Raw genomic sequence first — 230686 nt, 5'->3', positions numbered from 1 at the left:
TGCTTACTTGCCTGTTGCATTGATGCTGCAGAACAAAATCTCTTATGCTGTAGCTGGAGAAGTTGTTCAAGGACCTTATGATTCTGCCAGCAAACAAGTGCGTAAGAACGGGTTAGCTGATAAAATCGTGGTTCGCTTGGCAGATGGACTGGACGCGATTCAACCTGAAGACAACATCGACACCGTTGTCATTGCTGGAATGGGCGGCACACTGATACGTTCGATTTTAGAAGAAGGTAGCCGGAAAAATCGCTTAGCGGGAGTCAAACGCTTGGTCTTACAACCGAATGTTGGGGAACGGACTTTGCGAGAATGGCTCGTTAGCAACAACTTTATAATCATTCATGAAGTACTTTTAGAAGAAAACGACAAAAACTATGAAATTATCGTTGCGGAAACTGGAAAAACGACGTATACGTCCCAGCAATTATTTTTTGGTCCTTTTTTATTAAAAGAAAAAAATCCAGTTTTCCTTAAAAAATGGCAACATGAATTAAAGCAACGACAACGCGTCATTAAAGAGTTAGAGAAAGCCAAAGAACCACCTGCTGAAAAAATCAATGAATTAAAGGATCAGATCGAATGGATCAAGGAGGTGTTGGCATGATTTCTGGTCAAGAATTTATCAAACGCTTTGAAGCATACTGCCCTTTGTGGTTGGCAGAAGAAGGCGATCCTGTTGGTCTACATGTTGGCACATTAAACAAACCGCTCGAGCGAGTCATGATGACTCTTGATGTACGTCCAGAAGTGGTTGCAGAAGCCATCGAGAAAAAGATCGACTTGATCATTGCCAAACACCCACCGATCTTTCGGCCTTTGAACCGCTTGCTGACAGATGATCCACAACAAAAGATGCTAATGGATCTCGTCAAGCATGATATTGCCGTTTACGCCGCCCACACCAATATGGATATTATTGAAGATGGTTTGAACGATTGGTTTTGTGAACTATTAGAAGTTGAACCCGACACGTATTTGAAGCAAACCCATCAAGTAAAAATGAAGAAGCTAGCTGTTTTTACCCCTGTTGAATCGGCACCAGCGTTACGAAAGGCATTAGGTAAAGCAGGTGCTGGTCAGCAAGGTAATTACCAAAATACCAGCTATTCCTTGATTGGTACCGGTCGCTTTACGCCACAGCAAGCGGCACATCCTGCCATTGGTGAGATCGGAAAAGAAGAACAGGTGCAAGAAGCGAAGATCGAAGTCATTTTTCCAGAAACGATCGAGAATAAAGTGCTTTCGGCAATGATCGCTGCTCATCCTTACGAAGAGCCAGCTCATGATCTGTATGCCTTAGACAATTTGCCGAAAACCTATGGAATCGGACGGGTTGGCAACCTCGCTGAGCCTCTTTCCCTTGATCAGTTTGTCGAACGTGTCAAAGAGCGCTTTGGTTTGACTGCTTTACGCCTCGTCAGCTTTCCTGGTGCACCTGAAAAAATTCAGCGAATCGCCATTTGCGGCGGCAGTGGCCAATCGTTTTATTCGGATGCCTTACGCCATCAAGCGGATGTGTACATCACTGGCGATATCAGTTACCATTTCGCCCATGACATGCAAGCCAATGGGTTGATTGGGATCGATCCAGGGCACAACATCGAAAAGGAATGTATTCCTCGGTTTATTGAGAAATTCAACCAGTGGAAAGCAGAAGAGAACTGGGCTGTGACCTTTGTTCCTTCCACCACTTCAACAAATCCATTTGACTATAGATAGGAGAATCTTTTATGTACGAAAATTTATTGCCTCGCTTTTTGAATTATGTAAAAATAGAAACTCGCTCTGATGCGACAAGCACGACAACACCTTCTACCCAAACACAGGTCGCGTTTGCCAAAGAACTGCAAAAAGAACTTGAAGAATTAGGATTAAGCGATGTTCATTACAATGAATCAAATGGTTTTGTGATCGCAACATTACCAAGTAACGTGGATCATGACGTACGCTCCATCGGTTTTATCGCCCATATGGATACCGCCGATTTTAATGCAGAGAATGTTGATCCGCAGATCATCGAAAATTACGATGGCGAATCAACCATTAAATTAGATAAAGAAGGAAAATACACATTAAACACAAAAGATTTTCCGAATTTAAAAAATTATGCTGGGGAAACCTTGATCACTACTGATGGTACTACTTTATTAGGTTCTGATGATAAGTCAGGTATTGCAGAAATCATGACAGCCATGGAAATTTTACTTAAAAACCCAACGATCAAACATGGGGAAATCAAAGTCGCATTTGGCCCTGATGAAGAAATTGGGGTTGGTGCAGATAAATTCGATGTTGAAGATTTCAATGTTGATTTTGCGTATACAATGGATGGCGGTCCAGTAGGAGAATTGCAATACGAGACCTTTAATGCGGCGCAAGCTGAAATTACGATCCAAGGAAAAAATGTCCACCCAGGAACTGCTAAAGACACCATGATCAACGCTTTGCAACTAGCAGTCGATTTTCAAAATGCGCTACCGGCTGATGAAGTTCCTGAGAAAACCGAAGGGACAGAAGGATTCTTCCATTTGATGAGTCTCAGCGGCTCAGTAGAAGAAGCGAAAATGGCATACATTATTCGAGACCATGACCGGACCCGTTTTGAAGAAAGAAAAGCACAATTACTAGCGGTTCAAGAAAGCTTGAATGCCCGCTTTGATGAACCGAGAGTACACGTTCATCTATATGATCAATACTACAACATGAAAGAAATCATCGAAAAAGATATGAGTATCATTGATCTAGCAAAAGATGCGATGGAAGCAGTGGGAATCACTCCGATCACAGAACCTGTTCGTGGTGGAACCGATGGCTCGAAAATCTCCTATTTAGGGATTCCAACACCGAATATCTTTGCTGGTGGAGAAAATATGCACGGACGTTATGAGTTCGTCTCACTACAATCAATGATGAAAGCGACCGATGTGATTGTGAAAATCGCCGAACTGAATGCTCAAGCATAAACGTTGATTTTTGATTTGTTGGAATAAATGAAAAACTCTTGGGCTGGGAACTCTTCACGCAGGTCTTGCGTAAGACCCGGCCTTTTTAGGATGTGAATAGGATGAAAATTCTCGTTTTATACAATGATACAGCGGGGAAAAGTGAAGCAAAAGAAACAGCAGAAAAATTACAAGCCTATGTGAAAGAACAAGGCGAAGAGCATCAAGCGTTCTTGCAGGCCTCAAATCCAGACGTGGATCCCAAAGACGTTCGAGAGGCTGCCGAAAAACACGCAGTCGATACGATTGTGATCATTGGTGGAGATGGGACGATCCATCATGGATTGCAAACCTTTAAAGAAAAGTTAGATGAGTTGAAGGTCGGCATCATTCCTGGTGGAACCGTAAATAATTTTGCCAGAATGTTGGGGATACCGGTGAAGCCCGAAGAGGCCTTCGAGACGATCTTAACGGGGGTTGAGCGATCGATCGACTACGGGACGGTCAATGATCAAGTCATGATCTCGACCATGACCATTGGTCTTCTGGCAGATACCGCCGCAGCCACTTCCCAAGAAGAAAAACAGCAATATGGGCCGTTAGCGTTTATGAAACGGTTCATTCATCTGTTGATCAAAAAGAAACAATACAAATTAGAAGTCATTGCTGACGAACGGAAATGGCAGGGGAAAACTCAATTACTGACGATCGTCATGTCGAATTCAGCAGGTGGGTTTAAGAACTTCGATGAAGAAGCAAAGCCTGATGACGGATTGTTTCATATCATTCTTTTGCCAAAACTGAATATTTTACGATTTATTTTGTATTTACCAAGAATTATTCGTGGTAGAATTGCCAAAGTGCCAAGTGTTGAATATTTCACTGCCGCAAAGGTCTCAATAAAGGCCAAAGAAAAAACGGTTCATACTCGAACCGATGGCGACCCAACGGATGATCTACCGATTGAGATGAAAGTTATCAAACATGGTTTGACGATGCTGGTACCTGAAGAAGCACAAGAATCAAAATAATGATCCCTACGATCAATCATATGGAGGAAATGGATGAATGCACTGATTTACAATCCATTGTGGTTTTATTTAATTGCAGTCAATCTTTATCTTTTCTGTCTGATGGGGTATGATAAATATCAGGCAGTGAAACAAGGTTGGCGGGTTCCCGAAGCAAATCTCCTTTTTATGGGGGCGATTGGCGGAGGATTAGGCGGTTTAATTGCGCAACGCGTATTTCGCCACAAAACAAGAAAGAAGAAGTTTCACCTCTTTTTTGCTTTTGGCACCGTTTTTGCTATCCTGCTGATGGTCTTTTTTGCATAAATTCGGTATAACAAGCAAGGAGTTAATATGAAAATTAAAGTGAAGTTCGCCCTTAATTTACTTTTACTAGTAGGGATTCTGGGTGTGATGTATTTTTTTGTCCGTAACTCGATGATGGATATTTTGGCGGGGCTAAGAGAGACCAGCTTTCTCGTCGTCTTACTGGTTATGGGGCTTGGCACATTGTACCTAGTGATAGAAGGACGAACAGTCAAAGAGATTGCCGTGACTTTCCAACCGGAATTCACAACCAAGGCGGGGTTTCTGACCGTCTGTTACAGTGGTTTTTATCGGATTGTGACGTTTGGGGCAGGCACCTTAATCTCAGAGGTGAATTTTTACCGTAAAAATGGCTTGCAGTTGTCACAGGGCGTTGGGGTCACCACCTTACACATGGTGATGTATAAGTTCGCCATATTGACTTATGCAATCGCTGGGTTGATCATTCAATTTTCGCTATTCTATGACAATGCACCCAATATGATTTGGGTAATTTTAGCGGGGATCGTACTCGTTTTTTTGATCATTGCCGCTTTGTTAGCACTTTCGGTCAGCATCAACATCCAAGTCTTTTTCGTGATCGTCAGCAATAAGCTGTTCAAAAGTGCGACATTAAGAGGATTGGTTGACAAATGCAACACCCAAATTTATTCTTTACGAGAAACAGTCAATGCGATTATTACCGACCGCACCGCTTTCTTGCGCATCTATTTGTGGAATCTTTTGAAGATGCTGCCTTGGTATGTGATTCCTTATGTGATTCTTGTTGTGCAGCATCCAGAGATCGATTTCTTGTTGACGTTATCCTTCATCAGTTTTGCCGTCGTCTTGTCCGGGGTGATTCCAACACCGGCAGGGATCGGATCATTTGAATTTATTTATATGCTGCTTTTTGGTCCATTAGTTGGCACGGTCGATGCTGCGTCTTCCATGCTACTGTACCGTTTAGCAACATTCATTTGGCCCTTCATAATTGGTTTTGCTTATGTAATGAAAGAAAAACGCAAAGATATTAGCCAAGAGTTGACTGAATTAAGAAAAGAAAAAGTGGAAAGTTAAAAACACGCTTATCTTCGAATAGAGGATAAGCGTGTTTTTTTTAGTCTTTCAAATCAATGATTCGATCAACAAAGGATTCATAAAACTCGCCTTCATGGGAAACAATCAAAACTGTTCCAGGAAAGGCCGCCAGGGTTTCTTCCAAATTGTTTTTCGTATCTTGATCGATATGGTTGGTCGGTTCATCAAGAATCAAGAAGTTGCTTTTACTCAACATCATTTCGGCTAGTTTGACTTTTGTCTGTTCACCACCACTTAATAGCTTCAATTCTTCCTGGGCTAATTGGCTAGGTAAACCTGCCCGAGAAAGTTGCCGTCGCAATTCTTTGTTGGTGGCCTTCGGAAAAAGATCCTCAAGGTATTGAAGAGGGGTCTGCAATGGATATTCCCAGTTAAGGTCTTGAGAAAAGTAATTGAATTTTGTATGCTGTGGGTAAGAAACGGCCCCTTCAATTGCTGGGATCACACCAAGAATCGTTTTGATCAATGTTGATTTACCGATCCCATTAAATCCCCGTATAGCAATTTTTTCGCCATAGCGGATCGTTAGGTTGATCGGGGAGAGTAAGGGCTTTTGGTCGTATCCAATGACTAGATTGGTGGTTTCCAAGGCCAAGGTGGTAACGATTGGTGCCAAATCAAATCCTAAATGGGGTTTAGGGACATCTTGCGGTGGGGTCAAACGATCAATTTTTGCCAACTGCTTTTCACGACTCTTTGCCATCGTTGAACGAGAACCAGCTTTGTATTTACGAATATAGCTTTCGGTTTTCTTGATATGCTCTTGTTGTGCTTCGTATTGCTTCATATAGCTTTCATTTTGCAGCGTTTTTAGTTTTAATGCTTTGTCTAAATTCCCCGTATACTTAGAAAGCTTGCCAAATTCGATATCAATGATATGGGTCGTGATTTCGTTAAGGAATTGACGATCATGAGAAACGACTAAATAGGTACCAGTAAAGTCCTGTAAAAACTCAACTAGCCATTTGATGTGCTCATCATCTAAGTGGTTGGTCGGTTCATCTAAAATCAGCATGTCGGGTTTTTCTAGCAGCATTTTTGCCAAGATCAGTTTTGAGCGTTGACCACCACTTAAAGAAGCGAGGGGGGTATCCATTCCGAGAACCGAAATACCTAACCCTTCTGCTAGATCATCGATCAATGTATCCATTTGGTAGAAATTTCCTTGATCCAATTGATTTTGCAATTCGCCCGCTTTTTCTAAAAGCTTATCGTCGAGGCTTTCGCCATAAGAAGTATAAAGATCGGCAATCTGTTGCTCTTTTTCGAAGTCTTCTGCAAAGGCAGAGCGCAAAAAATCACGGATCGATTGCGTTTCATCAACATTGACGTATTGATCCAAATAGCCCATTTTCAAATTTTTCGGAAATTGGACGAAGCCATCATCGGGGAGAATTTCTCCTGTAATGATTTTGATTAAAGTACTTTTGCCAGCGCCGTTCCGTCCAATCAACCCGACTTTTTCACCACGGTTGATTTGAACGGAAACGTCTTCGTAAAGCAATTTGTCGCCAAATTGTTGGCTAATATTCGTTAATGTTAACATCATTTCCTCCATATAAAAAAGCTGTAAACAGTAGACGTTACAGCTAAGTAGATAATCTTACTGAATAAAAATCGCCAAAAAGCGATCAAAACGATCAGGAAAATCGATTGTTCCTGACCAATCAGGACCTAGCATACCATTGCTGCTTCCCATCTGTCAATTTTCATGAAAGAATACTGAAAAAAATCTTGATGTTCGAGGGAAAACTTTTGACCATTACTGACCAACGTTGTATAATAGAAGAGTAGAAAAAAGGATACTGCTTGCAGCGTACTTTTTTCTGACTACCATTTTGGGAGGGAAAAGTATGAACCCAGAAAAAATGACGACTACATTACAAAGTGCTATCGCTGAAGCCCAGCAGATTGCCATGACCCGTCACCATCAAGAAATTGATATTCCGCATTTATGGAAGATTTTATTGCAAGCCAATCAATTCGGCCGCAATTTTTACACGGACACAGGTCTCGATGTCGATGCTTTTGAAAAGGAAGTCGACCGACTATTAGATGAACTGCCTTCGGTTGAAGGAGGAAATGTTCGTTATGGTCAATCCATGAGTCAAAATCTGTTTCATCTTTTGTCTGAGGCAGATCAATTAAAAAATGAATTTCAAGACGAGTATCTTTCCACAGAAATCGTCCTTTATGCGTTGATGAAATTGAAAAATCATCCATTGACGGTGTATTTAAAGAAACAAGGAATCAGCGCGAAAGAAATCAAGCAAACGATCGAAACATTAAGAGGAGGGGATCGTGTGACCTCACAAAATCAAGAAGAACAATACAAAGCTTTAGAAAAATACGGCGTTGACCTGGTGCAACAAGTCCGCAGCGGAAAAATGGACCCAATTATCGGACGAGACGAAGAAATTCGCGATGTGATTCGCATCCTTTCTCGGAAGACAAAAAACAATCCCGTTTTGATTGGTGAACCAGGAGTTGGTAAAACAGCCATCGTTGAAGGATTGGCACAAAGGATCGTGCGAAAAGACGTCCCAGAAAACCTAAAAGACAAAACGATCTTTTCTCTGGATATGGGTGCCTTGATCGCAGGTGCTAAATTCAGAGGTGAATTTGAAGAGCGTTTGAAAGCTGTCTTACAAGAAGTGAAAAAAGCCGATGGACGCATCATTCTCTTTATTGATGAGATCCACAATATTGTAGGTGCTGGTAAGACGGAAGGCAGCATGGATGCTGGAAACTTACTGAAACCAATGCTGGCACGGGGAGAATTGCATACGATTGGCGCAACCACCCTTGATGAATACCGTCAATACATGGAAAAGGATAAAGCTTTGGAACGTCGTTTCCAAAAAGTGCTGGTACAGGAACCAACCGTTCAAGATACGATCTCAATTTTACGTGGGCTGAAAGAACGGTTCGAGATCCATCATGGCGTCAACATCCATGACAACGCGCTTGTTGCAGCGGCTACCTTATCTGACCGTTATATCACGGACCGCTTTTTACCAGACAAAGCCATCGATTTGATCGATGAAGCAAGTGCCACGATTCGGGTGGAAATGAATTCGATGCCTACTGAGCTCGACCAAGTTACCCGTCGTTTGATGCAACTTGAGATCGAAGAAGCCGCATTGAAAAAGGAATCCGATGATGCATCGAAAAAACGCTTAGGCATTTTACAAGAAGAATTGGCGGAATTGCGTGAAGAAGTCAATACCATGAAAATGCAGTGGGAAACGGAAAAAGAAGAAGTCAATGCAGTTTCCAACAAACGGGCAGAGATCGATAAAGCCAAGCATGAGTTGGAAGATGCTGAAAATAACTATGATTTGGAACGGGCAGCTGTTCTTCGTCATGGGACGATTCCACAACTGGAAAAAGAACTAGCTGAACTGGAAGAAAAAAATCAAGATGAAGGCATTCGGATGGTCCAAGAATCAGTGACCGAAAATGAGATTGCCCTAGTCGTTGGACGTTTGACAGGGATTCCTGTTGCGAAATTAGTGGAAGGCGAACGGGAAAAACTGTTGAAATTAAATGAGACCTTGCATCAACGAGTGATCGGACAAGACGAAGCCGTCGATGCCGTCAGTGATGCCGTCATTCGTTCACGAGCTGGCCTGCAAGATCCAAATCGACCATTAGGTTCCTTCTTGTTCTTAGGTCCGACCGGCGTCGGTAAGACCGAATTAGCGAAAGCGTTGGCGGTCAATCTCTTTGATTCAGAAGAGCATATGGTTCGGATCGATATGAGCGAATACATGGAAAAACATTCGGTGTCTCGCTTAGTCGGTGCCCCTCCAGGCTATGTAGGGTTTGAAGAAGGTGGCCAATTGACTGAAGCTGTTCGACGCAATCCATACACGATCGTCTTATTGGATGAGATCGAAAAAGCCCATCCTGATGTTTTCAATATCTTATTACAAGTGCTTGATGATGGCCGTTTGACAGATTCAAAAGGGCGAGTCGTTGATTTCAAAAATACAGTCTTGATCATGACTAGCAATATCGGCTCTCAAGTCTTGCTAGATGGCGTGACCGCAGAAGGGACGATCCCAGAAAACGTTGCTGAAAATGTCCGTAATCTCTTGAGAGGGCATTTTAAACCAGAATTCTTAAATCGGATCGACGACACGATTTTGTTCACACCGCTTAGTCTAAACGATGTGACAGGCATCGTCGACAAGATCATCGCACAGCTGTCACAACGACTGGAAGTCCAAGATATACTGTTGACGATCACTGAAGAAGCCAAACGCTGGATCGCTGAAAATGCTTATGAGCCAGCATATGGTGCGCGACCTCTCCGTCGGTTTATCACGAGAGAAGTCGAAACCCCATTGGCAAAAGAAATCGTTGCTGGCAGAGTCTTACCAAAGACCCAAGTCACGATTGAATTATTGAACGAACAGCTGGTTTTTGAAAATACGCCAATTACCGAGTAATAAAAAGATAAAAAATGGATAAATGCAAAACGATGGTTGCCGTTTCATTGGCAGCCGTCGTTTTTTTGCCGCTCAACATAAGACAAAAAAGTTCCCCTTGCTTGTTGTTTGGAGGAAATTCGCACTTCGATTATACTGTTCTTATGGAGTAGGAGAGGAATGAAAAGATGAATACTTTTTTTGAAACGTTGAATGAGCGAAAAGGGGAATTGCTGACAGCTGTCTTTGAGCATTTGTCATTGTCGAACATTGCGCTGCTGGTGGCGATCGTTATTGCTGTCCCGTTAGCCATTTGGCTGGTTAATCATAAACGGGCAGCGGAAGTCGGCCTACAAATAACGAGTGTGCTACAAACGATTCCATCACTGGCACTGTTAGGTTTATTGATTCCATTTGTGGGGATCGGAACGCCGCCTGCGTTGATCGCACTAGTTATTTATGCGTTATTGCCGATCTTTCAAAATACCTATATTGGCCTTTCGGAGATCGATCCATCAATCGAAGAAGCTGCGGCGGCATTTGGTATGTCTCGGATGCGCCGATTGATCAAAGTCGAATTGCCGATTGCCTTGCCTGTCATTATTTCGGGGATTCGCACGGCGTTGGTCTTGATCATCGGAACAGCGACTTTAGCCGCTCTGATTGGCGCTGGTGGGCTAGGTTCCTTTATTTTGTTGGGGATCGATCGGAATGCCCCTGAATTAACGTTGATCGGCGCGATCGGGTCTGCTTTACTGGCTATTATTTTCAGTACGTTGATCCGTTATCTACAACACCTGAAACCGCGCTATACCTTGATTACGCTGGCAGCGATCATCTTGCTGATTGGCGGCGTTTCTTTTTCACAGAGCGGATTTTTCGCGCCGAAAACCATTACCATAGCTGGGAAGTTAGGGTCTGAACCTGATATCTTGATCAACATGTACAAAGAATTGATTGAGCAAGAAGATCCTGATGCACAGGTTGAATTGGAACCTAACTTTGGGAAAACTTCTTTCTTATTCAGTGCTTTAGACAATGACCAAGTCGACATTTATCCAGAATTTACTGGAACTGTGTTGGAGAGTTTAGTGGATGTACCGGAAAAAACCGCTAGTCAAAAACTTGACTCTGACGAAACCTATACCGAAGCAGTCAATCTGTTAAAGGATCAGTTTGAGATGACCTTGCTTCAGCCGATGGCGTATCAAAATACCTATGCGTTGGCTGTGAAAAAAGAATTTGCTGAGGAAAATGGACTAACCACGATCTCTGATTTGAAGAAAATCGAAAATCAAATCAAAGCCGGCTTTACCCTCGAATTCATTGATCGGACGGACGGTTATGCGGGCATCCAAGAACTCTATGGGCTAGATTTTCCAAGTGTCCAAAGTATGGAACCAGCATTGCGTTATCAAGCCATCAATAATGGCGACATCAATCTACTGGATGCCTATTCCACGGACAGTGAATTGCGTCAATATGGCTTAGTTATTCTAGAAGACGATCAAGAACTATTTCCACCTTATCAAGGAGCGCCTTTGATGAAAGAAGCCTTTGCCAAGGAACATCCAGAAGTCGTCCGTGCATTGGAAAAGCTGGCAGGTAAAATCACCGAAGAACAAATGAGTGAAATGAATTATCAGGTCAATGTCGAAGGAAAAAATCCAGCAGAAGTCGCGCGTACCTTCCTGATAGATGAAGGATTAATTAAGGAGGGACAAGAATGACACCAATTATTGAATTTAAAAACGTCAGTAAAAAGTTTGATCAAAAAATAGTGATCGATCAATTAGATCTGAGCATCAATAAAGGGGAAATCTTTGTTTTGGTCGGTCCTTCTGGGAGTGGGAAAACGACGACTTTGAAGATGATCAACGCGTTGTCAGAACCAACGGATGGCGATATTTACTTCAAAGAAAAACGAATCAAAGAATACAATATCCAAAAAATGCGTTGGCAAATGGGGTATGTTCTCCAACAAATCGCCCTGTTTCCGACAATGGATGTGAAGCAAAATATTGAAGTAATCCCAGAGATGTTAGGGTGGTCGAAAAAAGATCGCTCAGAAGCCGTGGATCGTTTGCTGACACAGGTCAAACTTGACCCAGAGCAATACCGCCATCGAATGCCTAAAGAGTTGTCAGGAGGAGAACAGCAGCGGATCGGGATTTTAAGAGCGTTAGCTGCTAACCCAGAAATTATTCTGATGGACGAGCCCTTTAGTGCTCTTGATCCAATTTCTCGAAATTCCTTACAGGAGTTAGTCCTCGATTTGCACCAAGAGCTTGGGACGACGATTATTTTTGTCACGCATAACATGAAAGAAGCGGTAAAACTAGGTACGCGCATTGCTGTCATGAATCAAGGGAAGATCGTCCAATGTGATACACCGGAAGTGATTGTCTCGCAACCAAAAACTGCTTTTGTGAAAAGTTTTTTTGAAGAGACCGGTGAAGACGAAGCAAAACTGGTCACTGCAGGGGATTTGATGCGGATGAACTTTTTCAGCGATGAAGTCAACCCAGTGGCTCCTCAAATCGCTGCATCTACTACTTTAAATGAGTTGTATACCTTATTTGCAACTCATGACACGGTAGTGATTGAAGAAGAGCAGAAACTCGTAGGGAGTCTAAGTCGAAAAGATGTGTTTGCTTTCTTGAGTCGTGATCGAACGTAAAAGGTTCTTTATGGCCACTAGAAATGTCATATTTTTTTAAAAATCGATGATTTCTCTTGCTCAATGTAAAAATTCCACGTAAGATTGAGGAAGATATCTTTTGTCAGAATGCCAGAAACGAGCTTTGATAATGACAAAAGATGCAGTAAAGGAGCGAAAGAGCAGCTATGGTAAAAATCCTAAAAGAGAATTGGTTACTGCTTTTCTTTATCGTCGCCGTGGTTCTCATCCGTTTGTTTGTCCTGACGCCAGTTCAAGTCAGTGGCCATTCTATGGATCCAACTTTGGCCGATAAGCAGCGTTTGATTGCATCAAAAATTTCTTCATATGACCGCCAAGACATCGTGATATGTGTTGAACCAGATGATCCAAGCAAAATTGCTGTCAAGCGGCTGATTGGTTTACCCGGTGATACGATTGAGATGAAAGATGATGTCCTAACAATCAATGGAGAAGTATACGAAGAACCCTATTTAGATGAGTTTAAAGAGAAATTTGCGGACGATCAATTACAAGACGAATATTCTTATCGCGAAATGTTTCAGCAGATCGCCGCTGGTGCAGAACACTTTACCGACGATTTTACGGTAACTGTTCCTGAAGGCAGCTATTTTGTGATGGGAGACAATCGTTTGATCTCTCGGGACAGTCGTAGTTTCGGGGTCGTAACAGAAGATCAAATGGAGGGGAAAGTGCTGCTGCGTTTTTGGCCTTTGAATCAAATCAAACTTTTCTAACCACAAAAAAACATTCTTGCCAATGCAGCGAAAACGCCGCAACTGGCAAGAATGTTTTTTTAGATGACCCAAGCGACAAATGCAACCATTGAAAAGAACATTGTCCAAACCGCAATAATAGCTGATGCGATAAAAATAATTTTGATTGATAAAGGTTGGACAAATTTTCGGGCATCTTTAGAGAACGCATAGGTGATCGATGAAAAAATCAAGCAGCATAAAATAAAAAACACTGTTAGAACCATAAGCCTCTCCTTTACTGACGCAATGTCAAATGAATAATGTAATTATAACAGACCATGGTTTTTTGGGGAAATAAAAATGATTAAACGAGGGAATTTTCTTGTAGTTGTAACCGTTTTATAGGGAAGTGTAAGAAAGGTCGAACCTTGTTAGACAGCGAAATTATAAAAATAAGCCGTGTTATTTAAGTATTTTTATAAATTTTTCTTTATCAATAAAAGAACAAAAGAAAAAAGCTTGTTGAAAAACGATGGTTTCAACAAGCTTTTAAAGGTTGGTTATGATAATTTTTTAATCCGATAACTTTCAAAGTAATCAGGTTTGCCTCGTCCTTGAACATACGCGATCACGCCCATCAAAGCAGCACCAATCGTGTTGGTTAGTAAATCGCCCATCGTATCCATCAATGCTTCACGACCAATAAACGGGGTGCCATCTAAGGTTGCATAACGTTGGAGATTCATTCCACCAACAGAGTCGCAGATGAATTCCCAAAACTCCCAGAAAACACCACACAAGCCAGCAAAAGCAAAGCCCATCAGTAAAAATAACCAAGGCGAAACTTTTGAAACGGGCACTTCTTTTAGTAAGAGACAGATCAATCCATAGCCTACAGCCGTCAAGACCATTGGGCTTACCGCATGCAGAATTTTATCCCAGAAAGCAATGGTTTCGATCAAATGTAAGATCGTCCCCATGAATACGGAGATCAGCAAGAAAAACCAATAAAAGTAGACGGTGGCATTTGGTAGCTGGATTTTTAAGAACTTTTTACTCATTTCTGGGACAAAGATCAATAAAATCCCAAGTAAGGCTTGACCCAAGAAAATCAGTCCTTGTGTTTGCGGATAGACGCCACGGAAAAATTCCCACAAAGAAAAACAAAACACGAGAATACCGAAAATAGTGAATACCTTTTGCAGTCGCTGATAATTTTGCCCCATTTAGTTGTCCTCCGAAAGATAGTCTGCTAAGCCAGCTACAAGTGCTGCTTCAGAGGAATAAATCTCACCGTTTAGCTTGATCAAACCCACCGTATAAAGATTGACATAGTGGAACTGATTTTCCGCAACGGTTTGTAATGCTGCCAGCTTTTGCTGATTATCGGCACCTTGTTGGCGACTATCCGTATAAAGCCCTAAAACAGGAATGCCTTTTGCATAGGCGACGCCAATCTCAGAGGCAACCCCAGCATCGATGGTCAAACCATCCAGCAAAGCGATCATCAAATCGCTTTCCAGTACTTTTTCGGTATCTGCCAACGCAATCATTTTGCTATCCGCGTAGGCGGACTTATCATTGATCGCGGCATTTTCTTGAGGTAAATAAATCTCCAGCTGCGGATACTGCTGGCGAATCGACGCAACAAGTTCGGCGTTGTAGCGAAGGTCACTAGCAGCAAACAGGGGAGCAGCAAAATATAGTTTCATTCAAAAACACTCCTTAATCATTCATAGTTGTACGTTTTGTTGATTCGTTGTTTAGAAATAATCACTGAAATAGGCTTCCATATCAGGGATGATCGATTCTAGTAATGCCAGTGTTTCTGAATCGGTATTTAGCCGTTCCACACGCTCTAAGTAAGCTGGACGGCGGTAATTCATCAACAGACACGACAATGTCTGAATATCCAATTGGACAGCTTTTCCGATGGCTTCTCTTGAAACCACGATCTCCCCGTGATTGTATTGGACACCGAAGATTCCGTTGTTCCAATCGGCAACTGGGTCAGAAACAACAAAGTGAAAGGGTGTTTGAAAGGCTTCAAATGGGAAGTTTTTCAAAAACTGTTCAACATCGACGATCCGCGCCATGTAATAAGGCTCAATGGTTTCTTTGATTTGGCTATCATCCAGGTAGAAGGACAGGGGTTCATTTGAATAAATGTCTCCTTTGACCCAATAGACCATTGAGAAATGAGCAGAGATAAAATTCCAAAGACCATTGCGGGCTTCTTGATTCAAGTAGAACATTTCCTTTACATGGAAGACTTCTTCGGCTACCCAATAAAAAAGTACACCAGTCGGATGACCACTGGCATTGTAATAGACAGCCGCGGTGCGCTCTTCTTCATTTTCATAGCGCCAATACTCTTCCCAGTGAAAAGAGGTCCGCTGCAAGGCACCATGGTTGTCGCGGGAGAATTGGTTGTAGACAGTAAAAACATCAGGGTCATCCACTTCTTTGCGCTCTACGATCCCAGGGACTTCTTTGGTTTTCGGAAGCTGGGTATCACGAATTTTGAAGGTCAGCTTGTCGGACATGATCTCCCAGCCTTTGCGACGATAGTAAGGCACATTGTATGGATAAAGGTAGGAGATCCATTGCTGATCTTCCCGCATGGTTTCTAAGGCAAGCTTGATCAAGTCTTTCATCAGGCCATGTCCGGCATATTCAGGGTAGGTCCCAACACCGGTCACTCCGCCCATTTTGATCAATTTGCCGTGTATATTGACTTCACAAGGATAAACGGCGATTTGCGAGATCAACTTGTCTTCATTGAACCAGCCAAAGACCTTGGAAAGCTCTAAGATCGGGCGCTTAGATTTAATCATTTCCCGTTTGCTCTCATAGCCGCTTTCTTCAATATCCGATTCAGTGATCTGAAAAACGTAGCTTAACAGTTCGTTGAACTGATCAACGTCTTTTTCATCCACCGCTCGAATATGTAGATTTTGATGAAAATTATTGTCCATTCTTTCAACTCCAATTTATTTGCTAGCTCTAGTATAGCAAAACCTGAATGAATATGTCTAAATAACGGTTAAGAAAAATACTTTAACTATTGGCGTTTCGTTGGTATAATAGAAAAGCTGACTAAAAGAAATGAGGAACGTATCCATGAACATAGAAGAAATGAAAAAACGACAGGAGAAGATTCGTAATTTCTCCATTATCGCCCATATCGACCATGGGAAATCAACACTGGCGGACCGTATTTTGGAACAAACCCATACGGTGACGTCTCGGGAAATGCAAAACCAATTATTGGACTCCATGGATCTTGAACGTGAACGAGGAATCACGATCAAATTAAATGCTGTGGAACTTAACTATACCGCCAAAGATGGAGAAACCTACATCTTCCATTTGATCGACACCCCAGGGCACGTCGATTTCACCTATGAAGTTTCCCGCAGTTTGGCCGCTTGTGAAGGCGCCGTACTCGTCGTTGATGCGGCTCAAGGGATCGAAGCACAGACATTGGCAAACGTCTACTTGGCGTTAGACAATGATTTAGAGATCCTACCAGTCATTAATAAAATAGACTTGCCAGCTGCCGATCCTGAGCGGGTACGAACAGAGATCGAAGATGTTATCGGTATCGATGCCAGTGAAGCTGTTTTAGCGAGTGCCAAAGCAGGTATTGGGATCGAAGACATTTTGGAACAAATCGTTGAGTATGTCCCAGCTCCAGCAGGTGATATTGAAGCACCGTTAAAAGCGTTGATCTTTGACTCCGTGTACGATTCCTATCGTGGGGTGGTCTTAAACGTCCGCATTATGGACGGGATGGTCAAACCTGGAGATAAAATCAAAATGATGAGCAATGGCAAGACCTTTGATGTCACGGAAGTCGGCGTCTTTTCACCCAAAGCCATTCAACGAGATGCGTTGATGGTGGGCGATGTTGGGTATATCACTGCTGCCATCAAGACTGTTAAAGATACGCAAGTCGGAGATACGGTGACTTTAGCCAACAATCCAGCAGCCGAAGCATTGGAAGGCTACCGCCAAATGAATCCGATGGTTTATTGCGGATTGTACCCAATCGATACCTCACGCTACAACGACCTTCGAGAAGCATTGGAAAAATTACAACTGAATGATGCAGCATTGCAATTTGAGCCAGAAACCTCTCAAGCGTTAGGATTTGGGTTCCGCTGCGGCTTCTTAGGCTTATTACACATGGATGTCGTGCAAGAACGGCTAGAACGTGAATTTAACCTTGAGCTGATTACGACTGCACCATCCGTAATCTATCATGTCAACAAGACAGATGGCTCAATGGTCGTCGTTGATAACCCAGCAGAATTTCCTGAACCAGTCACGATCGACAACGTGCAAGAGCCTTACGTCAAAGCACAAATCATGGTCCCTAACGATTACGTCGGTGCTGTAATGGAATTGTCCCAACGCAAACGGGGAGACTTTGTCACGATGGATTACTTGGATGATTATCGAGTAAACGTCGTTTATGAGATCCCATTATCGGAAATCGTCTTTGATTTCTTTGATAAATTAAAATCCAGCACGAAAGGGTACGCATCACTGGATTATGAAATGTCTGGTTACCGAACTAGCAAGCTAGTGAAGATGGACATCTTGCTGAACACTGAAAAAGTCGATGCATTGAGCTTTATCGTTCACCGTGACTTTGCTTATGAACGAGGCAAAGCCATCGTTGAAAAACTGAAGAAACTGATCCCACGACAACAATTTGAAGTACCGATCCAAGCAGCCATCGGACAAAAAATCGTTGCCCGTTCAGACATTAAAGCCTTGCGTAAAAACGTATTGGCGAAATGTTATGGCGGTGACGTTTCTCGGAAACGCAAACTTCTGGAGAAACAAAAAGAAGGGAAGAAGCGGATGAAACAAATCGGCTCTGTCGAAGTACCGCAAGAAGCCTTCATGGCAGTTCTTAAGATGGATGAGGATGAACCGAAGAAGTAACTCGTTTCAATTTGAAAAGTCTAATAAAGCAATCTTTTCTTGTGTTAGAAAAAAGTGATTTAACCGTTTATAAAATTTAAACAGTTATACGGATTGTCACTGTTGAATAAAAGGACAAGAAAAAAATCTCTTGCTTGAGAATTTTTAGTTGTCAGCGTATGAAAGAGCATCTCATAAGGAGGTGCTTTTTTCATACCATTACATAAAAATGAATGAATCCATAGAGGAAAGCATTTAAAGAAAAGCAGATTATCCAATCGTTCAACTCTGGAATATTTAGCGATGAAGAAAATTCTTTTCAAGCTGCTATTGAAAAAAGAAAATGGGTTGAGTGACCTATCTTAGCAGTGTGATAAAGTTTTGAGTATGATACAAATGTATAAGAGAAGTAGCTCAAAAAAAAGTCTCGGCTATTAACAGAGATAAAGAAATAGCAGCGTATTAATTACTTCTCTCCTGAAACACTATCAAAAAACTAAATTGAGATGCCACTTTTAAATGATCATCAAGAAAGCACGCTAGAAAAAGAGAAGAAGCTTTATTTCTTGACGGCGATCACCAAACCGTTCTACTATCAAATTGATAGCCCTCCGTATGATTCGATAATTAAATGAAGGGTGAGCAATCGACGCCAGCTCACTCAAATATCGTCAATGGAAAATTCAGAGAGTAACTAATTTTTTGGATGCAAAATCCGTATTGAAATGACATCGATCATCAGAGGGAAACAAACATGTTTTACGGGTATTTGAACTTTAAGAATGAAATGTTTCTGTAGTTGATCTAAGTAGCAGGCCGATAGATCAAGCTGTTTTACATCCACGAGTAAAAGAAAAGAGGAACGGAAATGAAGTAGGCAGTTACTGGTGCCACAGTGAATTTAGGCAGTCGAGTAGTGAAAGAATTTAGTCGTTTGGTCGATAAGAAAGAAATATTTGCTCTTGTGCATACACTGTCTCTATGAGCAATAGTCAGAGCTGCAGAAAAAGCAAGTGAATGACAACGCTCTTTCTTATGAGTGGTGTCGAAAGATGTGAAGACGTAAATCAATTTCATTTGTAACGAAAAAGCCCACTGAGATGTCAGTATCTCAATGGGTTTTTTGGTTTTATAAAAATGGCTCAAGAAAAGATTTGTTTTCCGGTCGTTTGCTTTCCTCTAAACTTGCAATACTTGTTAATAGAGAGAACAGATTGATTTTCGCCATTTTTTCTTCGACAGTTACTTGCAATTCATTATACGCACCATCCAGTACTTCTTGTATATTTGCACCAACAATGCAGTCTGGATTCGTTTTAGGATCGACTTGAATGAGATTTGTGTTTCCATGAATACTTTTATATATATCAAGTAGACTAATATCTTTGGGGTCCTTTGCTAAATAGGGCTTTGGTTTCCCAGTAGTTGTTCGAATCAGTCCAGATTTTTTTAAGTTTGCCATTATTTTTCTGACATTTGCAGCATTAGTTTCTACACTTTGAGCAATCATCTCACTTGAGAGCATATTAGTATCTTTATAGATGACGATATAACACATAATATGAATTGCATCACTGAGTTGAATAGAATATTTCAAGTGAATTCAGTCCTTTTTAGATTTTCTTCTTGACTTATCTTAACATACTATTTATTATATAGGTGTATCTTATAATTGTACAGCAGAATGTACGAACTAAAAAGGAGTGTTTTATATGACATATTTAGTAACAGGAGCTACTGGTGGTTTTGGAGGATATGCACTTGAATTCTTGAAAGATTTAGTTTCTAAAGATCAGATCTATGCTTTGGTACGATCTGAAGAAAAAGCAGCTACACTAAAAGAGAAAGGCTACAATGTAAGAGTAGGGGATTATTCTGACATCAATTCGTTGAGTAACGCTTTTGACGGCATTGACCGCTTGCTTTTTGTGTCTGGCGCACCAGGCAATCGCCAAGAAGAACATGCTAATGTGGTTAAGGCAGCCAAAGACGCTGGTGTTCAGTATATTGCTTATACAAGTTTTGCTGATGCAGATCACTCAACAAGTGCATTAGCTGCTGATCACATCTTTACTGAAAAACAAATCAAAGAAGCGGGAATTGCGCATACATTTTTACGTAATAACTGGTATTTAGAAAATGAAATGCCGATTATTGGCGGTGCGTTAGCTAGTGGGAAATTCGTTTACGCAGCTAAAGAAGGCAAAACCGGCTGGGCTTTGAAGCGCGAATATGCTGAGGTTGCTGCAAAAGCACTAGCAGGAACAGAATACCCTGAAATCCTTGAATTATCGGGCAGCCCTATTACTTATGCTGAATTAGCAGCAGCTTTAAAAGAAGCAACAAGGAAGGAAATCGAAGTAGTTTCATCTGATGATCAAACCTTTGTAGATAGTTTGACAGCAGGCGGTTTACCACAACCTGTTGCAGAAATGTTCTTGTCTTTCCAACATGATATTAAAAATAATCAATTAGATGTGACATCTAGTGACTTTGAACAAGCTTTGGGTAAGCCTTTGACGAGTCGCGTAGAAGCAATCAAAGAGTTGTTAAATTAGTCTTGCTATTTCCCGATTATCGAAAATAATCGGGAAATTTTTATAAAGAAGGTGTTGACGATGAACCATAGCGAAAAGAGGAAATGGCTGATTAACTATTTATTAGAGGAAAACAGTCACTTAAGTAAAATAGTAGATGCTAGCTCGGATGATCCGAAAGAACAAAATGATTTATTGCGATGCTTATTAAATATAAGAGAAGCGCGACCTATTCATAAGGACTTTATTGACATTCAAAATCAATTTCTTTTAGAAGAAAGAGCTGAAAATCAGATTTTTTCACTAAACGATGCGCAACAGTATACAAAAAACCTTTATCTCTGGCAAGGAGATATCACGAGGTTGGAAGTGGACGCCATCGTAAACGCTGCAAACGCACAGCTACTAGGATGTTTTGTTCCATTACACAGGTGCATCGACAATGCGATCCACTCTGCAGCAGGTATTCAATTAAGACTAGCATGCAAAGAAATCATGGACGCACAAGGTCATTTGGAAGAAACCGGCTATGCAAAAATCACCGACGGCTATAACTTGCCTGCAAAAAAAGTGATACATACTGTTGGGCCAATCATAAAAGATACCGTAACTAAAGAACACGTATCCTTATTGGCTGACTGTTATCGTCGCGTCTTGTTGCTTTGCGAAGAGTATCAATTGAAGAGCGTCGCTTTTTGTTGTATCTCAACAGGAGAATTTCGTTTTCCCAATGAGTTAGCTGCAGAGATCGCTATCAAAACAACGCAAGAATATGTAACGCGTGTTCATTCACCTATAAAAATTATTTTCAATGTGTTTAAAGACATTGATAAGGAGTTGTACTATGAAAAACTACAACAATTATCAGAAAGTTTATCAAAAGATAACTGAAGCAGAGGCAATCGTTATCGGTGCTGGATCAGGCCTTTCTGCTGCTGCCGGGTTAACCTATTCTGGTGAACGGTTCAAAAAATATTTCAGAGACTATATTGATCATTATCATTTAACCGATATGTATTCTGCCGGATTTTATCCCTTCGATTCATTAGAGACGTATTGGGGTTATTGGAGTAAACATGTTTTTCATAATCGATATCAGCCTGAGGCTTTGCCGCTATATAAAGAGCTTCTATCTTTGGTAGAAGAAAAAAATTACTTTGTCATTACTACTAATGTAGATCATCAGTTCCAAAAGACGGGCTTTGATAAGAGACGATTATTTTATACACAAGGTGATTATGGGTTATTTCAATGTTCACGTGCCTGCCATAACAAGACGTACGAGAATGAATCATTGATTATGCAAATGGTCCATCAGCAGAGTCAGTTCAAAATTCCCAAGCACCTCATACCATATTGCCCCAAATGTGGACAACCGATGCGGGTCAATTTACGGATAGATCAATTTTTTGTACAAGATGATGGTTGGGAAAGCGCAGCTAACCGATACAAAGAATTTCTAGAAAATTATTTAGGAACTAAAATCGTTTTTTGGGAGATCGGTATTGGTAACAACACGCCTTCCATTATAAAATATCCATTCCAAGAAATGACGAGGGCAACGAATCAGTCGACCTATATCGTATATAACCAACAAGTACAACGCATACCAGATGAACTCATGGATAAAACGATTATTCTACAAGGAAATATAGTTGAAACGATCAGAGAAATCGATCATTTTAGATAGGAGCGCATTCATGGACCATTCAAAAATGAAGACAGAAGATTATTTGAATTATTTAAAAAATGAGATTCATTCTGCCGTGTTCGCCACAGTAGACGAAAACGGAAATCCGGTCACCAGAGTAATCGATATTATGTTGGTAAAAGAAACGAAGCTGTATTTTTTGACTGCAATATCCAAGCCGTTTTATAAACAGCTCAAAATGAACCCGGTCGTTTCCATCACAGGTATAGAAGGAGAAACATCAATGGAATCGTTTTCTATTACCTTACAAGGGAGAGTAAATGAAATAGGCTCTACCTATTTAGATGAAATTTTTGAGAAAAATCCTTACATGGCAAAAATATACCCCTCTGTAGAAGACCGAAATGTTTTACGAGTCTTTGAAATTTATAAAGGCGTTATGTCAATCTTTGATTTAAGCAAAAAGCCTATCTATCAAAACGTTAAATCTTTCGGATAACTCAAAGCAAAAGGAGACAATCACATGGCAAATAAAGTATCAGAAGAGGAAATGAACGAAGAAGAGTGGTTAAGCTGGTATAAGAAGCAGGAATTACCACAATATCCAAAACCAGCATTTACTGTTGACAATTTGATATTCAATGTCACGTCGGATGCAGTATACATTTTACTTGTCAAAAGAAAAAATCATCCTTTCAAAGGAAGGTTCGCTTTGCCAGGTGGCTTCGTTAACGAAGGAGAAAATATCATTAAGGCCGCCATCAGAGAGTTAAAGGAAGAAACGGGCGTGGAAGTGCAGGAAGTTTCTTTATTAGGTGTATATGGAGATAAAAATCGGGATCCCCGTGGATGGACTATTTCTGCTGTCTATATAACTGTTCTACAGCAGATGAAGACTCTTTATGCAGGAGATGATGCTTCTGAGGCTTTTTGGTATAGGGTTGATAAGGATAAAGTACTCTATCAAGATGTTACGTCAAAAGAACGATCCTCTACGGAGAACTGGGAATCTCTTTTTGCTTTTGATCATGCGCAAATCATCCATGATGGATTTAAGTGGTTGAATGACGAATTAAGGCAAATAGGCCTTTAACAAGTAGAAGCGATGTGGCTTAATTTTTTTCGAGTGGGGATAATTATTTATATGATACAATTGATTGATCGCCGGGCGACTTTTGCCATCTCTTTCCTGATATCCTCTAAAAACCATGGATAGTCAGTTTGGTTCCGATGTAATGAACTACATCTGAGGATTTGTCAGACTTAAAAGATGATGGCTTCAAATCCTCACTTCTTTCTCTTAGTAATAGTCAGCTTTGTTATAATCCTGTTTTACACAAAAGTAGTTGATTTATCTAGGAATAAGGTGGGTTAGACATAACCGGAATTGATAAGGAGGATCTGAACGAATAATCTACTTTGACGAATCTCATCTAGAAGAATAGAATGAAAGTACCTTCGTGAGAAGGTGCTTTTTTTATAGTAAAAAATGACCAAAAGAACTTAAATTATTTATTTTTATATGATTTCAATCTAATGATAGTTGGCTAAGTGATAGAGCTTTGGTTTCATAAAGAAAATCACACGATTTTGATTGGCAAAAGATAGGAGATGTTTTGTGCATGAAGGCATTGTACTTTAAAGAATTTGGCGATTCAGATGTGTTAACTTATGGTGAATTGCCTGATCCCACTATTCATGAAAATGAACTATTGGTAGAAATGATGTATATTGGGTTAAATTATGCAGATATTTATCGAAGAAAGGGCAGCTATCATATTGAATCCCGAGACCCTCTTATTAATGGCTATGAAGGTGTAGGGAGGATTGTTCAAAAAGGAAGATCAGTCTCTAAGTTTCAGCTAGGGGAAACGATTCTTTTTGTGGATGTTCCTTTTGCTAATGCAGAATTGGTGGCTGTTCCTGAGGAAAATGCCATCCATATTCCATCAGGTATACCATCTAAATTAGCAGCCAGTATTGGTCTGCAAGGGTTGACAGCTGATTTTTTAGCTCATGATCTTGGCAATAATGTGAATAATAGTAAGGTCTTCGTCCATGGGATAAGTGGTGGTGTTGGACAAATTTTATCGCAACTATTAACCGCAGATGGTCTAGAAGTTTATGGCGTCACTTCCACGGAAGAAAAGCGACAACTGGCTTTAGACCAAGGAGCAAAACAAGTCTTTTTAAGAAATACAGAATGGCAAGAAACCTATACTTCTTTCTTTGATACCGTTTATGATGGCATTGGGCATACATTAGCCGAAAGTGTCGACTTGCTCAAAAATAGAGGGAAGGTTATCTTTTTTGGCATGGCCGGCGGAAATCCGCCAGCGATCGACTTTATTCCCTTGTTATCAAAATCAAAAAGTATTTTGACAGGGGATCTGTGGGATTACTTGACAAGTTTTCAAGAGCGGGAGAGAAGAAGCACCCGACTGTTTACTTACTTTAGCAAGGATCAAATGAAAATCAGTCAACCAACCTTTTTTTCCTTAGCTGACGGAAAAGCTGCCCATGATTATTTAGAATCTGGAAAAAGTGTCGGAAAAATTTTGCTGCAACCATAAGAAAGTAAAAAAGCTAAATGACTTTATCATAAAAGATACACCGAATGTTTGCTGATTCACTAAATTATCTTTTTATATAATCGATACTTTTCTTATGATAAATCATTAAGGATAAAAATAAGTATAAAAATGAGTAGAATATTGCAAGAATCTAATGTTTTCTGTTTCTTCAGTGAGAATCAGATAAAACTTTGTGATAAACAGTACATTTAATTTGAAAATATTTAATTACAGCAGTAAGATAAATATATCAAATACTTAAGGAGTGATATCTATGACAAACTATGAAGAAAAGGAAGCAAAAGCATTGGTAAAGATTGCCGAGGTTCTTGATAAGTTAGATGAGAATTTAGCTGAATTAGACACACTAGATGCTGACGCAAAAAAACATAGTATGAAGAAATGGATCGTTGAGAAAAAAGCGATTCACGAAATCAAAAAGATCGCACACGAAGCCGGTAAGTATGAAAAGTACGATGAAAAAGCACTACAAAAAGAAATTAATGAAGTTGAGAAGTATATGTAATTGAAGAAAAATAAGAAATTGTCTTCATTATTCAGCAATTGAAATCTGAATTGATAAAAGCCAGATTTTAATTGAAGATTTAGAATTGACGATGATCTCACTAAGCCCATGCTCTTATGAGTGTGGGCTTGTTTGCTGTACATATGATTAAACACGACAAGCTGAATAGGCATAAAAGATCATGTTCTACAACGACAAGATAAAACCTTAGTTAAAGGGAGACGAGGAAAAATCAAAAAACACAAAGAAAGTCTGTTTTTTCGTTTTTTTCATCGACTTTCTCTATTTCTTTAGACAAGCTTTTCGCTTATTCTAAATTTATGAGCGGTATCAAAGTAAACAGTTAACAAAACGTTTAGACCATTTGAAAATATCTTTGCAGAAAATAGTGACGAGAGATTTATGGCTGATAAGCAATTCGATTGCCTTTTACAACATAGTAGAAAGTTCTTTATTGAAGATAAAATAATAAACTATATAGATGAAACGGGTGATTACATGGAAACAACATTTTTCATTTCTAAAAATACTTCTGTCACGTCAAAACAGCTGGAAAATGAAGTGATTGGGCATGCTTGCGAGATATTGCAGCGTGACATTTTAACCGTTGTGGCAGACACAAAGAAGGCAAATGAAATTGAATTGGTTTTACTTGATGAAAAAAATGAAACGGATGCTTTTCATATACTTTTCGTATCGCCAGATAAAGTAAAAGTGTGTGCTGAAACACCGTTAGGATTAATGTATGGGGTTCTTGAAATCTCTCATAAAATTTTAGGTGTTCAACCCTTTTGGTATTTCATGGAGATTCCCCCAATAAAAAAGCCATTTATTGAATGGACAGGTTTTGACTTAACATTGCCTGATTTTGCAACGGACTATCGGGGCTGGTTCGTTAATGATGAGTTGCTGCTGGATCAATGGGAAGATAATGGTTCAAATGAATATGTATGGGAACGTATTTATGAAACATTGTTACGTTTAGGCGGAAATGTCATCATCCCTGGAACAGATAAGAACAGTCATAGACATCGAGAAAGTGCGCAAGCGATGGGGTTGATCTATACACATCATCATGCCGAGCCACTAGGCGCTGAGATGTTTGCTAGAAGGTATCCCAGTTTGAAGGCTTCATACGAGGAACATTTTGTGTTGTTTCAGGAATTATGGAAAAAAGCCTTACACGAGCAAAAAGGTACCAAGGTTATTTACACACTCGGTTTTCGTGGACAAGGGGATTGTCCTTTTTGGTCAGAAGATCTTGATCGACAGTGGTCAGCAGCGGAAAAAGCAGCAGTGATCAACGAAATCGTCCATCTGCAATATCATATGGTTAAAGAAGTCGATCCTCATGCAGTATGTTCAATGAACATTTATGGGGAGATGACGGAATTATTTAATCTTGGCTTACTTGAGCTTCCAGATGATGTGATTGAGATTTGGGCGGATAATGGTTATGGCAAAATGGTTTCTCGTAGACAAGGGAATCACGATCCACGAGATGAGGTGTTAACAAACACACCAAAACCAAATCAATCAAGAGGAATCTATTATCACGTTGCCTTTCATGATTTACAAGCATCTAATTTCTTGACGATCTTGCCTAATAGCCCAGAATTTGTTTCTAGAGAGCTAATGGCTGTTAGAGAAGTCAAGATGGATAAGTTTGTCTTAGTCAATACAGGCAACATAAAACCGCATATTTTGTTCTTACAAGAAATAGCGAATTTCTGGCGAGCAGATTATCAGTTACGAACCAATCAAGAGATAATTTCAGAGCATGTAACACAATATTATCAAAATCAGCAAGAAGAGATCCAAGCTGTCTATGAAGCTTACTTTGAAGCGGTTATTCGCTATGGAACACATGAGGATCAAACCGCTGGGGACGAGTTTGCCTGTTATTTGATTCGAAAAATTATTCAATCCTGGCTCAAGCAAGAAACAAAAATTCCGAGGTTAGAATGGTTGACGGGTGATCGGAAAATCAAGGAGCAAGTCACAGAAATTTTCTCTATGGTAGGAGAAAAGATAGTAGCCTGGGAGAATCTATTGCTGAGATGCCAGCAGATTACATTATCCCTTCAGGATAAAAATCCGGAAAATGCTCGCTTTTTTAATGATATTTACCTCTCAGTAGCCGTTCAATGCAAAACATTAAAAGCACTGCTCCGTTTGTTAGACGCTTATCAGATGATTGATCGGGAAGAAATGGTTTTTGTATTTGTAAAAGTTTTCGATGCGTTAGAAGAAATCCATCAACTAATTCAAATACTGAAAGAAAATCCAAGTGATACATGGTATGATTTTTATGAAAACGATGGCTATACCAACCTAACATTGACAAAAGAGATGATTAAAAGTCTGTTGTCTTACATTCGCATCATTGGCGATGGTCCAGATCAAGACCAGTGGGAGAGAAAATATATTATGGACTCCACTGAATCAAGAGTTATGTTGCTTTCAAATACTAAAAAAGCGTTGACGGATGAAAAGTTAGCAAGAAAAATCAGAGTAAGTTTTAGAAAAGTTCGTAAATAATATTAATTTGAGATGAAACGCCATTCAAAAGTTAGACTTAATATCTTACTTTTGAATGGCGTTTCATCTAGTATGCAGTTTTTTATTAGAATTCATTAGGCGTGTTGGCCAATTCTAGCACCATATTATACCAAGCAACACCTGCATGTTGTGATTCTGACAGTCCTTCTAGTTGATAGCCATGCTTTTTGTAATATGGAACCAATGATTCTAAACAAGTTAAGGTGATTCCTTTTCTGTTTTGAAGACGACATTTTTCTTCAAGGGCTGACAGTAGTTTGTTACCAATTTGGCAGTTTCTATAATCAGGAGCGACAGCTAAGCTAAGAATACTTTGGTAGCCACCAAAAGGCTGATTAGGACGAGTACTTTCAAAAAGATCGTCAGAGAGATAACGTTTAGAAATAATGGGTCCTACAACGTAGCCGATCGGATAATCCTTTTCATTTACTGCAACAATAAAACTGTCACTTATTGTAAGTATACGATCCATCATCGCAGATTTGGATGCTGCTTCATCCGCTGTAAATCCTGCATTTTCAATCTGCATGATTTGATCAATATCATCTTCTTTTGGTGGTCTGAAAAAAACGTTCATTCAATCACTCCTATACTATTTAGGAATAGTTTATCATATAATGATCCTTTTAAAATCCATCTTACGCGCTTCTATTTTATTTTTGCTTGTCTAACGTTTTTTAACATAAATGCGTTGACTTTTTCGCCACATATTTGAGGAAAATCGAAAGATAAATGGAAAAGTCGTTAATAAATTATTGTTTACAACTTTCTTTCAAACTCTTTTAATAAGCCTTAGAAATTTTATATGGAAAGATAATTAAAAAAAAGATTGGAGAGCCTTAGTGGTAAATCAACTTTATGATTTATTCAAAAATGAAGCTTTCTTCTTGTACCAGGAGTAATGCCATATGTTTCTTTAAATTTTTGGTAAAAGAAATTAATATTCTCAAATCCGACTTGTTGCGAAATATCAACGATATCCATGTCAGTTGAAAGTAAAAAACGATCAGCTGCCAAGATACGTTGATTGATTACAAGTTTTTTGTAAGAATAGCCGGTGTGTTTTTTTAAAAGATTGGACAGATAATTAGGATTAAGGTTGAATTGTTTCGATAATTCTGTCAAAGTCACATTTGCATAATTTTTCTCAATGTATTTCAAAATTGGAACAATCGGGCTCTTTCGATATCGATCAGAACGATCCGTATAAGAGTCTTGATAGATATTCACAAGATCCGAAATGATCAAACTCAACAACCCTTCACAAATGTCGGTATATGCTGTTGAACGATCGAACCATTCGCATAACAACTCTTTAAAAAAGAACTGTAGACGTGTCCTTGTTTCTGAAGCAAAATGAATAAATCGATCATGTTTCATTCCATGAGTGATGGCTTCAATAAAAAATGAAGTCAAAACGCTGTCCGAGGAAAAACGGTTGAAGAAATTTGCAGTTAAATAGTACTTGGGAATAATCAAATTAATGAGAATATCATTTTCGCCAAGCGGTTCAATCTTGTGAACAGTGTTTGCATCCATCAGCAAAATTTGCCCTTCATACAGAAAATGTGGCTCATTGTTAATGATCTGCTGACATTTTCCAGCATACATATAATTAAACTCGATCCAATCATGGCAGTGAATCGGATAATTTTGAAAACGAGAATGCCGTTTTATAAAAAAAGGCTGTTCTTGCGTAATCATCTGTGAATTTGTCAGTTCCATGCAAAGAACTTCTTGACCATTGACAACTACTTTTTTATAGTCGGAATAATCAGGTTTCAAATTTCCGTTTCGATACGCCTTTTCATGATTAGAAACCTTACGGATCAGCCTGTCTAGGGATAAATGGTCCATCGTTGCGCTCCTTTTTTATCGATTTTAACAATCAAGAATCAACTAGTCAAATCTGTGTTTTTGTCAAAAACAAGTCAGGAATTGATATTCGCTTTCGCTAAAGAGTCTGTTATATTGATAACAAGTTGAAATTGAAGGCGCTATCAAATCAACAATAAATGATTGGAAGGAAATATTATGAAAGAAAAAATCACAGGTCATTTCGATAAATTAAGTCCTTTTTTTGACAAATTAGGCAACAATGCTTATTTAAAATCGATCTCCGGGGCGATGATGGGGACACTAGGTCCTATTTTGATCGGCTCGATCGCTGTTTTACTTCTAGTATTACCTAATAGTCTTCCAGCACTTTCATTTTTAGCTGGTTTCGCAAATGTTTTTAGCAAACTAAATCAAATAACTATTGGCTCGATGGCTGTTTATGTCGTGGTATTAATGGCTTATCATTTAGTGAAAAATCTACGTCCGACAGAAGATGGTATTTCTGCTGCTATTATCGCATTGCTTAGTTTCTTTATCATTACCCCTCTAGGTACAACGACGGATGAAGTCAGCGCAATTCCAGCTACTTGGCTAAGTGCACAAGGAGTATTTTCCGCAATGATCGTTGGTTTGGTAAGTGGAAGGGTATATATTTGGCTGAAAGACAAAGGTTGGACAATCAAAATGCCAGCAGGTGTACCTCCTATGGTAACAAAAGTGTTTGAATCAATTTTACCTACGATTCTTATCAGTGTGCTCTTCATTGCACTAAATTCACTCTTTGAAGCAACCAGCTTCGGCAACATGCATCAGTTTGTTTACAGTATCATACAAGAACCGCTTCAAGGGATCGGAGGATCAATCAGTGCAGTCATTCTGATCTCACTGATTCAACAGGTTTTGTGGTTTTTCGGTATTCATGGAACAAATGTCGTTATGCCGATCGTTCAAGCCCTGTGGATGGCAATGGACGTCGAGAACTTAAACGCTGTTGCGGCAGGCCAAACACCGCCAAACATTACTGGCTATGCATTCTTTATGATCATAACTTGGAGCGGTATGGGCTTAGGATTAGCATTATTAATGCTGCGAGCGAAAAGCAAGCAGTATCGAGAAACAGGGAAAGTCGCAATTGTTCCAGCTCTTTTCGGAATCACTGAACCATTGATTTTTGGTACGCCTTTGGTATTAAACTTTAAATTAGCGGTACCATTCATTACCAATAATAGCATTGCTTTAATTTTAGCTTATGTTTTAACACATTTTGGATTTGTCGCTCGTTTTACTGGTGTTACTGCCATTTTCGGTTTACCAATTGGGTTCCATGCTGCTGTTCAAGGGAAACTGTCGATTATCATCTTACAGTTGTTCATTCAACTGATTTTGTCCCCAATACTATGGTATCCGTGGTTTCGAAATCTGGATAAAGAAACCTATCAATTGGAACAAGCCGCATTGAAGGAGCAAGTGTAAACCCGAAAAAGAAAGCGGCTAGTGTCGCTTTCTTTTTTCTATGTGGCAATACAAAGAGAAAAGAGGAGCACAATGAAGTATACCAATCCGGTTATCAAAGGATTTCATCCTGATCCGAGTATTTGTTTCGATGGAAAATCCTACTATTTAGTCTGTTCAAGTTTCGAATATTTTCCTTGTCTGCCGATTTTTAAAAGCCAGGATCTACTCAATTGGCAATTTAAACAGTATGCGATTGATTGTCCAGATCATATCAATCTGAAAGAAATCAGCAACTCGATGGGACTTTTTGCCCCAACGATCCGCTTCTTTGAGGAAACATATTTTCTGATATGTACAAATGTCACTCAAGGGAATTTCATCTGCCATACGAAAAACCTTGACCATGGCTGGTCTGATCCAATCTGGATCAATTGTCCTTTTGGGATCGATCCCTCGCTTTCATTTATTGATGGCCGATTTTTCTTCCAACTTGCTGCATCAATGAAAGGGAAAAACAGCATTCTACAATTTGAAATCGATCCTTACAGCGGGAAAATGCTGACAGATCCGGTAGAAATCAGCCAAGGGTGCGGTGGACGCGACGCGGAAGCACCACATCTTTTCAAGAAAGACGAATGGTACTATCTTATATTGGCGGAAGGTGGCACAAGAGAAGGACATATGGTAACGATTCAAAGAAGTAAATCAATCAATGGTCCATATGAAGGAGCAAGTATGAATCCTATTCTCTCGAATAGAGATATCAAGTCGCCGCTTCAAGCCGTAGGGCATGCAGATTTCTTTCAAGATAAAGAAGGTTTTTGGTGGCTGACAGCTCTTGCGACTAGGCCCAAACGTCATTTTACCCTGCTTGGTCGTGAAACGATTCTATTACCTGTAGAGTGGATTGACGGTTGGCCAGTTGTCAACCAGACAGGGAACGCATCGGTTGAAGTTGAAACAGATCGTTTTTCAAAGAGCGTTAAGCAGCGGAATGAACCGGTACCTTTTCTCTGCAAGAAGTTGCAGAGTGTACGTTTGCCAATTGATTATACGTATGATACTGATTTGGTCATTGATAACTTACCGACCCGTTTAGGAACTTCTAAGGACGAGCCCATTGCCTTTTTGTCCTTAAGTCAAGCTGATACTGACTGCTGCTTTGAAACGACATTGATGGTCGACGAATGTCAGGAGGGAACTTTTGGCATAGCAATCTATAAGGATGACCTGCATTTTTGCCAATTCGGATTGCGAAAAACAAAACACCAAACAGAGCTTTTTTCCAGCAAAATCATCTTCGATTTACATCTGCATCGATCCAATAATTTAAAAGATAGAAACAGACTGACCCTGAAATTATCTGGAGACAGCAATAGCTACAATCTGCTGATTATAGATGGAACGAGTACTGTAGTGTTTAAAGATCAAATCGCTGTACGTCATTTTACAAACGAATGTTCTGACTCAAAATTTACCGGTGTCCAGTTAGGAGTTTTTGCAGAAGCAGCTACAGGAAAGACTCGCTTTATCACACCAGAACTAAGATATCAATAGAAAAAACTATGCGAGGAGTAATAATATGAAAAATCAAACACTGGTACAATTAGTCAACCAACTGACCTTAGATGAAAAAATCGGCCAATTGGTGCAGTTATCTGGAGAATTCTTTCACGGAAGCGATTTGTCTTTGGGTCCTCAGCAAAAACTTGGCATCGAACAACAAACCATCGATGTTGTCGGTTCAGTACTAAATGTCACAGGGGCTCAAGTAACTCGAAAGATTCAAACAGACTACTTAAGAAAAAGCCGACACAAAATCCCTCTATTGTTCATGGCAGATATCATTTATGGATACCGAACAGTCTTCCCGATTCCTCTAGGATTGGGAGCAACATGGAATCCGGCGTTGATTCAAAGCGCCTACCAAGCCGCAGCCCAAGAAGCAAGAGCGGCTGGCGCGCATGTAACTTATGCACCGATGGTCGACTTAGTACGCGATGCTCGCTGGGGCCGATGCTTGGAGTCGACAGGAGAGGATCCGCTGCTAAATGCTGATTTTGCGAAAGCGATGGTAGAAGGCATTCAGCAGGAAAAAGGGGGGGATCTGTTCGGAATCGCTGCCTGTGTTAAACATTTTGCTGCTTATGGAGCAGCAGAAGGCGGACGCGATTATAATACAGTTGATATGAGTGAACGCAAACTGCGTCAAGACTACTTAATCGGCTATAAAGCGGCTGTCGAGGCTGGATGCAAACTAGTCATGACTTCTTTTAACACGTATGATGGTATTCCCGCTACTGCTAATCAATTTCTGATCAAACAAATTCTAAGAGAAGAATGGCAGTTTGACGGAGTCGTTATTTCGGATTATGCAGCTGTTCAAGAATTGATTCCTCATGGGATTGCTGCGGATGATCGAGAAGCGGCCAAATTAGCGATCGAAGCAACAAATGACATCGATATGAAAACCCGCTGTTATGCGAAAGAGCTTCGTCCGCTGCTGGAAAGCGGTGCGATTGATCAGCGGTTGATCGATGACGCTGTGTATCGTGTCTTGAAACTTAAAGAGGATTTAGGGCTGTTTGAAGATCCTTTCCGTGGCAGTTCAGAAGAAGTAGAGGCTCAAATACTTTTATCCGAAGAGAACCGGCAACTTGCACGAAAAGTTGCCTCCGAAGCGATCGTTTTATTGCAGAATAAGCAAGAGGTACTTCCTCTTACTCCAAACAAAGAGAAAATATTACTCGTTGGTCCCTATGGTGACAACCAAGCAATGATTGGTTTATGGGCAGTACACGGAAAAACAGAGGATGTCACAACATTAAAAACGGCGCTCCAAAATGCAGTTACGGAAAAATATGTTCATTACGAACCAGGTTGTCCGCTTTTAGAAGATGATTCTATACTTGGAGACTTTGGCTATACTGCCAGCGGCAATTCCTCATCAGCTGCACAGCAAGATCTTTGGCTGAAAGAAGCGTTGAAATCTGGCACTGAGGCAGACATTATTCTTTTTGCTATGGGGGAACACAGTTTGCAAAGTGGGGAAGCTGGCAGTCGAACGGACCTTCATTTACCAGCTGTTCAAAGAGCTTTTATTAAAAAAATGACCGCTCTTGGTAAAAAAAATATCTTGATCAATTTCAGTGGTCGCCCACTGGTGTTAAAAGAAGAAACAAAACAAATGGATGCAATATTACAGGCATGGTTTCCTGGTACAGAAGGAGCACAAGCAATCGTTGATATACTTTTTGGGAAGGTCAATCCTTCTGGTCGTTTAAGTATGAGCTTCCCAGAAGATGTAGGGCAGCTGCCACTTTACTACAATCACTTCAATACTGGAAGACCATTGAACAGCAAGACACATACAGGACGTTTCGTTTCGAAGTATCTGGATTGCTCAAACGAGCCGCTCTTTCCATTTGGTTATGGGTTGAGTTTTGGGGAAGCATCATACCATTCGTTAAAATTGAGTGATTTAACCATGAATGAAACGTTGGAAGCTGAAATTACGATCCGCAACAATTCTGCTTACTCCAGATTGGAGACAGTCCAGCTTTATATCAGAGATCACGTTGGATTGGTAGTTAGGCCTGTGAAAGAATTAAAGAAATATCAAAAAATCTCTTTGTCAGCTTATGAAGAAAAAACCGTTCAGTTCACAATAACAAAAGAAGATCTTTATTATTATCAAAAAGACATGAATTATGGCGTCGAACCAGGAATGTTTACTTTGTTTATTGGAAAAAATTCATCTGAGGGCGAATCAACAACTTTTGAACTTCTCTGAATTTCCTTCGCTGGCCCAGATTAAACACTGAAAAACAAGATAGAACAATAAGAGATGAGACTTGGGAGAGCTGTAGAACAACAGGAATTGTTTTACGGCTTTTCATTGTGTTGATTTTGTGAGAAATTGGTAAAAGAAAATCTAAAAACGCTTCTAGCGTATTGCCCTAAAGTACACTTCAGGAAATATACTTAAAAAGTCAATCTGATTGATAATAAGAAAAAGGGGTAATATGATGAAAAAAATTTTGTATGGAATACTTTTTTTAGTGATCTTTCTCACCGGATGTGGTCAATCACAAAATGAAGAGACAGAAAATGGTGCGACGACTGACAATACAGCAGAAGTTGATGGTCTAGAAAGTGAACAAGTAGGGAATGGAGGGGTAGAAGCTACGATTGCCATAGCATACTTTACACGTCCAGAGAATTTAGAACAAGAGCCTGAGATCGAAGCTGTTTCAAGAGCCAGTTTTAATATAGTAGACGGTGAACTCGCAGGAGATGTGCGCATTTTGGCTGAAATGATCGCAGAGGAGACAGGTGGTGAAATATTCTCCATTCAGACAGTATCAGGCTATCCAAATATTTATGATGAACATACAGCTACAGCCACTGTAGAGGTGGAAGAGGATGCGAGACCAGAATTGATAGAGAATACTGAAGAACTAGAAAATGCAGACGTTCTTTTTATTGGATTTCCTATTTGGTGGAACCGGGCACCGAGAGCTATTTTAACATTTCTTGAATCAAATGATTTTAGCAACAAACAAATCGTTCCATTTGCAACACACGGTGGTAATGGATTAACAAATAGTCAAAATGAATTGGAATTGCTATATCCAGACTACGAATTTCTCCCAGGATTTGGGGTAAGAGGGGTAAATGTGGAAGCGTCTGAAACGAACCTGCAGGATTGGCTAACGGAAATTGGATTCTAGCTATTTCTTTAGGTATCAGCAGATGGATGATACCTTTCTTGAAAAATAAAATGAAACATAATATTGTTATGGTAAACTAAATTTAATCGGAAGTCACAGCTACAATGAAGGAACATAAGGATCTTCATCGCAGCTGATTTGTAAAAAAGATCTATTATTAACTTGCTACATGAGCTTGTATAGATATTTAGACTATCTCGGGTAAGAATAAGCATAACAAAAACCCACTTATCCTACGTCAAATGCCATAAAATAAATAGCTGATAAACCTGTTCGTTTGTGCGAACAGGTTTTACATTTCATTCCATAAAACGATCTTCTTAAAATTCTACAGTCTTCTCCGCTTTTTTAGCATGATTCGCTGAATTAGCGATTCTTTGTTATTATTAAAAATGAATAGACCAAGAAGTAGGATGATTCTTTTCATTGCTAAGAGTTAAAATGTTGCAAAAAAGAGGAGGCGATTTAGTGGAATTTCGTTTATTAAAATATTTCTTCACGATTGCAGAGGAAGGGACAATTTCTCAAGCTGCAGAAGTGCTCCACATCACCCAACCGACATTGAGCCGTCAATTAAAAGAATTAGAAGATGAATTAGGAACGGCTCTTTTCATTCGTGATAATCGTACAATGCTCTTAACGGAAGCAGGTCGTTTTTTAAAAAGCCGTGCCGAGGAGATATTGAGTCTAACGGATCAAACCATGCAAGAGTTTGAAGATCGTAATAAACAGTTGTTTAGTGGTCATTTCACAATTGGCTGTGTGGAAGCAGATAATTCCGACACGCTTTCCTTGATGTTGGAAGAATTTATCAGTGACTATCCAGATGTCCGCTTTCATATTCACAGTGGCACAGGAGATGATATCAACGAGCGTTTAGAGAAAGGCTTATTGGATTTGGCGATTTTGATCGAACCCATCGAAATCGAGAAATACGAAAAAGTCGTTCTACCAAGAAAAGAAACTTGGGGCATGTTGACATCGGCTGATTCTTTTCTCGCCCATAAAGAAGAGATTACACCAGAGGATATCAAAGGGGTGCCATTGCTAGTGTCAAGGCGCCCGGAAGTGCAGCAAATGTTCAGTCAATGGTCAAAAATACCAATAGAAGAATTACCGATCATTGGAACATATAACTTGATTTTCAATGTCTTTTCCTTAGTAGAAAACCATGTTGGTTCGGCATTGACCATCAGCGGAGCAGTCGGAGAACGGAGGGATGAAACGATCAAATTTTTGCCTTTAGTCCCTCAAATCGAAACCAGCTGTGTCTTGGTGTGGAAAAGAAATCGTGTGATGTCGCCGGTTGTGACGGCGTTCATTGCCCGCTTTCGTGACGCTTTTGAATAATTGCATCCTAAAAGCCAAAAGAAGTGGAGTGATCCGCTTCTTTTGGCTTCCACCTCTCCCTATGCTTCGTAAGCATAGGGACTTTTTATAGAAAGCATTATTCAACGGCTCCGCTTTGCCTTACTATTAAATATACCAAGAAGAGAAACCAAGGAGGTGACAAAATGCCGGCAATACTTGTGTATTCACGAGCAGGGGAGAATCTTATTGAAGGGCAGCGAAAAAAGCTGATAGTGGGAAATACGCGGGTTCTAGCAGAGAAAATAGCAGATAAATTACAATGCCCGCTTTATTCTCTTGAACCGGCTTATCCTTACCCTGAAAGCTATCAAGCAATGGTCGAGCTAGCAAAAAAAGAAAAAGCGGCCAATGAATTCCCCTTCTATCAAGAGATATCGGCAGCGTTTTTTAAAGAACGGGTCTTGTTTATCGGTTTTCCCAATTGGTGGGGCACATACCCGATGATCCTAGCGAGTTTTTTAAAAGATCACCGATTGATAGGGAAGAGTATATTTCCGTTTTGTACTCATGAAGGCTCAGGATTCGGCAATAGCATTGAAGACTTTAAAAAGACTTGTCCTGATGCAGTTGTTTATCCTGGATTAGCTGTTCGTGGTTCAAGAATAGAGAAAGCGGATACAGCTATTCGAAATTGGTTAAATCAGCATTTCATTAAAATAGATGAAGGAGTCGATCGATATGGTCAAGAAACAAACAGCAGGAAGAGATAACTTAGGCAACTTTGCGCCGAAATTCGCGCAACTGAATGATGATGTGTTATTTGGTGAAGTTTGGTCACGTGAGGCAGAATTGGCTCCTCATACGAGAAGTTTATTGACGATATCTGCCTTGATTTCCGGTGGCAATTTTGAACAGTTGACTGCCCATTTAACGATTGGCAAGGAAAACGGGATCACTGTAGAGGAAATTGCAGAAGTAATCACTCATCTGGCTTTCTATGTTGGCTGGCCCAAAGCTTGGTCTGCTTTTAACATCGCCAAAACGGTTTATCAAGAAGAGCTAGCTGAATTGGAGGAAAAATAAATGTCAAAAGCTGATGCAGCAAAAGAAGCAGGAATCTTTTTATTGGGCAACACAAATGATGCCTATGCGCAATATTTTAGCGGTCAGAGTTACTTGAATCCTTTAGTAGCTGATTCAGCGATTCCAGTCAACGTTGGCAATGTGACCTTTGAACCGGGTTGTCGCAACAATTGGCATCGGCATATCGATGGTGGGTATCAATTGTTGTTGGTGACTTCAGGAGAAGGCTGGTACCAAGAAGCAGGTAAGAAACCGCAAAAACTTACTGTTGGGGATGTCGTAGTCATCAAGGAAGGGGTCAAACATTGGCATGGTGCAGCAAAAAATAGTTGGTTTGCCCATGTAGCGATTACTGCTGGTGCTTCAGAATGGTTAGAAGCAGTCAGTGATGAAGAATACGATCAATTGCCTGACGCATAAGTGATGGTAAGGCAGCCGTACTTGAAGGCGTGTAACAAATCTTATGGGGTCTCACTTGACTGCAGCCAATACTGTGGCTAGTCAAAAGAGATTGAAGAGATCAATGTGAATGAATGTACGGTCGATTCGATGATTCAACCGGGGTAAATAGGAAACAAAAAGAAGTGTCCACTTGCACAATTAACGTGCGAGTGGACGCTTCTTTTTGTTTAACCAAGATAAAATTCAATCAAGGTTTTTGCAATCAATTTTGTCATGGGATGACCTTTCGTAAAGCTTGATGCCAAATAGATCGTCCTTGATAAGGGGAAATCTGCTAGTTCACGTAAAACGAAAGGTGCCTCATCTTCATAACCCCAAGTAATTTTAGGAAAGAAGGTGATTCCTAGTCCTTGATTGATAAAGGAGCGCAGCGTCGCTGGATCGTCCGTCGTTGAGCCGATAGTCAAACTGATTTTTTTGGCTTCAAAAGCTTCGTCAATGGTTCTGCGCAGCGGGCTGTTTTCAACCAGCATCAGCAAAGGCACGTGTTGGATATCGGCAACTTGCAAGTCTTTTTTTTCTGCCAAGGGGTGCTTTTGGGGGATCGCCAGTAAGATGGGTTCCGTGAATATCGGCAGATTAGTCAAGCCGTTCTTTGGCTCTGAGGTAATGTAGAAGGCTTGTTCTTTGTTGGTCTCCTTACTGCCGTGCTGCTTGATCGAAAGTTGGATCTCAGGGTGCTTTTCAACGAATGTCGCCACCAGGTTAGGCAAGGAAACGGATGCGACTTCAGAGTAGATCGTCACTGCCGGGACCATTTCTCCATTTAAGGCTTGGATCGCACTCATTCCTTCGTCGAAACGTGCTAACGTCTCAACGACATAGGGATAAAATTCTTCAGCATACATCGTCAACTCGATATGCCGACCGGCATGATAGAACAAAGGAACGCCTAGTTCACTTTCTAAGTGTTTCATGGCACGGCTCAAGGCAGGTTGCGAGATGTATAATTCTTGTGCAGATTGGGTAATATTTTTCGATTCGGCTACTTTTTTAAAGTAGCGTAAATGATCAAGGTTCATCAGATACTCCTCTTTCCATACCTTTTGGTTATGGATATTCACGAAACTGGTATTTTTTATTATAACAAACTTCCGTTATTATGACACAGGAAAGAGAAATTGCTTAGGAGGTGTTTCATGAGTACAGGTTTCGTATACCCAGGACAAGGCAGTCAGACCAGCAAGATGCTTGAAGACGTACCTGCCAGTTATTTCCATCGGCTAGAACAGGCGACAGGCTTTGATTTACACCGTCTATCGGAGAATCTCGAACAAGATACCGTCTCTATTCAGTTGGCGCTTTTAGTAAAAGCGGCTTTTTACACGGACCAGATGAAAGCCTCTGGTGTGCAACCTCAGCTTGTGGCGGGGCATTCGATTGGCGCTTTTTCCGCTGCGTTAGCTTGTGAAAGCTTAAGTTTCGAAAATGCCGCTAGCTTGGTCTATCATCGGGCGACATTGATGAAAGAAGCCTATCCGACTGATTATGCCATGGGGGTACTTGTTGGTGTAACGAGAAGTGAAGCAGAAGCGCTCGTGGCAAAAACATTTGATCCTGCTGCTCCCGTCTATTTGTCAAATGAAAATTGCCCCATGCAGCATACGATCTCTGGTCATCTCAAAGGCTTGCGCAAGACGCTGGCTCAAGCGAAAGACTATCATGCGCAAACCGCCAAACTTTTAGCAGTGCCTGTGCCGTCCCATTGTGTGTTGATGACAGAACCCGTGAAACGGTTTGCGCCATTTATGAACACGGTATCCCTTGATGTGCCTATCTGTCCGTACATCAAAAATACAGATGGGCGGATGACCATGAATCCTGAAGAGATCCGTCGTGATTTGCTGCAAAATATTGCTTTTCCGGTGCAGTGGAACAAGATCATGGATGTTGCCTACGAAGCAGGACTTGATTTGGCTCTTGAATTTCCTCCGGGCAATACCTTAACAAAACTGATCCAAGCAAAATTTGGTGAAAACAAAGCGATCCGTGTGATCAATTTGGATCAACATGGCATGGATGATGCTTTATTCCTATATCAAAAATGGAGATGAATACAATGGAAAAACCTGCAAGAAACTGGGCAAGTAAACGTGAAAAGAAAGCCCAAACCATGAAAAAAATCGAGCATCTTCTCGATGGAAAATATGTCCCAACGGAAGCAATCATTGAAGTCTTAGAACAGTTGATCCGTCCGGGAGACAAAGTGGTCCTTGAAGGCGACAATCAAAAACAAGCAAGCTTTCTATCAAAAAGCTTAGAACAAGTCGATGCTCAAAAAGTCAACAATTTGCATATGATCATGTCGAGTATCTCCCGTCCAGAACATTTGACGATATTTGAAAAAGGCATTGCAACGAAAATCGATTTTTCTTATGCAGGCGCACAAAGTACGCGCGTTGCCCAAATGATTGAAGACAAAACCATGAAATTAGGGGACATTCATACGTATTTGGAATTATATGGTCGCTTATTTATCGACTTGATTCCGAATGTGGTCCTTGTGGCGGCGGACAAAGCCGATCGCCAAGGAAATCTTTATACAGGTTACAATACGGAAGAAACGCCAACGATCGTCGAAGCAGCAGCCTTTAAAGATGGGATTGTGATCGTCCAAGTTAATGAAGTGGTCGATCGTTTGCCGCGGGTCGACATTCCCAGCGATTGGATCGATGTCGTCGTGGTAGCAGACCAACCGTATCAATTAGAAGCCCTCTTTACGAGAGATCCGCAAAACATTACGGAATTACAAATTTTGATGGCGATGATGGCATTAAAAGGAATCTATGCAGAACATGAAGTACAATCGTTGAATCATGGGATCGGTTTTAATACCGCTGCGATCGAGTTACTTTTACCAACCTATGGAGAAACGCTTGGAATCAAAGGAAAAGTAGCGAAAAACTGGGTCTTGAATCCTCATCCAACGATGATTCCAGCTATAGAATCTGGTTGGGTCGAAAGCATCCACAGTTTTGGTGGGGAAGTTGGTATGGAAAAATACATTGCCGCTCGACCCGATGTATTCTTTGTCGGAAAAGACGGCACGATGCGCAGCAATCGAGCATTATCACAAACTGCAGGTCAATATGCCATCGATATGTTTATCGGTTCGACCTTACAACTAGATTATCAAGGAAATTCTTCTACAGTGACGAAAGGCCGCTTATCTGGGTTTGGTGGTGCACCAAATATGGGGCATAATCCGGGGGGGCGTCGGCATTCGACTCCAGCTTGGCAATCCTTGCGGGATGAAACAGATCCTTTAGCAAAAGGACAAAAATTAGTCGTTCAAATGGTTGAAACGTATGGTTCCAATAAAAAACCTGTTTTTGTAGAAACGTTAGATGCGTTGGCTGTTCAAAAGCAAGCTGGTTTAGCCAATGCCCCAATTATGATCTATAGTGAAGATACGACGCATATCGTGACAGAAGAAGGCATCGCTTATCTTTATAAAGCAAACTCAAAAGAGGAAAAACAAGCAGCCATCGCAGCCATCGGTGGTGTAACCCCACTAGGAATGACCAGCACAAAAGCTTCTCTGGATGCCTTGCGCAAAGCGGGAATCGTGAAATTACCAGAAGACTTAGGGATCAAACGCAGTGATGCCAAACGATCATTGCTAGCAGCTCAAACCGTTGATGATTTGATCGAATGGTCCGATGGGTTGTATGAACCGCCAATGAAATTCAGAACGTGGTCTTAATAAGAGCAAGAGGAGAGAAGAAGAGATGGAAAAATTAGCTTATACGTATCAAACAACGAAACCAGTCACCAAAAAAGTCCATGTTGGCGTGGTTGGTTCTGGTGACTTGGAAATTCTGCTTTTTCCAACGGACAAACAAGAAACCACCGTTTCAGTTTGTACAGGAAGTGATGGCTTTGGCGATGTGTGGCAAAATGTCTTGACACGTTTTTTTGAGCGCTATCCAATCAGTGCGCAAATAGTGATCAACGACTTTGGCGCCACTCCCGGTGTGGTTTACCTACGATTGACCCAAGCAATGGAGGAACTAGCAGATGGAGAATAGTTTTGTAGAATTAAATGCCCGAGAACGGGTGCACGCATTATTGGATGCCAAGAGCGGTCGTGAATTGATCGATCCATTCGACCAAATAATCGCACCCAATCTGGTGGCTCAAGACATCGTGCCACAAAGCGATGATGGGATCGTTGTTTGCCGTGGAACGATTTCTGGAGAAAACGTGGTCGTGATCGCTATGGAAGGAAAATTCCAAGGTGGCGGGATCGGTGAAGTTTCTGGTGCTAAAATCATCGCGGCATTGACTCATGTGTTGGAAGAAAACCAAAAGGGCAATCCGATCACACCGATCATCATCCTCGATACTGGTGGCGTACGCCTCCAAGAAGCGAATTACGGCTTATTGTCGATTGCAGAAATCGGCAATTTGATCGTTGCAATAAAATCGTATGTGCCAGTGATTGGATTAGTGCCAGGTCGGGTGGGTTCTTTTGGCGGTATGTCGATTACCTCAGCACTTATGAGTTACTTGATAGCGACGAAGAAAGCCCGTATCGGTTTGAACGGTCCTGAAGTCATCGAACAAGAAGCTGGCGTGAGAGAATTTGATTCCAGTGATAAAGATTTGATTTGGAACACCATTGGCGCCAAACAACGTTTGGCAGCACAAATGATCGATGAACTAGTGACTGACAGTGTCGAATCGATCCAAGAAGCCGTGATTGCTGCGATGGCTGAAAAGAAAGACAGTCATCGCAGCGAAAAAAGTGGTTTTTATCTTTCTCTTTTACACGAACTTGATCTATCAAAGCCGCTGGCTATCGAGGCATACAATAAGGCTCTTGCAGCGCATAAAGCAACTGAAGTGGCACCTATTACTGTAACAGAAGGCAAAGAAGCTGCTGCTGACAGTATCGGTTATCACTGGTTTTCAGCATTGACGAATCTGCAATTCCCAACCTCAACTAGTGCAACTGTCTATGCAGCTGCATCTGACCTTTTTACTGAAGAAGTCGTTGTTACAGCGATCGTGCCAAACCCAACTAATCCGATGTATCGGGTACGCAAGGGAGAAGTTGGTTTAGTCGAAGGGTATGAGATGGGCCACCTGTTAGAAACTGTTTATCAAGAAGACAAAGAGAAAGCAGTCAAACGACCAATCATTGCGGTCATCGATGTCCCTAGCCAAGCGTATGGCTACAATGAAGAATTGATTGGTATTCATGCAGCTTTAGCAAACAGTGCGGCAGCTTATGCCAAACTACGCCAAGCGGGTCATCCAGTGATCGGTTTTATCGCTGGTAATGCGATCTCTGGGGCTTTCTTAGCGCATGGCTTGCAATCAAGTCGTCTGATCGCACTAAATAGTGAAAAAATCACTGTTCAGGCAATGTCAAAAGAAAGTGCAAGTCGGGTCACCAAACGGTCGATTGCCGCGATTGAAGCCGCTGCGGAAAAAGTACCAAGTATTGCTTATGATATCAAAAATTATACGAAACTTGGGGCAATCTTCACTTTCTTATCCTCCATTACGGATCAGTCTGTCACCTCTGAAAGCAAAGCGACTGTAATTGAAGCGATCAATGAGGCGATTGATGATGTGCGTAAAACGAATGACACGATGTTGACCAGTCGCTACACCAATCCGATCGCTAAAAAGAGCGGCCGGCTGGAAACGAATAACGTATTTGAAAAAATGAATGCAGAATGGAATGTGTAACGAATGAACCGTGCCCACGATATCGTTCAATTAGATAAAGAAGTTCTTGATATGATTGATATTCCGAAATGGTTTTCTGAAAAAGAACAGCTTTTTGCGACCGTCCGTCGTGGGAAACCCAGCAACCCTAGCTATTTACCCGTGGGGTTGCGCGGGGAAAAGCGGCAAGAACGGTTTGCCTTTGAGGCACCCTGTAACATGATCAAACGAACGATCCATCCTTGGGAATTGACCAGTCGTGAGAGCTTCCGATTCAATGAAGTAGCCAATTATCCAGTTTACCGCAGCTATCAAAAAGCACGGCTTTTATTGAAGTACTATTCTTGGGGAATTGGTGGCAGTTTGGGTTTTGAATTAGCTGCAAAACAGGCAGCAATCAAGCCGACAAGTGATTTAGATCTGTTGCTTTATGCCGACACGAAAGAAAAGCTGCCATTGGAACTATTGGAAAAGCAGGCAGCCTTTTTTCAACAGATCGATGTTCAAGTTATCACAAAACAAGGCGGGTTTGCCTTAAAGGAGTATTTGGAACATCCAACAAAAAAAATCTTAGTAAAAACAGACGAAGGGCCAAAACTCACCACTGAGATTTGGTAATTATTAGAAAAGTGAGCGAAAAACATGTTTGAGAACAACGATTTAAAAATCAACATCAGTGATTTCCAAAAAGTATTTGCCGTGACAGCAGTAATGATGCAAACGATTTTGACTTTTGCCTTATCCAATACCCAAGATGAAAAGACTGCAGCATTCATCGGTACCTTTTATGTCTTGGTGAAATTTACCGCACCCCTGTTTATTTTTGCTATTGTTTATAACATGGTTAAGACAAGTCAACATCTGTCTTATCTAGAATTTTTGAAAGAAAAGTTTTTTGAACTTGTCGTGCCATATGTGCTTTGGACGACGGCTTATTTATGGCTCTTTCCCGCTGTCCAACAAGGAAAACCTTATACTGATACAGCAACGTTTTTACTAAAATATGTGACGGGGGATGCGGCGCCACACTTGTGGTATACGATCATGATGCTGCAGATCCAATTGTTGATGCCGTTTTTTGTCTGGTTAGGCTACAAAGTGTTGACGAAGAAAAAAGCTGTTTGGCCAGTATTGATCGTCGCAACTGCTTTGTATGTCGCTTGGTATGTGTTTTATGATCGCCAAGTTTTTGAAGGACCGCATCATGAAAGCTGGTATTTATTGGATCGGTTTGTCTTTAGCTTTGTGATCTATGGGATCTATGGCGAAGCCGCTTTGATTTATCACGAAACCGTCTATCGCTTCCTATACAAGATTCGCTATGCTTTCTTGCCAGTGGGTTTAGCATTGGGGCTATTATCTGCCAATCATCTGCTACATTATGCAGGTGATCTAAGTTTCGCTCATGCACCGTATTTAAATACATTGCAAAGCTTATATAGCTTAGTATTGATTTTTGCAGTCTTTATGTTTGGGACAACTATGATCAAGAACAATGCCCCTCAGTTAGGGACATTTAAGTGGCTGTCTACTTATGCGTATCGAACCTATCTTGCCAATGTTTTTGTCTTTCAAGTTTTGTTGCTATGCTTCAAAGATTTGTTGCTGCAACTGCCAATGGGCATCATGATCATCGTCGCTTATTTGGCAACTGCCAGCTGTGGTTTTTTAACAAGCTATGTTTTGCATGTTTTATGGGTAACGATCAAAGGTTAAATCAAAAAATAGAGGAGGAGTTGGATGTTTGCATTTGCTGTAGAAGAAAATTGTCGACGACTCGTCCAATTGGTAGAAGAAGCCTTGATTGCAGAAGTGACATTGTCCCCAAAACCTGGGTTAGTGGATGCCATTGATTCAGGTGCCCATCACGATATGGATCAAGCACTCTTTCTGCGATCAGCTCGAGCATTGACGCCATACTTTGAAGAAATGGCCTTGGTGTCTTGGGGAAGCAGCATGTCTCAAGAGTTGCGGGAAGCAATCGCTGCAATCGGTCGGAAGGCAGAACAGGGGATGTTGGCAGCCACTGGTGGCATCAACACTCATAAAGGAGCCATTTGGGCATTAGGCTTGCTCATCAGCGCCGTCAGTAGCCAACTTAGTCGCAAACAGCGGATTTTTTTGCCAGAAGTCTTTTCTGACATCCAGCTTCTCACTGCATTTCCTGATCGTGCGCTGACTCAACAAACGGAAAGTCATGGCAAAACTGTTCAAACCAAATATGGACATCTCGGTGCGTATGGGGAAGCTGCTGCTGGGTTCCCCCATGTTCAAATCGCTCTAGCGGATTATTTTTCTCGGGATTGTTCCAATGAGACTGAAAAAAGGCTCCACATGCTGTTGGCGATCATCGCTACACTGGACGATACGTGTATTTTATACCGCAGCAATCAAGAGGTACTGGCACTGGTTCAGCAACTCGCACAAAAAGCCAATCAGCAAGCGTTGCCGAACCCAGCATTTCATGCACTAGCAGCCTTCTGCCAGTCAGAAAATGTGTCTCCAGGCGGCAGTGCTGATCTGTTGGCTGCCAGCTTCTTTTTATTGTCCATCAACTCGGTTTTACCCGTAAACGAAGGAAAGACCGTTTACCAATAACTCTTTTCCTTAGAAGAAAGCCAACGATTCTTCTAAGGATTTTTTGTTTCATTTTTTCGCTCGTTTAAGAAAAATAAAATCTCTTGCTATTTACATAGTTTAATGATTAGATAATTCTTAGGCACTACTGAAATGCTTCATTGCTTCATTTCAACGAAAAAAGGAGTTACAGATGAAATACTATAATGCTTTTCTTCAAAATCTTGTGTTGCGGCGCTGGACGGTCTTGTTTATGCTTGCGGGCATTCTTTTTTTGTTTCGCAGTATGATGACCATTCTTTTGCTGACCTTTATCTTTACGTATTTGATTTATCGGCTGGTTCTTTTGCTCCATCGAAAAAGTCATCTGCCCATCAAGCTTACGAGCATCCTGACTTACAGCTTGATTGTTTTTATTCTTTATTTAGTAGCAACAAATTATGTACCAATCATCATCAAACAATCCGTCCAATTAGTCAATTCCGTTGCTGATTTCTACCAACGGACAGACTCCAATAATGAATTGATCGAATATGTCTTGAATTTATTGCAAACCAGTGAATATATTCAGAAATTACAAAGCGGCGTTCTAGTCGTGATCAATTATCTGTATAATTTCGGTGAGTTGGCATTGACGGTGCTGATCTCATTTCTGCTTAGTTTCTTCTTTATGATCGATAACAAAAAGACCGTTGCGTTTTCTCGGCTGTTTTTGCAAGGGCGAGGGGCGTGGTTCTTTGAAGATGTTTACTATTTAGGAGCTAAGTTTACGCGTGCTTTCGGAAATGTGATTGAGACGCAGTTGGTGATCGCCTTAGTTAATACAGCAATCACTGTCTTCGCCTTAGCGGTGATGGGCTTTCCGCAGCTGTTGAGTTTGGCGTTGATGATTTTCTTTCTCAGCTTGATTCCTGTTGCTGGTGTGATCATCTCGTGTATTCCATTGACGTTTATTGCCTATTCCATCGGCGGATTTAATGACGTGATCTATATTCTTTTGATCATAGTATTTGTTCATGCGTTGGAATCCTATATCTTAAATCCCCGCTTGATGGCCAATAAAACAGAGATTCCGATGTTTTACACGTTTATTCTCCTGTATCTTAGCGAACATCTCTTTGGTTTGTGGGGCTTGATCATTGGGATCCCATTGTTTACTTTCTTTTTAGATTTAATGAATGTGAAAGAGATTCCGCGATTGCGTAAAAAAACCGATGACACCTTGCAGGACCAATAAAATGATTGCTGTAAAGGATGGCAATTGATAGAAAAACCATCTCTGCTGATGAAAGGCGAGATGGCTTTTTTATTTCGCAGCAATTTTTTTCGTAAAGGAGACAAAGCAGATTGCTGAAGAGGTGCTTTGAAACCTGCCTGTTTGGGAATACCCCAAAGAATGATAAAAGTGAACCAGCTTGGGTTCTTGCAGGATCGTATTCAAATGTATCGTATCTGTTTGTACGTTCCTTTCAATCAAGGTCATTGCTTGTCTACCGATCCCGCGGTTCTCGTAGGAGGGAAGAAGGGCGATGGAAGATAGCTTCGTCGTATGCTCCTGCTCAACCGTCAGTTTTAGGAAGCCCACGGTTTTCTGAGCGGTCATGATTAAATAATAAGTGGTATTCGACGCAGAAAACTTTGCGTTTAGCTTCTCAAAACTTTGTAAATAGGGAGAAGTTTCTCCATCTTGATAACGGAGAAAGAGAGATTTGAAGGCAGCTTTTTGTATCAAGTAGATAGAAAGTAAATCGGAAAGCTTCGCTTCTTTAAGCTGAATGAGCATGCACACCTCCATAAAAAGTCAGACATCATTTGTTGAAAGACATTGATTCGGTATAGAAGGTCCTGATGAAAAAGCCATCGAAGAGCAGTCTTTCATTGGCTCGTTTCCGTTTTGATCCTTCCCTCAACCAGAGGTTCAAAAACGAAGAGATCCGCAGGGCTTCGTGCCAACGGTGTTTTATTGAAAAAGATCATTTATCGATGTAACCAAGTCGTCATAGGTTTGACCGGTAGCGATTGCATAAACGGAAAGCAAAAAGACGAGGGCTGCTGCCAGCACGTAAAAAATTCGGAGGCGATAACCGACACCTGTCCGGCGATTTTTTACAAAAGTAAAAATCGTCACAGCTAGATAAGCGAAGGTCAATAAACAAATAAGATAAGTAATAATTTCTGGTGTCATGGGCGTTTTCCTTTCTTTTTCTATTTGTATAAAAATATACTCAATAAATATAATATAACCATTTCGATACCGTCAAAGAAAGCGCTCAATTTTTGATACAAAAAACTGACCGAGTGGTAGCCACTGGTCAGTTCTATTCAAAAACGATGGGGCATGATCTTAATTGTCTTTTTTTTCCGCATCTAGCAAGCTTCTTAGTTCATCTGCTAAAGCGATACAGGCAATACTATCCGTTAAGGACATCAGGGAATTTTCGAGTTGTCCTTGTGCAAGAGCGGTGTGAACTGCTTGAATCTCTGAATGGAAATCATCGATCTCGTACCCAATATCATAGACCGTGTCTTCTTGGTCAATCGTCACGGTAAAAGAAGCGGGGCGATGGAAGTTGGGGATCGTGATTTTCCCTTTTGTTCCTTGTAATTCCGCCACCGTCTCTTTTGTTTGGTCAAATCCAGTCTCAATCACTGCAACAAAGTCTTCACTGACAAAGCGTGCTTCAACATAGGTATCAACCCCAGTTTCATAAAGGCTGTAATCGATCATTTCGGCAGTTAAATTTTCTGGTGAAAAATCTTGGATAAAGGCTAAGTTATAGATCCCCATATCCAGTAAAGCACCCCCTTGTTTTGGCAGATAATGGTAAGAACTGCCTTCGACTGGTAAATGGCGGCGAAAAGTAGTCGTGACACTTGTTAGCTCACCGATATGACCACCATCCACAAGTTCTTTTAGTTTGCGATACGCTGGGGTGAAGCGTGGCTTCATGGCTTCCATAAAGAAGACTTCGTGTGCTTGGGCTTGTTTTTGTACATCGCGCATTTCTTGTGCAGTCAAGGTTGCTGGTTTTTCACATAAAACAGCTTTTTTTGCTTGAAAGGCTTTGATGATCCATTCATAGTGATACAAATGCGGCAAAGCAATATAAACGACATCGATAGCTGGATCATCTAATAGGTTTTGGTAGTTATCAAAGACGGCATCACACGGAAATTTTGCTTGAAACGCTTGCGCTTTTTCCATCGTACGACAAGCAACCCCATAAAGCTGGGCATCTTGAAAATTTTCTAAACTTGCAGCAAAGCGATTGGCGATATTTCCGGCACCAATAATTCCCCAATTGATCATTTCATTTCCCTCTTTTCTTCAGTTGACGGGTATTCTGAGAGAATCCCTGATTCCAAAACAGATTGTTTTTTTCTTAACTCGACAATATTTTTTTGATATTCTTTGGCATACAGCAAGGCAAACAGTGAATCTAAAATATACTCAAAGGCGACCTGTGAAGAAAAGGTACCGACTTTGAGAAAATCACGTTCATCATGAGAAGCGATGATCGCATGGGTCGCTAATGGGATGATTTTCGCATGGGCGTTGCCAGAGATTACGATCACTGGTACCCCAACATCACGAAAGTGTTGCATGATTTTTTCGTATTGTGTATTTTTCCCACGATAGGTAATAAACACGGCACAATCATTTTGCGTGACGTTCGATGCATTCCACGCATCATCCCCATATTCATCCGCAATGATCAGATACTTATTGATTTTGACCAACTTATTTTGAAAACTTCTTGCCCGGATCTGAGAATCACCGCGAGCAAATAAGAAAATCCGCTGCGCAGCTTCCAACGATTGCACCACTGCTTCCATCGTTTCTGGAGCGACCTGAGCGTGGGTTTTGTGGATCGAGTTGATCGTTAGATCGGCCATTTTTTTCATAATATCAGGTGTTTGATCCTTGGGCGAAAAGGGAAAATTCGCGTCAACAAAGGTTGGGTTGAACATCTGATTATGGGCAATTTCAGCCAGACCTAAGCGAAAACTTTTAAATCCTTCATACCCCATCTTTTTGGCTAGACGAATGACGGAAGAGTGGGATGTGTATGTATGCTTAGCGATGACTTCAATCGTCAACGAAGGCACATCATTGATATTTTGCAAAATATAATCGGCAATCCGCTTCTCCGTATTGGTCAATCCTTCTTGAAGCCGTAATTTATCTCCTAATAACATCAAACCACCTCTTTCTAATCATAGCCTAGGACAAAGAAAACCAAAAGCAAAAACTGTGCCTTTTTGGCAATTTGGTAAAAATGTTCAGAACCACTCAACAGTTTGCGAAAAAGTCTGGTCAAAAGAACCTGTTTTTGGCAAAAGACTTCCCATTTCGAAGGATTTCATCAATAATCAAGCTATCAATTCATAGGAGGCGTTACAATGTTAACTATCGCATATCTCGGAAACGGAAAAAGCACCAATCGCTACCATCTGCCTTTTTCAACCAAGCTGCAGGATAAGATCAAAGTAAAGACGATCTATTCACCAAGCGGCAAGCTGACCTGGCCAACACTAGAAGGCGTTCATTACACCTCTGACTTAGAGGATATCTACCGTGATCCTGAAATTCAATTAGTTGTGGTCACGACCCCCAGTCATTTGCATTATGAATTAGGCAAGGATGTCTTGCTCCATGGGAAAAATGTCTTGATCGAAAAACCTTTTACGGAAACTTCGGCACAAGCAAAGGAATTGTTCGCACTGGCGCAAGAGAAAGGCTTATTTGTGCAATGCTATCAAAATCGCCGCTTTGATTCCGATTTTTTGACTACGCAAAAAGTGATCGAAAGCGGCGTGCTCGGAGATCTCTTAGAAGTAGAGATGCATTATGATTATTTTCGTCCAGAGATTCCACGGTCAGTGACCGAATTTTCATTGAATACTAGCTACTTGTACGGACACGCTTGTCATACACTGGACCAAGTGATCTCCTATTTTGGACAACCAGACGATGTCCATTATGAGGTTCGGCAATTGTTTGGAAAAAATCGCATGAATGATTACTTCGATTTGGATCTGTTTTATGGTCGAATGAAAGTCTCTGTCAAATCTAGTTACTTCCGATTAAAAGAGCGGCCTAGTTTTGTCGTTTATGGCGAAAACGGCGTTTTTGTAAAACAAACGAAGGATCGACAAGAAGAGCATCTAAAACAGTTTTATCTCCCAGATCATGCCGATTTTGGGATTGATTTGCCAGAGCACTATGGCACACTAACTTATATGGATGCTAACGGTGACTACCATGAAGAAAAAGTCATCTCTGAAATTGGTGATTATAGCCGTGTGTACGAGGGCGTCTATGAAACGATCATCCATGGCAAAGAGAAAATCGTGAAAGACGAAGAAACGATTTTACAAATCGAAATGCTAGAAACAGGCATCAATCAAATGATCACTGAGTCATAAGGCAGAGTGATTACGAGGCTTTTGACAAACAAAGCGCCTGAAGGCATCAACTGACTCAACGTAAAGGAGTAGATACGAATCGAATCTTCAGAAATCCTGCAAGAAGAACAGCAGCTGCAGTTTGCTCATTTTGACAATGACCTCGCATTGCGATTGGTAATTGCCATTGATCAGTACGTTAAAAGGAACTACCCGAAGCCTGTAGGGATCAAAGTTGTTCATCATGGCTTGCCGATCATTCGATTTTTAATGGCAGGGCGAAAAGAAAGCCCTTGGCTTGAAAGAAAAGAACGAACGGTACTAGAAAGCGGGCATAGTTCACTATACGTCTATGCGCAAAAAGATAGAGATATACAATTTGCTAAATGGGCACAAGACGAACATTATGCAGTTTGTGGTGGTGGTTTTCCAATTATCGAAGATAGAGAAGTCACTGGTGCTATCTGTGTGTCAGGTTTGGCCCATTTAGAGGATCATAAAGTGATCACCGAGGTATTGAAACAAATGATCTAAGAAGATAGAAAAGGGGAAGCAAGATGAACTTAGCGATTTTAGGGGCAGGCATGATCGTCCATGATTTTTTGACGGTGGCAGGGGATGTCCCGCAGCTTGAACTGTCCGCTATTTTTGGGACAGAAAATGATTTAGAGAAAATGAATCACTTAAAACAGCAATACGGGATTCAAACCGTCTATACAGAGTTAGGGGCATGTTTGGCGGATCCCTCCGTTGACACCGTGTATGTCGCATTGCCCAATCATTTGCATTATTCCTTTGCCAAAGAAGCGATCCTCGCTGGCAAACACGTCATTTGTGAAAAGCCATTTACGTTGCAGGCACGAGAATTAGTAGAATTAACAGAATTGGCTGCTGCCCATGGGGTGCTTTTGATGGAAGCCATCACGAATCAGTACTTAGCCAACTACCAAGGAATAAAAGCGCAGCTTGAAACATTGGGAGAGCTGAAAGTGATTGAATGCAACTATTCGCAATATTCTTCTCGTTATGATTCATTCAAAGAGGGAACCGTTTTACCTGCATTTAACCCAAAAATGGGTGGTGGGGCATTGATGGATATCAATATCTATAATATTCATTTTGTGGTCGGGCTTTTAGGAAAACCTAAAAGTGTCCGCTATTTTGCTAATGTCGAAGAGGGGATCGATACTTCTGGCATGCTGTTTTTAGACTATGAACAAACAAAAGTCGTTTGTATTGGCGCCAAAGATTCGACAGCGACGATTCGCTCAACGATCCAAGGGACGAAAGGATCGATCATCGTCAATGGGCCGACGAATATGCTTGCCAGCTATGACGTTGAACCGGTCAATGGGGAAAAAATCCATCAGGATCAAAGCGTTCACGGACATCGTATGTTTGAAGAATTCGCCCGTTTTGCACAAGCCATTCACGAAAATGATCATGTCTTTGTCAAGGAACGCCTTGCACATAGCAAGCTGGTGATGGAAGTAGTGGAAAAAGCATTGGCAGATGCCCAGATCGTATTAGGATAATCGCATCAATGTGGAAAGACACCAGCTTCTTAGAGAAGTTGCTGGTGTCTTTGTGTGTTGTCTTATTTTTTCTTCTTTAAACTCAATAAGGTTAGTGGGATACCCAAGGTGAGGTAGCCGACAATTGTCATCAAACAGACGACCAGCCAAAAATTATCTACTGCTAGAAACGCAATCAGGCCATAGGCCACCAGAATCGAGAGAAAATAAAAAAGAAAGAGCTGAAAAAAACGTTTAAAACTCACAGTCATTCATTCTCCTTTGTCGTTAAACTGACAAGAAAAGTATACCATATCAAACGCAATTTTAAGGGATGATTGTGATCATTCGCAGGAGCCGTTAAAGGCGAATTGTTTTGTGGGCTGACCGTGATTCGCTATACTTGAAGGGAAGAGAAAGAGCAGGATTTTTTTAAGAGAAGGAGGAGACAGATGAAAAAGGTGGATGTACTGATTATCGGAGCGGGTCCAGCTGGTACGGCTGCTGCCTACGGGTTAAAAGCCAAAGGAAAGACAGTGGCGATCGTCGAAGCTGATTTATGGGGTGGCACGTGCCCCAATCGCGGGTGCGATCCGAAAAAACTACTGATGCGAGGCGTAGAAGTCAAAACAGAGGCGAAACGTATGCAAGGCAATGGCGTTCAAGGGCAGGTAGCCATTGATTGGCCGGCACTGATGGCGTTTAAACGCTCGTATACTGATCGTGTGCCGGAGTCAACCAAACAAGGGCTACTGGCAGAAGGGATCACTACTTACTACGGACAAGCCGCTTTTCGTGATGTCCATACGGTCATCGTGGGCGCAGAAGAGATTCAAGCAGAAAAAATAATCATTGCGACAGGACAGCGTCCAGCCGTACTGCCAATCGTCGGCAAGGAGCATTTACAAAACAGTACTGATTTTCTTTCCTTTGAAAAGATGCCAGCAACGATTGCTTTCATAGGTGCTGGATATATTACCTTCGAATTGGCGATGATCGCTCAAGCAGCAGGTGCTGAAGTTCATGTGATTCATCATAATGACCAGCCATTAAAAGGATTTGATGCTGAATTGACCGCAGAAATGGTTCGTTCAATGCAGGACCAAGGTGTTTCGTTTCACTTTAACCAGAACACACAGCGAATCATGAAAGAACAAAACCACTATACAATTCAGACACAAGCATTGTCTCTCACCGTAGAAGCAGTGATTGGTGCCACGGGACGCAGACCCAATAGCGATCAGCTGCAACTGGAAAAAGCAGGGGTAGAAACGTCAAAACAAGGGATCGTTGTAAATGAGTTTTTGCAGACTAGTCAAACACACATCTACGCAATCGGAGATGTGCTAGCGAAAAAGCAGCCAAAACTGACGCCTGTTGCTAGCTTTGAAGCCGCCTATCTTGTCGAGCATATAGATGACCAGAAAACGCCCATCCGCTATCCACTGATCCCTACACTAGTTTTTGGTGCGGAAAAACTGGCAAGAGTCGGGATCAGTGAGCAAGAGATTGCCGATAATGCCTCAGAATATCATAGTGAGGTGATAGATCTTTCTTCTTGGTATACCTATCGACGAATCAATGATCAAGAGGCAAAAATCAAATTGGTTTATGACACATTTGATACAATCGTTGCTGTCACGATTTTTTCTGCACTGGCGGATGAGTTGATCAACCACTTCGTTTTTGTGTTGGAAAATCAGCTATCGAAAGAAGCACTGGCACAAATGATTTTTGCCTACCCCACACCTGCTAGCGATTTGTCCTATTTTCTATAAATAAACAAACAAGCCTGCGCTAGTTTCCGCTAGCACAGGCTCTAAATTATTATGTCCGTATTGACTATAGTCCGTGAACCTTAAATGAACCTTAAAGTTAGGCTGGGTTTCATTTAAGCAATGTCTTTGTTTTCTAGTAACCCTAGGTTTAGGCTTTTTTTGAAAGCCGACGGACAGCAACAATCAGTAAGATCGATGACAAGAAGAGTCCGACCAAATAGATGATGAAAATAGAATCTGGCTCATAGTGCCGATAATTGAATATTTTTACCATAAAAAAGAGAAACGGGATCGCTGCAATAAGGGTTGAAACGAAACGTTTCCGCCATTGTATGAAAAACGATCCAATCACTAGAAAAAGACAAAACGGGATCCAAAAGACCAAATGTCCGATAAGTTCGATTTTTCACACCTCCTAGCAAGTAAAATCATCATAACGTTTCTTCCTAAAAAGCAAGCGTGAATGAAAAAATAATCTCATTAGGCATGTATGAAATTATGAGTGGAGTCTTCTGAAAAGTTCACAAGAAATCTGAGAATTTCAAAAGGAAATGAAAAAACGGGCGGTTAGGAATGTCCCAATAGTCCGAGACAAGAAAGCACCTCTTGCAGCATTCGTTTTCACTTGAATCCTGCAAGAGGTGCTCTTCCGTAGAAAATCTGGTGCTTTATTCAATTGATATCAAAGAAATGATTAGGAAGGAACGGCAGTCTTTTTTTATGGCAAGATATTCTTACTATACAAAAGGGAAATGATCATACCTATATCCAATAGATCCTTATAATAAAATCCTTTCAGTGGACCAAAGTGTAAGAAAAATCCGAGAATCAGTAATACAAACAGCAGCAGGAAGAGCAGGTTGAAAATGGTCATCAAGCGAAAACTGAAATGCCAATTACTCAAGAAATACTGATATTTGGCTGCTCTGTAAATTTTGTTTTGAATTGGAATTTTCTTGAGTGCAGGGATCGATTCATGATAGGACGTAAATAATTCGTAGTCTTTTTTCGTCAGCACTTCTGAGAAAATGTGCGTCCCCGCTTGAAAGTCGAAATAGCCCCAATGGAATTGTTCTTTATCCTCTGGTGATTCGTGCTTCATCAGCTTTCTTGGCTTGATGGTGAACGCCTTGATGTTCTCATAGGGGTAACTGAAATAGGTGTTACTTTCTAAATAGTCGATGATGACCAGAAAAAGCATTCGGGTTTCTGTGAAAACCAACAAACGATTGCCGCGGGTATCATGAAAGATGTCACGGTATGCTTTTGCTTTCTCAGTTGTTGCATACGCATAGGCGCCAAGCCCTTGGTTGGCGAAGGCGAGGTTTCCATCTGGCGTCAAAGGCAGATAGCCAAGAATCGTTTCGTCTTTTGCTAAAAGCGTCCGAAGCTCCTCTAATAGATCTTGCAAGAAAACATATTGTTTGGACAGCTCGAAGGTTGTTGCTTTTTCTTGTTCAGTTACTTTTATCAGTGATTTATTTTCATTTAAGACTAACTGTTTAAAATCCATCGATAGTCATCCTTTCTTTTAAGCGTTTGCGGCCACGGGAAAGACGATTGTAGATTGCTGAGACATTTAAGTCCGTCTGCTCTGCGATGGTTTCGGGTGATTCCTGATAAAAATAGTAGAGCAGAAAGATCCTTTGATCAAGGGCTTCAAGGTCTTCAATAAAGCCCAAAAAGTTTTCCTTTGTTAAAGGTGATTCTTCAATAGCTAGTTCCTGCTCATCAACAGGTTTTTCTTCCAATGAGCGCTTGTTCAACTTTCGCTTGTGGTCAATCGCACGACTACGACTGATCAAAAGCAGCCAAGTAATCAAGCGGCTTCTGTCAGGTTGATACGCAGCAATCTTTTGCCAAACCTCGTAAAAAACTTCGTTCGCTACATCTTGGCGCTCGCTCACTTCATGCGGTTGGGAGAGGACACTATGAATCGTCCTCAGCATGCTATCACCATAAACAGCTAACAGTTCTTCTAAGCCGGCATAGTCTTTCTTTTTGATTCGTTCAATGATTTCTTCATCCTGCACCTTCTTCACCCCTTCACACTATATACGAAGAATTTTTGCCTTTTCTATCAGAAAAAGAAAAAAACCTCTGTTAACGAGGTTTATGATCTTTTGCCAGTAGATCTGTTGCCAAGCGCTGTGCCAAATACTCCCAAAGAATGCCACCAAAAAAAGCGCCTATCATATAAAGAGTAGCTGCTTGCAGCTCCAATGGATTATTTGCTAGCCAGAAAGAAAACAGCGAGCCGATGATGAATAGGTAGCTGCCAAAAAGCACTTGCCGCCACGAGCGTTTTTTAACAAACTTGCTAATGAGAAAGGTTGAAAGGATCATCAAGAGAATTTGGATGAATGCCAGAGAAGGAAGAAGTGCAAAGTCAGAAACAACCATTTCCCTCAATTGTTGAATCAAGAAAAAGAAAGCAAAGAGAATGAGCCCGCGTGAGAATATACTAAGCTGCAAGGAAGATATTTTTTTTCGCATTGGTTTACTCCTTGAAAGGTTTTCTTTATTATAGCAAATTTTTAGTTAAACAATGTAAAAAGATGAACGAGAAGGTCTGCAAAAAACTTCTCCTAAGTATGCGCTCTTTTAGTATACTTGAAAGAAACGAGTGGATGGACTCGATACATGAGGAGGATTGCATGCCAATGATTCTTTTTGCACCTGCGGTATTCAACTTGGCTGAAACGACACGGATGATCGAAGTCGCTAAACAAATGCAAGGAAATCACCACTGTGAGTTCTTTGGTTTTTCAAAGACCTTTGCTTCACTTATCATTGAAAGTGGTTTTACGTACCATTTATTGACGCCGACTCTGACAGAAAAACAAGAGGAACAGATCATAAAATTAGATCAACTGCGCTCATTCAAAAATCCCTTCACCAAAGAGATGGTTGCTGCGCGTATCCTGAGCGAAAAAAAACTGGTCGACAAGCTTGCTCCTCAGGTGATTGTAACTGGATCGAATGTCACGATCTTTCTATCTGCTCGCAGCAAACAGATTCCCTTAGTCTACGTAAAACCCTATGCGATGAGTGATCCCTTTTTTCGATCAGATAGCGCGTTTATCCCTTCTAGTTTGCGTTTCTTCGGACCGTTAAGGAAACCACTTTGGTATTGGACAAGAAAACAATTGGTAAAATCCCGCTGGATGCCCCGAGCATTCAAACACGCTGCCCAAACAGAAAAACTTTTTATGCCTGAAACGAGCTTACGAATGATGGACGCTGATTTAAATCTCATCACCACTCCTGATTTATTTTTAACGAAAGAGCAGCTGCCAGAAAACTATCAAATCGTTGGGCCGATTTTTGCGAAGCTCGGGTCTTCTTTACCAGACGAAGTGTTGACTTTTATTCAACAAAAGCGGCGGGAAAGAAAACGAATCGTTTATTTTGCGATGGGCAGTTCGGGGAATCCGCGCATGGTGCGAAAAATCTTAGCTTTCTTGCGAAACCGTTCGGAACTAGCGATCATTGCTCCGGTTACGCATCTACTCAAGGGGAAACACAACGTCTCAAAGAATTTGTTCCTGACCGAATATCTGCCAAGTCATCTATTGCATGAGCATATCGATTTTTCTTTTATCCATGGTGGGGAAGGGACTGTTCAAACAGCTTGTGCCTCTGGGAAGCCGTTTATCGGAATCGGGATGCACTATGAGCAAAGCTGCAATATTCAGTACTGCGTGGCGTATGGCAATGCAATTGCACTGACAAAACCAGTAACTGAGAAAAAGCTGGAAACTGCTCTGACAGAGGTTGGAGATCTGAAGATTTGCCAACAAGCCTGCCAGCTAAAGAATCATTTCCCGACAAATGGTCCTCAGAAGGCGATGCAGGAGATTGAGCACTTTTTAGAAATAAACAATAGTGATTATCATTGAGATAATCACTATTGTTTAATAGAGATCTAATAGCATCAGCAAACCTGGGACCCACGTAGTGAAGATACCGCAAGCGATCGCAAAATAATGAATCTTACGACCAAAGTTTACCTTCACGATCGTATCCAAAAAGCCGCAAAACCATAATGCTCCCCATGTTAACCAAATCAGTGCAAAAAGGGGATCTTGCTCCCATTGCCAAGAGACCCAGGCAAAAGGCAAGGTATTGATGGCTACGAATAGCGCAAAAATTCCATAAATCCGTAGATCCAAACCAAAGAGATAAATAATTCCTACTAGTAAATACGTGAAGGCAAAGAGAAAGCCTGTGCCTGCTTCATAATAAGCACCTTGGAGCATATAGATTAGATTGATAATGAAAGATAACGAACCTGTAAAAAGATTAATTAAAGCAAGTGAACGATAGTCAATGTGAAGTAAACTTCCCCAGCCGTTGATTATCAAAGTAATTCCTACAAAAAATAAGCCGATCCCTAACATAAAATCCTCCTTTACTTAAATTTAGAATAACAAATTCCAAGAAAAAATAATACCTTTATTTATTTTTTATGTCAATAAAAAGGAAAATAATTTTCAAATTTACTATTTTTTGCTGTTAAATTTGATAAAATCAATAACAAAGAGCGCTGCTTGCCGATGTTTTTCTCGTTAAGGGGAAAATTCCAGCGTTTAAAAGGAACTTTAACTCGTTGGAAGAATGGGAAAAGAGAGAGGAACAATAGATTTTCAGTGTATTAATTGGACAAAAAGCTGACGAGGCAGTAGCTTATCGGTTTTTACGAATTTGCAGCAGTGAAGACTGTTTTGCGGAAAGGAGGAATTATGCCGAGAAAAGATCGAATCTTACTTTTTATTGACGAATATATGCAAGCTCAAGGTTGCGCACCTACCATACGAGAAATCTGTGCCAATGAAGAGATAAAAACAACTTCTTTGGTTTATCGTCATTTATTGCGTCTTGAAAAAAGAGGCCTGATTTACCGAGCTTATCGCTTTAAGTCACGTTCGGTTCGTTTTACAGACGAAGGGAAGGCCTATGTCAAAGTGTTGCGACAAGCACAAGCCAACGAAGAATAAATAAAACCAAAATAAAAAAGCCTAAGGCTTTTTTATTTTGGTGCACGGTAGCCGGCAGCTTCCGCTTCAGCGATGGTTTTGAACCATTCTTTCGGGTTGGTAGTATCCTCGTAGTATTTAGATCCGGGCAAATGATAGATGCCGCTTCTTGATCCTTTGATCAAACCGTTTCCTTGTTGATCGACATATTCTTTCTGTTTTTCCTCTGTTTCACTGCTTTGAGAAGTGGCTGTTGTCGTGTTGTTTTCACTACTTGTAGCATTCTCCGGCTGCGTCATATCTTCGTTGGAAATCTCGCTGCTACCATCCGCATAGTTGATTGTGACACCATCTTGGATGTTGAAGATATAATAGTTGAATTGGATCGTATCCTCGCCAATAGATTGGGCTTGCATCTGTACCCCACGGGCAACCAGCTCGTCATCGCGATAGATCGGGGTGACGGAATATCGGACATAATGATTTTTATCTTGCTTGAGATAATAGTTGATATCCATTTCTAAGCGCAACATCTCGGGATTGTTCAACTGACTTGTCCCTGTGATCAGATTCTTCCAGTTTGCATTTTCGCCAGCTAAAGCAAAGCCAATCAAGTGGGTTCGATTATATAAATATTTCCCATTGGGGAGCTGTTTATTACGCCAACCTGTCGGTTTCACACTGGAAATATCGCCACGCTTTTCCGTGGGCATCAAGGATTGATTCAACATTGCTTCAGCAGAGGTCGCACGATTGAGGTGATCGAGGTCGCCGTATGCTTCCCAGGCGCCATTTTCAAGGGAAAGATCATCTTCTGAAAACTCAGGAATGTTCTGATTGACTTCAATCGTTTGGGTGCCTTGGTAAGTTAACTGTGCCAGCTCATCTGCACGAATATCCTTAGCAGAAGTGATTGCCACTTCTGATGATGGTGTTTTGTGATTTGGGAATAGATCATTACTGTGTAGGAGACTAAATCCGACTGCTGCGAGTGCGAGAAGCGCAGTGACCGATCCGATAAATGTTTTTTTCTTTGCCATCTTTTTTTGCCTCTCTTTTCATTGATGTATAGTTAGCATAAACGGGGAGTAAAAAAACTGCAACCCATTCATCATACCATTTGCATGGAGCGTTTTACAGAACTTTCAGGTTTCTTTTGCTTTTTGATCTCAAATGTTCTTAACCCACTTTCTTTACCAAGGGAACATGCCTGAATGGTTTTTTTTATTTGCAAGTCAAATTTTTCATGTTTTAAAAAAACTATGTGATATAATGAATAAAGTTGTTGCTATTTCCCTTTGATGCTTGTTTTAATAACAGGCATCTCCAGCTGCGGAACGAAATTTCAGCTGTATAGCACGCAACCTTCAAACGAAAGAAATCTGGACAATTTTCTGAACGATTTCCTTTCTTTCTTTGAGCAAAATTACAGGAGAAGGAGTGTATCCCATGAACCAGCAAGAAACCATCTTACATTATTTAAATCAGAAAGACTCTGAAAAATTAAAAGAACTCGTATCAGGAATGGAAGAGCTGCCGCTGTTACAATTGTTCAGCAATTTATCCGCGGATGAAAAAGTGATCGTTTTCCGACTATTACCAAAAGATAAAGCACTTATCCTGTTTGAAGATTTGACACCAGCTACACAACAACACTTATTACGCTCTTTCACCGATGAACGGGCAACCGAGTTTGTGAACGAAATGGCACCAGATGTCCGAGTAAGACTCTTGGATGAGTTGCCAGCGACCGTAACACAAAAACTTTTACAATCAATGGCACCGGATGAACGTGCTGCAACAAACCTCTTATTAGGGTATGAGGCTGAGACTGCTGGACGTTTGATGACACCGGAATTCATCACATTGAAAAAAAATATGACGGTCAATCAAGCGTTAGAAAAAGTGCGAATGCAAGCCAAAGAAAAAGAAACGATTTATACGCTTTATGTTACTGATCAAACGAAAACATTAGAAGGTGTTTTGTCGCTGAAAGATCTCTTAATGGCGCAAGGGGATCAACTCATCAGTGAAATCATGTCCCAAAAAGTTATTTATGTTACCACGGACACGGACCAGGAAGAAGCGGCACGTTTGCTAAATGAACTAGATATCATTGCGCTACCAGTCGTAGACAAGGAATCGCGAATCGTTGGGATCATCACTGTCGATGACGCCATCGATGTCATCGAGCAAGAAACGACAGAAGACATGTTTAATGCCGCTGGTTTAGTCGATGTTGCTTCTAATGAAGCAGACCGTAGTAACGTTCTGATCAACGGCACCCTTTGGCAAATTTGGAAAGTCCGATTGCCGTTCCTAGTGATCACTTTGGTTGCCGGTCTTTTAGCTGGGGTAGTCATTGATGAATTTGAACAAACATTGGAATCGGTGGCAGCCGTTGCGATTTTTATCCCTTTGATCATGGATATGGGTGGAAACGTTGGTACACAGTCCTCAACTGTTTTTGTTCGCGGGATGTCATTAGGGCATATTGATCTTTCGACCTTCACTCGCCATTTCTTTAAAGAAGTTTGGATCGGCTTAAGTCTAGGTTTGATCGTAGGGGTCATCTCTGGGGCTGCTGCATCACTTTGGCAAGGAATCCCGATGTTAGGTGTGGCTGTTGGTATTTCGTTAGTTTTTGCCATGACCTTAGCCGCAGCACTTGGCTTCTTAGTCCCGTTTGTACTGATTAAACTAAACATCGACCAAGCAGCCGGTTCGGCACCGATCATCACATCGATCAAAGATATCGCCGGCTTGTTTATCTACTTCGTTTCAGTAAATGTTCTTTTGGGTCATTTGCTTTAGCATACTGTCCGTTCCGGTGGTATAATAAAGCGACATCACATGATGAGCACAACATAGAAAGGGGAAATGTCTTATGACAAATCAAATGAAGCAACATCAACTCGGAGGTTTCTCTTTTTAAGTGCGGCCTCCTAACTAACTGGAGGGAAATCATGGAAAAACAAGGAATTGTGGTCTTTCAGGCCAAAGATATTGCAAAAGTCCGCTTGACCACAGGAGAAGAATGTTTAGCAACGGTTTCAGGAAAATTTCGCCAACAGGCACTAGCGCCAAAGGATTATCCGATCGTTGGTGATTTTGTACAAGGACAGGTGTACGATCAAGATCATTTCTTGATTGATGCTTTGCTGCCACGAAAAAGTTTTTTACAACGAAAAGTAGCTGGAAATCGCACGGACGAGCAAGGCATTGCGGCGAACATCGACACAGTTTTTATTGCAACTAGTGCCAATGAAGAATTCAATTTGGCTCGGTTAGAGCGCTTTGTAACGATCGCTTGGGACAGTGGGGCTAATCCGGTGATTCTCTTGACCAAAGCCGATCAAGTTACTGCTGATAAAAAAGCAGAGCTGCTGCAAGCATTAAACGATGCATTTGGTGTGAAAACATTTGCTACGTCCATTTTTGAACCAAACGAATTGCTGATGGAAACGTATTTTTCTGACGGACAGATCAGCGCATTTATCGGTTCATCTGGGGTCGGAAAGTCCAGCTTATTAAATCAGCTTATGGCGCAAGACGTTCAAAAAACCAATGACATACGAGAGGATAGTCGAGGACGACACACGACGACGAGTCGCCAGTTGTTCACTCTGTCCTCTGGCGCAATGATCATTGATACTCCTGGCATGCGGGAAGTTGGCATCAGTACCGTCCGGTCAGCTTCGATCGACCAATCCTTTGAAGCGATCAGCCAGTATGCTGAAGGTTGTTTTTTCAGAGACTGTCGTCATGAAACAGAACCGAAATGCGCGGTCAAAGCGGCCATTGCTGCCGGTGAACTTTCAGAAGAAGCTTTCGCCCGCTATCGTAAAATGGAAAAAGAACTGGCGTATTTGAAGCGAAAAGAACAGATCAAAGAATTGAAAAAGTAAAAGTTAGCACTCCTTTCTTTAAGAGGAGTGCTTTTTTGTACGTGTTAAGAGAGTCTTGTTGAGTAAAGAAGAGGGACGTAGACAATGTCCTTGTGTTTTCACGAAAAGTCGGCCAATTCCACTGGGCACTACATGCTAAATGGTTGAACTAAGCTAAGAACGCCTGTCTGGTTGAAAGCTACCGTCAAGAAAGTCAGTATAAAAAAACACAGTGGGGTGTTTTCCCACTGTGTTTTGAGCAATGATTTGCCCCTGCCAAGGTATTTCAAGTATAAAGCGTTGATTCTTAAATAGCAACTCGAAAAAAATCGCCTCATTCAGCAGAGCGCAGAATTTTCGTCATGGCTTTTCCTTTCGCCAGTTCATCGATCAGTTTATCTAGATAACGAATTTCTTGGACCATTGGCTCTTCGATCTCTTCTACCCGAATGCCGCAAATGACACCAGTGATCTGCTTTCGTGCGGGATTGAGCTGAGGGGCTTGACTAAAAAAACGTTCAAAAGAAAGCTCTTCATTCATCTGTTGCAGCGTTTCTTGGTCATAACCGGTCAGCCAGGTAATAATCTGATCCACTTCTTCTTTTGTTCGATTTTTCCGCTCTGCTTTGGCAATATATAGGGGATAGACTTTCGCGAAACTCATTTGGGTGATCTTTTGATTTTTCATGATATACTCCTTTAGTCTTTACACAAAGTATACTTTATTTTCTTCGTTTTGCCGAGATTTTCGACACTTGTTGTGTGCCAAAAATAGGCGAGGGGACTAAAGAATGATCTTTTCTTCTTGTTCACGAAACCCTAGAACTTTTTGACGTGACTCGCCATCCCAATAGAGTAAGTCCAAATTCTTATGCAGCATTAGCTGTGTATATAATTCTTTCAGCGTCAGAGCGGGTTTTTTTGGTTCAAAAAATAAAATCAATTGGTTATGGCTATCTTGGGCGATCGTCGTAAAAGGAATCAGGTTTTCTTTGTAAGTTAAATAAATTCCTTGGTAATCTGCTGCACTCGACGACGTTGTCAGTGCTGTCAAGAGGTCTCTTGCTCTCATAATGAACCCGCCTTTACTGTTTTTTGTCGATAGGCATCGATATCCAACATGATTTTCGTTTTGCCGTACACCGTATACTTTTGCACCACGAATTGACGGCGCTTATTCCAATAGCCGCCCACGGTTAGAAACATACCGTCATCAACATCCCCTAAAAAATTCAAACTGTGTTTCGCAATCAAACAGTTGGTGGTACCTAGTGTAAAGCGGACCAAAGGGGAGGGGGCAAAGGAGACGATTCTTATTTTTGAGACAGATCCTTTTTGTGTTTCCATCAGGTATTCCTCCTTTAGTAAGTAGTAAAAAGCGGATCATTCGTTGAGATCAAACCATTTTTTCTCTTCATAAAAAGCAACGTGACGAATCTCATCATAATGGATTTTTTCCGTTGTTTCTCCCGTCAAATAAATACCTAATGGGTCATAACCGCTGATTTTCCCGATAATATCTGGAGGATAGCCGCCTTCTTCATTAACTTCTTCTCGTTGGATCGCCACAGTTAGGTTCTTTTTCATGGCTTCAAATAAACACTGATTGATTTCTTCCGTTGTGAGTGACGGCTTAGGTGGACAATCAAACTTACGTGTCGGTTCCTCTTCAATTTCAGTTGTATGCTCAGATAAAAAGAATCCTTGCCACTTTAGCTTTTTTCGATCTTCATATGGTTGTAGCATACCCATAGCAATCACCTCTTATCTATATAATACAAACATACGTTCTCTTTTGTAAAGCGAACAGATTTTTAAATTTCTGATTCTTCTATGAAACATCTAAAAAGGGCATCAAACAAGGGGCTAGTGGTGGGTATCGTTTTTTTGCACTATATCTGTTATAATTTATCCTGAAGCGACGATGAACGCTTTGGAAAATAGCTGGCGAAAAAGGAGAATAGTATGTCTGGATTAATCGTGGTCCTGCTTACGATCTACTTTGCAAGTAGGAAAGATAAAGAACAGTGGCTTTTTGATCGCAAACGATTGACTATTCTGGCGCTTATGTTTGTGATCGTCGGCATAAGTTGGGGCTTAAATGACAAAATAATGAAGGATCCTCTGAACCAAAATATTAGAAGTAATTTACTGTTTAATTATTCGTTTCCCTTATTGATATGTATGCTAGGTTTATTTATCAAAGAAATACCACGTTGGGGACGGATCGTGACTTTGTCATTTGGCTTTATGATTTTCGGGTATTTAGCTTTGCACTATTTGATAGGTTTTCACAACCCGTATTGGGAAAATCTACAGCTAAGTCCATTGTATTGGCTGCCAAGTGACTAGCCATACGAAAGTATCGCCAATGGAAACGCAAAAAAGCACTCCCTTTATTGAGTGCTTTTTTGCGGCTAAATAACTGCAGCAAGGTGTTTCTTTTCCCAAAAAAATAGGTTAGACCTAAGTAACGAGGGGATCATATAAGGAGAAGTCATGACTGTTTAAATCAAAACGATTGATTCTTGACTAAACCGTGTCTTTTGATCATTGCCAAAGTAAAATATGCGATGAGCGTTCCTGCAATACCAAAAAGTAAATCGATTCGATCAGGGGTGTTCATAAAGCCAAAGACAGTCTCGCTCAATAGATTGGCAATGAGTAAGAGCAGGGTCAATAGCGTGACGGCTTTAAATGGCGCACCTACGAGAAGCCAAAAGTACCCCAGTAAGCCAATAATCAAACTAATCGAAAAATTGGAGATATGAAGATAAAAGTCAGCATACCTCGAAGTAAAGAAAGAAATGTCCAAGTACTTTGATAAATAGAGGAAAAGGGCTGTGAACACGAAAAGTAAGTAGAGGAGTGACGCCCATAGCTTTGGTAAAAAGGCTAGCTTTAATTGATTATTCGTTTTCATTTTTATTCTCCTTTTTAGGAATTGTCAGCCATACTTATGAAATTGCTTTTATCGGGTATTAATTACACAAATGGAAAAACAAGCTGCAGACTAGGCAAATCAGTAGTCTGCCTAAAATGAGTTGAGGTGATAAAATGACAATAATAAACAATGAGCGATTATGGTTAGGCTTAGGGGTAGAAATTATTTTGCTCATATCATTCAGCATGATTATGTATTTCATCCTGACTAGTGGCAATTTGAAGCAAAGTCCGTTCACCAGTCAACGAAATGGAAAAATAAGCTTCTGGATAGCTGCTGGTTTGATTTTACTTGCCAACGAAATATCCTAAGTTATCTACCTGATTTTAGGGTTCTTTTTTATAGAATCATGTAACGGGTATTTGTTAGCATTTGCAACATCTAAGCACTAGTGTTAGAACTTTGAAACGGATTGGCTATATATGAATAAAGTTCGAGAAAAAAGCTCAAAGATTTTCAAAATGATTATAGCATACAATCAAACCGATTGGTTCGTAAATCAAGGCTAAGGCTGATAGCTTGAATCTGTATTTGCTGAGATAAAGAAAGTAGGACGACGAATCCGCAAGTACTTGCTACCAGACAGTTATCAATCTGTTAATCAGCAAATCAAAAAAAGAATCTGAAGAACATGTAAAACAAGAAATTCTTAGTTTTAATTGAATTTTAGGTGCATTAGCGACAATCTACTGATAAAAGTCATTCGGAGGGAGGTAAAATGATACAAAATTGTTTTGAACTATTTAGAATGGCACGAACCCTTTTTTGAATGTAACTTTGTATAATATATATTATGTAAACTAAAATAAAAAATTTTTTGAACACCGTATTTAGCTAGTAATTGTGCGACTCTCCTCTCTCTTATTCATGATTATTTCCTTCACATTAACCTAATTAGCAGCATAATCCAAAAAAACGGTTATTTAAGCGATAGTTTAGGATTTTTGTTTATTTTACGACTGACAAGAAAATCAATTGACAAATTATATCTGTACCTTTGTCTGTATTTGATCTTGTTGATCCTTGAATCTTTGAATTCAAAGATAGTTTGCAGCTGCTGGCCAATCTCAATGAATCACTCAATGCTTAATGAATCGCTGTTCACGATTTTATCAGTAATGATTCGTACATAACCCAGCCAAATTTGTGCTAACTAAATAGCCTAATGGGAATCTTGATCACAGGCAAACCAGCAACGATAAACAAGAAAAGTTGAGTTGCGTTCAGTTTTCACCTAAACGGATCCAATTCCCATAGCGAGTCCTAATCAAGGGATCACAGTCATCTAAGTACAATTTTCTTTTTGTTGCTGCTAATAAAGCAATGACAGCTACGGAAAGTTTCAAACTATGTAATACAGGATCGCCGAAAAGACAATGATCAAAACGACCAAAACAATGATTAGTTGATTTAAACGTCGAATAAGCAGGTTTTTCTTATTTTTTTCAAATTCTTTTCCTTCATTTCGATAATATTCTCTATCTTTTGTTCCCACGAGCGCCAACTCCTTTTCCCTGATTTTATCACTATCCTGAAAACAATGGGTGCAATCAAGGTGTTTTGTACAATAAATGGCAGTATTTTGTTAGAGCTTACCATCGTATACGTATAGAGACTAAATAAGACGACTGACGAGTTCTAAGTGATTCATAACCGCAGCTTTCCGAATAACGCCCATACCTGGAAACGACCTTTGCTGATAGGCAGCAATTAATAGCTGCAGCCCAGCTGTTTGTGTAGGATACTCTTCTTCATGCTGTAACAAAGCTTCCATGACTTCGAAAAACTTTTCTTTCTGATTTGGTAATTCTTCCTCAGAAAATAAGTGAACGATTCGCAAATCTTGCTCAGTTGTCGGATAGATCCAATGCAAAACCAACCGCTTTGAGGGATAACTGTGCTCATAATAAATTTTGCTATCGACAGAAAAATCACTAAACCCAGCATAACCCAATTTTTGATAAAGATGATGGGTTTTTGAAAACCCTTCGTCCGGACATTCTGTATAAAAACTATTTTTAGGTAAACGGGTAAACGGATCTTCCATCAGTAGTTTCGGGCCGTTGATTTTATTTAACAAACGAAACTCTTTGCCTACCAGCACCGGCAGTGTATTTTCCCGCCAATCACTAGCGAGTGCTGGGTCCGCTTGATGAACGATCCAAAGATCAGGCGTTTCTTCCACTGTTTCAATGGGTCGATCTACGATCATTGCTTTAGGGGCAGCAACATTTTGCAACTCTGCTAACCCCTCTGCAGTCAGAAAAGCCCCAGCCTGTGGATTGCGAACAAGATAAAAAGGATGCTGCTTCCTTTGAAACAGGTCAATGGTCGTCCAAAACGTTTTTGATTGCTTGACCGGTTCAATGATCGGCTGGATCGCTTCTGACAAGCGATCTTGTTCCAACAGTGCTTTCAACGCCAATAAATCAAATTGTTTTCCACGAATATACGGGAAGTACATCTTCTTCTCTCCTTCTTACTTGCCTGATAAAAAACGTTTTTCCAGCGCTTCATAGGCTGCTCTCGTAGCGGCCAATTCTTCTTTCAAGGCTTCGATCGCTTGCAGCTGAGTATCTTCAATAAATCGATCATAGTAATTGACTCCACCACCGAACAAGTCATACTCAGGCTGGCGTTTCTTCAGTTCTTGGTACAAACGTTCTGTTGAAAATACCCGCAATCCTCGAGCAGTCTGTTTTGCTTTGCCGACTTCTCTCGCTTGTGCCGAAATCAACCGAAACAATAAGCCATTTTCTGGAACCTGCAGCTCTTGCCGTTGGGGTTTCTTTTCGACACTGAAATACCCTTTGCTGCCCGTTTCTTTTTCAAGAAATGCATGATAGACCAAAACACCAATTGTAGGTGCAATCTGATCTTTGACTTTTTCATACAAAGACTTGGGTAAGACAAAATAATTATAATTCCCAATAAAGGATAGTTTTGCTTTTGAGCGAAAATCTGCCAAACTAACTTTGAGTTCGTAGCAACGCCATTCAAATGTATTTTCAGTCGTCAAGCGACAACTCAAAGTATCCACGATGCCGTGATCATCTGGCATGACTACCTCTTCTACCACAATATCACTGTTTTCACGACAATAATAATAAAGTGCCTCTTCCATTTCTAAAGTTAAGGATGTCTTCACAAATTCACGACCTTTGTCTTGTTTCACCTATTATAAAACATATGTTCGCATTTTAAAAGAGGGAAATAAAAGCAACCTATCATCCCCTCACTCATTCGGGCATCCGTTACCGAGAATCTCTTCAACCGTCCTCTTTGTACCGCGGAATCGTAACAAAAAAAGCAGCAAGAGCACACCAAGTTGCGTGATTAATAGACCTTTAAAGGGAAATTCAAAAGTAAAGCCTGCGGGAAGATGAAAGAAATGAAAAAAATCCTGCAGTGCTTTTTGACTAAGCCACAAACCGCTGACAAGCCCTATCAAACCAATAACAATGCTTTGAATGCCTACAAAGAAAAGCTCTTCTAAGGTGACCACCAACGGAGACTGTCCTAACAACAACCGAATACTCAGGGATTGCTGCTCCTCCCCCATCAAATGAAAACGATACATGTGATTGCAGTGCCATAAAAAGGCGGCGATCAATCCTATAGCTAGAATGCTAAGTACGAAGCGCAGCAAATGCAAAAAGAAAAGCCAACTGGCATATGTGAGATCCATCTGATTCTCACCACTATTTGTTTCGTAGTGCAGCCATTGGTGAAAAAAAAATAGCCAATTCTCTGCAAAGATAGCAATGATCAGTAGAAGAATCGCCAATACACCACTCATCAGCAAACTGCGCCTACGAAGTGCTGCGTGCCAGCCGAATTGGCAAGGATAGTAGAAGTACCGCCATTTGTTCATGATAGCCCTCCTTTTGGCGTCTATTTTACAGAACTTTTCAAATTTAGACAAACATCTTCTTGTTTACATAATATAATTATGAACAAAAAAGAGTGCGGCACGTAGCCCACACTCTTTTCCTTTTAGCTATCGACGTCTACAAATACCTTGTCAGCAGCTGCAACAAGCGCTGCGGAAATTCTGTTAGATTGGAAAGATCAATAAAGCGTTCTTCCCCATAAATCGCTTTGATCACCTCTTTGTCTTGGCCAATGGCAGCTGCCAGAAACAGCACCCCTTGTCGTTCATAGTCAGCGATCACTTGCTGAATATCTTCTTTGGCTTTTACCCCTGTATAATCAGGAAGAGCTTTTGGCTGGCCATCACTGATATTCAAGAGTAATTTAGTGGTTGCCGGCTGATGAGCGAGCTTTTCAGCTAGCACGCGCAAGACAGCCCCATCACGGTTATTTTGCCGAGGCTTCATTGTCATGAGTTTCTCTGGCACAAATTCAAAGCCTTCATTAAATTCTTTGTAAGCAAAAAGCGAGGTTTTTTCACGAGCGGTCACGTCCGCTGTATCGCCATAGATCATCAATGGCAAAGATAAACGTTCGGCAAAAGCATTCACCGCTAAGACCGCCTGTTGCGCATACAATATCCGATCTTCTCGAATCATCGAACCCGATTCATCGATGCGCAAAGCAAGAGCTAAGGAAGGCTGTTCATGAGGTGGATTCTTCTTGTCAAAGGTCCGGAAATCTTGATACGCAACCTTGCTGGCATCAAAGCGTGTGCCGCTGTACTTACCTTTACTGTATGCCGAAGCTTGTTCATTTTCCAATACTTCTTGGGTTTGCTTGATCAATGACTCTACGATCGGCAGCAACGGCTGCAAACGCTGTTGGGCTTCAGTCGCTTTTTCTAAATCGACGGGTGGTCGATGAACGATCAGCCCTTCTTTGGCATGGATTGATTCTTTCAATGCTTGTCGTGCTGTCTTTGATGCCGTGGTTTTCTTTTCTTTCTCCTGGGTTTCATACGCTTCGATCGACAAAGAATGAGCAGCAGGAGCTGCCTCTTGTGCCTCACTCCCAGCTTTTGCTTGGCCATCATGACTATTGCGTTCCAGTTCTTCTGAAAACGTCGCCTCAGTTGCTGCGTTTTTCGCTTCTTGTTTGTCAGAATCACTGGTTTCCATCGTTTCCGCCTCAGTTTCTTGATTGGGCGTCTCAAGGACTTGTTCATTTTTTAGGACGGGCGTACCTTCTTCCACTACATTGCGCTGGTCCGCCTCTTCGCTGCTGATTCGACGCCCTTTGATTTGTTGTTTAAAAGCATTTAGTGGTTGTCCAGAAAACAAAAGTCGCAGTTGCGCCAATAACCCTGAAGCTTCTAGTGCCTGTTGTAACAGAGAAAGCTCATTTGGATCGGTGGTGATTTTGTATAGCACTTTGCTATCAATTGCAGTAAAAGGATCTTGTCCTTGTTTGACTGCATTTAGCCAATAAAAATAGGAACGCATGCCCGCCACCCCTTTGATGGCATTGGCTTTGGCGGTCACGTCTAGCAAGCGTATGATCTCAGCCATTTTCTCCGCAGTCGTTTTGTCTGGATAATTGGTTTTGGCAATGCCTCGCTGCACCATGACTGCCAGCTCAGGTAAATCCATTTTTTCAGCATGCTGCATCCGGTCTCGCAAGGATTCGTTCAAGGGGCGGTTGCCTTGGTAATTCCGATTCGTTGTGATGATCACCACACAGTCAGGGTGTCGTCGGACGAAGCCAGTCGGGATATTCAGCATTCCATTTTGTTCAAGGGCCGAGTTTAGTGCCACTAGTACCGAAGCATCACGAATGACCGTTGGCTCTTGAATCTCAAGCAAGTAGCCTTTTTCCAGCGCCCGTACGATTTCGGAGGGATAAAATTTGTATTGAATCGTAGGTTGTTGATCACTGGTTTCGATTCGTTCGATCAGTTCTGCAAATTTCGCCCGTGCCCGCTCACGAGTCAGGGAAAAATGCCGCTGGATCAACCCCAAAACATCTTCAAAACAATCACTTTGATAAATCGCATCCAGCAAGTCCTTGTCCTCTTCTTGGTCGGTGTTGATCACTGGTAATAAAGCACCAAACACATCTGACTTATCCATATCCGCAAAGCAGGTGATTTTGGTGTAGGGCAGTTGCAGGTCGGCAGAAAGTGCCTTTGCCAACTGGGTCTTGCCGGAACCAGCATCGCCTTCCAACAACACATTGAAGATCTTCATTTCTGGATCCGTCCAGTTCAACGCGATCTCTGAAGCGATTCGCAGTTCTTCGGCACTGGTCTGATGACTTTGTGGTTTCTTCCAAATCATTGTTTGTTCTAATTTGCTAAAAGCGCGTCCTTTCGTTACGACAAAAGACGGTTGAATTTGTGTCATGGTAATCTGCTCCTTTTCTTAATAACCTAGCTCATCCAAAAGCCGTTTTAGGATTTTGAAGCGTTCACCATAAAGTTCGCCATCTTTTTGCAAGGAATCATAAAAAAGTAGAATGTCTTCATCGATCTTAGGATTTTCGGTGTCTACTTCAACGGTCATACGATTTCCTTGTAAGCCAATGATCTCGATCAACGGATTTTCAGGATCGTAAAACTTTTCATGGCGATAAGCCTCTTGAAAATACAAACTGGATTGCGCCACTAAGATTGCTAGATCTAAGATTCTAGTGAGCGGTAGTTCTTCTGACTGACGAGACCATTTTTCACCTGTGTGGCGCCAAACCTTGCCTGAGATATCGACTTTTCCCCGGTCGTTCCATTGTGCCAATCCGAGGGAAAGGCCTTTTGCATCCGTATGTAACGCATTTTTTCCGTCAACAGTATCATAGTCTTCCACTTTAATGACGGGCTTATGTTTCAAGTTTTCTGGTATTTTCATTGTTCTCACTCCTTGTTTAGTAAATTACTAATTTACTAGATAGAGTAAGTATAATGAGGAAGCTAGTTTGGGACAAGCAAAAGGTCTTTTCTAGTAGCTAGGGACAGATGTCTATAGAAAAAGCACTTGATAAGAAGTATCTAAAAACAAACGCTCTTAAAAAGTGCTTTTTTATGACGCATTACTTCACTAGCTCAATTGATTGAAAAAAAGGCGCAATTCTTGCTTTCTCTGACTTGCAAGTTGGGCTTTGGGAATGCCTTGGATCGCCCCTTCAATACCATAGAGCATATGGAGGCAAGCGCCCGCATCACATTGTTGGCGGATCGTCACAAAAATGGCTTCGGCCGTTTTTGTGCGCAATTGTTCAGGGGTACTGATGCCGATACGAACCAGGTGATCCGCTAAAACTTGGCCTACATTTGGTAACTTTTGCAGTTCATTCATAGGTTTCTCCTTTTTGATTGTTGTCATCCTGCCCGTCTTCCTCTTGACGAATCAACGCATAGAGTTTCATATCTAACAGCTGATGGTTTTTCTCCGCATGCTTTCGCAAAACGCCTTCTAATGTAAAACCTGCCTTTTCCAACACACGACAAGAGGAATGATTCTTCGCAAAAGATTCAGCAGAAATACGAACGATAGTTGAAGTAGTAAATATATAGTCACATAGTTGTTGAACGGCTTGTGTCATCAAACCTTTTCCCCAGTACTCTTGTGCAATAGAGTAGCCAATCTCAGCCGTTCTATAATGGATATTTTCTTTGCGAACAGCACGGATACTGCCGACTGCTCGGTCATCCACAGTGATTGCAAAGGCAAATTCTGCTTCTTCCACAGATCGAATATAGGCTTGTGCATCTGCGACCGTATACGGGAATGGCAACCCCTCCCGTAAATAATCGTGGATGGATTGATTATTTAACGCATGGGCTAAATCTTGCGCATCGCTCATTTGCCACCTTCTTAAGGAACACTTCATAGCAATTCCTCCTTTGCCAGTCCTTCATTTTGATCCTATTGTACGAGTTTGTGTGATTTTTTACAAGCGAATCTCAAAAAAGCAGAAAAAAGAACCAGCTAGACGAACGTCTAACTGATTCTTACATACATTGTCTTGAGGAGATAATGGCGTGAATAAACATAGAAAAAATAAAAATTATTGCGCTGAAATAGCGATGCCAATGGCTTTTTCCCCTAAATGCGTGCCGATAACTGGTCCGAAGTGACCAATCTCAATTTCTGCATTTGGGTATTTCGCTTGTAGCTTCGCTTTTTCTTCTTTCGCTACTTCTAAATTATTGGCGTGGATTACATAAAATTTAACAGGCAATGCGATTTCTTGCTCCCGTTGACCAATGATATCTTCCGCGCGATTGAATGCTTTTTTGCTGGAACGAATGCGCTCGTAAAGCACAATTTTTCCTTGATCAAAGGTCAAAATCGGTTTGATTTTTAATAATCCGCCAATCAAGGCTGCTCCATTGGTTAAGCGACCGCCACGAACCAAGTTATTCAAGTCGTCAACGATCAAATAGGCATAGGTATTGTCTCTGATAGTGTCCAGATGGGAAATGATCTCTTCTACGGTTTTGCCTTGACTTGACAGATCAAGAGCGGTTTCTACCATGTGCCCCATCGGCATACTTGTGATTTTCGAATCGTAAGGAATGATTTGAACGCCTTCGATTTCATCGGTAATTCCATAAAGCGTTCCGATAAATCCAGAGATACCGCTTGATAAGTGGATACTAATGATCGTGTCGTAACCGCGATCTTTCAATGACTCATATAAGGCTAACACTTCTCCTAATACCGGTTGAGAAGTGGTTGGGAATTCTTTGCTGTTTTTCAACAAAGCGTAATACTCATCAGCTTCAATGTCGATGCCCTCATTGTAGACTTTTCCATCTAAAATAACAGGGATCGGTATGATAAACAAATCTTCATGGTTTTTGATCCGTTCCGGCAGATAAGCTGTACTGTCAGTAACAACGGCTAATTTCATTCTTTTTCCTCGTTTCAACAAATTTCAAACGTCATTAATAATATAGCATAAATTTACTTACTTTCAAATGGTTTTCAGAACTTTTCATTCTGCTTACTCATTAAGAAAATTCCTGATCGCTTGTTGATTGGTTTCAAGATTGACGACTAACACACTTCCGGCACTCGCACTTGAACCGTATTGCCAAGAGTCAGCGACTGGGACAGTCAAGCTGTCGACTCCTCCCGCCCCTCGAGCAATCGAGAAGGTATTTTTTAATAGGAAAGACATTGGCAGGTTGGTGGAAGCATAGCCTAAGACTTTTCCAGCTGCATAAGGCAATTTTAAAATAGCTAAAGGATTTTTCATTTCGCTAAAGATCGCATCCATTACTTGCTGCTGTCGTCTTACACGACCGAAGTCACCTTCTTCGTCCATCCGAAAGCGTGCGTATTGCAACAGCTCAAGCCCATTCATTTGTTGTTGCCCTTGCTTGATGGCAACTTCAAGATTTTTACTCATATCTTTTTCCGCGTTGATAGCAACGCCTGAGGGAAACAATGTGTCGATCACTTTTTCAAAGGAACGAAAGTCAACTTTTGCATAATAGTTGGTTTCTAGCCCGAAGTTCTCCGCTAACGTTTGTCTAACCAAATCAGCACCACCAAAGGCATAAGCCGCATTGATCTTGTTTTCGCCATAACCGGGAATCGTAACTAAAGTATCCCGCATAAAGGAAAGTAGCTTCGGTTGCTTACTGGGACCATCTAATTGCAAAACCATAATAGTGTCTGCTCGTCCAGCTTCTCCTTCACGACTATCACTACCAATGAGCAATATATTCCGAGCACCATTTGCAGCGGCCGTACCATTAAAGGTCTCTTCATCAGTCGTAGCAAAAGCAGCGTCACTTCTTGCGACTTGCTGACCGACAAGAAACGCAATCAATGAATAGGCAAAAAGCACCAATAGTACCCGAACCACAATACGCAGAACTGGGTGCTTCCGCTTTTTCTTTTGTTTGGGTTGCTTGGTCTTCTTAAGCTTTGGCGGTTTTTGTTTGCTTTGTTCCTGGCTTTGATGCATCGCAGGCCCCTGAGCAGATAGCGGGGGGATTGCGCTTTTTCGTCCCTCAGATTTTTTTGCTCCTACTTGTGACTGTTCTCGGAAACTTTGGGCCACACGAGGGTCGCTTGCCCTAGACTGCTGGGTGTTTTGATAAGAAATGTCTCCTACCCGCTCATCAGCAGACGGAGTAGAATCGCTCGGTCTGACGCGCTGGTTTCTTCTTTTGGCTTCTCTGCGGGCAAAGATACTTTCTTTGGCTGCCTCACTGGATTCCTTTTCTAGCCGCTCATGCAGTTTTTTATTTTTTTCCATCCTGCTCATTGCTTCTGATCCTCCAACTAAAAAATAGCTCTCTGTCTATAAGGATACCCTAGACCTTATAGAAAGAAAGCTATTTTCTGAAATTTTAACCTTTTTCTAGGAAATTTCTTCATATTTTACCTTAGATGCTTTGATGCACCTTGTCGTATGCTCACAAATCCTGCTTGCTCATAAAATGATTTCACTTGGTTTGCCGACCAAAAGTTTAGTGAGAGATCATCGAAGCCTTTTTCCAGCGCAACGTTTTCAGCAAATGCCAACAATTGTTTTCCAATATGCATCCCTTGGTACCGAGGGTCAACAGCGATCGCTGCAATTTCCAGCCACTTTCGTTCATGCATCATCGCATTTTGTGGCAAACAGACCTCTTGAAGATGCACAAAGCCACAAGGCTGGTCCGCCAACCAAGCGATAAAAAAGTGGTGGCTTGGCTCTTGCAGCTGCTGTGTGATTGCTTGTTCAAATCTTGACTGATCAAAGGGCTTAAAAATCGTTGGGTACCATTGATGGTGCTGTGTTTGGATCTCTTTATGAAACGTTGCTAAAAGGGTTTCATCTTGGCTAAATTTTATTTTGACTTGAGTCATTTTTTGTCACTTCCTCAACAACATTTACGGAATACACGCCGAGAAGATGGACTTGACCACCCAACAACTGAATCTCTTCAAAAGCATTTACAATCAGTTGCCACGGCTTGTCCATCACCAGATCGATCACGAAAAAGTATTCCCCTAAGGTGGTTTTTGAAGGCCGCGATTCAATTTTGCTTAAATCAATTTCTCGCCAGCCAAAGGTTGCTAAGATTTTGTGCAAGATCCCCGGTCGGTTTGCTGGGAGCGTCACAAAAATCGTTGCTTTCTCAGCAGTCTGCTCTGGTAACTGGGTGTTTGCTGCTTTCTTCGTCAAAACCCAAAAACGGGTTTGATTAAAGGCAACATCTTGAATATTGGTTTCTTTGATCGTTAATTGATAGGCCAATGCCGCTTCTTTGGAAGCAATCGCCGCAACTGCTTCTTCTGGATGTTTTGCTACGTAGGCTGCTGCAGTCGTTGTGGAAGCAACCGCCTCAACAGTAGCTCCAGCAAATCGGGCTTCGATGAAGTCGGCACATTGCGCTAAGGCTTGCGGATGAGAAATAATCTTAGTGATGGGACGGTTGTCTTTTGCTGTTTGCTGAGAAACTAACAATTGATGATTGATCGGTAAAATAACTTCCTGTTCGATGCTCAACTGATTTTGACGAAAGAGCGTATCAATCGTGGCATGAACAGACCCTTCTAATGAGTTCTCGTTCGGAACGACCGCGCGATCGATCACGCCGTTAGCTAGCGCTTGAATACAAAGCGGAATCGATCCATAGGGGATACAGGTATTTTCCGGATAAGCTTCTTGCGCAGCTATATGCGTAAAGGAACTTTTCGGTCCTAAATAACCAATCTTCATTTTATGCACCCGCTTTGATCAAAATTTCCTGTACGATTTCTTCTGGTGCTTTGTTCGTCGTTTCAACGATCAATGAAGCAGTTTCTTCATAAAGAGGGATCCGAGGACGGTAAACAGCCAATATTTCTTCTGGTGATTTTGAGACGACTAAGGGACGAATGCTGCCATTATCCGCCTTTAAGCGATGAATCAGCTCCTCGGGATCTGTTTTTAAATACACGACGAGCGGCATCTCTTTTAAAAGTTGACGATTTTCTTCTTTTAATACGATGCCCCCACCAGTGGAAATAATTTGTTCCTTTGCCAAAGTTTTAGCTAAAATATCCGTTTCGATTTTGCGAAAGGCTTCCTCACCGTGTTGGTCGAAAAATTCTTGAATGGTCATGCCGATCTCAGCAACGATCAAGTCATCAAAATCCACATGAGACTGTTTCGTTTCTTCAGCCAAAAGACGACCAATCGTGGTTTTTCCAGCACCCATAAAGCCAATTAATATCACTTTTTTCACTCGCTGTTTCCTCCTTTAGCCAAACGTGCGACATCCTCAAAAAAATCAGGATAAGAAACTGCTACGGCTTCGGCTTTTTCTAATTCTACCTCTTCATCTGTCAATAAGGCGGCAATTTGCAGCATCATGCCGATGCGATGGTCCCCCCGACTTGACACACGTCCGCCATGCAAAGGGGTTGGACCGTTGATGATCAACCCGTCCTCGGTGGGAGTGATGTCCGCTCCAAGTTTTGTCAACTCTTCGGCAGTTGCATCAATTCGGTTGGTTTCTTTTACTTTTAGTTCTTCCGCATCTTTGATCACCGTTTTGCCATGAGCCTGCGTGGCTAACAACGCAATGATCGGCAATTCATCGATCAAACGTGGGATAATATCGCCAGCGATGGTCACTGCCTGCAAGGTAGAACTTCGAACGGTAAGGTCAGCTGATTGATTCTGATCGTCTTGATTAGAAAAAGCAATTGAAGCACCCATCTCCTCTAGTACGTCAAGAATTCCTGTACGAGTGGGGTTGATCCCGACATTTTTTAAAACGATCTCACTTTCTGGCATAATCGCGCCGGCTGTTAGGAAAAAAGCAGCGGAGGAAATATCACCAGGAACAATTACTTCTTGTCCTTGGAGTGTTTGAGGTCCCGTCACAGTGATCGTTTTGCCTTGTGTTGTAATGACACCACCGAATTGACGAATCATTTCTTCGGTATGGTTGCGACTTGTCTCTTTTTCAATAATCGTCGAGGTACCTTGTGCTTGCAATGCCGCAAAAATCAGCGCCGATTTTACTTGGGCACTTGCTACGGGCATCTGATAATTGATGGGCTGTAAAGAAGCAGTACCATTAACGGTGATCGGTGGGAACTCCGTCTGCTCATGCCCTCTCACATTGGCACCCATTTCTCTTAATGGCAGCATAACTCGGTTCATCGGACGTTTATTCAAAGAGTTATCGCCGAATAAGGTGGTTGTAAATGGCTGTCCAGCCAAAATCCCCATCATTAAGCGAATCGTTGTACCAGAATTGCCGATATCAATTGGGTCTTGGGCAGGCTTAAGGCCATTAAAGCCCTGTCCTTCAATCGTGATCGTCTGACCGTCATCATGGATTGGAACGCCTAATGATTGAAATGCATGAAGGGTGCTATAGCAGTCTTCTCCACGCAAGAAATTACGGACAATCGTTGTCCCTTCGGCTAACGCCCCGAACATGATACTACGATGCGAGATTGATTTGTCAGCAGGGACTGCTATCGTCCCTTTTAGATGTGTTGCTTTTTTTAGTTTCATAACGGCCTCCTATTTTTTTCGACATGAATAGGTCGTCTTTTTTTGAATCAGCTGCTCTGCTTGCAGCAAATCATTTTGCGTTTTGAATGAAATCTGTAAAACACCAATAATATCTTCTCGAGTTTCAAGAATTTTCAAGTTGATCAAAGAGAGCTGATGTTCGCTCAATAGCCCCGTCACTTCAGCGACAACGCCGGGATGATCCGGTACATCGATGAATAGATCATAGAATGCTGGGATCGCCCCATTTTGATGAACCGGCAATTGATCCCGTGTTTCCTTCGCGGATTCAAAAAACCGAAAGATCGCCCGTTCGTCTTTTTTCTGCAACCAGTGAGCCATGGTCGTCATTTGTTTTTGCCACTCATCGATCAGCTGCAGCAGCTCCTGTCGATTACTCAATAAGATATCGGTCCACATACGAGGATCTGAAGAAGCAATGCGAGTGATATCGCGAAAACCGCCTGCTGCAAGTTGCTGTGCTCTAGGGTGTTCGTGGTTGAAGGCATCTGCCTGATTGACTAATCCCGAAGCAATAATATGAGGCAGATGGCTCAACATCCCTGTGATTTGATCATGCTCTTGGGGAGCAAGTGCCACATATTTGGCTCTAGTGCCGCGAAAAAGCTCTTGTAGTTCTTCCACCCGCTGACTTTTCGTCGGTGTGAAGATATAGTAAGCATTCTCGAAAAGGTTCTCATCGGCTGCTGTGATCCCTGATTTATGAGAGCCAGCCATCGGATGGCCCCCAATAAAATCAAAGGAAAAGGACTCGGCAAATTGCGTGATTTCCGCTTTGGTACTGCCGGTGTCTGTTACCAGGACCGAAGGCTTTAATGAAAGTGCCCCCAGTTCGGCAAGATAGTTTTTGGTGATCTCTACCGGCAATGCCAACAAAATCACGTCGGCACGGACAGCACCTTCAGAAAATGAAGGGGGCACTTCGTCTACTAAATTTGTTGCTAATGCGATCTCATTGGTTTCCTGACAATCCCACCCCATCAAATGCACTTGCGGATGTGCCTTTTTGATACATGTTGCTAAGGAAGCGCCGATCAATCCTAGACCGGCGACGAAGATATTTTGGCTCATGAAAAGAATCCTCATTTCTACTGGAATTTTTTGCTGTTTCTTTAATCAGTAGGTTAACAAGTATTCTCGATACGCCTGAACAGATGCGGTCAATTCTTCGAAAGAATCACTTGGAAACTTTTCTAATAGTTCATTGGCCACCACTGTTGCCACCACACTCTCACAAACAACACTAGCTGCTGGTACAGCGGTGCTATCTGAGCGTTCGACGCTTGCTTTATACGGTTCTTTGCTGTCGATATCAACACTTTGCAACGGCTTGTACAAGGTCGGGATCGGCTTCATAACCCCGCGAACCACAATTGGTTCCCCGTTCGTCATGCCGCCTTCAAAACCACCTAGGTTGTTGCTGCGACGGGTGTAGCCCCGTTGTTCGTCCCATAAAATCTCATCCATGACTTTTGAACCCGGTAAAACACCTGCCTCAAAGCCAACACCGAACTCAGCACCTTTAAAGGCGTTGATACTGACCACGGCTTGGGCAATCTTCGCATCAAGTTTTTTGTCCCATTGCACGTAACTGCCAAGACCAGCAGGAACGCCGCCAACAAGCACTTCCACTACGCCGCCGATCGTATCACCATTTTTCTTCGTTTGATCGATCAACTGCTTGATTTCTTCTTCGACTGACGGATCTAACACCCTTACTTCTGAAGCTTCAGAACGTTTTGCGATTTCTTTAACGGTCAACCCTTCTGGAATTTCTGCTTTGATGCCGCCTAACATCGTTACATGACCTGCCACATCGATGCCAAGCTCCTTCAAAATTTTCTTCGCGATTGCGCCGATGGCTACCCGCATAGTCGTTTCCCGGGCAGATGAACGTTCCAGGACGTTTCGTAGATCTTGATGGTGGTATTTCATACCGCCGACCAAGTCAGCATGACCAGGTCTTGGTCGTGCCACTCGTCGTAGTTTGCGGTCTTTTTCTGGTACCTCTTCGATTGCCATGACCTTGGTCCAATTTTTCCAATCTTTGTTCTCGACCACTAAAGTCACAGGAGAGCCTAATGTTTTTCCATGACGGATACCGGAAGTGATACGGACTTGGTCTTTTTCAATCAACATCCGTCCCCCACGACCATAGCCGGTTTGTCGTCTCGCTAATTCAAAATTGATGTCTTCTGCTGTTAATGGCAATCCTGCCGGTAACCCTTCGATAATGGCGGTCAACTCTGGTCCATGTGATTCGCCTGCTGTAATATAACGCATGATCCGTTACCTTCCTTTCTTATACTAGGTAGTCTTTGATTTTTTCAGTCGGGATCGTCACGATTTTCGCCTGTCCGATCGCTTCTAATAGAATAATCTTCAATTGTTGCCCGCGGGCTTTTTTATCATGAGTGATTGCTTGGTATAATTGCTCTTTATCTATTTCCCTTGGTGTAATCGGCAAGTGAAACTTCTCAACCATTTCTGTAAGCTGCTGGGTCGTACCTTTTGGTGTTAATCCGGTGGCTTCTGCATGTCGGGTAATCATAATCATCCCCATCGCAACGCCTTCTCCGTGACTAGTCTCAAAAGCAGCCGTTCTTTCTAAGCCATGACCGATCGTATGACCGAAGTTCAGTGTCAGACGACTACCATGATCAAAGGGGTCTTCTTCCACTACTTTTTGTTTAACCTTTAAAGAAGCTGTGATCACATTTTCAGCGTGGGCCAACAAATCGGCTTCATCTTTCAAACCTGCTAACGTTTGCCAAAGTTCAGGATCTGCAATAGCGGCTGACTTGATGATTTCAGCAATGCCTTCTTGGACGCGTTTAAGCGGCAAAGTTTCAAGTAAATCTGGATCGATCATCACACCGGCTGGTTGGGCAAACGTGCCAACGAGATTCTTGGCACTGCCAGTATTTACAGCTGTTTTTCCGCCGATACTTGAATCGACCTGTGCCAATAACGTCGTCGGAATCTGCAAGAAATCAATGCCGCGCATATAAGTAGAAGCAACAAATCCTCCGAGATCACCGATCACACCGCCACCAAGGGCAATGATCCCATCGCTTCTGGTCATTCCGAATTGGGCAAGACCATCATATAAACTAGCTGCTTGCTCTAGTGATTTGCTTTTTTCGCCGGCTGGTACGATTAACAGTGTCGCTTCAAACCCGGCAGCGGTTATGGAATCAACGATTTGTCCGCCATACAGGGGTGCGACATTGCTGTCTGTAATGACGGCAATGCGCTGTTTGTCCCACAACTGTTGTACCCAGGTTCCGACTTTTCGAAACGCCCCTCGTTTAATGAGGATATCATAGGAATGGTCTTCTAAGTGAATGTGTAACATTGATTTTTGCACCTCTTTTATTGGTTGTCTTCACGCTTAGTCTTGCAACGCTTTGATTTCTTTCATCGCTTTTTCCATGATATGGACTTCTTTCATCATGTTCATGTACGTTTTTTCGTTAAGTGATTGAGGACCATCAGACCAAGCATTGGCTGGATCTGGATGGATCTCTACGATCATCCCATCGGCGCCGGCAGCAACACCCGCTCTTGCCATTGGTGGTACGAGATCCCAGATACCTGTTCCATGACTAGGATCGACGATGATTGGGAAGTGGCTCAGTTTTTTGATGATTGGTACTGCACTTAGATCAAAGGTATTACGGGTTGCTGTTTCGTAAGTTCGGATCCCACGTTCAATGAAAATCACTTCACTTTTATCTTGAACAGCGATGTATTCCGCTGCATTCAACCATTCGTCGATCGTGCCTGAGATGCCTCGTTTAAGGCCAATTGGTTTCCCAGTTTTTCCAACGGCAGCTAGCAATTTGAAGTTTTGCATGTTCCGAGCACCAATCTGCAAAATATCACTGTATTCCGCCACCATATCGATATGTCCTTCGTCCATGACTTCTGTGATGACTTTCATGCCAGTTTCATCAGCAGCTTGGCGAATGTATTTTAGCCCTTCTTCTTCAAGCCCTTGGAATGCGTAAGGCGATGTGCGGGGTTTGAAGGCACCACCACGTAAGATTTGTGCACCACCAGCTTTGGCGATTCGGGCACATTCACGAATTTGGTCTAAGCCTTCAATCGAACATGGACCAGCCATCGTAACAAAGTTGCCGTCACCGATTTTCACACCATCTACATCCACAACCGTATCTTGCGGATGGAACTCACGAGAGGTCAATTTGTAAGTATTTGAGATCCGAATGGCATCTTCGACACCTTCGTAGCTGCGAAAAGCAACATCTTGGATGCGGCGTGTATCCCCTTTTAACCCGATAACGACCTGTTCTTTTCCTTGGTTGACTTGAACATCTAAGCCTTCTTTTTTGATTCTAGTTACAACAACTTCAACTTGTTCTGGCGTAGCGCCTGGTTTCATAATTACGATCATTTTTTCTTCCTACTTTCGTTTTTTCTAATTTTTTTATTTTTTACATGGATTCAATAAGTGCTTTTACTTTTTCAACAGGCATTTCTTGGCCTGTCCAAAGTTTAAATGCAGCTGCACCTTGATACAGCAACATGCTTAAGCCGTTTGCAGTTTTGGCACCGACTGCTTTCGCATCTTTCAAAAGCTGCGTTTCTCTTGGATTATAGATGACATCATAGACAGCTAATGATTCCCGCAAGAGTGTTTTGTCTTTTAGAGGACTTACCGTATCATTCGGCTTCATCCCCACGCCAGTAGCATTAACTAAAAGACTGCTTTGATCGATGGCTGTTTTTAGAGCCGTCTGATCTTCTAAATCCGTTAATGTGATCTCAGAGGCGGTCTTTTCTGCGATCTGTGTCAATTTTTCCTGGATGATTGGATAAAACTCATCCTTGCGGTTAAAGACACGGATTGTTTTGACACCATCTAGTGCAGCTTGACTAATGATTGCTGTCGCTGCTCCACCTGCACCGATCACAGTCATCGTTTTTCCAATGATCGACACTTGAATGTCTTCAAGTGCGCGCATAAAGCCGATACCATCTGTATTGTGCCCAATCAATCGCCCCTCTTGATTGACGATTGTATTGATTGCGCCGATCAGCTCGGCTGCTGGTGAGCATTCATCCATCAACGGTACTGCTGCCATTTTATGGGGCATTGATAGATTGACACCTAAGAGATCCAACTGACGGATGCTTTGGATACTAGCGGCTAAATCATCCGGCTCAACATCAAAGGCCAGATACACGGCGTCGATCCCTTGTTCTTCAAAAGAAAGATTGTGCATCGCTGGAGAGATGCTGTGTTTGGCTGGTTTGGCAAATAGTGCCGCCAACCGTGTGTGACCGGTTATCATTTGTTTCATCTGGTTCATTCCTTTCAACAAAAAAAGATGTCCACCGTAAATTTAAGAATCTACAGTGAACACCTTCAAACATTACATAGCGACAGCGCCGATATGTGAATATAAAAAATAGCCACTATAGATTTTACGATCTACGTGGCTGCGAATTCATTACGAAATGCTCTAGCCATCATAGATACAAACTTAGCGTTTGTACCCATGCCTTCATGAATACAAACCTATCTAAAATAGCTAAAGTAATATTTATTCAGTTGTGTGGGGTTCGTTAGCAATAATTTTTGCATAGTCCTTCGCTCCAAACTGATGTAAGATTGACCTAAGTATAGGTTTAACTTTGAAAGATGTCAATGATTTTTTCTTATTTTTTTCATTTATTTGATTATATTTTTCGAAAACACTGTTCTATCAAGGGTTTATAAGTCGTCTTCAAAGAACAGTAACAGTTCTGGTAAACTTAAGCGAGCTTTTTCATCTGCTGAAAGATCCTTGACGATTTCCCCTTTTCTGAGCAGGATCAGGCGGTCTCCGTATTTTAATGCATCTTCCATCCGATGGGTGATCATGAGACAAGTTAGGTTTTGTTCTTCCACGCGTCTTGCAGTGATTTGCATCAGCTGTTTGGAGGTCTTTGGGTCTAACGCAGCCGTATGTTCATCTAGCAACAACAGTTTTGGTGTTTGAATCGTTGCCATCAATAAACTTAGTGCCTGTCGTTGACCACCAGATAAACTGCCCGTTGGCGTATCCAAATGATTTTCCAACCCGTTGCCGATTTCTTTACAAAGCGCAAAGAACATTTCCCTTTGTCCTTGGAGTTGTCGAAGACCAAGTGACCGTTTTTGCCCTCTTTTTTGTGCTAACAGCAGATTTTCTGCCACTGTCATACGGGGAGCAGTGCCCATTTTCGGGTCTTGGAAGACACGTGCCAAAAAGCGGGCACGTTTTTCTTCCGAAAGTGCGGTCACGTTTTGATCATCGATCATCACTTGCCCACTCGTCAAGGGCATGGTGCCTGAGATGCAGTTGAATAGCGTACTTTTGCCGGCGCCATTTCCTCCGACGACCGTGACAAATTCTCCTGGTTTTAAAGAAAGATCGATTTTATTCAAGAGCACTTTTTTCTCATTCGGTCCGTTGCCGACAACTTTAAAGGCTTTTTTTAAGGCTAACATTATTCATCCTCCGTTTCAAAACCAGTGCGTAGATGCAAGGCTTGTTTAAATTGAGGGATCAACAGGCAGATCGTCAAGACGATTGCAGAGAAGATCTTCAAGTAAGTCGTATCAAATCCAGCTTTGATCACAAATAGGATCAATAATTGGTAGATAATGCTGCCGATCACGATAGCGATCAGACGTTCCAGCAAGGTCAATTCACCATATAATACCTCACCAATGATGATTGACGCCAGTCCGATAACGATCACACCGATTCCCTTGCTTATGTCGGCGTAGCCGTCGTTTTGAGCGATCAATGCGCCTGAGAGTGCGATCACGCCATTGGAGACGATCAGTCCAATGATTTTCATTCGATCCGTATTGATCCCCATTGACTTGGCCATGTGTTCATTATCCCCGGTAGCAATATAAGCTTGACCCAAGTTGGTATGGAAAAAGTAAACCAAGACGCCCCCAATCAACAAGACCATGATCAATCCGATAATCACCGTATCATAATAATTCGGTAAATTCATTCTAGTAAAAAAATCTTGAATTTTCGGTTGGTTTAATAAAGAGAGGTTTGGTGAGCGCATCACAAACAGCATGACCGAGTTCAATGAAGACATCACCAAAATACCTGCTAAAATCACGGGAATTTTGCCTTTTGTATAAAGAAGTCCTGTCACACAGCCCGCACACATCCCAGCCAATACTCCTAACAAAGTCGCTAAGACGGGCGACACCCCATGGGTGATCGCTGTCACACAGACAGCACCGCCTAACGGAAAGGACCCTTCCGTCGTCATATCCGGGAAATTCAAAATACGATAAGTCATAAAAATCCCTAATCCCAGGATTCCCCAAAGTAGCCCTTGCCCTATTGCTGAAACAATCATCATTCTTCCTCCATATTCTTACAAGTTTTCTCTTTCAAGACTCTCTCGGTGATCGCAGGTGATTGCTGTTCCTAATTGTTACTCATCACTTGCTTCACTTTCCGGTGTCGTTGTAATCAATTTTGCCTCGTCTTTGAGGTTTTCTGGGATAGTGATTCCCAATAACTGCGCTTGTGTTTCATTAATGATCGTTTCGCCATCGCTGAATGTATAGATCGGAGTTGTCGCAGGTTCGGCCGTCCCGTCAAGAATTGCTGCCACCATCTTCCCAGTTTCGACCCCAATCGTAAATTGATCTTGCCCAACCGTTGCTAAGCCGCCTTGTTCCACCATCGTATCAACAGACGTGATGATGGGCGTTTTTGATTTATTGGCTTCTTGTACTACCGTCTGCATTGCGTTTGCGATCGTGTTATCTAACGGAATATAGATAAAGTCGACTTCTCGTGCCATCACTTGCACCATTTGAGCAATTTCGTTACTTGAAGGAACGGCATACGATTTGCTGGTCAAGCCATTTTCTTCGGCAGCAGCTTCTGCTTCTGCCACTTGGTATTTCGAATTGTCTTCAGTCGAAGAATACAAAATGCCGACTGTTTTTGCCTCCGGCAGCAAATCTTTTGCTAGTTTGATTTGCGCAGCGACGGGTGCTTTATCTGAAACACCAGTGATATTTCCACCGGGTTGATCCATATCTGCCACGAGATTTGCCCCAACTGGATCAGTGACCGCTCCTAAAACGATTGGTACATCCTGAGTGACATTCGCCAACGCTTGTGCTGCGGGTGTTGCTACCCCAACCAAAACGTCGGCATCTTTATTTAGCAGCTGCTGGCTCATCGTTGCCAATTTGCTTTGATCCGCTTGACCGTTCTGGAATTCGATCGTCAAGTTGTCCCCTTCGGTATAGCCTGATTCTTTAAGGCCTTCTTTGATCCCCTCGGTGATCGCATCCAGTGCTTCATGACTGACAAATTGTAGGATCCCGACTGTTTTTTCAGCTTTTTCTACTGGTTCCGAAGTCTCACTAGCTTGATTGGTCCCACTTCTCATTCCTAACTGATAGACAAATGTCGCTCCTAAAAATAATAAAATAACGGCAACCGATGCAATTAATCCCTTGTTTTTCATTTTTCATTCTCCTTTTTCTGCTTACGTTTTTCGTGTTTTTCATTTTATGGTTTTTGAGAACAAAAAAAGCAACTGCCTATGTGACGGCAATTGCAAGTAAGCAAAAGCCGCATAGAAGCTTGTCCTATGCGGCGATAAATTCAACTACCAGCATAGATACAGCACTTTAGAAGGTTCTCTAAAAAGTTGTATCTATGGAATGAGGTCCCATCAATACAACTATCTACGCCAGTTTTGCCATGATTTCACTTGCAATGGAATAAATAGTTTCATGATTGTTCCTCCTTCTCAACTTGTTTTCTTTCTTGATTGAATTTAGTTTAGCCTATTGATAAAAAAACGTCAACAATTTTCTGTCAAATTGTCAGATTTTTTTATCAATCATTGGCAGAAGAACGAATCGTCCACATGGGTAAACGATTCAATTCTGGGATGAATTCCGTCGTTGGCTGCTCAAATGAATCAAAAGTAAAGCGATTTTTCTCGACTCCTTCTTCATAGAAGACAAAGGTCACTTTATCAGGATCAATGTCATATTCATTGGAGAAAAATGCCACGTCATAGACGATCGGATAATAAAAAAATGTTCGATTCATTTCGTCTTCCTGTGCTTGGATCAGATCAAACACTTGATCCAGCTGTGGGCCATTTGGTTTACTGTACATCACAGAAATCGCTCTTGTTTCGCGAATCGTCTTATCAGCTGTCAAATATGGTAATGGCTGTACTTTTTCCGAAGGTAACTTGTCGAAAGCGATTCGATCCACTAAAGAGGCGTTGATGCGATTTTGAGAAAAAACGATCAAGCCTGCAAAAACCAGCGCGAAAAGAATGCCTCCGATCAGCGTGAAAATCGTTTTTTTCTGATCACGGTATAGATCATCTAACAAAGCTTGCCAGCTTTCCACTGTTTTTTCTTTCGTGTAATGAACAAAGTTCCTAACTTGTTCCATAATTTGCCCACCTTTTTTAAAAATCCTACTATTAATTCATACTATCAATTCCCTTCTAGAACGTCAAGAAACTTCACATTTCTTCGATAATTCGGTAAGATAAAAGAAAACGGTAAAGGAGTCATTATGCATAATCTAGCTAGTTCTTTGATGACTGGAGCCAACCCAATCTTCGATTTCATTGTTGTCTGTTTAAACTTTCTCTCCATTTTCGTCATCGTTTGGGGTGTATTGATCGCAGGCATTGATTTCGTGCGCTACGAATTAACAGAAAAGGACCGTTTGGTGGCAGCCAGAGAGAATAATTTTATCCGCAATTATTTAGGGAGTTATGTCTTATTAGGTCTTGAGATCTTGATTGCAGCAGATATTATTGAGACGATCATCCACCCTACTTTCGAAGACATCGTACGTCTAGCTGCAGTCGTTATTATTCGAACAGTCATCTCTTATTTCTTGAACAAAGAAATTGAGCGTGCACTGCAAACCACCGATCACCAACCTAACAAGAAAAAGGAAAGCTAGCTGCCATGGCTTTTCTTTGGATTCTTCGGTATAATAGATAGGAATATTTGACATTGGAAGGATCAATCCCTCAGTCAAACTATCCTTATAAGAAAAGAGGGAAACAATATGTCTTTTGATGGTGTTTTTACCCATTTAATGGTCAAAGAATTACAAAATCAATTAACCAGTGGACGTGTGAACAAAATTCATCAACCTTATGAAAATGAGGTCGTATTTGTGATCCGTGCCCAAGGGAAAAATCATAAACTTTTGCTATCCGCACATCCCACCTATGCTCGTGTGCAATGCACAACGATCGCCTATAGCAATCCAGAAACCCCACCGAATTTCTTGATGATGCTGCGGAAATATTTAGAAGGGGCGATCTTAGAATCAATCGAACAAATCGACAATGACCGTGTGATCCATTTTCATTTTACTCGACGAGATGAACTAGGTGATTTACAATCCCTCGTCTTGATTGTCGAATTGATGGGCCGTCACAGCACGATTTTATTAATGAATAAGACGAGCGGAAAAATTGTCGATACAATCAAACACATTGGTCATTCACAAAATACGTATCGTACTTTATTACCGGGTGCTACTTATATTGCACCACCAAAGCAAACAACACTTAATCCTTTTACAGCCTCTCGCACCAAAATTTTTGAAGAATTATCGACCATCGATCCCTTGACGGCAAAAGAACTTCAACAACGATTCCAAGGCTTAGGCCGCGATACAGCAGAAGAATTAATCGCTCGAATCAATGCCAATCCCAATGAAAAACTGCGTCAGTGGGAAGCTTTCTTTACAGAGCTTACCCAGGAGCTAGCGCCAAGTTATCTTCAGTCAGAGAAAAAGGAATATTTCACACCAATTCCCTATCCATCATTGATCGATGCGACCACCACTGTCACCCATTATCAGAGTCTGAGCGAGCTTTTAGATGCGTTTTATCACGACAAGGCGGAAAGAGATCGGGTCAAACAACAAGGTGGCGAATTACTAAAGAAGGTTGAGAATGAACTGAAACGCAACCAATTGAAGTTAAAGAAACGGCAACAAACGTTAATCGATTCAGAAAACGCCGAAGAATTCCGTCAAAAAGGTGAGCTTTTGACGACCTTTATGAATCAAGTCCCCCGAGGTGTTGCTTCAGTTGATTTGGAAAATTACTATGATGAGAATCGGCTTTTGACGATCAAATTAGATCCCGCTCTTTCTCCCAATCAAAATGCTCAGAAATATTTTCAACGTTATCAGAAATTAAAAAATGCAGTCAAACTGGTCCATCAGCAGATTGCCGAAACGAAAGAAGAAATCGCGTATCTCGAATCCGTGTTAGCTCAATTAGAAATCGCCTCTCCAATGGATCTGGCGGTTATTCGGGAAGAACTGATTGCACAAGGCTATGTCAAAAATCGGACGAAACAGCGTAAAAAAGCCGCTCCTTCGCAACCAGAACGATTTCTTTCTTCAGACGGAACAGAAATTTTCGTTGGAAAAAACAATTTACAAAATGACCAACTGACTTTAAAAACAGCTCGTAAGAGTGATATCTGGCTGCATACCAAAAATATTCCTGGCTCTCATGTCATCATTCGTTCGGATGATCCTAGTGAGACAACCTTAATGGAAGCTGCAGAGCTTGCCGCATATTTCTCAAAATATCGTCAATCTGCCCAAGTACCGGTGGACTACGTGCAAGTCAAACATATTCGGAAACCGAATGGTGCCAAACCTGGATTCGTCATTTATGAGAATCAAAAAACGCTTTTTGTGACACCTGATGAGGGAATTTTGAGATTAAAACAGTCCTAGCTGCTCCTCAGTCTATTCGGATCAAAAAAACATAGTGTAATCAATAAAAGAACCGACCACAAAAGCGCTGCGAAACTACACGCGCTTGTGATCGGTTTTTATGCTTTTTCCTTCTATCTACTGCTCTTCCAGCGACAATTTTGCTTAGCTTGAAACACAAAAGGCAAGCCTTCTCAGAATTTAGCCATCGACGTATCTGCTAGATCCGATAGAATGGCATTCGAAAATCACCGTGAGAAAGTAGCTTCTGCTAGCTAATAAATACCGCCATCCTCCATAGTGACTTTCTTCTCGAAATCAAAATGATACAGCTTTTCCCAGTGATTGATATTCAACGTTCCTTTGGTCAAATGGATTGCTAGAAAGCAACAGCCTTTATCATTCTCATTGTTGACTTCGTCGTACCAGACAAAGGCTTTGCGAATTTTGCTTCTTAATTCTGCATTTTTAGGGTCTAGCACCCAACCTAAATTCTCCCCTTGACCGACCGCAGTAAACCATTCACCGCTAACGGCAATGGAAACTGCTGGGTTCTTTTTGATTTGCTTGATTTTATTGGATTGCTCGTGTGTCGACACGTAAAAAACGCCCTCTTCATAAAAAGCATCAACTTCTCGAACGACTGGTTGTATGTGTCCCTCTACAGTTTTGTCACAAGCTGTCGTCGCAAGGGCAATCACATTGTCTTTAAAATGTCCGAATTTTTCTTCAAGCAGCTTTATTCCTTCTTCATACTGGTGGGTCATTATTCTGTTCCTCCTTGCATCTTAATTCTTTTTTTAAAAGGAATCCATAATTCGACATGAACCACATGATTTTCCCCTTTTTGATAAAGCTCAGGAAAAAAATTCTCAGCAATCCATCCATTTTTCTTGAGCCAAAAACGGGTATAACGCATCGCCTTTCCCATATTGATGATCAGTTGCTCTGAGACCGTATCAAAGCTGCAAACAATATACTCACGTTCTGGTAAAGTCCATTCAGTGCAGTTGAGAAATTGCGAACCATCAGATATTTGACCAACAAAATAACTTGAATAGCCTTCAGGCGCATCTCCCGGAAATGAAACACCGATCAGGCAATGATCGGTGCGAGGCTGATTGGCAGTCTTTTGATAAAAATCATGCCAAATATCATCAATCGGATCAATCCCTGTTCGTTGGCCCAGCATTTTTCCATACTTAAATGGATAGTAACCAACAACGCCACAAAAAACCAGCGGTTGCTGATTTCGCTTCTTCTGAATCTCCAAAACGACTCCTTCGCTGATCAATGGATTGCCTTCTTCTGTGACAATATACCCTAAAGATAGATCCGGCTTATCAAAATTTTGCAAGCCGATCGGCGCTTTTTGGTAAAGAGAAGGTGAAAGTCCATAAACGGTCTTAAAGGTTCTTGAAAATACTGCATGGCTACTAAAACCAACCTCAAAAGCGACCTCAATGACTCGACTTTTTCTGTCTTTTAATAAAACAGCGGCTCTGGCCAGACGACGCAGTTTTATATATTCCCTAACAGAAATTTTAACTAAGCGAGTAAATAAGCGTTGATAATAAAATACAGAAAGTGATGCGACTTGTGCTAACGTTTCGATCTCTAGCGACTCAGCAAGATTGTCTTCGATAAAATCAATGGATTTTTGGATTGCTTCCCATGCATGCATATGGATTTCCTTTCTTTCACTATAAAATACTCAGCCAAAAAAGCTTTACCGTGTCTGCTCTTTTTCTAAAAAAAACTATATTTGTATTTATTTTCACAATGCATTAACTGCCGAGAATCAGCTTATTTAATATTTTAGCATAGCCTTCATGGTCCTAGAATATAAAAATAAAAAAAGACGAAGAGTTTTCGTCTTTTTCTAGTCAATGACATTCTAAAAATTCTAACATCATTTTTATAGATTACCCTTACGAAGTGGTTTCTATACTGACCATCAAATGAAGTCAGTGAGAAACACTACGTAAAAGGATCTATTTTTATAAATTAATAGAAATAAATAGGCCGATCTTTGCGGTCTTGTAATGGGCGATTATTGTTTTCTAACACTTCTTCCCGGAATTCCAAAATGAAGCGGCGGCTCATCTCCCCGATCCAGTCAAAGACGAACCAATTGATTGGCCCTTTGGTTGGCGGTGTCGTCAACGAACCCACATAATGGAAATGGTGGGTGCGTTCTGGTAAGAACATAGTCGGATCAAACCATTGCGTATGGTTTTCAAAGTCCCAGATGCTGTCGTCTTGCTGATTGCAGATCCAGTTGAGCTTATCCGTCAATTTGAATAAGATACCCACAACCAAGTTTTCTCCGTCCTCATTCATATGGACGAGATGAAACTCTAATTCTTGCTGTTCATCATCGATAATATGTTCAGACGGCATGTGGAAATGAATATCCGTCAAATAGTAGTTGATCCCTTTAAATGTGACATAACTTTCTTTGTTATATGGAACGAAGTGAATCGTATTTTTGAATTCTTTTTCCGTGAACCGCTCTCGTTTATAGTGAAAAGCCAAGTCCTGATCGATAGGTTCTTCGGTTTCATCGTGAACTAAAGCAATTGGGGATTGGTAAGGAAATTCGGCGCCTTGTGCATACCAATCGCACAAAGTGTGCCAATGTTCAGGTCCATTGTCTCCGGAATAACTCCAGGGAACATCCATATTTCTTTTCAAAAAAACAGCCTCCTAATTCAAGTTGACAGCAAGGAATAGCCCTTCCTATCAAAAAAACTTTCTCCCAATGCTATCAGAAAATAGGTAAAAATAAAACGAATATGCTTGGTCATTCCCTCACATATCCGTTTCTTATTTCAATTCCTTATTCACTCAACCAAGCAGCAGGATCTTTTCGCCACTCTTGTAACAGGGCAACATCAGACTCTTGAATAGCACCCGTTTCTAAAGCCGACTCGATCAACGCTGTATAGTTTGTCAAAGTCACATAGGATAGACCTGCTTGGTCAAAATTCTCTTGGACTTGAGGCAGCTCGTAAGTAAAGATCGCAGCGACGCCTAATACGTCGGCTCCTTCTCTTTTGGCTGCTTCACAAGCTTCTAAGACACTGCCACCTGTTGACAATAAATCTTCAATGACGACCATTTTTTGATTTGGCTGAATACGACCTTCAATTTGATTGCCTTTGCCATGTTCTTTTGCTTTGCTGCGAATATAAACCATTGGCAAATCTAACAATTCAGCGACCCAAGCAGCATGGGGAATCCCGGCTGTTGCGGTCCCTGCAATCACTTCTGCTTCGGGATAAGTCTTTTTGATGACTGCAGCTAAGCCTTTCGCAATGGCGCGACGTACATGAGGATAACTCATAGTGATTCGATTGTCGCAGTAAATAGGGCTTTTGATGCCGCTTGCCCAAGTAAATGGTTCATTCGGTCGTAAAAAAATCGCCTCGATGTCTAAAAGATCTTTGGCAATTTGATTGGATTGTTCTTTCATTGGCTAGCTTCCTTCCATTCTTGTTTTATTTGCAGATAACTTTCATACGGTGTCTTAGACTGGGTGATTGGACGTCCCACAACGATCATGGTAGCCCCCGCATTGCGAGCTTGTGCAGGTGTCATGATCCGTTTTTGATCGCCAACTTCACTGCCAGCTGGTCGGATACCAGGCGTCAAGCGTATGAAGGCATCGGTTGTTCTTTGCTTGATCTGTTTTGCTTCGTGTGCGGAGCAAACAACACCGTCTAATCCAGCTTTTTGGGCACAAGTGGCGTAATGGATAACACTTTCTTGCAGTGACGTCATGATCTGCTGATCATGATGCATTTGTGCCTCACTAGTGGAGGTCAATTGGGTAACTGCAATCAAATCAGGGACTTTGTCTCCTGCGGGGGTTCCTTGTTGCAGACCTTTTTTAGCAGCAGTCATCATTTCGATCCCGCCGGCTGCATGAACATTCGTCAAAGCAACACCTAAAGAAGCTAAGCGCTCCATTGCTCGTCCAACAGTATTAGGGATATCATGTAATTTTAAATCTAAAAAAATGTCATGGCCAAAGGATTTCAACCAAGTGACGATCGCTGGTCCTTCTTGGTAGAAAATCTCCATTCCAACTTTTACAAATAATTTTTCTCCCGCAGGAAATTGCGCTAAAAATGTTTCAATAGCCTGTTTGTTGGGGAAATCTAAGGCAATAATTGGTCGTTCACTCATCACACGTGCTCCTCTCTCACTTCTTTTATCAACTGTTCCAAAGAAGTGATCCCTAATTCTGCCATTCGGATAGGCAATTCTTCAATCAATTTTGGGCAAATGTAAGGATCGGTAAAGTTTGCAGTTCCTACTGCAACTGCACTTGCACCTGCCAGATACATTTCAAGTACATCATCCACTGACATCACGCCCCCCATGCCAATAATTGGTAATTGAGAAACTTGCGCCACTTGTTTGATTAGGCGGATCGCCACTGGTTTGATTGATGGACCAGACAAGCCCCCGGTTTGGTTGGCTAAAATCGGTTTTCGTGTTTTTAAATCGATCCGCATGCCCAAAAGCGTATTGATCATCGTAAACCCGTCGGCGCCGCCTGCTTCGATCGCTTTTGCAATTGGGACAATATCCGTCACATTCGGCGAAAGTTTGACATAGATCGGCACTTGCGAGACTTTTTTGACCGATTCAGTCAATGCACCAGCAACCGCAGGATCGGTTCCGAAAGTGATACCGCCATGTTTGACGTTAGGGCAAGAGATATTCAGTTCGATAGCTTTGACATTTTCTGCCTGACTGATTTCCTGACACACAAGAACGTAATCTTCGACGGTCGAACCAGCAACGTTTGCAATGATCGGTAACTCTGGATGTTTTTGAGCTAAGTCCGGCAATATTTGATTCATGACCGTTTCTAACCCAGGATTTTGCAACCCGATGGCATTTAACATACCACTAGGCGTTTCCGCTACCCTTGGGGTTGGATTGCCGAAACGTGGTTCAGGTGTGGTCGCTTTGATCATCACCGCACCTAATTGACTGATGTCATAATATTTATCATATTCTGCACCAAACCCAAAACAGCCGCTGGCAGGCATGATCGGATTTTTTAGACTCAATCCGGGTAGCTCGACGTTGATCGACATTAAATGACCACCTTTCTCGCCTGAAATACAGGCCCTTCGTCACAAACTTTGACACTTTTTGTACCTTGTTCGTCATCTTTCGTATGGCAAACACAGGCATAACAGGCACCCATCCCGCAAGCCATTCGCGCTTCCATGGATAATTGAACATCTGAAAGGTCTTCGAAAAGCTGGGCGGTGGTTTTTAAAAGACCGTTATTTCCGCAGGCAAAGACTGCCGCAGGTGTTTGCTCTGCAGCTAATAACAGGTTGCCAACATTTCCTTGTAAACCAGCGCTGCCATCATCGGTAGCGATCCTCGTATCTCCCAGTGCGCGAAATTCCTCTTCATAATACATGACGTCTTTGCTGGCAAAGCCCAAAAAGTGAATGACGTGGATCCCTTGTTGCGTCAGACGTTTCGATAGTTCGTAGAGCGGCGGTACACCGATACCGCCACCTACGATAAATGCAGTGTCCCCTTGGTTTAAATGATGATAGCGAAACCCATTTCCTAACGGCCCCATCACATCGATTGGATCACCAACGGTCATTTCTGAAAAAATTCGTGTGCCATCTCCTTCGACCCGGTAAATGATTCGGCATTCTTTTTTCTCAGCATCGATATGATTGATACTGATCGGTCGGCGAAGAAGAAAGGCATTTTGAGGAACCCGCAGGTGCAGAAACTGCCCTGGGGTCCTCATCTCATTGACTAATTCACCAGTCAATGTCATTTCAAAAATCCGTGGTGCCAGTTGACGCTGTTTGCTGATGGTCATGATTTCTTGCTTCATCAAAAAACTCCTTTATCTGCGTTAAATTGCTTTTGTTGAAAAACTGCGGGATTCCATCACTTTTAGAATTGCATCCGCTGTATCAAGAGAAGTAAAGGTCGGTACACCATGCTCCACTGCTTCTCGGCGAATGATAAATCCGTCTTCCGTTGCATTTTGGCGATCTTTGTCCATGGTATTGACTACTACTTGGGTCGTTCCTTTACGGATCAAATCAACAACCGTTTCTTCTGCTTGTTGATCAGAGATTTTAGCAACTCGTGTCACTTGCAGGCCTTTTTCTTCAAAGTAATCAGCGGTTCCATTGGTAGCCATTAAGGTGAAGCCGACCTCTACGAAACGCGCCGCCAGTGCTGCTGCCTCTTCTTTGCTTTCGTCTGCAACGGTGAAAAGTGCTTTTCCAAATTCAGGAATATGCAGGCCTGATGCCTCAAAAGCTTTATAAAGTGCTTTTGCCAAATCTTTGTCTGATCCCATTACTTCACCCGTTGATTTCATTTCAGGGCCTAAGTAAGTATCGACTTTTAAAAGTTTTGTAAAGGAGAAGACAGGTGCTTTGATGTGTACTTCATTTGGTGTTGGAGCAAGTCCGTCTTGATAACCTAACGCTGTGATCTCTTCCCCGAGAATCGCCTTCGTGGCAATTTGTGCCATTGGGATCTCTGTTACCTTGCTTAAAAATGGCACGGTTCGGCTAGCACGAGGATTTACTTCAATGACATACACTTTGTTCTCATGGATGACAAATTGGATATTCATCATACCGATACAATTTAAACCTAATGCCAAGCGTTTGGTATATTCTTCGATCGTAGCAATTAGTTCATCCGAAAGATTTTGCGGTGGATAGACCGCCATTGAATCTCCTGAATGGACCCCTGCACGCTCGATATGTTCCATGATTCCAGGAATCAAAACAGTTTTGCCGTCACAGATAGCATCGACTTCACATTCTTTACCAACCAAGTAACGATCGACCAAGACAGGATGTTCTGGTGATGCTTTCACTGCATGACGCATATAATCTTCTAAATCGGCTTGGTTTTCCACGATTTCCATCGCACGTCCCCCTAAGACATAACTTGGGCGGACTAAAACAGGATAGCCGATTTTTTGTGCGATGGCGATCGCTTCTTGTTCGTTCGTCGCCGTGTCGCCTGGTGGTTGCGGAATATCTAGTGCTTGTAATGCTTGCTCAAAGAGATCGCGGTTTTCGGCACGATCAAGATCTTTAATGCTGGTGCCTAGGATTTTGACTCCGGCTTTCACCAAAGGTTCGGCTAAATTGATCGCCGTTTGCCCGCCAAATTGGACGATGACCCCAATTGGCTGTTCCAAATCGATCACATGCAAGACATCTTCTAAGGTCAACGGTTCAAAATACAGCTTGTCGGAGATAGAAAAATCAGTCGAAACCGTTTCAGGATTACTGTTCATGATGATCGCTTCATAGCCAGCAGCTTGGATCGCTTTCACCGAGTGCACTGTTGCATAGTCGAACTCCACCCCTTGTCCGATTCGGATCGGTCCAGAACCTAGGACAAGAACAGATTCTTTTTCACTGCGCTTGCTTTCATTCTCAAACTCATAGGTGCTATAGAAATAAGGTGTTGCTGATTCAAATTCTGCGGCACATGTATCTACCATTTTGTAGACGGGCAAAATCTTTTGCTCATGACGCAGCGTGCGGATCTCAGCTTCCGTGGTTTCCCACAGCTCAGCGATCTTTTTATCCGTAAAGCCGTTTTGCTTGGCTTTTTTCAACACATCAAGGGAATGTGGTTCGTTTGCTAATGCTTGTTCGATCTCAAAGATGTGAAGCATTTTATCTAAGAAGAATAAATCGATTTTCGTCATTTCATTCAAATCTTCGATAGTATACCCTCTTCGGATGGCTTCCATGACGTAGAACAGGCGATCATCTTGGGCCTTGATGACCTTCTCCATCAGATCATTGTCAGAAAGAGCTTCTAGTTCTTTCATTTCGATATGATGTGTGCCGATTTCCAATGAACGAACAGCTTTCAGTAATGACTCTTCAATATTACGACCAATGGCCATCACTTCTCCAGTTGCTTTCATTTGTGTTCCTAATCGACGTTCCCCCGTTTCAAACTTGTCAAACGGCCAGCGAGGAATTTTTGCCACAACATAGTCAAGGGCGGGTTCAAATTCTGCATAGGTGGTTTCTGTGACTGGATTTTTCATTTCATCCAATGTTAAACCGACGGCAATTTTCGCTGCCAGTTTGGCAATTGGATAACCTGTTGCTTTACTTGCTAGTGCAGACGAACGAGAAACCCTTGGATTTACTTCAATCACATAGTAATTAAAGCTATGTGGATCAAGTGCCAACTGAACGTTACAACCACCTTCTATTTTTAATGCGCGAATAATTTTTAATGACGCATCTCGCAACATTTGGTATTCATGGTCTGACAGTGTTTGACTAGGGGCAAAGACGATGGAATCGCCGGTGTGGATGCCGACTGGATCGAAGTTTTCCATATTACAAACAACGATCGCGTTGTCTGCAGAATCCCGCATCACTTCATATTCGATCTCTTTAAACCCAGCAATACTACGTTCAATCAAGCATTGGGTCACGGGCGAGAGCTTCAAGCCGTTTTCAGCGATTTGGCGTAATTCTTCTTCATTGTTACACATGCCACCGCCCGTTCCTCCTAGCGTAAATGCTGGACGAACAATGATTGGAAAGCCGATTTTTTTCGCAAATTCAACTGCTGCTTCCACCGTTGATACGATTTCGGATTCTGGGATCGGTTGATCCAATTCTTCCATTAATTGTTTGAATAAATCTCGATCTTCTGCCTGATCGATTGCCGCTAATTTGGTTCCTAGCAACTCAATTCCTAATTCATCCAAAATACCTGAGTTGGCTAATTCCATCGCCATATTCAAGCCCGTTTGTCCGCCTAATGTCGGTAAAATTGCATCAGGCTGTTCTTTACGTAAAATCCGTGAGACAAACTCAAATGTGATTGGTTCAATGTAGACTTTGTCAGCAATTTCTTTGTCCGTCATGATCGTTGCGGGATTCGAATTGACTAACACCACTTCGTAGCCTTCTTCTCGTAAAGCTAAACAAGCTTGTGTACCGGCATAATCAAATTCTGCCGCTTGTCCTATAATAATCGGTCCAGAACCGATTACCATGATTTTCTTGATATCTGTACGTTTTGGCATATTAGTTCTGCTCCTTCCATGCATCGATCATCTCTAAAAATTCGTCAAATAAGTGGACCGCATCATGCGGGCCCGGTGCCGCATCTGGGTGGTATTGGACACTGAATGCTGGGTAGCGGCGATGACGAACCCCTTCGATTGTGCCATCGTTCACTTCGACGTGTGTCACCATTAGTTTTTCAGGATCGATGGATGCTTCATCCACAGCAAAGCCATGGTTTTGTGAGGTAAAATCGATCCGACCAGTGGCGATCTCTCTTACCGGATGGTTCAATCCGCGGTGACCGAACTTCATTTTATAGGTATCTGCCCCATTCGCTAATGAGAAGAGCTGATGGCCTAAACAAATCCCGAAGATCGGTACCTTGCCTTGAATCCCTTGTATCATTTTAATTGCTTCTGGCAAGCTTTTAGGATCACCCGGTCCATTTGTCAGCATTACACCATCTGGTGCGAGGTCTAAAATTTCTTGCGCTGTCGTATTGTATGGCAAAATCGTTAGATTGCAATTACGGCGTGACAACTCCCGTAAAATACTGTGCTTCAAGCCGAAGTCGATGACCACGATATTGCGACCCGTTCCAGGACTTGGATAAGGTTTTGAGGTAGAAACTTGTGCCACTTGATTGGTTGGTAAAACCGCCGCTTTTAATTGATCAAAGGCATGGTCAAAGACATCTCCTGCATCAACGATACTCGCTTTCATGGTCCCATGTTGACGGATCTTTCTTGTCAGCGCGCGTGTATCGATTCCTGCGATCCCTGGAATATTTTTGCGTTTTAAAAATTCATCTAACGTCAGCTGTTTCCGCCAATTGCTCGCTAGACGCGCGTGTTCTTTCACAACAACCCCTTTACAAGTCGGTGAAATTGATTCGTAGTCGTCTCGGTTGACGCCGTAATTTCCAACCATCGGATACGTAAACGTAATGATTTGTCCGTTAAAGCTTTGATCCGTAATGGCTTCTTGATAGCCCGTCATGCTGGTGGTAAAAACAATCTCACCAAAAACATTGATACTGGCACCAAAGCCTTCGCCTTCAAAGTATGTTCCATCTTCTAAAATAAGCCAACGTTTCATATTATTGCCCACCTTTTTGCCATACTAATTTTCCATTTACAAATGTATAACTTGTATCCCCATATAACGTCCATCCACCGAAAGGCGTATTGACTCCTTTTGATAGAAATTGCTTAGGATCCACGTTATAAGCTGATTCTAAGTCAAAAATCGCGAGATCGGCTTTGTCTCCGACCATCATCGTTCCGGCGCTTAGACCAAAGATTGATGCTGGTTTCACGGTCATCCAATCCACTAGTTGCTGCAAGGTAAAGCGTCCTGTTTTGACAAAATGAGTGTACAACAATTGGAAGGCATATTCTGATCCGACGATGCCAAATGGTGCTTTTAAAAAGCTTTGCATTTTTTCTTCATAGCCATGTGGTGCATGATCCGTCGCAATACAATCGATCGTGCCATCCAGCAGACCTTTGATCAACGCTTCACGGTCTTCTTGCCCACGTAACGGTGGGTTCATTTTCCAAAAGCCTTCATCGGCAGGAATATCTTCATCGATTAGAAGCAAATGATGAGGAGAAACTTCAGCTGTCACATGGATACCAGCTTTTTTGGCATCTCGGATCACTCGAACACTTTCTTTGGTCGAGACATGGCAGACATGGTAATGAGCACCTGTTGCTTCCGCCAAAAGTACATCACGAGCGATTTGAGAAGCTTCCGTTACACTCAAGATCCCCGGTAGTCCAAGTTCTTCTGCTTTTTTACCAGCATGCATCACGCCGCCAAAGAGTAAGGAGTCATCTTCTGTATGGGCAACCAAGGCCAAGTCATTTTCGGCTGCTTGCTTCATGGCCAGATACATTGTGCCAGCAGTCTGAACACCCACGCCATCGTTCGTCAAGGCGAAAGCGCCAGCAGCTTTCATTCCAGCTGCATCCGTCAACGTTTCACTGCGTAAGTTTTCTGTGATCGGGGCGTATTGTAAGACATTGATTGACGCATCTGCGTTGATTTTTTCGTAAACAGCTGTTAATTTTTCCGGTGTATCGGGAACTGGGTCAAGGTTTGGCATTGCGCAAACTGTCGTGAACCCACCGCGAGCTGCTGCGATGCTGCCCGTTTCAATTGTTTCTTTGTATTCAAAGCCTGGTTCTCTGAAGTGTACATGAACATCCACTAAACCTGGCGTGATCAATTGCTCTTTGGCATCGATGACTTCGTCAAAATCTGTTTCGGGAAATGCTGTACCGATCCCACGAATGATTCCTTCTTCGATCCAAATTGCTGCAGGAACACAGTGATTGTCTTTTTTGATGATTTTACCGTTTTTAATGAGTGTTTTCATGTAAACTTCCTCCTCTAATTCTTTCCTTTTTGCCTGTTAGGCCTTACCGTTCAACACCGCTTCAAGAATCGCCATTCGAACAAAGACGCCATTGGACATCTGTGTGATGATTCGTGAGCGTAAGCTTTCAACTAGCGCATCAGCCAATTCCACATCGCGATTGACCGGCGCTGGGTGCATTATGATCGCATGCTCTTTCATTCTTGCGGCCCGTTCGACGGTCAACCCGTGATTTTTTAAGTATTCTTCTTTGGAAAAGCTTTCCGTTCCATCATGGCGCTCGTGCTGGACACGAAGCATCATCATAACATCGACTTCTGCAACCAATTCGTCTAATGGTAGCCAATGACCGTATACTTCAAATTCTTCGTCATACCATTCCTTTGGACCTGAGAAGAAGACTTTCGCTCCGAGACGCTTCAACATTTGCATGTTTGATTTTGCGACCCGTGAGTGGGTGATGTCACCTACGATTGCGACTTTCAAGTCGTCAAAATGCCCAAACTCTTCATAGATCGTCATCAAATCTAGCAAGCATTGCGTTGGGTGTTGGCCGCTGCCGTCCCCGCCATTGATGATACTGCACTGGATCGTTTTGCTTTGGATCAAAGCGTCGTAGTAGTTTTCATCGCCGTGGCGAATGACCGCAACGTCTACACCTAAAGCTGACATCGTCAAGACCGTGTCATACAAGGTCTCGCCTTTTTGAACAGAGCTGGTGGAGGCTTCAAATTCGATGACTTCGATCCCTAGTTTTTTCTCAGCAACATCGAAGCTTTTGTGGGTTCTGGTACTGTTCTCAAAAAAGAGATTTGTTGCGAAATATTGTTCTTTTTGGGGCATCCATTTCGCCCCTCTTTTGAATTCTTGTCCTCTGCGGATGAGTCCCATCACTTCACGGTCCGTCAATGCTTCTACCGTCAAAAGATGCTTTAAGCTGATTCTTTCGGATTGAATAATCATGAATGAATTCCTCCTTTGATTCTGTTTAAACGATGAGTTGGCACAAGTTATTTTTCTTCGCTGCGAGAGCTGTCAGGTAAAATAAGATTCAAGAAGATTCCTAGGACAGTTGCTAACGCCATTGCGGATAATGTGAAGGTACCGACCGTGAATACAAGACCGCCGATTCCTACCACAAGGATCACTGACGCAATGATCAAATTCTTCTTACGATCAAAATCGATTTTGTTGTCGATCAAAATTTTCAACCCGCTGGCAGCGATGACGCCAAAGAGCAGGAAGCTGATCCCTGAGATGACTGGACCAGGAATACTTAAGATCAATGCGCTTAGTTTTCCAACGAAGCCTAGTACGATGGCTAGAACTGCTGCTCCACCGATGACGAACACACTGTGGACCCGTGTAATTGCTAAAACCCCAATGTTTTCTCCGTAACTTGTCACTGGGGGGCCCCCAACGAGACCGGCTGCAATTTGAGCAAACCCATCTCCCAATAGTGTTCGGTTCAAGCCTGGCTCTTCAAAAAAGTTCCGCTTGGTTAATTTGTTCAAGACCATCAGATGACCGATGTGTTCGGTCATGGTAACAAAAGCGATCGGCGCCATCGTAGTGATTGCATTCAGATACAGTTTTGGTTCATAGTTAATGAAGGGAATCTCGAAGCTTGGCATGCCAAACCAGTTGGCGTCAATGATGGGCTGCACATCGACGATCCCCGCTGCTAAGGCGATCAAGTAGCCGCCCACGATCCCCAGAAGGATCGGGATCAATCCTAAAAACCCTCGCAGAAACATATTGAAGAAAATCGTTAATCCTAAGGTAGCCAAAGCTACCAGAATGTACTTGAAATCGTAGACTGAGTCATTGTACATTGCATTCTGGGCGGCGTTAGCGGCTAACCCTAATCCAATCACCATAATCACAGGACCGACAATGATCGGTGGTAAAATTTTATCCAACCAAGCTGCACCGGCACGTTTAATGATCATCGAAACGATCACGTAAACCAACCCAGTCGTGATGGCGCCTTGTGCGATAGCTGGGTAGCCATCAGATTTCATCAGCATCTGCATCGCTGCGATAAACGCAAAGCTGCTGCCTAGATACGCTGGAATCTTCCCTTTCGTCGTGACCAAGTAAACCAATGTTCCAATACCTGAACTAACTAAAGCGATGCTTGGGTTGATCCCAACGAGGATCGGAACTAAAACGGTTGCCCCAAACATCGTGAAAAGATGTTGTAAGCTTAGACCTAACCAAGGCAGTGCTTTGGGCCGATCTTTGATGTCTAAAACTGCGTCTGGATTACGAAATTCTTGCTTCTGCATGTTGCTGTCACTCTTCTTCCTAGTCGTTTTCTTTATTGATCATGATCCGGTCAGAACCATCGGATTCTTCCATCTCCACGATAATTTCTTCACTTAAAGCAGTTGGAATATTTTTTCCAACAAAATCTGCCCGAATCGGCAGTTCACGATGACCGCGGTCAACTAAAACGGCGAGTGAGATTCTTTTTGGTCGACCAATATCCATGATGGCATCCAAAGCTGCCCGAATCGTCCGTCCTGTAAACAAGACATCATCGATCAAGATGACTTCTTTGCCATCAATGGCAGTCGGGATGTCTGATGAATGGATCTCTGGATCATCTTCTGTCTTTTTGTCATCTCGGTACAAGGTGATGTCCAATTCACCGACAGGTACTTCTACGCCTTCTAGTTGTTTTAAACGTTCTGCTATTCGTTGCGCGATATAGATGCCGCGGGTTTTGATCCCTACCAGCACCAAGTTATCAATGCCGCGATTTCTTTCTATAATTTCATAGGTGATCCGCGTTAACGCTCGTTTCATTGTTACTGCATCTACTACTTCTTTCGCTGCCATATGTTATTCCCTCCTAATTTTGAACATAAAAAAACTCCTACCTGCTTGAGGTAGGAGTCATGTTTTCCGATCGTTGCCTAAAATCCCATTCTGTGGATTTTGGGTACACGTTATCATCTAGTAAGGGTTCGAATCTCCAACGCGGGAGTCGTCTGCTTACTCATTCCTTCTTAGCCTCACGGGACTACATTTAAAGGAGCTATTTAGTTGTTACAATTACTATACAGTTCTCACACAAAAAAATCAATCATTTTTTCGCAATTTTTTTAGGGTGTCCTCAAATAGTTCTGGTAATGGGGCTTCAAAGACCATTGACTCACCCGTTGCGGGATGTGTGAAACCTAAAAGCTTGGCATGTAAAAACTGGCCGTTGCCTTTTAAGGTGCGCTTTGGTCCGTAGATTGGGTCACCGGCTAACGGAAACCCGATATATTGCATATGCACTCTAATTTGGTGGGTTCGTCCAGTTTCCAATTGCAATTCCACCAAGGTAAATTGATCAAAGCGTTCCAACACGGTGAAATGCGTCACTGCGGGTTTGCCGTTCTCAATCACCGCCTGCATTTTACGATTGACTTTCGAGCGGCCGATCGGTGCATTGATCGTGCCTTTTTCGTGGCTGATATTGCCATGGACCAATGCCACATACTTGCGTAACGAGGTTTTGTCTTTCAATTGTTTCGCTAACGACTCATGTGCCTGATCATTTTTGGCGATCATTAACAGACCCGACGTATCTTTGTCGATTCGATGAACGATTCCTGGCCGAACAACATCATTGATCGTGGATAAATCATCCATATGGTACAATAACGCATTGACCAAGGTGCCATTTGGATGCCCAGCGGATGGATGAACCACCATCCCTTGCGGCTTGTTGATGACTGCCACATCAGCATCTTGATAGACGATCGTCAAAGGAATATTTTCTGGCTCTAAATCTACTACTTCCGGCTCTGGCACTTGGATGACCAAGTGATCGCCTGCTTTTACTTTATAATTAGCCCGAACCGTTTCACCTTCTAAAGTAACGGCATCTTCTTTCAGCCATTGTTGAACTTGTGAACGGCTATGGTCAGGCAAGCGTTCAGCCAACACTTTGTCGACCCGCCCTTTTTCTTCTTTAATGATTACTTCAATTTGCTTTTCCATTTGATTCTCCTTGTTTCCCTTTTGCTTCGTCATCTACCAGTGCATAAATAAAAATCAAGATTACCCCAAACACTAATGACATATCAGCGATATTGAAAATTGGGAAATTGATAAAATCAAGCTGGAACATGTCCACCACAAAGCCATGCTGCAAGCGATCGATGAAGTTTCCGATAGCGCCACCTAGAACAAATGCCAATCCAAAGCGAAACCACAAACTGCTTTTTTGGTAACGAAACAATAGGTAAACAACGACGGCAACCGCGATAACGGTGATGATCGCAAAAAAAGTGATTTTTCCTTCTAGAATACTCCAAGCTGCACCGGTATTCTGAAGATAGGTCAGGGACAACACATTGTCGATCAGAGAATGTGTTTCACCTAGTTGATAATTGGCAACGATCCAAATTTTCAGCCATTGATCCAAGCCAATGACAACAGCACTTAACAAAAAAAACAACGCGATCATAAATTTTCCACTCTTTCTTCTTTAAAAATATCTCGTGGACGGATGATGCCCAAGAGATTTCCATTCGGATTTTTATCCTTGGTGATCAAAACCGCCTCAAGCAGGGCATTTTTTTGAAACAATTCTTCCACTTCTACGATGGTCGTTTCAGCCGACACGAAACAATAATTTGATCGTTTCCCATCTCCTGCTAATAATTCATCTGCCGTTCTGCCTGTCAACTTGATTTCACCATGGAGGCTTTCTTTCGCTAACCAGTATCCCAGCATCCGCAAAGTGATCAAGCCCAAAAATCGACCATTATCATAGATCGGAAATTGTGAATAGCGCTTTTGGGCAACGATTTTCAATAACTCTGGTAATGGCAGGTGCTTTTCAAAACCAGTCACTCGTTTCGCAAAACGCGGCATGACTTTTTCAGGTGCCAGTAAAGAGCGTTCAATTTCTTGAATGCGATTGACGACCCATTCATTCGGTTCAGCAATGACAAAGTTTTCTCCGATTTTTTCATGTACGATGGCATTGCGCAGCTGAGCCATTTGTAATAAATCATCTTCTGCTCTTCTAACATTGATATTTTTGCTTTTTGACAAGCGACGAACCATTTCAGAAAAACCCATATTCCGTGGATTATCCAATTCGTCACGAAGCCGCTTTTCGATTCGATTAAAACTACTCAAAAATTGATCTGCACCACTAGCCATGAGGAACCTCCTTGATAAGATACGCTTTTTTCAAATAAATCAAAACAAAGACAAAATATGCCACCAAATACACCCCGACAAAAAGCAACGAGTAAAGGGAGATAGAGAATAAGCCCAATACCCCCATCATGAGAAAAAGGCTTAAATAAAAGCCGATATATAATCTTTTAAGCGTAGGATTCATCACGATCTCCAGCTTGAGCGCTGATTGGCCTTGTGGTAGCTGAAAAGGCTGACTTTCTAAAAAAAACATGCGCACACGAATCGGTGTCTGCTCAGCTAACTCTAAAAAAATCGTTTGCTGATGATTGATGGCAGCGATTCTTTTTTTCCCTTGCATGACCTCTAAGGGACTGCCCATTCCATAAAAACCAGTCCTCCTAGTTAGTTGTAGCTCCATTGACAAAGATCACCTCAATTGGTTAAGTATACTTGATTATCAAAAGAAAGAAAATAGACTTTTGCTTGCTTCCTTGATTATTATAACAAGAATCCCTACTTTTATCTTCCATCACGTCTAATGAACGAGAAAAAGACGAATGCCGCTTGCATCCGTCCTTTCAAATCATCTCTTTCCGTTTTTTCGTTTCAAATGCAGCGAATGTCTTCTTTGCTTGTGATCACTCTTTTAGAAAAGACCGATCGCTTGGCCATCAGAAGTCACGTCCATATTGATAGCCGCAGGTTTCTTCGGTAATCCAGGCATTGTCATCACGGCACCAGTCAAGGCAACGATAAAACCAGCACCTAATTTTGGCACGAATTCGCGAATCGTTACTGTGAAGTCATCTGGTGCGCCCAATCGCTTTGGATCATCACTGAATGAATACTGGGTTTTTGCCATACAAATCGGCAGCTGATCCCAGCCTTGCTCTTTGAAGCTTTGCAACTGTGCCTTGGCTTTAGGCGCAAACTCAACCTCTGCCCCGCCGTAGATCTCACGCACAATCAAAGAAGCTTTATCCGCTAAAGGCAAATCGTCGGTATACAAGCGATGATAGTTGGCGGTTTTTTCCTCAATTACTTGTACCAGCGCTTTTGCTAGATCCGTTCCACCGGCGCCACCTTCTGCCCAAACGGCTGTCCGTGCGATGGTGACGTCGATTTGCTGACACATGGTTTCAACTAATTTCCGCTCTGCTTCTGTGTCTTGTGAGAACTCATTAAGCGCAACGACAACTGGAATACCATATTTACGCATGTTTTCAACATGACGCTTTAAATTACTGAAGCCTCGCTCTAATGCTTTTAAGTTTTCTGTCCCTAAATCAGCGACAGCGACCCCACCATGCATCTTCAGTGCTCTGATCGTTGCTACCACTACGATCGCATCTGGTGCCTTTGATAAATTCGGTGTTTTGATATCAAGAAATTTCTCTGCGCCTAAGTCAGCACCAAACCCAGCTTCGGTCACCGTGTATTCGCCTACGTGCAAAGCCGTCTCGGTTGCGATGACACTATTACACCCATGGGCGATATTCGCAAAAGGACCGCCATGGATCAGCGCAGGGGTTCCTTCAATCGTTTGAACGAGATTCGGTTTGAGGGCATCTTTTAAAAGTAAGGCTAAAGCACCTTGGACCGCCAGATCTTTTACGTAAATCGGTTGTTTCCCAAAAGAATAACCAATTAAAATCTTTCCTAATCGCTCTTTTAAATTATCAATACTTGTTGCCAAGCACAAAATCGCCATGATCTCACTAGCAACGGTAATGTCAAAACCGTCTTCTCGGGGAACGCCTTGTAACGGTCCCCCTAGACCGACGATCACTTGTCGTAACGCTCGATCATTCAAATCGACAACGCGTTTCCATGTGACCCGACGTCCGTCGATCCCTAATTCGTTGCCTTGTTGGATATGATTGTCGATCAACGCAGACAAGGCGTTATTGGCAGCCGTGATCGCATGCATATCACCTGTGAAATGTAAGTTGATGTCTTCCATCGGTAGAACTTGTGCTTTGCCGCCGCCGGTGGCGCCGCCTTTGATGCCCATTACTGGGCCCAATGATGGCTCCCGCAAAGCAATGACGGTTTGTTTCCCGATTTGATTCAGGGCATCCGCAAGTCCGATGGTCACCGTTGATTTACCTTCCCCTGCTGGTGTCGGGCTGATGGCTGTGACTAAAATAAGCTTACCTAACGGCTTGTTTGCTTTTTCTTTGATTGCCGACCATTCGATTTTTGCTTTATATTTGCCATAAAGTTCCAGGTCATCCCCTGTTAAACCAAGTGGTTCAGCAATTTCAATAATCGGTTTAGGCGTTGATTCTTGTGCAATTTCGATATCTGATTTCATTTTTACCCTCAATTCACGAACTATTTAGCACTTTAAAATGTATTTTGTTTGCTATGCTCTTATTATACTTGATTTTATTCAGAAAGAAAGAGAGATTTTCCACACTTTTACAAGAAGTTTGCCGAATCCTCTATGTAAACAAAAAACAACGTCCTTCCTAAGGCTGTACCGCCAAAAGGAGTGATCGCTGTTTTCTAGATTCCTATGAATTACTCGTTGGTTTCGACCTGCACCCTTTTTTCAGGGATTTTTTCTTGAAAAAAAGTTTCTAACCATGCCACATCTTTTTTACGCAACGTGAAGGTATACGTTTTTTGATGATCGGTAATGCTGATTAAACGGTTTTTAATTTGCCATTTTTCTATCTCAGGTAAAGAAATAAGGCGTTTCTTCCATAAGCGGGCATAGCGAATAAGGAGCAAATCATTTCTGATGAGCATGCTTCGGTGAATACCTAACCATACAAAAAAGAAAAAGACGGCTAAAACGAGGTTGCTTTTCCAATAAGGTCTGGTATTTTCCAACGAAAGAATCAAACTGATAAATAATATCATCATAGTAAACGACCAATAAATGATCGCTGTAGCAGCTTCCGGTTGCCAATACAATTTACGCTTCATAAAAGTTCCTCACAACATAAAATTTCTAGTATACTATCTTTATCATATCAAAAAAGGGTGAGACAATGTTAAAAGTTTATCTTGATGCTTCCACGAAAGGCAACCCCGGCCCTAGTGGCGGTGGAATCGTCATTGTCGGTACTGATCTGCATGAGCAAATTGCGTTTCCGCTACCTGATTCAACCAACCACCAAGCAGAGTTCGCTGTGATGGTAAACGCGTTGCAGCTGCTGATTGACAAAGGGTTACAGGAACAGACGATTATGCTCTATACCGACAGCAAAGTCGTTGCGCAGACTATCGACAAGAATTATACCAAAAACCCTGCTTTTTCTGATTATTTAACGGAAATTCAATGCTTGTTGAAACAGTTCCCTTTAGCGATCATCCAATGGATCCCTGAGAGCCAAAACAAAGGTGCCGACCATTTGGCACGCCAAGGATTAGCAAAGGCTTTGAAATTAAAGGATCGGAGACAATAACCGAGAGAAGTTTTGTTTGAAGCGCAACCAGTAAGACTGCTTAGCTAAAATTTCATCCGTCAGTAATGTTGATTGCGCCATATCCTCTTCAAAGAAGCCTTTCAACGTTTGCGTGACATCGTGATCGTAGGCAAAAGCATTGACTTCAAAATTCAAGGCATAACTCCGAATGTCTTGATTTGTCGTCCCAAAGGAACTAATGGTATCATCCATCATGACCGTCTTCGCATGGAGGAAACCATTGTTATAGATGTAGATTTTTGCACCACGACGATGCAAATAATTGGCATAATGCTGTGTTGCCCGGTAAATGAATGGGTGGTCAGGCATACATGGGATCATGATTCGGACGTCTACACCTGAGTGGATGGCAATTTCCAATGCGTTCATCATACTGTCATCAGGAATCAAATAAGGCGTTTGGATCCAAATCGATTCTTTGGCAGCTAAGATCATTTTTACAAAACCGCCTTTGAGAATTTGGGTCTCACTTTCAGGACCATCAGCGACAATCTGCAAATCAACATTTCCAGAGAGCTCTTTCGGCGGTAGAATAAAGTAGCGATCCTCGTATTCCAGTTGATCCTCTTCTTTTTTTACAGATGCGTTCCAGTCACGAATAAAAATCTCTTGTAGTGTAAAACTGGCAGTACCTACGATTCTTGCATGGGTGTCTCGCCAATAGCCAAATTTGGCCTTTTTCCCTAAATATTGATCGCCGACATTAAAGCCGCCAGTCCACCCAATTTGACCATCGATCACAACGATTTTTCGATGTAGATGATAGTTCAATCGTGTGTTACGGATCAGGTTCTTCGAAGTGATGAAAGGCACGACTTTTCCACCGGCATCAATCAACGGTTGAAAGAATTTCCGATTGGCTTTCGGTGACCCCCATGGATCATAGACCAAACGCACTTCAACACCTTCACGGGCTTTATCGATCAAGATAGACAGAAATTGGCCACCGATCTCATCATTAAAAAACGAATAATATTCCACATGCAGATTATCTTCTGCTTGCTTCATGTCTTCAAACAATGCTGCAAATTTTTCTTTTCCATCTGTATAAAATTCTACTTTGTTTCCTTTAGTCAAGGGCGATTCATCAAGGTTCTTAAAATAGCGCTCTAATAGATGATTGTCATCTGAGTAAGGATGTTCAGGAAAAGAATAATTGTGCACTTTGATGATTTGATTCAACTCATTGATCCTACTTTGGTGGTGCTCACTAAATTTATAAATAATTTCTCCGTCGATCCCCCGACCACAAAACAAGTACAACAAAAACCCGATGCCGGGGATGAATACCAACGTCATCATCCAAGCAAAGACACTTGCAATCGAGCGTGGTTTCCGAAAAACAGTAATAAAGGCAGCAATCGTATTAATAAACAAAAGTGCCAATAATACCGTGGAAATCATGCTCATATCCATTTTTATCATAGTTTCCTCCTATATCCTGTAACCCTATAATAGGTAACTATGATCGAAAGCAAGCTTCAATTCATAGTCCCCTAGTGTTTCTTTGATTTTTTGTTTCAGCATTTCTTCGATTTCTTGATCACTATACGCCGATTTTGCGGGAATCACTAAATCAAACGCCAACAGATCTCCTTTGACCTGAAAATCATGCATCCGTAACTGCGGATCAACGAAGCGAATGATCTTTGACACTTCTTTTTTTAAATACCGATACTGCTGATCTTGAATTGGTACTGGATCAAGATGACAGACAAGGTCGACCTTTAAAGATTGGCGAAAATCTTGTTCAATAGCATCAATCACCTCATGCGCTTCTCGTAAAGACCACGTTTCATCCACTTCGATATGCACACTGGCAAAGCGATTTTTCGGTCCATAATTATGAACCAGTAAATCATGGTAACCGAGAATCGTCGGATAGTGATCCAAGCGCTGCTCCATGGCAGCTACTTCTTCTTGCGTTGGGCGTGCCCCTAATAATTCGTTGATAAAGGAACGAATCATTTTGATTCCGCTAATCAAAATATACAAGGCAATCAGACAGCCGACAAAGCCATCGATACGTAGGCCAGTCAACCACTCGATCGTCGCTGAAAACAAAACCGCACCCGTTGTATACACATCGTTGAGACTGTCTTGCCCACTGGCTTTAAGTGTTTGAGAGCCAATCAGGTTCGCCAGTTTGCGGTACATCGCTCCCTGCCAGATTTTGATCAAAATCGATAAAACCAAAACGATAAACAATAGTGGTGAAAGACGGATACTCGTCGGTTCCATGATGCGTTGCACAGAGCTGATGAGAAATTGACCGCCAACAAACGTGATGATCAAAGATACCACAAACCCACTGATGGCTTCAAATCGCTCATGTCCATATGGATGTTCACTGTCGGCTGGTTTCGCCGAGATCCGAAAACCGATCAATGTTAAAATAGACGAGGCTGTATCTGAAAGACTGTTGATGGCATCGGCCATAATCGAAACAGATTGTGCAGATAAGCCAATGATAAATTTTCCGGCAAATAATAGGAGGTTGGAAAGCAACCCGAGGCTACCCGCTAACTTCCCAATGGCTGTGCGTTCGTAGACATCATTTTTTTTGCTACGATTTAAAAAAAAGTTTAGCAAATCATCACCCTCTCAAAAAACCATCTTTCTTATTTTACCCCGAAGGAATTCAATTAAACAACTATTCGTATCGCTTTTTCGAAAAAAAAGCGAATTCCCTTCAATTATCGAACGCATTTTCAGATAACACGTAGGAAAAAAGGAAAAAGATAACGGAAGGGTCTCCCCCCTCCGTCATCTTCGTTCAAAAAAGGACTGTGCTAAAGACCTTCGCTCCTCTTTCACCTATCTTCTTAGAAGGAAAGGAACTCGCGGGTACAGATTCAACCATAGTGTGCTTACTTGGCAGCTAACCACGCTGCTGCGGTCTCAAGTGCTGCTGTGATTCCTTCAGGATTCTTCCCGCCGGCTTGTGCCATATCAGGACGGCCGCCACCGCCGCCACCAACTTTAGGTGCGATCTCTTTGATCAAATCGCCCGCTTTCAATCCTTTTTCATTGGCTACTTTGTTCATAGCAGCTAAAAGATTCACTTTGCCATCATTCGCGGTAGCTAACACTAAAATATCAGAATGGTCTTTTTGTTTCCATTGATCGGCTAGTTGACGTAATTGGTTCATGTCCTTAACAGTCACTTTCGCTGTGATTAGACGCAGACCATTTACTTCTTTGACATCTTTGAAAACATCCCCTGCTTGCTGATTTGCTAACTTGCTGGCAAGAGCTTCGTTTTCTTTTTGCAATTCACGTAGCTGCGCTTGCAGTTGTTCTGTTTTGGCAACGACTTCTTTTAATTGGGCAGATTTAACGATTCCTGCGATTGCTTTTAATTGCGTTTCTTCTTCATGCAATAACGTATAGGCTTCTTGACTAGTCACGGCTTCGATCCGACGAACACCAGCACCGATCCCTGATTCAGAAACGATTTTGAAAATACCGATATCCTCCGTATTTGCCACATGGGTTCCCCCACATAATTCGATCGACCAATCGGCAACATTGACGACGCGAACGTCATGCCCATATTTTTCACCAAAGAGTGCCATCGCTCCCATGCCTTTTGCGGTATCGATATCCGTTTCGATCGTCACAACAGGGAGGGCTTCCCAAATTTTTTGGTTGACGATTTGTTCCATTTGGCTCAGTTCTTCGCTGGTCACTTGCCCGAAATGACTAAAGTCAAAGCGCAAATGTCCTGGAGCAACTAATGAACCTGCTTGGTTCGCATGGCTACCTAATACTTCTTTTAACGCTTTATGCAATAAGTGAGTCGCCGTATGATTTTTGATGATCTTATTGCGACGATGCTGATCCACTTGTAAGAAATAGTTCACGCCTTCTTGTAGTGGCGCTTTGACTGTAGCAGTATGCAAGAACTGACCGTTCGGTGCTTTTTTGACATCCGTCACTTCCGCTACGATCGTACCATCTTCTGCTACGATCGTGCCTGTGTCCGCAACTTGTCCACCCATTTCTGCGTAAAATGGTGTTTCAGCAAAAATCAGTTTTGCTTCACCTGTCGAAACAGAATCGTGTAACGCTTCGTCTTGGATGATCACTAATAATTCACTGTTAGCTTCAAGTGAATCATAGCCAACGAAACGGCTGTCTACTTTGATATCCGTCAATAAAGCGGATTGTACGCCCATTGAAAGCTCCGTTTGTCGAGCCGCACGAGCGCGGGCACGTTGTGCATCCATTTCTTGTTCAAACCCTTGATGGTCCACTTTCAACCCTTCGTCTTCCGCCACTTCTTCTGTCAATTCAACTGGGAAGCCGTAAGTATCATACAATTTGAAAATATCTTGACCAGCTAACGTATCTTGGTTGTCTGCTTTTACTTGGGCGATCACTTGATTTAAAATATCTAACCCTTCATTGATGGTTTCATGGAAACGTTCTTCCTCGTTGCGGATCACTTTTTCAATAAATTCTTGCTGCTCTAGTACTTCAGGATAGTAGCTTTCCATGATCTCGCCAACGATCGGTACTAATTTATATAAGAAGGCAGCATCGATCCCTAATTTTTTCCCATGCATGACTGCACGACGTAATAAACGACGTAAAACATAGCCACGGCCTTCATTTGAAGGAAGTGCCCCATCGCCGATCGCAAAAGAAAGCGCACGGATATGGTCTGCAATCACTTTAAAGGAGATATCTGTCGTTTTGCTGTCGCCGTAGTTCACACGACCGCTTAAATCCGCCACTGCATTGATGATCGGCAGAAACAAGTCTGTTTCAAAATTGGTTGGTGCATTTTGAACAATGGAAACCATTCGTTCCAGCCCCATCCCCGTATCAATGTTTTTATGTGGTAGTGGTTCATAGGAGCCATCTGGTTGATGATTGAATTCTGAAAAGACCAGATTCCAGATTTCCAAATAGCGCTCGTTTTCGCCACCAGGATAGTTTTCGGGATCATCTTCCGCTACGTCATTAAACTCAGGACCACGGTCATAGAAAATCTCCGAATCCGGTCCACATGGTCCTGCACCAATGTCCCAAAAGTTGTCTTCAATCTCAACGATATGCTCTGGTGTTAAGCCGACTTCTTCTGCCCAGATCCGTTTTGCTTCTGTGTCTTTTGGATAAACCGTGACATATAACTTTTCTGGATCAAAAGCCATCCATTCTGGGGAAGTCAAAAATTCCCATGCCCAATGAATCGCTTCATTTTTGAAATAATCGCCGATCGAAAAGTTTCCTAGCATTTCAAACATCGTATGGTGTCTTGCTGTTTTCCCAACGTTTTCGATGTCGTTGGTCCGAATTGATTTTTGCGCATTGGTCATTCTTGGGTTTTCAGGAACAACACTGCCGTCAAAATATTTTTTTAGCGTTGCCACCCCTGAATTGATCCATAATAGGGTTGGATCGTTGACTGGGACAAGGGACGCACTTGGTTCAATTGAATGACCTTTTGATTGAAAGAAGTCCAAAAACATTTGGCGTACTTCTGCACTGGATAATTGTTTCACGTTATTCTCCTACTTTCTTCTGTGTTCGCTTAAGATACAGGGGCTGACAAAATTGCTGGTAAGGCGCTCTTATGCCTGTAGAGTCGTTTTGACGATAAAAAAACACCATTGCAGAGCAAGGACGTCGATACGCGGTACCACCTTGCTTGCAATGATGTGACTCATTACCTCTTAGACTCGTTAACGCGGAGTGGACGGCAACATTTCTGCTACAGTTGAGCACCAAAGGGAGCAATCCGTCTGAATTCATGTTTTTCTCTCAGCAGTGAAAAACTTTCTGTAATGAATCATCAAACCGACCATATCCTTCGTCATTCAAAGTATAAGGAAATGTGTCGAAAAAGTCAATCCTCAAATCCGGTCTTTATTGATCAGAATCGCTTTGCGGTAACGATAGCTCTGCGGAGAAAGCTTTTGATCTGGCTGTAGCATTTTCCGTGAACGGTAATAACTGGCATAAGGCAAGGCATCGAATAAGGGATGCCCACAAATTTGCCAGTTCTCCATTTTTAAAGACAAGCCATCTGTCAGCTCCCACGCATCCGCAAGCCCATAGGTGCAGCCAAATAAATTCGGTTCAAGCAATTCAGCGGTTGGCAAAGAGACACCATCGTCGCAAGACTTTTCATTGCCCCAGCGAAAAAGTCGCCGAGTAGCAGCACCGCAGACATATTCCCATTGATCCTCTGAAAGCAGCTGAAAGCCTTGTTTATCTAACTGCTGTTTCAATTCTGTTTGACTGACGGATTCGTGGGTAAATAACTGATAGGTTTCCGATAACGGCTCTAGTGCAGCAAAATAGCGATTCTCTTCGTGATAAAAAGCGGGTAATTCCCAACGCAAGCTTTCCTCAAAGGACGCTGGTGCTGTGAATTGTGCCTTTAGCTCTTTTTCGAAAACACTGAATTGATCGACTAACCCGTGAAACTCCCCAGTGATCGTATTTAACTGCCCGATATACCTTGCGCCAGCAGGCAGAGAACTTTTTTGGACTAGCATGGGATCAATCACAGCTTTACGCAAAGGGCTCGTCGACTCATTGACAAAAATCCCCCAATCCTGGCTGGTTTCTAACTCATAGATTGTTTCCAGTTGGCGAATGATCTCATTGGGTGGTGACTGCCAATTTTTACTCCAGCAAGTAGCCGGTAACCCTTGCACACCGAGATCCCAACCTAAGATCGCCTCAGAATTCCCTGGTATAAAGACAAAGTCTTCGCCATCGATCGTTAATTCAAAGGTAGCACATTTCAATCCTGCATACGTCAACTGACTAAAATGGACATCGGTGATCTCCTTTAAAGGACTGACAAAATACATTAAAATTTGCTGGATCAGCTGTTCTTTGATTTCAAAGGACAGTGTCTTCCAATTTGACCATTGTAACGCCTCAAAAAAATCCACGTCATTTCTCCTCTCATCTGCTACAATTACTATATAACGAGTATACCACGAAAAAGGAGGAAAACGGCTGATGCTTTATTTTGGACGCAGTCCGTGGATGCTACAAGCGGTTTTCGCCTTGCGGCAAGCCGTTTTTGTAGAAGAACAGCACATTCCGGCAGAATGGGAATTTGATGAAAAAGACCAAACCTGTCCATACTTTCTTTGGCTTGATGGAAACACACCGATCGCTACCATTCGCTATCAATTCTCTACACCGAACACTCTGCAACCTGATCGCTTTTGCGTAGCTAAGGCCTTTCGGCACCAAGGATACGGCACCAAATTATTGCATTATCTCGAAATGCGTGGTGTCCAAGAGGGTGCCCTCCAATCAGTGTTATCCGCAGAGATCGACGCTTGTGCGTTTTATGAATCCTGTGGGTATCAAAAAACATCTGAACCCTATGCTGAAGATGGCGTATTGTGTGTAGAAATGACCAAACAATTAAAAACAGCAGTCAAGGAAGAGTAGTTCTCTTCCTTGACTGCTGTTTTGGTAAGCATTAGCTATTCGAATTTTTCTTGTTTTTGCGGGCGGTTCGAGTCGTTTGACGACGTTCGATCTTCCGTTTTTCTTTGTTCTTCTTATCAACGGCCCATTGAATTTTTTTCTTGTAGCCAGGCTTGATTTTTTTCTTCTTTTTCTTGACTAAGCCAATCAAGGTTGGGTCTAATTCGTCACGAGATTTTTCCCGCTTTTGCCGACGATTCCGATCGTAAGTCGCAACGATCTCGCCATTTTTGATTTCCTTCGGTTGGAAAACAACCCCTAGATCTTCGATGGCTTGGATTGCCCCTTCATCGCTTGGATCATATAAAGTGATCGCGGTCCCATCCATTTGATTTCGACCGGTCCGACCAACACGGTGGATAAAGAAATCCAAATCAGCTGGAATCTCGGCATTGATGACATGAGAAACCCCTTCAATATCAATTCCTCGCGCAGCTAAATCTGTTGCGACAACATATTGGTAGTCCAAATTTTGCACTTGGCGCATGATCCGTTTTCTTTCACGAGGACTGATGTCGCCGTGGATCTTCGCTACTTTTAAGCCTTGTTCCTTTAAGTAATCCGTAATTTCATCCACACGGCTCTTCGTGTTGGCAAAAACGATGGCAAGATAGGGATGGCCTGTAGTCAATAATTGATAGATCAATTTATTGGTATTTTTCCCTTTGGTAGAAATCAACCAATTCTCGATCGTATCAGAGATGACTGCTTTCGATTTGATTTCTTCGATCAATGGATTGGCCATGTATTTTTTCAAGAATGGGCGCAATTTCTCTGGAATCGTTGCGGAGAAAACCAGCATTTGTAGTTTCTCAGGCAAACGCCCCGCAATTTGATCGACTTCTTCCAAAAAGCCCATATCCAAGGTCATGTCTGCTTCATCCACGACAAATACATTGGCAGTGTGAACCCCTAAGGCTTGTTCGTTGATCATATCCAAGATACGACCAGGTGTCCCAATCACGACATGGGGCTGTTGATTTTGCAGACGGCTCAATTGGCGCTGTTTATCCGTTCCTCCAACAAAATTTGACACACGAATCTCCGGATCATGAAACCCGCCGATCTGTTTTGCGGCTTGATAAATTTGTGTGGCTAATTCACGACTCGGTGCAGTAATCACGACTTGCACTTCATCTTTTTCGGCATCAATTTTATCCATCAATGGCAGTAAAAATGTATGGGTCTTACCACTCCCAGTCTGAGATTGTCCAACAACACTACGGCCTTTTTGGATAACAGGTATCAATTTTTCTTGCACTTCTGTTGGATTAGAGAACTTTTTATCAGCAAGTGCTTCATAAATAAATGGTTGAAATTTAAATGACTCAAAAGACATTCAAACACCTTCTTTCTTTTAGCATCCTTTGGATTATAGCATATGTTGCCTTGATTTCCTAACTTTCTTTTGTCACGGGTTTTGGATCAATCGTGCTAATTGTATACGTTGCACTGCGGCGTTCATAGAAAAAGCGGCTTTCTTTTTTTATTGCAGCCCAAAAGAGATTCATGTAAAAGCCAAACTGGATCAAGCCAAAAATGACCACCATCAATAAACTGACGACCAGAAGCAGCGTATTATCCGAATCAAGAAACGGTGCAAAAAAGATGTTGACCCGACTGATGCTGGCATAAATCAGATAAAACAAACCATAACGTTTCAATAACGCAGCCAAGCTGACCCTCTGACGGGCTTCTTGCATGATTTTGATTCGTACGAGTTTTTTTCCAATCGTTTGTCCTTTGGCAAGATAAGCAAACAACACAAAGTACAGTAATACTTCAAGAGCAAAGTACCAATAGTCCCCACTAAAGTCTCGTACCGTCTGTTGAGTAAGCAAACGAACAGCGATCACCACAATGAAACTGACCACATTCAGTATTCCCCAATCGATCAACCAAGCAAATATCCTTCGGGTTACGGTTACCCGAGTACCTTTGGCGTATGAATCGGCATCCATCTCTTCTCTTGATGGCAATAAGAACGTAAATAGCGGGGCAATGCTCCACCCCAACAATCCTCCTAGTGTATTGACAAAGAGATCATTAACATCAAATAAGCGATAAGGACGGGGATAAATAAAATAAAGTCCTGTCAGCTGAGTCAATTCAAAAAACAACGTCAGACAAAACGTAATCGCCAGCGTTTTCAGAAAAGAACACTTGAAGTAATAACGTAAGTAAACGCCGAAAGGCAAGGTCAACAATAAATTAAAGAGTGGTTCGAGAAAGACCCCCTGCTTCATGGCAGGAAGATAGGTTTGCGGGTCGTGGATATTTAAGACCGTCTGTTGGACAAAATGGTGCCAGGATGCTCCTAGCTGCAATTCCATCTTAGGACCAGTCATATGAGCTACCTCTTCAATCGAGGGTAATGGCAGAATAACTAAAAAATAGGCGCATAATAAATAGAAGACAAACGAATAAAGAACCAGTGCACGAGAAAAGATAAAACGACCGTATTTTCGATATTGGATAACAAAAAAAATCATTGATATCGCCAATGCTAGAAATGGAAAAACCAGCAGAGCAACCTTTATTGGGGTAATATAAGCGGACATAAAGAACTCCTTCACGTTTTCTTTTTATCTTACACGCTATTTCCCAAAACGTAAATTTTGGAGTATCATAAAAGAAAAGGAGGTTAAAAAACCATGTTAAATCCCTATTTTGCCTTTGGCGTACCGGCATTCCTTTTGGTTTTATATGTAGCTTTTGCTCTTTTTCGCCGGTCTTCCGATATACCCTACTTAGGATTTGCCCTATTCATCATTGCTGGTTTTCTGACTGGATTTAGTTTACAAGTCATTCAACAAGCCATCAATGAAGTGGAGAAAACTTCTCTTGAACACGTGCAAGAAACCCACCTTTACTCGCCCTACTTATTAGCGATTCCATTGATTGTGGGCATTCTTTTACTTATTCTCAACTTGATTCGCGGCTATCTAAAAGTCAAAAACGTTCGTCTGCGGACAAAATAAAAGCAACCTACCTAGAAATACGAAATGATCCTGTTCCTCTTAATGGGAAATGAGATCGCTTCGTATTTTTTTTGGTAAGCTGCCTAGATTGCTAAATCCCTTCAAAAGATCCAACCACCACTCCCGTAGTAAAACAGTTTATCAACCACAAAAAGCGTTTATTCGTCGGCTAGTTCTTCATCCAGGTCTGTCTCTGACGTATCAGCAAAAGATTCTTTTACATCATCATTGACTTGTTCCAATAAATATTGCCAGTCACTATTCGACACAACCACCACATCGATATTCTTTTCTTCATCGATCAGCTCGAGATTCGAAACATCCTCTCCTAACTGCTGGAATAGGTCAATCAATGTTTTGTCTTGGAGTGTTACGTATTCAGTCCGTTTCATTCTTCTTCCCCCCATGAATCAAAAAATTCATAAAACAAGATATCGAAACTAGTAAGATCGGTCATCTTTTGTAAAGTAGATAGATCTAAACGAATAAACGCTTTTTCCACTAATAAATAATGGTTTTCTTCCAACGCTTCTTCGATAAATGGTAAAATCTCTTCCTCGTCCCCTAATGTCTCACTAGAGATTTGTTCGATTTGATCAAACAAGCGATCATCTTGCAACAAAAAGAATTGATCGTCGTAAAGATAGACTGCGATTTGATATTGCCGGATGGGTAGCTCAGCCCGAATGACAAAAAAGCATTCCCCTGAATTGGAAATCGCTGGCAATAGTTCACTCGGTTGTAATGCCTGTTGGTAGTACATTTCCATCCCTCCTTTGTACTTACTATTATAAAGAACAATAAAGGAAAAAGGAAATAATCGAATTGCAGTTTAAAAAACTCTAAACAAAGTTAGACATCCCATTCTGCATAGAATTCTTCTAAAAAATCCTTCATGAAAGCCACGCGTCGCTGAGCTTCTTTTTTGCCATAATCCGTGTTCATCTTTTCAGGGAGCAAAAATAGTTTCTCATAAAAATGATTGATCACCGTCGTCCCTTTTCGGTAATCCTCATGATTTTGAAACGTCTTTGGGGCTAAGTCACTGACATGGATCGGGTGTTGATGACTGCCACCAAAATAGCTCGTCCGTAAAATACCGATCGCACCTAAAGCATCGAGACGATCTGCATCACGAACGACGCGGCCTTCTACTGAGACAACTTGTGCGCCTTGCAAAAGTTCTTTTGAAAAAGACAGATTTTCGATAATAGAAAAAATTTCTTTCGTTTGTGCTTCACTTGCCCCTGCTGCAGTCAAACAAACTCGCACTTCGGCATAAGCCGCTGTGACATCCGCCACAACTTTGTCATCCACCGTATCATGCAAGTAAGCTGCTGCCTGTACGACAAAACGATCAACCGCCAATTCGTCGGCATCGATGATAGCTTGACTTAAGCCCGCCACCCGTTTGACATGATCAAACCCATGTCCTGTGTAATCATTCCCCAAAATACTTTCGGCATAGGCAATTACTTTGCTAAGATCGGTAACATTGTTTTCTTCCTTCATCTTTCTCCTTCTTTCGATACGAAAGCAGCAAGCCTTCCTTTTTTCAGTGGTTATCGATACAAAAGGAAAAGAAGTTCAACAAAACGAGCACCCCACGAAACAGTTAGGGCGGCAACGTCTTGCGAAGCTTCTTTTCACTCGTTTCTTTTAAGCGAAATCTTGCGTCTCGCTGATTTTATAGACACTAAAATAGATCTTACGTAAATAGTCTAATAGATATTGAGGATTCAATAATTCATCCGTTGCATCTAAAATCAATTCATTTGGTTTCTTTGATGCCCCATATTGATGGATATTTTCAGTCAGCCATTTACGAATCGGTGAATAATCATCTGAAGCCAACACTTCATCGACATTGATTTCTTTTTCCATCGCATGCAGTAATTGCGCGGCATACATATACCCTAACGCATAGGATGGGAAGTAACCAAAGCTGGAACCTGACCAATGAACATCTTGTAAGATTCCTTCAAGGTCATTCTCTGGACGAATCCCTAAATATTCCTCGTATTTGTCATTCCATATTTTCGGCAGTTCATCGATCGATACTGTTTCGTTAAAGATCATTTTTTCGATCTCGTAACGAATAATGATATGGATTACGTAAGTCAAACTGTCAGCTTCAATACGGATCAAGCTGGCTTTAGAATGCTTCAAAGAATCATAGAAGGTGTCAAAAGACACATCATCAAACGAGCCTTCCGCACATTCTTGGAAAAATGGGTATTGCTTGGCCCAGAAATTGCGATTACTGCCGATAATGATTTCATTAAAAAGCGATTGAGATTCGTGGATCCCCATAGACGCTCCTTCATGAACCGGTGTTCCTTCGTATTTTTCGTCAATATTTTGCTCGTACATTCCATGTCCGGCTTCATGAATTACACCGAATAGTCCCATTGAAAAATCGTTTTCGCTCCAACGAGTAGTCAAACGCACATCGTTGTGATTGATCCCCGTAGCAAATGGGTGGACCGTATTATCCAAGCGGCCGCGAGAAAAGTCATAGCCTAAGTCGGCAATCACTTTTGAGATAAATTTACGTTGCTGCGCTTCGGTCATCTTACGTGACAGGATCGAAGTATCTGGTGCTGTTCCTTTTTCAGCCAATTGACGACGAATATCCATGATACCGTCTCTCACTTGTGAGAAAACATTATCCAAGATCTCAACCGTCATATTTGGTTCGTATTGGTTTAACAACACATCATAGTTTGTCAGCTCATTCTTCTTCCAATAAGGAATCAATTCTTTCGTCAAGCGAATATTTTCAGAAAGTGCGTCTTTAAATAAAGAAAAATCTTTTTCTTTACGGGCTTTGAGCCAAGCAGTATGTGCTTTTGACGTTGCTGCGGAAGCCGCCATCGCCAACTCATTTGGTACATCTTTTTGCAATTCATACTCTTCTTTGACTAGCTGATAAGCCGCTTTCCCAACTTCTGATAATTCTTCTGGGTGTTTCCCAAAATAGCTGATTGCTTCTTGGATCGGCTCTCCAATTTTTTTGTCAAAATAGAGGCCATATAAATAGCTGTCAACTTCCGCCCGGTAATCACTGGCTTTTTCTGGCATCCCCGTTTGATTGTCCCAGCCTAAGATCCCCATTGCTTGTTGTAATAGATCGATTTCTTTTAATTCTTTCAGAAATTCTTGTTCTTTCATTCAGCAAACTCCTTTTTGCGTGGCGGACGTTGTCCCCAGTATTGGAAGAGATCGGTACGAATCGCACCGTTGTATAATTTGCGTTTTTTTGTCGCTTTTTCGCCGTAATGGGTCTCAAAAGTCAAGTCACTGGTCAAAAAGTACTTGCTCCAGGTTTTAAGCGGTCGAAACACTTGGCCCATTTCTTGATACAGTCGCTGAACAGACTCTTCTTCTCCTAAGCGTTCGCCATAAGGAGGGTTAGCCACAACGACACCATACTCTTTTTCTGTTTTAAAGTCTTTAACAGCTTGTTGTTTGAAGGTGATCGAGTCTCCTAGACCGATTTCTTCCGCATTCCGGCGGGCGATCTCAATCATTCGACCATTGATATCCGAACCGGTAATATCTAATTCGACATCATAATCTGCTGCTTCATCTGCTTCTTTCCGTACTTTTTCAAATACTTCTGCTGGGAACCAATCCCACGTTTCGCAAACAAATTCCCGATTAAATCCAGGGGCGATATTATGGCCGATCAAAGCTGCTTCAATACACAATGTGCCTGATCCACAAACGGGATCGACAAAAGGCTTGTCTTTGTACCAATTTGTCAGCATCACTAAAGCCGCAGCCATGTTTTCTTTCAGAGGTGCGCCCCCTTTTTCTAAACGATAGCCGCGTTTAAACAAACTAGGGCCAGTCGTATCCAATGTGATCATCGCATGGTCTTTCAATAAAGCGACTTCTAATTGGAAAAAAGCGCCAGTTTCAGTCAGCGGCACACTTGCCGGACGATGATATACTTCTCTTAAGCGATTGACGATTGCTTTTTTGGTAATCGCTTGGCAGTCAGGTACACTATACAATTTTGATTTGATTGATTTTCCGGCTACTGGAAATTCAGCGTCTAACGGTAAAAAGTCTTCCCACGGTAACGCTTTAACTTCTTCAAACAGCTGATCGAAAGTCAATACGTCAAATTCCCCAACGACGATTTTGATACGGTCGGCTGTACGGAGCCACAAGTTCGCGGTAGCAATGGTCTCCATTGTCCCTTTAAAGCGCGCTCGGCCGTTTTCAACCTCACACTCGATCCCTAAATCCCGTAATTCTTTGCCCACTAGTGCTTCTAAACCGCTCGCAGCGGTGGCAATACAATTAAATGTTTTTTCAGTCATAACGCTCTCCTTCTTGGTATAAAAAAACCTTCCGTTGCTGGAAGGATTCCCTGATAGGTTGTGATTTTCTATAAGCCATGTTTTGTCCGTATTTTCCTCAGGGAGAAGAAAACACTGGGTAATTATCTATCTGCAATTACTTGCCTTCTTGCTCCGTTCATTTCCGTGCAAAAAGTGCCCCTACCATTGTTTGGGTTGCTCGCTCGAGGGGTTTACCGCGTTCCACCAAGACGGTTTCCCGGCTTGCTTCGTCACTGTGGCACTTTCAAGGATACTTTGGCATAGCTTGCACCTTAGCCATTTTTCCTGCCGTTACTTTCTCAAGTACCCTAGCTTATGGTTTCGCTAGGCACGAACACTACAAGCGTCTCAGCTTGTGCGAGCATGGACTTTCCTCAGCATAATCGAGTTATGCCGCAATTACCCGAAAATCACAACTATCTTTTCTACATTAGAATTGACGGGTTTTTTCGTTGTCGTCTTCAAAATCAGCATTTGTATAGTTGCTGTTGTATGAAGAAGAACGAGTGACAGGTTCTGATTCACGATCAAGCTTTTTGCCAAACACTTCTTTTTCAAGATTAGACAAACGTTTTAAAATATCAAAATTTGTGACTGTTTGGCTTTTCGGTGCTTCTTGTTGAACACGAGAAGCGATTGCTTGGTTTTTCGACAATTGATCGATTTTCGCTGTCAGACGATCGTTTTCTTCTTGCAGGGCTAAGATCTCTTTATTGTAGCTTTCGTAGTCTTTAATGATATTATCTAAAAACTCGTCCACTTCCACTGGATCATATCCACGCATTTTTGTTTTGAATTCTTGTTGCAGAATATCTTTTGGACTATAAATTAAATTTGCCATTATTTACACCTCATTGTTTATTCCAAATGGTTTTCACTTTCTAGACCATTCTATCAAAAAATATACGAAAATCAAAGTAAATTACTATCAAATGTTGCGTTTTGTAAATCATCCATTGTTATTTGATGAATAAAGTAGGGATTTTGCTCACTATAGGCTTTCGCATCTCTTAAGAAATAATTAGGTTTTCCTGGAAATTCGTCATCATATAACACAAGTGCACCTTCAGTATGCTCCAGTAAAAACGCTGTGTGATTTCTTAATTGACTGGGGTCTTGGTAAGGCTTATGGCTGGTGGCATTGACATAATCGGCAAATGACTTCGCTGTTTGCAGTGCCTGTTGATTCGTTTCGTTCCAATTTTCACCAAACCCTTCAAAAGGAAAAATAATTCCTAGTTTCAGTTCCGGGTATGTTTGTTTTAATTGTTCAATGGCTTCGGCACACCACAGCTCTGCTCCAAGATTCCCGCTGATCAAGAGCCATTCTAGCCCTTCTTCGACATAATTGGTCAATGCCGACATTATTACTTTCTTAATAACTGCAATCTTGGGATCTTTTGCTTGAAAGACACCTAATTCATAATTACGATAGCCAGTAAAGTATAAGGTTTTCATTGTTTCTCTGGTCATCTCTTTTCTTTCCAAACGACTTTTTGGTATAATGTTGCCTAGGAGTGTGAACAACATGGTTATTCGTTACCCGAATGGACAATCTACTACCTATGATGACGGCAAAAAACAAAAAATGCAAGAAAAACTAATAAAGCCAAAAACGTATGCCAATCGTGGGATGCGTTTTGAAGAAGCGATCAATGAAAGCAACCTTTATTATTTAAATCGCAAACTTGCGGTCATTCATAAGAAACCGACACCAGTTCAAATCGTCAAGGTAGATTATCCGAGAAGAAGCGCCGCCGTAATTAAAGAAGCCTACTTTCGAGAGGCCTCTACCACCGATTACAATGGGGTTTATCAAGGGCAATATATCGACTTTGAAGCGAAAGAGACTCAAAACAAAACGTCATTTCCCTTTAAAAATTTTCATCCACACCAAATCAAGCATATGGAAGACTGTTTGGAACAAGCGGGATTATGTTTTGTTCTTTTATGGTTTTCTAGTCTACAACGCTGCTTTTTTCTAGATAGCAAGTGCTTAGTTTCTCAGTGGCACCTGCAAAAGGAAACTGGAAAAAAATCAATGACGTTGGCCTATATCGAAACCAATGGGATCGAAATCATCCCCACTATTGCGCCGCGTATTCCCTATTTAAAAGCAGTTGATCAATTTTTAACGATGAAGGAGAATGATGAGTATGGCAAATGAATCACAATCGAGGACCTCTCGGCATGATTCTAAGAAAGGCACTGCTAAAAAAGCACCAAAGCCCCCTAAAGCCAAAGGCAAACGAAGTATTGGGAGTATTATTTTAAAAGTGTTTATGGGCCTATTTTTCTTAGGCTGTATCGGGATTTTATCAGGAATGGGGCTGTTTTGGTGGTACGCCAAAGATGCACCAGCACTTGATGAAACACGTTTGGATTCGACTGTTTCTTCGCGCTTTTATGCCTCCAACGGTGAATTGATCACTGAATTCGGAAGTGAAACGAGAGAAAAAATCACCGCAAGTGAGATTCCCCAACTGCTGGAAGATGCGATCGTCTCTGTCGAAGATCGTCGGTTCTATCAGCATATCGGGGTCGATCCGATCCGAATCGTTGGTTCTGCATTATCCAATGCCACAACCGGCGGTATGCAAGGCGGAAGTACGTTGACTCAGCAATTGATCAAGCTGTCCTTCTTTTCTACCAGCGCCGAAGATCAAACGTTACGAAGAAAAGCACAAGAAGCTTGGATGGCGGTTCGGCTTGAACAAACCAAATCAAAGCAGGAAATTTTGACTTACTATATTAATAAGGTATATATGTCCAACGGGGTTTATGGAATGCAAACAGCTGCTATGAAGTTTTACGGCAAACCTTTGGCTGAACTAGACCTAGCGCAAACCGCTTTGATTGCTGGTTTACCAAATGCCCCTTCTGCGTTTGATCCTTTCGCTCATCCTGATAATGCGAAAAGTCGTCGAGATGTGGTTTTAGGCGCAATGCTTGAAAACGAGAAAATCACGCAAGCGGAATATGATTCGGCCGTTGCCGAAGATATTCAAGAAGGATTGCAAGAAAACCCGCGAGAAAACCAAGAGTGGAAGTACTTTGATAATTACTTCAACGAAGTGATCGCAGAAGTCAAAGAAAAAACCGGCAAAGATGTTTATACCGATGGCTTAGATATTTACACCAATGTAGATATCGATGCGCAAAAACGGTTATATGACATCGTCAACAGCGATGATTATGTTAATTATCCAGACGACAAGATGCAAGTTGCCGCTACTTTAGTTGATGTCAATACGGGCAAAGTCACGGCTCAAATTGGTGCCCGCAACGTTGATGACGTTCTCGCAAACAACCTGGCTGTCAACGTCGCTCGGGACTTTGGATCGACCGTTAAACCGATCACAGACTACGGCCCTGCCTTCCAATTTCTACAAGACTCTACCGGTAGAATGATTTTAGATGAACCTTATACTTATAAAGGAACCGATATTCCTGTGTACAACTGGGATCGCCAATATATGGGCAATATCACGCTTCGAACTGCTTTAGCAGAATCCAGAAATGTACCAGCAGTGAAATTGTTTGATGAAGTTGGAGCGGATAATATCGCCGACTTTCTTAGCGGGTTGGGTATCGAATACCACACGATTACTCAATCTAATGCGATTTCTAGCAATACGGATAAATTAGATGGCACAAAATATGGGATCTCCAGCCTGAAAATGGCCGCTGCTTATGCTGCGTTTTCAAATGGTGGCACCTATTATGAACCTCAGTACGTCAACAAAATCGTCATGCAAGATGGGACCGAAGATGAAGAATCCTTTAAAGTTGATGGTCAAGAAGCAATGGATGATACGACGGCTTATATGGTGACCGATATTTTGAAAGATGTTATTTCTGTCGGTACTGGAACCAATGCGCAAATCGATGGGTTATACCAAGCAGGGAAAACGGGAACTTCCAATTACACCGATGACCAGCTAGCACAACTGGATACATCAAACGGTGCTTATCCGGATATTACTTTTGCCGGCTATACTCCCTCCTATTCATTGGCGGTATGGACCGGATACAACGACAAAATGACACCGATCACTGATAGCAGTACCCATGTGGCTTCAGATGTCTATCGTGAATTGATGCGCTATGTTTCTGCTTCTGTAGAAAACACGGACTGGACAATGCCAGATGGACTGACACGGATCGGAAGAGAGCTTTATCTTGAAGGGACATACACGCAGCCAAGCTATTCAGCACCAAGTTCGTCCAGCAGTAGTTCGTACGTTGAACCGACGACACCTTCTACAGAAAGTAGTGAAGCAACACCATCAAGTACAACAGAATCATCAAGCGAAGTGACACCCCCAGTGACAACACCTGATGAGGATGATTCATCTTCGGTCGTTACACCTCCTGCTTCTAGTCAGGATCCTGGCTCAACAACGCCTTCCAGCAGTGAAGAAAATCCTTCCTCACCGCCGGATCCACCAGAACCAAATGATGGTAACTCCGAATAACTGAGAATAGTGAAAAACAGTAGATCAGATTTTGATCTACTGTTTTTTTTACTAACGACCATATAAATGTAGAAGCTTACTTTTCAAGTTCTTCAAAAAGCAATTTTTTATCTGAAAGCTGATAAACTTGATTATGCAGATCGTCAAACAAATGAATCACATTTTCTTTTGTCTCGTTCACTTCAAAAAGAATCTCCTTGGCACGATCATGAATGCCATCGATTCGCATTTCTGTCGTACGGATCATTCGTTCAGATTCGATCTTCGCTTCTTGAATCGTGCGATTTGCTTTTCTTCTAGCAAAGACTAAAACCTCACTGATTTCTGTTTGGAACTGCTCGTTTTCGATTTGTAAGGTTGCATTTTCTTCCCGTAGTGATTCGATCTTCGCCTGAAGCTCTGCGACTTCTTCATTTGATTCGCTAGCTGAAACTTTTGCTGCAAGCTCTTCTTTTTCTGCCAATTGCTGTTTCAAATCAGCAATTACTTCTTGCAACTGCTGGATTTCTTGCCGCTTCAACGTCCATTCAGCGCGTTCCTTTTCGTAATTTTGTTTCTCTTTTTGCTCTTTTTCTTGCTGAACAGCTAACTTAGCTTCTAATTGCTGGATCTTTGCTTCAAGTTTTTCTGTATCTACTTTTCTAAGCTGTTCTTCTAGGTCTTTGACTTTCTTATTCGCTTCTACTAGCGAAGCTTTTAATTCTTTTGCCTCTGCTTCTTGTTGAGCCACTACCTTCTGCTGTTTTTTTAACTGTTTTTTTTCTTCCTGTAGTTGCTCGTTTTCTAAAATCAATTCTTTAATTTCAAAAGATAAATTTTCAATCATATGATCCTTTTCTTGTTCTTCCGACTCTTGCTTATGTGTCTGGTTTATACTCAATTCTTTCTCCATACGTTCTCCTTTATCTTCAACGAGTTGACTATCCTTGGCGTGGTTATCACGGTTCCCAGAGGATTTTTGCTGCACTGCTATCTTTTTGACACTTTGATCTGTCTGTTGATCAACAGACACTCTTTGGTGAGAAATCGGTTTTGCTAAAGTCTGTGCGACAGGTTTCGCTGTTTCTTTCTGGGTTTTAGGGGGTTCATTGTCCGCTTGTCGATTGGTTCCTTTCTCTTTTTTTTCAGGCGTAGCCTTTGCGGACCCTTGATCCTCAATGATTCCCTCTTCTTGATTTGTCTCCTCAAATTCATTCAGCTCTCCTATGGATAATTGATTTACTTCATCCATTAGCTTTTGGACAGAAAACAAACCTTTGTTTTTCTTTTTCATCATTAATTTTTCACACTGCCTTTTTGTTCATTTGTATTGATCGTTTCACTTTGATCCGTTTGAGGAGTAGAGGATATGCTTTCGCTCCCCTCGTTATTAGCTACTTCTTGAGCGTCAGTGTTTGGAAAGCTGCGTTCTAAAAGGGTCCAAACTCCATTCTCGTCACGAATGAACGTCTGCTCAAAGGACTGATCAGAATCCTTGGAAAATTGAACAGAGAAGGTTCCTTGGGTGATCAAGGGAACGTTCTGCATATCATGGAGTAGACGAGAAAAATTTTCTTCCCATCCGTTTAAGTCATCAATTGATGGTAATTTGCTAGATAGAACAATCGAGATTTCTTGCAAGGGCTGATCAACAAAAATCATCGCTACGGTGCGACCTAGATATGGTGATAACTGATAGGCCAACTCATATTCAGCTGCAAACTGTGCTTCACGATCATTGGATACGAGTAAATGCTCCCAATCAATCGCTTCAAAAGCAAAGCCGTTCTCAGGATAAGCAAAAATCGGCATACGCATCCATTCCGTTTGCTCAGTTCTTAGCGCGAAGACTTCCTCTTTCAATTGACTAGTTTCTTCTTGCAGCCTTTGCAAATGAATGCCGCCTGTCAGCTGAAAAACTGTTAGTAGCAAGACACTTACGATTATGGCACTACTGCAGCCCAATACAATTAGCAGGTGCCCACTGCGCAGGTTGTGCTTAAATAAACGCAGTTTCCTTTTGGCTAAAGCATCTGACGACAGCTGCTTTTCAACTTTTCTTAATAAATATTCTCGATACAATCGCCAACCGATGATACTACCTGCTCCAATGGCAAGCAGTATCATCCCAATATAGATAAAAATCACAGTCTCTTCCTTCCATCAAAACTAAAATTCGTTTTATTCATCCCTTTTGATACAAACTTAGTCTCGTTGATATGTTGCAAGAAATGAATCATCGCAAACTTCCTTTCAAGAAGCTGATGTGTCAGAAGAACGTGGTCACCACACCATAAAAGGTTTTACTTGAAATGATTCCAAATTCTCTACTATCACTTGAAGTGAGCAGTGCATCGCCAACGACAAAGTACTCATCTTCTTTGAGGTACCCCCGAATCGGCAACGCCTCAACGGCTTCATCCTTCACAGTGATCATAAATGAAAAATCAAAGTCAGTATCCTCCGCCCCAATCAACAAACGCTCCTGTGTACGAACGAAGGAATCCCCCGGCACACCAATCACTCTCTTGATCAAAAATTTCCCTTCCTGTTCGAAAGCGATCAGCTGATAGCGATTTGGCTGGCGCTTTTTATGGATCAGCACAACTTGTCGATCCTCGATCGTCGGCAGCATGGACGTTCCTCTGACTAACGCCAGTCGATACGGCTGAAGAAACGCAATAAGCAAAAGGACCATCAAAAAGATACCGCTGATAGGAAGACCTATTTGTCTATGCCTTTTACTCATATTGCCAGCCCTCCATCCTTATTTTGGCATAATATATGAAACACTTGATGAGTGCGCCAATTCATTGCTGATCACGCGATAAGAGATTGTGGTTCCACCATAGACATTTCCTTCTGAAACCAAAATACCATTTGGACCAACGGCTTCAACAAAAGCGACATGCCCATAACGAGGATCAGATCCAGCTGTTCCAGGTGCAAAAGAGATCATACTGCCTGCTTTAGGTGTTTGACTGACGTTGTAACCTAAACGTCGTCCGGTATTGCCCCATTGACCACCATTTCCCATGTAGTCATCTACTTGACCGCCTAATTGACTCACGCGATTGAACACATACCAAGTACATTGTCCAACAGGATACGAACCAGAAAGATTGTAGTCACGACCGTTGTATTCTCGAAATGTCATGAGGGAGCGATACTCTTCTGGAATTTGTTCTTTTCCTTGGATAAACAAGCCTGTTTCTGTTGCGATCACTTGGTCATATTGCGTCAATCCATAGACCGCAATCAGTGAATTGATTTTTTTACTATAATTAACATCGGTCGCATAAGTGCCCGTCAAAGCATCTGCTGCCCGAAGATAGTTTTTTGATTCAGAGCGCCACACGTCTTGATAAAAGGTTGGATTTCCAGTGATTCCTCCGCGAATCAATTTGACATAATCAGCCATGGAATCTCGATAACTTGAATAGGAACGAAAGGCGGCTTGAATTTGGAATAGTTCTCCGTTGCCTTTATCTTCCATTGTTGGTAAAGTCACGCTGTTTCCTTGATAACTGCCTTTGATCCCAAAAAGGTTATAATGGGGACTGCTGGAAAGCCCGCTGTCGCCACTGCCGCTTTCAAGGATCGCTTGCGCGATCAATACAGAAGCAAAGACATCGTATTCTTGCCCTAAGCTTTGGGCTTCTTGTGCCAATGTTTCAATAAACGTCTGGGTCTTTTGATTCACTGTAAATTCGTAAGGGGCTGGATATTCAGTAACTAGCTTTTCGCCATATGTAGCCAATTCAGGATTTGATAGCCGTCTGATCGATAGCAGCTCTTCGATAGAAACCCGCTGAACTTCGATGGCAGTTTTCGTTGGCTCTTCTTGATTTGTCACTAAACTTGCTTGGTAACCATCTGCGAGGTAGATACCGATTAACTTATTTGCGTCATATAAAAGATCCCCCGGTTGTAATTGTTCAACCTGCTGTTCTTTTTCTATCCAGCTAGCTTCTCCTTTTATCACCGCTTTGATCCGTTCATTGATCCATTCGTCCATCGTCAATGGTTCTTCTAGTTCACCAATTTGCCCGATGATCTCGTAGACGAATGCCGCTTGCCATTGCGCATCATAATCAGCTAATATCGGCAAGGTGAAATCTAACAGATTCGAATCTGCGATCTTTGCTGCCCGAAAACTCTCTGGTAAATCAATGGTACGTCCATCATAAAAAGAATTTTTCCAGTGAGAAGTAGCATCTGGTGATTGAACGACAGGGTTTATTACTTGCTCAGGTGCAATAATCGGAGGTGTTTTCGGCTCCTCTTTTTTTGCATTTTCAGTATTTTCGTTGCTCTCAGTTGAAATTTCATTTTCTTTTGGTGCCAATGACTCATCAATCAAGTCGGTCTCTTTTGGCTTGTTCTCTGTTTCTACTTCTAGATCGTCCGTTTCAGCATCTATTTTTTCCTCTTCCTCGGAAGGTTCCGCGGACTCTGATTCCTCTAGTTCGGTCGTTTCCGATGACTCGGTCGTTTGCGTTGAGTCTGCTTCTTCAGACGAATCAAGAGATTCTACAACGGTATCTGCTGTTTCTGAATCCATAAGCGGCTCATTTGATTCGGAGGATAACTCGGTCGAGCCCTCCGTTTGCTCTTTGCTGACGTCTTCTTGACTCTCTTGGGCTTCTGCTGCCGATGAATCTTGGTCATCAAGTTGCTGTTCGACATTTGTATTTTCTGAATAGTTATCAGGCTGAGGGCTTTCTTTCGCCAGTAATACGGGAGAAACAAAAAGTTGGCTTGCTAAAATCCCAGCACTGAATAATGTTAAATATGACTTCTTTTTTCTACTCTTCATACAGTTTCCTTTCTCTTGTTTCAGCCGGCATCCTTGGTTTTGATCAAAACCTGACGAACTGATTCAAAGTTGCTTGAATAGTTTTTGCACGAGTTTAGGTGAACTCTGTATCTTCGCGATTATTTTTGAAGCAAACGATTGATTTAGCCAGCTTAAGCAGATTTTGCTCAGCAGCGTGATCTACCATAAAAAAGCGTTAAAATCCACTGCTTTTCAACCGATTTATTCACTGTCTTCCTATCAAGAATGGAAGCTGTCATAGGCGTCAACAGCTTCCATTTGATAAGATTGAGCATCGATCATTCGGTAGATGGGACAAAACTTAACTCCCATTCAATCGTTGCTTGATAGGTCATGTTACGCGGATTTGATCCAATGGGTACTTCAAGTTTGACACTATCCCCCATCGTCCCCATATCCCCGTAGCGCTGAATCCAGGTACCGCTTCCTTCATTTGCATCCGCTTCAGCGATCAAAGCGGGTACCCCAGGATCAAGGATCATTGATTCACTATAAGTGGGAGGAATTGCTGAATTGGCGGCATTCGTCAGCATAACTGCATTTTCTAAAATAATTCGTGCACCCCGAAGTTCTTCTCCTCGATCATTACGAAATCCTGCAGCGGATAATGTCGCGTTTAATTCCCAGCCGGTAAATTGAGCGCGCCGGTCAGAAATCTGCACGTAATTTGGCCGTTCCTCAGTTACTGAGCCATCAGCACTGCTAAGACGTTGTGGCAATGCCTTGTACTGTTTGGTATCTGCACTTATTGATACATCTCCAAAGCTATACTGGGAGATGAAATCGATACTGATAAACCCTAAATGTTCTGGTATATCCGGTTTATTTTCTGGATTCACTTCAATATCTGGCGCGATCGGATCTCGTGGATTCATTGTGGCAATCTCTTGAACAACTGTTTCAGCTGTATCAAATTTTCCATTTAAGAAAGCGTAAGCCGTCACCGTATTATGTTTTGTAAACCGCTCCCCCTCGGCTAAGGTCAAGCTGAAATCACCATTGGCATCTGCTTGAAGATGAAACAAGCTGTTATCATCAAAAGAGGGTGATTGCAGTTGCGGTGCGGGAATCGCTGGATCTCCGTCAAAACGAATCACACTATATGGTGTGGCTTTTCCCCTAATGATTCTTGAGCCTTCCAGTGCCGGATCTTCCGTTAATGGTTCTAAATGAACCTCGACATCTGGAATATATTCAAATAGAATACGTTGTGCTCTTGTGGTAAAATTCGCGCGAAAATGATCAACGATCTCTTGTGAGATGGAAGAAACATTCGAAATCGATGACAAGGTAGAGGCAAAATTCACTTTTAAATTGAAGATTGGACTCCAACTGAAGTCTGGTTCCTCCGTCAAGTTTCCATGCCGCCATTGCTTCGCAGCTTGAATATCCACATCTAATAGCCCGCCGCTGCCGGAAATCGAAATAAGGCTACTATTTGCTGCATTTCCGGTAACCGCCCTTGTTTTCTCTAAATTGATGCGTTGTGCATCCGCAAAAGTGAAGGTTGAGGCCGAGCTCAAAAATGTCATCAAGGAATGAGAGGGATTGGTTCCGTCCGACTTAATATCCAAGACTCCTTCTTTAGCAACAATAAATGTGGCGGCACCGGCTACATGGATCACTCCGGAGGTGGTGGTCCCTTGATTCACTGCATCAATTTCGACACTGCTTTTATTTCCAATAAGCATCGTGCTTCCAGCACCCATGTAGATAATGTTATAGCCCCATCCATTGAGGCTTGTGGTACGTCCGTCAGCTTTGATTACCACTTTGCTATCCTCAGACATTTCAAAGTGGGCGCCGCTAGCATACATACTGATTGCGGGGGAGTTGGCTCGGGCAGTCAAATGAAGCTCTGATCGATTACCGATATTGATCCGTCCATTCGCAATATAAATATTTGCTCCAAAAGCCTCACCGGCTGTTCCAGCTGCACGCAGAGACATCTTTGCATCATTGCCAATAGTCATACGCCCCGTTGCATAATATAAATAGATATTGCCGGAATTTATTGTCGACATGTCAACTGTTGCGTTATCAAGAATTTCCAATTGTGTTACTTCCATATTTGCTTGGTTGGTTGCATTGATCGTTTGCACACGTCCAGATCTGGAAGTATATGTCGGAGTTTGATGCGATATTACTTCGCCAGACATAATAACAGGTGTCGCTAACGAGTGGATCAACTGATTGCCCGCGTTGGTTAAATTGTGGTAACGCATTCTGGATAGATTTTGTTGCGGAATACTCATATTTGTAAAATTCATGAAGCCATAATAGTTGCCATGAACGATATCGATATTTTGGTACGTGATATCCCACGGCGATGCACTATTGACGGTACTATCATAAAATCCGACAGCAACAGCTCTAAAGTCGATTTGATACCCATTGCCTTCGATCACAAGCGTTCTCGAAATTCCAGAAGCATTGGTCCAAATATAGGCTACCCCATTCGACGGGTTGGAAGTTGCACTTCCCGCAGCCACTCCGGAAACTCCTTGAGTAGGATTGTTTGATGATTCAAAGTCATTTACGATATTGATATAATTTACTTCTCTATTCACGATTGCCGCCATAAACTCTTGCCAGTTGGAAACATCCCGATGACTGATTTCGTCTAACGGTGTGACCGGTTCTGTCAATTGGGCAATTGCTTCTGCTTGGTCAGCTTCTGTGTCTTGCTGATTCTCATTTAGTTTCGCGTCATTAGAAGGTTGCGTGGTTCGTTTCCCTTCCTGCGGCGTGTCTGATGGTGAGACCTCTGTCTCGATCGTTTCATTATCTGCATCATCATCCAAGTCCTCTTCCCCGTCATCTTCTGCCTGTACTTCGATCGTTAGTTCCGCTTCACCTATAAAAAGTCGATAATCGCCTATTTTATTAAAGACGATAGGAATCTCGAACTCCATTAGCTCTTCATCAAAGGTGAGCGTCCATTCCTGTTCTTCTTCAGACAGCTTCTTATTCTTCACTTCTGCAGCAAATTCTTCTTCCACGATCGCTGCTTCTTTCGCTACAACTAGCGTAATCTCATTTAAAGGTTGGCTTGATACGACGAAAACGTCGATCGGTTGATCCACGACACCTTCAATCACACTAACTGGAAACTGAAAAAAAGGTTGATGGATGTCAAATTCTTTTGTTTGGATCGGTTGTGTTGCTTTATCAAGCAAGGACATATTCTGCGTTTCGTCCAACGGTTCAATCGTGTGATCGATGGCGTGGATTTCCGGCAATAGGATACTGCTCAGACTTGGAAAAAAAGTTTGCACACTTAGTAATCCAATAATGATCGCAATTATTACCTTGTGCGGGGTATTCTTCATTTCAACTTTTCCCACCTTCCTTTGCATTTTTTTTCTTATGAACAATTAGGATGATCGCAATAATTAGAAGCAAGCTGATTAGACCAGCCGTGGCGATCATCCACCAATTGAGTGACGTATCTACAGTGACATCGAGTTCATTTAAGCGGCGAGCATCTTCTGCCTCTACGCTAAATATCTGTTCCCAAGACCACTCTTCCTCTCCTGACCGCGCAGTAAGATTCAATACATACTCCCCATTACGAAAACGATCGCCATCCAAGGGAATTGGGAAATGCATATGTGAATTAGGAGCCATTTGCATAGATGATTGACTTGTTTCATATAAGTTCGTCTCACCACCAACAGAACGAATTTCAGCTGTTACTTCCAATTGATTGACAAATGTTGCTGTATAATTTTGGATAACAGCACTAAATACGTTTCGGTAGTTTACTTGATCGGCAAAAACATCAAGCAGTTCCAATCCCGGATCCGTTGCGGACCGATTGTTGCTTACTACCACACCAATGACATAGGAAAATGCATTCCGAATGCCTAATCCTTCTTCAGCAGATTGTGTTTGCTCCTCTTCCGAAATAACCTCTTTGATTCGAATGCCACCTGCCAAAACCCCTTTGAATTCCTCTTCTGGCATCGTAATCGGTAAAGAAATGATTCGTTTTTCTAATGGATCGAACAATACGGTTTCAGGCACCTCTACCAGTTCATCAATTGATGCAGGTAAAGTCGGATCAGGGGATTCTGCATCCCTGCCATATTCCACAACACCATTCACATTCGTAAATGCCGTATGGGCAGAAATTTCTATTTCGATCGCTTGATCAGAACCATTTTCGATCTCTAAAGCCAATTCATCACGTTCTCCTGCCCCAAGATTTAAATCGAAATACCCCAACGCCCCTCCTTCCAGCTGACTTTCCGGTAAGATAGGCGTCACATAAAAGTTTAATTCTGATTCTGTCTGAGCATAGCTCATTCTTGGTGAAAAAAAGAATGATAGTAGGATGACCGCACAGGTAACCGTTTTTATCCATTTCATTCTCATACGTTGTTCAGTCAAAAGTGGTTCTCCTTCCAAAAAAGGCAGGAATAATTTACTATTCCTGCCAGTTGTTTCTTGTTGCAAGCTATGATCCTTCTTACGGATTTACTGTTTCGCCGCCACTATCAACAGAAGCAGTTAGCGTCCATGTCATTTCAGCAGTATAGTTAGTTGCTAGCTGCGTGGTAGAGCCTGGTACAAATAGTTGAATATCATCATTTCTGATCATTTCGCCTTCTTGTTTATTAAGATTTTGTTCCGTCAATTTTTCCTGATCTCCCCAGTAAATCGATGAAGCGCCCGCGCCTTGACCGACCGAAGCACGCATGACAGGAATGTCTTGATCGTTGACATCTAGGATCAACGCATTTTGTTCTTCATTATTGATAACGGCACTTGGCTGTAAGTCTCGATCACCCTCGCCTTTGTTGAACACGATTTCAGGGTTTGCCAACTTGATTTTTGCCCCAGTCAAGACATCTCCTGATTCAGAAGTAAAATCAGTTAGACTAACATTTAATGTCCAACCAGCATGCGTTCCTCGGGTATCTTGCACTTGGGCAAACGATACGTACGGTGTCGTCCCTGATTGATCAGCCAAATTACGCTCATCAGCAACGATTGAATACCAACGATCACTGGTAGAAATAGCATTCTGACCAAAATCGAATGTTTGTGGTGCATAAGCAATGGTAAATGGGCCCGTTTGTCCTGGCGGTGTTGGTTCGATTGTTTCTACTTCTGGGTGCACGACTGGCGGTTGTACCACTGTTAGATCGCTTCCGTCTGAGGTAAACCCTACAACGTTATCGGTAATCGTTTCTAATGAAGATTGGGCAAAGGCTTGAACGCCTCCTGCTAGTAAAGTGGTGGATAATACAGCGACCGTAGCTAAACGAATCTTTTTCATTTCTAGTTCCTTCTTTCTTTTTTTATTCAGTACAAAACCAAGTTACTGAACCGTTTCTCCGTCCGGTCCAGCTGTTGCAGCCAAAGTCCAAGTAAGAGTTGCTTCATAAAGAGCAGCGTCTTTTGCTGTTGATCCAGGAACAAGTAACTCAATTCCAGCATTTTCAACAACCTCTGCACCTGCTTCTACTTGTCGATTGATTTCTTCCTGATCGCCCCAAACGACTGACGATACGCCAGCACCTTTTGTTTGAGCAGCGGTCAGAACCGAACGTTCACTATTTGTAGCATCTAAAATCAATCCATCCGCATGAATTTGTGGCTCATTTTCTTGGTTGCTTCCGTTATATTCCAATTTTGGCGAATTAAAACGAATTCTTGCTCCAGTCAGTTCATTATTCTGTGTTCCTGATTCAAAAGCACTTAAGGAAACTTTTAAATCCCAACCAGCATTTGTCCCACGCGTATCTTGGACTTGGGCAAATGAAACATAAGGAACTCTTTCTTCACTATCTTCCGCGTCTTTTAGCTTGTGTAATTCAGCCACTAGCTTATATTCTTGATCGGTATTAGAAATCACTTGCTCACCGAAATTAAGCGTAGGTGCGTAAGCAATGGTCAATGGTCCCGTTTGTCCTTCCGGGCCGACTGGATTGATCTCTACATCTGGACCATTAGGACCAGGATTTGGTGGTTGAACTACTGTCGCTTCGCTATCGTTTGGTACAAAGAGAACTTTCCCTTCTGTATCATGGTTTGTTACACTCTCAGTAGCGAAGGCTTCCGCGCTAATAGTAAATAAAGTTGCAGCTAAAACAGCTGCCGATGCAAATCGTACGAATTTCAAATTCATCCCTGCTTTCAAATTATTTGTCTTTTCTTTTTAACCATCACAAATTTTGATCGATGTTTGGTATATTGCACATACAATACAACCAGTACAAGCAGTAATCCAAGATAGATTACGCCGTAAGTTCTTGTCTCGTTGGTCTTTGGTAAAATACCACCTGGTTTTGCTACCTTGTTTGGTGGCGATATATTCTCTGTAGGGCCTGCTGGCGGTGCTGGTTCGGGTTGCCCAATAGGCTCATAAACACCGGTAAAGAGCACAGAGCTTTCTGTTTCAACCGACTGCACTTCCTGAGCATTCACCGCTGCCGTAGAAATAGTTATCCCATAAAAAAGAGTGCAAAACAGAACCATACGAACTAATTTCCATACCTTTTCTCCTTTCATTCTCCCTCCTCCTCTATACTTGCCACGTCTTATAAGTGATCTTTTCAAAACAGCGTTTGCCTAAGACCCGTTAACAAAAATGATTTTGAGATCGTTTTAGAATCATTTGAACTGTGCAACGCTTTTTCTGTCATTCGTAAAATAGCAGAGAAAGACTTATAACTTTTGACAAAGTTCACTATACTGATGATTTTCACAGATTTGAAATATTATTTTTCACCAATGGGTGAATTTTCTTATTAATATTCCTTTTTATTGACCAAAAATAAGCATTTTTATAAAAAGAAAGGGTAAAAATTTTGCGAAAGAAGCCCATCATACTAAGCTTACAAATAGTTTCAAAAAAAAGGCGTATTGGAAGGTTCATTTCGCATCGAGCATCACCCCTCACACGATCTATTTGTGAAAAAACACCTGATTTTGAGTGGTGTAATCAAAAAAATTCAGTAAGCTTATGTTTTTCCAGTTACTTGAAAGGGCTTTAATAAAGGGTATTACGTTAATTACCTGTTTTTTTATCAATTTGTGCAAAAAAAAACGCTAAGCGATTTCGCTTAGCGTCTTGATCCTAGATACTTTTGGTCTATGTTCACCATTAAATGGTTTTCTTACCCTTCATCCGAAGTTTTCCTTCTTGGCACATCGCCAACAACGGGCAAATCTCACACTTTGGCGCCCTCGCGGTACAATGATAACGGCCAAAGAAAATCATCGTATGGTGGGTTTTGACCCATAATGGTTCGGGAATCTTTTTCATCAACGTTTGTTCAACTTCTAGTACATTGGCATCTAATTTACAAATGCGCAATCTTTTTGACACCCGTTCGACGTGGGTATCGACAGCGATTGCCGGTATCCCATAGGCATCACCAAGTACCACATTCGCAGTTTTTCTGCCGACACCTGGCAAAGAAACCAAATCTTCTCTTGTTTTCGGCACTTCACCACCAAAACGTAGCAATAGTTCCGAAGCACAAGCTTTGATATTTTTTGCCTTGTTTCGATACAGACCGATCGACTTGATTTTTGCAATCACATCTTCTAAAGGTGCTTCGCTCAAAGCTTGCGGTGTAGGATAAGCCTCAAAAAGTGCCGGGGTGACTTTATTTACCGAGACATCTGTTGCTTGCGCACTTAAAATGACTGCGATCAATAATTCAAACGCATTTTTGGATACCAATTCACCATGCGCTTCGGGAAACATCTCGTACATTGTTTCGATGGCGATCATTGTTTTTTCTTTGCTGATCATAGGACTATTTGAACTCCTTGTCTGTTACTCTCCTTCTAACCAATTATGCATAGGGATTTTGGGCATTGGCCCTTCTTCCTGTGAAATATTCTCATTTTGAAGAAATTGTTTTTTTCTTCTTTTTTGTTCTTCCTCAACTTGCGCTTTCGACGTGATATTCTTACGTTCCCAAGAAAGTAAGATACGATCGATGTAATTTAAGCTATAAGCCTGATTCAAAACCGCTTCTCGCAAAGCAAACTGAATCAGTTCCGGATCGTAATGGTCCTCATCCAACCACTGCCCGATCCGTTGGTATTCGATTGCTGACAATGGCCGACCAAACTCGCCTTCAAACAAGCGATATAACCCACGGATTTTTTCTTCATTTGATTCTACTGCCTCATTTTTCGATTGCTGTGTCAAGAAAAATTCTAAACGGTCATAGATTCCTGTGAAATCATAATAATCAACCATTTTTCCGGCAGCATCTTTTTTTGATTCCATTCGCAGTACATCTTTTTTAAGTAATTGATTTAACCAATGATAAATTTCTTTTTGATCACTCCCCATCACAGAGGCAATCTCACGTAAATCAGGGAAATCATTTCCTTGCTCATGACTGCGATACAACTGCAGCCATAACAAAAATTCGTCATTTGTCAATCCAAGATGATGGTAATTTTCTAAAAGCAAATTTGATATCGTTGTTTGCCCTTTTGCTAAATAGTCCTTTAACGAAACCATACTGTATCCTCTTCTCCTTGATTCACCTGAAACTCTATGATCCTTTGGTCCAGGATCGATCCAATAAAAAGGGGACGACGCAAAGGCGGACGTCCCACGATTCATTCTTGGTTACGCTTTTTCTTTGACTGCTGCGATGATCTCAACTTCAACCAAAACATCTTTTGGCAAGCGGGCAACTTCTACAGCAGAACGTGCAGGTAACTCTTCATTGAACAATGTGCTATAGGTATTATTGAAAGGAACGAAATCATTCATATTTTTTAAAAAACATGTCGTCTTAACGATGTCATCTGGCGTAAGTTCCGCCGCTTCAAGAATCGCGTTGATATTTTTCAATACTTGCTGAGTCTGTACTTCAATCGTCGTACCGACAACTTCCCCCGAAACAGGATCTAATGGCACTTGACCAGAAGCAAACAAAAAGCCGTTTGCGATTTTTGCTTGAACATAAGGACCGATTGCTTGTGGTGCTTGATCTGTAGAAATTATCTTCATTTTGTTTCCTCCTCTTTCACTTGGCATTCGGGACATAGACCATAAACTTCTAGTCGATGGTTATTTATTTGATACCCAGTTAATTTCGAAGCCGCCATTTCGACATCTTCCAATCCTGGATAGTAAAAATCAGCGATCTTTCCACACTTTTGGCAGATAGCATGATAATGAGGCTCCGTTGTAAAATCAAAACGACTGGAGGCATCTCCATAATTCATTTCTTTTACAAAGCCAATTTCTGTGAACAAACGTAAGTTATTGTATACCGTTGCGACACTAATACCAGGAAAATGAACTTCAATCGCTCGATAAATCTCTTCAGCGGTCGGATGGGCATCGTGACTGGCTAAAAACTCTAATATCGCTACTCGCTGCGGTGTAATACGAATATTTTCATGTTTTAATCGTTTGATCGCTTCATCGTAGATCGTACTCACAGGAGTTCCTCCATTTCTCTTATCTCACCTATCATACTATGTAAAACCTAAAAATTCAAACAGCTTTCCTTATTTTTTCAAAGGCAAAACGCTTTTTTCAGCCCGCTTCCATCCCCTTTTTTCGAGAAAGAAAAGCAGACATTTCAATGCCTGCTTTCTCTCGATTGTTAGTCTTCAAACTGATACAGTGCTGTGGACAAATAACGTTCGCCATTGTCAGGCACGATTGCTAAAACTTTTTTGCCTTTGCCTAGTTCTTTTGCTACCTGTAAAGCAGCTTGGATCGCAGCCCCTGAAGAGATTCCAACTAAAATCCCTTCTTTCATCCCAACTTGCCGTGCAGTTTTCATCGCATCGTCACTGGCAATTGCAATGACTTGATCATAAATTTCGGTATCTAATACTTTAGGGACAAATCCAGTACCGATCCCTTGAATCTTATGCGGTCCTGGCTTACCACCTTCTAAAATCGCAGATTCAGCAGGCTCAACACCAACTATTTTCAAATTAGGATAGACGCGCTTCAGTTCTTTGCCCGCTCCAGTGATCGTTCCACCAGTGCCGATTCCAGCGACAAAAGCATCTAAACCTTTTGATTCAAATGCATCCTCAATTTCTTTTCCTGTCGTTTTTTCATGAATTTCTGGGTTAGCTGGATTTTCAAATTGTAATGGCATATAGTAGCCGTCTTGCTCCGCTAATTCTTTTGCTTTGTTAATGGATCCTGTGATCCCTTTAGACCCAGGCGTCAAAATCAACTCTGCACCATAAGCTTGTACGATTTTCCGTCTTTCGATACTCATCGTTTCTGGCATAACCAACACAACCCGATAGCCTTTTGCCGTACCGATCATGGCTAAACCGATCCCCGTATTTCCTGAGGTTGGCTCGATAATCGTATCGCCGGCTTTCAATAAGCCGCTTTTTTCGGCTTTTTCAATCATGGCTAAAGCAATTCTGTCCTTTACGCTACCCCCAGGATTGAAAAACTCTAATTTCACATACACATCAGCAGAACCTTCTTCTACGATATGATTTAATTTGACGATTGGCGTATGACCAACTAATTCATTGACCGATTGATAGATTTTTGTCATTGAAAATCCCTCCCGTTCTTATTCTTCCATTCTACCTAAAATACCTCGGAGTTGCGAATAAAAAGTAAGCAATTTCAAATTTTTTTCATATAGTTTTATACTTTGTTCTATTTCCACTGACCAGAGTTTGATTGCCACGCCAAAAAAACCTTAAGATTGGCTGCAATTGTAGTAATCCATCTTAAGGTTTTTAACTTACTTATACGATCAACTCTTGTCCGATAACGATGATCTCACTGGATAATCCATTCGATGCCATCAACGCATCAACGGTTGTGCCAAATCGGTTGGCGATATCCCAAAGCGTATCCCCAGAAGCAACTTGATAGCTCTGTGCTGAAGATGTACTACCTGAATACGTGGTCGTCGTTGTTTCGCTGGTCGTTGTGCTAGTTGTGTTTGTCCAGGCTGTATTTTGTGTCGTTCCTGTATCGAACCGTGTAAGCTGATAGGTTTCGATCAACCAGTTCAGTTTTTGTGCGTAACCTGGATCGGTAGCATAACGTCCCGTCAAGTAATTCGTTGCATCATAAAATGAGGTTGTTTGGCTTTTCCAGACACCACTGTAATGAGCAGTCCCTGTCGCGAAACTTGTACTTCGCAAGACGTTCGCATGATCCTGAAACGATTCCCAATAAGAGTTATATTGACGAAACGGTTCATTCATCTCTACCCACTGACCATTCAAATACTCTTGGGTAGGCATATACACACTTTGTCCGTTGTAACTGCCTTTGACCCCAAATAAATTGTAATAGGGGGCATTGGATAATGCGGAAGAACCATAGCCGCTTTCCAAAATCGCTTGAGCGATCATCACAGAAGCATATAGATCATTGTTGGCAGCAACATCTTGTGCTGACCAGCCAATTTGTTCGATGAACCCTGAGATGTCCTGCGTCGCATATTGATTCTCAGCAGCTTGTACCTGTTGAGGAACGAAAGTGACCGTCATTGGCGCTAACATCATTCCTGCACCCATCAAAGAGACCACCGCCTTTTTACTAGGTCTTTTCATCGTCTTCTTTGGTTGATGATGTCTTTCACTTCTTGTTTGATAACTTCCCATCTTTTTCCTCCAGTAACTGTACGTTTTTTCAAATAAATCAATACAGCTATTATACGGAAAAATGCCTAGCAGTGCAAACAATGTTCACTTCCGACCCGAAAAAAGACTTTTAAAAAACTTTCCGGACATCCCTCTCAGTTTGTTAATTACTGAGAAGTTTTTAAAAAAACTATTAGAATGGGGTTGTATTGCTTCTCTCTTACTATTTAAAAGAGTCTATATCTTGTGGTGAAACCATTTTTCAGAAACCTTAGCCACTACTACCTTAAATAAGTCACTCTGGCACTTTCAGAGTGAGCAGTACTCGAAAAAAACACGCTCGAAAATCGAAAAGATTCTCGAACGTGCTAGCTTTGATTGATTGTCGATCAATTAATCGATTGATTTAAAAGTATTCACAACATTTTCAACACTAAAGCCGAATTCTGCTAATACTTTGTCGCCAGGTGCTGATGCACCGAAGTGATCGATCGCGATCACTTTTCCATGGCAACCGGTGTAACGTTCCCAACCAAATGGGGAAGCCGCTTCAATCGCTACCCGTTTCTTCACTGCTTTTGGCAAGACGCTTTCTTTGTATTCTGAACTTTGTGCTTCAAACAAATCAAAGCTTGGTAAGGAGACCACCGATACATCGATGCCTTCTTCTGCCAATTTAGCTTGTGCTTGGACCGCAAGATTCACTTCAGAACCTGTGGCGATCAAAATCCCCGCTGGTGTTTCACCAGCTTGTTTTGAAATCACGTAACCACCTTTTGCGACATTTTCATCCGCACCGGTTTGCGTGCCTTCGATCACTGGTAGATTTTGTCGGCTTAAGACTAAGACCGTTGGTTTATCCGTTGTTGTCATGGCCAGTTTCCAGGCAGCACGGGTTTCATTGCCGTCTGCTGGACGAATCACTTGGACATTTGGCATGCAACGGACGCTGGCTAATTGCTCGATCGGCTCGTGGGTCGGTCCATCTTCCCCAACCGCCACGGAGTCATGCGTCAAGACATAGATCACAGGTGCATGCTGGATCGCAGACAAGCGCACCGCTGGACGCAAGTAATCAACGAAGACGAAGAAGGTTCCGCCATAGATTCGGGTACCGCCATGCAATTGGATTCCGTTCATCGCTGCCGCCATCGCAAATTCTCGGACACCAAACCAAATGTTGCGGCCTTCGTATTGGCCAGGTTCAAAGTCTTTTTCTGCTGCCACCATCGTGTTGTTGGAGCCAGAAAGGTCAGCCGATCCACCCCAGAGACTAGGGACGGCTTTGGATAAGGCTTGGATCATCTCTTTGCTAGAAACCCGACTAGCTTGTGAGCTGCCAACTTCGTAGCTTGGTAATGTTGCATCCCAATCTGCTGGCAATTCACCCGCAAAGGCTTGTTTGAATTGCGCCGCAAGTTCTGGGTAGGCTGCTTCATAAGCATGGAAAGTTTCGTTCCAAGCGGCTTCAGCTTTTTGTCCTTCATCGACCATGGTTTCTTTGAAGCGCGCGGCAACTTCTTCAGGTACGGTAAATTCTGGGTATTCCCAACCATAAATCGCTTTAGCTGCAGAAATGCCTTCGGCACCGATCGGCGCACCATGAACGGCAGAGGTGCCTTGATTTGGCGCACCGTATCCGATCACAGTCTTGATTTCGATCAAGGTTGGTTTGTCGCTTTCAGCTTTTGCTTCGTCGATCGCTTTCGAGATCGCTTCTAAATCATTGCCGTCTTCAACGAGAATGTGTTGCCAGCCATACGCCTCAAAACGCGCACCGACATTTTCTGTAAAGGCTTTTGAGGTCGGACCATCTAGGGAAATGTCGTTTGAATCGTACAAGACGATCAGTTTGTCTAATTTCATGTGACCCGCCATGGATGCAGCTTCTTGCGAAACACCTTCCATCAAATCCCCATCGCCACATAAGGCATAGGTATAGTGATCGATGACTTGATACTTGTCGCGATTGTAGGTTGCAGCCAAGTGGGCTTCGGCCATTGCCATACCGACTGCCATGGCGATCCCTTGTCCTAAAGGTCCAGTGGTTGCTTCCACGCCGTCTGTGTGATCGACTTCTGGATGTCCTGGCGTGCGGCTATCCCATTGACGGAAGTTTTTTAGATCCTCAATGGTCACATCGTAACCAGACACATGCAACAAGCTGTACAATAACGCCGAACCGTGTCCAGCAGACAAAACAAAACGGTCACGATCCACCCACTTGCGAGAAGTCGTTGGATTGACTTTCAAGTGTTTGGTCCACAAGGCATAGGCCATGGGTGCTGCCCCCATCGGTAATCCCGGATGTCCTGAATTGGCTTTTTGTACGGCTTCGATACTTAATGTACGAAGGGTGTTCACTCCTAATTGATCGATTTTATCAAACAATGGTAGTTCCTCCTAATTTAGGTTTTTTTTACCTTTATTACATCTTTTATTATACGTGATCCAGATGCTTATTTCAATAGCAATGAAAAGGAATTCACAATTATCTGCCGTGGAGACCTTTTTTCTTTTGAATCTCTTTTAATTTCTCTGGTGTCACATCAGCACCTTCAGGATCAACGATCTTCATTCCTTCGATATGGTGACGCATTCCTCCACGAAAGGCGGTTAAATACTCGTCACGTAGAACTTTTTGTTCGTTCGTTTCTGCCTCAGTCAATCCCTCTGTTTTTTTCTTGTTGGCAAGTTCATTGATTCGAGCTAATTTTTCTTGAGATAGCATATTCGTTCCTCCTTTTCCCTCTTGATTTTACTACAAACTAGCGAATAAAAACAATAGTGTAAAAAGCGAACATTTGTTTGAATATTCGATATACCTATGGTACACTAATGTTATCAAATGAAAGAAGGTGTCAGTTTTGGCAAAACGAACAGAAAATCGACAAATCGAAATTCTTAAGTTCATTCATACCCGTGTCACTGAAAAAGGCTATCCGCCGACTGTTCGCGAAATTGGCGAAGCCGTTCAGTTATCTTCTACCTCAACTGTTCATGGCCATTTGTCCCGACTTGAAAAAAAGGGGTTGATCTTACGAGATCCTACAAAACCCAGAGCCATTGAATTAACTTCTTCCGGTCTTGAAAAAATCGATGTTCAGCCAGCATCCATTCCGATGCTTGGTGTCGTAACTGCGGGAGAACCGATTTTAGCAGTGGAAGATGCATCCGATTTCTTTCCGATTCCGCCAGATTTAGCAAATAGTACCGGTAGTTTGTTTATGTTGACGATCCGAGGAGAAAGTATGATCAATGCTGGCATCCTTGACGGCGATCAAGTGATCGTTCGCAAACAACAAAGTGCGCAAAATGGTGATATTGTGATCGCTATGACAGATGAAGATGAAGCTACTTGCAAACGATTCTATAAAGAAAAGAATTACATTCGTTTACAACCGGAAAATGATTACTTAGAACCAATCATTTTGCCTGACGTAACGATTTTAGGATTGGTTGTTGGGTTGTATCGACATCTGCTTTGATGCTCAACGAGCTGACTAGGAAATCTTCGTTTTTACGAAGATTTTTTTTCTTTCCTCTTTACAAACCGAACAAACATTCGTATAATAAGTATACAAACATAAGTTCGTATTATTTAAGGAGTGAATGAGATGAAAGCAGTTCGTCGATTTGGTTTTATGTTATGGGTTTTATTGATGGGTATTGTTATTGGCTATTTTGGCGTTCTAAGTGCTGTTCTGATTTTTTGTCCTCTAATGATGCTTTGGTTCATGCTATGGGATGAAAAGAAATTCCGCCAAGCAGAGCGCAAACGTAACCGCCATTATTATCACGATCATGATTTTTATCGTTACGAACCATGATCCTTCCCCTACATACGCCATAAGGCAGAAGAAACAAAAAAGGACTCCTGCGAGTCCTTTTTTGTTTCTTCTTTTTTAGTATTCCATTAACGTCTTGATTTCAACACCTTGGATTTTATCTCTTCCATGTAAATCCATTAGTTCGATCAAAAAGGCACAGCCCACAACGATACCGCCTAGTTTTTCTACGAGTTCAATCGTTGCTTTGATCGTTCCGCCAGTTGCTAGTAGATCGTCACAAATCAAGACACGTTGTCCTGGTTTGATAGCATCGGCATGCAACGTCAAAACATCCACGCCATACTCTTTTTCATACTCTGCTTCAATGGTTTCCCGTGGCAATTTGCCTTTTTTACGTACTGGGGCAAAGCCGACACCTAACTGGTACGCAACTGGGCAACCAACGATAAATCCGCGGGCTTCTGGTCCTACCACCATATCGATGCCTTTTTCTTGTGCATACTCAACGATCTGCTGTGTCGCATAACGATACGCTTCTCCATCAGCCATTAGCGGCGAGATGTCCCGAAAAATAATTCCCTCTTGGGGATAATCCGGAATACTAGCAATATACTCTTTTAAATCCATTTTTTTTCCTCCTAGACTGTCAACCACTGACGTAGGGTTGATAAATCACTCATTAATAAAAATTCTTCTGTTTTGATCATTTTTTGTCGTTGCTGATACAAATGACTCTCTGTCAGCGGACGAGAAACAGGATCAGCCGTTTTATTCAAAACACCATCTTGTATTGTAACAAATTCCAGCTCAGAAAACACCTGAATCATAAAAATAAGTAATTTTTCTGGAATTTTTAGATAGTTAGCGACCATCTTTAATTTGTAGCGAATATCCAAACGAGGCTGCTGCTTGATCAATTGAAAAAGCCGACCATATTGCTCTCTGGTTCCTACCCCGTCTAAATAGGCATCTTCCGTCGAGTAAAACACAAACGCAATTCTTGAAGCATGAAGCGCTTGAACGACCTCTTTGATCACAGCAATATCAGCAGGACAATCTAAAAACGCGATCTCTTGGAACGGACCAGCACAAAATGTATCTTTCACAGCAGCCACCGAGTCGAATAAGATCGTTTGTCCACAAAATCCTTGCAGCTCTCGAGGCAGTTTCTTATTGAAAACGACCCCTAATGTTTCATTTCCCAGAGAGACACCTTGCCGACTCCTTTTCGAACGATAATCAAACAACTGCAGCCCTTCCACTGCAAAGTCATCCAACATCAGCTGCGGTTTTTTGTTGCCATTCCATTCATTGATTGAAAGCTGACCGACGATCGATAGTCGATCATTTTCAAACTCTACTGAGTCTTTTCCAAAACCAAAGCCAATCACATCTAGCTGTAGATTGGACTCATCTGTCATCACTAACTTCAAGTGCTGGTTTTCGGTACCAATCTGGCGGGCATTTTGAGTCGATAAATTGGAAAACAGAAATTTCGGTAACGGATTGTCCGTTCCGAAAGGCGCTAAAACGTTTAAAGACTCAATAAAGTTGATCGATACTTCCGCCAATGGCAGTTCCTCATCGATCGCTAAGGGGATTCCCTGACTAAGATCAATTCCATTTTCTTCCACATAGCGATTCATCTGAGCTTGTAGCATGTCCAAATGATCAATCGGGATACTTAAGCCGACCGCCGCATGATGACCACCAAAACTGGTAAACATGTCTTTCATCGTAGCCAACATTTCAAATAGATTCAACGCAGCGACACTTCTACCTGACCCTTTTGCTAACCCATTTTCTTTTTTGGTCAAAACGATCACGGGCTGTCCGGTACTTTGCATGATACGTCCAGCTACGATTCCTAAAACCCCTTCGTGCCAGTTATCACCTACGACCAGATGAACATGATTGGCAGGGTCGATTTTTTCTTGCGCTTCTTTCATGATTTCTTCAACGAAAGTTTTTCGCTGCTGATTGATCGTATCTAATGTCTTGGCTAAGGTTACTGCTTCTTCTTCATCAAATGTGGTTAACAAACGAACAGCAGGATTAGGATCTTCCAACCGACCAATTGCATTGAGGCGGGGGCCAACAGCAAAACCAATATCGGTTTCGTTGACTGTTCGTTTTTTCAACCCACTGACCGTCAACAACTCATTCAAACCAAGCCGATCAGTTTGTTGGATCATTTTCAGGCCATTGCTGACTAGTAGTCGATTCTCATCTGTCAAAGAAACCATATCAGCAATCGTCCCAATTGCAACAAGGTCCAGCAGTTCGACGGGCACTTCTTCTAATAGGGCACAAGCCACTTTAAATGCGACTCCGACTCCCGCTAAATCACCAAACGGATAGTTTCCTTCAGGGTGACGGGGATGAACGATGGCAAAGGCTTCTGGGAGTTCTGCAGGAAGTTCATGGTGATCCGTCACGATCACATCGACCCCTTGCCCTTGAGCATAAGCAATTGCCTCATGTCCAGATACCCCATTATCAACGGTGATGATCAATTGCGTCCCTGCCGCAATTTTATCTTGATAGACAGTTATGTTGGGACCATACCCATCTGAAAAGCGATTGGGCAGATAATATTCAGCTTCAGCCCCTAGCAACTCCAGTGTTTCTTTTAATACGGTGGTGCTCGTAATCCCATCTGCGTCATAGTCGCCATAAATCAAGATCCGCTCACCATTTAAAATGGCTTCATGGATCCGTTCCACGGCCTTATCCATATCATGAAAGAGAAACGGATCATGAAGGTATTGCAGATCCGTTGATAAAAAAGCGTCTAGCGCTTCTGCTGTTCGAATATTTCTTTGCCATAGCAACGCGCCGATGCGCTCAGGAATCTTTCTTGCTTGGATCAATTCTTTAAATACAGGGGTAGCTTCGCTATCTTGCGGTAGCACCCAATGAAAATTTGCACGTTTCACCAAATCACTCCTAACTAGGTTATTATAGCAAAGTTTATGTAAAAAGGAAAAACAACGAAAGAAACAATTTATTTTTTCATGTCACAAAAAAGAGCTTGCAGCGAACGATGCGCCGGCAAACTCTTTTCTTAATTGCTCTCATGTATTCTAGGCTTGCGATTCAAAAGACTTCATTTCTTCATCAATCGTTGGCGGCGTTGAGGCGCCTGCAGCACGTGACGAAAGTTGCGCTTCTTGATCGTCGAGTTGTTGCTGCCTAGCTGCTAACTCCGCCTGCTTGTTGATATATTCTCGTTCCAAGGCTTCTCGTTCATCTTGCAGAACTTTCTCGTTATTCGTGCGATAATCCGAGAGCTCTTTTCTCAATTGTTTTAGTTCTTTTTTTTGACGGAACATTGCACTTGTGGAAACCAGCAACAAAATCAATGCGCCTAACAAAGCAGAACCAATAATGACTAAGATCAGTGGCGATTGAATCGTTGTGAAGCCAAAATTGATCGGAACAGTCATATTGTTTGCAACCGCAAATAAAACGATCACTAAAATCAGTAAAATACCAACGATAACACGCCATTGATTTTTCATGGGTTTCAACTCCTATTTTTTGTTGAACATCGTTCCTGCCATATAATCCCCGATTGCAGGAAACAGTGTATACAGTTTTGCTGCCGCCCCTAAAATATGTGGGCGATTGATTTCTCGTTTTGGATGAATCATGGCTTTGACGATCGTTTGTGCCAATTTGTTTGGTTCAAGGACAAGGCTGCCCACCGATGATAAGTAACTACCGCTAGGATCTGCTTGGTCAAAGAATGCCGTTTCGATCGGCCCTGGGTTGACCGTTGTTACGTTGATCCCCAGTGGTTTTAGTTCTAAACGTAAGGCGTTAGAAAAACCAAGTACAGCAAATTTCGTTGCAGAGTAAACTGCGGTCTTCGGCGTAGCGATCTTACCCGCAATTGAAGCAACGTTTATGATATGACCATGCTTTTGTTCAGCCATTTGAATCGCAACTTGCTGAGTCAAAACCATCATCCCAAGTACATTGACTTCAAACATATTACGGATGACCGCAGGATCCATCTCTGTAAACTCTTGAAAGATCCCGTAGCCAGCATTATTGACAAAGACATCGATCTTTCCGACTTTCTCACTGATTTTTTCTAATAAGCGCTCCACGCTTTCAGGATTTGCTACGTCCAATTGAAACGCATACGCTTCTTTGCCGCTTAATTCCATACATTGTTCTTTGACTTTTCCGATCAAATTCGTCCTCCGGGCACAAGTCACGACGATCGCACCACGTTTTGCGGCTTCATAACAGATTTGTTCTCCAAGTCCGGCAGAACCACCTGTTACAACGACAACTTTATTCTCCAAGTTCATCTGATTCTTCCTCTCCGGCAAAAGGGATCTCGACAACATCAAAATCTTTGACGATCAACGTATTCGGAAATACTTCTTTTGCTTCATTTACTAAATTTGTAATATCTTTGCCAACATAGCGCGCGCTGATATGGGTCAATAGCAAACGCTTGGCGTGAGCTTCTTGGGCAACTTCAGCAGCTTGTCGCGTCGTCGAATGAAAATAAGCGCGAGCCAACTTGGCTTCTTCTTTGTTGAAGGTACTTTCATGTACCAAAACATCCGCATCTTTCGCTAAAAGCACGGCGTTTTGACATTTACGGGTGTCACCTAATATTGTCACGATCCGTCCTTTTTTGGCTTGACCTAAAAAATCAGCTCCATTGATTTGACGACCATCATCGAGGGTAACTACTTCACCTTTTTTCAAACGTCCGAAGACAGGACCAGGTTTCAGCCCAAGTTCAAGCAATGCTTTCACTTGCAACTCCCCTTGATGGCTTGCTTCGACAATACGATAGCCAAAACTATCAATCCCGTGATCAAGGCGCAGACAAGATACTTCAAATTGCTGATCTTTAAAAAGAATCCCTTCTTCTTCAATCTCAAAAAAATGCAATGGATAGCTGACTTTCGTCTGAGAAATCCGCAAAACGGTTTGAATGTATGTTTTGATCCCCTTGGGTCCATAAATCTCTAGAGGTGTGTCTCCGCCTTGAAAGGAGCGGCTGCTGATCAATCCTGGCAATCCATAAATATGATCACCATGAAGATGGGTAATAAAGATTTTTTCAATCTTTCTCGGTCTAATCGTAGAATGCAAGATCTGCATTTGTGTCCCTTCGCCACAATCAAAAAGCCAAACGGCATTGCGTTCATCTAATAATCGTAACGCAGTGCTGGTCACGTTTCGATGTTTCGCAGGCACTCCAGCACCTGTTCCTAAAAATTCTAATTCCATAAGCTTCTTTCCTTTCATCTCTTTCCAATTTTAGCGGAAAAGAAATCAAGTTGCAATTGAAGCTTGCGGTTTTTATTTCTCGGATTGGCTATCGGATTCATCGTTATGGGAATTTTTCCAATCCTCTTGAACACGTGCCTTGGTGGATTCTTCGACTTTTTTGGCCGTCTCGATCTCTGCCTCGACATCATCGTAGTCAAAACGAGTGATGTCACCGCCTAATTCATTCATGATCAGTTGGTTCAAAGGACGATTGTCCTCTTCATCGGCAATCAATAATAACCCCGTATCGCCTACACCAATTTGGTTTCCGACGTGTTCGAAGAGCATTTGCGCATTTTGGATCTCTTTTGCGTCACGAGTAGCACCGATCATACTACCGCCAAACCAGCCCAGCATGATTCCCAAAGGCCCACCTAACACACCAACGAGCATCCCGATCAAACCACCAGTTGATGTCTTATTGTTTCCAGTAAAATCAAGAAAATCCTCGACTTTAAATTGATGCACGCCTTCATTGGTGTGGGTAAGAACCGCCATTTGCTCTCCTTTGATCTTTCGTTCCATATGCATCCGTTTCACTTCAGAAAAGGCTTGATACGCTTTGGCACTAGCATCAAAGTTCATTACAATGACTCGTTTTGACATAAAAATCGCTCCCTTTGGTTTATTTGTTCTTTTCTTTATTTTAACAGTAAATCATTTAAATGAAAAAAGAAACCAAAAAGACTGCTGATCATTGATTTCTTAGAGAAAATCAATGATCGGCAGTCAAAACCAATTCAACTATGAAGGATTTTTTTAAAAAAATGATGTTCTTTTAAACGCTTATTCGACAAACTCAAATTCAAAATTACCGATACGCACAATATCACCGTCTTTGGCACCTCTCGCACGCAATGCTTCATCGACACCCAATCCACGTAATTGACGAGCAAAACGCATCACAGTCTCATCGTGATCAAAGTTCGTCATTTGGAATAGTTTTTCGATTTTCTCACCGCTCAAGATCCAAGTTGCATCAGGATCGCGATCGATTGCAAACTCCGGTTCATCCGATTGGAAGCCGTAATGAACCACATCTTCTTCGATTTCTTCATCGTACAAGAGGAACTCAGGAGTGACTTCCAATAGATCCGCTGTCGCATTCAGCAAGGCATCGATTCCCTTACGAGTGACACCAGAGATTGGGAAAATCATTGGTTCATCCGCGAACTCATCCGTTTTTTCTTTTGCCAGCTGCTCTTTGAAAAGGGCTAGGTTTTCTTCAGCATCCGGCATATCCATCTTATTGGCAACGATGATCTGTGGGCGCTCTAGTAAGCGCAAGTTATGGGTCGACAATTCATTGTTGATGGATAAATAGTCTTCATATGGATCGCGCCCTTCCATGCCGCTCATATCGATCACATGTAAAATGACCCGCGTCCGTTCGATATGACGTAAAAACTGAGTCCCTAAACCAACACCTTGCGAAGCACCTTCGATCAAGCCAGGCAGATCGGCTACTGCAAAACTACGACCATCAGTGGTCGTTACCATGCCTAAATTTGGCACCAGTGTTGTAAAATGATACGCGCCGATTTTTGGACGAGCAGACGAAATCACAGAGAGTAATGTTGACTTCCCAACTGAAGGGAAACCAACTAAACCAACATCTGCTAAGACTTTTAGTTCGAGCTCGATCTTTCTTTCTTGACCGGGTTCTCCGTTCTCTGCTAATTCTGGGGCTGGATTTTTTGGAGAAGCAAACCGAATGTTCCCACGGCCGCCCCGCCCGCCTTTTGCGATTACTAATGTTTGACCTTGCTCAATCAAATCACCTAATAAGGCACCTGTTTCAGCATCACGAACGGTGGTGCCTTGGGGTACTTTGATGTAAGTATCATCTGAGCCACGGCCGTGCATTCCTTTACTCATGCCATTTTCCCCGGGTTGCGCTTTAAAATGACGATTAAAGCGAAAATCCATTAATGTACGCAAACCTTCGTCTACGACTAAAATGACATCACCGCCACGTCCCCCGTCCCCACCTGCGGGTCCGCCATCTGGGACATATTTCTCTCGGCGAAAAGCAACCATTCCGTCGCCGCCTTTTCCTGCTTTGACATCGATTGTCACTTGATCTAAAAACATGGACATTATTTGTCCTCCATTCTTTTTTTACTACCTTCTATACTTTTTGATTATCAGTTATCTCACTTTAAGTGGTTACTATTTCTCTAATAAGAAAGTCTATTTTATTGTAACGACCGAAACGCCTTTTGTCTATCTTTTCTCATGGGTTTCCGTAAGAAATCGCGAATTCTTAAGGGTTATTCTTTGACAGTCACAGGAAATCGTAGCAAACTTTTAAGTGTACCAGTACACAATCAAAGGAGGAAACAAGAAATGACAGTAAAAGTTGGAATCAATGGTTTTGGACGAATTGGACGTTTGGCTTTTCGTAGGATCAGAGAAGTTTCTGCCGATATTGAAGTTGTGGCAATCAATGATTTGACGAGTCCAGTCATGTTAGCACACTTATTGCAATTTGACTCGACCCACGGCACGTACCCTGGAACTGTTACTGCAACGGATAATGCTATCGTTGTCGATGGCAAAGAGACCCGAGTGTACGCTGAACCAGACGCAAGCAAAATCCCCTGGGCAAAAGAAAATGGCGTCGATATCGTATTAGAATGTACGGGTTTTTACACTTCCGCAGAAAAAGCCCAGGCCCATCTTGATGCAGGTGTCAAACGAGTCGTTATCTCCGCACCAGCTGGTAATATGAAAACGATCGTTTACAATGTCAACTCAGACACGTTAACACCGGATGATACTATCATATCCGCAGGTTCTTGTACGACCAACTGCTTAGCTCCAATGGCCTACTTTTTAAATGAGGAATTCGGGATCGAAGTTGGTACGATGACGACGGTTCATGCGTATACTTCTACTCAAATGCTATTGGATGGTCCTGTAAAAGGCGGAAACTTAAGAGCCGCTCGTTCCGCTGCTGACAACACGATCCCTCACTCAACGGGTGCTGCCAAAGCGATCGGTCTAGTTATTCCAGAATTAAATGGCAAATTACAAGGCCACGCCCAACGGGTTCCTGTCGTCGATGGTTCTTTAACAGAATTAGTCTCAATTTTGAAAACCAAAGTAACCGCCGATGAAGTCAATGAAGCGATCAGAAAACACACCGTCGATAATCCGTCATTCGGTTACGATGACCGTGAAATCGTCTCTGGAGATGTGATTGGTACCACTCAAGGGTCTATCTTTGATCCGACACAAACAGAAGTAACCACTGCTGGCGATTTCCAACTGGTGAAAACCGTCGCTTGGTATGATAATGAATACGGCTTTACTTGCCAAATGATTCGCTTGCTAGAAGAATTTGCTCGTTTATAAGCTAAAGGTCAAGCAAAAAGTGCCGGTTCTTTTTTAGAACCGGCACTTTTTTATTCACTTGCTGGATGATCGTATTTGTCCAAAAAAGCTGCAATTTTTTCTTTATAAAGGTCTGGATCTGTTTTGTAGCTTTTCGCATGCTCGGCACCTGAAACAACCCACTTTTCTTTTGGTGCATCGGTCGCGTTATACAAAATATCCAGCATCGAATAAGGAACAAACGTATCCGCATCACCATGGATAAAAAAGATCGGACGCGTATTCTTTTGCAGTTGTTTGACTGCATCTGCTTCACCGAAGAAATACCCCGCTCGGATTTTTGTGACAAGACTAGTGACATTCATCAATGGAAAGGCCGGTAGACCAAACAATTGATCGAGTTGATAACCCAATTCTTCATTGACGTTGGTATACCCACAATCTTCAATGATAGAAGTGACATTTTTCGGCAAGTCTTCCCCACTGGTCATCATTACCGTGGCAGCCCCCATACTGATGCCATACAAAGTGATCGTTTCTTCAGGACCATTTTTTGCGAGTACTTCATCGATCCATTGCAGATAATCCTTACGTTCGTGCCACCCAAAACCAATATAATCTCCTTCGCTTTGACCATGCCCTCGAGCGTCTGGAACCAAGACATTATAGCCTAAATCATGATACATCTTAGCATAGTCCGCCATCGTTTCTGCATTCCCCATGTAGCCATGCGCGATGATCGCCGTTTTTCCTCGATTCTTCTCCTCCGCCGGTAGATAAATGGCGGATAACTTTAAATCATCTTCAGAAGTCAGCTGCCACATCTCACGATTTGCTGGATCTGTAAACCAATTTTGCGATTCATTTCCTGTCTGATTTTCATCCGTACCAGGGGTATCTCCTTCCAAAAAATCTTTTTCTGAAGGAACCACCGCATAATCGTAAAAATAGTTTCCTGCATACCCTAATCCTGCAATTGCTAATACAGCCACTCCGATGGCAATCTTCCAGCGCAATTTCACACTTGTCACGTCCTCTTGTTATATAGTTTACATAATATTATTATGGTTTCGTCATTCCTCAAGGAAAGAACCCACTACATAAATTACCGTTTTTTGCTCATGTTTGTCAATCGCAAGCGCCCAAAAAGAAAACCATTGCCAACAATCTTTGTTGGCAATGGTTGATTTTCGTGGTAATTAGTTATTTTCGACCAATTTAAAACTTGACCAAGGTTTCAAAAATTCTAATAAGAATAGTTCCTCATCAGCGATCTTACCAACGACATTGACTCGACCATCATTTTTCATTGCTTTCAAGGCGATTTGCGTCTCCCCTTTGTATTGTCCATAGCCAGCATTATCGATCAAGACATCCCCTCTTACCATATCACGGGTATCATGAGGCGGAAATTCCTTGTCTTTATAATAGATCCGCGTCATCGTTGAACGCAAGATGTATTCCGAACGATCTCCTCGATAGCTGTGCAGATTATCGAAGAGACAAATTCGTTCATCTTCAGTGATTCCGTCAACGACATCGACTCTTAATGTCGGATAATCCGCGTGAAACGCTTCAGCCATTGCTGCCAATTCTGCTTCTGAAGCATAGGCATTTCCAACAGAGATATCATCGATCAAGCCAGTCAACACTAAATGTTTGACTTGCGTAGCTAGTGGCAGATCACGATGATCTTCCAAAGAGCATAAACCATCTTGTGTTGGCCATGGACCGAAATCAGCTTCGTGAGAATTCACGAAAGCCATCGTATTTAAATTGTATTTGCGGAATTTTTCCGAACAAAAAACGAAATGGTCGTAGCCCAACCCTGAATAGCGATGAGGATAGAAGTTATGCGAGCCGAGTAAATTTTCAGTATTAGGCGAATAACTCATGATGTTGTCCACGTAGCTCGTACCACTGCTCATATTGATTTCGATTTTAATCCCGTAAGGATTACGCGTCATTTTGGCTTCTTCTGAACCAGTAAAACCAATATCTAACCGAACACCGTAAGCCCCCATCTCATCAAAGAAGGATAAATCATCATAAGAAATACCTAGCTGTTCGAATAAACCAGGATTGATATCTACCATGACTTCCATTCCTAACTGATTGGCATAATCCACGACTTGTTTAAAGTCTGCCAAGACTTTTTCTTTGTCATCGTTGATTTGTAGCAAACTGGTAAATACCCGTTTAAAGCCGTATTTGTGTGCCAAGTCTAAATACGCTTTGTCCTTTTCAAACGTTGAGCGCTCTGGATAAATCGATATCCCTAATTTTCCCATCAAAAAAACCTCCTGTAAATTCTATCCGTTTATTATAATGAATCCTCTTTCATTATAACAAACATCTAAAAAGTGGTCTACACCTTTCCGCCTGTTTCTTTCTCATTCCACAAAATCTGCGCTTTCTTCTATGTCTCTTTTTTGTTATGATTATCATTAAGAAAACTGGAAGGAATGAAAGAATGAAAAAAATCCTATTCGCACTGACAGCAGCTGCTAGCCTTTTATTATTAGCTGCTTGTACAGGTTCAAGTACCACCGATCCCTCATCAAGCAATTCGGCAGAAAGCACGTCAACCTCAGAATCCATTGACTTGAATGCCCTGGAATTGCCGCAATTATCAACGGATGTGCAAGAGAATGAAGCCTTAGTTGAAATGGTGACGGAAGAAGGCTCAATCAAAATCAAACTTTTCCCAGAGATCGCGCCCAAAGCAGTCGAAAACTTTTTGACCCATGCCAAAGATGGTTATTATGACGGCTTGACTTTCCATCGTGTCGTAGAAGAGTTTATGATCCAAGGGGGCGACCCTAATGGTGATGGCACTGGCGGAGAAAGCATATGGGGCGAAGGATTCGGCGAAGAATACTCGAACCAGCTTTATCACTTGCGAGGCGCATTGGCAATGGCAAAATCAAGTGCGCCAAACAGCCAAGGCAGTCAATTCTACATCGTTCAAAATGATCAAGACGTATCCGACGGTCTAGCGATCCAACACTATCCTGAAAAAATCATCGAAGCCTACAAAAATGGTGGAACACCACAATTGGACGGTAGCTATACCGTTTTTGGTCAAGTGACCGAAGGCATGGATGTCGTAGATAAAATTGCGCAAGCAGAAACCCAAGACTCTGGCAATGGTGAGAATTCTCAACCGGTTGAGCCAGTGAAGATCGAAACGATCAAGGTCTTACAAGAAGCCAAAGAATAAATAAAAAAACCGCTGAAGTCTCCGATACTCGGGAATTTCAGCGGTTTTCTTTTACTTTTGGTCGCCTACGATAAAGGTAAATTCGCACTCAGCAGCTTTTTTGCCATCCACTGTCGCTACCGCATCAGCAGTTCCAACGGAGCCTTTGATTTTGGTGATCTCAAAAACAAGTTTCATAGTATCTCCCGGAACAACTTTTTGACGGAATTTGGCTTTGTTGATGCCGCCGATATACGCCGTTCTACCTTGGAATTCCTCGGATTTCAAGATCAGGATCGATCCTGCTTGTGCCAATGTTTCTAAAATCAAGGCACCCGGCATTACTGGATTTCCCGGAAAATGACCTTGGAAAAAGTCTTCGTTGATGGTAACATTTTTCGTTGCGATAATCTTTTTGCCAGACTCGATTTCATCGACATAATCAATATATATAATTGGGTAGCGATTTGGAATCAAATCCATGACTTCTGTTTCAGTCAATAGTTTTTTCATGGTTTCCCTTCCTTGCTTAAGAATTTATTATAGTTTGATTATCAAAGTATCATAGTTCAACGGAATTCGCAACTAAATATTTATTAAGAAAAAAATAGTTTGACAATCAAACAATTATGCTTAATAATTAGAAATCAAGATAGTTTGATTTACTATTTGTCATTATACGTATTTTATTATTGTTGAATTTATTAAGGAGTGGAATTATGAGTTTTTTAACCGGTAAAAAAGTTGTCGTCATGGGCGTTGCCAACAAACGCAGTATCGCTTGGGGCTGTGCACAAGCATTAAAAGCACAAGGAGCCGAAGTGATCTACACGTATCAAAACGACCGCATGAAGAAGCCTTTAGAGCGCTTATTGGAATCTGATGAATTTGTAGTGGAGTGTGACGTCGCTAATGACGAAAGCATTGCTGCCGCCTTTGATACAATCAAAGAATATGCTGGAGAGATCCATGGTGTCGTCCATGCCGTCGCTTATGCTAATAAAGAAGATCTTTCTGGCGATATTTTGAATATTTCTCGTGACGGTTATGCTTTGGCGCAAGACATCAGCAGTTATTCATTGATTGCTGTCACCAAATATGCCAAACCAATCTTAGCTGAAAATGCTGGAATCGTTACCCTTTCCTACTTAGGTGCCGAACGGGCAGTACCAAACTACAACATGATGGGTATTGCGAAAGCTGCTTTGGAATCAAGTGTTCGCTATTTAGCTGCCGAACTTTCACCGCAAAAGATCCGTGTCAATGCGATTTCAGCTGGCGCCATCAAAACGCTAGCAGTAACAGGTGTAAAAGACTATCAAAAACTGATCCAATTGTCAGAGGATCGAACACCAGATCATATTGGTGTAACGATCGAAGAAGTCGGCAATGCTTGTGCCTTCTTGATCAGTCCTTTATCAAGCGGGATTATCGGCGAAGTGATTTTTGTTGATAAAGGCGTTCATTTATCTTAATCAATAATTGTCATAGAAAAGTCTGCTATTTGCCTACCCGTTGGCTGAGCAGGCTTTTTCTGAAAAAAACAGGTATTTCAGAAAACCTCCTTTGCATTTCTATTTTATCTTCGTTAAAATAGATGCAGTAAGACTTGGAGGGATTTTATGAAACAACTGCTACTCGCAGCTAGCACGACCGATTCAAGTGGTTCCAGCATTACCGAACCAGCAGCTGCTCAGCTCAATGCATTGCAAAAATGGTGGGCGTCCATCGACTGGGAATCGATCATTGGTCTACTGATTCAAAAAGCATTGATGTTGCTTTTTTTATGTATCCTATTCGGTATTTTATTGAAAATAAGCAATATGATCATCGATCGGATCTATCGTTCCTATGAAAAAAAAGCCAGTTTCAATGTGAGTCGAATCAACACGATCCATACCCTGATCCGCAATACGGTTCATTACACATTAGGCTTCTTTTTTGTCTATGCACTCCTTTCAACCATCGGCGTACCTGTAGGCTCGCTACTAGCCGGTGCCGGAGTCGTCGGTGTCGCCCTCGGTCTCGGCGCCCAAGGCTTTATGAATGACTTGATTACTGGCTTCTTTATAATTACCGAACAACAAATCAACGTTGGTGATTACGTCCGCTTGACCAACCTGACGCTTGAAGGTACGGTGACGGCCGTCGGTATTCGGACTGTTCAATTAAAATCCGTGGACGGAACCGTTCATTATATCCCAAATCGTAACATCACGACCATCAGTAATACATCCAGAGCCAATATGCAAGTCGTGGTAGACGTACGTATCTTACCCTCTGAAGGCTTAGATGAAATACGTGCCATCATTGAAGAAGTCAATGAACAGATTGCTAAGCAGCATGAAGAAGAGATTCAAACGGCCCCTACGGTCTTCGGTTTGGTGGATCTAGGAAACAACAACTTTGCAATTCGCACGACCATGTATGTGACCAACGGTACGCAATGGAAAATCAAAGAGGAATTTTTGGCCGCATCGATCGATGCTTTAACTGCCAAAGGCTATACGATCCCCAATGCGCCGATCGTCGGTATTTAAAAAAAAGGTTATCCCGAAACTGGGATAACCTTTTTTCTATACCACATGCAGTTCATCTGTCATCTTTGGGGCATCTTCTTTAGAAATCAGCAAATAGCGTCTTTCAATTTCGTGCGCCAAATGATTGACGGATTTTAAAATCTCTTTGCGGGTGATAATCCCAACAAAGACATTGTCATCATCAACGATCGGCAAGAATGCTTGATCTACTAACAAATGCAGCATACTTTCCAACTCATCGTTTTCTTTGATGCAATTCACATTGACTTCCATGACATCTGCCACAGTCAGCCCTTCAATATTTTCCATACTGAAGCCAGTGAGATCCATCATGCGTTCTACGATGTTTGAGAGGCTGATTAAGCCGACTAAATGGTCCTCACTATCTAGTACAGGGATCTTTGAATAGCCCACTTTTGATAAAACAAGCAATGCGTGACTCAAAGGGTGGTTATAAAATACCGATGCCACATTTTCTGCCGGCACCAAGAAATTTTCTTGGTTCTCGAGTAATATTTTTTCTACGGTCTGTCCTATCAATCTAATTGCCTCCATTTCACAGCTACTCTTCTATTTTACTTGAAAATGAGAATAGAAAGTTGAAACCTGCAAAATTATAATGAAATTTTTACTTTTTGATTCCGCTTACTTAGCGTGTGAAAACAAAAGCTAGCTCAGGGACTTTATGAAAGGAACGATCATAGTATTGGATTGCCCATTGTTCTGGCGTACTTTCGATAATCGCAAAGCTTTTGATTTGAATTTGCCCTCGCGGTTGGGAAATACTGCCGGGATTCAAGAAAAGCCGATTCCCAACTTTCTCACAAGCAATTTGATGCGTGTGACCAAACAGTGCGATCGAGGCATCGGCTTGTTGCGCTTGCAGCCCTAATTTCGTTACACCAAAACGGACATCTGCTAAGTGGCCATGAGTCATATAGATGGTGTCCAGCGGCGTTTTGATGATACGCTCATTGGGAAAACCACCGCCATAATCGCAATTGCCGCAAACGACTTGAAAAGTATCCCACAAAGGGTCTGTGTCAGGTAGTTCGGAGTCCCCACAGTGCAGGAATAAATCGACTTGATTTTCGAATTCATTTTTAAGATCAACAAGAATTTCACGATCTGAATGATTGTCACTGACAACTAAATATTTCATACATTTTCTCCTTCTAACCACTCCTGCCACTGTTCCTGCAGCTTTTTGATTGCTAGACCACGGTGGCTGACTCGGTTCTTTTCTTCTTGACTCATTTGGGCTGCGCTTTGCTCTGAACCATCAGGAATAAACAATGGATCGTAACCGAACCCATTTTCTCCACGGGGGATACGGCCGATTCTTCCCGGCCATTGAGCTTCAACCACCAAACTATCTTTTCCTGGCGCTGCGAAAACTAACGTACAGTGAAATTGAGCACTGCGCTTGTCATCTTCGACATCCGTCAATTCGTAAAGTAATTTTGCATTATTGGCAGCGTCACTTTTTTGCTCACCAGCAAATCGAGCAGAGTACACCCCTGGTCGCCCCCCTAATGCATCGACTTTCAGTCCTGAGTCATCAGCTAACACCGGTCTTCCCAAAATTCTGGCGATGGTTTCCGCTTTAAGGCGGGCATTTTCTTCAAAGGTGGTGCCGGTTTCTTCAACATCCGGCAAGGAAGGATAGTCTTTTAAGGTGCGGACATCGTAACCTGCTGCGCCAAATACGGCTTTAAACTCCTTGGCTTTTCCTGGATTGCCTGTAGCAATGACAATCGTTTTTTCGGGAATCTCATAAGGGGGTTCATCTGGTAAAAACAGTGCCTCTTTTTGATAGGCGATCAATTCTTCGATAGCCGTTTTTCCGTAGATCAGCATCTCATTCAACTGCTGACCATCAAAAGTCGCTTCTTCCCCAGTTCCTTGCAATTCGACAAATCGACCAGATTCCGTCATCACCAAATTCATGTCAACAGCAGCTGAAGAATCTTCTTGATAATCGAGATCAGTCACACAGGTACCATCTGGTAAGATCCCGACACTAATTGCTGCCAAATGCTCCTTGATTGGATCTTCCGTCAATGCTTTGTCACGCAACAAGGTATCGATAGCTAAACGCAACGCGACAAAAGCGCCGGTAATACTGGCTGTTCTGGTACCGCCATCCGCTTGGACGACATCACAATCGACGACGATACTACGTTCCCCTAATTTTTCTAAATCAACTACGGCTCGTAAGGAACGAGCGATCAGCCGTTGGATCTCCATCGTACGACCAGAAAGCTTGCCTTTGGCACTTTCTCGACGATTACGAGTGTTGGTCGCTCGTGGGAGCATACTGTATTCGGCTGTGACCCAGCCTTTTCCCGTATCTCGTAAAAACGGAGGGACCCGATCTTCAATCGTTGCCGAACAAATCACGGTTGTGTCACCAAAAGAGATCACAACCGATCCTTCGGGGTGTTTGTAGACGTTGGTTTGAATGTTGACTGGTCTTAACATTGTTTCTTTTCTGCCATCATGTCGCATTTAAAAGCCTCCTAAATCAGTGTGAATCGATGAGATCGTATCTAAATCAAGCCAATCATTGGCGATCTCATCAAATATTTTCGGTGAACCAGTAGTAAAGAATGCATGTTGCGGATGCGGATCGTCCTGACTCGTTGCTGCAATGGAAAAATAGTCCAACAAGGTACTGACTTCCCCCACCGTTTCTGCCCCTGAATCAATCAGCTGGATATGGGCGCCTAATTCATTTTGGATCAAAGGGCGCAATAAAGGATAATGAGTACAGCCCAGAATCACTGTATCTAACCGCTTGTTTTTCAATGGACGCAACGTTTCTGCCACGATTTTCTTGGCGACCGAGCTATGGTATTGTTTGCTTTCTACGATCGGCACAAACTTTGGGCAAGCCAAACTGACGACTGACGCATGGGGCGCTTTGCCATGAAGAGCGCGCTTGTAAGAGTCGCTTTTGATCGTTCCATTTGTTCCGATGACACCGATTCGCTGGTTTTTGCTTGCTTTGACTGCTGCTCGACTACCGGGCAGGATCACGCCAATCACCGGGATCGCTAGTTTTTCTTTGATTTCTTCAAGGGCGACCGCTGTCGCTGTATTACAAGCGATCACCAACATTTTAATGTTTTTTTCTAATAAAAAACGGGTCATTTGCCACGTATACGCGATAACTTGCTCAGCAGGTCTCGGACCATACGGGCATCTGGCTGTATCTCCCAGATAAAGAATCGATTCGTTGGGTAATTGCTTGATTGCTTCTTTGACGACCGTCAACCCACCAACACCAGAATCGATAAAACCAATTGGTCTGTTGTTTGTCATAGTTTCCATCCTTTACATGAAAAAAAGAGTTTGGTGCGTTTTTCTCTCTTATTCATTTTGGACTTTTTTTGTCTATTTTTCAAGTATTCCTTTCGTTTGCTAAAAAAGCTTTCCCAAAAAACACGAAACGGTCAAAAAGAAAAAAAGCCCCAACGATTGGCTCACAACCCACAAGTTGCACTTGCATGGGTAAAAGACCGATCGTGGGGATGATTTTGTCGATTATTCTTTTTAGTAATCGTACTGACGTTTTTCCAAAAAGCCAGAAAGCAATGATAATGCATAACAAACCAAAAAGTATAAAACAGTCATTGCCAAAAACATAGGCAAAACATAGTTTGTATTTTGACCATAAATGATTCGAGCATGATGAGTCAGCTCTGGTAAAGAAATAATCACGGCTAATGACGTATCTTTGATCAAAGAGATCAACTGACTGACGATCGCTGGCAACATCGCTTTAAATGCCTGTGGCACGACGATACTCCGCAATACTTCGACATAGCTTAGCCCTGTTGACAAACCAGCTTCCATCTGCCCTTTTGGCACAGCATTCAAACCAGCACGAAAGATTTCAGAGAGCATCGCTGATTCAAAAATCGTCAACGCCACAACCGCTGACCAAAAAATATTAAAGCGGATACCGATCTGCGGCAATGCAAAGTAAGTGAAAAAGATGATCAAGAGCAAAGGCAAGTTACGAATAACATCGATCACGACACCTAATACTTTCGAAAAGACCGGGATCGAGCTGAAGCGCAAAATGCCGGCGATCCCTCCGATAATAAAGCTAAATAAAATCGATAGGATCGACACTTCAACTGTTACCCGCAAGCCATCGATCAAGAAGCGAATGTTAATCGCTGAAAAAGCTTCAAAAAAATCCATAGTTCGTTAGCTCCTTTCTATGAGCGGACAGCCCAACGCCGTTCCAAGTAAACCATCAAATAAGACAATGGTAGGGTAATGATCAAATAGAAAAGACCAACAATGATATACGTATCGAATGTATTGAAGGTCTCACTTGCGATCAAATCCCCTTGATACATAATATCTAATCCTGCGACCATCGCCAAAATTGATGAGTTTTTAACAAGATTGATAAATTGATTGCCTAACGGCGGTACGACGATCTTAAAAGCCTGAGGCAAAATAATGTAACGCATCGCTTGGCTGTACGTAAAACCAGAAGACAAGGAAGCTTCCATCTGGCCTTTAGGAACCGTTTGAATCCCTGACCGGATCGTCTCAGCGATAAATGCCGATGTATAGATCGTTAAGCCAATCGTTCCCGCTTGAAAACCGTCAAAAGAAACCCAATACATTGGCACAACGACATAAAAGAACATCACGATGATCAATAAGGGAATATTTCTAAAAAACTCAACATACGCTTTGGCAATCCCTTTGATGAGGCGATTGTCTGACAACTGAAAAATTGCCATTAAGGTTCCGATCAAAAGACTAAAAAACAGTGCGATCAAACTCGCCATGACTGTGTATTTAAAGCCTTCAATAAACTGACCGGTATACGTTTGAAATAATTCAACCATTCGGTTTCCTCCTACTCTACTTTTCCTGATTCGTCTTCAGGGAACCACTTGTTGTATATCTCATCATAGGTTCCATCTTCACGCATTTCCCGCAAGGCTTGATTCACTGCATCAAGAAACGGCTTTTGTCCTTTATTGATGGCAATCCCATAAGGTTCTTCTGTAAAAGTTTCGCCAACTAAATGGTAATTGGTATTTTCACTCGCCATCCCTAATAAGATCGCATTATCCGTGGTCATAGCATCCCCTTGACCAGATTGTAAAGCAGTAAAGGCTTCCGCATAATTCTCAAGTTCTAAAATTTGCGCTTCTGGTGCTGCTTCACGGATGTTCACAGCTGAGGTAGAGCCTTTCACGACCAATACAGTGGTGTCTGCGGTCAAATCTTCGATCCCTTGAATAGGACTGTCTTTGGCAACTAATAAAGATTGACCTGCATCAAAGTAGACATCGGAAAAATCGACCTGTTTTTTACGTTCTTCCGTGATAGTCATCGTGGCGATGATTGCATCGATGTTGCCGTTTTTCAAAAGAGGAATCCGGGTTTTTGAGGTAACTTCAACAAAGATGGCATTGCCATCACGACCTAAAATTTTCTCAGTGATTGCACGAGCGATATCAATATCGAATCCCCGTACTTCTCTAGTCGCGATATCCATCAATCCAAAAAGACGGGTATCGTTTTTTACGCCCCAAACGATCTGATTCGTCTCTTTGCTGTTTTCTAAAATATCGATATCTGCGGCACTTTGTCCTTTACAACCTGAGAAAGTCACAAGGGCAAAGGCTAAGACTAGAAAGGAAAATATTTTCTTTCTCATAAGGGTTCCTCCTATTGCTTAATGATTTGTGACTTTACTCAAGAATTGTTTTGCACGTTCGTCTCTTGGTGCATCAAAGAATCCATCGACATCGCGCCGGTCTTCTAAGACTTGTCCTTCCGCCATAAAGACGATTCGATCTGCTACTTCACGGGCAAAGCTCATTTCATGGGTAACAACGATCATGGACATACCTTCACTGGCAATTTTTTTCATGACATCCAATACATCACCAATCATTTCTGGATCCAATGCTGACGTTGGCTCATCAAAAAGCAGCATCTCTGGTTTCATCGCAAGCCCTCTGGCAATTGCGACCCGCTGCTGTTGTCCGCCGGATAACATGGAAGGATAGGAATCTTTTTTATCTAACATCCCTACCCGATCAAGAAGTTTTTCCGCCAAATTGATGGCTTCTTGCTCATTTTGTTTTAATACTTTAATCGGTGCCAACGTAATATTTTCTAACACGGTTTTATTTGGATACAAGTTGAAATGTTGAAACACCATGCCGATGTTTTTTCTAATTTCTGTCATTTTGACATCTTTGTCAAACAAGTTCTTACCATTGACCAATAATTGACCACCTGAAATGGTTTCTAGACCATTAATCGTACGGAGCATTGTACTTTTACCAGATCCTGAAGGCCCGATAACAACAACGACCTCACCTTTTTCAAATTCAAGGTTGATGTTTTTTAATGCATGGAACTTTCCGTAATATTTCTCTACGTTCTTAAATTCGATCATTGCCATTGATTCACACTCCTAGCTTTTTTTAAAATTAAATGAGTAATTGGAAAGATTTGATTCATATTATAGCTCAATCTTTTTTCATTTGTAAAGGTTCTTTTCCAATGTTCCCCCCTTATTTCTGAAAAGACAAGTGCTATTTTACTTTGATGTGAGGTTTTTGTCCATGAAAATTTTTCTCACCCCATCAGATCACAAGGAGAACCGGTTGTTTCTTTTGCTAAAAAAAGGTAAGATAAACCATATAACAAAGGAAAAGGTGGAAAAAAAGTGAATACGATTTTAACTGGCGACCGCCCAACTGGCAAATTGCATCTTGGCCATTATGTGGGGTCTTTAAAAAAACGGGTCGAAATGCAAGCTGACCCTGAAAATCAGCTTTATATCATGGTCGCTGACATGCAGGCACTAACAGATAATGCGAAAACACCTGAGAAGGTCTCAGCGAATATTTTAGAAGTTGCTTTGGATTATTTAGCCGTTGGATTGGATCCAGCAAAAACAACGATGTTTATTCAATCGCAAATCCCTCAGCTCTCTGAATTGACGATGTATTATCTCAATCTAGTCAGTGTTGCTCGAGTACGACGCAATCCAACCGTTAAAGCCGAAATTGAACAAAAAAAATTTGGTGAAGGCGTTCCTTCTGGTTTCTTCATCTATCCTGTCTCTCAAGCAGCGGATATCACCGCTTTTAAAGCAAATTTAGTCCCAGTCGGCGAAGATCAAAAACCAATGCTGGAACAAACGCAAGAAATCGTGCATAGTTTTAATTCTACGTATAGTGAAGTATTAGTCGAACCAAAAGCGGTTTTACCGCCAAAAGGCATGGGACGTTTAGCGGGGATCGATGGGAACGGGAAAATGAGCAAATCATTGAACAACGGCATTTACTTAGCTGATCCAGCCGATGTATTACAAAAGAAAGTGATGAGCATGTACACGGACCCAAATCACATTCATGTCAACGACCCCGGACAAGTTGAAGGCAATATGGTCTTCACTTATCTTGATGTATTTGGTACCGAAAAAGAAAAAATTGCTGAATTAAAAGAACATTACACCCTTGGTGGATTAGGCGATGTCAAAATCAAACGCTATTTGATCGATGTTCTAGAAGCCGAATTTGCACCGATTCGTGAACGCCGTGAAGCTTTTGCCAAAGATCCCGGTGAAGTGATGAACTTACTAAAACTTGGTAGTGAAAAAGCTGAACAAGTTGCCGCTCAGACGTTAGCTGAAGTCAAAAATGCAATGGGCATCAATTACTTTGCTTAAAAAAACAAGCCTTTACGGCTTGTTTTTTTGTTTACAAATCGGAATGAATTCTTTCATGCAAAACCTATGTACAAACTCTGTGTTAGATTTCACGAGAACACTTCCTCCCCAGACTGACACTTTGTGTATTTTGATTTGATGCTGTTTCTTGCGCAAAAATCGAGGAGCTGTCCTAAAAAATAACTTCATAAAACGCTGATTAGAAAATGCATTTTTTCAGCCTAGCCAGTGTTTAAAAAAGGTTGTACCAAAAAAGCTGGAATGCCTTCTATAGAGAAATCTTTTAAGGCTTTCACTCAACTCCTAACATTTTTGTGTCATCTGAGCATCTATTATAATAGTAGAAAACGTTCCCCACCCAACTTCTTTGTATGGTGGAGAACGTTTTTCTACTTATTTGATTAGCGGATTTCTGCTTGAACGTTTTCTTCTAAGTTACGAGTAATTTTCGCTATTGCTTGATTGATCTCTTCATCCGTCAGGGTAGCTTCCGGATTGCTAAAGGTCAGACTGTACCCTAGAGATTTTTTACCTGCTTCAATGTTTTTCCCTTGATAAACATCGAATAAACGAATATCACTTAAGAAGCGACCTGCACTTTCACGAATGATTTCCATCACGGATTGGTTATCGATCGTTTCATCGAGCAAGAGTGCCATATCTCGGGTCACTGATGGGAACTTAGAAACTGGTTGATAGACCAATTGTTCTGTTTTAGCTGCTAATAACTGATCTAAGTTCAATTCAGCAACATAGGTTTCACTCACTTCGTAGGCTTTGGCGATCGATGGGTGGACTTGTCCCAAGAAGCCGATTTCTAGGTCATCTAGCAAGATCATTGCCGTACGCCCAGGATGCATCTCTTTGATATCTGCCGTTTTTTGATAACGAATACGGTCGGTTAATGCCAACGAATCAAAAAGATTTTCTAAAATGCCTTTCAAATGGAAGAAATCAACTTTTTGAGCTTGGGTTTGCCAGTCTTTCTCATGGATATTTCCTGTCAATGCTAGCCCTAAGTGATTGACTTCTGTTGGCAGTTCGTGTTTACTGTCGCCCGTTTGATAGAAGACGCGACCAATTTCATATAAAGCAACACGATTGTTTTTACGTGCCAAATTGTACGCAACGTCGTCTAACAAACCTGAAATCAGATTCAAGCGCAAGACGGCACGCTCTTCGGTCATTGGCCAATCCAATCGAGTCACTTGGCTCGATTTATCCGTAAATTGTTGTGCCTTCTCTTCCGTTGTCAAAGCATAGCTGATGGCTTCACTGACCCCGTTGCCTTCCAATAGCGTCCGAACTTCTCTAGTCAGACGTTGCGCTTTGGTTAAATGACCGGCAACCGTTTCTCCTTGCGGTAAAGTCGATGGCAAACGATCATAACCGTAAATACGCGCCACTTCTTCAATGATATCTGCTTCGATCGTAATATCCCAACGACGAGGTGGGACTGAAACAATATAGCTGTCTGCTTCTTGACGATGACCAAAGCCTAATGCATCAAAGATTTCTTGCACTTCTTCATCAGTGATTTCTGTGCCTAAATAGCTATTGATCCGTGCTAAAGTAATCGCAACCTCCACAGGTTCTACTGCTACTTGGGAACCTATTACTGCCTCTTTCAAGACCGTTCCGCCAGCAAGTTCCGCAATCAGTGCTGCTGCTGCATCACAAGCTTTTGCAACCGTTGCTTGGTTGATCCCTTTTTCAAAACGAGCGGATGATTCGCTTCTTAAATTGAATTTTTTCGAAGTCAAACGAATCGCTAATGGATCGAACAAGGCCGCTTCTAAAGCGACTGTGGTCGTCGTTTCCGTGATTTCAGAATCAAGACCTCCCATGACGCCTGCGAGCGCAACTGGTGTCGTTCCGTTGGTGATAACGATGTCTTCTGGGGAAAGCTGACGAGTTTCTCCATCTAAGGTAACCAGGCTTTCATTTTCTTTGCCGCGACGTACCAGTATTTCCTTGCTGTCTAGCTTTTGATAATCAAAAGCATGCAATGGTTGACCAAATAACAGTAAGATATAATTCGTCACGTCCACGACATTATTGATTGGACGAATGCCTTCATTCATCAAGCGATTTTGCAGCCATTGTGGACTTGGGGCGATCGTTACGCCATCAATGATTCGAATTTGGTAGGCGGGTGCATCCGTTGCTTCAGTGACCTTCACCTGAATTTTATCGGCAGCAGCTACTTCACTTTCGGTAAGCGCAATTTCAGGAAACTTCGGTGTTTGCCGATAGATTGCACCAACTTCATAAGCAACCCCCCGCATGCTCAACGCATCCGCACGATTCGGAGTGATCGATAATTCGATAATGTGATCATCCATATCAAGATAAGGAAAAACCGGTGATCCTGGTTCTGCTTCTGCTGGTAAATAATAAATTCCTTCTGCGTATTCTTTGGGAATCACGCTATCGGCATATCCCAACTCTTGCAACGAACAAATCATGCCGTTGGAAACTTCTCCCCGCATCTTGCCCTTTTTGATTTTTACGTTGCCCGCGATTCGAGAGCCTGGTAATGCCACGATGACTTTGATGCCGCTTTTGACATTCGGCGCACCACAAACGATCTGTGAGTCTTCATCCTCGCCAATATTTACTTGGCAAATTGATAGATGATCAGAATCTGGATGTGGTCGGCAGTCGGTCACTTCTCCGACAACGATTTTTTTTAAACCCTCTTCAGGCACGTCAATACCTTCGACTTCGATCCCCGTCACTGACATTTTATCCGCCAGCTCTTTGGGTGTGATCTCAGACAGATCAAGGTATTCATTTAACCATTTGTATGATACTAACATTTATTGTTCCCCCTTGAACTGGCGAATGAAACGCACATCATTTTGATAGAATTGGCGAATGTCGTTCACGCCGTAGCGCAGCATTGCCACTCGATCAGGACCTAAACCAAAAGCAAATCCTGAATATTGGGTTGGATCGATCCCTGACATTTCTAAGACGTTAGGATGCACCATTCCAGCACCGAGGATCTCGATCCAGCCAGTTTGTTTACAAACATTACAACCGGCACCACCGCACTTGAAGCAGCTGACATCGACTTCGACCGATGGTTCTGTGAAAGGGAAATAGCTTGGTCGCAAGCGAATTTGGCGATCTTCCCCAAACATTTTTTGCATCATGACTTCTAAGGTTCCTTTTAAGTCACCCATCGTAATATTCTTATCGATTACCAAACCTTCAATTTGATGGAATTGGTGGCTATGGGTCGCATCATCTGTGTCACGACGGAAAACTTTCCCGGGTGAGATCATCCGCAGCGGCCCTTTAGAAAAATCATGAGTCTCCATTGTTCTCGCTTGCACTGGTGACGTATGGGTTCGAATCAGCACTTCCTCTGAAATATAAAAAGTATCTTGCATGTCTCTGGCTGGATGATCCTTTGGCAGATTCATCCGTTCGAAGTTGTAATGATCTTTTTCCACTTCGTAACCTTCGACTACTTGGTAGCCCATACCAACAAAGATATCTTCGATTTCTTCCATGATTTGCGTTAGCACATGGCGTGTTCCTCGGTCCATCTTTTTACCAGGCAACGTCACGTCGATGGATTCTTCAGCAAGAGCTTTTTCCAAGTTTGCTGCTTCGATAGACGTCTTGGCTTCTTCGATCGCTTCTGTCAAGATATCACGAATCTCGTTGGCATAGCTCCCCACCTTCGGCCGTTCTTCCGCAGAAAGATCTTTCATTCCCCGCAGAACTTCTGTTATGGGACCTTTTTTTCCAAGCACTTCCACTCGAATCTGATTTAAGTCATTCATGGTTGGACTTTCTTTGATTTTAAGCAATGTCGTTTCCTTCAATGCTTCTAATTTCTCTTGTAAAGACATGTATTTCCTCCTTCTATGCTGTGAATAGTGTAAGAATAAAAAGACTGGATTGACTGAATAAAGTGAGTATCATTCGTATAAAGACAAAAAAAGACATCATCCCTTAAAAAGGAACGACGTCTCGTGTTACCATCCTCATTCGCGAAAAAAACCGCGCACTCACTTCGGCTAACGACAGCAAAACTGCCGACTGACTGTAATCAGCAAGCTCCAGAAGTGAAATTCATTTTTCGAATACAGGACTTGCTTTCAGTCTGTGACAAGTCTCCCTTTTTCTGATTCAGCCAAATTACTAGTTTCTATCAACGCTTTTTATCTATTCATTTAAGCTTAGTTTACCTAATTTCCGGTGAGAAATCAACTGCATTCTTCCTCACGCACCCAGGTTTCTGCCCAACGCTTCACACTCATCATACTCTTTTCAAGAGCAATACCTCTTGGCGTCAAGCAGTAAAGATTGTTTTCTTTGCAGACAATTTCTTCCCGCTCTAATTCTTTCAAGCGTTCGACTAACACCCGATCACTCACTTGAGGAATCTTGTTTGCTAACTCAACAAATCTTTGTTTGCCGTCTTCAAGAAGGACATCAATGATCAAGCCGTTCCACTTTTTGCCTAAAATAGAAAAAGCTTTTTCAAATTTAGGACAAAGGGCATAATCCGATTCTACTTTTATCATTCTCCATCACCTCTTTTACCTATTATAGCATATGACTTACGAATTGTAAGAAACTAGGATCGATCAGCTAGAATGCCACGATCATTTTAGGTTTTAACAGCACTAAATAGGTCTGTTTCACTGGTTTGTTCAATGCTTTCTCCAATGCTTGGCAGTAGAGTTTTAATTGACCATAATATCGTTCGCGCATTTTCTTTTCAATCTGAGCCTGACTGCCGAAAACATCATCTGTTTTAAAGTCATATAAAATGATTTCATCCGCCAATTCAATATAGCCGTCGATAATACCATGGATCAAAAGCGGCGCATCTGGTTCGTCAAACCCTTCAAAGATCGTATCAGCCTCTTTTAGCATCGAAAACGGCTGCTCCCGCTTCACCACATCAGAGGATCGGTTCAGCAGTTCACCTAGTTCAGTTTGATAAAACCACAAAATGCTCGATCGGTCAATTTTTTTGGCGATTTCTTCAGAAAAAAATTGCTTTTTCACGAGTTCAGCAATCAGGAGCTCCAAAGTATCTTGTGTTGGCGTCATTCCTAATGGGATCATTTGCAAAACTGTATGTGTTGCTGTCCCGATACTGCTGGCGAGAGGCTTCGTTTCTTGCAGAAATTTTGGTTTCGCCAATTCATCCTGTACGTAGCGATACTGCTGAGGATTCGTCTTCTCGGAAACCGACCGCCATTCCAACAAAGTGGTCTGTTGATCATCGGGATCGTTATAGAGTCTTTTCAATTCTGATACAGATTGATAACTAGTCGTTTGGGTCGCTTTTTGATAAGGATAGCGATATGCTAGGCGTTTCAAAAGATCATCGATATTGCTATCTGGCGCAAGCAATCGTTTAGACTCCTCGACTGGCGCAAGGGTCTCTTGGACTTGTTGCGTGATCGTTTCTTGATTCCACCATGACAGACGAAAATGAGCAGGATGATCGATCGTCCGCTTGCGCTCTGACGCTTCAGAGAATACTGCTTCCATATCTGGATGGCGCATCAGGGTCCGTCCGACCCAATCCATCAAGCTCCCCCGGGCAACAAGGCGCAATGCAGGGTCAAGAACCATCTCGGCTTGTGTCAGGCCAGATTGCCAAGTCTTAAAGGCATCCGCTTGATTTTTATAGGAGCCCACTAAGAAAAGCTTCTGCTCTGCTCGTGTCAATGCTACGTATAATTTTCGCATTTCTTCTGATAAGGCTTTTTTCAAACGAACTTGCTTGATGGCTTGAAACGGCAGTGTCTCAAATTTAAGGTTTTCTGCTGGATTCACATATTGGATCCCAGCCCCCAGCTGTTCTTCAAAGATATAGCGTTTTTGAAAATCTTGGTAGTTAAAGAATTTTGTTGTATCCAGTAAGAACACAACAGGGAATTCCAAGCCTTTACTTGCATGGACGGTCATCACTCGAACGGCATCTTCTACAGGAGTAGCCACAGGCTCCGCCAAATCTTTGTTTTTTTCTTGCATTTTTTCGATGAAGCGAATGAATTGGTACAAACCACGGAAACTGCTCTTTTCGTATTTTTCGGCTCTGTGGATCAATGCCACTAAATTTGCATAACGCTGCTGTCCTGCAGGAAGTCCCACAACATAATCCAAGTAAGCAGTATCTTCATAGATTTGCCATAATAAGGTCGGGATCGGTAATCTGCGTGCTTCTTCGCGCCATTGATTTAGTTTGGCTAAAAACCCATCCACCGTTTGCCACAAGGGTGACTCTTCTTGTTGAACATGATAATCCAATACTGCATCATAGTAGTCGCTGGAACGATTTGCTAAACGGATCTCAGCCAATTGATCTTCTGTTAGGCCGACGATTGGCGAACGCAAGACCGCCACAAGGGGGATATCTTGGTACGGATTGTCAATGATTTGCAGCAAGGAAACGACGGTTTGGATTTCCGTTGCCTGAAAATAGTTTTGAGCATCATTCACCGCCATCGGAATCCCAAACTGCTTAAAGACATCCAAAATGACAAGATTGTTTTTACGTGTAGGGGTCAATAAGACGATATCGTTGTAAGTGATTGGTCGATTTGCTTTGGCTTTTTTGTCATAGATCATGAATTTTGATTCAATCAACTCTCGAATCTTCAATGCAGTAATCTGCATTTCACCCTCTGTTTTGTCATCGATCAATTGTTCTTCGGATTCATGCTCTTTTTCATATAACAAGAGCTCTGTGGCAAAGGCGTCGCTTTCTGGAAAATGAGGAAAACCGGTAATCAAGGCTGCCGCCTCATCATAAGGGATTTGTCCAACCCGTTCATCCATCAGCTGTTGAAAAACTAGATTCGTAAAATCCAATACGTCGGAGCGAGAACGGAAATTTTCTGCTAAGACGATTCTCCGCCCACCATTCTCCGTTTCAAATGCCAAGTATTTTTCGATAAATAGCGTCGGATCTGCTAGTCGAAACGAATAGATCGACTGCTTTACATCCCCCACCATAAACATGTTGCCGGGGTTATGATCGACTTGTCTCACCCAATATAAAATTGCCTCTTGCAGCCGATTGACGTCTTGATATTCATCGACTAAAACTTCTTCAAAGCGATCACGATAATAGGTCGATGCTTCACTTCCACTACCGTCTCCTTGTAAAATCTGCAAGGTGAAATGTTCCAAATCATTAAAGTCTAAACGGCCTTTTGAAAGTTTCCTTTCTTGGAATGCTTTCATAAACGCTTCGGTCATAGCTGCCATTTTTTCAACGACAGGTGCGGACCGATGAAGCAGCTCCATCATTTCAGCCGGTGGGTATGGAAAGGCCGCTTTCAATTGCTCAACCAATTTTTTCGCATCATCTCGCAAAGGTTTAATTTCTTGAGAGAGTTCCTTTTGTTCTGGTTTGCGAAAAGCTGGGTAGCGAGCAAAACGCAACACTTGGATTTGCTCATAGAAGCCCTCAACATCGTCTGAATCAAGCAGAGCCTTTAAAGTTTCCACCATTCCTAATTCGGTATCGATCAATAGTGCCGCTTTTTCCATCGCTTCATCAGAACGGGCATAGTCTTGCGCCGCCTGCAGCAAATGCGCCGCTGTCTTCAAGTTTTCTTGCAAAGTCGGCTTGATTTGCGATTGGTACAGGGTATTTTCAGCAAAGGTTTCTTTGCCGATATAGTGATCACTTAGATGAGCTAACCAGTTTACTGGATCCGGATTTGCTCGGGCAAAGTCATAAAGAGACAGGATCAGATCCCCGACGCCTTCATCGGAACGATCACTAGAAAAATTTTCCGTCAAACGAAAGAACGCTTCATCATTGGCTTCATATTGTTGATCTCTCAGCTGTGTCCAGATTTCTTCTTTCATCAATAAAATTTCGGTTTCATCAGTCATCATGCGGAAATTTGGATCTAAATCGATCAAATAATAAAAACGCCGAATCACAGTTAAACAAAACGCATGCAAGGTAGAAATGTTAGCTGTCGGCAATAGCTGCAGCTGACGGACGAAGTGCTGGCGCTTTTGCTCGTCACTTTCTTGATTGATGGCCTGCTGCAATGCCGCTTGAATCCGTTCTTTCATTTCTCGAGCAGCTGCTTCGGTAAAGGTCACGATCAGTAAAGAATCGATCGTCGTTCCTGCTTTTAGCTTTTCAATCACTCGCCGAACCAAAACGGTGGTTTTGCCTGAACCCGCTGAAGCGGAAACGAGGATATTATCCCCTTTATCAAAAATGGCTTGCCATTGGGTATCCGTAAAGGTTTCATTTTGCGGTTTTAAAGGGATCTTACTCATCTTCTTCCTCCCTTAAGCGATGGATAATCTCATCTTTAGATAAGTTTTCTAAACGGTGGTACTCATTTTCTTTCAACAATACATCAAAGTCACAGATGCTGCGAAACGGACAAAACTCACACGCCCTTTTTTTGTCTTTTAATTTATAAGACGGGTTTAAGGCGATTTCACCGCTCAACAGCTTCTCACCACTTTGTTGCATATTTTTCCGATTGTGTTTTCTTAATAGTTCAAGCTCTTCTTCTGTATAAAACTTGTTTTTCGCCTGTGTTGTTTTTTGATAATTGCCGTTTTTGTCTTTCCGAACAGGAAATACCGGCGAATTTTTGCTGGCTTCAACTTCCTCATCGAGTAACGGGAAAACAGCCGGTTCGTCAATAAACAACCCGTCATACTTGAAACGTTTTAAACGTTCTTCTTCACTGGCTTCTTGTCCGTCCAAAAGCGGATTATGCACATGCAGATAATATGCCCCCGCTGGTCGAACCTTTGGCGAACCAACCAGTTGGACAGCATCCGTCAATGCGACGTCGAGATACGTGATCAACTGCATCGCAAGTCCGTAGTAGGCTTCAGAAAGGTCAAAATCTCGGCTGCTAGATTTATAGTCAACAACGGAAAGCCATTGTTCTTCTTCCGTTTTCGCCGTATCAACACGATCAATCTTCCCCCGCACATGTAGTTTCCCGCCAGAACTTAATGGTAATTCGATCCCGTTGATCCCATTTGAGCCAGCGATCTGGCCGAACAGCACCTCCGTCTTTTCAGGACTAAAATGCATTTTTTGTCCTTGTTTCGCTAATGCCCACGCTACTCGCTGAATCGTCTTGCCTAATTGATACCGAATAAAATTCATCCGAGCAGAACTCGTCAGTAAGCGATAACGGCTTTCGCCAAAAATTTCCTGCAAAACGACTTCCACAAATTGCACGCGTTGGTCAGCAGTTAACTGGGTCAAGGAAATATTTTCAGCAATTAGGACTTTGACAAAGCGGTCCAACGCATCATGGAAAAACTCACCGGTCATTGCTGGATTTAAGCCATAAACTTCCCGTTCTTTTAACCGTAATCCGTAGCTGACGAAATACTTGTATTCACACTGATAGAACGTCTCCATCTGAGAAATGGAGCTGTAGATCGACGGGCCATATAGCGCCGCAGCTTGTGCTTGAGACAAAGGAATCGGAATATTTTGATGGGTTTGGCTTTCAAATACTTGGGCAGCTAAATCTGTCCATTCCGAACGTAACAGCGCTTGTTTCAGTTGCTCCCACACTCGAGGCAAATTCTCTTTTTGTTTTTGCGCTTGCTGACTGAGATTATTGATTTGGTAGATCAGGCCACGATAACTGCCAACATAGTCTCTCGGGTCACTGACTAGCGTCAAGATCCCCCGCTCTTGCAGTGGTACATCCAAATGCTTGACCACGCGGTCTAAATAAGGCGACATCTTGATGTTTTGCTGTGTATCAAAATTAACGGCATAGGACAGTGATAAGTGCTCTGTCGCTGAAAGCAAGACAGAATAAAAGGCGAATGGTTCTTTGACACTGCCTTCCACCACTGTATCTCTAAGGTATTTTTCACCATTAAATAACTGATTGAAATGCTGACGTTCTTCATTCGTCAACAATGTTTTATTTTCCATTTTTCTTGGCAAAGCCGTTTCATTCAATCCCGGTGCAAATGTGATCTTCGCTTGTTTCGGACGTGCCAAATCAAGGCGGTTGATGTTGACTTGGTCGATCGCTGTTGGGATCTTTCCGAATGTGACATTTTCTAAGCCAGTCAATAAGACATCTTCAAAGAGCGCAAAATCAAAGGGCTCATCTCCATAGATCGTGGCATACTCATCCAGCAGATCCATTAAAGCTTGCCATGCTTGTTCATGATTGCGGGCTTGATCTAATTTTCCTTGTTGGATTGCCTGGTCTCGCCAATGCCTCAGCTGTTGCTCGACACCCGCATTCAGTAAAAAGCGATACAGCAGTTCTACGGCATCTCGATTTGTTCTAGCTGCTGTCAGCCAATCGAGTGTATCCACGACATCTTGCTTAAAAGCCCTGCGAAGCTGATTGGTGTAAGCCGTCAAATCCACTTTGTCCACTGCTTCTTCTTCCGATTGTAAATACTCAATCAGTTCCCAATCTTCGTTTCTTGTCCAACTGGCTCCTTGAAAGTCATGGGCTAATGCTTTGTTTTCAGTAATATCCACTAACTTACGAAATTGGTCACGCCCAACGAGCCAATCAGCCTCTGAACGGTAGGCATCCGGCAAATAAAGTTCCGTTCTTAATAATCGCAAAATATCATTTAAGCGGAAACCATACGATTGGCAAGCAAAAAAAGCATTCAAAAACTCAACCAATGGATGTTGCGCCATCATCTGCTCTTCATCGATATAAAAAGGAATCTCAAACTCAGTAAAAATTTTAGGAATATACTGATGATAGACTTCTGGTTCGGCGATCAGTAATTGGATATCACGATACCGTAATGTTGGGTACCGTTTCTTATCACTCATCATCCCGCGGATCGACGCTGCGATTTGACGAATCTCTTCTTCGGGATTCCCAACTTTCCAGACAGCCAAGAAGTCTTTGACGGACGTCTGCTGATGATAATTGGCTTGTGATTGGGTCTGCCGCCAAAAAGTTTCTACTTCCTTGTATGCCTGCGGGATCGATCCCTCGTCTTCTTTGTCCACCTCTTGGTTGACGGAAAGTTTCTGATCTAAGTAAATGTTCACTTGATTGTCACGAGCAAAACTGATCAACTGATAATAGGTCCGTCCTGCTTCGTAAAATAAATTCAATGGCGTGGGCATCTCTTGTGGGTACCCGCGATCCAAAATAAGATCAATCACTACATGACTTCTCTTCATCAGTACTTGAATCAACTGTTGCTCTTGTGTTGAAAAAGCGGAGAAACCGCTGATAATAAATAAGGCGTGGGAAAGCTCTGGCGCTTTGTTCAAAGAAACAGTGGTTGGCATTGCATGATCCACCGAGGAATCGCCCAGCAAGGAACCTTCCAGAAAGCGTGTCAGTAAGGTGATCGGTTGTTCGACTTGCAAGGCACGCTCTAGAAGTTCTTGTTCAAATCGTTGAAAAATTATCGCTAATTCACTGTATTTTTTTTCTTCGTCTTGGGTTGCGCTTGGTGCAGCACCACCTGCTAATAAATCTTCGATCCCCAATCGACTTGTATGCATTTCTTGATAGAAAGCCAACAATTGTTGGATAAAACCCGCTTTGTTGATCTCACCACGGTATAAGACGAGTTCTTCTTCTAGTTCCAAAAGCAGCTTACGCATGATCATGGAGGCACCATTTTCAGTGATGGCATTTTGAGAAAGCAAGCCGGTTTGCTGCAGATAAAACCAAGCCAAACGGTGAAAACTATACACTTGCGCGCGAATAGAAGCAAAATCTTCTACGCGATCCTCTTTCAGTAATTGAAGGATCTCGCGCTCTCGTTCAAATTTGTTGTAGTTAGGTACCAGGAAAAATACTTCTTGATGGTCTTTTTCTAACCAGCTTTTTGCATTTTCTATCACTGCTTGATCATGACGACAACGGCCATCGCCAAGAATAAATCGTAAACTCATGAAAGGACTCCTTCTCTCCATCGTCTTTTAAAAAAATCCACTAAAAAATCAGCGACACGCTTTTTCGAATGCGTCTTTATTTTTAAGAGACTCTCCTTAAAAACAAAATAACAATCGCAGAATTTCATTCTTTGCCTACCATACCAAAATCGGCAATTGGCCAGAAAACAAATTTTACATCCCCCAAAATTGTTGATTCATCGATCAGACCTAATTGACGACTATCTTTGGAAATTCGACGGTTATCCCCTAACACTAAAATTTGACCTTCAGGAATGACTTCAACACCAAATAACCCCATATCAAAATCACTAGTCAACGGAAAGCCATCTGCGACAGCTGCTTTGAATTCATCCAAGTAGGGTTCATCATATGCTTGTCCATTGATATAAAGGGTATCGTTTTGATAGGAAACCTGGTCGCCAGGTAATCCGATTACGCGTTTGATATAGTTTTTGCCTGCTTCATCCGGTGCTTCAAACGTTATGATATCGAAACGTTCGATCTCGGTATTTTTCAAAGCAATCACCCGCTCACCATCATGTAATGTGGGGTCCATCGAATCTCCTTTTACGATCACAGGGGTAAAGACATACTGTCTTAATAACAAGAGGAATAAAGTAAAGATCACGACAAATCCTACTGTTTTTAAAAGCTCTTTTACTTGTTGCACGCGTCCCTCACTCCTTGAATGTTTTAACTATATTTTCCAAGAATCGAACAAACATTCTTATTTTTCTATTCTACCATAAAATGAAAGGAGCAGGACATCTCCTCTCTGGTTCTTTATGAAAATTTGGGGAATCATTGGACTTGCGTATGAATTGTCATCTTATCTAATCCGTGCTAGGGTTGAAATAGAACCCATTATTGAAAGGAAGTGCCAAAATGAACCAACAGTTACCACAAGTGCCCACGAAGTTATTGATTGACGGAAAATGGCTTGAAGGAACAAAAGAGTCGGTTTCGGTTACCAATCCTGCCACTAATGAAGAACTGGTAAAAGTCAGCCAAGGAGGCATCGATGAAACAAAGCAAGCGATCGATGCCGCCGCGAAAGCCTTCACAGATTGGTCAAAACGTTCGCCTCGAGAACGAGCCGATTTGATGAACAAGATTGCTGATTTAATGGAACAAGAAAGCGACCGTTTGGCAAAAATTATGAGCATGGAACAAGGAAAACCATTAAAGGAGGCAGAGGCAGAAATCCAATCCAACGTAGACAATTTCCGTTGGAATGCTGCCGAAGCACAACGGGTCTACGGCGAAGTGATTCCAGCTCCTGCACACAATCATTGGCTGGTGCGAAAAGAAGCCATCGGTGTTGTTGGTGCGATCACGCCTTGGAACTTTCCTTCCAATATGATTGCTCGAAAAATCGCTCCTGCCATGGCAGTTGGCTGTACCCTTGTTATGAAACCATCTAAAGAAACACCCCTATCAGCATTGGCTTTAGGTGAACTTTTTCAACAAGCGGGCCTTCCTGACGGAGTCGTCAATATCGTCTTAGGGGATTCTTCTGAAATCGGGAAAGAGTTGACTGAGAACAAACAAGTTAAAAAAATCACCTTTACCGGCTCCACGAAAGTTGGGATGAAATTATACGAACAAGCTGCACCAACTCTGAAAAAAGTTTCATTGGAGTTAGGCGGCCATGCCCCGTTTCTTGTTTTTGCTGATGCTGATTTAGATTTAGCTGCTGAAAAATTAATTGCAGCAAAATTCCGCAACAACGGTCAGGTCTGTACATCCCCCAATCGAATTTTTGTCGAAGAATCCATCAAAGAAGCCTTTACTAAAAAGCTATTAGGGCAAATGGAAGCCGTAACTGTTGGTAATGGTTTAGAGAACCCCACCGTTGGTCCTTTGATCAATCAAGCAGGCGTTAAAAAAATCATCGACCAGCTGGAAGATGCGGTAAATAAAGGGGCTAAAGTCTTATTCGGTGGGAAGAAGCTTACTGAAGGTGAATACGAAAAAGGCAACTTCTTTGCACCAACGGTCATCGACGGCATCACTCCTGACATGACTATTTACTATGAAGAAACCTTTGGACCCGTGATTCCATTGATCTCATTTACGGATCGACAAGCAGTCATCGCCGCGGCAAATGATACGGAATTTGGATTAGCCTCTTACTTCTTTTCAACGAATCTGCAAACAATCTCGGATGTAGCCCAAAACCTCCAATATGGGATGGTTGGGGTCAATGACATTGCGATCTCAAACCCAGCGGCTCCCTTCGGCGGCGTCAAACATTCCGGTTTTGGTCGTGAAAACGGCAAATATGGTCCTGAAGAATACGTGACTGTCAAATTTATCGCCATTGATGCCCAGTAAGAAAAAAAGTCAGGCGCGTTTGCCTGACTTTTTTCTTACAAAGCATTTTGTTTTACTAACATTAAGTAAGAATGTATACTTCATTCTATGACAATAGAAAAGGTGGGAATACTATGACAAAATTTCTTGATACGATCAAACAGCGCCGTTCAATCTATGGATTAGGCAAAGATGTTTCACTCTCAGATACAGAAATCGAAGCCATCGTGAAAGAAGCAGTAAAAAACAGCCCAACTGCTTTTAACGCACAATCGCCACGTGCCGTGATTTTATTTGGCGATGCCCACGAAAAATTATGGACGTTAACGGAGGCTGCTTTAGAACCATTGACACCACCGGAGGCGTTTGAAGCAACGAAACAAAAACTTGCTGGCTTTAAAGCAGGTTATGGAACCGTTCTATTCTTTATTCACACAGATACCGTTAAGAACTTGCAAGACCAATTTGCCCTTTATGCAGATAACTTCCCGGTCTGGGCAGAACAATCGAATGGGATTGCCCAAGCGAATGTTTGGGTAGCTTTAGAAGAAGCCGGATTAGGCGCCAACTTACAACATTATAATCCAGTAATTGATGATGCTGTTGTAGCTGAATGGTCAATTCCTGAAAATTGGCAGCTGCGGGCCCAATTAGTTTTTGGTTCAAAACAAAGCGAACCAAATGAAAAAGAATTTTTAAATGATGACGAACGTTTCCGCGTTTTCCATTAAAAACGATTCCCGATTTTTAAACAAAAGACCCTTGATTACGGCCACATACGGCAGCAATCAAGGGTCTTTTAGTCATTTTTTCCTTGATCATGATCGACCAGAATATCGATCGGTGTTCCTTCATTCAAGTGCTCCGACAAAAATACCACCAATTCAGCTAACGGTTGTTTGAATTTCATTAATGGTCCCCGCATCCCTTTTCGAAAATAGTTCATCTTGATGGGCTGCCCTTCCTTTTCTTGAAATAATACGACCCGATCAATGTCTTGGTACAGTACCCCTTTAATACTCATTGGATGGACAATAATTCGATCTAGGGCTAACCCGCGGCTGTCTAGCACAAAGCTTAAAAAAACAAAACCTGAAACGATTCCTCGCACCTGATTATCCAATTGGTCATCCATCATCAACATGGATAGGATAATCATTACTGAAAAGATCGTAATAGCGATTTTGCTTAGTTTGCGCTCAACAGCAATAAAGTGAATCTCTTTGCGTACCACCAATAAATAGAGGTACAAAACGATCGTAAAGGCACACATCAATAGCGTTAACCCACTCATAAAACTCTCCGTTCTGTTTTCTTTTCCCTATTTTACCAAAAAATGATCTGTTACAAAAGGCTTAGCCTATTTCCTAGGTTTTTTGATATCTATTTTCACCAGAATTCGGTACAATAAGAAAAAAAGGAGGAATTATCATGAATGCATTTTTTGATAAATTACAACGCTATGACTTGCTTCGTGCCGTCGTATATATCGTCTTCGGCTTCATTATCTTGATTGCACCACGATCTGTTTTCAACACGATCGTTTATCTCGTTGCCGGATACATCGCATGTCTAGGGATTATCAGCTTGTATACGAGCTACAAAGAAAAACAAAAGGGCTATCGCAATGTGCAGTCGGTCTCTGGTATCTTACTGTTGATTGCTGCAGCTGCGATTTTAGTTTTTGCTAAAGGATTACTTGCCATCGTGCCATTTTTCTTAGGGATTATGATCACCATCAGCGGATGCACCCGCTTAATGGCAAGCTTTAACCAAAAACGCATTGGTTTACCTTACATCACGAGCTTAATCATCAGTCTTTTGATTATTGCTGCTGGACTCGTTCTCGTATTGAATCCATTCGCCACTTGGCTACTGTTCTTCCAAATTTTTGGCGGTATCTTGATTTTCATGGGGGCATCCGACGCTATTAATCATTTTCAACGAAAAAGAGCCTAATAAATGAGAATGTTTTAAAATTTTCTACGAATCTAACATCTACATGTAGACTTTTCCCGCTATTCCTTTTAAAATAGGAGATATCAAACAGTCAGTCCATTGAGAGGCGGGAGGTGCGACATGAAGAAAATTAAGCAAGAAGCAAAACATCCAAATGATGTGCCGGTAATTTTTTTGACCGATGCAACTGGCAAAGTCGTACGAAAAATCTCGATCAATGAGTGGCGTGCGTTAAAAGCGAATCCAGAACAAATCGAAGAACTCGATATCAAATTGTATCGTGAAGCGATCAGTTTCTATCTTCAAGAAGACTATGCGAAAGCAAAAGATCTCTTGCACTTCTTGATCAATAAAACGGACTATAGTCATTACGAATATGTTGAACGATTAGCCAATATCTATCGCATCGAAAATCGTCCTGCTAAAGAAAAAGTCCTATTGCTGACTGCTTATCATGCAATCAAACCGTTAGAATCCTCTGAAGGAATTCTAAGAAGGATCGAAAATCGATTACAAAAAATCGATGCCTTTGATTTTCCAACTTCGACACAATTCAGTCATTAAAAAAGCAGCTATCTTTCGATAGCCGCTTTTTTTATGCTTCTGGCAGTTTACGCAAAAGACGTAACCCGTTAAACAATACGATCAATGTACTGCCTTCATGGGCAAATACCCCCAACCCAATGTTCATCAAGCCGAATAGATTCAAGCCGACTAATAACGCGACGATAAACATGGAGAAAAAAATATTTTGCCAAATGATCCGATCCATCTTCTTCGCTAAGCGATAGGCATATGCAAAACGCGAAAGATCATTCTTCATGATCACTGCGTCTCCTACTTCAATCGCAACATCTGACCCTTCCCCCATCGCAAAGCCAATGTCTGCTTGAACAAGTGCAGGGGCATCATTGATACCATCACCCACCATGGCGGTTTGTCCGTATGCTTCTTGGAGTGCTCGTACCGCTTCCGCTTTGTTCTCAGGCAAAACATTGGCAGCCACTTGGTCAACCTTTAAGCGCTGACCGATTGCTTCACCAGCAGAAGCACTGTCTCCGGTGATCATAACAGTATGGATACCTTCATTTTTCAAATAATGAATCACAGAAGCTGCCTGTTCGTTCGGCTCATCCATCAATGCGATGATCGCCGTAACCTCTTCGTTGATGGAAAACACGACCATTGTTTTTCCTTGCGCTTCCAATTGACGGTACTGTTGCTCCATCAAACCTGTTAACTGGGTGTTTTCGGTTCTTTTTCCTAATCGATAGGTTTTTGTTCCTGCGACGGCACCTAAACCGGAACCAATCTCGTTTGTGACAGTCAACTGTTCGATTTCTCGTATTTTATCTGTCTTCTCGAAATAAGTAACGATCGCATCTGCTAATGGGTGGTTGGCTTGCTTTTCCATCGAAACGATGACCGCTGCTGCCTCTGATCGATCGATCGTATCAGCGAAAACGGCTTCCGTGACTGTAGGTTTTCCAACGGTCAAAGTTCCCGTTTTGTCAAAAGCCACCGCTTTGATCTGAGCGAAATTGGTCAAGTAATTGCTCCCTTTAAAAAGAATCCCTTTTTTCGCTAGATTCGAGATCGCCGACAAACTAGCAGGGACGGCGCTTGCCGCTAAAGCACAAGGAGAAGCCGCAATCATCATTACGATCCCACGATAAAAACTTGTATACCAATCCCAACCAAATAAAAACGGTGCAGTCAAAATGAACAAAGGGACTGCAATGAAAACAACCGTTACATAGATTGGTTCGATTTTTTTGATTCGTGTTTCGGTCGGTGATTGATTTGATTGCGCCGCTTCCACCACTGAAAGAATTTTTGCGAAGACTGTTTCAGAGCTGTCTTTCGTGACTTCCATCAAAAATGTGCCGTTTCCATTAATCGTACTCCCATAGACTTCGTCTCCTGTAGTCTTTTCTCGAGGAATACTTTCCCCATTGATCGAAGCTTCATTGATGGCACTCGTTCCAGAAAGGATTACGCCATCTGTTGCTAACTGATCACCAGGTAGCACTTGCAAAATATCTCCTTTTTTTATCTCAGAAGCGGCAATTTTTTTGGTTTTCCCATCCGGACCCATCAAACGGGCTTCCGTGGGATTCAATTTGAGAAGATTGGTGATTTCTCTTCGACTTTGTCCCTCGGCGTATTCTTCTAAGAAGTGAGCGCCTGCAAAAATCAAAATCAACAAAGCTGCTTCATTAAAATTTCCTATGACCATGGAACCAATCGCTGCCAACAACATCAAAAGATGTACATTCGGTGTGAATCGCCGATTGGCTCTGGTACTCTTTAAGGTATCTTCGATTCCTTCCCACGAAATGTGATAACCTGCTAATAAAACCGCAGCAAAATAAAACCCATCTTTCACCCATTGGTTCGGAACAAAAAGTGCCAGTATAAAGAGCAGTAAGCCTACAAAATAAATGTTACGTGGGAGAGTCCCATGATCGTGAGTATGAGAATGCCCCTCCGTTTTTGTGTGATCATGTTGACAAGTATGTTCAGCCATCATTAAAACCTCCTCTAGTCCATCTATCATATGAACGATCAATCATATTTATAGACTTATTATATATGAATAAACAATCATATGTCAACCGAAAGAAGTTTTTCTTGTGAAATGTAAGCGTTTTGGGTTTTGTGATTCCTTATGGCATGCTAGAATAAACTTAGGAGAGAAAGGAGTGTTGGTTATGAGAACATTTACTGGCGGTATTTCACTAAGTCCCCCATTAAAAATGTTAAAAGAAAAATTAATGATCGAACAAGATGAAATTCTTACCTTTTCACCTACGATGGTCTTTATCCCTTTAGCACAACATATTGGTGCTCCGGTGGAACCGATTGTTTCCGTTGGTGATTACGTCAAGCAAGGGCAAGTGATCGCTGAGTCTGATGCGTTTGTATCTGCCAAAATTCATGCATCTGTTTCGGGTAAAATCGTCGACATGGTCGATTGGCCGAATCAAAACAATGAAGAAGGAAAAACCATCATCATTGAAAATGATTATGCTTATCAAAATGATTTTTTGTCAGCCCCCTTCGACTGGCAATCTGCTGCTAACGAAACCATCCTCAACAAAATCCGTCAAGGCGGCGTCGCCGGCAAAGGCGGTGCAACGTTTCCCACCCATGTCAAATTCAGTATTGATGAAACCAAAAAAATCCATACTTTGATCTTAAATGGTTCTGAATGTGAGCCGTTCTTACGCAGTGATGCTTTCTTAATGCAAAAAGAAGCCCAGAAAATCATTCACGGTGCAAAGATCGCCCAAAAGTTACTGGATGGTCCAAAAATCATAATAGGCATCGAAGATGACAAACCAAGAGCCATTTCAGCCATGCAAGCCGCAAGTGCAGAGGATGACACGATAGAAGTCGTTACTGTCCCAACTGTTTATCCAACCGGTGGTGAAAAGCAGTTAGTAGAGTTATTGACCGATCAAGAGGTGCCGTTAGGTGGTTTGACTGCCGATATCGGTATCGTCTTGATCAATGTTGCCACCAGCTTTGCCATCGCCGAAGCGGTCTGTTATGACAAACCGTTGATTGAACGCTATACAACCGTTACCGGCGATGTTCAAAATCCCTGCATCGTCAAAAATCCGTTAGGAACACTCGCAGGAGAATTGATCGACTTTGCCGGCGGCTTTCAAGGAGCCCCCAGCAAATTGATTCTTGGTGGACCAATGATGGGAAAATCCGTCAAAACCTTGAAAGTTCCGGTCACCAAAGGCAGCAACGGCATCGTTGTTTTTAATGAAGAAACCGATTGGCTCTATGCCGAAAACCCCTGTATTCGCTGCAACAAATGTGTCGAAGCTTGTCCAATGCGCCTCATGCCAATGGAGATCGATCAGTTTTATCGAGCGGGGGATTATCAAAAGTGTGAAGAATTATTGGCAGAAGCATGTATCAATTGTGGTGCCTGTACCTTCGTCTGCCCAGCTAAACGTTCCTTAGCTGCCAATATCACTGCCGCAAAAGGCAAAGTTGCCCAGTTGCAAAAGGAGGCGAAGGAAAGTGCCTGATTATTACAAGGATTCCGATAGCGAACGTCTCTTTCAGCAAAGGAAAAATCAAGAAACACCCCCAAGCCCCCATATTCGCAGCAATGACGAGACCATTAAAATCATGGGGTGTGTGGTATTAGCCTTGCTGCCAGCAGTTTTATTCTCTGGCTACCTTTTTGGATTGAAAGTTTATGGCTTGTTTTTCATTGCACTAGCCACGGCGTTTGCTGCCGACGGACTTTGGTCCTATCTTGTCAAACGGCCGTTTCGCTTCGATTTAAGCATCGTCGTGACGGCCTTGCTTTTAACGATGAACCTCCCACCAACCGCACCTTGGTATTTTCCCGTGATTGGGGTGGCGTTTGCCGTAATCATCGTCAAAGAATTTTTTGGCGGTATTGGTTATAATTTTCTAAATCCAGCCCTCGGCGGTCGAGCCCTGTTGATTGGCTTGTTTTATAACCAAATGTTTCTAATCAGTTGGCCTGATCCACCTTTTGGCAGCATCGCACCTGATGTCGTTTCGCAGGCTACAGCGAACGATGTTGTTTCTGGTGCCACACCATTAGCTGTCATGAAAGCAGGAGAAACGTTGAGTGGCTCTGAACTAGTGGACGCCTTTTTAGGATTTACCGGAGGACGAATCGGTGAAACCAGTGCCTTACTTTTACTGTTGGGTGGGATTTTTCTCGTTTACAAGAAAATCATCTCCCCTCGTATCCCACTGATTATCTTTGCGACGATCGGGCTCTTTGCTTTTATCCTTGGTCCAGAAGGACTTTTTACTGGCAGTTGGCAAACGGTCATCGGTCATATCATCAGTGGTGGTGCCATGTTGGGTGCGATTTATATGGCGACTGATTATTCTTCGACACCAGGAACAAAAGCAGGAGAAAATCTTTTTGCCTTAGGCGTTGGCCTCCTCGTTGTGCTCTTCCGTTTCTTTGGTTTTACAAATGAAGGCATGAGCTATGCCATCTTGATCATGAATTGTTTCACCCCACTTATTGATCGCTTCTTACGCCTTCGCATATTAGGGGAAGGAAAAAAGACCCCGTTCAACCTTAAAATCATGAGCTAAATCGTAAAAAAGGAGGGTTCCTTATGATGATCGCCAATCGGCTAGTGGTCTTTCTAGTCATTCTACTCACAAATTACGCCTGTCAAAATTTGGCACCGACCGTCAAAGAGAAAAAACCGAACGTGACGACACGGGTGGTTTTCCTCTCAGCGATCATTGCGGTCGCTTACTTGTTCAGTGGGTTAAGCTTTTATCTTTTACTTCAAAATCGTTTCGTCTATGGCAATCAAGTGGTCACCAACTTGGTAAGTGCTGCCATCATCGCCTTGATTGCGGGGGGCTTGTGTTTACTGATCGTTCCTGCAAAAAAACGTTTCTTGACGACTGATCTAAAAAAAACGCTCCTAGTCAATGTTCTCTTGCTGACGATCGCCACCGTGACCCAATTTCCCTATACCGATTATTTAACCAATTTATTTGTTGCTGTAGGCATGTATTTCCTCTTTTCTTGTGCTTTGTCAGGGGTTCATACACGGAATCAAATTGCCACGATTCCGCCAATTCTAAAAGGTTTACCACTGGATATCGTAACACTTTTTCTATTCTATCTAAGCTTTTCCTTTCTCAATGGTGTCTTCTTCAATTATTTATTCTAAACAAAAAGCAAGTCCCGCTTTGGCAGCGGAACTTGCTTATTTTTTGCGGAATAACTCTCTGAAGGAACCGATCAAAAAACCAGTCGAAAAAGCATTTTGTGCTTTTTGCTCTTTTTCAGCAGCGATTTTTTGTCGGGTTCGCAGCCCCTTATTGGCATTTTTGGACTTCTTCCCTTCACGGAGTTCTTTCGAAGCCTTTTGAAACTCATTTGAGAAACGATTATACCCAACCATGTCGTTTCCCTCCTTTCTTTGTGCTTGACCTATAATAACGAGGATTTATTATAGGAATTGCCTTTCTGATGCAAATCAGGTAACATAACAGACAGAAAGATGATTTATCCCAGGTTTATCAGAAAGGAAGATCCCATGAACGAAACCCACACTGGATTGTTAGTCAATAGCCGCGTTTTTCAAGAAACGCCAATGATGCTGACAGGTATCCAACTTTTAGAAGACCACAAAATCGTAAATTGCATTATTAAGGATCGCTACTTAGCCAGCTATGTCTTACGCCTTCCATTAAATAAATACCAATTAGAAGTTGAAGGAAAATGGAACAAGCGGGAACAGTTAGTGATCAAACATATGAAGATCAAGAATATCGATGAATTTATTAAAATCGTCGGTACGCCAGAATAACAGGACTCACGAAAAGCAAGTGCAGACAACTGCCCTTGCTTTTTTTCTGAAAAAACCCAGCTGATTTTTCCCGCGTATTCCTCCGATGTTTATCGCGACATTCTGGTAAACCGATCGATCAAGGCTTTTTGCTCCTCTTTGATACCGATCGCCAACGGTTTGATCATTAATTTGACAGTGGTCGAAGGTGTCTGAATCTGAACTTTTTTATTTACCACACCACCTAGTTGTAATTTTGTGATCTCATGAATCATAATTGTCTGCATCCCTTTTTCATGAAATTGCAGATCTAACTGAATCAAGTGGATTTTTTCTTCGTCAACCACCACGATAAAATACTTTGGTGTTGGCAGGGCAATCATTTTGGCTTCCTCGGCATAACCAGCCAGTTTTCCATGGAACTTCGCACGGTAGCTTTCTAAATCATCTTTTTTCACGATCCATTTCATCAAAAGCCACATCCTTCCTTAGATACCTTAAGGATACCTGCAGAAAACGCTTTTGCACAACAATATGCCTGCTTGTTTCCTCACATAGCCCCATTCACCACGTTTGATCATCAAAGACTTTTTCTCTAGACATAGATGTTTTTGTCACCACGACTTTGAGTCAAGCAAAAAGACAGCGAGGCGCTTAGTGCCCTTCGCTGTCTTTATTTGGATAGTAGTGTTGGAAAAGTCGCAGAAAAATCGGTGCCAGCATCAAATAAAAGATGCCATTCCCCGCTGCATGCAACGCATCAAAGCTCACTCCTTGAAAATAGTAAGCCCAAAAGCTGGGAAACCCATAAAGTTTGACACTGATCCAAGATATCACAAAGCCATACGCAAAACCTGCAAATACACTATAAATGACTTGTAAATACAACTTTTTCATAAACAGTTTGCTTTTTGATAATAGATACATTCCAAAAATTACGACGGCATAGCTAATCAATTGGGCAATCGTCCATACCCCCATTCCCATGTAAAAATTGGTAATCAGCATCGAGAGCAGACAAACGATCAATCCACGACTAAGACCTAAATGGATGGTTACTAATAAAAAGATCACCGTCATTGGTTGAACATTGGGTAAGGGTTGAAAAAGTGTCCTGCCGACGACGGCTGCTGCTACAAGCAACCCTAAATAAGCAATTTCTTTTCCAGCAAATACAAGTGGTTTATTCGAATTTTTCATAGGTGAAAACCACTTTATCGTTGTTTCCTAAAAAGGTATCATCTGCCCCAGTCGTGATCATTTCATCATTGATCGTATATGTCCAATAATAGCCAGCTTTTTCATCTTGGGCTAAACCGTCGATGCTGGTGATCATCCCTTGATTTTCTTCCAAGTCAAAGTTCTCTTTCATGATAGTCATCAAAGAAACCCCTTCTTTAAAAGTGACCGTTTTGGTTTCGATCTCCTGGTCTTGCTCTTCACTTTTATTATTGAAGCTGATTTGGGCAGTGCGCTCTTCGGCATTTTGTTGGACTGACGAAGAGTCACTAGAGGAGTTACCCGCATCCATCGATGGTTTGGCACATCCGGCAAAAACCAGACTTAGTAAAAAAATATAACTAAAAATTACTGTTTTCTTCAAAATAATGGCTCCTTTGATTTTTTTTACAACACCTTATTGTACTAAAAATAAATAAAAAAGGCGAAATTTTTTTGTTCCCCTCTATAGAAAGCATTGTAAATCCATGTGACTATGGGTATACTAGCTTCAATCATTCGTAAGAAGAAATGAAGGAGTGTTGGAAAGATGGATAGAAAAAAAGCGTCCTGTACCACTTTACTAGTAGGAAAAAAAGCATCGATTGACGGCTCGACCATGATTGCCCGTAATGAAGATTCAGGGAGCGGTTCGGAACCGCAAAAATTCGTCGTCATCAATCCAGAACAGCAAGGAAATGAATTTTACGCCGTTTTAAGCGGCTGTCGAATCCGTTTACCTAAGGATCCCTTACGTTATACTTCGACACCTGAAGCAGATGAATCCCAAGGAGTCTGGGCAGCTTCAGGAATCAATGAAGTAAATATCGCCATGACTGCGACAGAAACGATTACGACCAATTCACGCGTTTTGGCCATTGATCCATATGTGGAAGATGGTATCGGGGAAGCTGATTTCGTCAGCATTGTACTGCCTTACATTCATTCCGCTAAAGAAGGTGTTCTTCGCCTAGGGGAACTCTTAGAAACCTATGGGACCTACGAAGCCAACGGGATCGCGTTTTCTGATGCCGAGGAAATTTGGTATATGGAAACCATCGGTGGACATCACTGGGCAGCTGTTCGCATACCAGATGATGCCTATGTCGTGGCACCCAATCGCTTAAACATTGATCACTTCGATTTCGCCTCAGAAATGACGTTGTGTTCGCAGGATCTCGAACAGTTGATTGAAGACTATCAATTAAATCCTGATTTTGAAGGCATTAATCTACGCCATATTTTTGGCAGCTCCTCAGAAAAAGATACCCGTTACAACAACCCGCGGGCATGGTACATTCAAAAACACTTTAGCGGAACAGTTGCTGAACCGATCGATCAAGAGCTCCCGTTTGTATGCTACCCAAAACAAAAGCTATCCGTGGAAGATGTAAAATGGGCATTGAGCTCCCACTTCCAAAATACGCCTTTTGACCCTTACGGTACAGGGACCGAGACACAAAAAACACAATTTCGATCGATTGCTCTCAATCGCAACCAGCAAGTCCATATTTTGCAGATCCGCAACCACGTGCCTGCAGCAATCGCTGGCATTCATTGGCTCGCCTTTGGCCCCAATACCTTCAACGGCGTTGTGCCCTTTTATGCAGCTATCACTAAGACCCCACTTGGCTATTGTGATACGACAAAGACCTACGATCCAACAAATAGCTATTGGTTAGGACGCACCTTGGCGTTGATTGGGGACAGCGACTACGATCGCTATAGTGATCTTGCCAACCGTTTTGAAATGGAAACGATGGCCGCTTGTCGCCGCATCCAACAAGAAACTGATCGTAAAGCTTCCGCTGAAAAGGAGCCTACTCGTCTGCTTGAAGAAGCCAACGCTGAGATGGCCGAACTGTATTTAAAAAATGCAACAACGTTACTAGGAAAAATGGTGGAGTCTGGCAGTAATAAAATGGCCTTGCGTTTTTCTTTAGCCGATTAGTCAATCGTTGAAAATAAAAGGATTAACAAAAACTTTACATGGAATTGCAGCAATCTAAACATTGCTCTCCTATACTAAAGATACCAATTCGTTTTCTTTTTCCTTGCTGGTACAAATCAAGCAATTGATTTGTACTGGTCCCCCTATTGAAGACCAGTTGGGAAAAAACGTTGGGAGGAATGAGCATGACTGCAAGTATTTATCGGACTGTCACCAACGAAATTGTTAAAGGTGAAATCATCAAGAGCCAGAGTCAGCAAGATATGCTGATTATTCAAGACAAAAAAGGCTATTTCCATGTCGTTGAACCAATCCCCGCTACTACTACATCAACTCCCCACAGGACGAAAGACTAAAAAATCCACTGGCGATCAGAAAGAATACAGGATCTTTCTGATTGCTCAGTGGGTTCTTTTTTATTATGTCAAACTCAATGTGAATCGGTTCAATCCATCAATGAGTTTTTCTCGCGAACAGCCAACGTTTAGGCGTAAAAAATTTCTCCCTTCATTCCCATAGATTTCCCCTGACATAATCGCGACTTTTCCCTTACGAATCATTCGTTGCTGCAATTCCACCATCGTTAAATCCAGTGCTGTACAATCAATCCACATAAGATACGTGGCTTCGCTTTTCGTGACCACGAGTTCTGGATGATATTCCTGTAAATAAGCAATCACATAAGCAATGTTATCATCCAGATAGTCATTGAGCTGATCCACCCACTTACTTTCATTATCGTAGGCAGCAATCGTTGCGGTCATGCCAAAAATACTGGTGGAGCTCAACCCATCGGCTTCTTTTAACTGAGTTAAGAAGCGATCACGCAATTTGGAGTCAGGAATGATTCCATAAGAATAAATCAACCCTGGGAAATTAAACGTTTTGCTACCCGAAGTAACAAGGGCTACTTTTTTTTGCAACAAATCAATGATTGGTTGATGCCTTTGTCCTTTTCTTACAATATCCATATGAATCTCATCAGAAATGATAAATACATCATGGGTTTTCGCCAATTCGATCATTCGTTGCAACTCATCCTTTTGCCAGACTCTCCCAGTTGGGTTATGAGGACTACAGAGGAGAAGAACTTTATTTTCAGGCTGTGCCATCAATCTTGTTAGCTCTTCGAAATCAATGCGATACGACTTAGCATCATAGATGAGTGCATTAGGTACGATTTTTCTTTTGTTCTCTTTGATCATTTTATAAAACGCATCATACGCTGGCGTCTGAACAATGATCCCATCTCCTGGTTCACTGAGTAGGGTGACGAGCTGTTTAACGCTATACATAACGGAAGGACTGTAGACCAGCCAATCGCTTTTGATCATGCTGTTAAAACGTTCAGAATACCATTTGCAGACCGCTTGCTTGAATTCATTATGATTCCAACGTGTATACCCAAATACCGGGTGCTGCATCCGCTTGATAAGTGCCGCTTCAACTGCAGCTGGCACCTTGAAATCCGTATCGGAAATCGTAAATGGCAACAAGTTTTTTTCACCAAAACGGTCTTCCACATAATCCCACTGGGTACAATGGGTTCCTTTACGATTGATTGACTCATCAAAAAACATTTTCTTCACTCCTACTACTTGACAATTTTGCTAAAGAATCGCATCAAGTTGATTTCTGACTGTTGTTACTTTCGTTCCAATGATTACTTGAACGTTCGTATCATCTAAGTGAACGACCCCAAGCGCACCTAGTTTTTTTAGCCGTTCATCATCAACCAATGTACCATCGTTTAGAACGAGGCGTAGCCGGGTAATGCAATTGTCTAAAGAATCAATATTGCTTGCTCCCCCTAAAGCTGCCAAAATACCATGGGCATCGTAGCCACTCTTTCCAGAATAGGTCATTTCCTCTTCCAACTCATTCGTTTGATCGTTGTTCTCTTCTCTACCAGGTGTCTTCAAGTTCTTGCGAAGGATCACTGTTTTAAAAACAAAGTAATACAGGGCAAACCAGCAAGCTCCTACGATCAGAACGAGCCACCATTTTGTATATGCGCCTTGCATCACGCCAAAGATAAGAAAATCAAGCACGCCCCCATCGGTATTTCCAATCGTGACACCCAATAGACTCATTACCATAAATCCAGCACCTGTCATGATGACATGAAAAATCCATAATAAAGGGCTGATGAATAAGAATAAAAATTCGATTGGTTCAGTAATTCCTGTCACAAAAGTTGCAATGACGCCTGAAATCAACAAGCCTTTTATCTTTGAACGATTCTCAGGTTTTGCTGTCTGGTACATAGCTAATGCTGCTGCCGGTAAGCCAAACATAAAGGTTGGCATTTTCCCTTGAGACAAGAACGCCGTTGCACTTGGTGAGATGCTTAAACCGTTTTGTAATTCCGCATAAAAAATATTTAACGCCCCAAAGACTTGCTGACCATCGATCAGCTGACTTCCCCCGGCTTCGGTAAAGCGAATCATGGAAACCAATATATGGTGTAACCCAAATGGCAGTAACAAGCGCTCACCTGAACCAAATAAGAACGGACCGAAAGGACCAGCTTGTTGGATCAAATGTCCGATTCCTGTGATGATCATAGCAAACAATGGCCAAATCATCGGAATGATCACCCCGACCACAGCTAAAGTAAGCGAGGTGATGATTGGAACAAACCGGGCTCCTGAAAAGAAGGCAAAACTATCTGGCAATTGAAAATGGTAGAAGCGCGTATGCAATTTATAAACGATCAATCCTGCGATAATACCACCTAGAACACCCATTGATAATGTTTGAATGCCAAAAACGATCTCTTGTCCTGCTTCTCGAAGTTGATCTGCAGTAGCTAATTGATTCGTTTCTTGTAAATAAAAATTGATGGATAAATGCATCACGACATAGCCCACAAAGCCTGAAAATGCCGCAACTCCCTTCTCTTTTCGTGCTAGACCTAAAGGAATCGCCATCGCAAACATGACGGGTAAGTAACTAAAGGCAAACCCACCGATCGTTGACATGAAACGAAAAACCACTTGAAGCCAAGAGGCACCTAAAAATGGGAAAACGTCGATCGTTGAAGAAGATGAAAATGAACTACCAATCCCTAAAAATAAACCCATGAATGCGAGTAAAGCGACTGGCAACATAAATGTTTTCCCAAGTCCTTGAAAAATTTCCATCCAGCTTGCTTTCTTTCCTTTTTGCATATCATTTCCTCCTAACACTTTTATCTCTTAAAATGTAAACGATATCAAGAAGGCTTACAATACAGTTACCAAAACAAGAATGACCATTCACAAAATGGAATGGTCATTCAGGAGCAAGTCCTGGTTCGATTTGATTGGCGTATTGAATAATTAAAATATCCAGTAACGCTGCTAAAGAGATCCGTGGGCTCAAATCGACTTCATGATGATAAATCGTTGTCATTTCAACAGAAAAAGAGAAGGTGGCAAGCTTTTCCAACGTGCTTGTTGATTGACCAATACAGGCTAAAATCGGCACACCTCTTTGTTTCAACCGGTTAGCATAATTTAGCATCCCGATTGTTTCCCCACTATGACTAATAAAAATAGCCATATCTTTTTTTGATAGTTGATTAGCGATGGTTGTCAATTCATCCCAATCCGTTGAAGCGCCAACCGTTTTTCCTAAGAACCGCAACTTTCGACTCGCAGATAATGCAACCGGCGCACTTTGCCCTAAAGCAAAAAATTCGATTCGTTGTGCTTGCTGAAGCATTTCCACGGCACGCTGAAAGTCGGCTTCTTCGATCATTGATAAGGATGCCGCCAGCTGGTCAATCATTTGCTTGATCAGTGGGGATAAACCAAGAGAAGCTTGAGTAGATGATTTTTTTTCAAGAGTTTGATAATTCTTCAGTGAAAATTTGAATTCTTGAAAACCGGTAAAGCCAAGCTTTTTTGCCATTCTGCTGATCGTCGCTTGACTGGTGTACGTTTGGGAAGCTAACTCATCGGCCGTCATTTCTGAAACTTTCTCGGGCGCCCTTAAACAATAGTTAAGGACCGTTCTTTCTACTCGGTTCAGCTCTGGAATTTTGTATTGGATTCGTTTATATAAATGATTCATCACCTGCTTCTCCTCTCTACTATTGCTTCATTCTTCCGTCTCCACTATGCTTCATTTACACATTATACCTTCCCTCAACAAAAGTACAAACTGATGATGAATGGCTTGAAATAAAAAAAAGGACTCACCCTTTGAGGAGTGAGCCATCTTTGTTATTTTCTTTGCATCGGTCATCTGTAGACAGTCACTTCAGTAAACTCTTGCCCGTTGCCGTAATCATTTTCTTTCGTTTGACGCTTTCCATCAATTCGTTGTTTGCAACTGGCAAGTCCATTTTCGACATAGTTCACTGTATTTGCAACGATCCTTATTATAGTTGCTAGACCTTTCATCAAGGGATCATTTGATTCCATCCTCTATTCCCCCATTTCTATCACGCTTAAGCCGCTACTGGCTTTTTCTTATAACAAGTATAAAAGAAGTACCTTAAACGAAACTAAAAGAGAAGAACTTCGACAAAAAGAAAAGCAGACTAGTTTCTCTTTTTGGTAAAATATGGTAAATGTAATAGGAAAGGATGATCAGTCTCATGATAAAAACTTTAGTGGTAGCCAGCCATCCGGATTTCCACAATTCGCTTTCCCAACGATTCTTTAGTGAAAGTGCCAAGCTTCCTAACGTCACCATGCATTTCCTTGATGATCTTTCTGATTTTTCTCTCGCCAATGAACGGATGCTGTTGCAAACATGCGATCGTTTGATTCTACAATTCCCCCTATATTGGTACAGCGTTCCAGCAAAAATGAAAGCTTGGATCGATACGGTTTGGGAAAAATGTGCCCCTGCATTGGTGGGCAAGGAAATCAGTTTCGCCGTTTCTACCGGCGTTGCCGCCAAAGAATTTCAGCTAGGCGGCCGAGAAAATACGACCTTCAATGAAATTTTGCACCCACTGGTACTCATGGCAAAAAAACACCAAATGACGGTACTCCCCATCGTTGTCCTCGATCAACTGATGTATAAATCAGAACAAGAGAAACGAGCCTTTGTCATTGCCTATCAGCAACTTTTATTAATGCCGGCTCCCTTTACATTTGATCAAAAGCAACAATGGTTTAGCGAAAAGCTGGCGCGTTTGGTTTCTGAAAAACCGCAGCTTGCTCCTTTGCTATCCTTGTTGCAGGAAAACCATGAAACGTTGATCGAATTAGATGACGCTTTAACTGAATTGGAGGTGCTGTGATGGATCACGAATGGCTGAAGCCACTGATAGAGCAGTCAATAAAAGAAACAGCTGACTATCACGAAAAAGCATTTTTGCAAGAACTAGAGAAGTTGCTTCATCAGCAAGAAATTCGAATCGAATTGAAACAAGGAGAACTTGACGGAAAATTGTGGAATCCTAGTGAATGGTAAAATCTGCACTTGTATCCAAAAAAAACTTTGTTCCACCTAGCTATAAAACATGCTGGGTGGGCCAAAGTTTTTTTGAATCGTTTCTTTTGCTTGTTAACTAGGATTCGCACATACTCTTTGTAGCAGCGATATAGGCTGCTTGCAAACGTTTCGTGATCGAACCCAATGTACCATTGCCAACTGATTTCCCATCTACTTTGACGATAGGCACAATTTCCCAGACAGAATTGGTCAAAAAACATTCTTGCGCGTTGTTTAGTGCCTCAACAGGGACAGGTTCTTCTCGATAAGGAATTTCTAATTGCTGACACAACTGTAGCACCTTCATTTTCGTGATACCTGGTAATACCAAGCGTCCATCCGGATGTGTATAGACGATACCATCAATGACAAACCAGAGATTTGATGCCGAAGCTTCCGTGAAACATCCATCTCGTTGCAGGAGTGCATCATCGAACCCCGCTTCGATCGCTTGATCTAGCGCTAACAGATTTCCTAACAAGCTCAATGATTTGATATCACAATGCAACCAACGCTCATCTGGAAGAACGGTCGCAGATAGCCCTGCATGCTGCATTTCCAGAGGTCGTTCAAAGGGGATCACATTTGCGGTCACGACTCCTTTGACTGCTCCAGCAGACGGGAACTCGTGATTGCGGGGAGAGGCGATTCCTCTGGTGATTTGAAGATAGATCTCTCCTTCTGTGATTCCTTCGGTTTTAACCAGTAACTTAAGGTTTTCAGTTAATTGGGGAATTGTATAAGGCAACGTCAGTTTAATTTTTTGCGCACTACTTTCTAAGCGAGTCATATGCTCCCCTAACATAAAGCAGCGACCATTATAGATTCGAATCACTTCATAGATTCCGTCACCATACTGATAACCGCGATCTTCAATGTCAATTTTCACCGCTTCTCGATCAACGATTTGATCGTTCCATAAAACCTTCATTTCCTCACTCCTATCGTCCTTCTCGTTTCAATAAGTATAGCATTTGTCTTGAGGCCTTGCTACGTAGTGCTTAAAAACAAAAAAACCTGCTGATGGAGACCGCTCCATCAGCAAGGTAGAACATTTTCGTTATAATGAATCTTTATCAATTACAGATCGTTCTAATTTTCGTTCTTGAAAAAAACGCAACAATGTACCAGACATTGCCATCACGATCGAATACACTGGCAGTGCCACAATCATGCCTACAAATCCAAGCAAGTTGCCGGCAATCAATAATAAGAAAACCGCAATGATTGGATGGATATGCAATACTTTTTTCATCACTAATGGTGAAACAAGATATGATTCACCTAACTGAATGATCGTGATTCCGACAATCAGAAAAATAGCTGTTCGAATGTCTTGACTTAACGCAAATAAAAAGGCTGGTGCTGCTCCGATAAAGGGGCCGAAATAAGGAATAATGTCCAGAACGCCGCAAATTAATCCTAATAGTAAGGCATTTTGTAAGCCTAGCAAAGAAAAAATGAAATAGCTTGAAACCGCAACATAAGAACAAACCAGCAATTTCCCACCGATGTACGCTGACGCTGCTTGATGAAAATCACTACAAAGTTGTCGCATTAAGCCTTGATAGTTTTTCGGTGTCTTACTTGCCAAAAAATCAGGAACTTTCTCACCGTCTTTAAACATATACACTAATAACAGTGGGATCGTAAACAAGACGATCGCTGAATGAGAAACGATGGAGATCAAACTCGTCAGACTATTGGTTGCCCCGGTAATAAACTGTAAGGCAAAGTTGCTAGCTTGGGAAATATCAATCGAATCAATAAAAGGACCAAATAATTCTTCTAAATAAGAATGATCAATAGTATCGATCACCAAATTGATGATGATGGGAATTTGATTGATAAAACGCCCCATCTCATAGGCTAATGCTGGTCCAATCACCTGAACGATCAAATACGCTGCAAAAACGATCAGCAGCAATGTCGAATATAGCGCAATGCTTTTCTTTTTCGTTCTTTTTTTTACCCAATTAAAGAAAGGTAAAAAGATGTAAAAAATAAAAATTGAAATCAATACTGGTAAAAAGACACTAGAAAAGATGGCTTCCAGTGGTCGAAAGACAAACAGTATATTTGAATAGATCCAGACCGCGATCCCTAAGAGACAGACGATCACTAGACCTGCAAAAATTTTTGATTTTTTAAGAAACTCCAATAATAAATCCTCCTGATTCTAGAAAGTAATTCAACTTCTTTCAGTTTAGCATAATTTTAAAAACGAAGGATGATTTCAAGAAGAATTTTTCAAAAATCCATGTTTTTCATAGCAAACTTTCAATTAATTTAATTTTTTTCATCTCTACATCTCGAATCTAATCAATTTTGATGAGCTGAAAACGGCAACGGAATATGCAACCGTCTGACAAAGTAGACTGCTGAAGCAAACTGGAGCAACCCTAGCAAAAAGAAAATCACATGCAAGACATTCCATTCTTGTAATAAGATGACCTGCACGATGATCCAGACAACTAAACTCATGCCTAAAAGCATTACCCCGTGGTACCCTTTGTTAAGCCGCAAGAGGAAAACAACAATCAGATTACCCAAACCTAAGATAGCGAACAAAAACAAGCCGGGAATTAAGAAGGTCGTGAAGGGTGTTCCTTGCAGCATGGCCGCTTCCAAACCAGCAAATGTCTCCCCTTTGCTTAACGGCTCAATGCTTTTAAACGCCAATAGACTTCCTCCACAAGCGCCAACACCAATAAAGAGACACAAAAAAAGTAACGCAAAGCGCATCTTCATTTTTCTCCACTCCTTCTTAAAACCCAACGCAACTAAAAAAATATTCTCAGTGACACATCGATTTTCTTATTCCTTATTCGCTTTTTGCTGAATAGATAAATGCGGCAATTTGCTGCTCTTCCACAGAGGAAAAGCCACACGCCTCATAAAAATGACGCGTTTTTTCTGTGTTGTCCGTAATCAAAACCTTTTGCCGTATTGATGGATGATTCGCCAGCATTTTTTTGAGTAATCGCTGACCAATTTTTTGACCTTGGAACTCGGATGCTACTAATAGATCTTGAATATAAAGAATGGTTTGTCCATCGGTTATGCAACGGATAAGCCCCACTAGCTGCTCTTCAACATAGGCCGTGATCACCTCTGAGTGGGCTAACGCTTTTAAAAGACGCTCGGGATCTTTAGTATAGGCGCTCCAGCCAACTCCCTCATACAAAGCGAGTACTTGATTTGAATCAGATGGTAATTGGTCTTTAAAGACGATCTTCATACTTTTCCTCCTTGTAATAACTTAGCGACAGGGTGGAACAATAGAAATAGAGTTGACAGCTCTTTTCCAAACAAACTCTTGTTATTAAGCCGTAATGCATTGCTTGACTAAAGAGTATCCTGAGGAAAAGCGGCTGTCAACTCTAATTACGAAATACTTGAAGAACAAAATTGAACTGGTTCTGTTTCTAAGCCAGGACGTTAATCAATCAACAACTCATTTTTTAAACGTTGGCTCGTCGTCTGTTGCTCTTCAGGCGTTACTTCTTGATAGGAAATTCCATATTCTCCTCTGAAGCCATCGCCGGTGAACCCACTGCCAGCCATTTGGTAAGACTCGACAGTCCCTAATGCTGATTGATATTGGATAAATAATTGACTCATTTGCGAAAAAGTTAGATCGGTTTCGCCATTTTCTCCAATGATCGTTAGCAGATCCTGAATCCGCATCACGCTGGAAAGTGAAACTAACTCTTTTGCCAGAATCTCAGTCACTTCTCTCTGACGGCGCTGACGGCCATAGTCACCTTCTGGATCATCCTTTCGCATACGAGTATACTGAAGCGCCTCCCAGCCATCTAAATCGAGGATCCCCTCTGGGTAATCGATTTTCTCAGCAGTAAAAGCAAATTCATTTTCAACCGTGATGCCACCAATTGCATCAACAAGATCTGCCATCCCATCCATGTTTAAGGAGAAATAATGATGGATCGGTATATCAAGATATTGTTCGACGGTTTCAATCATCATCTTTGCCCCACCAAAAGAATGGGCATGATTGATTTTATCATGGTACCCTTGTCCCACGATTTCCACATAAGCATCTCTAGGAATACTCGTGAGGGTGGTTTTTCTTGTGGCAGGGTTCAACGTTGCTACCATGATGGTGTTGGCGCGAAAATCGGTTTTGCGACGAGAGTCATTGGCGATCCCTAACAAAAGAAGGCTCAGAGGCTCGGCATTTTCGATGACTTCCGCCTCTTCTCGTCCTTCGATTGGACGATGGATCGAGTGGGCAACATCCTCTACTTGAAAATACACCCTAACCGCATAGACAGTTCCTGCTGAGATAATTCCGGTCAGCAATACCAGGAAAATGATTATTAGTTTTTTTGCTGTACTCAATTTATCTCCCCCTAAGTACATATTTTTTGATTGAAAAGACGAAAGCATAGGTGATATAACTGATCCCACTTGCCAATAAAATACTTGCTAGCAAGTCGCTGGGATAGTGAACCCCAAATAGCAACCGACTCATCATAATCAGCAACAAATAGATCAATCCTAGAAATAGGGCCATGTTTTGGATAAAGTGACGCTTGCCTCTTTTGGCAGGAACTGTTTGCCCCAAGAAAAAGAGGAGAGAAATAATCAACGTGGTCGCTAATAATGTATGTCCACTCGGAAAACTTGCTGATGCCCGTTCCATACTGTCAGCAAAATCCGGTCTCGGTCGATCAACTACTTTCTTGATCACTTGACCAACACCACTGATCACAATCATATTCCCCATCAACCAAAGACTTTCTAACCGCTGCTTGCGCATAAATAAAATACTTGCTAACAGGAAATGAACGACAGCTATGGGAATGATCGTAGCCGTACTGGCAAGTGGGAGAAAAAGCGATTCCACAGCAGGTGTCCGCCATTGAGGCAACTGGGAAAACAGGTTGTCGATGCTTTGGAACCAGCGCGGTTCTAATGCTACGAGGAAAAACAGCCATGCAAAACAGCTGCAGAGTATTCCGCCTATCACTCCTTTTTTTGCTGTTTTACTCATGTTAAGCCCCTACTTTCTTTTAATGGATACGACCTATTTTTGGCTTTTATCGGAAATTTGTCTAACCCAAAGATAATTCCCATAGCAATGCTGATCGCAATCAGAGAGGTTCCTCCTTGACTTAAGAATGGTAAGGGAATGCCGGTTAAAGGCAGCAAACCGATCGCCGCTCCGATGTTTTCAAAAATTTGAAAAACCAAACCAAACACATAGGTAATCGCAATATAGACCGATGCTTTGTTATTTGTTTTTAAAGCAGCAAAAATGATTTGATAGATCAGATAGAAATAAAGGAAGATGACTAAAGTACTTCCTAAAAAGCCATACGTTTCTCCAATGACTGTAAAGATCATATCTGACTCCCGAACCGGCACATACACCGTTGTATGGGTATCAGGTGCCCCCAATAAGCCGCCAGAACCAATCGCCCACATACTGCGGACTTGTTGGAAAGCGATGGAATCTTGGTACGCGAGTGGATCTGCCCAGGCTCTCACCCGATCCAATTGATATTGTGAAAAGTGAAGGCGAAACAACACACGATTGCCCCATTCCGTGAATACGAGTAGCAACAAAATAGCACCAAGAGCGGCAATCAAACCGATCACGACGGTCAGTATTTTCCAATGAACACCGGAAATGATGAATAAGGCACCTAACATCACGATAAACACCAAACTCGTTCCAAAGTCCCGCTGCATAAACATCAATAAAAATGTGGGTAAGCTGTATAGCAGGATCTTAGTAACATAGATCAAATCGGATTTGATTGTTCGTTCTGCTTTACGTTTCTCATAGACTAAAGTGAGATAGACCATAAAGAGCATAAAGGCCACTTTCATAAACTCAGAAGGCTGAATCGTAAACGCACCAAATCTGATCCACCGTTTGGTGTGCGTTTGTTCAAACATCGTTTGATCGTAAAACCAATGAAGAGAGGCCATCAAACCAAGTGATAGCAAGTACAAAAGACCAGAAAAGCGGAGGAGTAAATTCGTAGGAATCAAACTCGTTACAAAAAGAGCAATCGCCGAAAGGATACAAAAGAGGATCTGCCGAAAAACAATCCCTGAAGGATCATTGCCATCCATCACAGAAGCCTGATGTTGTACCCAGATACTTAACAAAAACAGCAGGAAAATCGGCAGCAATAAAGCATAGTTTGCTTCATGTCGTTTGAGGAACTTCATTAAGTATACCCTCCTCTCGTTCTAGTTTCAGGCATAAACTGAAGGCAAATGAAAGAATAAAGTAACTGGAGCCACCATAACTAATGAATGGCAAAGGTACCCCCGTCATCGGCATCAACCCTAAAATACTGGCAATATTGATACTTGTTTGTAATAACAGCAACGTGCTGGTTCCCAATAATATTAAGCCAATCTGAGGATTTGCGATTGCCGCTGATCGTATAAACAGACGTAAAATGATTACGAATAATAAAGCGATGACAAAAATGCCGAAAATCAACCCTAATTCCTCTACTAAAACGGAGAAAATAAAATCAGTCTCTGCTACTGGTAAAAAGCCTTTCTTGGTGATGCTATTTCCTAAACCAAGGCCCGTAAGACCACCATTGAACAAAGCATAGTAGGAATGGATCATTTGGAATCCTTGATTATATGGGTCGGAAAATGGATCTCCCACTAATCGAATTCGGTTATACACATGCATAAACATGTGGGGCAATAAATCATTGTTTCCTAAAAAGAGGATCAACATAGCAACCAAGAACAGACTGATTAATAACCCGCCAAACAAAAGAGCCGTGAGTTTAACGGGTACCTGAACCGTGGTAATCATGATAAAAGCCAAGAAAAGTAAAATCATCACGCCGGCTACTTTTGGTTGAATGAGGATCAACACACAGCACAAAAATAAAACGAAAAGCGGACGTTTCATTTCCTGCAAGGTAGTTTTTGCTGATTGAAAGTAATGAGCAAGGTATAAGATCATGCCCACATTCACGATCTCTGAGGGCTGAAATTGTATCCCTACAATCGAGACCCATCGTTGCGCTCCATTGACAGAAACACCGAAAAACGGCAAACGTGCCAATAGTAAAGTAAAGACGCCAAATGCCAACAGACCGATCGCTAAATATTTACTGAGCAGAATCTCACGCCGTGTTCGCTGAATAATGAAAAGGAGCACCCAGCTGAGTAACAGAAAGACAAGCTGACGCATAAATAAGCTTGCTGGCGGCTGATCTCTCGTTAATAAACGATAAGAACTTGCACTATAAATCATTAAAAGACCGATAAGGCTCAATAGCAAATAAGCTATGATCAGCAGCCAATCGATCTTCTTTTTTTCTATCATTGCTTCCACTCCTCTTGCCTTGGAGTAGGTGTTCAGACGGTACCAGTTATTATGCCCTTTGAGCTTAGTCATCCATCAAAGAGAAAAGCAAAAAAGTCTCACTTCTCTTAGGACGTCAGACTTTGCTAGCAATCTCATCGTCCGAGTTTTAGCACTATACAACGTAAAGAAAGTTGTTCCCTTTCTTAGCTATTTTATGAAAAGCCTTAATCCGACAATTCCTGTTTTACACATTGGCGTCTTTCGACGTTTCTGCGCAATAGCTTATGTTTGTATAGGAGCCTCACCTAACAAGGTTATATGTTATTTTCAATCCACTATGAATGGTACCCTTCCTCGTATAAAGATACAACCCATTCTTTGTTATTTTTATTTTTCTTTAACTTTTCTTAAAGAATTTAGATATTTCGAGTAATTTCCGACATTTAAAGAAAAATCAATGGAAATCATTCGACCATCACTGGATTCCCTTCGATCATACGCGTTATTAAAAAACGGTCATTTTCAAAAAAAGACAGCTCTTTTTCTAAAACTCGAAAAAGAGCTGCTTTCTTGATTTTATACTCCCGCTCTAAATATATCTGTGCCGATCAATCCAATGATCGTTTGGCCTGACGCTCTTGCGCTGCTTTTCGTAACTGCTTTTGCGCTTTTTTAGACCCACGTTCAATATCTCGGGTAAATTTACGTTGGGCAAAATCGGAAAATAATTGATCTAGATCATAGCCGGCTGGATAGAGTGCTTCTCGTTTGGTGAGCAGTTGCAATCGCCGAGCAGCAACAACGAAACATTGTTTCTCAATATAAATCTTCGCTTGTCCCTGTTCCAAGTATTCATAAAAGACTCCCCGTTTTTCATGCTCTGCTGAAAAGACCTGGTCTCCCTTTTGAAAAGTGTGCTCAGACTTTGTTTCCTGAGGATCGGTTCGTTTTCTGGACGTCTCAAAAGGCTGCTTCTCAAAAGAATAAGATTTATTCTTTAAATAGTCCTTTGCCGTTTGCACGACCTCAGCAGGAATCGCCATTTTTTCGGCGATCCAAAACGCATTACTTTCACCGACCGCATTGGTCAACAAGCGGTATTTCGGCGTCAGGGTCTTGGCATCAAAAGCCATCGCCGCTGTTTCAAAATCTTGGTGATCAAGAGCAAACTGCTTGATTTCACCATAATGAGTCGTGGCGATCATTAACGCCCCCGATCGATAGATCGATTCCATAATGGCGATCGCTAAAGCTGCTCCTTCATTTGGTTCAGTCCCGCTGCCAATTTCATCTAACAAAACGATACTGTTCCGGCTGGCATTCGTCATGATCTGTGCAATATTCGACATGTGTCCAGAAAAGGTACTTAAAGAATTTTCTAGACTTTGCTGATCCCCGATATCCATCCAAAGACTTTTTAAAAACGGCACGCTGCTGTTGCCATTATGCGCTGGAAACAAGCCGTAATGTGCCATCGCACAAACGAGTCCGACGGTTTTTAAGACAACCGTCTTACCACCAGCATTCGGACCTGTGATGACCATACATCGGTTCTCTTCTCCTAGTTTTAAAGATAGAGGAACAGCATCAGTGCCCAGTAAAGGATGCCGGACTTGATCAAGAAGCAAAACTTCTTCTTCAGTAATTGCTATCGGTTGACCATTGATTTCCCGACAATACTTTCCACGAGCAAAAATAATATCTAGTACCACTAAAATATCAAGACAGGCAAATACTGCATTCATTTGTTCGGCGATTGCCCCGGTCAATTCTGATAAAACTTGGTATTGGGCGGCCGTTTCTTCCGCCTGTGCCAAAATCAATCGATCATTCAGACGGGCAGCTGCCTCTGGTTCAATAAAAACAGTCGCGCGTTTATTAGAACGTTCGATGATCGTCCCTTTAATTTGCTGTTGAAATTCAGCACGTACCGGCAGCGTATAACGGTCGTTCTTTTTGATCACACGGTTTTCTTGCAGATAGCGACTTTCTTTAAAAAACTTTGCAAAAACTTTTTTTAAATCGGCCTCATATTTCTCAATTGTGCCACGAATTTTCCGTAATTCTCGGCTGGCGTTACTATCTACCTGACCATTGCGAATTTTTTGGAAAATCATTTCGGCGATTTCAGAAAAGTCGGCCAACCCCTGTGCATAGTGATGCAATCTTGGGGCAATTGATTGATTTTTCTCAAACAATTGACGGATGATTCGAAAAGACCGTAAAAAGTCTCCGTATTCAATCAATTCCTGCGGCTCCAATACAAAGCCTTTTTCAATCTTCTCCGTATGATGTAAGACATGCTGAAGCCCCATGAAAGGGACTTGACGTCCGGCGTCTAATAGCGCCATCGCTTCAGTTGTCTCAGACACTCGTTTTTGGGCGGAATGGATCGTAGCTGCTGGTTTTTCATTGGCAAAACGTGCTTTACCATAATCGCTGATTATTTTTTTACTTACTTGTTCTTTAATTTGTTCAAATTCAGTTGCTTGAGGTATCTTCATGAGTGATCCTTTCTTGTGCCTGAGGATCCCGGTAACATCCCCGTCCAAAAAAGTGTACAAAAAAAGCGATAGTCTCCCATCACCTGATTCATCAATAACGATTTTTATCGGTATCTACAGGCACAACAAATAAACAGTCTGTTTTTGCTTATTTGTTTTAATTAGCTGATTAGATACCTACGACACTCATTAATATACCTCTTTCTTTTTTGAACGAGTTTTTTTCATTGTAATATAGAAACTGTCCTTCTGTCAACTTCCTTCAAATCTCCTTCCCCTCAAAGAAAAAACGTCTCAGAAGCTGCTAGAAGCTCCTGAGACGTTTCTGATCTAGATCAAATAATAAGCTACTTACCTACTTACGAGCGAATCAGGTAATCAAACGCACCTAATGCAGCAGTGGCACCTGAACCCATTGAAGTGATGATCTGTTTGTATACACTATCGGTACAATCTCCCGCTGCAAAGACCCCTTCAATGTTGGTTGCGCCATGTTTGTCCACCACGATCTCATTGCGTTCATTTAAGACGACACGATCTTTTAACCATTCAGTATTCGGCATCAAGCCAATCAAAATGAAGACACCCTCCACAGCTAAAGTGAATTCACCATTCGTTTCACGATCAACGTAGGTCAATTGTTCGACATGATCGGATCCAACAATTTCCTTCGTTGCCGCATTCGTAATAACAGTCACATTATCTAACGTGTTCAAACGGTTTTGTAGCACAAGGTCCGCTTTTAGTTCTGGTAAAAATTCAAGAACATAGACATGTTTCGCCATGCCAGCTAAATCGATTGCTGCTTCGATCCCAGAGTTTCCGCCACCAATGACGGCAACTTCTTTCCCAGCAAATAACGGACCGTCACAATGCGGACAATAGGCAACACCTTTATTTTTGAATTCTTTTTCTCCCGGAACATTGATGTTGCGCCAGCGAGCGCCAGTTGCTAAAATGGCCGTTTTGGTTTTTAATACTGCACCATTTTCTAATTCAACTTCGATGACGTCATTGCGGCGAATATCTTTCGCACGCTGACCTTTCATCACGTCTACATTGTATTCGTTGATGTGCTCTTCTACCTGACGCATTAATTTTGGACCTTCGGTATAAGGGGTACCGATCATATTTTCGATCCCCAGGGTTTCCATTACTTGTCCACCCATTGTTTCGACAACCATCCCAGTATTGATGCCTTTACGCGCTGCATAAATCGCTGCGCTTCCGCCTGCAGGTCCGCCACCGACAACTAATACATCGAAAAGCTCTTTTTCAGCAAAGTCATCTTTACTCGTCGGACCAGCTGCTTTTTCCAACAACTGTTCGATCGTTTGTCGGCCGCTTGCAAATTCTTCCCCATCTAGAAAGACTGTTGGCACAGCCATAATTTTTTTCTTGTCAATTTCTTCTTTGAACATCCCACCTTCGATCATGGTGTGACTGATGGAAGGATTTAGCACTGCCATAATGTTTAACGTTTGAACAACATCAGGACAGTTATGGCAGGTCAAACTGACATAGGTTTCAAAATGTAATGGCTTATCGATCGCTTTGATGCGCTTTTGAAGTGCTTCATCAATTTTCGGCGGACGACCGCTTACTTGAAGCAACGCTAAAATAAATGAAGTGAACTCATGTCCTAACGGTAAACCAGCAAAAGCGATGCCGCTTTCTTCACCGGGACGATTGATCGAAAAGCTTGGTGTCCGTTCACTTGCTACAGCTTGAATCGTGATTTTTGACGACATTTCTGCGATTTCTTCTAAGAATTCACGTACTTTCGTTGAAGAATCATCCTCACCTAAAGTCGCCGCAAAAACAACCTCTGATTCTAGCATCGCTAGATATTGCGTCAGTTGGTCTTTGATTGCCTTATCTAATGCCATGAGAGCCTCCTAAATCTTGCCTACAAGGTCTAAGCTTGGCGTTAAAGTTTCTTCGCCTTCTTTCCATTTTGCAGGACATACTTCACCTGGATGGGTACGGACATATTGTGCGGCACGGATTTTATCGATCAAACCACTAGCATCACGACCGATACCATCCGCATTGATTTCAACCGTTTGTACCACACCATCCGGATCGATGATAAATGTACCACGTTGAGACAAACCTGATGCTTCGTCTAATACATCAAAGATTTCTGAGATCACATGAGAAGGATCAGCAATCATGATATATTCGATTTTATTGATAGCATCAGAGTGGTCATGCCACGCTTTATGTGTGTAGTGGGTGTCAGTTGATACAGAATAAACTTCTGCGCCTAATTCTTTTAATGATGCATATTGGTCTTGCAAATCCTCAAGTTCTGTCGGACAAACAAATGAGAAATCTGCAGGATAAAAACAAACAACGTTCCATTTTCCTTTAAAATCTTCTGATGAAACATCTATAAATTTTCCATTGTGGTAAGCTTTCGCTTCGAATGAACCAATCTCTTTTCCAATTAATGACATATCATTTCCTCCAATTAGAATAATTATTTGAGAATAATCTCTATTAATTATTAGTATATCTAACTACAAAATGCAATAGTTTATTCAGAAATAGTCAAAAAAAATGTTATCATCCTCAGAAATGAGCATATTTATTTTTTATCGAAAGCAAATGGAGTATAGTAATAAGTTTGGCTAATCATTTCTAAGCAAAGTTCCTACCTGTTAGATTCTCAATTACATCTCTTATTCTCAATTAAACAAAAAAAGATTGCCTCTTCCTATGATTCCTCACAATGGAAAGTGAGTCATAAAAAAAGACAATTTTTTTATTTAGTATTGAAATAGTTGAACAATCCACCGATCGTTCGCTCCTTCAATGTAATCCGCTTGCCGTCTAGAAAAACTTCTTCGACTGGGTAATGATCTTGAAAAGGTGGAACTTCCAAGTATTGACTTGCGAGAAAGCGCTCTGGGGATTCAATTGTTGTTATTTCTTTGCTACCATTTTTCAGATAATGAATTTCTAACATATCCATTGCCTCTTTTCTTGTATTCTGAACTTTTGAAAAAGCATTGAGAGGATCTTATTTCTCGCTGTTCTTTTTGCTTGGTTCAGTTACAAGCCGTATTATAGTCTTCCTTTTTTTAAAAGTAAAGAAACCACTCTCGGTTGAAACATCTCTTATTTTTTGGCTTTTGTCTGACCGATAAAGTAGTCCTCTAAGACACCACCAATCACAAAAATGACCCAAGAGTATGCCCAGGCATGAAACATGAAGGACCAAAGCATATAAACGACCAAAATCACTGGCCAGTAGACTGTTCGAAAAAAGGTAACTCTACCAGCGGATTCGCCATATTTATGACGTGTTGCTCGATCACCAAGATTCTCTTCGTCACGAATAAAATACGTCTCAGTTGCCAGCTTCGCAAAGCCTGTACGAATAATACTTACATAAATAATAAAGAACACACCCACTGCAACTGTCAAGAAAAACAAGGAAATACCAAACTCAACAGAATAATAAAACAATTCACTTAAAAGTACAGGCGCAATTGATAAAATACAGGCACCAATTCCTAAAACAAGACCAATACGAAAACTTTTTTCATAATTTGCTAGTTGCTGAGCGGCTTCTCGTTTGGCATCCCTTTTGATTGGTCGATCATCTAACTGCTTACGAGCACCGGAAAAGTGCAAACTGCTAGAGATGATAAAACCAACCCCGATGGCGATGAAAAGAAACATCACCATTATTCCAAAGGTCTCAGCATAAACACTAACAAAGAGCATTAGGGCTGCTAGGGAGGCGATACAAAAGCCGATTCCTATCGACAACGAAAAAGCAAAGTGCCGCACAGTTCCCCAATAATCAAACGCATCGTCTTCTGTGATGGCATCGGACCAATCATCAATCGGCTCTTCTTCTTTTGAAACATCTAACTCTTGCAGCAGTTCATCCACCGAACCAAACTCGCTGATCACCGCACCGATGGCTTCATGCTCACTTTTCCCTTGGTGAATCAGTTCCAAGTAATGGTCTTCCATAATCGCTAAAAGATCTTCTTTTGCCTTCTTCGTTTCCGGTGTGATGGGTACTGATAAAAATAAGCTGTCTAGATAGTCATGAATGGTTTTCATTTGTCTCCTCCTTGTAAGAACTGGTCAACGACGATCTTCGTCTGCTGCCACTCCAATAGTTTCTCCGAAAGGCTTGCTTTTCCGTCTGCAGTTATCTGGTAATAGGTCCGCTTTTTGCCATGTGTCACTTCTCCGGGATACGAACGGATCAATCCTTGTTTTTCTAACCGAGTAAAAGCGGAATACAACGTCGTTTCTTTGATCACATATAAAGCATCTGTTCCTTCACGAATACGCTTGGATATTTCATATCCATAAGAGTCTTCTTTCGAAAGAATGGATAAAATGATTGCGTCGTTATAGCCGCGAATTCCGTCACTCGAGATCACGCAATCGCCTCCTAAATTACTTCATCTGTCGTACTAATTATAAATCAATTACTACGACAGGTAAAGTAAAGCTGGATAACTTGTCAAAAATCAGTCGCAGGTCCTAGAAACAGTTCGAATAAAAAGACACGCTTTCTCAGTAAACTGATAAGCGTGTCCCTTATTACTTAATTTTTTTCACCTATTTATTCAACGGCTGGCTTGACATCATCCATCATCAATTGGATCGACTCCAATCCGGAACCAGCTAAATACCAAACCGCAGCATCCAATTCAATCACTTGATCGTTTTGCCCTGCATTTGTTTCTTGAACAATTTCATTTGCAACAAATTCACTTTCGCTTTCATTGCCACCGATCGCTTTTGTCCGATCGATCACGAAAATGACATCAGGATTTTTTTCAAGCAAGTACTCATAAGAAATACTTTGTCCATGTGTCGACGCCTCTAATTCCTCATCTACTGCTGGGAAACCAAACGTGTCATACAAGATACTGTAACGAGAACCTGGACCAAAAGCAGAAAGATTGCCTTCATTTACCATAACAACCAAGGCTTTCTCGTCAGCATTTTGCGCTTGCTCCTTCAAGGTATCAATCTGACCTTGTAACGATGCTAGTTGTTCTTGCGCTTCCTCTTCCTTACCAAAAATTTGACCAATGGTCGTAATGTTGGCTTCGATCGATGCCCAAGTATCACTATTGTCAACGCTTAAGAAAACGGTTGGCGCGATTGCAGACAATTCCTCTTGGAAATCACGTTGTCGACCAGAAATAATGATTAGGTCTGGCTGCAGTTGATTGATTTTTTCTAAATCAGGCTCTTTGATTCCCCCTGCTGATTCAACATCCGCATACGCTGATAAATAATCTGGCAAATTGCTGGTTGCGGCAGCAACGATTCGATCCCCAAGGCCAAGTGCATCCATCGTATCTAATGCACTGTTGTCAAAGACAACAACTTTTTCCGGCGCATAAGGAACAGTGACAGTCCCATTGCTGTCCGTAATCTCGACTTCTGTCGGCGTTTGTGTACTTTCTTCTACTTGGGTTTGAGCTGTACCCGTTGAATCTGTTGTCCCTGTATTATTCGAGCCGCAAGCGGTCAACCCCGCTAATACGAAAATACTCATAAAACTTACTGCTATTTTTTTCATTTTTTCCTCCTTTGAAACATATTTTTTATTGGAAGGTGTAGCAAAATTGCCGCCCATCCACTTGTACCAGTTTGATTGGAATCTCATACAATGATTCTAATAGTTGTTCTTGAATCACTGCCTCTGTGTCAGCCGCTTTAAAAATCTGACCATCTTTCATCGCGACGATGTGATCGGCATACCGTGCTGCAAAATTAATGTCGTGCAAAACGATCACAACAGTTTTCTGATAGTCTTCCACCAAGGTTGTCAATAGCTTCATCAGCTGGTTGGCGTGTTTTAAATCTAAATTGTTTAACGGTTCGTCCAAGAGTAGATAATCTGTATCTTGGGCTAAAATCATCGCCAAGTAAACTCGTTGTAACTGACCACCAGAAAGTTCATGAATCGATTGATCACTATATTCGGTTAGAGATAACTTAGACAAAGCGTCATCAATGATCCCATCATCTGCTGCCGATTGTCGCCCCCGGTTATACGGATAGCGACCAAATGCCACCAGTTCTCTTACAGTCAGATTGACGGCATAGCGATTGCTTTGCTGCAAAAAAGCCATTTTTTTTGCTAGCTCTTTGGACTTCCATTGACGAATCTCCGTTCCATCCAGATAAATATCACCGGTGCGTTGATCCAACATCCGACTGACTAAAGAAAGCAAGGTACTTTTTCCGGCACCATTGGGCCCGATGAAGGCAATCATTTTCTGTTCCGGCAACGCTATGGAACATTCCGTCAAAACTTGTGTTTTTGCATAATTCTTGGATACATTTTTGGTTTCGATCATGATTTTTTCCTTTCCAGCAGCAATTTGCTTATAAAGAAGATACCGCCTAATAATTGGATCACGGTGCCGATGGTCGTTTGCCATTGAAAGACCTGTTCCACTAGGAATTGACCTCCTACCAACAGGAGAAAACCAATCAAACTCCCACCGAAAAACAACCAGCCGTGACGATAAGTTGGGAAAAGCTGATAGGTGATCGTTGCCACCACAAAGCCTAGAAAAACTGCTGGACCAACTAAAGCAGTGGCGGTGCCTGTCAGTAAAGCAATCAAAAATAAAACACCTTTATGAAGCCATTGAACAGATACACCTAAACTTTTGGCTTGCCCACTTCCTAAATGGAGCAAATTCAATTCTGGAATCAGCAGAACCAGACAAAAACTCCCTAGCAAAATGATCGCGGCAGCAATCAATAGATGCTGGGTATTGATATTGCCAAAGCTGGCAAACAAACGACCTTGTAGTAAATCATATTCATTTGGATCCATCAACACTTGCAGAAAGGTGCTGAGACTACCGAACATCGTGCCACAGACCATCCCTGCCATCAATAACAAAAACAACCCAGCGACTGCTTTTTGATAGAAAAAGCCAATTAAGAAGCTACCTAGAACGGCAGTTAAGCCGACAGAAAACAAAAACATCGTTGCTGTTTCTTGGCTCAGCATCTGAATTCCTCCGATAAAAAAGAAACAAAGGGTTTGAACAAGAACATACAGTTGGTCCAAGCCTAAAATTCCAGGGGTCAGATAGCGATTGCTTGTCAGTGTCTGTAAGGTGATGGTACTAAAGGAGATGGCGATTGCAACTAAGGCAAAAGCCAAGATTCGGCGTCCCCTTAATGCAAAAGCAAATGACCAGTTTCCATAGGTGTTATAGGTCAGATAGGCACCACATGCACAAAGGATCAGAAACAACAAAAGAAAGAGTTTTTTCTTCATCGAAATTTCCTCCCCAGAAGCAAAATCAAGAAACAGCAGCCACCCAGTACGCCGGCAACAACACTGACCGGCATTTCATAAGGTGCGATGACGATTCTCGCCAATACATCACACAATAGCAAGAACGCGCTTCCGGCAAAGCTGATCAAAAGCAGATTGTTTTTCAAATGATCCCCAAAAACCATGCCGATCATATTTGGGATAACGATCCCTAAAAAAGGAATTTGCCCCACAGTCAATAAAACGATACTGCTAGCAAACGCCACCAGCGCAAATACAGCAAAACGCAAGAACAAGTAATTGATTCCCAGACTCTTAGCCGCACTTTCTCCTAAACCGGCGATCGTGATCTCATAAGCCAAGAAATACAATAGACCGAAAACGGGAATCGTCAAATACAAAAGTTCATACTGTCCAACCATAATGGTGGCAAAATTTCCTTGCAGCCAAGAAGAAACGTTTTGAACCAATTGGAAGCGATAGGCTAAGAAGCTACTGATAGCCCCGATGATATTACCGAACATCACCCCTGTTAAAGGCAGCATCATTGGATCTTTCTTTGGTAGAAATTGGCTTAAAAATAAAAAGAACAACACACCTGCGTAGGCAAACACAAATGCTGCTGTAGTGCGAATCAAATTTGAGGCATTTGGTAGAAAGAGCATAACGAGCAAAATTCCTAAACGGGCGCTATCCGTCAGTCCAATCGACTCCGAGGCCACAAATTTATTTTGCATCATGTGTTGCATAATTTTTCCACAGATACTAATGATCCCACCTGCAATGATCAAACTGATCGTCCGTGGAAGCCTAACTTTTACCAAAACAAGCCAATGATTCGGATCACCCTGCTGTAAACCTGATAAAGACAATTCATGGGTGCCTGCCAACAAGGAGCAACCCACTAGAAGAACAAAGATCAGCAGTAATCCGATTTTTTTAAACATGCCCCGCCCTCCTTATTGAGAATGATTCTCACTCTCTTTAATAGGGTAACGTATTTCACTTAAAATCACAAGAATTTTTTTAAAAAAATCCCTTTCCTATCGCAATTTCGAAAAAATGAGTGTGTAAAGAAAAGGATTATGTGATGTTTTTCTCTTATATCCTTGCGAGAAAACTTATTTTTACCTCAATATTGTCTATTTTATTGCTTTAATTATAAAATGCTCGCTCATACTATATTCATTTTATGAGGATCATTCAATAACAGATCACTTAGATTTGCAATTATTTTCATCTATTGAAACCCTTGTAAAGCCAGCACTTACTGATGCAATGGTGATGTAACTTTTCAGATAAAAGCAAATGACGCGCCGTCTCCTCCACCTAAACACCATTCGTCTATCGATAAGAATTTGTGAGTAAAAACAGTTTAGTCGTGGAACGAGTTTTATAGTTTTCGTTTTGAGTTTCTTCTTCCAAAAAATCATGATACCAGTTGAATTCAATCTCCGACAAAAGCCTACCTGTTTTCAATACGCGATACCAGTCACTGATTGTAATCGATAGTCTTTCCCGATTATCTGTAATTAAAAAAAATAAACCTACGATCACCGCAGGTTTATCAAGAGTTATTATTTTACTTTAACAAGCCATCAAGGGCTAATTGATTCAAAAAGTGCAAAGGGAAAGAAATGGTTGGATTGAAAAAGTAATCCATTGTCGCTAGTTGGTGCAAGGTCGTCTTGCTATTGATCAAGGTTGAGATCGTATTGATGATCTCCAAACTTCCACGATCACTCGTAATGATTTGTCCCCCCATAATCACTTTCGTTTGCTGATCAAAAATCAGTTTTAACGTTACTTCAAAATCCTCATCTGTCGCGAAAAATGTCCGAGAATGAAATGTCTGCGTCACTGAATCTACTTCAAAGCCGTAATACGGTGCCTCGGTCTCATTAATACCTGAACTGCTGACGAAATAGCCAAACAGTTTACTAACGACGGTCCGTTGCATTTTTGGAAAAGGAATTTTCGTCGTTCCCCGTTCATTTGCCAATAAATTGGTGGCAGCTACGATCCCCGTCCGATAAGCATTAGTCACTAAAGGGATATACAAAGAGCTATCCGAATGATTGAAAGGAATCGAAACCAGGTCACCAATTGCATAAATCGCTGGGTCAGACGTTTGTAAATATTCATTTGTAAATACCGTGCCATCGAGATTTAGTTTTAAAAAATCTTCAACCAATGCGACATTCGGTCGCGGATTTACGGCATAAACGACCACGTCAGCTCGAATCTTGGTTCCGTTTGAAAGCACGATTCCCTGATATTCACCCTTCTCGTCTTTGATCGTATGGGCGACATTGCTGTTAAGATAGATTTGTAAGTTCTCTGGAAAGCGCGCCATCAAAATTTCAGCAATTTCTTGATCAAAATAACGGAACAAAAGGGTATCCATTCGATCAATCAAATGAACCGCTTTTTGCTGGCCACTTAAAGATTCCGCCAATTCAAACCCAATCAGACCCGCGCCAACGATCGCCACGGTTTGCGCACTTTCGATTTTTTCTAACGCTTGCTTTGATTGACCAATGGTTTTGTAGGTCGTTATATGTGCTTCGACATCTGAGGCAAACTCCGAACGGAAAGTACTCGATCCCATCGCCAAAATCAAGCCATCATAACTCACTTCGTCTTCTTGCTGATAAGATTCCGTTGATGTGACAAAATGAACCGTTTGTTCTTGCGGAAAGATTTTTGTGACTTCACTGTTTAACATCACATTGATTCCTTCAGAAAGAAGCTCACTCGCAGTTGCCGTTCGGGAATCTTCCAATCGTTGAATGTAGCCTTCCAGCACTAAATTCAAACTGCTAGCAACATAACCCAGAACGCTTGATTTTTCAATAATTATCACATCGACTTTTGGGTCAACTTTTTTTAAATGACGGGCAGCAGCAATTCCTGCATGAGAGCCTCCAATAATCACTATTCTCATATCTTTTCCAACTCGCTTTCAAGGTTCTCATTGCGTATTTCATCCACGATTTGATGAAGCCGCTCTTCTTCAAATGGGGTTGCCCCACCTGTTAAAATCAATCGTTTTTTATAACGATAGCCTTCCGAGATCTCAGAATGATCAACGATCAATAAATCATAATCCTTCTCCTTCGTCCCCTCAAAATGAATATTCGGATAGCCAGCCAATTCTTTGATCAAAAAACGCCGCAAAAAGCCACTGCGTAATCGTGATTGAGTCAACAAAATGCCGACCGTAAATGCTTTTTCCTGTTTTACTTGAATCCATTGACGGATCAAAAGCAATTCATTGGTCAAATGCTGCTTTTTCTCAAGAGAAAAGGACTGGTTTACGTTTTTCTCCAACTGTTCAATTGCTTGCTGTGCCACTTCAATCAAGCTCTCATTCGCAACACTTTGCGGCTGAAATTCAGCAAAGGCAATAATGCCGCCATGAATATACAACGCTTGGATCGTCACACTCGTCAAGAAGACGCATAATTCCGTAGAAGTTTCTGTAGTCTTTCTCTCACTATCACCAATTGCCTGCAGCAGCTCCCCATTTAACGCATCGATCTCTTGGAAGAAAAGTGATTTTTGCAAGGAGTCATCCAGTGAAGGGCGAATCAAGCCTTCAGCTAATAAAAATAAATAGAAATAAACCGTTTCATAATCGCTCCAGGATACGGCAAAACGACTGAGATAGCGTCCTAATATATTCCGCAAAAGCTGGAACATCGCTTCATTTTCCAATGACTTCAACAATGGATACGATGCTTCATGCTGCTGCGAGCCACGATAATCAAAACGGGCTTCCATAATACCTAACCACAGCCCGACTTTCCAGCGTTCGGATTGACTAAACGTTGTCTGTAGCTGTTTTTCGATTACTCGAATCAAATTGTTGATGGCTGGTGCATTCAAGCGAGCGATCAATTCTTCATTGGGATAACTTTGTGAAAAAAACTGATAATAGAAAAAGCGAATCTGTTTTTCATCCCCAAGCAATTTTTTATTTTTTAATTGGATGTCGAATTCTTTCAATAACTGATTGATGGCTTTGAATCGACGAAACAATGAAGCTTCACTCAACATCAGTTCTAACATCATTTTCGTCGTTGACTCATCTCGATGAAAAAACAAATACGACAATATCTGAAAATCGATTGCTTCTGAAAGATACGCATAAAAGAATTTTTTTAGTGAGAAATCAAGCGGAAGTGTTAACTGTACTTGATCATTTTCTAAATAAGTCAATGCCGCATCCTCATGGAAAGCGACTAAATTTTGATGAAGATTTTGAAGTTCTTTTTGCAAAGTGGGTGCGGAAATGGATAATGTTTTTGCAAGTTTCTTGTAAGAGATTTCTGAGCCGTTCTGAAAAAAAACAGCTAAAATTTGAAAATGAACCTGCTGATTTTTTTCAAGCAGCTGCATAACATTCATTTTTGAACCTCCTTCACCTTTCACATACTAATTTCCCAATTAATGGGTCGTTTGTCAACTATAAAAATTGCCTGAATGCCTTTGAGTTATATAGAAAAAGCGTTATTTATTGTTCCTAAAGCGCGGGAATGGTAAAATTCTTGAGAAGAAAGGTGGTGAACTATGGGAAAACGAATGTTAGCATTTTTTCGAACGGATCGATTATTTTCGATTTCCCTGTTACTAGCACTCATTGCGTGTTTTTTTGGCACCTTCCGTTGGTCATTTATTGACTTTAAAGTGATTTTATCACTGTTTGGGTTGATGTTAGTAATCAATGGGTTAGAAGAAGCTGGTCTTTTACGAGCATTTGGACAAAAATTAGTGGAAAAAAGTCGCAATCTGCGTGACTTGATCCGTTCAATCGTCTTGCTAAGCTTCTTCAGTTCGATGTTTTTAACAAACGACGTGGCTATCTTAACATTATTGCCCATCTACTTACTCTTAGCGAGGAAAGAACAACAGCGCACCAGTGTCTTATTAGGCGCTGTCTATTTGATTGTGGCAGCCAATTTAGGAAGTAGCCTGTTTCCATTTGGAAATCCGCAAAATCTATTTTTATTTTCTTACTATCAGATTTCGCTGCCACAATTCATGTGGACTACCGGCACCTTTGTGGGACTTTCTTTGCTATTACTCCTTGTTTCGATCCAGCTCATCCCAAAGACTCCATTGGAAATCGCCCTGCAAGAAGAACCCTTTGAAAAAAAGCCAGCGCTGCTCAATACAGGATTATTTGTCCTTATGATTCTTGGTATTTTTAGTGTTCTCCCTATTTCAATCGCCGTGCTTGTCGTCGCAGCCGTGGTTTGGTTTAGCAACAAACGATTATTCGCAAAAGTTGATTATCGGTTACTACTTACCTTCCTCTGCTTCTTCTTGATCGTTGGGAATATTCAAGACCAATCTCTGGTCACCGATCTCATTCGACCGTATTTTCAAGAAACGCATCGCGCTTTTTTAGGTAGTATTTTACTCTCCCAAGGAATATCTAACGTTCCAGCAGCAATTTTGATTGCTCCTTTCACCGATTTAGAAAAAGCCGTTCTTTTGGGCGTCAATGTGGGTGGTTTGGGTACATTGATTGCTTCTTTGGCGAATTTGATTGGGTACAAATTATTGAAACAAGCCAGACCCAAAGAAGCGGGAACATTTCAAAAGCTGTTTTTTATCGTCAATGTCATTTTTTTACTGTTATTAGGCAGCATCGTCTACCTTTTATTGTAGCAAACTCTCTTTAAAACGAGATTCCAGCATAAGATGTTTCCAGTCAGCAGTCAACAGAAGTTTACCTGCTGTCCTGTTTCTTGATCTTATGTCAGAATCTCGTTTTTTGATGTCCATTGTGTTATTTCTCCTAGGCTAAGAGAAGCTCAAAGGTGATTTTCGTTTGGCTTTCGACAGTCAATGCCTCACCAAAGACATGTTGAACCATTTCTTGCCGCTGTTCCAATGAATACTCCTCCTCAAAATAAAGATGAAATAATTCTTGATCGATCTCTTCCTTCAAAATATACTCGAATTGCCGACTCTGCCAATCGATCGCTTCTTCTGTAAACCACTTCTTGTAACAAGTATTTAGGTTCAGATCGTTCTTCGCTGAATGATTTTTTTCATAAGGCTGAAACACGTTCTCTTCTTCTGCGATCATTCTTAGAATAATTAATTGATGGGCCTTTCTTTGAAACTGAAGCAAGGTTTCTTTGTCTCTGACTGCTGGATTCATTGCCATAAAAATACAGGGCCAGTGCTGGTCTGCAGATAAAAAGTCTTTTTGGCTCTGCTGAACCAGATGGAGCTTGCTCATCGGATCTTCCATCGTTTCTTCGATGATTTTTAACATTTCTTTTGAAAAATCAATTGCGTAATACTCATCTACAAAAGGATAAAAAGCTGAAATGTAGCGACCAGTGCCCGCAGCAAAGTCAACGAAGGTCGATATCGGAAACACTTTCTGCTCCACCAAAAAAGCTGCTGCCTCTTCGGCGATTTTCAATTGGGATTCTCTTTGAATTTGCGCATATTCTTGCGCGAATTCATCCCAAAACAGCATCGCTTCCTCTTCTTCCATTTAGCGGACGCCTCCAGTGATCACTGTCTTTCCTTTCGTTCCTTGCTCAACCGCTTTTGTAGCGTGCTTTAAGGTCTCGATGGTAATTCCTCCATCAAACGTTTGGACCGCAGTCGTATGGATCTTTTTGTCAGCGAGCAACGAGGCGATCCGTTGCAAAATGCCCCCTTGTGTTTCAATCATCAACTGAGCATCTGTTTTTGTGAACATATACTCCCAATAAAAATCGATGCCGAGGTTTTTAAATGGATTTAAATCTAGCGCTTCTTTCGTATTCACGATCATTCCGACTTTGCCAAATGGCAAGATTGCTTTTGTTAATTGTGGCAAATAGGCAGATGCGTCATAAAAAAGTGCAACGGCTGAAAAAGGTTCAGTGATTTGTTCAGCTAATGGCAAGCGGTGATTCAGTACCTGATCCACTTGATTGTCTTTAAGCCACTGATCGTTCTTAGGACTCGCAGTGCCATAGACTGTCAATCCTGCCCATTTTGCTAGTTGCGCCGCAATCGAGCCAACACCACCGCTGGCATTGACCAATAAAATTGATCCTTCATTCGCGTTCTCTTCAGGCACATACCCAAATTTTTCAAAAAGCAATTCCCATGCCGTAATACTCGTTAATGGCATAGCTGCAAGATCACCGTCAGAAAAGCCGGCTGGCGCCTTTGCTGCGATCCGAGAATCAACTGTTTGGAACCTTTGATTCGCACCAGGTCGTTGTGTGGTTCCAGCATAAAACACCCGATCACCAACGGCAAAGCCATTAACTGCTGAGCCGATTTCATGTACTATACCTACTGCATCATATCCCTGGATATGGAATTTCTCACTTAAAGTGGTTGTTTGGCGGCGTTTCGTGTCAATTGGATTCACAGAAACAGCTTGCACTTCCACCAATAGATCGTTTGCCTGACAAGTTGGCATTGGAAATTCCTTTTCAATAAATACTTCTGGATCATCTAAAGATCGTCCTTCATAAAAACCTAGTGCTTTATTTATCATCATACTGCTCCTTCCAAAAAAAGTGCTGAATAGTTATAAAAACCATTCTAGCACTTTTAACCAATTTAGAACATTTATTCTTCACCTTGAACGACAAGCGGAACCAAAAACGGATAACTTGTGAAGAAATCCAATAAAGATCGCTTCCATTGATCCGAGTCAATCGTGAGTAACGTTGATTCTGTGTACAAATGAATCGTCAAACGCTGATTTTTATCAAGCAGAACAAGGATCTCGCCTTTGTTTTCTGTGATAAAATCATACGACTGATTTTCCATCGTGATGATGAAAATTTGGTCAAGGACTTCCGCTGCAACAGGAAAATCTGTTTCCATATCGACAGCTAAGGTTTGGGTATTGTCGATCAAACTTGGCGAGACAGTAAAATCCAATTCTTTTAAATGAGCCAGTATCAAATTTACATCGTAATTAAACAGTGAAAGTTGATTGACT

The 230686-nt window shown here is 41.9% G+C and carries 224 protein-coding genes, 1 other RNA gene and 1 riboswitch (2 of these 226 running past the window's edge); of the genes, 71 read left to right on the top strand and 154 right to left on the bottom strand.

Going from position 1 to position 230686, the window contains the following annotated elements; all coding sequences use genetic code 11:
* The 6 genes from IGJ26_RS08730 to IGJ26_RS08705 all read left to right on the top strand — a co-directional run.
* On the top strand, window positions 1-607 hold the 3' portion of the coding sequence (locus IGJ26_RS08730; protein ID WP_008380063.1) for a tRNA (adenine(22)-N(1))-methyltransferase. Its footprint begins 89 nt before the window's first position; 607 of the gene's 696 nt are visible here — the last part of the coding sequence; the start codon falls outside the window, past its left edge; its stop codon occupies window positions 605-607.
* Window positions 604-1722 carry a Nif3-like dinuclear metal center hexameric protein gene (locus IGJ26_RS08725; RefSeq protein ID WP_429976680.1) on the top strand — a complete coding sequence of 373 codons (1119 nt, stop codon included), beginning with the start codon at window positions 604-606 and terminating at the stop codon, window positions 1720-1722. Before IGJ26_RS08730 ends, IGJ26_RS08725 begins: the two co-directional genes overlap by 4 nt.
* An 11-nt stretch (window positions 1723-1733) precedes the next feature.
* Window positions 1734-2966, top strand: a complete 1233-nt coding sequence (pepT, locus tag IGJ26_RS08720; protein ID WP_005235798.1) for a peptidase T — start codon at window positions 1734-1736, stop codon at window positions 2964-2966.
* A 101-nt stretch (window positions 2967-3067) separates the two neighbouring features.
* Window positions 3068-3976, top strand: a complete 909-nt coding sequence (locus IGJ26_RS08715) for a diacylglycerol/lipid kinase family protein (protein ID WP_430599542.1) — start codon at window positions 3068-3070, stop codon at window positions 3974-3976.
* 33 nt (window positions 3977-4009) lie between these two features.
* Window positions 4010-4282: a DUF1294 domain-containing protein gene (locus tag IGJ26_RS08710; protein WP_005235800.1), complete on the top strand. Its 273-nt coding sequence runs from the start codon at window positions 4010-4012 to the stop codon at window positions 4280-4282.
* 27 nt (window positions 4283-4309) lie between these two features.
* Window positions 4310-5341: a lysylphosphatidylglycerol synthase transmembrane domain-containing protein gene (locus IGJ26_RS08705; protein ID WP_061054207.1), complete on the top strand. Its 1032-nt coding sequence runs from the start codon at window positions 4310-4312 to the stop codon at window positions 5339-5341.
* Window positions 5342-5381: 40 nt separating this feature from the next.
* Here the strand turns inward: IGJ26_RS08705 and IGJ26_RS08700 are convergent, their stop codons facing one another.
* A complete protein-coding gene (locus IGJ26_RS08700) occupies window positions 5382-6908 on the bottom strand; it encodes an ABC-F family ATP-binding cassette domain-containing protein (protein ID WP_086372995.1) in 1527 nt (508 codons plus the stop codon).
* A 307-nt stretch (window positions 6909-7215) separates the two neighbouring features.
* Between IGJ26_RS08700 and clpB the strand changes: the two genes are divergently transcribed.
* The 4 genes from clpB to lepB (IGJ26_RS08680) all read left to right on the top strand — a co-directional run bounded on the left by clpB (window position 7216) and on the right by lepB (IGJ26_RS08680) (window position 13215).
* The gene (clpB, locus tag IGJ26_RS08695; RefSeq protein WP_042890726.1) at window positions 7216-9819 is read left to right on the top strand and encodes an ATP-dependent chaperone ClpB; all 2604 of its coding nucleotides are present in this window, start codon (window positions 7216-7218) and stop codon (window positions 9817-9819) included.
* 167 nt (window positions 9820-9986) lie between these two features.
* Window positions 9987-11528 (top strand): ABC transporter permease/substrate-binding protein, encoded by a 1542-nt coding sequence (locus IGJ26_RS08690; protein ID WP_430599541.1) that lies wholly within the window; start codon window positions 9987-9989, stop codon window positions 11526-11528.
* On the top strand, window positions 11525-12478 hold the full coding sequence (locus IGJ26_RS08685) for an ABC transporter ATP-binding protein (protein WP_005235811.1): 954 nt from the start codon (window positions 11525-11527) through the stop codon (window positions 12476-12478). The genes IGJ26_RS08690 and IGJ26_RS08685 overlap by 4 nt, the downstream gene beginning before the upstream one ends.
* A 167-nt stretch (window positions 12479-12645) precedes the next feature.
* Window positions 12646-13215 carry a signal peptidase I gene (gene lepB / locus IGJ26_RS08680; protein ID WP_060792036.1) on the top strand — a complete coding sequence of 190 codons (570 nt, stop codon included), beginning with the start codon at window positions 12646-12648 and terminating at the stop codon, window positions 13213-13215.
* A gap of 59 nt (window positions 13216-13274) precedes the next feature.
* Here the strand turns inward: lepB (IGJ26_RS08680) and IGJ26_RS08675 are convergent, their stop codons facing one another.
* From IGJ26_RS08675 to IGJ26_RS08660, 4 genes are all read right to left on the bottom strand, one after another.
* A complete protein-coding gene (locus IGJ26_RS08675) occupies window positions 13275-13460 on the bottom strand; it encodes a hypothetical protein (RefSeq protein WP_005226019.1) in 186 nt (61 codons plus the stop codon).
* Window positions 13461-13736: 276 nt separating this feature from the next.
* Entirely contained in the window at window positions 13737-14402 is a 666-nt protein-coding gene (locus tag IGJ26_RS08670; RefSeq protein ID WP_008380055.1) for a hypothetical protein, read from the bottom strand.
* Window positions 14403-14888: a nucleoside 2-deoxyribosyltransferase gene (locus IGJ26_RS08665; RefSeq protein ID WP_005235819.1), complete on the bottom strand. Its 486-nt coding sequence runs from the start codon at window positions 14886-14888 to the stop codon at window positions 14403-14405.
* A gap of 51 nt (window positions 14889-14939) precedes the next feature.
* Window positions 14940-16154 (bottom strand): GNAT family N-acetyltransferase, encoded by a 1215-nt coding sequence (locus IGJ26_RS08660; protein ID WP_008380051.1) that lies wholly within the window; start codon window positions 16152-16154, stop codon window positions 14940-14942.
* Window positions 16155-16299: 145 nt separating this feature from the next.
* Between IGJ26_RS08660 and lepA the strand changes: the two genes are divergently transcribed.
* Window positions 16300-18135 carry a translation elongation factor 4 gene (gene lepA, locus IGJ26_RS08655; RefSeq protein ID WP_005235823.1) on the top strand — a complete coding sequence of 612 codons (1836 nt, stop codon included), beginning with the start codon at window positions 16300-16302 and terminating at the stop codon, window positions 18133-18135.
* A gap of 1108 nt (window positions 18136-19243) precedes the next feature.
* On the opposite strand, the gene IGJ26_RS08650 is transcribed toward lepA, so the two are convergent.
* A complete protein-coding gene (locus tag IGJ26_RS08650; protein ID WP_008380035.1) occupies window positions 19244-19711 on the bottom strand; it encodes an Rrf2 family transcriptional regulator in 468 nt (155 codons plus the stop codon).
* Window positions 19712-19826: 115 nt separating this feature from the next.
* Here IGJ26_RS08650 and IGJ26_RS08645 point away from each other — a divergent pair, with 115 nt between their 5' ends.
* The 8 genes from IGJ26_RS08645 to IGJ26_RS08610 all read left to right on the top strand — a co-directional run bounded on the left by IGJ26_RS08645 (window position 19827) and on the right by IGJ26_RS08610 (window position 27942).
* The gene (locus IGJ26_RS08645) at window positions 19827-20672 is read left to right on the top strand and encodes an SDR family oxidoreductase (protein ID WP_005235843.1); all 846 of its coding nucleotides are present in this window, start codon (window positions 19827-19829) and stop codon (window positions 20670-20672) included.
* A 60-nt stretch (window positions 20673-20732) separates the two neighbouring features.
* Window positions 20733-21542, top strand: a complete 810-nt coding sequence (locus IGJ26_RS08640) for a protein-ADP-ribose hydrolase (RefSeq protein WP_430599539.1) — start codon at window positions 20733-20735, stop codon at window positions 21540-21542.
* Complete coding sequence (locus tag IGJ26_RS08635) at window positions 21496-22341, top strand: SIR2 family NAD-dependent protein deacylase (RefSeq protein ID WP_101699052.1); 846 nt, start codon at window positions 21496-21498, stop codon at window positions 22339-22341. The genes IGJ26_RS08640 and IGJ26_RS08635 overlap by 47 nt, the downstream gene beginning before the upstream one ends.
* 10 nt (window positions 22342-22351) lie before the next feature.
* Window positions 22352-22801: a pyridoxamine 5'-phosphate oxidase family protein gene (locus IGJ26_RS08630; protein WP_101699051.1), complete on the top strand. Its 450-nt coding sequence runs from the start codon at window positions 22352-22354 to the stop codon at window positions 22799-22801.
* 24 nt (window positions 22802-22825) lie between these two features.
* A complete protein-coding gene (locus IGJ26_RS08625; protein ID WP_430599536.1) occupies window positions 22826-23395 on the top strand; it encodes an NUDIX domain-containing protein in 570 nt (189 codons plus the stop codon).
* A gap of 529 nt (window positions 23396-23924) precedes the next feature.
* The gene (locus tag IGJ26_RS08620; protein WP_430599535.1) at window positions 23925-24875 is read left to right on the top strand and encodes a zinc-binding dehydrogenase; all 951 of its coding nucleotides are present in this window, start codon (window positions 23925-23927) and stop codon (window positions 24873-24875) included.
* Between the two features lie 274 nt (window positions 24876-25149).
* The gene (locus IGJ26_RS08615) at window positions 25150-25401 is read left to right on the top strand and encodes a hypothetical protein (RefSeq protein ID WP_008380019.1); all 252 of its coding nucleotides are present in this window, start codon (window positions 25150-25152) and stop codon (window positions 25399-25401) included.
* 498 nt (window positions 25402-25899) lie between these two features.
* Window positions 25900-27942 carry a glycosyl hydrolase 115 family protein gene (locus IGJ26_RS08610; protein ID WP_430600009.1) on the top strand — a complete coding sequence of 681 codons (2043 nt, stop codon included), beginning with the start codon at window positions 25900-25902 and terminating at the stop codon, window positions 27940-27942.
* Between the two features lie 85 nt (window positions 27943-28027).
* Here the strand turns inward: IGJ26_RS08610 and IGJ26_RS08605 are convergent, their stop codons facing one another.
* Both IGJ26_RS08605 and IGJ26_RS08600 read right to left on the bottom strand, forming a co-directional pair.
* The gene (locus IGJ26_RS08605; protein ID WP_061054201.1) at window positions 28028-28540 is read right to left on the bottom strand and encodes a GNAT family N-acetyltransferase; all 513 of its coding nucleotides are present in this window, start codon (window positions 28538-28540) and stop codon (window positions 28028-28030) included.
* A 290-nt stretch (window positions 28541-28830) separates the two neighbouring features.
* On the bottom strand, window positions 28831-29820 hold the full coding sequence (locus IGJ26_RS08600) for an AraC family transcriptional regulator (protein ID WP_008380012.1): 990 nt from the start codon (window positions 29818-29820) through the stop codon (window positions 28831-28833).
* A gap of 177 nt (window positions 29821-29997) precedes the next feature.
* Here IGJ26_RS08600 and IGJ26_RS08595 point away from each other — a divergent pair, with 177 nt between their 5' ends.
* From IGJ26_RS08595 to IGJ26_RS08560, 8 genes are all read left to right on the top strand, one after another.
* On the top strand, window positions 29998-31275 hold the full coding sequence (locus tag IGJ26_RS08595; protein WP_430599533.1) for a PTS sugar transporter subunit IIC: 1278 nt from the start codon (window positions 29998-30000) through the stop codon (window positions 31273-31275).
* Window positions 31276-31347: 72 nt separating this feature from the next.
* Window positions 31348-32814 carry a glycoside hydrolase family 43 protein gene (locus IGJ26_RS08590; protein ID WP_061054200.1) on the top strand — a complete coding sequence of 489 codons (1467 nt, stop codon included), beginning with the start codon at window positions 31348-31350 and terminating at the stop codon, window positions 32812-32814.
* Complete coding sequence (bglX, locus tag IGJ26_RS08585; protein ID WP_430600008.1) at window positions 32807-35050, top strand: beta-glucosidase BglX; 2244 nt, start codon at window positions 32807-32809, stop codon at window positions 35048-35050. Before IGJ26_RS08590 ends, bglX begins: the two co-directional genes overlap by 8 nt.
* 235 nt (window positions 35051-35285) lie before the next feature.
* Window positions 35286-35990, top strand: coding sequence for a flavodoxin (locus tag IGJ26_RS08580; RefSeq protein WP_430599532.1), 705 nt, complete (start codon window positions 35286-35288; stop codon window positions 35988-35990).
* 468 nt (window positions 35991-36458) lie between these two features.
* Window positions 36459-37340: a LysR family transcriptional regulator gene (locus tag IGJ26_RS08575; RefSeq protein WP_430599531.1), complete on the top strand. Its 882-nt coding sequence runs from the start codon at window positions 36459-36461 to the stop codon at window positions 37338-37340.
* Between the two features lie 164 nt (window positions 37341-37504).
* Window positions 37505-38071, top strand: coding sequence for a flavodoxin (locus tag IGJ26_RS08570; RefSeq protein WP_430599530.1), 567 nt, complete (start codon window positions 37505-37507; stop codon window positions 38069-38071).
* Complete coding sequence (locus IGJ26_RS08565) at window positions 38040-38384, top strand: carboxymuconolactone decarboxylase family protein (protein WP_016611809.1); 345 nt, start codon at window positions 38040-38042, stop codon at window positions 38382-38384. The genes IGJ26_RS08570 and IGJ26_RS08565 overlap by 32 nt, the downstream gene beginning before the upstream one ends.
* Window positions 38385-38804, top strand: a complete 420-nt coding sequence (locus tag IGJ26_RS08560; protein WP_008379994.1) for a cupin domain-containing protein — start codon at window positions 38385-38387, stop codon at window positions 38802-38804.
* A gap of 209 nt (window positions 38805-39013) precedes the next feature.
* Here the strand turns inward: IGJ26_RS08560 and IGJ26_RS08555 are convergent, their stop codons facing one another.
* The gene (locus tag IGJ26_RS08555; protein WP_034872658.1) at window positions 39014-39868 is read right to left on the bottom strand and encodes a LysR family transcriptional regulator; all 855 of its coding nucleotides are present in this window, start codon (window positions 39866-39868) and stop codon (window positions 39014-39016) included.
* Between the two features lie 117 nt (window positions 39869-39985).
* Between IGJ26_RS08555 and IGJ26_RS08550 the strand changes: the two genes are divergently transcribed.
* From IGJ26_RS08550 to IGJ26_RS08515, 8 genes are all read left to right on the top strand, one after another.
* Entirely contained in the window at window positions 39986-40900 is a 915-nt protein-coding gene (locus IGJ26_RS08550) for an ACP S-malonyltransferase (protein ID WP_430599529.1), read from the top strand.
* A gap of 5 nt (window positions 40901-40905) precedes the next feature.
* Entirely contained in the window at window positions 40906-42552 is a 1647-nt protein-coding gene (gene mdcA, locus IGJ26_RS08545) for a malonate decarboxylase subunit alpha (RefSeq protein WP_430599528.1), read from the top strand.
* 25 nt (window positions 42553-42577) lie between these two features.
* Window positions 42578-42877 (top strand): malonate decarboxylase subunit delta, encoded by a 300-nt coding sequence (locus IGJ26_RS08540; protein ID WP_430599527.1) that lies wholly within the window; start codon window positions 42578-42580, stop codon window positions 42875-42877.
* The gene (gene mdcD / locus IGJ26_RS08535) at window positions 42867-44549 is read left to right on the top strand and encodes a biotin-independent malonate decarboxylase subunit beta (protein ID WP_430599526.1); all 1683 of its coding nucleotides are present in this window, start codon (window positions 42867-42869) and stop codon (window positions 44547-44549) included. Before IGJ26_RS08540 ends, mdcD begins: the two co-directional genes overlap by 11 nt.
* Window positions 44550-44552: 3 nt before the next feature.
* Window positions 44553-45146, top strand: coding sequence for a malonate decarboxylase holo-ACP synthase (locus IGJ26_RS08530; RefSeq protein ID WP_008379983.1), 594 nt, complete (start codon window positions 44553-44555; stop codon window positions 45144-45146).
* A gap of 24 nt (window positions 45147-45170) precedes the next feature.
* Window positions 45171-46244 (top strand): acyltransferase family protein, encoded by a 1074-nt coding sequence (locus IGJ26_RS08525; protein WP_430599525.1) that lies wholly within the window; start codon window positions 45171-45173, stop codon window positions 46242-46244.
* Between the two features lie 24 nt (window positions 46245-46268).
* A complete protein-coding gene (locus tag IGJ26_RS08520; RefSeq protein ID WP_139960269.1) occupies window positions 46269-47126 on the top strand; it encodes a triphosphoribosyl-dephospho-CoA synthase in 858 nt (285 codons plus the stop codon).
* 172 nt (window positions 47127-47298) lie between these two features.
* The gene (locus IGJ26_RS08515) at window positions 47299-48342 is read left to right on the top strand and encodes an AI-2E family transporter (RefSeq protein ID WP_008379977.1); all 1044 of its coding nucleotides are present in this window, start codon (window positions 47299-47301) and stop codon (window positions 48340-48342) included.
* A gap of 69 nt (window positions 48343-48411) precedes the next feature.
* Here IGJ26_RS08515 and IGJ26_RS08510 read toward each other — a convergent pair whose 3' ends face one another.
* The 4 genes from IGJ26_RS08510 to IGJ26_RS08495 form a co-directional block, all read right to left on the bottom strand.
* Window positions 48412-48888 carry a GNAT family N-acetyltransferase gene (locus IGJ26_RS08510; protein ID WP_008379975.1) on the bottom strand — a complete coding sequence of 159 codons (477 nt, stop codon included), beginning with the start codon at window positions 48886-48888 and terminating at the stop codon, window positions 48412-48414.
* A gap of 177 nt (window positions 48889-49065) precedes the next feature.
* Window positions 49066-49290 carry a hypothetical protein gene (locus IGJ26_RS08505; RefSeq protein WP_139960268.1) on the bottom strand — a complete coding sequence of 75 codons (225 nt, stop codon included), beginning with the start codon at window positions 49288-49290 and terminating at the stop codon, window positions 49066-49068.
* Between the two features lie 159 nt (window positions 49291-49449).
* Window positions 49450-50415: a Gfo/Idh/MocA family protein gene (locus tag IGJ26_RS08500; RefSeq protein WP_139960267.1), complete on the bottom strand. Its 966-nt coding sequence runs from the start codon at window positions 50413-50415 to the stop codon at window positions 49450-49452.
* Window positions 50412-51305 (bottom strand): MurR/RpiR family transcriptional regulator, encoded by an 894-nt coding sequence (locus IGJ26_RS08495; RefSeq protein WP_005235904.1) that lies wholly within the window; start codon window positions 51303-51305, stop codon window positions 50412-50414. Before IGJ26_RS08495 ends, IGJ26_RS08500 begins: the two co-directional genes overlap by 4 nt.
* A 204-nt stretch (window positions 51306-51509) precedes the next feature.
* Between IGJ26_RS08495 and IGJ26_RS08490 the strand changes: the two genes are divergently transcribed.
* The 3 genes from IGJ26_RS08490 to IGJ26_RS08480 all read left to right on the top strand — a co-directional run bounded on the left by IGJ26_RS08490 (window position 51510) and on the right by IGJ26_RS08480 (window position 54049).
* Window positions 51510-52535, top strand: a complete 1026-nt coding sequence (locus IGJ26_RS08490) for a Gfo/Idh/MocA family oxidoreductase (protein WP_086299429.1) — start codon at window positions 51510-51512, stop codon at window positions 52533-52535.
* A gap of 72 nt (window positions 52536-52607) precedes the next feature.
* Window positions 52608-53048: a heme-binding protein gene (locus IGJ26_RS08485; RefSeq protein ID WP_308810356.1), complete on the top strand. Its 441-nt coding sequence runs from the start codon at window positions 52608-52610 to the stop codon at window positions 53046-53048.
* A gap of 23 nt (window positions 53049-53071) precedes the next feature.
* The gene (locus IGJ26_RS08480) at window positions 53072-54049 is read left to right on the top strand and encodes a Gfo/Idh/MocA family protein (protein WP_086299430.1); all 978 of its coding nucleotides are present in this window, start codon (window positions 53072-53074) and stop codon (window positions 54047-54049) included.
* A 62-nt stretch (window positions 54050-54111) separates the two neighbouring features.
* On the opposite strand, the gene IGJ26_RS08475 is transcribed toward IGJ26_RS08480, so the two are convergent.
* Window positions 54112-54300: a hypothetical protein gene (locus IGJ26_RS08475; protein ID WP_005226063.1), complete on the bottom strand. Its 189-nt coding sequence runs from the start codon at window positions 54298-54300 to the stop codon at window positions 54112-54114.
* 180 nt (window positions 54301-54480) lie between these two features.
* Between IGJ26_RS08475 and IGJ26_RS08470 the strand changes: the two genes are divergently transcribed.
* Window positions 54481-55806 (top strand): dihydrolipoyl dehydrogenase family protein, encoded by a 1326-nt coding sequence (locus tag IGJ26_RS08470; protein WP_086299431.1) that lies wholly within the window; start codon window positions 54481-54483, stop codon window positions 55804-55806.
* Window positions 55807-56524: 718 nt separating this feature from the next.
* Here the strand turns inward: IGJ26_RS08470 and IGJ26_RS08465 are convergent.
* The 3 genes from IGJ26_RS08465 to IGJ26_RS08455 form a co-directional block, all read right to left on the bottom strand.
* Window positions 56525-57319 (bottom strand): hypothetical protein, encoded by a 795-nt coding sequence (locus IGJ26_RS08465; RefSeq protein ID WP_005235915.1) that lies wholly within the window; start codon window positions 57317-57319, stop codon window positions 56525-56527.
* Window positions 57309-57848 (bottom strand): sigma-70 family RNA polymerase sigma factor, encoded by a 540-nt coding sequence (locus IGJ26_RS08460; protein ID WP_005235917.1) that lies wholly within the window; start codon window positions 57846-57848, stop codon window positions 57309-57311. The genes IGJ26_RS08465 and IGJ26_RS08460 overlap by 11 nt, the downstream gene beginning before the upstream one ends.
* A gap of 61 nt (window positions 57849-57909) precedes the next feature.
* Window positions 57910-58302: a hypothetical protein gene (locus tag IGJ26_RS08455; protein WP_086299434.1), complete on the bottom strand. Its 393-nt coding sequence runs from the start codon at window positions 58300-58302 to the stop codon at window positions 57910-57912.
* A gap of 161 nt (window positions 58303-58463) precedes the next feature.
* Here IGJ26_RS08455 and IGJ26_RS08450 point away from each other — a divergent pair, with 161 nt between their 5' ends.
* Window positions 58464-59708, top strand: a complete 1245-nt coding sequence (locus tag IGJ26_RS08450) for a glycosyltransferase (RefSeq protein WP_086299435.1) — start codon at window positions 58464-58466, stop codon at window positions 59706-59708.
* A gap of 15 nt (window positions 59709-59723) precedes the next feature.
* Here the strand turns inward: IGJ26_RS08450 and IGJ26_RS08445 are convergent, their stop codons facing one another.
* A complete protein-coding gene (locus tag IGJ26_RS08445) occupies window positions 59724-60209 on the bottom strand; it encodes an AmiS/UreI family transporter (RefSeq protein ID WP_005235922.1) in 486 nt (161 codons plus the stop codon).
* A 342-nt stretch (window positions 60210-60551) separates the two neighbouring features.
* Here IGJ26_RS08445 and IGJ26_RS08440 point away from each other — a divergent pair, with 342 nt between their 5' ends.
* Complete coding sequence (locus tag IGJ26_RS08440; protein ID WP_016620130.1) at window positions 60552-60806, top strand: LexA family protein; 255 nt, start codon at window positions 60552-60554, stop codon at window positions 60804-60806.
* Window positions 60807-60838: 32 nt separating this feature from the next.
* Here the strand turns inward: IGJ26_RS08440 and IGJ26_RS08435 are convergent, their stop codons facing one another.
* Complete coding sequence (locus tag IGJ26_RS08435; RefSeq protein ID WP_016611790.1) at window positions 60839-61825, bottom strand: DNA/RNA non-specific endonuclease; 987 nt, start codon at window positions 61823-61825, stop codon at window positions 60839-60841.
* A 409-nt stretch (window positions 61826-62234) separates the two neighbouring features.
* Here IGJ26_RS08435 and mgtE point away from each other — a divergent pair, with 409 nt between their 5' ends.
* Both mgtE and rsgA read left to right on the top strand, forming a co-directional pair.
* Window positions 62235-63599, top strand: coding sequence for a magnesium transporter (gene mgtE / locus IGJ26_RS08430; protein WP_016611788.1), 1365 nt, complete (start codon window positions 62235-62237; stop codon window positions 63597-63599).
* Window positions 63600-63751: 152 nt separating this feature from the next.
* The gene (gene rsgA / locus IGJ26_RS08425) at window positions 63752-64693 is read left to right on the top strand and encodes a ribosome small subunit-dependent GTPase A (RefSeq protein WP_016611787.1); all 942 of its coding nucleotides are present in this window, start codon (window positions 63752-63754) and stop codon (window positions 64691-64693) included.
* Window positions 64694-65006: 313 nt separating this feature from the next.
* On the opposite strand, the gene IGJ26_RS08420 is transcribed toward rsgA, so the two are convergent.
* The 4 genes from IGJ26_RS08420 to IGJ26_RS08405 form a co-directional block, all read right to left on the bottom strand.
* On the bottom strand, window positions 65007-65360 hold the full coding sequence (locus IGJ26_RS08420; RefSeq protein ID WP_005235929.1) for a DUF2200 domain-containing protein: 354 nt from the start codon (window positions 65358-65360) through the stop codon (window positions 65007-65009).
* A gap of 96 nt (window positions 65361-65456) precedes the next feature.
* Window positions 65457-65744: a hypothetical protein gene (locus IGJ26_RS08415; protein WP_005226077.1), complete on the bottom strand. Its 288-nt coding sequence runs from the start codon at window positions 65742-65744 to the stop codon at window positions 65457-65459.
* On the bottom strand, window positions 65741-66019 hold the full coding sequence (locus IGJ26_RS08410) for a hypothetical protein (RefSeq protein WP_016611786.1): 279 nt from the start codon (window positions 66017-66019) through the stop codon (window positions 65741-65743). The genes IGJ26_RS08415 and IGJ26_RS08410 overlap by 4 nt, the downstream gene beginning before the upstream one ends.
* Before the next feature lie 36 nt (window positions 66020-66055).
* The gene (locus tag IGJ26_RS08405) at window positions 66056-66424 is read right to left on the bottom strand and encodes a hypothetical protein (protein WP_016611785.1); all 369 of its coding nucleotides are present in this window, start codon (window positions 66422-66424) and stop codon (window positions 66056-66058) included.
* 213 nt (window positions 66425-66637) lie between these two features.
* Here IGJ26_RS08405 and IGJ26_RS08400 point away from each other — a divergent pair, with 213 nt between their 5' ends.
* On the top strand, window positions 66638-67024 hold the full coding sequence (locus IGJ26_RS08400; RefSeq protein ID WP_016620132.1) for a hypothetical protein: 387 nt from the start codon (window positions 66638-66640) through the stop codon (window positions 67022-67024).
* Between the two features lie 160 nt (window positions 67025-67184).
* On the opposite strand, the gene IGJ26_RS08395 is transcribed toward IGJ26_RS08400, so the two are convergent.
* From IGJ26_RS08395 to IGJ26_RS08280, 24 genes are all read right to left on the bottom strand, one after another.
* Window positions 67185-67595: a hypothetical protein gene (locus IGJ26_RS08395; RefSeq protein ID WP_016620133.1), complete on the bottom strand. Its 411-nt coding sequence runs from the start codon at window positions 67593-67595 to the stop codon at window positions 67185-67187.
* A gap of 1363 nt (window positions 67596-68958) precedes the next feature.
* Window positions 68959-69111: a hypothetical protein gene (locus IGJ26_RS08390; protein ID WP_008379912.1), complete on the bottom strand. Its 153-nt coding sequence runs from the start codon at window positions 69109-69111 to the stop codon at window positions 68959-68961.
* Window positions 69112-69231: 120 nt separating this feature from the next.
* Complete coding sequence (locus IGJ26_RS08385) at window positions 69232-70080, bottom strand: sce7725 family protein (RefSeq protein WP_016611778.1); 849 nt, start codon at window positions 70078-70080, stop codon at window positions 69232-69234.
* 15 nt (window positions 70081-70095) lie between these two features.
* Entirely contained in the window at window positions 70096-70764 is a 669-nt protein-coding gene (locus IGJ26_RS08380) for a hypothetical protein (protein WP_034872648.1), read from the bottom strand.
* A gap of 87 nt (window positions 70765-70851) precedes the next feature.
* The gene (locus IGJ26_RS08375) at window positions 70852-71490 is read right to left on the bottom strand and encodes a hypothetical protein (protein WP_429947598.1); all 639 of its coding nucleotides are present in this window, start codon (window positions 71488-71490) and stop codon (window positions 70852-70854) included.
* Window positions 71491-71626: 136 nt separating this feature from the next.
* Window positions 71627-73894, bottom strand: coding sequence for an AAA family ATPase (locus tag IGJ26_RS08370; protein WP_275626680.1), 2268 nt, complete (start codon window positions 73892-73894; stop codon window positions 71627-71629).
* A gap of 18 nt (window positions 73895-73912) precedes the next feature.
* Window positions 73913-74392 carry a DUF6530 family protein gene (locus tag IGJ26_RS08365; protein ID WP_005235941.1) on the bottom strand — a complete coding sequence of 160 codons (480 nt, stop codon included), beginning with the start codon at window positions 74390-74392 and terminating at the stop codon, window positions 73913-73915.
* A 189-nt stretch (window positions 74393-74581) separates the two neighbouring features.
* On the bottom strand, window positions 74582-74839 hold the full coding sequence (locus IGJ26_RS08360; RefSeq protein ID WP_005235943.1) for a TfoX/Sxy family DNA transformation protein: 258 nt from the start codon (window positions 74837-74839) through the stop codon (window positions 74582-74584).
* Window positions 74832-75374, bottom strand: coding sequence for a GNAT family N-acetyltransferase (locus IGJ26_RS08355; RefSeq protein ID WP_008379907.1), 543 nt, complete (start codon window positions 75372-75374; stop codon window positions 74832-74834). Before IGJ26_RS08355 ends, IGJ26_RS08360 begins: the two co-directional genes overlap by 8 nt.
* Before the next feature lie 177 nt (window positions 75375-75551).
* Window positions 75552-76400 carry a DegV family protein gene (locus tag IGJ26_RS08350; protein WP_005235946.1) on the bottom strand — a complete coding sequence of 283 codons (849 nt, stop codon included), beginning with the start codon at window positions 76398-76400 and terminating at the stop codon, window positions 75552-75554.
* A gap of 93 nt (window positions 76401-76493) precedes the next feature.
* The gene (locus IGJ26_RS08345; protein ID WP_008379906.1) at window positions 76494-77768 is read right to left on the bottom strand and encodes an LCP family protein; all 1275 of its coding nucleotides are present in this window, start codon (window positions 77766-77768) and stop codon (window positions 76494-76496) included.
* Between the two features lie 116 nt (window positions 77769-77884).
* Entirely contained in the window at window positions 77885-78355 is a 471-nt protein-coding gene (locus IGJ26_RS08340) for a GNAT family N-acetyltransferase (RefSeq protein ID WP_005235950.1), read from the bottom strand.
* The gene (pheA, locus tag IGJ26_RS08335; RefSeq protein ID WP_008379903.1) at window positions 78330-79211 is read right to left on the bottom strand and encodes a prephenate dehydratase; all 882 of its coding nucleotides are present in this window, start codon (window positions 79209-79211) and stop codon (window positions 78330-78332) included. Before pheA ends, IGJ26_RS08340 begins: the two co-directional genes overlap by 26 nt.
* A 1-nt stretch (window position 79212) precedes the next feature.
* On the bottom strand, window positions 79213-79719 hold the full coding sequence (locus IGJ26_RS08330) for a shikimate kinase (RefSeq protein ID WP_008379901.1): 507 nt from the start codon (window positions 79717-79719) through the stop codon (window positions 79213-79215).
* Window positions 79716-81005 (bottom strand): 3-phosphoshikimate 1-carboxyvinyltransferase, encoded by a 1290-nt coding sequence (aroA, locus tag IGJ26_RS08325; RefSeq protein WP_008379900.1) that lies wholly within the window; start codon window positions 81003-81005, stop codon window positions 79716-79718. Before aroA ends, IGJ26_RS08330 begins: the two co-directional genes overlap by 4 nt.
* 9 nt (window positions 81006-81014) lie before the next feature.
* Window positions 81015-82097 carry a prephenate dehydrogenase gene (locus tag IGJ26_RS08320; protein WP_008379898.1) on the bottom strand — a complete coding sequence of 361 codons (1083 nt, stop codon included), beginning with the start codon at window positions 82095-82097 and terminating at the stop codon, window positions 81015-81017.
* A 45-nt stretch (window positions 82098-82142) separates the two neighbouring features.
* Window positions 82143-83309 (bottom strand): chorismate synthase, encoded by a 1167-nt coding sequence (gene aroC, locus IGJ26_RS08315; protein ID WP_005235960.1) that lies wholly within the window; start codon window positions 83307-83309, stop codon window positions 82143-82145.
* Between the two features lie 19 nt (window positions 83310-83328).
* Window positions 83329-84384: a 3-dehydroquinate synthase gene (gene aroB / locus IGJ26_RS08310; protein ID WP_005235964.1), complete on the bottom strand. Its 1056-nt coding sequence runs from the start codon at window positions 84382-84384 to the stop codon at window positions 83329-83331.
* A 36-nt stretch (window positions 84385-84420) separates the two neighbouring features.
* Window positions 84421-85446: a 3-deoxy-7-phosphoheptulonate synthase gene (gene aroF, locus IGJ26_RS08305; RefSeq protein ID WP_005226100.1), complete on the bottom strand. Its 1026-nt coding sequence runs from the start codon at window positions 85444-85446 to the stop codon at window positions 84421-84423.
* Window positions 85447-85486: 40 nt separating this feature from the next.
* A complete protein-coding gene (locus IGJ26_RS08300; protein ID WP_034872642.1) occupies window positions 85487-86356 on the bottom strand; it encodes a shikimate dehydrogenase in 870 nt (289 codons plus the stop codon).
* A 413-nt stretch (window positions 86357-86769) separates the two neighbouring features.
* Window positions 86770-87528: an ABC transporter ATP-binding protein gene (locus tag IGJ26_RS08295; protein ID WP_005235966.1), complete on the bottom strand. Its 759-nt coding sequence runs from the start codon at window positions 87526-87528 to the stop codon at window positions 86770-86772.
* A complete protein-coding gene (locus IGJ26_RS08290; RefSeq protein ID WP_008379889.1) occupies window positions 87528-88412 on the bottom strand; it encodes an ABC transporter permease in 885 nt (294 codons plus the stop codon). Before IGJ26_RS08290 ends, IGJ26_RS08295 begins: the two co-directional genes overlap by 1 nt.
* Before the next feature lie 78 nt (window positions 88413-88490).
* The gene (gene trpX / locus IGJ26_RS08285; protein WP_010748363.1) at window positions 88491-89543 is read right to left on the bottom strand and encodes a tryptophan ABC transporter substrate-binding protein; all 1053 of its coding nucleotides are present in this window, start codon (window positions 89541-89543) and stop codon (window positions 88491-88493) included.
* Window positions 89544-89920: 377 nt separating this feature from the next.
* Complete coding sequence (locus tag IGJ26_RS08280; protein WP_005235969.1) at window positions 89921-90496, bottom strand: hypothetical protein; 576 nt, start codon at window positions 90494-90496, stop codon at window positions 89921-89923.
* Between the two features lie 126 nt (window positions 90497-90622).
* Between IGJ26_RS08280 and IGJ26_RS08275 the strand changes: the two genes are divergently transcribed.
* Window positions 90623-91021, top strand: a complete 399-nt coding sequence (locus IGJ26_RS08275; protein WP_005235970.1) for a DUF1622 domain-containing protein — start codon at window positions 90623-90625, stop codon at window positions 91019-91021.
* Window positions 91022-91129: 108 nt separating this feature from the next.
* Complete coding sequence (efbA, locus tag IGJ26_RS08270) at window positions 91130-92830, top strand: fibronectin-binding protein EfbA (protein ID WP_430600001.1); 1701 nt, start codon at window positions 91130-91132, stop codon at window positions 92828-92830.
* Window positions 92831-93084: 254 nt separating this feature from the next.
* Here efbA and IGJ26_RS08265 read toward each other — a convergent pair whose 3' ends face one another.
* The 19 genes from IGJ26_RS08265 to IGJ26_RS08175 form a co-directional block, all read right to left on the bottom strand.
* Window positions 93085-93576 (bottom strand): pyridoxamine 5'-phosphate oxidase family protein, encoded by a 492-nt coding sequence (locus tag IGJ26_RS08265; protein ID WP_016620151.1) that lies wholly within the window; start codon window positions 93574-93576, stop codon window positions 93085-93087.
* Window positions 93576-94493 (bottom strand): helix-turn-helix domain-containing protein, encoded by a 918-nt coding sequence (locus tag IGJ26_RS08260; protein ID WP_016611759.1) that lies wholly within the window; start codon window positions 94491-94493, stop codon window positions 93576-93578. Before IGJ26_RS08260 ends, IGJ26_RS08265 begins: the two co-directional genes overlap by 1 nt.
* 323 nt (window positions 94494-94816) lie before the next feature.
* Complete coding sequence (locus IGJ26_RS08255; protein ID WP_016620153.1) at window positions 94817-95494, bottom strand: carbonic anhydrase family protein; 678 nt, start codon at window positions 95492-95494, stop codon at window positions 94817-94819.
* 157 nt (window positions 95495-95651) lie between these two features.
* A complete protein-coding gene (pyrE, locus tag IGJ26_RS08250) occupies window positions 95652-96287 on the bottom strand; it encodes an orotate phosphoribosyltransferase (protein WP_144330363.1) in 636 nt (211 codons plus the stop codon).
* Window positions 96284-97003 carry an orotidine-5'-phosphate decarboxylase gene (pyrF, locus tag IGJ26_RS08245; RefSeq protein ID WP_008379878.1) on the bottom strand — a complete coding sequence of 240 codons (720 nt, stop codon included), beginning with the start codon at window positions 97001-97003 and terminating at the stop codon, window positions 96284-96286. Before pyrF ends, pyrE begins: the two co-directional genes overlap by 4 nt.
* A complete protein-coding gene (locus IGJ26_RS08240; RefSeq protein WP_008379876.1) occupies window positions 97003-97926 on the bottom strand; it encodes a dihydroorotate dehydrogenase in 924 nt (307 codons plus the stop codon). The genes pyrF and IGJ26_RS08240 overlap by 1 nt, the downstream gene beginning before the upstream one ends.
* Window positions 97926-98702: a dihydroorotate dehydrogenase electron transfer subunit gene (locus tag IGJ26_RS08235; protein WP_008379873.1), complete on the bottom strand. Its 777-nt coding sequence runs from the start codon at window positions 98700-98702 to the stop codon at window positions 97926-97928. Before IGJ26_RS08235 ends, IGJ26_RS08240 begins: the two co-directional genes overlap by 1 nt.
* Window positions 98703-98723: 21 nt before the next feature.
* Complete coding sequence (gene carB / locus IGJ26_RS08230; protein ID WP_008379870.1) at window positions 98724-101909, bottom strand: carbamoyl-phosphate synthase large subunit; 3186 nt, start codon at window positions 101907-101909, stop codon at window positions 98724-98726.
* A gap of 1 nt (window position 101910) precedes the next feature.
* Window positions 101911-102990 carry a carbamoyl phosphate synthase small subunit gene (locus tag IGJ26_RS08225; protein WP_005235984.1) on the bottom strand — a complete coding sequence of 360 codons (1080 nt, stop codon included), beginning with the start codon at window positions 102988-102990 and terminating at the stop codon, window positions 101911-101913.
* 1 nt (window position 102991) lies between these two features.
* Window positions 102992-104275 (bottom strand): dihydroorotase, encoded by a 1284-nt coding sequence (locus tag IGJ26_RS08220; protein WP_008379867.1) that lies wholly within the window; start codon window positions 104273-104275, stop codon window positions 102992-102994.
* A 36-nt stretch (window positions 104276-104311) separates the two neighbouring features.
* On the bottom strand, window positions 104312-105238 hold the full coding sequence (locus tag IGJ26_RS08215) for an aspartate carbamoyltransferase catalytic subunit (protein WP_005235988.1): 927 nt from the start codon (window positions 105236-105238) through the stop codon (window positions 104312-104314).
* Window positions 105239-105285: 47 nt separating this feature from the next.
* Entirely contained in the window at window positions 105286-106566 is a 1281-nt protein-coding gene (locus IGJ26_RS08210; protein ID WP_005235990.1) for a solute carrier family 23 protein, read from the bottom strand.
* A gap of 19 nt (window positions 106567-106585) precedes the next feature.
* On the bottom strand, window positions 106586-107122 hold the full coding sequence (pyrR, locus tag IGJ26_RS08205) for a bifunctional pyr operon transcriptional regulator/uracil phosphoribosyltransferase PyrR (RefSeq protein WP_005231374.1): 537 nt from the start codon (window positions 107120-107122) through the stop codon (window positions 106586-106588).
* Between the two features lie 243 nt (window positions 107123-107365).
* Complete coding sequence (locus tag IGJ26_RS08200; protein WP_430600000.1) at window positions 107366-108274, bottom strand: RluA family pseudouridine synthase; 909 nt, start codon at window positions 108272-108274, stop codon at window positions 107366-107368.
* Entirely contained in the window at window positions 108258-108743 is a 486-nt protein-coding gene (lspA, locus tag IGJ26_RS08195; RefSeq protein ID WP_005226122.1) for a signal peptidase II, read from the bottom strand. The genes IGJ26_RS08200 and lspA overlap by 17 nt, the downstream gene beginning before the upstream one ends.
* A complete protein-coding gene (locus IGJ26_RS08190) occupies window positions 108740-109447 on the bottom strand; it encodes a CBS domain-containing protein (RefSeq protein WP_005235996.1) in 708 nt (235 codons plus the stop codon). The genes lspA and IGJ26_RS08190 overlap by 4 nt, the downstream gene beginning before the upstream one ends.
* Window positions 109440-109847, bottom strand: a complete 408-nt coding sequence (locus IGJ26_RS08185) for a hypothetical protein (protein ID WP_005235998.1) — start codon at window positions 109845-109847, stop codon at window positions 109440-109442. The genes IGJ26_RS08190 and IGJ26_RS08185 overlap by 8 nt, the downstream gene beginning before the upstream one ends.
* Window positions 109848-110075: 228 nt before the next feature.
* Entirely contained in the window at window positions 110076-111746 is a 1671-nt protein-coding gene (locus IGJ26_RS08180; protein WP_008379859.1) for a formate--tetrahydrofolate ligase, read from the bottom strand.
* A gap of 209 nt (window positions 111747-111955) precedes the next feature.
* Window positions 111956-112366: an EbsA family protein gene (locus tag IGJ26_RS08175; protein ID WP_008379857.1), complete on the bottom strand. Its 411-nt coding sequence runs from the start codon at window positions 112364-112366 to the stop codon at window positions 111956-111958.
* Window positions 112367-112431: 65 nt separating this feature from the next.
* On the opposite strand from IGJ26_RS08175, the gene IGJ26_RS08170 reads away from it, so the two are divergent.
* A complete protein-coding gene (locus tag IGJ26_RS08170) occupies window positions 112432-112848 on the top strand; it encodes a ribonuclease HI family protein (protein ID WP_005236004.1) in 417 nt (138 codons plus the stop codon).
* Here the strand turns inward: IGJ26_RS08170 and cls are convergent.
* From cls to IGJ26_RS08150, 4 genes are all read right to left on the bottom strand, one after another.
* Complete coding sequence (cls, locus tag IGJ26_RS08165; RefSeq protein WP_008379854.1) at window positions 112828-114294, bottom strand: cardiolipin synthase; 1467 nt, start codon at window positions 114292-114294, stop codon at window positions 112828-112830. The two genes, IGJ26_RS08170 and cls, sit on opposite strands and share 21 nt — an antisense overlap.
* Window positions 114295-114318: 24 nt before the next feature.
* A complete protein-coding gene (locus tag IGJ26_RS08160; RefSeq protein ID WP_008379852.1) occupies window positions 114319-115461 on the bottom strand; it encodes a cation diffusion facilitator family transporter in 1143 nt (380 codons plus the stop codon).
* A 278-nt stretch (window positions 115462-115739) separates the two neighbouring features.
* The gene (gene alaS / locus IGJ26_RS08155; RefSeq protein WP_005236010.1) at window positions 115740-118382 is read right to left on the bottom strand and encodes an alanine--tRNA ligase; all 2643 of its coding nucleotides are present in this window, start codon (window positions 118380-118382) and stop codon (window positions 115740-115742) included.
* A gap of 351 nt (window positions 118383-118733) precedes the next feature.
* A complete protein-coding gene (locus IGJ26_RS08150) occupies window positions 118734-119786 on the bottom strand; it encodes a DUF7278 family profilin-like fold-containing protein (protein ID WP_005236012.1) in 1053 nt (350 codons plus the stop codon).
* 70 nt (window positions 119787-119856) lie between these two features.
* Between IGJ26_RS08150 and IGJ26_RS08145 the strand changes: the two genes are divergently transcribed.
* On the top strand, window positions 119857-120300 hold the full coding sequence (locus IGJ26_RS08145; RefSeq protein ID WP_008379848.1) for a GNAT family N-acetyltransferase: 444 nt from the start codon (window positions 119857-119859) through the stop codon (window positions 120298-120300).
* A gap of 31 nt (window positions 120301-120331) precedes the next feature.
* Here IGJ26_RS08145 and IGJ26_RS08140 read toward each other — a convergent pair whose 3' ends face one another.
* Complete coding sequence (locus tag IGJ26_RS08140) at window positions 120332-121678, bottom strand: DEAD/DEAH box helicase (protein ID WP_005236016.1); 1347 nt, start codon at window positions 121676-121678, stop codon at window positions 120332-120334.
* 58 nt (window positions 121679-121736) lie between these two features.
* Window positions 121737-122900, bottom strand: a complete 1164-nt coding sequence (locus IGJ26_RS08135; RefSeq protein ID WP_008379845.1) for a VanZ family protein — start codon at window positions 122898-122900, stop codon at window positions 121737-121739.
* A gap of 93 nt (window positions 122901-122993) precedes the next feature.
* Between IGJ26_RS08135 and IGJ26_RS08130 the strand changes: the two genes are divergently transcribed.
* Complete coding sequence (locus IGJ26_RS08130; protein WP_005236019.1) at window positions 122994-123320, top strand: hypothetical protein; 327 nt, start codon at window positions 122994-122996, stop codon at window positions 123318-123320.
* Window positions 123321-123478: 158 nt separating this feature from the next.
* Here IGJ26_RS08130 and IGJ26_RS08125 read toward each other — a convergent pair whose 3' ends face one another.
* The 8 genes from IGJ26_RS08125 to IGJ26_RS08090 form a co-directional block, all read right to left on the bottom strand.
* A complete protein-coding gene (locus IGJ26_RS08125) occupies window positions 123479-123712 on the bottom strand; it encodes a hypothetical protein (protein WP_005236021.1) in 234 nt (77 codons plus the stop codon).
* On the bottom strand, window positions 123709-124089 hold the full coding sequence (locus IGJ26_RS08120) for a hypothetical protein (protein WP_005236023.1): 381 nt from the start codon (window positions 124087-124089) through the stop codon (window positions 123709-123711). The genes IGJ26_RS08125 and IGJ26_RS08120 overlap by 4 nt, the downstream gene beginning before the upstream one ends.
* A gap of 83 nt (window positions 124090-124172) precedes the next feature.
* Window positions 124173-124832, bottom strand: coding sequence for an HD domain-containing protein (locus IGJ26_RS08115; RefSeq protein WP_008379840.1), 660 nt, complete (start codon window positions 124830-124832; stop codon window positions 124173-124175).
* A 147-nt stretch (window positions 124833-124979) separates the two neighbouring features.
* Window positions 124980-126494, bottom strand: a complete 1515-nt coding sequence (locus tag IGJ26_RS08110; protein WP_005236028.1) for a carboxypeptidase M32 — start codon at window positions 126492-126494, stop codon at window positions 124980-124982.
* On the bottom strand, window positions 126491-127654 hold the full coding sequence (locus tag IGJ26_RS08105; RefSeq protein WP_005236030.1) for a THUMP domain-containing class I SAM-dependent RNA methyltransferase: 1164 nt from the start codon (window positions 127652-127654) through the stop codon (window positions 126491-126493). The genes IGJ26_RS08110 and IGJ26_RS08105 overlap by 4 nt, the downstream gene beginning before the upstream one ends.
* A 66-nt stretch (window positions 127655-127720) precedes the next feature.
* Window positions 127721-128086, bottom strand: an RNA gene (rnpB, locus tag IGJ26_RS08100) — RNase P RNA component class B.
* Between the two features lie 19 nt (window positions 128087-128105).
* Window positions 128106-128516 (bottom strand): cell division regulator GpsB, encoded by a 411-nt coding sequence (gpsB, locus tag IGJ26_RS08095; protein ID WP_005226142.1) that lies wholly within the window; start codon window positions 128514-128516, stop codon window positions 128106-128108.
* A gap of 71 nt (window positions 128517-128587) precedes the next feature.
* Window positions 128588-129133, bottom strand: a complete 546-nt coding sequence (locus tag IGJ26_RS08090; RefSeq protein ID WP_008379834.1) for a DUF1273 domain-containing protein — start codon at window positions 129131-129133, stop codon at window positions 128588-128590.
* Between the two features lie 70 nt (window positions 129134-129203).
* Between IGJ26_RS08090 and recU the strand changes: the two genes are divergently transcribed.
* Entirely contained in the window at window positions 129204-129842 is a 639-nt protein-coding gene (gene recU / locus IGJ26_RS08085; protein WP_008379833.1) for a Holliday junction resolvase RecU, read from the top strand.
* Window positions 129832-132153 carry a PBP1A family penicillin-binding protein gene (locus tag IGJ26_RS08080; RefSeq protein ID WP_008379831.1) on the top strand — a complete coding sequence of 774 codons (2322 nt, stop codon included), beginning with the start codon at window positions 129832-129834 and terminating at the stop codon, window positions 132151-132153. The genes recU and IGJ26_RS08080 overlap by 11 nt, the downstream gene beginning before the upstream one ends.
* A 76-nt stretch (window positions 132154-132229) precedes the next feature.
* Here the strand turns inward: IGJ26_RS08080 and IGJ26_RS08075 are convergent, their stop codons facing one another.
* The 17 genes from IGJ26_RS08075 to IGJ26_RS07995 form a co-directional block, all read right to left on the bottom strand.
* Entirely contained in the window at window positions 132230-133429 is a 1200-nt protein-coding gene (locus IGJ26_RS08075; RefSeq protein WP_430599999.1) for a hypothetical protein, read from the bottom strand.
* Window positions 133429-134280 (bottom strand): hypothetical protein, encoded by an 852-nt coding sequence (locus IGJ26_RS08070; protein WP_430599998.1) that lies wholly within the window; start codon window positions 134278-134280, stop codon window positions 133429-133431. Before IGJ26_RS08070 ends, IGJ26_RS08075 begins: the two co-directional genes overlap by 1 nt.
* Window positions 134281-134401: 121 nt before the next feature.
* Window positions 134402-134881 (bottom strand): signal peptidase I, encoded by a 480-nt coding sequence (gene lepB / locus IGJ26_RS08065; RefSeq protein WP_015509748.1) that lies wholly within the window; start codon window positions 134879-134881, stop codon window positions 134402-134404.
* Window positions 134882-134899: 18 nt separating this feature from the next.
* Window positions 134900-136951, bottom strand: a complete 2052-nt coding sequence (locus IGJ26_RS08060; RefSeq protein WP_144330375.1) for a glucosaminidase domain-containing protein — start codon at window positions 136949-136951, stop codon at window positions 134900-134902.
* A gap of 299 nt (window positions 136952-137250) precedes the next feature.
* Window positions 137251-140304, bottom strand: a complete 3054-nt coding sequence (locus tag IGJ26_RS08055) for a WxL domain-containing protein (protein WP_255324116.1) — start codon at window positions 140302-140304, stop codon at window positions 137251-137253.
* A gap of 1 nt (window position 140305) precedes the next feature.
* Window positions 140306-141433: a DUF916 and DUF3324 domain-containing protein gene (locus tag IGJ26_RS08050; protein WP_430599997.1), complete on the bottom strand. Its 1128-nt coding sequence runs from the start codon at window positions 141431-141433 to the stop codon at window positions 140306-140308.
* 13 nt (window positions 141434-141446) lie between these two features.
* Window positions 141447-142259, bottom strand: a complete 813-nt coding sequence (locus IGJ26_RS08045; protein ID WP_430599996.1) for a WxL domain-containing protein — start codon at window positions 142257-142259, stop codon at window positions 141447-141449.
* A gap of 42 nt (window positions 142260-142301) precedes the next feature.
* Complete coding sequence (locus IGJ26_RS08040; protein WP_008379814.1) at window positions 142302-143105, bottom strand: WxL domain-containing protein; 804 nt, start codon at window positions 143103-143105, stop codon at window positions 142302-142304.
* A 14-nt stretch (window positions 143106-143119) separates the two neighbouring features.
* Window positions 143120-143494, bottom strand: a complete 375-nt coding sequence (locus IGJ26_RS08035; RefSeq protein WP_429969882.1) for an LPXTG cell wall anchor domain-containing protein — start codon at window positions 143492-143494, stop codon at window positions 143120-143122.
* Window positions 143495-144089: 595 nt separating this feature from the next.
* On the bottom strand, window positions 144090-144746 hold the full coding sequence (gene nth, locus IGJ26_RS08030; protein WP_005236053.1) for an endonuclease III: 657 nt from the start codon (window positions 144744-144746) through the stop codon (window positions 144090-144092).
* A 24-nt stretch (window positions 144747-144770) separates the two neighbouring features.
* Entirely contained in the window at window positions 144771-145472 is a 702-nt protein-coding gene (locus IGJ26_RS08025; protein ID WP_430599995.1) for a DnaD domain protein, read from the bottom strand.
* Between the two features lie 111 nt (window positions 145473-145583).
* Window positions 145584-145970, bottom strand: a complete 387-nt coding sequence (locus IGJ26_RS08020) for a RidA family protein (RefSeq protein ID WP_005236057.1) — start codon at window positions 145968-145970, stop codon at window positions 145584-145586.
* A complete protein-coding gene (locus IGJ26_RS08015; RefSeq protein ID WP_005226158.1) occupies window positions 145967-146407 on the bottom strand; it encodes a Fur family transcriptional regulator in 441 nt (146 codons plus the stop codon). Before IGJ26_RS08015 ends, IGJ26_RS08020 begins: the two co-directional genes overlap by 4 nt.
* A gap of 167 nt (window positions 146408-146574) precedes the next feature.
* The gene (gene cysK, locus IGJ26_RS08010; RefSeq protein ID WP_430599994.1) at window positions 146575-147504 is read right to left on the bottom strand and encodes a cysteine synthase A; all 930 of its coding nucleotides are present in this window, start codon (window positions 147502-147504) and stop codon (window positions 146575-146577) included.
* Window positions 147505-147703: 199 nt separating this feature from the next.
* Window positions 147704-148573 carry a glucosaminidase domain-containing protein gene (locus tag IGJ26_RS08005; protein WP_016611726.1) on the bottom strand — a complete coding sequence of 290 codons (870 nt, stop codon included), beginning with the start codon at window positions 148571-148573 and terminating at the stop codon, window positions 147704-147706.
* A gap of 372 nt (window positions 148574-148945) precedes the next feature.
* A complete protein-coding gene (gene tkt, locus IGJ26_RS08000) occupies window positions 148946-150943 on the bottom strand; it encodes a transketolase (RefSeq protein ID WP_430599993.1) in 1998 nt (665 codons plus the stop codon).
* A 100-nt stretch (window positions 150944-151043) separates the two neighbouring features.
* Window positions 151044-151283 carry a DUF896 family protein gene (locus tag IGJ26_RS07995; RefSeq protein ID WP_005236078.1) on the bottom strand — a complete coding sequence of 80 codons (240 nt, stop codon included), beginning with the start codon at window positions 151281-151283 and terminating at the stop codon, window positions 151044-151046.
* A gap of 136 nt (window positions 151284-151419) precedes the next feature.
* On the opposite strand from IGJ26_RS07995, the gene lexA reads away from it, so the two are divergent.
* Window positions 151420-152040, top strand: coding sequence for a transcriptional repressor LexA (lexA, locus tag IGJ26_RS07990; protein ID WP_008381880.1), 621 nt, complete (start codon window positions 151420-151422; stop codon window positions 152038-152040).
* A 129-nt stretch (window positions 152041-152169) separates the two neighbouring features.
* Entirely contained in the window at window positions 152170-152382 is a 213-nt protein-coding gene (locus IGJ26_RS07985) for a hypothetical protein (protein WP_005236082.1), read from the top strand.
* Window positions 152383-152457: 75 nt separating this feature from the next.
* Here IGJ26_RS07985 and IGJ26_RS07980 read toward each other — a convergent pair whose 3' ends face one another.
* The 7 genes from IGJ26_RS07980 to obgE all read right to left on the bottom strand — a co-directional run bounded on the left by IGJ26_RS07980 (window position 152458) and on the right by obgE (window position 159750).
* Window positions 152458-152970, bottom strand: coding sequence for an adenine phosphoribosyltransferase (locus IGJ26_RS07980; RefSeq protein WP_005226167.1), 513 nt, complete (start codon window positions 152968-152970; stop codon window positions 152458-152460).
* 11 nt (window positions 152971-152981) lie between these two features.
* Window positions 152982-155282 (bottom strand): single-stranded-DNA-specific exonuclease RecJ, encoded by a 2301-nt coding sequence (gene recJ, locus IGJ26_RS07975; RefSeq protein WP_429969883.1) that lies wholly within the window; start codon window positions 155280-155282, stop codon window positions 152982-152984.
* A gap of 147 nt (window positions 155283-155429) precedes the next feature.
* Window positions 155430-155867, bottom strand: a complete 438-nt coding sequence (locus IGJ26_RS07970) for a lipopolysaccharide assembly protein LapA domain-containing protein (RefSeq protein WP_005236087.1) — start codon at window positions 155865-155867, stop codon at window positions 155430-155432.
* Window positions 155868-155879: 12 nt separating this feature from the next.
* The gene (locus IGJ26_RS07965) at window positions 155880-156668 is read right to left on the bottom strand and encodes an SDR family NAD(P)-dependent oxidoreductase (protein ID WP_016612306.1); all 789 of its coding nucleotides are present in this window, start codon (window positions 156666-156668) and stop codon (window positions 155880-155882) included.
* The gene (gene rnz, locus IGJ26_RS07960; protein WP_042890375.1) at window positions 156652-157608 is read right to left on the bottom strand and encodes a ribonuclease Z; all 957 of its coding nucleotides are present in this window, start codon (window positions 157606-157608) and stop codon (window positions 156652-156654) included. The genes IGJ26_RS07965 and rnz overlap by 17 nt, the downstream gene beginning before the upstream one ends.
* Window positions 157609-157680: 72 nt before the next feature.
* Window positions 157681-158256 carry a DUF456 domain-containing protein gene (locus IGJ26_RS07955; RefSeq protein ID WP_005236092.1) on the bottom strand — a complete coding sequence of 192 codons (576 nt, stop codon included), beginning with the start codon at window positions 158254-158256 and terminating at the stop codon, window positions 157681-157683.
* A 180-nt stretch (window positions 158257-158436) separates the two neighbouring features.
* The gene (obgE, locus tag IGJ26_RS07950; RefSeq protein ID WP_042890376.1) at window positions 158437-159750 is read right to left on the bottom strand and encodes a GTPase ObgE; all 1314 of its coding nucleotides are present in this window, start codon (window positions 159748-159750) and stop codon (window positions 158437-158439) included.
* A 249-nt stretch (window positions 159751-159999) separates the two neighbouring features.
* Here obgE and gap point away from each other — a divergent pair, with 249 nt between their 5' ends.
* Window positions 160000-161010, top strand: a complete 1011-nt coding sequence (gene gap, locus IGJ26_RS07945) for a type I glyceraldehyde-3-phosphate dehydrogenase (protein ID WP_042890377.1) — start codon at window positions 160000-160002, stop codon at window positions 161008-161010.
* Between the two features lie 50 nt (window positions 161011-161060).
* Here the strand turns inward: gap and IGJ26_RS07940 are convergent, their stop codons facing one another.
* The gene (locus tag IGJ26_RS07940; RefSeq protein WP_430599991.1) at window positions 161061-162011 is read right to left on the bottom strand and encodes an alpha/beta hydrolase; all 951 of its coding nucleotides are present in this window, start codon (window positions 162009-162011) and stop codon (window positions 161061-161063) included.
* Window positions 162012-162188: 177 nt separating this feature from the next.
* Complete coding sequence (locus IGJ26_RS07935; protein ID WP_005236098.1) at window positions 162189-163280, bottom strand: DUF871 domain-containing protein; 1092 nt, start codon at window positions 163278-163280, stop codon at window positions 162189-162191.
* A 182-nt stretch (window positions 163281-163462) separates the two neighbouring features.
* Between IGJ26_RS07935 and IGJ26_RS07930 the strand changes: the two genes are divergently transcribed.
* A complete protein-coding gene (locus IGJ26_RS07930) occupies window positions 163463-164212 on the top strand; it encodes a peptidylprolyl isomerase (RefSeq protein ID WP_430599990.1) in 750 nt (249 codons plus the stop codon).
* 51 nt (window positions 164213-164263) lie between these two features.
* Here IGJ26_RS07930 and fabZ read toward each other — a convergent pair whose 3' ends face one another.
* A complete protein-coding gene (gene fabZ, locus IGJ26_RS07925) occupies window positions 164264-164704 on the bottom strand; it encodes a 3-hydroxyacyl-ACP dehydratase FabZ (RefSeq protein ID WP_005226178.1) in 441 nt (146 codons plus the stop codon).
* 206 nt (window positions 164705-164910) lie between these two features.
* On the opposite strand from fabZ, the gene fabI reads away from it, so the two are divergent.
* Together fabI and IGJ26_RS07915 are read left to right on the top strand one after the other, a co-directional pair.
* Window positions 164911-165666 carry an enoyl-ACP reductase FabI gene (gene fabI / locus IGJ26_RS07920; protein WP_005236100.1) on the top strand — a complete coding sequence of 252 codons (756 nt, stop codon included), beginning with the start codon at window positions 164911-164913 and terminating at the stop codon, window positions 165664-165666.
* 147 nt (window positions 165667-165813) lie between these two features.
* Window positions 165814-166731 carry a mechanosensitive ion channel family protein gene (locus tag IGJ26_RS07915; protein ID WP_061054089.1) on the top strand — a complete coding sequence of 306 codons (918 nt, stop codon included), beginning with the start codon at window positions 165814-165816 and terminating at the stop codon, window positions 166729-166731.
* 36 nt (window positions 166732-166767) lie between these two features.
* Here the strand turns inward: IGJ26_RS07915 and cbpB are convergent, their stop codons facing one another.
* From cbpB to IGJ26_RS07875, 8 genes are all read right to left on the bottom strand, one after another.
* On the bottom strand, window positions 166768-167271 hold the full coding sequence (cbpB, locus tag IGJ26_RS07910) for a cyclic-di-AMP-binding protein CbpB (protein ID WP_005226181.1): 504 nt from the start codon (window positions 167269-167271) through the stop codon (window positions 166768-166770).
* A gap of 109 nt (window positions 167272-167380) precedes the next feature.
* Entirely contained in the window at window positions 167381-167893 is a 513-nt protein-coding gene (locus tag IGJ26_RS07905) for a metallophosphoesterase (protein WP_005236103.1), read from the bottom strand.
* Complete coding sequence (gene rph, locus IGJ26_RS07900) at window positions 167890-169242, bottom strand: ribonuclease PH (protein ID WP_061054088.1); 1353 nt, start codon at window positions 169240-169242, stop codon at window positions 167890-167892. Before rph ends, IGJ26_RS07905 begins: the two co-directional genes overlap by 4 nt.
* Entirely contained in the window at window positions 169243-170058 is an 816-nt protein-coding gene (gene racE, locus IGJ26_RS07895) for a glutamate racemase (protein ID WP_008381904.1), read from the bottom strand. It abuts the gene before it with no gap.
* 231 nt (window positions 170059-170289) lie between these two features.
* Window positions 170290-170946, bottom strand: a complete 657-nt coding sequence (locus IGJ26_RS07890; RefSeq protein ID WP_005236107.1) for an amino acid ABC transporter permease — start codon at window positions 170944-170946, stop codon at window positions 170290-170292.
* A gap of 17 nt (window positions 170947-170963) precedes the next feature.
* The gene (locus IGJ26_RS07885; protein ID WP_005226186.1) at window positions 170964-171611 is read right to left on the bottom strand and encodes an amino acid ABC transporter permease; all 648 of its coding nucleotides are present in this window, start codon (window positions 171609-171611) and stop codon (window positions 170964-170966) included.
* 11 nt (window positions 171612-171622) lie between these two features.
* Window positions 171623-172432, bottom strand: coding sequence for a transporter substrate-binding domain-containing protein (locus IGJ26_RS07880; protein ID WP_430599989.1), 810 nt, complete (start codon window positions 172430-172432; stop codon window positions 171623-171625).
* 18 nt (window positions 172433-172450) lie between these two features.
* Window positions 172451-173188, bottom strand: a complete 738-nt coding sequence (locus tag IGJ26_RS07875) for an amino acid ABC transporter ATP-binding protein (protein WP_008381909.1) — start codon at window positions 173186-173188, stop codon at window positions 172451-172453.
* A gap of 267 nt (window positions 173189-173455) precedes the next feature.
* On the opposite strand from IGJ26_RS07875, the gene trpS reads away from it, so the two are divergent.
* Window positions 173456-174463, top strand: a complete 1008-nt coding sequence (trpS, locus tag IGJ26_RS07870; RefSeq protein WP_430599988.1) for a tryptophan--tRNA ligase — start codon at window positions 173456-173458, stop codon at window positions 174461-174463.
* 401 nt (window positions 174464-174864) lie between these two features.
* Here trpS and pheT read toward each other — a convergent pair whose 3' ends face one another.
* The 6 genes from pheT to lepB (IGJ26_RS07840) all read right to left on the bottom strand — a co-directional run bounded on the left by pheT (window position 174865) and on the right by lepB (IGJ26_RS07840) (window position 187038).
* Entirely contained in the window at window positions 174865-177285 is a 2421-nt protein-coding gene (pheT, locus tag IGJ26_RS07865) for a phenylalanine--tRNA ligase subunit beta (RefSeq protein WP_430599987.1), read from the bottom strand.
* Entirely contained in the window at window positions 177286-178332 is a 1047-nt protein-coding gene (pheS, locus tag IGJ26_RS07860) for a phenylalanine--tRNA ligase subunit alpha (protein WP_005236117.1), read from the bottom strand. It abuts the gene before it with no gap.
* A 357-nt stretch (window positions 178333-178689) separates the two neighbouring features.
* A complete protein-coding gene (locus tag IGJ26_RS07855) occupies window positions 178690-179010 on the bottom strand; it encodes a winged helix-turn-helix transcriptional regulator (protein ID WP_005226192.1) in 321 nt (106 codons plus the stop codon).
* A gap of 67 nt (window positions 179011-179077) precedes the next feature.
* On the bottom strand, window positions 179078-182755 hold the full coding sequence (gene addA, locus IGJ26_RS07850; RefSeq protein ID WP_430599986.1) for a helicase-exonuclease AddAB subunit AddA: 3678 nt from the start codon (window positions 182753-182755) through the stop codon (window positions 179078-179080).
* Window positions 182748-186365 carry a PD-(D/E)XK nuclease family protein gene (locus tag IGJ26_RS07845; protein ID WP_430599985.1) on the bottom strand — a complete coding sequence of 1206 codons (3618 nt, stop codon included), beginning with the start codon at window positions 186363-186365 and terminating at the stop codon, window positions 182748-182750. The genes addA and IGJ26_RS07845 overlap by 8 nt, the downstream gene beginning before the upstream one ends.
* Window positions 186366-186489: 124 nt before the next feature.
* The gene (lepB, locus tag IGJ26_RS07840; protein ID WP_005236123.1) at window positions 186490-187038 is read right to left on the bottom strand and encodes a signal peptidase I; all 549 of its coding nucleotides are present in this window, start codon (window positions 187036-187038) and stop codon (window positions 186490-186492) included.
* A 215-nt stretch (window positions 187039-187253) separates the two neighbouring features.
* Between lepB (IGJ26_RS07840) and IGJ26_RS07835 the strand changes: the two genes are divergently transcribed.
* Together IGJ26_RS07835 and IGJ26_RS07830 are read left to right on the top strand one after the other, a co-directional pair.
* On the top strand, window positions 187254-188705 hold the full coding sequence (locus tag IGJ26_RS07835; RefSeq protein WP_005236125.1) for an NAD-dependent succinate-semialdehyde dehydrogenase: 1452 nt from the start codon (window positions 187254-187256) through the stop codon (window positions 188703-188705).
* Between the two features lie 113 nt (window positions 188706-188818).
* On the top strand, window positions 188819-189415 hold the full coding sequence (locus IGJ26_RS07830) for a nitroreductase family protein (protein WP_034872000.1): 597 nt from the start codon (window positions 188819-188821) through the stop codon (window positions 189413-189415).
* A 68-nt stretch (window positions 189416-189483) separates the two neighbouring features.
* Here IGJ26_RS07830 and IGJ26_RS07825 read toward each other — a convergent pair whose 3' ends face one another.
* Entirely contained in the window at window positions 189484-189978 is a 495-nt protein-coding gene (locus IGJ26_RS07825; RefSeq protein WP_005236128.1) for a hypothetical protein, read from the bottom strand.
* Between the two features lie 137 nt (window positions 189979-190115).
* Between IGJ26_RS07825 and IGJ26_RS07820 the strand changes: the two genes are divergently transcribed.
* Both IGJ26_RS07820 and IGJ26_RS07815 read left to right on the top strand, forming a co-directional pair.
* A complete protein-coding gene (locus IGJ26_RS07820) occupies window positions 190116-190643 on the top strand; it encodes an HdeD family acid-resistance protein (protein WP_008381929.1) in 528 nt (175 codons plus the stop codon).
* Between the two features lie 120 nt (window positions 190644-190763).
* The gene (locus IGJ26_RS07815) at window positions 190764-191207 is read left to right on the top strand and encodes a hypothetical protein (RefSeq protein ID WP_008381931.1); all 444 of its coding nucleotides are present in this window, start codon (window positions 190764-190766) and stop codon (window positions 191205-191207) included.
* Window positions 191208-191238: 31 nt separating this feature from the next.
* On the opposite strand, the gene IGJ26_RS07810 is transcribed toward IGJ26_RS07815, so the two are convergent.
* Entirely contained in the window at window positions 191239-193173 is a 1935-nt protein-coding gene (locus tag IGJ26_RS07810) for a heavy metal translocating P-type ATPase (RefSeq protein ID WP_430599984.1), read from the bottom strand.
* A 184-nt stretch (window positions 193174-193357) separates the two neighbouring features.
* Between IGJ26_RS07810 and rsxC the strand changes: the two genes are divergently transcribed.
* From rsxC to IGJ26_RS07795, 3 genes are read left to right on the top strand one after another with little or no spacing between them, the layout of a single operon-like run.
* On the top strand, window positions 193358-194695 hold the full coding sequence (gene rsxC, locus IGJ26_RS07805; protein ID WP_042890379.1) for an electron transport complex subunit RsxC: 1338 nt from the start codon (window positions 193358-193360) through the stop codon (window positions 194693-194695).
* Window positions 194688-195758 (top strand): RnfABCDGE type electron transport complex subunit D, encoded by a 1071-nt coding sequence (locus tag IGJ26_RS07800; protein ID WP_005236139.1) that lies wholly within the window; start codon window positions 194688-194690, stop codon window positions 195756-195758. Before rsxC ends, IGJ26_RS07800 begins: the two co-directional genes overlap by 8 nt.
* Window positions 195759-195781: 23 nt before the next feature.
* Window positions 195782-196354 carry a hypothetical protein gene (locus IGJ26_RS07795; RefSeq protein ID WP_194199937.1) on the top strand — a complete coding sequence of 191 codons (573 nt, stop codon included), beginning with the start codon at window positions 195782-195784 and terminating at the stop codon, window positions 196352-196354.
* Between the two features lie 36 nt (window positions 196355-196390).
* Here IGJ26_RS07795 and IGJ26_RS07790 read toward each other — a convergent pair whose 3' ends face one another.
* Window positions 196391-196588, bottom strand: coding sequence for a hypothetical protein (locus IGJ26_RS07790; RefSeq protein ID WP_005236143.1), 198 nt, complete (start codon window positions 196586-196588; stop codon window positions 196391-196393).
* Window positions 196589-196723: 135 nt separating this feature from the next.
* Here IGJ26_RS07790 and IGJ26_RS07785 point away from each other — a divergent pair, with 135 nt between their 5' ends.
* Window positions 196724-196996, top strand: coding sequence for a hypothetical protein (locus IGJ26_RS07785; protein WP_005226206.1), 273 nt, complete (start codon window positions 196724-196726; stop codon window positions 196994-196996).
* 89 nt (window positions 196997-197085) lie between these two features.
* Here IGJ26_RS07785 and IGJ26_RS07780 read toward each other — a convergent pair whose 3' ends face one another.
* From IGJ26_RS07780 to IGJ26_RS07770, 3 genes are all read right to left on the bottom strand, one after another.
* Window positions 197086-197457, bottom strand: a complete 372-nt coding sequence (locus tag IGJ26_RS07780; protein ID WP_005226207.1) for a hypothetical protein — start codon at window positions 197455-197457, stop codon at window positions 197086-197088.
* A gap of 172 nt (window positions 197458-197629) precedes the next feature.
* On the bottom strand, window positions 197630-198175 hold the full coding sequence (locus IGJ26_RS07775) for an ECF transporter S component (protein WP_016612116.1): 546 nt from the start codon (window positions 198173-198175) through the stop codon (window positions 197630-197632).
* Window positions 198159-198578, bottom strand: coding sequence for a DUF4430 domain-containing protein (locus IGJ26_RS07770; RefSeq protein ID WP_016612115.1), 420 nt, complete (start codon window positions 198576-198578; stop codon window positions 198159-198161). The genes IGJ26_RS07775 and IGJ26_RS07770 overlap by 17 nt, the downstream gene beginning before the upstream one ends.
* 165 nt (window positions 198579-198743) lie before the next feature.
* On the opposite strand from IGJ26_RS07770, the gene IGJ26_RS07765 reads away from it, so the two are divergent.
* Window positions 198744-200144 (top strand): C69 family dipeptidase, encoded by a 1401-nt coding sequence (locus tag IGJ26_RS07765; RefSeq protein ID WP_194199936.1) that lies wholly within the window; start codon window positions 198744-198746, stop codon window positions 200142-200144.
* Between the two features lie 185 nt (window positions 200145-200329).
* Window positions 200330-200500: a hypothetical protein gene (locus IGJ26_RS07760; RefSeq protein ID WP_005236154.1), complete on the top strand. Its 171-nt coding sequence runs from the start codon at window positions 200330-200332 to the stop codon at window positions 200498-200500.
* 63 nt (window positions 200501-200563) lie between these two features.
* Here IGJ26_RS07760 and IGJ26_RS07755 read toward each other — a convergent pair whose 3' ends face one another.
* From IGJ26_RS07755 to IGJ26_RS07740, 4 genes are all read right to left on the bottom strand, one after another.
* Window positions 200564-201724 carry a MalY/PatB family protein gene (locus IGJ26_RS07755; RefSeq protein WP_194199935.1) on the bottom strand — a complete coding sequence of 387 codons (1161 nt, stop codon included), beginning with the start codon at window positions 201722-201724 and terminating at the stop codon, window positions 200564-200566.
* Between the two features lie 30 nt (window positions 201725-201754).
* A complete protein-coding gene (malX, locus tag IGJ26_RS07750; protein ID WP_008381946.1) occupies window positions 201755-203317 on the bottom strand; it encodes a maltose/glucose-specific PTS transporter subunit IIBC in 1563 nt (520 codons plus the stop codon).
* A gap of 103 nt (window positions 203318-203420) precedes the next feature.
* The gene (locus IGJ26_RS07745) at window positions 203421-204203 is read right to left on the bottom strand and encodes a MurR/RpiR family transcriptional regulator (RefSeq protein ID WP_194199933.1); all 783 of its coding nucleotides are present in this window, start codon (window positions 204201-204203) and stop codon (window positions 203421-203423) included.
* A gap of 170 nt (window positions 204204-204373) precedes the next feature.
* Window positions 204374-204556 (bottom strand): hypothetical protein, encoded by a 183-nt coding sequence (locus IGJ26_RS07740; RefSeq protein ID WP_008381949.1) that lies wholly within the window; start codon window positions 204554-204556, stop codon window positions 204374-204376.
* Between the two features lie 164 nt (window positions 204557-204720).
* Between IGJ26_RS07740 and IGJ26_RS07735 the strand changes: the two genes are divergently transcribed.
* Together IGJ26_RS07735 and IGJ26_RS07730 are read left to right on the top strand one after the other, a co-directional pair.
* On the top strand, window positions 204721-205386 hold the full coding sequence (locus tag IGJ26_RS07735; protein WP_035007267.1) for an NAD(P)H-dependent oxidoreductase: 666 nt from the start codon (window positions 204721-204723) through the stop codon (window positions 205384-205386).
* Window positions 205386-205559: a hypothetical protein gene (locus IGJ26_RS07730; protein WP_005236169.1), complete on the top strand. Its 174-nt coding sequence runs from the start codon at window positions 205386-205388 to the stop codon at window positions 205557-205559. The genes IGJ26_RS07735 and IGJ26_RS07730 overlap by 1 nt, the downstream gene beginning before the upstream one ends.
* 97 nt (window positions 205560-205656) lie before the next feature.
* On the opposite strand, the gene dat is transcribed toward IGJ26_RS07730, so the two are convergent.
* From dat to IGJ26_RS07630, 20 genes are all read right to left on the bottom strand, one after another.
* A complete protein-coding gene (gene dat / locus IGJ26_RS07725; RefSeq protein WP_008381954.1) occupies window positions 205657-206511 on the bottom strand; it encodes a D-amino-acid transaminase in 855 nt (284 codons plus the stop codon).
* Between the two features lie 129 nt (window positions 206512-206640).
* Window positions 206641-207741, bottom strand: coding sequence for an AI-2E family transporter (locus tag IGJ26_RS07720; protein WP_008381956.1), 1101 nt, complete (start codon window positions 207739-207741; stop codon window positions 206641-206643).
* Between the two features lie 161 nt (window positions 207742-207902).
* Window positions 207903-208331: a hypothetical protein gene (locus IGJ26_RS07715; RefSeq protein ID WP_008381958.1), complete on the bottom strand. Its 429-nt coding sequence runs from the start codon at window positions 208329-208331 to the stop codon at window positions 207903-207905.
* A 73-nt stretch (window positions 208332-208404) separates the two neighbouring features.
* Window positions 208405-208821 carry a GNAT family N-acetyltransferase gene (locus IGJ26_RS07710; RefSeq protein WP_005236183.1) on the bottom strand — a complete coding sequence of 139 codons (417 nt, stop codon included), beginning with the start codon at window positions 208819-208821 and terminating at the stop codon, window positions 208405-208407.
* Window positions 208822-209021: 200 nt separating this feature from the next.
* A complete protein-coding gene (locus IGJ26_RS07705) occupies window positions 209022-209945 on the bottom strand; it encodes an LCP family protein (protein WP_034878590.1) in 924 nt (307 codons plus the stop codon).
* 1 nt (window position 209946) lies between these two features.
* Window positions 209947-210600: a phosphatase PAP2 family protein gene (locus IGJ26_RS07700; protein ID WP_005236185.1), complete on the bottom strand. Its 654-nt coding sequence runs from the start codon at window positions 210598-210600 to the stop codon at window positions 209947-209949.
* A complete protein-coding gene (locus IGJ26_RS07695; protein WP_005236186.1) occupies window positions 210597-211790 on the bottom strand; it encodes an FtsW/RodA/SpoVE family cell cycle protein in 1194 nt (397 codons plus the stop codon). The genes IGJ26_RS07700 and IGJ26_RS07695 overlap by 4 nt, the downstream gene beginning before the upstream one ends.
* The gene (locus IGJ26_RS07690) at window positions 211768-212922 is read right to left on the bottom strand and encodes an FtsW/RodA/SpoVE family cell cycle protein (protein WP_194199932.1); all 1155 of its coding nucleotides are present in this window, start codon (window positions 212920-212922) and stop codon (window positions 211768-211770) included. The genes IGJ26_RS07695 and IGJ26_RS07690 overlap by 23 nt, the downstream gene beginning before the upstream one ends.
* A gap of 126 nt (window positions 212923-213048) precedes the next feature.
* A riboswitch (M-box (ykoK) riboswitch) is annotated at window positions 213049-213224 on the bottom strand.
* 288 nt (window positions 213225-213512) lie between these two features.
* The gene (locus tag IGJ26_RS07685) at window positions 213513-215408 is read right to left on the bottom strand and encodes an endonuclease MutS2 (protein ID WP_429976614.1); all 1896 of its coding nucleotides are present in this window, start codon (window positions 215406-215408) and stop codon (window positions 213513-213515) included.
* A gap of 359 nt (window positions 215409-215767) precedes the next feature.
* On the bottom strand, window positions 215768-217297 hold the full coding sequence (gene ahpF / locus IGJ26_RS07680) for an alkyl hydroperoxide reductase subunit F (protein ID WP_430599983.1): 1530 nt from the start codon (window positions 217295-217297) through the stop codon (window positions 215768-215770).
* A gap of 9 nt (window positions 217298-217306) precedes the next feature.
* On the bottom strand, window positions 217307-217870 hold the full coding sequence (gene ahpC / locus IGJ26_RS07675) for an alkyl hydroperoxide reductase subunit C (protein WP_005226227.1): 564 nt from the start codon (window positions 217868-217870) through the stop codon (window positions 217307-217309).
* 308 nt (window positions 217871-218178) lie between these two features.
* Window positions 218179-218382 carry a hypothetical protein gene (locus IGJ26_RS07670; RefSeq protein ID WP_008381972.1) on the bottom strand — a complete coding sequence of 68 codons (204 nt, stop codon included), beginning with the start codon at window positions 218380-218382 and terminating at the stop codon, window positions 218179-218181.
* Window positions 218383-218534: 152 nt separating this feature from the next.
* Window positions 218535-219494, bottom strand: coding sequence for a permease prefix domain 1-containing protein (locus tag IGJ26_RS07665; protein ID WP_008381974.1), 960 nt, complete (start codon window positions 219492-219494; stop codon window positions 218535-218537).
* On the bottom strand, window positions 219491-219823 hold the full coding sequence (locus tag IGJ26_RS07660; RefSeq protein ID WP_016612097.1) for a PadR family transcriptional regulator: 333 nt from the start codon (window positions 219821-219823) through the stop codon (window positions 219491-219493). The genes IGJ26_RS07665 and IGJ26_RS07660 overlap by 4 nt, the downstream gene beginning before the upstream one ends.
* A gap of 185 nt (window positions 219824-220008) precedes the next feature.
* On the bottom strand, window positions 220009-220980 hold the full coding sequence (locus IGJ26_RS07655; protein WP_008381977.1) for a siderophore ABC transporter substrate-binding protein: 972 nt from the start codon (window positions 220978-220980) through the stop codon (window positions 220009-220011).
* A gap of 25 nt (window positions 220981-221005) precedes the next feature.
* Window positions 221006-221764, bottom strand: a complete 759-nt coding sequence (locus tag IGJ26_RS07650) for an ABC transporter ATP-binding protein (RefSeq protein ID WP_008381979.1) — start codon at window positions 221762-221764, stop codon at window positions 221006-221008.
* Window positions 221761-222705, bottom strand: coding sequence for an iron chelate uptake ABC transporter family permease subunit (locus IGJ26_RS07645; RefSeq protein ID WP_194188808.1), 945 nt, complete (start codon window positions 222703-222705; stop codon window positions 221761-221763). The genes IGJ26_RS07650 and IGJ26_RS07645 overlap by 4 nt, the downstream gene beginning before the upstream one ends.
* The gene (locus IGJ26_RS07640) at window positions 222702-223652 is read right to left on the bottom strand and encodes an ABC transporter permease (RefSeq protein ID WP_008381981.1); all 951 of its coding nucleotides are present in this window, start codon (window positions 223650-223652) and stop codon (window positions 222702-222704) included. The genes IGJ26_RS07645 and IGJ26_RS07640 overlap by 4 nt, the downstream gene beginning before the upstream one ends.
* Before the next feature lie 635 nt (window positions 223653-224287).
* Window positions 224288-225652 (bottom strand): FAD-dependent oxidoreductase, encoded by a 1365-nt coding sequence (locus tag IGJ26_RS07635; RefSeq protein WP_194199930.1) that lies wholly within the window; start codon window positions 225650-225652, stop codon window positions 224288-224290.
* Complete coding sequence (locus tag IGJ26_RS07630; RefSeq protein WP_008381983.1) at window positions 225649-227118, bottom strand: helix-turn-helix domain-containing protein; 1470 nt, start codon at window positions 227116-227118, stop codon at window positions 225649-225651. The genes IGJ26_RS07635 and IGJ26_RS07630 overlap by 4 nt, the downstream gene beginning before the upstream one ends.
* 162 nt (window positions 227119-227280) lie before the next feature.
* Here IGJ26_RS07630 and IGJ26_RS07625 point away from each other — a divergent pair, with 162 nt between their 5' ends.
* On the top strand, window positions 227281-228384 hold the full coding sequence (locus IGJ26_RS07625) for an SLC13 family permease (RefSeq protein WP_061054070.1): 1104 nt from the start codon (window positions 227281-227283) through the stop codon (window positions 228382-228384).
* 130 nt (window positions 228385-228514) lie between these two features.
* Here the strand turns inward: IGJ26_RS07625 and IGJ26_RS07620 are convergent, their stop codons facing one another.
* The 3 genes from IGJ26_RS07620 to IGJ26_RS07610 all read right to left on the bottom strand — a co-directional run.
* Window positions 228515-229228, bottom strand: coding sequence for a class I SAM-dependent methyltransferase (locus tag IGJ26_RS07620; protein ID WP_086299484.1), 714 nt, complete (start codon window positions 229226-229228; stop codon window positions 228515-228517).
* Window positions 229229-230236 carry a zinc-binding alcohol dehydrogenase family protein gene (locus tag IGJ26_RS07615; protein ID WP_194199929.1) on the bottom strand — a complete coding sequence of 336 codons (1008 nt, stop codon included), beginning with the start codon at window positions 230234-230236 and terminating at the stop codon, window positions 229229-229231.
* Between the two features lie 71 nt (window positions 230237-230307).
* On the bottom strand, window positions 230308-230686 hold the final stretch of the coding sequence (locus tag IGJ26_RS07610) for a hypothetical protein (protein WP_194188812.1). It continues 677 nt past the right edge of the window; the window shows 379 of its 1056 coding nt (coding positions 678-1056); its start codon lies beyond the right edge, outside the window — the gene reads right to left on this strand; its stop codon occupies window positions 230308-230310.

Source organism: Enterococcus sp. AZ095a (genome assembly GCF_050546735.1).
GTDB classification, from domain to species: domain Bacteria; phylum Bacillota; class Bacilli; order Lactobacillales; family Enterococcaceae; genus Enterococcus_D; species Enterococcus_D entomosocium.
The sequence above is the reverse complement of the archived record's forward strand: the minus strand, read 5'-3'. Positions and strand labels throughout refer to the sequence as shown.

Coding starts and splice junctions, on each gene's coding strand:
- IGJ26_RS07955 (WP_005236092.1), bottom strand. CDS start 158,256: ATGTCAAAACGAGTCATTGTAATGAACTTTGATGCTAGTGCCAAAGCG.
- IGJ26_RS07695 (WP_005236186.1), bottom strand. CDS start 211,790: ATGAAGTTCCTCAAACGACATGAAGCAAACTATGCTTTATTGCTGCCG.
- IGJ26_RS08710 (WP_005235800.1), top strand. CDS start 4,010: ATGAATGCACTGATTTACAATCCATTGTGGTTTTATTTAATTGCAGTC.
- IGJ26_RS08385 (WP_016611778.1), bottom strand. CDS start 70,080: ATGTACTTCCCGTATATTCGTGGAAAACAATTTGATTTATTGGCGTTG.
- IGJ26_RS08440 (WP_016620130.1), top strand. CDS start 60,552: ATGCCGAGAAAAGATCGAATCTTACTTTTTATTGACGAATATATGCAA.
- IGJ26_RS08005 (WP_016611726.1), bottom strand. CDS start 148,573: ATGGGAAGTTATCAAACAAGAAGTGAAAGACATCATCAACCAAAGAAG.
- IGJ26_RS08725 (WP_429976680.1), top strand. CDS start 604: ATGATTTCTGGTCAAGAATTTATCAAACGCTTTGAAGCATACTGCCCT.
- IGJ26_RS08615 (WP_008380019.1), top strand. CDS start 25,150: ATGACAAACTATGAAGAAAAGGAAGCAAAAGCATTGGTAAAGATTGCC.
- IGJ26_RS07640 (WP_008381981.1), bottom strand. CDS start 223,652: ATGTTTAAAAAAATCGGATTACTGCTGATCTTTGTTCTTCTAGTGGGT.
- IGJ26_RS08140 (WP_005236016.1), bottom strand. CDS start 121,678: ATGTCTTTTGAGTCATTTAAATTTCAACCATTTATTTATGAAGCACTT.
- IGJ26_RS08510 (WP_008379975.1), bottom strand. CDS start 48,888: ATGCTCATTCAGCTTAAAGAAGCGAAGCTTTCCGATTTACTTTCTATC.
- IGJ26_RS08265 (WP_016620151.1), bottom strand. CDS start 93,576: ATGACCCACCAGTATGAAGAAGGAATAAAGCTGCTTGAAGAAAAATTC.
- IGJ26_RS08170 (WP_005236004.1), top strand. CDS start 112,432: ATGTTAAAAGTTTATCTTGATGCTTCCACGAAAGGCAACCCCGGCCCT.
- fabZ (WP_005226178.1), bottom strand. CDS start 164,704: ATGAAAAAACTATTGACTGAAACAGAAGTCATGGATTTGATTCCAAAT.
- IGJ26_RS08620 (WP_430599535.1), top strand. CDS start 23,925: ATGAAGGCATTGTACTTTAAAGAATTTGGCGATTCAGATGTGTTAACT.
- IGJ26_RS07980 (WP_005226167.1), bottom strand. CDS start 152,970: ATGGATTTAAAAGAGTATATTGCTAGTATTCCGGATTATCCCCAAGAG.
- pepT (WP_005235798.1), top strand. CDS start 1,734: ATGTACGAAAATTTATTGCCTCGCTTTTTGAATTATGTAAAAATAGAA.
- IGJ26_RS07785 (WP_005226206.1), top strand. CDS start 196,724: ATGAACGAAACCCACACTGGATTGTTAGTCAATAGCCGCGTTTTTCAA.
- IGJ26_RS07615 (WP_194199929.1), bottom strand. CDS start 230,236: ATGATGATAAATAAAGCACTAGGTTTTTATGAAGGACGATCTTTAGAT.
- IGJ26_RS08370 (WP_275626680.1), bottom strand. CDS start 73,894: ATGACACAAATTCAACCGTCTTTTGTCGTAACGAAAGGACGCGCTTTT.
- IGJ26_RS07830 (WP_034872000.1), top strand. CDS start 188,819: ATGACAAAATTTCTTGATACGATCAAACAGCGCCGTTCAATCTATGGA.
- lepB (WP_060792036.1), top strand. CDS start 12,646: ATGGTAAAAATCCTAAAAGAGAATTGGTTACTGCTTTTCTTTATCGTC.
- racE (WP_008381904.1), bottom strand. CDS start 170,058: ATGACAAACAACAGACCAATTGGTTTTATCGATTCTGGTGTTGGTGGG.
- IGJ26_RS07650 (WP_008381979.1), bottom strand. CDS start 221,764: ATGATCGAAACCAAAAATGTATCCAAGAATTATGCAAAAACACAAGTT.
- IGJ26_RS08405 (WP_016611785.1), bottom strand. CDS start 66,424: ATGGGTATGCTACAACCATATGAAGATCGAAAAAAGCTAAAGTGGCAA.
- IGJ26_RS07810 (WP_430599984.1), bottom strand. CDS start 193,173: ATGGCTGAACATACTTGTCAACATGATCACACAAAAACGGAGGGGCAT.
- IGJ26_RS07740 (WP_008381949.1), bottom strand. CDS start 204,556: ATGGAATCAAATGATCCCTTGATGAAAGGTCTAGCAACTATAATAAGG.
- IGJ26_RS08660 (WP_008380051.1), bottom strand. CDS start 16,154: ATGGACAATAATTTTCATCAAAATCTACATATTCGAGCGGTGGATGAA.
- IGJ26_RS08435 (WP_016611790.1), bottom strand. CDS start 61,825: ATGGCAAAGAAAAAAACATTTATCGGATCGGTCACTGCGCTTCTCGCA.
- IGJ26_RS08365 (WP_005235941.1), bottom strand. CDS start 74,392: ATGAAAATACCAGAAAACTTGAAACATAAGCCCGTCATTAAAGTGGAA.
- lspA (WP_005226122.1), bottom strand. CDS start 108,743: ATGATCGCGTTGTTTTTTTTGTTAAGTGCTGTTGTCATTGGCTTGGAT.
- cysK (WP_430599994.1), bottom strand. CDS start 147,504: ATGACAAAAATCTATCAATCGGTCAATGAATTAGTTGGTCATACGCCA.
- IGJ26_RS08075 (WP_430599999.1), bottom strand. CDS start 133,429: ATGATGAAAAAGAAAAACAAAGGTTTGTTTTCTGTCCAAAAGCTAATG.
- IGJ26_RS08665 (WP_005235819.1), bottom strand. CDS start 14,888: ATGAAACTATATTTTGCTGCTCCCCTGTTTGCTGCTAGTGACCTTCGC.
- IGJ26_RS08345 (WP_008379906.1), bottom strand. CDS start 77,768: ATGAGCAGGATGGAAAAAAATAAAAAACTGCATGAGCGGCTAGAAAAG.
- IGJ26_RS08495 (WP_005235904.1), bottom strand. CDS start 51,305: ATGTTATTAGGAGATAAATTACGGCTTCAAGAAGGATTGACCAATACG.
- IGJ26_RS08635 (WP_101699052.1), top strand. CDS start 21,496: ATGAAAAACTACAACAATTATCAGAAAGTTTATCAAAAGATAACTGAA.
- IGJ26_RS08515 (WP_008379977.1), top strand. CDS start 47,299: ATGAAATACTATAATGCTTTTCTTCAAAATCTTGTGTTGCGGCGCTGG.
- IGJ26_RS08420 (WP_005235929.1), bottom strand. CDS start 65,360: ATGAAAAATCAAAAGATCACCCAAATGAGTTTCGCGAAAGTCTATCCC.
- IGJ26_RS07620 (WP_086299484.1), bottom strand. CDS start 229,228: ATGGAAGAAGAGGAAGCGATGCTGTTTTGGGATGAATTCGCGCAAGAA.
- IGJ26_RS08580 (WP_430599532.1), top strand. CDS start 35,286: ATGAAAAAAATTTTGTATGGAATACTTTTTTTAGTGATCTTTCTCACC.
- IGJ26_RS08645 (WP_005235843.1), top strand. CDS start 19,827: ATGACATATTTAGTAACAGGAGCTACTGGTGGTTTTGGAGGATATGCA.
- mdcA (WP_430599528.1), top strand. CDS start 40,906: ATGGAAAAACCTGCAAGAAACTGGGCAAGTAAACGTGAAAAGAAAGCC.
- cls (WP_008379854.1), bottom strand. CDS start 114,294: ATGATAAAAATGGATATGAGCATGATTTCCACGGTATTATTGGCACTT.
- IGJ26_RS07690 (WP_194199932.1), bottom strand. CDS start 212,922: ATGATAGAAAAAAAGAAGATCGATTGGCTGCTGATCATAGCTTATTTG.
- IGJ26_RS08675 (WP_005226019.1), bottom strand. CDS start 13,460: ATGGTTCTAACAGTGTTTTTTATTTTATGCTGCTTGATTTTTTCATCG.
- IGJ26_RS07670 (WP_008381972.1), bottom strand. CDS start 218,382: ATGTTAGAAATTCATTATCTGAAAAATGGTAGCAAAGAAATAACAACA.
- rnz (WP_042890375.1), bottom strand. CDS start 157,608: ATGGAATTAGAATTTTTAGGAACAGGTGCTGGAGTGCCTGCGAAACAT.
- IGJ26_RS08300 (WP_034872642.1), bottom strand. CDS start 86,356: ATGAAACAAATGATAACCGGTCACACACGGTTGGCGGCACTATTTGCC.
- IGJ26_RS08360 (WP_005235943.1), bottom strand. CDS start 74,839: ATGAATGAACTGCAAAAGTTACCAAATGTAGGCCAAGTTTTAGCGGAT.
- IGJ26_RS08610 (WP_430600009.1), top strand. CDS start 25,900: ATGGAAACAACATTTTTCATTTCTAAAAATACTTCTGTCACGTCAAAA.
- IGJ26_RS07835 (WP_005236125.1), top strand. CDS start 187,254: ATGAACCAACAGTTACCACAAGTGCCCACGAAGTTATTGATTGACGGA.
- IGJ26_RS07905 (WP_005236103.1), bottom strand. CDS start 167,893: ATGAAATATTTAGTTGTCAGTGACAATCATTCAGATCGTGAAATTCTT.
- malX (WP_008381946.1), bottom strand. CDS start 203,317: ATGCAAAAAGGAAAGAAAGCAAGCTGGATGGAAATTTTTCAAGGACTT.
- IGJ26_RS07985 (WP_005236082.1), top strand. CDS start 152,170: ATGAAAGCAGTTCGTCGATTTGGTTTTATGTTATGGGTTTTATTGATG.
- IGJ26_RS07845 (WP_430599985.1), bottom strand. CDS start 186,365: ATGAGTTTACGATTTATTCTTGGCGATGGCCGTTGTCGTCATGATCAA.
- aroA (WP_008379900.1), bottom strand. CDS start 81,005: ATGAAACTAAAAAAAGCAACACATCTAAAAGGGACGATAGCAGTCCCT.
- IGJ26_RS08410 (WP_016611786.1), bottom strand. CDS start 66,019: ATGGAAACACAAAAAGGATCTGTCTCAAAAATAAGAATCGTCTCCTTT.
- IGJ26_RS07825 (WP_005236128.1), bottom strand. CDS start 189,978: ATGAGTGGGTTAACGCTATTGATGTGTGCCTTTACGATCGTTTTGTAC.
- IGJ26_RS08525 (WP_430599525.1), top strand. CDS start 45,171: ATGTTTGAGAACAACGATTTAAAAATCAACATCAGTGATTTCCAAAAA.
- IGJ26_RS08035 (WP_429969882.1), bottom strand. CDS start 143,494: ATGAAAGGAGAAAAGGTATGGAAATTAGTTCGTATGGTTCTGTTTTGC.
- IGJ26_RS08450 (WP_086299435.1), top strand. CDS start 58,464: ATGCCAATGATTCTTTTTGCACCTGCGGTATTCAACTTGGCTGAAACG.
- IGJ26_RS08445 (WP_005235922.1), bottom strand. CDS start 60,209: ATGTTAGGGATCGGCTTATTTTTTGTAGGAATTACTTTGATAATCAAC.
- IGJ26_RS08350 (WP_005235946.1), bottom strand. CDS start 76,400: ATGAAATTAGCCGTTGTTACTGACAGTACAGCTTATCTGCCGGAACGG.
- IGJ26_RS08125 (WP_005236021.1), bottom strand. CDS start 123,712: ATGAAACGGACTGAATACGTAACACTCCAAGACAAAACATTGATTGAC.
- trpX (WP_010748363.1), bottom strand. CDS start 89,543: ATGAAAAACAAGGGATTAATTGCATCGGTTGCCGTTATTTTATTATTT.
- IGJ26_RS07970 (WP_005236087.1), bottom strand. CDS start 155,867: ATGAAAAATCAATGGCGTGTTATCGTTGGTATTTTACTGATTTTAGTG.
- rph (WP_061054088.1), bottom strand. CDS start 169,242: ATGCGACATGATGGCAGAAAAGAAACAATGTTAAGACCAGTCAACATT.
- IGJ26_RS08225 (WP_005235984.1), bottom strand. CDS start 102,990: ATGAAACGTTGGCTTATTTTAGAAGATGGAACATACTTTGAAGGCGAA.
- IGJ26_RS08540 (WP_430599527.1), top strand. CDS start 42,578: ATGGAAAAATTAGCTTATACGTATCAAACAACGAAACCAGTCACCAAA.
- IGJ26_RS07645 (WP_194188808.1), bottom strand. CDS start 222,705: ATGAAGAAAAAACTCTTTCTTTTGTTGTTTCTGATCCTTTGTGCATGT.
- IGJ26_RS08185 (WP_005235998.1), bottom strand. CDS start 109,847: ATGGAGCTACAACTAACTAGGAGGACTGGTTTTTATGGAATGGGCAGT.
- aroC (WP_005235960.1), bottom strand. CDS start 83,309: ATGCGTTATATTACAGCAGGCGAATCACATGGACCAGAGTTGACCGCC.
- IGJ26_RS08530 (WP_008379983.1), top strand. CDS start 44,553: ATGAACCGTGCCCACGATATCGTTCAATTAGATAAAGAAGTTCTTGAT.
- IGJ26_RS08375 (WP_429947598.1), bottom strand. CDS start 71,490: ATGAACAAATGGCGGTACTTCTACTATCCTTGCCAATTCGGCTGGCAC.
- pheT (WP_430599987.1), bottom strand. CDS start 177,285: ATGTTAGTATCATACAAATGGTTAAATGAATACCTTGATCTGTCTGAG.
- nth (WP_005236053.1), bottom strand. CDS start 144,746: ATGATCAGCAAAGAAAAAACAATGATCGCCATCGAAACAATGTACGAG.
- IGJ26_RS07710 (WP_005236183.1), bottom strand. CDS start 208,821: ATGAAGATCGTCTTTAAAGACCAATTACCATCTGATTCAAATCAAGTA.
- IGJ26_RS07820 (WP_008381929.1), top strand. CDS start 190,116: ATGAATGCATTTTTTGATAAATTACAACGCTATGACTTGCTTCGTGCC.
- IGJ26_RS08570 (WP_430599530.1), top strand. CDS start 37,505: ATGCCGGCAATACTTGTGTATTCACGAGCAGGGGAGAATCTTATTGAA.
- IGJ26_RS08045 (WP_430599996.1), bottom strand. CDS start 142,259: ATGAAAAAGATTCGTTTAGCTACGGTCGCTGTATTATCCACCACTTTA.
- IGJ26_RS08220 (WP_008379867.1), bottom strand. CDS start 104,275: ATGAAAACACTCATTAAAAACGGTAAAATCATCAAAAAAGACAATCAC.
- IGJ26_RS08180 (WP_008379859.1), bottom strand. CDS start 111,746: ATGAAATCAGATATCGAAATTGCACAAGAATCAACGCCTAAACCGATT.
- IGJ26_RS08600 (WP_008380012.1), bottom strand. CDS start 29,820: ATGGACCATTTATCCCTAGACAGGCTGATCCGTAAGGTTTCTAATCAT.
- IGJ26_RS07855 (WP_005226192.1), bottom strand. CDS start 179,010: ATGATAAAAGTAGAATCGGATTATGCCCTTTGTCCTAAATTTGAAAAA.
- IGJ26_RS07780 (WP_005226207.1), bottom strand. CDS start 197,457: ATGTGGCTTTTGATGAAATGGATCGTGAAAAAAGATGATTTAGAAAGC.
- IGJ26_RS08190 (WP_005235996.1), bottom strand. CDS start 109,447: ATGGCTAGTGGTGCAGATCAATTTTTGAGTAGTTTTAATCGAATCGAA.
- IGJ26_RS08455 (WP_086299434.1), bottom strand. CDS start 58,302: ATGCGAAAAAAAATATCTTCCTTGCAGCTTAGTATATTCTCACGCGGG.
- IGJ26_RS08625 (WP_430599536.1), top strand. CDS start 22,826: ATGGCAAATAAAGTATCAGAAGAGGAAATGAACGAAGAAGAGTGGTTA.
- IGJ26_RS08260 (WP_016611759.1), bottom strand. CDS start 94,493: ATGCATGCATGGGAAGCAATCCAAAAATCCATTGATTTTATCGAAGAC.
- IGJ26_RS08520 (WP_139960269.1), top strand. CDS start 46,269: ATGTTTGCATTTGCTGTAGAAGAAAATTGTCGACGACTCGTCCAATTG.
- ahpC (WP_005226227.1), bottom strand. CDS start 217,870: ATGTCATTAATTGGAAAAGAGATTGGTTCATTCGAAGCGAAAGCTTAC.
- IGJ26_RS07700 (WP_005236185.1), bottom strand. CDS start 210,600: ATGAGTAAAACAGCAAAAAAAGGAGTGATAGGCGGAATACTCTGCAGC.
- pheS (WP_005236117.1), bottom strand. CDS start 178,332: ATGTCTTTACAAGAGAAATTAGAAGCATTGAAGGAAACGACATTGCTT.
- IGJ26_RS08690 (WP_430599541.1), top strand. CDS start 9,987: ATGAATACTTTTTTTGAAACGTTGAATGAGCGAAAAGGGGAATTGCTG.
- IGJ26_RS08500 (WP_139960267.1), bottom strand. CDS start 50,415: ATGATCAATTGGGGAATTATTGGTGCCGGAAATATCGCCAATCGCTTT.
- IGJ26_RS07935 (WP_005236098.1), bottom strand. CDS start 163,280: ATGGGAAAATTAGGGATATCGATTTATCCAGAGCGCTCAACGTTTGAA.
- IGJ26_RS08115 (WP_008379840.1), bottom strand. CDS start 124,832: ATGAAGGAAGAAAACAATGTTACCGATCTTAGCAAAGTAATTGCCTAT.
- pheA (WP_008379903.1), bottom strand. CDS start 79,211: ATGAAGATTGGTTATTTAGGACCGAAAAGTTCCTTTACGCATATAGCT.
- IGJ26_RS07635 (WP_194199930.1), bottom strand. CDS start 225,652: ATGAGAATAGTGATTATTGGAGGCTCTCATGCAGGAATTGCTGCTGCC.
- IGJ26_RS08465 (WP_005235915.1), bottom strand. CDS start 57,319: ATGGATTTTAAACAGTTAGTCTTAAATGAAAATAAATCACTGATAAAA.
- IGJ26_RS08715 (WP_430599542.1), top strand. CDS start 3,068: ATGAAAATTCTCGTTTTATACAATGATACAGCGGGGAAAAGTGAAGCA.
- rsgA (WP_016611787.1), top strand. CDS start 63,752: ATGGAAAAACAAGGAATTGTGGTCTTTCAGGCCAAAGATATTGCAAAA.
- lepA (WP_005235823.1), top strand. CDS start 16,300: ATGAACATAGAAGAAATGAAAAAACGACAGGAGAAGATTCGTAATTTC.
- IGJ26_RS07795 (WP_194199937.1), top strand. CDS start 195,782: ATGATGATCGCCAATCGGCTAGTGGTCTTTCTAGTCATTCTACTCACA.
- IGJ26_RS08490 (WP_086299429.1), top strand. CDS start 51,510: ATGTTAACTATCGCATATCTCGGAAACGGAAAAAGCACCAATCGCTAC.
- lepB (WP_015509748.1), bottom strand. CDS start 134,881: ATGAGTAAAAGGCATAGACAAATAGGTCTTCCTATCAGCGGTATCTTT.
- IGJ26_RS07880 (WP_430599989.1), bottom strand. CDS start 172,432: ATGAGAAAGAAAATATTTTCCTTTCTAGTCTTAGCCTTTGCCCTTGTG.
- IGJ26_RS08200 (WP_430600000.1), bottom strand. CDS start 108,274: ATGGAAAAGCAAATTGAAGTAATCATTAAAGAAGAAAAAGGGCGGGTC.
- IGJ26_RS07930 (WP_430599990.1), top strand. CDS start 163,463: ATGAAAAAAATCCTATTCGCACTGACAGCAGCTGCTAGCCTTTTATTA.
- IGJ26_RS08415 (WP_005226077.1), bottom strand. CDS start 65,744: ATGAGAGCAAGAGACCTCTTGACAGCACTGACAACGTCGTCGAGTGCA.
- IGJ26_RS07890 (WP_005236107.1), bottom strand. CDS start 170,946: ATGGATTTTTTTGAAGCTTTTTCAGCGATTAACATTCGCTTCTTGATC.
- pyrF (WP_008379878.1), bottom strand. CDS start 97,003: ATGAGTGAACGACCAATTATTGCCTTAGATTTCCCCAACAAACAGGCT.
- gap (WP_042890377.1), top strand. CDS start 160,000: ATGACAGTAAAAGTTGGAATCAATGGTTTTGGACGAATTGGACGTTTG.
- IGJ26_RS08060 (WP_144330375.1), bottom strand. CDS start 136,951: ATGAAGAGTAGAAAAAAGAAGTCATATTTAACATTATTCAGTGCTGGG.
- IGJ26_RS07875 (WP_008381909.1), bottom strand. CDS start 173,188: ATGGCAATGATCGAATTTAAGAACGTAGAGAAATATTACGGAAAGTTC.
- IGJ26_RS08685 (WP_005235811.1), top strand. CDS start 11,525: ATGACACCAATTATTGAATTTAAAAACGTCAGTAAAAAGTTTGATCAA.
- IGJ26_RS08135 (WP_008379845.1), bottom strand. CDS start 122,900: ATGTCCGCTTATATTACCCCAATAAAGGTTGCTCTGCTGGTTTTTCCA.
- IGJ26_RS08605 (WP_061054201.1), bottom strand. CDS start 28,540: ATGAACGTTTTTTTCAGACCACCAAAAGAAGATGATATTGATCAAATC.
- clpB (WP_042890726.1), top strand. CDS start 7,216: ATGAACCCAGAAAAAATGACGACTACATTACAAAGTGCTATCGCTGAA.
- pyrR (WP_005231374.1), bottom strand. CDS start 107,122: ATGGCAGCGAAAGAAGTAGTAGATGCAGTAACAATGAAACGAGCGTTA.
- recU (WP_008379833.1), top strand. CDS start 129,204: ATGGTTATTCGTTACCCGAATGGACAATCTACTACCTATGATGACGGC.
- mdcD (WP_430599526.1), top strand. CDS start 42,867: ATGGAGAATAGTTTTGTAGAATTAAATGCCCGAGAACGGGTGCACGCA.
- ahpF (WP_430599983.1), bottom strand. CDS start 217,297: ATGGCATTAGATAAGGCAATCAAAGACCAACTGACGCAATATCTAGCG.
- IGJ26_RS08210 (WP_005235990.1), bottom strand. CDS start 106,566: ATGCAGAAGCAAGAATTTCGTAATCCAGACGCAGTTTTAGACATCAAA.
- rsxC (WP_042890379.1), top strand. CDS start 193,358: ATGAGAACATTTACTGGCGGTATTTCACTAAGTCCCCCATTAAAAATG.
- IGJ26_RS08565 (WP_016611809.1), top strand. CDS start 38,040: ATGGTCAAGAAACAAACAGCAGGAAGAGATAACTTAGGCAACTTTGCG.
- IGJ26_RS08705 (WP_061054207.1), top strand. CDS start 4,310: ATGAAAATTAAAGTGAAGTTCGCCCTTAATTTACTTTTACTAGTAGGG.
- IGJ26_RS07745 (WP_194199933.1), bottom strand. CDS start 204,203: ATGAATCATTTATATAAACGAATCCAATACAAAATTCCAGAGCTGAAC.
- IGJ26_RS08295 (WP_005235966.1), bottom strand. CDS start 87,528: ATGTTAGCCTTAAAAAAAGCCTTTAAAGTTGTCGGCAACGGACCGAAT.
- IGJ26_RS08130 (WP_005236019.1), top strand. CDS start 122,994: ATGTTAAATCCCTATTTTGCCTTTGGCGTACCGGCATTCCTTTTGGTT.
- IGJ26_RS08640 (WP_430599539.1), top strand. CDS start 20,733: ATGAACCATAGCGAAAAGAGGAAATGGCTGATTAACTATTTATTAGAG.
- IGJ26_RS08275 (WP_005235970.1), top strand. CDS start 90,623: ATGCATAATCTAGCTAGTTCTTTGATGACTGGAGCCAACCCAATCTTC.
- IGJ26_RS08280 (WP_005235969.1), bottom strand. CDS start 90,496: ATGGAACAAGTTAGGAACTTTGTTCATTACACGAAAGAAAAAACAGTG.
- IGJ26_RS08175 (WP_008379857.1), bottom strand. CDS start 112,366: ATGAAGCGTAAATTGTATTGGCAACCGGAAGCTGCTACAGCGATCATT.
- IGJ26_RS08550 (WP_430599529.1), top strand. CDS start 39,986: ATGAGTACAGGTTTCGTATACCCAGGACAAGGCAGTCAGACCAGCAAG.
- IGJ26_RS07655 (WP_008381977.1), bottom strand. CDS start 220,980: ATGAAAAAAATAGCAGTAAGTTTTATGAGTATTTTCGTATTAGCGGGG.
- IGJ26_RS08670 (WP_008380055.1), bottom strand. CDS start 14,402: ATGGGGCAAAATTATCAGCGACTGCAAAAGGTATTCACTATTTTCGGT.
- IGJ26_RS07995 (WP_005236078.1), bottom strand. CDS start 151,283: ATGCTATCTCAAGAAAAATTAGCTCGAATCAATGAACTTGCCAACAAG.
- gpsB (WP_005226142.1), bottom strand. CDS start 128,516: ATGGCAAATTTAATTTATAGTCCAAAAGATATTCTGCAACAAGAATTC.
- IGJ26_RS08025 (WP_430599995.1), bottom strand. CDS start 145,472: ATGGTTTCGTTAAAGGACTATTTAGCAAAAGGGCAAACAACGATATCA.
- IGJ26_RS08090 (WP_008379834.1), bottom strand. CDS start 129,133: ATGAAAACCTTATACTTTACTGGCTATCGTAATTATGAATTAGGTGTC.
- IGJ26_RS08235 (WP_008379873.1), bottom strand. CDS start 98,702: ATGAAGCAAGAAATCATGACCATCAGCAAACAGCGTCAACTGGCACCA.
- IGJ26_RS08630 (WP_101699051.1), top strand. CDS start 22,352: ATGGACCATTCAAAAATGAAGACAGAAGATTATTTGAATTATTTAAAA.
- IGJ26_RS08120 (WP_005236023.1), bottom strand. CDS start 124,089: ATGGAAATGTACTACCAACAGGCATTACAACCGAGTGAACTATTGCCA.
- IGJ26_RS08700 (WP_086372995.1), bottom strand. CDS start 6,908: ATGTTAACATTAACGAATATTAGCCAACAATTTGGCGACAAATTGCTT.
- IGJ26_RS08290 (WP_008379889.1), bottom strand. CDS start 88,412: ATGATTGTTTCAGCAATAGGGCAAGGGCTACTTTGGGGAATCCTGGGA.
- obgE (WP_042890376.1), bottom strand. CDS start 159,750: ATGTCCATGTTTTTAGATCAAGTGACAATCGATGTCAAAGCAGGAAAA.
- IGJ26_RS08105 (WP_005236030.1), bottom strand. CDS start 127,654: ATGACTGAAAAAACATTTAATTGTATTGCCACCGCTGCGAGCGGTTTA.
- IGJ26_RS08340 (WP_005235950.1), bottom strand. CDS start 78,355: ATGACTCAAGTCAAAATAAAATTTAGCCAAGATGAAACCCTTTTAGCA.
- IGJ26_RS08080 (WP_008379831.1), top strand. CDS start 129,832: ATGGCAAATGAATCACAATCGAGGACCTCTCGGCATGATTCTAAGAAA.
- fabI (WP_005236100.1), top strand. CDS start 164,911: ATGAGTTTTTTAACCGGTAAAAAAGTTGTCGTCATGGGCGTTGCCAAC.
- IGJ26_RS08555 (WP_034872658.1), bottom strand. CDS start 39,868: ATGAACCTTGATCATTTACGCTACTTTAAAAAAGTAGCCGAATCGAAA.
- IGJ26_RS08395 (WP_016620133.1), bottom strand. CDS start 67,595: ATGAAAACGAATAATCAATTAAAGCTAGCCTTTTTACCAAAGCTATGG.
- IGJ26_RS08400 (WP_016620132.1), top strand. CDS start 66,638: ATGTCTGGATTAATCGTGGTCCTGCTTACGATCTACTTTGCAAGTAGG.
- dat (WP_008381954.1), bottom strand. CDS start 206,511: ATGAAGGTTTTATGGAACGATCAAATCGTTGATCGAGAAGCGGTGAAA.
- IGJ26_RS08320 (WP_008379898.1), bottom strand. CDS start 82,097: ATGAGCCAAAATATCTTCGTCGCCGGTCTAGGATTGATCGGCGCTTCC.
- IGJ26_RS07885 (WP_005226186.1), bottom strand. CDS start 171,611: ATGGTTGAATTATTTCAAACGTATACCGGTCAGTTTATTGAAGGCTTT.
- IGJ26_RS08145 (WP_008379848.1), top strand. CDS start 119,857: ATGCTTTATTTTGGACGCAGTCCGTGGATGCTACAAGCGGTTTTCGCC.
- IGJ26_RS07730 (WP_005236169.1), top strand. CDS start 205,386: ATGGATCACGAATGGCTGAAGCCACTGATAGAGCAGTCAATAAAAGAA.
- mgtE (WP_016611788.1), top strand. CDS start 62,235: ATGAACCAGCAAGAAACCATCTTACATTATTTAAATCAGAAAGACTCT.
- IGJ26_RS08240 (WP_008379876.1), bottom strand. CDS start 97,926: ATGTCGATCAACGTCGAGCTACCCGGATTGAGTCTAAAAAATCCGATC.
- IGJ26_RS07915 (WP_061054089.1), top strand. CDS start 165,814: ATGAAACAACTGCTACTCGCAGCTAGCACGACCGATTCAAGTGGTTCC.
- IGJ26_RS08055 (WP_255324116.1), bottom strand. CDS start 140,304: ATGAAGAATACCCCGCACAAGGTAATAATTGCGATCATTATTGGATTA.
- IGJ26_RS08480 (WP_086299430.1), top strand. CDS start 53,072: ATGAACTTAGCGATTTTAGGGGCAGGCATGATCGTCCATGATTTTTTG.
- IGJ26_RS08505 (WP_139960268.1), bottom strand. CDS start 49,290: ATGACACCAGAAATTATTACTTATCTTATTTGTTTATTGACCTTCGCT.
- IGJ26_RS07790 (WP_005236143.1), bottom strand. CDS start 196,588: ATGGTTGGGTATAATCGTTTCTCAAATGAGTTTCAAAAGGCTTCGAAA.
- IGJ26_RS08020 (WP_005236057.1), bottom strand. CDS start 145,970: ATGAAGATAATTTCTACAGATCAAGCACCACAAGCAATCGGTCCTTAT.
- IGJ26_RS07715 (WP_008381958.1), bottom strand. CDS start 208,331: ATGAAGATGCGCTTTGCGTTACTTTTTTTGTGTCTCTTTATTGGTGTT.
- IGJ26_RS07755 (WP_194199935.1), bottom strand. CDS start 201,724: ATGTTTTTTGATGAGTCAATCAATCGTAAAGGAACCCATTGTACCCAG.
- IGJ26_RS08595 (WP_430599533.1), top strand. CDS start 29,998: ATGAAAGAAAAAATCACAGGTCATTTCGATAAATTAAGTCCTTTTTTT.
- carB (WP_008379870.1), bottom strand. CDS start 101,909: ATGCCAAAACGTACAGATATCAAGAAAATCATGGTAATCGGTTCTGGA.
- IGJ26_RS07735 (WP_035007267.1), top strand. CDS start 204,721: ATGATCAGTCTCATGATAAAAACTTTAGTGGTAGCCAGCCATCCGGAT.
- IGJ26_RS07765 (WP_194199936.1), top strand. CDS start 198,744: ATGGATAGAAAAAAAGCGTCCTGTACCACTTTACTAGTAGGAAAAAAA.
- IGJ26_RS08470 (WP_086299431.1), top strand. CDS start 54,481: ATGAAAAAGGTGGATGTACTGATTATCGGAGCGGGTCCAGCTGGTACG.
- IGJ26_RS07630 (WP_008381983.1), bottom strand. CDS start 227,118: ATGAATGTTATGCAGCTGCTTGAAAAAAATCAGCAGGTTCATTTTCAA.
- IGJ26_RS08355 (WP_008379907.1), bottom strand. CDS start 75,374: ATGAAGTGTTCCTTAAGAAGGTGGCAAATGAGCGATGCGCAAGATTTA.
- IGJ26_RS08255 (WP_016620153.1), bottom strand. CDS start 95,494: ATGGATGTTCCCTGGAGTTATTCCGGAGACAATGGACCTGAACATTGG.
- aroF (WP_005226100.1), bottom strand. CDS start 85,446: ATGATCGTAATTATGAAACCAGGCGCTACGCCAGAACAAGTTGAAGTT.
- IGJ26_RS07965 (WP_016612306.1), bottom strand. CDS start 156,668: ATGAACTTGGAGAATAAAGTTGTCGTTGTAACAGGTGGTTCTGCCGGA.
- IGJ26_RS07760 (WP_005236154.1), top strand. CDS start 200,330: ATGACTGCAAGTATTTATCGGACTGTCACCAACGAAATTGTTAAAGGT.
- IGJ26_RS07625 (WP_061054070.1), top strand. CDS start 227,281: ATGGGAAAACGAATGTTAGCATTTTTTCGAACGGATCGATTATTTTCG.
- IGJ26_RS07815 (WP_008381931.1), top strand. CDS start 190,764: ATGAAGAAAATTAAGCAAGAAGCAAAACATCCAAATGATGTGCCGGTA.
- IGJ26_RS07665 (WP_008381974.1), bottom strand. CDS start 219,494: ATGAAAACCATTCATGACTATCTAGACAGCTTATTTTTATCAGTACCC.
- IGJ26_RS08215 (WP_005235988.1), bottom strand. CDS start 105,238: ATGATTATTCAATCCGAAAGAATCAGCTTAAAGCATCTTTTGACGGTA.
- IGJ26_RS08475 (WP_005226063.1), bottom strand. CDS start 54,300: ATGACTGTGAGTTTTAAACGTTTTTTTCAGCTCTTTCTTTTTTATTTT.
- addA (WP_430599986.1), bottom strand. CDS start 182,755: ATGAGTAAGATCCCTTTAAAACCGCAAAATGAAACCTTTACGGATACC.
- IGJ26_RS08110 (WP_005236028.1), bottom strand. CDS start 126,494: ATGAAAGAACAAGAATTTCTGAAAGAATTAAAAGAAATCGATCTATTA.
- efbA (WP_430600001.1), top strand. CDS start 91,130: ATGTCTTTTGATGGTGTTTTTACCCATTTAATGGTCAAAGAATTACAA.
- IGJ26_RS07685 (WP_429976614.1), bottom strand. CDS start 215,408: ATGAAGATACCTCAAGCAACTGAATTTGAACAAATTAAAGAACAAGTA.
- IGJ26_RS07775 (WP_016612116.1), bottom strand. CDS start 198,175: ATGAAAAATTCGAATAAACCACTTGTATTTGCTGGAAAAGAAATTGCT.
- aroB (WP_005235964.1), bottom strand. CDS start 84,384: ATGTTACACATTCACTTAGAAGACCATTCCTATGATATCCTCATTAAA.
- IGJ26_RS08560 (WP_008379994.1), top strand. CDS start 38,385: ATGTCAAAAGCTGATGCAGCAAAAGAAGCAGGAATCTTTTTATTGGGC.
- pyrE (WP_144330363.1), bottom strand. CDS start 96,287: ATGAAAGAACAATCCAATCAAATTGCCAAAGATCTTTTAGACATCGAG.
- IGJ26_RS08590 (WP_061054200.1), top strand. CDS start 31,348: ATGAAGTATACCAATCCGGTTATCAAAGGATTTCATCCTGATCCGAGT.